The sequence below is a fragment of the Vibrio sp. 10N.247.311.49 genome, from assembly GCF_041467655.1.
Lineage (GTDB): Bacteria > Pseudomonadota > Gammaproteobacteria > Enterobacterales > Vibrionaceae > Vibrio > Vibrio crassostreae_C.
The window spans coordinates 57,672-281,979 of record NZ_JBFSVA010000004.1 but is presented as its reverse complement, the minus strand read 5'-3'; the positions used below and the strand labels follow the sequence as shown (position 1 = coordinate 281,979).

The following is a 224,308-nucleotide window of genomic DNA, read 5'->3' as shown; positions in this document are numbered from 1 at the left end:
TGTTAGGCCTGCCGCCAGCGTTCAATCTGAGCCATGATCAAACTCTTCAATTTAAGATTTTGTGACTCAACGAATACTGACTTCAAAACTAATATTTACCGCTCTTTCGAAAAAGAACAGAAACATGTAATTCTAAAGCTATTACCCCTCTCTTCTTAAATAAATAGGAACAGAATGGTAATGAATTGACTGTGCCGAATAACTACAAGTAGTTAAACGTATTGGTCACTCAGTTCATTGAAATCAATTTTGATTCCGAAGAATCTGTTTTATCTAACGATAAAACGTTTTGATATTCATCAACGAGTGCCCACACAGATTGATAGGTTTAAATTGTTAAAGAGCTTTACTTGTTGAGCCTTCCTTTTAGTAAGGAGCCTCTCGAAGTGGACGGCCATTCTAGCGGATTAGATTCCAGTGTCAAACACTTTTTCCAGCTAATTTTTCAAAGCATCTTAAATGCTTATCACCGTCTTGTTACTCAGTTCAAACCGCTTGGTTATCCTTGGCAACGGAGGCGCATTATAGAGAGAATAATCCTTTGTACAAGGCTAAAAACGAAAAAAAGCCGCCACCGGCGACCGTTCGAACACTATTCACACAAAGCGTTTAAAATAGGTACGATTAAGCCTTAATTTCGGCCAATCGTACCTACCGTTCTTACTTCAACTATTGGTGAGCAATAATGCGGTCGTTGTTTACTAATAGCTGCACTTTCTTATCTGGATTAATTTTTCCTGCCAGTATCGCTTTCGCTAACGGGTTCTCGACACTTTGTTGAATCGCTCTTTTCAAAGGTCGTGCACCATATACTGGATCAAAACCAACTTGAGAAATTAACTTGAGTGCTTTATCCGAAACTTCAAGCTCATAACCATTGTCTTCCATTCTCTTCTTAAGGTGCTTAAGCTGAATAGCGGCTATCGACTGAATGTGCTCTTGACCCAATGGATGGAACACCACGCTTTCATCAACTCGGTTCAAAAACTCAGGACGGAAATGTTTACCTACCACTTCCATCACTTCATTCTTTATTCCTTGGTAGTCGAGCGTATTGAAGTTCTCTTGAATTCTCGAAGAGCCAAGGTTGGATGTCATGATCACTACCGTGTTTCTAAAATCGACTGTACGACCTTGTCCATCAGTTAAGCGTCCATCATCAAGCACCTGCAATAAGATATTGAAAACATCAGGATGCGCTTTCTCTACTTCATCTAGCAAAATCACTGAATAAGGCTTGCGACGCACTGCTTCTGTTAAGTAACCACCTTCTTCATATCCAACGTAACCCGGAGGAGCACCAACCAAACGAGCAACAGAGTGTTTCTCCATAAACTCAGACATGTCGATACGCACCATTGCATCGTCACTATCAAACATGAAGTTCGCGAGTGTTTTACACAACTCCGTTTTACCAACGCCAGTTGGACCAAGGAATAAGAAAGATCCAATCGGCTTGTTTGGATCAGATAAACCTGCACGGCTACGACGAATCGCATTCGATACCACTTCGACTGCTTCCGCTTGGCCAATAACTCGCTTATGTAGAACACCTTCCATTTTAAGAAGCTTCTCTTTCTCGGCTTCTAGCATTTTAGAAACAGGTATGCCTGTTTGCTTCGATAGCACGTCTGCAATTTCTGCATCAGTGACCTTATTACGCAGCAGCGTCATTTCTTGCATTTCAGCTTGAGTCGCAAGATCTAACTGCTTCTCTAATTCTGGGATTCGACCGTATTGCAATTCAGACATTCGGTTAAGATCACCAGCACGTCTCGCAAAATCCATATCCATACGAGCTTGTTCTAGCTCTGACTTGATGTGTTGCGTGCCAGAAAGCGCGGCTTTCTCTGCATTCCACACTTCTTCAAGCTCTGCGAAATCTCGTTCTTTGTCAGAAAGCTCTTCTTGTAATGTTCGAAGGCGTTTTTCACTGGCTTCATCATTTTCATTGGTAAGAGCTTGCTGCTCGATCTTCAATTGAATGATTTTACGCTCGAGCTTATCTAGCGACTCAGGTTTTGAGTCGATCTGCATACGGATACTCGAAGCCGCTTCATCAATCAGATCAATCGCTTTATCCGGCAGTTGACGATCAGAAACGTATCGATGAGATAGTGTTGCTGCAGCCACGATTGCTGGGTCGGTAATTTCTACATGATGATGAAGTTCATAGCGCTCTTTCAAACCACGAAGAATCGCCACCGTGTCTTCAACCGTTGGTTCATCGACAAGCACTTTTTGGAAGCGGCGCTCTAACGCTGGATCTTTCTCTATGTATTGACGGTATTCATCAAGAGTCGTTGCGCCAACACAGTGGAGTTCACCACGAGCCAACGCTGGTTTTAGCATGTTACCGGCATCCATAGAGCCTTCACCTTTACCAGCGCCGACCATAGTATGAATTTCATCGATGAAGAGAATGATATTGCCCTCTTCTTTAGACAATTCATTGAGGACTGACTTCAAACGCTCTTCAAACTCACCACGATATTTAGCGCCAGCTACCAAAGCACCCATGTCTAATGAAAGTACGCGTCGGCCTCTTAAACCTTCTGGCACTTCATTGTTAATAATGCGCTGAGCCAAACCTTCAACGATAGCTGTCTTACCAACACCAGGTTCACCGATAATGACTGGGTTGTTCTTAGTACGACGCTGAAGTACTTGGATAGTACGGCGGATTTCGTCATCTCGGCCAATTACCGGATCCAGCTTGCCTTGCTCCGCTCTTTCAGTCAGATCGATGGTGAACTTCTCTAACGCTTGGCGTCGGTCTTCGGCATTTGGGTCATCAACTTTTTGACCGCCACGAACCTGCTCGATAGCTTGAGATAATTTTTGCTCAGTAAGACCTAGCTCTTTAAGCAGGTTACCTAAAGGGCCTTTATCTTCAATTGCGGCAAGTAGGAAGACTTCCGAAGAAATGTATGTGTCTTGACGCTTTTGTGCGACCTTGTCACATAGGTTGAACAAAGTACCCATTGCATTCGACAGTTGAACATCACCACCGATACCACTTACTTTCGGTACACGGTCTAATATTTCGCTTAGCTTTGAACGCAATTGAACCACATCAATATTCAGCATGGTGAGCAATGGACGAATTGCACTACCATCTTGATTAAGCAAAGACACCATTAGGTGCACAGGCTCTATATATTGGTGATCACGACCTAATGCGAGCGACTGAGCATCAGATATCGCAATTTGGAATTTACTAGTGAATCGATCGAGACGCATGCCAACCTTCCTACTCTTAGATATGTTTATCTTATGGTTAGAAGATGGATACGGTAACGCGGATTTTCAAGGGATAAGAATGAAGAATAGAGCTGTTATAAAAATATAAATGAGCTGGATGACTGGTTGCACTAGTTAAAGGTTACTCTAACCAAATAAAAGTAGCTTGGCGTCCAGTAATACCATCACGACGATAAGAATAGAACGCATCGGCATCAGCGAAGGTACATAGATTAGAGTCTGTCACAGAAGTTACACCAACTTTGTTCAGTCGTTGCGTTGCAAGCTGAGACATATTCGCTAGCCATTTGCCTGGTTCAGCTTTGGCTTCAAATGCGAGCTTAGCTTGAGAGTCAAAACTAACGAAAGCTTCCAACACATCATCGCCTACTTCAAAAGCTTGTTTGCCTATTGCAGGACCAAGCCAAGCAATGATCTTATTCTCTGAACCTAAGTTTGAAAACTTTGCGACGGCATTTTCAAGAATGCCACCAGCAAGACCACGCCAACCAGCATGAACTGCAGCAACTTGAGTGCCTTTGGTATCAGTAAGGATTACAGGTAAGCAATCGGCTGTCATCGCAGAACAAACAACATCTTTAGCTGTGGTAAATGCACCGTCAGCATCAAGAATATCTGCCGTAGGGTGTAAAACCGTAACGACATCTGTTGAGTGAGTTTGATGTAGCCATACCGGAGCGGCAGGCATATTAGCGTGTTGCTTGAGCCAGGCTCTGTTGTTTTCAACAAGCGAAGCATCATCCCCAACATGCGTACCTAGGTTTAATCCTTGATACGCACCAGTAGAAAAACCATCAAAACGTGTCGAAGCAAATGCTTTCACGTTTTTTGGTGCATTCCAGTTAGGGATGATCATCGACATGATTAAATGTCGTCTTCCAAGTTTTCGCGCGCATCAACACGTAACGCTTCAGCCATCACGACCATGTCATTTGGCACAGGAGCGTGGAACTCAACTTCTTCACCTGTAATTGGGTGAACAAATTTAAGCATAACGGCGTGCAGTGCTTGGCGATCAAAAGAACGAATCATTGTTGTTAGTTCTTCAGATGCACCTTTTGGAATACGAGCACGACCACCGTATGCAACGTCACCTAGCAGCGGATGCTGAAGGTATGACATGTGAACACGAATTTGGTGAGTACGACCCGTTTCTAGGCGTAGACGAATACGAGTATGCTCGCGGAAGTGCTCAGCAACACGGTAGTGAGTTACCGCTGGCTTTCCTAATTCATTTACATCCATCAAGGTACGCTTAGTTGCATGACGGCTAATGCCTTTCTCTACCACACCACCAGCGGTCATTTTGCCAATTGCAATTGCTTCATATTCACGAGTAATACGACGCTTAGCAAGAGCACGCACAAGACGAGTTTGAGCTGGAACCGTTTTAGCCACAACCATAAGACCTGTTGTGTCTTTATCAAGACGGTGCACAATACCTGCACGAGGCACTTCTGCAATCTGTGGGTAATGGAAAAGCAATGCGTTTAGTATGGTTCCATCCGGTGTGCCTGCGCCTGGGTGTACAACCAGATCGCGAGGCTTATTGATAACCAATAAGTCATCATCTTCGTAGACAATGTTTAGAGGAATATCTTGTGCTTCCCAGCGCTCTTCATCTGCAAGTTCAGCTTGCAAGATGATCTCTTCACCGCCCAAAACCTTAACGCGCGGCTTTGTAATAACTTCGCCATCCACTTGGATTTTGCCGTCAAGAAGCCACTCTTTAATGCGAGAGCGAGAAAAATCGGTAAATAGTTCAGCGACAGCTTGGTCTAAACGTTGACCTAACTGGCTGCTTTTTACTGTGTCTGTTAATGTGATCTGCTGAGCCATATCGAACTTTTTTAAAAACCGTGAGACTAATACCCATTAGTATGGATAAAATAGAATAATTGCATCATTGTATCTGTTACTGGTTAGAAAGTAACGGAAGCTTACGAAATATTTAATTCAAGGAATCGACGCCTGACATGAAACACCTTACTTTATCGGGTCTATTAGCCGTATCACTCTTGGTTGGTTGTTCAAGTAGTGAAGAGATAGTGCCAGATGTACCACCATCGGTTCTCTACTCTGACGCTCAAGAATCACTGCAGAGCGGTAGCTGGCTTTCAGCAATAGAAAAGCTAGAAGCCCTAGACTCACGTTACCCATTCGGCGCCTATTCTGAGCAAGTACAGCTCGATCTGATTTACGCTTACTACAAAAATGATGACTTGGCACTTGGCCTCGCTACCATTTCACGTTTCCTACGTTTGAACCCAACGCATGAGAAACAAGACTGGGTTCTTTACATGCGCGGCTTAACGCACATGGCGCAAGACCGAAACTTCATGCACGATATTTTTAATATCGACCGTAGTGACCGAGATCCTGAACCAGTGAAACTTGCGTTTGCTGACTTCAAGCGACTACTCGAACGTTTCCCTAGTAGCCCTTATGCTGAAGATGCACAAAAACGCATGTTCGCACTTAAGAACCGCCTAGCAGAGTATGACTTAGCAACCGCTGATTTCTACCTACGCCGCGAAGCTTGGATTGCTGCGATCAACAGAACGCAAGAGCTGCAAAAAACTTACCCAGACACCATTGCTGCGCGTAAGTCTTTAGATATCCAGCTAAAAGCTTATCAACAACTCGGCCTAGATGACGCTGTGTTAAGAACAGAAAAGTTGATTGAGTTAAACCCACTACCTTAATCAAACCTCTTACATCTCAATCCTAAAAGCGCGCTAATTTACTAGCGCGCTTTTTTTTCATCTACATATCGCAAACTTGATGGATCGCATAATACACGGTATCTTCAAAAGATAACTTTTAACAAAACATCAACATGGAGTGTGGATGTGAGTAGGTTGTTATTATTTATCTGGATATCGCTATTTAGCCACTTATCCTACGCATTAGAACTGTCTCCATTAAGCAATAAGCCTTACATGGGTGACTTGGATGTGCTCAAAACCAAAGGAACGGTTAGAGTGCTAGTGTCTGCCGATCTTGGTTTCTATTACATCGAGGATGGCAAGCCAAAAGGCATCGTGGCAGAAATGCTCTACCACTTTGAGAAAAGCCTTCGTAAGAAAAATCCCTATCTCAATGTTCAAATCATCCCCGTGCAACGAGATGATCTACTTCCCTCTTTAGAGTCTGGCTATGGTGATGTCGCTGTCGCTAACCTAACGATCACCGATAAACGATTACGAACCATCGATTTTTCGGATCCGATGATTAAAGATGGTAAAGAACTCATTATCACAGGGAAAAAGGCCGAACCTATCACCGAAATCAAGCAATTGAGTGGCAAAGAGGTGTGGATACGAGCAAGCTCGAGTTACTTCGAGAGTGTACAAAGAGTTAATAAGGAGCTTAACGAGCTAGGTTTACCACCACTGCATGTCCACTTTATCGAGGAGTCATTACAAGACTACGAGCTGATAGAACTGGTTAACCAAGGTTATATACAAGGCACAATTCTGGATAACCATAAAGCCAAGCTCTGGATCGATGTAATGGAAAACATTCAAGTCCATAACGACTTACCTTTACGAGAAAATGGTCGTATTGCTTGGGCTTTAAGAAAAGACAGCCCTCAACTGAAGAAAGAGATAAACAAATACGTCAAGACCGCACGAACAGGCACCCTGCTTGGGAATGTCATCTACCAGAAATACATCGACAATACTCGCTGGTTAGGCCGAGCACTCAACCCCAATAAAGTAGACCGAGTAGCTAAACTCTCAGATGTCTTTGAAAAGTATTCGAGCAAGTATGAATTTGATCCTTTGATGATGTCAGCTCAAGGTTTCCAAGAATCAGGACTGGATCAGAGCCGGATTTCTCATCGCGGGGCTATTGGTGTGATGCAGGTATTACCGAGTACCGCCAAAGATAAAAACGTCAACATCAAGAACATCCATAAGGTGGATAACAACATCCATGCGGGTGTGAAGTATATGCGCTTTATCAAAGACCGATATTTTGACGACCCGGCAATATCACCCGACAATCAAATCTACTTTACCTTGGCTTCTTACAACGCTGGTCCTGCTAAGATCAGAAAGATGAGGAGCATTGCCAAGCAGAAAGGTTACAACCCAAACATCTGGTTTAAAAACGTAGAAATCATCACTCGCAAATACGTGAGTAAAGAACCCGTAACCTATGTTGCCAACATCAATCGTTACTTCGTAATCTATAAACAATTACAAGCTATCAATGCTATCCGAGAGGACGGCACAGCGAGATTACTGAACACTAACGACTAGGATCGCCTCCATCCCAGAGCTGGGGAGCCAAAGGTATTAGGTAAAGCTAAAAAACACAAAAGCCGCATAAGAATACTTATGCGGCTTTTGTTTATCTAATTCTGAAGAAGCTTATGTAGCGACCTATATTACAAGACCTATATCACAAAACACTATTGAGTAAATTTCAATCAAGCACTTTCCATAGGCTGTAGGACGCCCCTAAAAACTGATTTAATTTTTAGCGAAGCCTTGCCTCCAAGTTATCGTTTTTCATAAGGATAACAAGCATTTTTCGCCAAAAAGATACTAAGACTTGCGTAAGATCACATTTGATTTTAATGCTTATCCCACCCAACCAAAACAAGATCTAGATCACATTCTTTATTCCTAAAAGTCGTAATCTGAAGTTAACCCATGAGGGATACAACAGAGGAAAACTTCTATGAAAATGAACATCACTGGTAAAAACATCGACATTACCTCTGCAATCCGTGATCACATAGAAAGCAAATTTAAAAAGCTAGATAAATGGCAAGTAGACATCATTGGCTGCCAAGCGAGCTTTAGCGAAGAACCAAACAAGAAGAAGAAATTTGAAGCGGTACTAACCGTACCAAAAGGCCAACTTGTTGCTTCATCAATCCATGACGACCTCTACGTAGCGATCAACGAAGTAGAACAAAAACTAGAGCGTCAACTCAACAAGCTACGCCATAAACCAGAAGCGCGCCGCGCTGAAAAGCCTGAAATCGAAGAGCTAGAAGCTGAAGTAGAATAAGGAAAGAGAACAGATTAAAAAATAGCGCCTCAGGGCGCTATTTTTTTGCTTGACGCTCGTAGCTCGCTTGCTTATTGTGTTTAAACATTCATAAAACAATCACTTTTTATGCACACTCAATCTTTGTTTATTTTTGACTTCTTTTTTCTTCCGTAAATCGGAGGCTAAGTCGTTTTAGAAAAACAAGTCAAAAACGAACAAGAAGCCTCCCACACTAGGGAGGCTTTTTTATAAGGACACATTTATGACTGACCGCTCAATTTCACTGGATGATATCCGCCTTCGTCTTAATGATTTAGACGACGAACTCCTGAAGTTACTTTCAGAGCGTCGCAAGCTAAGTATCGAAGTCGCTAAAAGCAAAGTAGAGACATCAAAACCAGTTCGTGATGCAGTACGAGAACAACAACTATTAGTTAAGCTGATCAACAACGGCAAAGATAAATACGAACTTGATGCGCAGTACATTACCAAGCTGTTTCACACCATCATCGAAGATTCCGTTTTACTACAACAGTCATACTTACAAAACCTAGCGAACCCGCAAAGCCGTAAACCATTGGCTCGCGTTGCATTCTTAGGTTCTAAGGGATCGTATTCTCACCTTGCGAGCCGCGAATACTTCAGCCGCAAGAATATGGAATTGATTGAGCTGAACTGTAATCACTTCAAAGAAGTCGCATCAACAGTAGAGTCTGGCCATGCCGACTACGGTGTCCTGCCGATTGAGAACACCAGTTCAGGGTCAATTAACGAGGTCTACGACCTGTTACAGCATACGACTCTATACATTGTTGGCGAACTTTCTCAACCGATTGAGCACTGCCTTGTTGCTAAAAGTGATATCCGTTTAGAAGACATCAAAACACTCTACTCGCACCCACAACCTCATCAACAATGCAGTGAGTTCTTGAGCCGCCTTAAGGGTGTCAACCTTGAGTCTTGCGCAAGCACCGCTGATGCAATGAAAAAAGTTAAAGAATTGGGTGGTAATGACGTAGCTGCTATTGGTAATGCATCGAGCGGTAAGCTTTATGGACTACAGCCAATCCAGAGCAATATTGCAAACCAAACAGAGAACCACACTCGTTTCATCGTTGTGGCGCGTAAGCCTGTTGAAGTATCGACTCAAATACCAGCGAAAACAACGCTCATCATGTCGACATCTCAAGAGGCGGGTTCTTTGGTAGAAACACTACTGATCCTGCAACGCTTAGGCATCAACATGACTAAGCTAGAATCTCGTCCTATCATGGGTAACCCTTGGGAAGAGATGTTCTATGTCGATTTAGAGGCGCATCTGGATTCAGATAATATGCAACAAGCGATAACGGAACTAACAGCCATTACTCGCCACCTTAAGGTGTTGGGTTGCTACCCAAGTGAGAACATCAAAGCGACTCAAGTTAAGTTGTCATAGCTGAAAGTGAGTATCAGCTTTTAGCTAACATAAGTATTTGGCCTACAGCAGGCCAAATACTTAAATCACCCTCTAGTCGAGTACTATTCTCGCTAAGAAAACTCACCCTAGCATGCCTGAAACACAATTCACTTGTTTCGCACATTCGGCACGCTTACTCTCTCCACTACTTGAGCCTTTCTAACAAAAACTCATTAGTGGCTTTTTTTATCAATAAAGACAAAACCTTACCCCCTTCACAGGAAATCATCGAACTACGTATAATTAATAGCGAGTAAGCATTAAGTAACATAAACTTATGCGCTTAATTTATAAATAGTGTTGTCATTAACTATGAAGCTAAGTACTAAAATCTTACTACTAATAGCCCCTGTGATACTGATCAGTACCGCGGCTTCTAGCTATATTATTTATTCGACGCAAAAAAGCAGTTTCATCAAACGCGAAGACAACGCACTTCAACTGAACATGGAAAAACTAGCCGGATACTTTCGCCAATCTCGTTCGTTCCTCAATAGCTACTCTTACACCTTGACCCAGAGTGATATGGTGAAGCGTTATTTTCTCACTGATCAAAATCTATCTCGCGATCTTGAACTGGTCAGTAATCTTCGAGAAGCCATTCATTTCCTGCAAGATGACGATGAAAGCTATACAGGTTTAGCGCTTCTTAATGGTGATCGAAAACTGCGTTATTACGCGGATAATAGCAATGACTCACGCACTCAGATTGACAGTAAGATATTGGAGTATGTTGACCTGCACTATCAAGACACCTTAGCAACATCGAGTACCAACTATATTCAAAACTCCCAAGGCGAAGGGATGTTGGTTCACTATGACAAGGTAGATAGAAAAGCGATTTTCCCAACCGTTAACAATCAACCCGACGATGTGTTCTTTGTTGTTGTCTCTGTCTCTCTCGACAAATTTAATGCGCTGAGAAAACAGATAGAGTTCGACTACCAAACCAGTTTATTCTTCACATCCATAGCGGTTTCTTTGGAAAATGATGTCACCCACTCAGTCAAGCTTGCTCCAGAACTGTACGCCACGGTCGATCCGGCGCAATTCCTATTAGAAAACAAGCTCGATTCAATTTGGAACAAGCTGAGTTTGTCGTTTGCCCTGTCTGCGTTTGTGACTGTCGCTCTGCTACTCATGCTTCTGTCTCGCACTGTGATTACTCCAATAACACGGCTCGATCGACAGCTACAGCAAGTCGAAAAAAAACAACGTAAGAACATTGAACGCTTAGGCACTCGTGATGAACTTGGCCGCTTATCACAGCGTTTTTATGACATGTACCAAGAGCTAGACAACACCTACCAGCAAACCAAGCTCTTGGCCGAAAATGATCAGTTAACCCAAATAGCCAATAGGCATCAGTTTCAAACCTTCGTTCAGCAATCGTTGCCAAAACCGAGTTCGAATACCGAAACCTGGGTTCTCTATTTTGACTTGGACAACTTCAAGTTTGTGAACGACAAATACGGGCATCAAATCGGCGACTCGATTCTGGTTTCTTTTGCTCAGCGTATTTCAGATATTTGTCGTCATTATAAAGAGGAATTCGACGCTCATTGTATGCCAGCCCGACTTTCTGGAGACGAGTTCGTTGTCTACATTAACGCTCCTAGTCACCGAGGAAATGTCGCGCATCGATTCTCGAACGATTTGCTCACTCCACTGCAAAAAGGCTTTGTCACCGAATCAGGCAGCTTTCCGATCACGGTCAGTATTGGTATTGCGACCTACCCTAATGATGGCAACTCAATCGAGAAGCTTCTGTCCAACGCGGATACCGCGATGTACCAAGCCAAGCGTGCCGGTAAAAACCAATTTGCTGACTATTCAAGAGATTTAGACAAAGTAATTCAACGCCAAGCAAACATCGAGCGAGCACTCAGAGACAAGAACTTTGATGACGAATTTAGACTCGTCTATATGCCCTATATGGATTCAACCGGAGCCCATATTATTGGTGTTGAGGTTTTATTGCGCTGGGATTCGAAACAACTTGGTTTAGTTCCACCTGATGAGTTCATTCCAATAGCCGAACAAACCGGGCTGTTTGAACATGTTGACCGCTGGGTAATACAGAATGCGTTTGCTTCATTCCATCGACTTCAGGCTCAATTTGATCACTCAATTCAATTGTCGATCAACCTATCTTCTGCTGGCATTGAAACCACTCATCTTGCGGGTTTCATTAAAGAACACGCGGAGTTAAATCGAATTCCACCAAGCCTAATCGATTTTGAAATCACTGAAACCTTTTACTCAAATTCAGAAGGTTTTCCATTGCTGAACGAACTGGCATGCATGGGCTATCGACTTGCGATTGATGATTTTGGTTCCGGTTACACCTCTATCACTCAACTGGTGCAGTATCCAACTCAGAAAATTAAATTGGATAAAGCGTTTTTGGATACCTTGATTGAGACCAATAACCAGAACATCGTAAAACCGGTTATCGGGTTGTGTCATGCTCAAGGGAAAAAGGTCACCGCCGAAGGGATTGAAACTCAGGGCATGCACCAGTGGTTACAGGATGCACAGTGCGATATGCTGCAAGGCTATTACTTTGGTAAACCCATGCCACTAGAAGAATTGAGTGACTGGTACCGACAACATCAACTCAATCTAATCGACAACAAAAAGAATCCGACACATGAAATCTGTAATCATCGCATCGCTGAACCCAGCTAAAATCAACGCCGTTAAAAGTGCGTTCTTATCTGCTTTTCCTGATACTGAATTTGATTTCCAAGGCATCAGCGTTCCTAGTGGTGTCGCCGATCAACCGATGAGCAATGATGAAACCTATCAAGGTGCCGTGAATCGAGTTCACAACGCAACTCAAGCTCAGCCTGATGCAGACTTCTATGTTGGTCTAGAAGCGGGAATAGAAACAAACGTCACCTTTGCCTGGATGGTGATCGAAACGAATGGCCAACGTGGCGAGTCTCGTTCAGCAAGTCTGATGCTGCCACCAGCCGTGCTTGAGAAACTAGAGCATGCAAACGAGTTAGGGGATGTGATGGATGAAGTGTTTGGTACCGACAATATCAAACAGAAAGGTGGTGCCATTGGCCTACTGACACATAACCAATTGTCACGCAGTTCGGTCTATCATCAAGCTTTAATTTTGGCTCTGATCCCATTTGTGAATCCTGAACACTTTCCTATTTAGTATTTGAGGCTTCCTTAAACTTCAAAAGATTCCAAGAACAATCTTCAGAAACAAAAAACGCTAACATCCAGTTAGCGTTTTTTATCGAATTCGTATTCATACTATCGCGTGATAGCTTAATTCCATTATTACTTTAGCAATAGGTCGGCGATCACGACTTTCTCTTGCTCAGATTTGGCCTTTAGCTCATTTGAGCCTCTGGTTATCGTCGCTACGCCTACGCCCAGCATTTGACTCACCTGTCGTTGAGACATATCGCCTTTCATCAGCTCACAGAAGATATTAATTCGAGCAACCAGAGCATCTCGCTCGTCTGGTGTCATCATCATAGTCAACAACAGCTCGTGCTGATCTTTTTCGACAGCCGTCTTTACCAAGTCCATCAGTTGTTGCCAATTATCATATTCAGGTTGTGATGCCATATCTCTACACTTACTTTTAAATTCTGACTTTAAAGAGTCGCTTAACGATTGAAAGCGTTTAACACTTTATACCGAAACACTTGATGCGATCCAATGTAAAAAGGCAGTAAGTGGAAATGGTTAGCACTCACTGCCTTTATTCTTACTCAGTTTCGGGCCAAATGCCGAAGGCTTAGTATTTCGTTTTTGCCTCATGGGGCGCTAAAAACGTCCCTTTCTCACCCAAGATATCTCGATAGTAGGTCTCAAACATCAAGATATTCTGAACGTAGCCACGTGTCTCTTTGAATGGGATCATTTCGATAAATGCAAAGGCATCGAGCTTTTCATCGCTGCGTGAACGCCACTGTTTCACACGGCTAGGTCCAGCATTATAAGCCGCAAACGCAAAGATACGGTTGTCATCATATTGAGCGAGTAAACCATCTAAGTAGTGACTGCCAATCTCAATGTTTTTGCCGACATCATAAAGATCATCGCTGCCCTGATACTTAATCTTATGTTTGTTCGCTGTGTATTGCGCCGTCTTGGGCATAATTTGCATAATGCCACGCGCGCCAACTGGAGAGCGAGCTTCTGAATCCATCGCACTCTCTTGTCTTGCTAAAGACATCAAAGTGATTGGATCGAGATCGTGCTTTTCAGCGTAGAAGTTAAACCACCACTTATGAGCTACAGGGAAGCGCAGCGCAATGTTATCCCACATCTTCGCAGAGATACTCGCTGTTACGGTAAAGTGATTCCAACGCTGTGTCGCAGCGTAAGCGGCAAGCATCTCTTTTTGCTCTTTATCTGCATTGGTCAGTAACCAGCGCCATTCACTTTTCGCTGCCGCAATTTTGTCTCGGTCAATCAGTTCACCAATACGCACCAAAGAGGTGTCGAATGGCTTCACTGTTTCAGCATTGTATTTAAGTGTCGATGTTGGATATTGAACTGGCTTACCTAACTGCTTAGCCGCAGCCACACTGTAGAAATTACGCTGACCCAAGATATCTGACAGTCGCTTATTGCCTTTGTCAGTATCGCCCGTCGCGATTTCAGCTCTGCCCTGCCAATATTGCCAACGAAGCGAAGCCTGATGTTTATCATCCAAGCGCGCTATCCACTCTTTCAAACCCGTCCAATCGGCATGTTGAATTGCTAAGCGAGCACGTCGTTCCAGCAGAACTTGCTTTGATGAACTCGCGAGCATTTTGTCGCGCCACACCATTAACTCTTCAGAGTCAGTGTGGATCAGACGAAACGTTAGGTAATCAGCGAGCTCTTGAGATTTCTCTTTCGAAAACTTCTGAGCCTTGATGACATCATCAAACACCTTTTGAGCACTGCTTGATGATTTCCTTGCTAGCTTCTCGAAAGCAAACTCGGTTTGAGCTTGGTAGAGTTCATTCGCTGGATGTTTTTTAGCAAACGCGAGTACATTTTCAGGCTTGTTGTACAACGCCTTCATCTGCTTCGCTTGAGCAATTGACTCATCATGATCCAATTGCTTAATCAGATAGCTCATTAACTTACCGTTACGGCCCTCGAACGCTAGCAGCATTCTATCCAGAATCAGCTCATCAGTTCTTAGCCCAGCTTGATCCCAGCTTTTAAATAAAGGGTCACAAGCGTCATCAACACCACTACCACTCAACCAAAGTTGTTTAGCTCCTTTAAAGGCAAGCTCTTGGTTACCTTGCTCGTAATGCGCTCGATAATAAATACATTGGTATTTTTCACTGACAGGCTCTTTGGTTTGAAACTCAAGGATCGTCTTCCACTGTTTTTGAGAAGCCAATGAGTCCAAATAAGGTGCGCGCATTCGATTGGATAAAGGCAATGCCTTGTTCTCTTCAATGAAAGCATCGACCTCAGCAGGTGTGCGATCACCTAAGCCAATCAGAAAGGCCCGATAATCGGTGTAAGGTGTTAAAGGGTATGTTTGAATTTTGTTACGCAGCGCGGAGTAAGCTTTTAGATCACGGCTGTCTAAAACCTCTTGCGCTTTGTCATAAACGTCACGCTGCATTTCAAGCTCGGATGCATTGCTAGCCATAGCGACCGGAGCCAGTGAAACCGAAGACAAAATTGCCGATGCAGCCACAGCAATTTTCGTATTACCAATGCGGAAAAACATTCGCTCTTTCCTTAGTGCGTGTATGAATACGTGAAGTCTATTTACGCCCGACATCACATCAAATGTAAAGGATTTGAGTGTAAATATTATTAATATTTAACACTTCGCCTCAGAAGCCCATTAAATATAGTTTTAATGACCAATGTGACAATAATAGGTAAGGATTTGTTCAAGAGTGGCTTTTCTGCCCTAGGAGTAACATCTTTGAGGATATTGGTATAAAATAGCAGACAATTTTGAACAATAATTAGGATCGATCGGCAATGGCTGAATACGTATATACCATGTCTCGGGTGAGCAAAACTGTTCCACCTAAGCGTCAAATTCTTAAAGACATTTCTCTTAGCTTTTTTCCTGGCGCTAAAATCGGTGTTTTGGGTCTAAATGGTTCAGGTAAATCTACCCTACTACGTATCATGGCTGGTATTGATACTGATATTGATGGTGAAGCACGTGCACAACAAGGCCTTAAAGTAGGTTATCTACCACAAGAGCCTGTGCTAGACGAATCAAAAACTGTTCGTGAAATCGTAGAAGAAGCGGTTTCTGACGTTGCTGACGCACTTAAGCGTATTGATGCGGTTTACGCAGCTTACGCAGAACCAGATGCAGACTTCGATGCACTGGCAAAAGAGCAAGGCGAACTAGAAGCTCTGATTCAAGCAAAAGACGGTCACAACTTAGAGACTGCTCTAGAGCGTGCTGCTGATGCACTTCGTCTTCCTGAGTGGGATGCGAAAATTGAATTCCTATCAGGTGGTGAGCGTCGTCGTGTTGCTATCTGTCGTCTACTTCTTGAAAAGCCAGACATGCTGCTTCTTGATGAACCAACCAACCACTTGGATGCAGAATCAGTAGCATGGCTTGAGCACTTCCTTGTTGATTACAGTGGTACTGTTGTGGCGATTACCCACGACCGTTACTTCCTAGACAACGCAGCTGGCTGGATTCTAGAACTTGACCGTGGTGAAGGTATCCCATGGGAAGGTAACTACACGTCTTGGCTAGAGCAAAAAGACGAGCGTCTTAAGCAAGAAAAAGCGGGCGAAAGCGCACGTCAAAAGACAATCGAGAAAGAACTTGAATGGGTTCGTCAAAACCCTAAAGGCCGTCAAGCTAAGTCTAAAGCTCGTATGGCTCGTTTTGAAGAATTGACAACTGGCCAATACCAGAAGCGTAACGAAACCAACGAACTGTTCATCCCGCCAGGTGAGCGTCTAGGTGATAAAGTTCTTGAAGTGAACAACCTGACTAAATCGTTTGGTGATCGCGTTCTTATCGACGACCTATCGTTCAGCATGCCTAAGGGCGCAATCGTCGGTATCGTTGGTGCCAACGGTGCAGGTAAATCAACACTATTCAAGATGCTAAGCGGTGCAGAACAGCCAGATTCAGGTACAGTTGAACTAGGCGAAACCGTTAAGCTTGCTTCTGTTGATCAGTTCCGTGACAGCATGGACGACACTAAGACAGTATTCCAAGAGATCTCTGAAGGCGCTGATATCATTAAGATCAACAACTTCGAAATCCCTGCGCGTGCTTACTGTTCTCGTTTCAACTTTAAAGGCAACGACCAACAGAAGATCATCGGTGAGCTTTCTGGTGGTGAACGTAACCGTGTTCACTTAGCGAAACTGCTAAAAGCGGGCGGTAACGTACTGCTACTCGATGAGCCTACCAACGACCTTGACGTTGAAACGCTACGTGCTCTTGAAGAAGCACTGCTTGAATTCCCGGGCTGTGCAATGGTTATCTCGCATGACCGTTGGTTCCTTGACCGTATTGCGACCCATATCTTAGACTACCGTGATGAAGGTCAAGTTAACTTCTACGAAGGTAACTATACTGAGTACACTGAGTGGCTTAAGCAGACTCTAGGCGCACAAGCGGCAGAGCCGCACCGTATCAAGTACAAGCGTATAGCTAAGTAAATAAGCTTGTATTTTGAACAAAGGCCGCGATAATAGCGGCCTTTGATATATCTGGCTTACGTGTAATGCATCGATATAGAGAGATTACTTATGGTTGAAAGACGTCAATTTTCACGAGTTATTTATCAAGTCCCTACTGAGGTCTCACAAGGACAAGTAAATATATCAGGCTCAGTGCAAGACTTATCACTCCATGGTTTACTCATTCAATGCAATGAATCAAAACAACTTAGCCATGATGTCCCTGTTCAAGTGAGCTTTAAGCTCGAAAACAGTGATATCAATATTCAGTTAGAAGCAACGATAGTCTCTACCATCAATACCTCAATGCGTTTACGCATAGAGCATTTAGATATTGATAGTATCAGCCACCTTAAGCGACTTGTGGAGCTTAATGTTGGCGACGATGAACTGCTTTATAGAGAGATTGAACACCTTACCGACTTAGGTAGTAAGTGACATCTCCATTACCCTTTTTCTATTAGAAGCATTTAGTTAATACAGAACCATGTCTAAAAAACTATCCATTACTATTCCCTCCAGTCAGGGGGAACAGACGTTTTACTTCGGCCGTAAAGCCGTGCTCATTTGCACTACTGCCATTTTTTCAGTACCGCTATTGATTGGCGGAGCGGCGTACATGCACTTCGAGAGTAAACAAGAACTCGCACTGCAAGCGGGTGATGCCCAACAGTTGATTGAAACACTGATTGTTGAAAAAGAACAAACAGAATTTCTTTATGCTGAGCAAGTAGAAACCAACCATTCGCTATCGCAAACACTGACCGAGAAAGAAGGCACGATTCAGCTACTTGGTAAGCGTGTATTCGATGTGGAATCAGTACTGGGTCTTGCTGATGAAGATCTGCTTACCGATGATATTTCTTTAGAAGATCGCATTGATGCGGCTGCAGTCGATTCAGCAGTAAGAGCCACAATGTTCCGCTTGATTCCAAACGACAGTCCGATGGCTTATCAACGTATATCTTCTTCTTATGGTAGCCGCACTAACCCTATTTCAGGGAAACGCCATGTACATACTGGTATCGATCTAACGTGTAAGCGTGGTGAAGATATTGTCGCGCCCGCAGATGGAGTCATTGAAACGGTACGCCCAAGTAAAAAAGGCTTCGGCAACTTTATTACTATGCGTCACTCGTTTGGTTTCATGAGTTCTTATGCGCACCTACAGAAGTTCAAGGTACGTAGCGGTCAGTTTGTGAGTAAAGGCGATGTGATTGCGAGCTGTGGTAACTCAGGTAACTCAACCGGCCCACACTTGCATTATGAAGTACGCTTCCTTGGTCGTTCATTGAACCCTCAATACTTGATGGATTGGACACCGGAAAACTTCAACTACGTGTTCGAGAAAGAGAAAAAGGTTAAGTGGGGCCCACTAGTTCAGCTGATTGATAATGTGGTTCGCTTGCAGATCAACCTGACTAACGTGCCTTACATTAGCTCGACCATCGACACCGTATCGAGTGAAGATAGCAAAAAACCTATCACGACTAACTAGTTGTTAATAGCTAAGACCTGTTGATTTGGCCTATGATGGTCTAATTGCTTTTAGTCTACTGTAGGCAAAATGCTTTCATAGCGTTCAGCACAAACAAAAAGAGCGACCAGATGGTCGCTCTTTTTTATGATTTCAAATCAGTATTAACCACGATGAATCGAGTCATGTGCTTGTTTTAGAAGACTTTGGCTCTCTTGCAAGAATTGTTGTGAGTAGTCACCAAACCAATCACTCACTTGGTTGAAGCTCTCAACAAACTTAGCCTTATCTTTGCCATCTAGGATTTCTAACGCTTCTCCGAAACAGCTATGGAAGCGTCGAATCATCTCTATATTCTCATCCGAAGACAGAATGATATCACCGTACAAGTTCGGGTCTTGAGCAAATAGACGACCAACCATCGCAATCTCAAGTCGGTAGATTGGTGAGCTTAGCTTCAGAAGCTGATCAATATTCGGGTTCTCTTTACTCAGGTGTAAGCCGTAAGCAAAAGAGGTGAAGTGACGAAGTGCTTGAATCAAGGTCATGCCGTGATCGTGTTCAGCTGCATCCATCTGGCAAAGGCTCGCGCCCCAAATACCAAATTGATTCAGTAGCCATTGGTAACTTTCAGAACCACGACCATCACTGTAAACAATCACCTGCTTAGCAAGGCTAGGAACATCAGGGCCAAACATTGGGTGCAATCCAACTACTGGGCCTTGATGCATGTTCATCATTGCTTGTAGAGGTTTAGATTTAATTGACGTCAAATCACATAGAATACAATCGCTTGGTAGATTACCTAGCTTCGCAATCACACCTTCCGTTAGGTGAATTGGAACCGTAACAACCACAAGCCCAGCATTATCTAAGATTTCGTCGGCCTTATCCCAATCTTGGCTGCCAAGGATTTTTACTTCGTAGCCAGACAGTTTGAACATACGACCAAACAAGCCACCAAGTTGACCATTACCACCAACGATAACCACTGAACGTAACTCTGGGTTAAGACACTTAAAGCCAGAATCTTTCTCGCTGGCATAAGACTCACGCATAGTACGACGCAAAATATCTTCGATTAACTGTGGTGGAACCCCTATTTTCTCAGCTTCTTGACGACGAGATGCCAGCATCGCAGCTTCACGCTCTGGTACATAAATAGGTAAACCATGTTCACTTTTTACTTCGCCTACTTTCTCTACTAGAGCAAGGCGTTGAGCCAGTAAATCCAACATTTGTTTATCGACAGCATCGATTTGGTCGCGTAATTCGTTCAGTTCAACGGCCATTTTATTCCTTACTAATCTATAAGCCCGTGCCAATCTATAAGCCCACAATCACGTAGGTTCGCTAGCAACAGATCTTAAAATGCCTCATTAGATGAGGCACTTAAATTTAAACTCTGACTAACCTTTCAAGCGGTTCTCTAAGAACGGGACTAATTCCGTATGTGCATGTTTTAATAGTGCCTCAGTTGAATCCCAATTGATACACGCGTCGGTAATAGAAACGCCGTATTTCATCTCATTGAGAGGTATATCCGAAGATTGGTTTCCTTCGTTAATATGGCTTTCAATCATAAGGCCGATAATCGATTTGTTGCCTTCACGAATTTGGTGAATCACATCTTCTGCAACTAAAGGTTGGCGACGGAAATCTTTACGAGAGTTCGCGTGGCTACAGTCGACCATTAGCGCTGCCTCTAAGCCAGATTTACCCAGCTCTTGCTCACATTCGTGTACCGATACTGAATCGTAGTTCGTCTGCTTACCGCCACGTAAAATCACGTGACCATTTGGGTTACCTTGCGTTGTTAGTAGTGCAACTTGACCTTCGCGGCTGATACCCATGAAACGGTGGCTAGAAGAAGCCGCCTGCATTGCATTGATTGCAGTGCCTAGGTTGCCATCGGTACCGTTTTTAAAACCGATTGGCATTGAAAGACCACTTGCCATCTCACGGTGAGTTTGAGATTCAGTCGTACGTGCGCCAATTGCCGCCCAGCTGAAGGTATCTGCTAGGTATTGCGGGCTGATTGGATCTAATGCTTCAGTCGCCAATGGAATTTCCATCTCAGCGAGTTCAACAAGTAGCTCACGACCCACATGCAGACCATGCTCAATATCGAAAGTGCCGTCTAGATGCGGGTCATTGATCAAACCTTTCCAACCTACAGTGGTACGAGGTTTCTCAAAGTAAACACGCATAACAATATACAGTTGATCGCTAAGTTGCTCAGATAAGGCTTTAAGGCGTTTCGCGTACTCTTTCGCAGCTTCAATGTCATGGATAGAACATGGGCCACATACAACAAGCATGCGATGATCTTTCTTATGAATGATGTTTGCGATAGTTTGACGAGACTCTTGAATGAAACGACGAGCATTATCACTCAAAGGCAGTTTTGCTTTTAACTCCTCAGGAGTAATCAGTACCTGTTCGTCGATGATATTGACATTGCTTAATTCACTTTTCTGCATAACTCAACCTGTATATTTATTTTTACACCCAACATTTCCGTTTGGGTTAACAATCTTTAAAAACACAATAACAGCTAAAAAATCGATTGCAAGTGTAAACAATAAAAAACATTGGGTGTAAATTTTATTTTACATATTAAATTTAACTCACTCTAAGAGATAAATAGGTTTAAACCACGGATCACACATACAAAAAAGGCGATATTTATCATATCGCCTTATCTAAAATTATAATGTGTTTATTTATCACTCACTGCCTAGCATTCGCTTAATCGTCTCTGAGGTCTTTTTCCACCTAGCATCCGAGTGAAGTGTCGACAAATCAAAGCTGTGTTTTTTAAGCAATGAGTTGGCTAAAGGCACCTCTTGAATCGCTAAGTGATCCAGAGCTTCAATTTGTGCATCTCGTTTATTACACATCAACACCATGTCACAACCTGCATTCAAGGCCGCTTTCGCTCTGTCGGCTGGTCCGCCCATAATGGCAGCGCCTTCCATCGTTAAATCGTCAGAGAATACCAAGCCTTTAAACCCAAGCTGCTGCTTCAATACTTTCTGTAGCCAATACTGTGAACCACTCGCAGGTTGATCATCATAGTGAGAGAAAACCACGTGAGCTGGCATCATGGCATCCAATATTCCAGCTTCAATTTGCGCCTTGAAGATTGCCATGTCTGTTTCAAAGATGTCGTCTCTAGGGTCATATGGCGTCTCTAAGTGTGAGTCAGCAATCACGCCACCGTGTCCAGGGAAGTGCTTGCCTGTCGTCGCCATGCCAACCGACTTCATGCCTTTGATGAAAGCGCTGCTATGACGAACAATAGTATCAATATCTTCGCCAAACGCTCGGCTACCAATCGCTTTACAGTCATGGCCTTTGTCTAATACTGGCGCAAAGCTCAGATCGATATCGTGGGCAATCAATTCTGCCGCCATCAGCCAGCCAGCCTGTTCTGCTAAATGTTCACCGTTATTCTTAGTCGCGAATTCTTGAGCAGCTGGGATAATTGAAAAGCCATCGCGGAAGCGCTGAACTCGACCACCTTCTTGGTCAACACCAATCAAAATAGGACGTTTCGCTACCTTACGAATTTCTTTGTTTAACGCCGATAACTGTTTGCTATCGTGGTAGTTTCGAGCAAATAAGATGAGACCACCAACAGTTGGGTGCTCTAAAATTTCTCTGTCTTCAGCTGTCAGCTCGTAGCCTGCAACATCAACCCACAACGGTCCCATATTTATCCCTTATTAAACCTAATTTCATAAACTTCCCGAGATTATTCTCTTTAAATTTGCTTTACAATGTTTTTAAACCAATCTGTGGAAGACTTTAAGAATGCAGTGCAAGAGCTTAGAAATAGATCATAAAGAACTGTATATCGGTGTGATGTCAGGGACGAGTATGGACGGTGTTGATACTGCCTTAGTGTCGATTGAAGATACGCGCATCACATTGCTTGCTCATGATGAGTTCCCAATGCCTGACGACCTCAAAGCGCGTCTACTTGAAGTCTGTATTGGTCAGAAAACCGATTTGATTGCCATTGGCGAACTCGACCACCAGCTTGGCCATCTGTTTGCTGATGCGGTTCTGCAACTTCTCGAAAAGTCAGGCACACCAGCACCTTCTGTAACTGCGATAGGTAATCATGGTCAAACAGTGTTCCACCAGCCAACAGGCGATTCGCCATTTACCATGCAGTTGGGTGATGCCAACATCATTGCCGCTAAAACACAGATTCAAACGGTTGCCGATTTTCGACGTAAAGACATGGCATTAGGCGGACAAGGTGCGCCATTAGTCCCCGCCTTCCACCATACGATTTTCCACCCGCAAGACAGCTCGGTTGTGGTGTTGAATATTGGTGGTATCTCGAATATTTCAGTGCTGCGCCCTAATCAGCCAACGCTTGGTTATGATACAGGTCCGGGCAATATGTTGATGGACGCTTGGGTTGATAAACACACGGGTGAGAAGTTTGACCGTGATGCGCAATTTGCGCTTAAAGGTCAACTCAATCAAGCTTTACTCGAACAGTTGTTAAATGAGTCTTATCTATCTCAAATGCCACCGAAAAGTACTGGTAGAGAACTATTCAACCTACCTTGGCTAGAGCAACAATTAACAGAATTTAAAGATCTTGCAGTAGAAGATGTTCAGCGCACGCTTTGTGAATACACCGCATTGACGATAGCCAATGAAGTGGAGACTTATCGCTTGGGTAACCAGCCTGCACTGTATGTGTGTGGCGGTGGTACAAGAAACCCATTGTTGATGAAGAGGCTGTCTGAACTGCTTCCAAGTTGGGAGGTTGACTCAACCACCAGTAAAGGCGTGGATGCCGATTACATGGAAGCAATGGCCTTTGCGTGGCTTGCTCAGCGTCATGTTCATAAACTGCCAAGCAATTTACCAGAAGTGACTGGCGCAAGCAGAGCGGCCTCTCTAGGCGTTCTCTATCGAGCTGACTAAACAACTTTAGAACCATCATTTTAGAATCACCATTTAAGGATCATTATGAGTAACGACGCTCTCATATCAGCGCTCTCGCACCTCGTTTCGGAGGGGAGAAACCCTGACACTATGGATATTGATCTGCTCACCTCTCTCGAAGTGGTTGAAAAGATTAACCAACAAGACAAACAAGTCCCACTGACGATTGAAGCGGAACTGCCACAGATCGCGAAAGCGGTCGATAAAATTGCTCATGCCTTTCAAAACGGTGGTCGACTGATTTATATAGGCGCAGGCACCAGTGGTCGATTGGGTGTTTTAGATGCATCAGAATGCCCTCCGACTTTCGGTGTTTCAGACAAAATGGTTATCGGCTTAATCGCTGGCGGACCAGAAGCGATTTTAAAAGCCAAAGAGGGAGCGGAAGATTCGCTGACTCTCGGTATTGAAGACCTGAAAGCCATTCAATTTACAGAAAATGATGTCGTGGTAGGTATTGCTGCGAGCGGTCGCACACCTTACGTGATTGGTGCACTCAACTATGCCAATCAGCTTGGCGCAGTAACGGTTGCATTATCTTGTAACCCTGACTCTCCAATTGCTGAAATCGCTCAAATCGCAATTAGCCCGGTGGTTGGCCCAGAAGCATTGACTGGTTCAACACGACTCAAATCAGGTACAGCACAAAAGCTGGTGCTTAATATGCTGACCACTGCCAGCATGATTCGCATTGGTAAGAGCTACCAAAACCTTATGGTCGACGTAAAAGCGACCAATGAAAAGTTGGTTGCCCGCGCCGCTCGTATCGTTATCCAAGCAACGGAGTGCGATAAAGCACTGGCGGTGTCGACACTTAAAGCGACTGATTACGATGTGAAGTTATCTATTTTGATGATTCTAACAGGGCTAGATTTAGAGTTAGCCAAGGCTCAGCTTGATAAGCAAAACGGCTTTTTAAGAAAAGCTGTAGAGAATAACCAGTAACCTAGACTCTGCTGTTGAGTGTTACTCCGGCTACCGACAAAAAGACCAGTACACACGCGGTACTGGTCTTTTTTAGTTTTAATTTATCATCGCTAGCTTGGGCTTAGTAGTCGTTTGAGAACTCGTCCCAGCCGCGTTGCCATTCCATACGGAAACGTTGAGCGTCTTCCGTACCAGAACACACGCCTTCATACACCTGACCAGATAAACCAATCTGATAAGCATGGTTCGGATTACAATATTCAGTCACACCTAGGTGATAACCTTCTGTGTAACTCGCTTGATCGACTGCGCCAAGCTCAGTCATCTCTGAATACGAACGCTGAGTGTGGCCTTTGATACCATCACGATAGCCAATCTCTTGCCAATTGCCTTCAGCTGCTAAATCTTGAACATTGGCGCTGCATCCTGCAAGGCTAAATGCCACGGCGAATAGTACGATTATTTTTTTCATTTCAATCCTTTATATTGTTACTTCACCACTTTCTGACGAAGCGCTGCCTTTGTGGTGATTCTCCGCTGAACGCCTATAGATGTCCACTTATTGTCTAATGTTCGCCACTTTAGGTTCATTCCGACCACTCAGAATCAATAGTCGCCGTTAAGCCAACTCAAACAACCTCTCTATAGAGCTAATAGGCCTCTCGATAGAAATATCGGCCACTCAGCACAGTGAACAAACCACTAAATCAGTTATAACACCGCTAAATTGGCTATTCGACCACTCACTCTCGTAGCGGAAGTTTCTTCTCATCGACTCCTTTAATATACACCCTGACTTAATTAATACATTCAGGGATAACAAATTATGATGTGGTTTCTTACCTGTGTCGCAGCACTCATTGGTGGCTACTTTATTTACGGAACCTTTATCGAGAAGATTTTCGGTATCAATGAAAAACGCCAAACACCTGCTCACACTAAGCAAGATGGCGTGGACTACGTTCCAATGTCGACACCAAAGGTTTACCTAGTTCAGCTGCTTAACATCGCAGGTGTAGGTCCAATCTTCGGCCCTATCATGGGTGCCCTTTATGGTCCAGCAGCAATGCTTTGGATCGTTCTAGGTTGTATCTTCGCAGGTGCCGTACACGACTACTTCTCAGGTATGTTATCTATCCGCAATGGTGGCGCTTCGGTTCCAACCATCACTGGACGTTACCTAGGCAATGGCGCAAAACACTTTATGAACATCTTTGCCATTGTTCTACTGCTTCTTGTTGGTGTGGTATTCGTTTCTGCTCCAGCAGGCATGATCACTAACCTAGTGAACGACCAAACTGATTTCGTAATGTCTACGAGCACCATGGTTGTCATCATCTTTGCTTACTACATCATCGCAACGATTGTCCCTGTCGATAAAATCATTGGTCGCTTCTACCCACTGTTCGGTGCACTGCTTATCTTTATGTCTGTTGGCCTAATCACTGCGATTGGTCTATCTGACGAGCACCAAATCATGGGTGGCTTCGAGATGAAAGACATGTTCACTAACATGAACCCTAACGATCTACCGCTTTGGCCTGCTCTATTTATCACCATCGCTTGTGGTGCTATCTCTGGCTTCCACGCAACTCAGTCTCCACTAATGGCGCGTTGCATGGAAAATGAGAAAAACGGCCGCTTCGTATTCTACGGTGCAATGATTGGTGAAGGCATCATCGCTCTAATCTGGTGTGCACTTGCTCTGTCATTCTTCGGTTCAGTTGAATCTCTATCTGACGCGATTGCAAACGGCGGCCCTGGTAACGTGGTATACAGCGCTTCATTTGGCCTACTGGGTGTATTTGGCGGTATCCTTGCTTTCCTTGGCGTGGTTATCCTACCTATCACTTCTGGTGACACAGCGTTCCGTTCAAGCCGTCTTATCCTTGCTGAATACTTCAATATGGAACAGAAGACACTGCGTAACCGCCTACTGATGGCTTTACCGCTGTTCGTTCTTGGTGGCATCCTGACTCAAGTAGATTTCGGTATCATCTGGCGCTACTTCGGTTTTGCTAACCAATCAACAGCAGTAATGATGCTGTGGACAGCTTCAGCTTACCTACTTCGTCACAACAAACTGCACTGGGTAACAACGGTTCCAGCTATCTTCATGACGTCTGTGTGCATCACATTCATCTTGAACAATAGCCAGCTGGGCTTCGGTCTACCAATGCAGCTTTCAACCATCATCGGTGTGGTGAGTGCATTCGGTGTTGCGGCTTACGTTATCAAAATTTCAAAAGGCAAAGGCGATATCGACCTTGCTGATGAAGAAGAAAAAGAAGCAAAAGGCGTCACCAAAACCGCCTAGTTATTTCAGACTCTTGATAACAAGAGACACGTCTTCATAGAGAGACGAAAGAACAAGCCAAACACACTTCGCTTGCTCCCGTAATCACCCAGTGATTCGTGGAAATTAAGACTAAAGCCCGTCCTCTGTGATGGGCTTTACTGTATCTCAGCATTGAGAAGCAATCGTCACTGGATATAACCAACGAAAACACAAGCAAAGCTACCGTTACTACGCAATGAGCTTTACACTTAACCAGCGTCTCAATAGGTGAAAATATGGAACTCATTCTCTCTCTGCTGCAACAAACCTGTGTCTACTTAGTGATTGCTTACATGCTCAGCAAGACTCCACTGATTCTCCCTTTGTTGAGCATCTCTTCACGCTTAAGTCATAAGATAAGCTGCTACGTTCTGTTTTCCCTATTCTGTATTATGGGCACCTATTTTGGACTGCAGATTAATGACGCGATAGCCAATACGCGCGCGATGGGTGCGGTCATGGGTGGTCTATTTGGCGGCCCTGTCGTTGGCTTTGCCGTCGGCTTTACTGGCGGAATCCATCGTTACTCATTAGGCGGCTTCACAGACTTGGCTTGTGCTATTTCCACCACAGCAGAAGGCTTGATTGGCGGCCTATTGCACGTTTACTTGGTTAGAAAGAACAAAGCCAGCCAGCTGTTTAATCCATTGGTTGTTTTCTCGGTAACCCTGTTTGCAGAGATTATTCAGATGCTAATTCTGTTAGCGGTCGCGAAACCATTCGAGCAGTCCTATGCTCTGGTTTCTGATATTGCCGCGCCAATGATCATTGCTAACTCGGTCGGTGCGGCGCTGTTCATGAGCATCATCCAAGATCGGAAAACCATCTTCGAGAAGTATTCGGCAACTTTCTCACGCCGCGCATTAACCATCGCCGAGCGTTCAGTGGGTATTTTGCATGGAGGATTCAATTCGGATAACGCGCAAAAAATCGTGCGGATCATTTACGAAGAGACCAACGTTGGTGCGGTGGCGATCACCGACCGAGAAAAAATCCTCGCGTTCATCGGCATTGGTGATGAACACCATATTCCGAACACCCCTATTTCATCGCAGAGCACGCTCACTTCGATGGAACAGAACGACATCATCTACCTTGATGGCAAAGAGAATCCATACCAATGCTCCCTTTCGCAAGATTGTAAGCTAGGCTCCGCGCTAATTATCCCGTTAAGAGCCGGAAACGAAGTCATCGGAACCATCAAACTGTATGAGCCAAAGCTGAAACTATTCTCAACCATCAATATGTCGATGGGTGAAGGTATCGCTCAGCTCTTATCGAGCCAGATCCTATTTAGTAATTATCAACAACAGCAAACGCTGCTCACCCAAGCGGAAATCAAACTGCTGCATGCACAGGTGAATCCGCACTTCTTGTTTAATGCACTTAACACCATCAGTGCCGTTACACGTCGTGACCCTGATAAAGCACGTGAGCTCATTCAACATCTGTCTCACTTCTTTAGAAGTAACCTGAAGCAGAACATCAACACGGTAAAACTCAAAGACGAACTGGCACACGTTAATGCGTATCTAACCATAGAGAAGGCACGCTTTACCGATCGATTAGAAGTGGAATGGGATATCGACCCACAACTGTATGAGTCGCAACTGCCAAGTTTTACCCTACAACCGCTAGTCGAAAATGCCATCAAACATGGGATTTCTAACATGCTGGAAGGTGGCAAAGTGAAGATCTATAGCGAGGCTTTCAAGGGTGGGGTCAAGTTGACCGTTGAAGACAACGCGGGCAATTATCAAAAGCCATCGAAAGATCATGTTGGACTAGGCATGGAAATTGTTGATAAACGACTCACTAATTTCTTTGGACAAGATTCAGCACTAAAAATAGAATCTCAACCACAGCAATTCACTCGAATGAGTTTTATCATACCTATACTAAAATAAAGGTATTTTCGGAGACGAATCGCTCCGAGTTGAAACATTTAGAAGCAGACATTTCAAAGAAAAGCGTGAACCAAGCAGGGATAGAACCAAGATGAAGATTGTAGGATGTTAAAGGCATTAGTTGTCGATGATGAGCTTTTTGCTCGCGAAGAACTGATTGAACTACTGACCGAGACTGGAGAAGTGGAAATCATCGGCCAAGCAAGTAACGCGATCGAAGGACTGAAACAGATCAATCTGCTCAAGCCTGACGTGGTGTATTTGGATATCCAAATGCCGCAGGTTACCGGAATTGAACTGTTAAGCATGCTTGATCCAGACACCATGCCTTACGTGGTATTCGTCACTGCCTACGACCAATATGCGATTCAAGCCTTTGAAGATAACGCTTTTGACTACCTACTTAAGCCAGTTGAACCTTGTCGATTAAACAAGAGTGTTTGTCGTCTGAATAAGGTCATCAAGCAGAACCACAAAGCGCCAGAACAGAACATCTCCGCGATTGCTCCCTGTCACTTAGAACAAATACCATGTATTGGTCACAACCGCATTGTGATCATGGCAAGCCAAACGGTCGAGTGCGCGTATTCAGATATCAGCGGTGTGCATGTTCGTAGCTCATCACAAACCGCCACTTCACAGTTAACCCTGAAGATCCTAGAAGAAAAGACCGATTTGATCCGCTGTCATCGCCAGTATTTGATCAACATAAAATCGATCCAAGAGATCAAACTGTTGGAAAATGGATTAGCAGAGATCATTACCCTGACCGGCTTTGAAGTGCCTGTCAGTCGTCGCTACCTCAAGACACTGAAAGAGCTACTCGGCCTCCAGTAACCCGTTAGAAATTCGACGCCTTTCCAAAGCACGATCAAAAAAGCCAACGCATCAACGTTGGCTTCCTACTGTTTACAAATCAATAGTGTTTACAAATCGATAGTGTTTGCGAATCGATAGAGTTACGAATCGATCTTGTCGCCAATCAATAGCGATTAGTCGACTTGCTTAATCTGCAGCTCTTTCGGCACTTCGAAGAACATGTTCTCTTCACGACCTTGAATCTCTTCTACCTCGGTAGCACCCAGTTCACGAATACGATCTAAGATTTGGTTTACCAACTCTTCAGGAGCAGAAGCACCGGCTGTTACACCGATTTTCTTTTTCCCTTCAACCCATTCAGTTTGAATGTCTTCAGGGCAGTCGGTTAGATAACCTGGCGTGCCTAGCTTCTCAGCCAGCTCTTTTAAACGAGTTGAGTTCGATGAGTTCTTAGAACCAACAACTATCACGACATCAACATCACCGGCCATCTCACGAATTGCGTCTTGACGGTTTTGAGTCGCGTAGCAGATGTCGTCTTTACGTGGGCCTTGGATCTCAGGGAACACTCGACGCAGCTCTTCAATCACATCCGCCGTTTCATCAACTGACAAAGTGGTTTGGCTAACATAATGCAGGTTACTTGGATCATTCACCACGAGGTTCTGTACATCCTCTGGTTTCTCAACCAAGTACATACCACCAGTTTGGCTAGCGTACTGACCCATGGTGCCCTCCACTTCTGGGTGACCCGCGTGACCAATCAGAACCACTTCCATATGCTTGCGGCTCGCACGAGCAACTTCCATATGGACTTTGGTTACCAATGGACATGTTGCATCAAATACCGTGAGTTCGCGCTCTTTCGCTTCTTTACGAACGGCTTGAGAAACACCGTGAGCAGAGAAGATCACGATGTTATCGTCTGGCACTTCACTTAACTCTTCGACAAAAATAGCACCACGTTGCTTTAGCCCTTCAACAACAAAGCGGTTGTGTACCACTTCATGACGAACATAGATCGGTGGCTGGTACATTTCGAGTGCACGCTCAACAATACTGATCGCACGATCGACACCGGCACAAAAGCCACGAGGGTTAGCTAACATTATTTTCATTTCATTGCTCATCATTTACCGCGGTACTAAGGTTGCTTCTATAGAGTTCGCTGTCAGCGAGGCTCGCATTCTACAGTGAAGCGCCTAGACAGTGAAGCTCTGGGTTACATCACAGCTGTAAGGTGATGTTATTCAACCGTCAAGATAGCTATTCTACCGTTAAGATAGCGATTCTAACGCTAAGGTAGTTAGTTCACCGCTAAATAGTTAGTCCACCGCTAAGATGTTAACGTCAAACGTAACGTCTTGGCCTGCTAATGGATGATTAAAATCAACCGTCACTGAATCACCCGCGATCTCAGTGATAATACCTGGAATTTCCATACCATCAGGACCAGAGAAAGCCATAATAGTGCCAACTTCGACTTCAGAATCGCCAACAAATTTAGCACGATCCATATGATGAATGTGATCTGGATTTGGCATACCAAACGCGTCTTGCGCCTTCAATTCGATAGACTTTTCAGTTCCCGTTTCAAGACCAATCAAGCACTGTTCAAAGTTCTCACTTAGGCTGCCATCACCCATAACGAACTTCGCAGGCTTACCCATATTTTCGGTGCTATCGGCAACTGAACCATCCTTCATTTTAATCGTAAAATGTAGAGTTACTGCTGAATCATTTTTAATTGCTGCCACGTTACTTTCCTTAGATTTCTTTATTATTTGAGGATGCGCTGTGCTTTGCTTCCTTGTTGACTGAAGCATAAAAAAAAGCGCCGTCGGAATCAACCGACAGCGCTTAGGGCTATTCTATTCTGTGAGTCATAGACTGACTTTAGAGCAATCTAATTCAAAGCGATTTAGTTAATACTCATTAATAGCTGAGTCGCCTATTTGCTTTCATCTTTCTTGCGGAAGCCATCTAGGATGATCATCGCAGCACCGATACAGATCCCCATATCCGCTAAGTTAAACGCAGGCCAATGGTAAGTACCCCAGTAGAAATCTAAGTAATCGACAACAAAGCCGTGTACTACTCGGTCAAATACGTTACCAACAGCGCCACCAATGATGATCGCATAAGCAATGTTATTCCACTTCTCTGCCGCAGGTAGTTTACTCATCCAGTATGTCAGCATGCCCGTTACCGCAAAAGCGATACCCGTAAATAACCAACGCTGCCAGCCACTCTGATCGCTCAGAAAGCTAAATGCTGCACCATAGTTATGGACATACAAAAAGTTAAAGAATGGCAACACCTCAATACGGTTTGCCCAGCCATAACCCATATTGTCCATGACGAACAGTTTGATGCCAATATCTGCAAGGAAGACCAACAGAGCCAGCCATAACCAACGCACACCAGATTGTTTTAACGAAACTTCACTCATTTCTATTCCTAGTATTTACGAAGCCAGTACCCATTTAATCATCCTGTTTAAGGGATGATGAGCACTCAACTCGGTTAAACACATTGCCTATAATTAAAAATAACCCCAGTTGATACTGGGGCTATGATTTTTACAAAAAGTTCAGTCTTTCTCTGAGTCGTTATGCGTATTTACGCACTTCGCCTTCACCGTCGATGTTCGACACACAACGACCACAAATTTTCTCGTGACCTTCGATTGTGCCTACATCTGGAGTGTGGTGCCAGCAACGGTCACACTTCTCAGCTTCAGTTGCTGCAACTTCAACGTATAAACCTGCAACGTCTGTCGCTTGAGCTGTATCAGACTTGTCGCTAAGCGGCTTAACAACAGCAGCAGAGGTGATAAGTACGAAACGTAGCTCATCTTCTAGCTTGTTGATTTTAGCAGCCAGTGCGTCGTCAGCGTATAGAGTCACTTCAGCCTGCAATGCACCACCGATCGTTTTCTCTTTACGAGCATCTTCAAGAAGCTTGTTCACTGCGCCACGAACTGACTGGATTTCAGTCCAGAATTCGTTGCTTAGCTCTTCGTCGTCAGCAAGACCAAATAGGCCTTCGAACCACTCGCCAGTGAATACAAACGTGTCGCGCTCGCCAGGCATCTCGTTCCAGATTTCATCTGCAGTGAACGACATGATAGGCGCCATCCAACGAACTAGAGCTTCTACGATGTAGTAAAGCGCCGTTTGACAGCTACGTTGAGCATGGCTGCCCTGTTTCGCTGTGTACTGACGGTCTTTAATTACGTCTAGGTAGAAAGAACCCATTTCGATAGAACAGAACTGCATTAGACGCTGAGTCACACCGTGAGTGTTGTACTCACCGTATGCTTTAACGATCTCTTCTTGTGCAGCTTGAGCACGGCCAACAGCCCAGCGATCAAGTGCGACCATTTCTTCAGCAGGCACTAGGTCAGTTTCAGGGTTGAAACCGTTCAAGTTCGCTAGGAAGAAACGAGCCGTGTTACGAATACGACGGTAAGCATCCGCTGAACGCTTCAGGATTTCATCAGAAACCGCAACTTCACCCGTGTAGTCTGTAGAAGCAACCCATAGACGCAGGATATCTGCACCTAGCTTGTTGGTTACGTCTTTAGGAGCAACAACGTTACCGATAGATTTAGACATCTTACGGCCGTTACCATCCACTACGAAACCGTGCGTTAGTACTTGCTTGTACGGTGCTTCGTCTTTCATCGCGATAGATGAAATTAGAGAAGACTGGAACCAACCACGGTGTTGGTCTGAACCTTCAAGGTAAAGATCAGCACTGTGAGTGCGCTCTTCGTTCGGGAAGTTGTACTCTTCACGAGAATCAACAACAGAGAAGTGCGTAACACCTGAGTCGAACCATACGTCTAGCGTATCAAGTACTTTCTCGTATTTGTCAGCGTCTTCAGCACCCATCAGTTCAGCAGCATCTACATCCCACCAAGCTTGAATGCCTTTTTCTTCCACAAGCTTCGCTACTTTTTCAATAAGAGCTGGGCTATCTGGGTGAAGTTCTGATGTTTCTTTATGAACGAACAGAGCAATTGGCACACCCCAAGTACGTTGACGAGAGATACACCACTCAGGGCGACCTTCGATCATACCTTCGATACGGCTTTGACCCCATTCTGGCATCCATTCAACACTCTTCGTTGACTCTAGTGCTTTTGCACGTAGGCCAGCTTGATCCATAGAGATGAACCACTGCGGTGTTGCACGGAAGATGATTGGAGTTTTATGTCTCCAACAGTGTGGGTAGCTGTGCTCGTAAGCGTGGTGATGCAGAAGTGCACCTTTCTCTTTTAGAACTTCTAAAACAGAGTCGTTCGCTTTGAATACGTGCTGACCAGCAAATAGCTCTGTATCTGGCAGGTAAACGCCGTTAGAACCAACTGGGTTAGCGATTTCTAGGTTGTACTTTTTACCAACCACGAAATCTTCTTGACCGTGACCAGGCGCAGTGTGAACCACACCAGTACCTGAATCTGTTGTTACGTGATCGCCAAGAACTGCAGGAACAGTAAAGTCGTAGAACGGGTGGTTGAACTGAGAAAGCTCAAGATCAGCACCTGTAGCAAAACCAAGGTTGTGGAAGTGCTCGATACCTGCACGATCCATTACGTCTTTTGCTAGTTCAGAAGCAACAACGATACGTTGAGCAGGCTGGTCGCCATTCGCTTCAACTTGGATAAGCACGTATTCAAGATCATCACGTAGACATACTGCGCGGTTAGCGGGCAGAGTCCATGGTGTTGTTGTCCAGATAACGATAGAAATTTCGCCTTGACCCGCATGACCTTCAGCTAGAGTAAATTTCTCTAGAAGCGCCGCTTCGTCAGCTGCTGTAAATTTCACATCGATAGATGGAGAAACTTTATCTTTGTATTCAACTTCAGCTTCAGCCAGAGCAGAACCACAATCAGTACACCAGTGAACGGGTTTGAAACCTTTAAGAAGGTGACCTTTGTCTGCGATTTTGCCAAGAGAACGAATGATGTTCGCTTCTGTGCCAAAATCCATAGTGCGATAAGGTTTGTCCCACTCGCCCATGATGCCAAGACGTTTGAAGCTCTCTTTCTGACCTTCAACTTGACCCGCAGCGTACTTTCGACACTCTTCGCGGAATTCAGCCGCCGAAATCTTCTGACCAGGCTTACCTTTCTTCTTCTCAACCATTAGCTCGATTGGAAGACCGTGACAGTCCCAACCAGGGATGTACGGTGCATCAAAACCAGAAAGGGTCTTAGATTTGATAATAATGTCTTTAAGAATCTTATTCAGCGCGTGGCCAATGTGAATATCGCCGTTCGCGTATGGAGGGCCATCATGCAGTACGAAAGATTTTTTACCTTTCTTTGCCTTACGGATTTCGCCGTAAAGATCTTCTTTGTACCAACGCTTCAGCATTTCTGGCTCACGATTTGCCAGATTGCCGCGCATTGGGAACCCTGTTTCTGGTAAGTTCAGGGTATCTTTATAATCACTCATCGATTCTTAATTCCGTTATATTGGGCGAAGTTAGACATTATGTTAATCGGTGGAATCATCCGATTAATTCTTTAGCTGAAGCAGCCACACCCTTGCGGCTTCAGCATCCAATTCTATTTGATTCTTTAGTGCGTCGAACGATTCAAATTTTATCTCGTCGCGCAGTTTGTGCAAAAGTCGTACTTCTAACTGTTTACCATATAAATTGGCTTTAAAGTCAAAAAAATGCACTTCCAATTGCTGCCTTACCCCATTAACTGTTGGTCGTTGTCCAATATTAGCAACGCCACCGACAGGAACACCGTCGATATCCAAAGCTTCAACAACATACACTCCCGATACAGGAGAAACACAACGCTTTAATGGAATATTAGCGGTAGGGAAACCGATAGTTCTCCCTAGTTTTCGACCATGGGACACTCGACCACTAATACTGTAATCACGTCCTAACATGGTAGCACTTGCAGCCAAGTCATCGACCGCTAATGCATTTCGTATCTCAGTACTGCTTACTCGTAATTGGTTTAAGCAATAGCTTTGGGTGCTGACCACCTCAAAACCGTACTTCTCGCCCGCCTCTTTGAGCATAGCGAAATTACCGGTACGACCTTTACCAAAGCAAAAATCGTCACCAACCACCAAGAACTTCACACCAAGCTTATCAACCAAAAGATCCTTAATGAATGCTTCCGCGGATAAACTTGCAAAATACTGATTAAAATTAACACACAATAAGCGACTGATATCTAGCTTACTCAGTTGCACGTATTTGTCTCGTAAACGAGTTAAACGTGCTGGCGCTCTATCTCGGGCAAACAGCTCCATAGGCTGCGGTTCAAACGTCATAACAACAGAAGGTAGCCCTAATGCTGCAGCTTGTTTAGAAACCTGACTCAAAACCTCTTGATGTCCTAAATGAACACCATCGAAGTTACCTATGGTTAATACACAGCCATGATGCTGCGCTTTAATATTGTGTATACCTCGGATCAGTTCCATTATGATCAGCTAAAACCTGTTATTTGCATCATTTATTGTGTGAAACCGACGGATTATATACTAATCAGTATTAATCTGTCGCTGCTTTTAAATGTTTTACTCGGATACCTAAAATCAGTACCGAAACAATATAAACAAAGCCACCAAGTCCAATCAAGCCAGTTAATGTCAGCGCTCTCTGGCTAAAGCTCCATTCAAGCCAATGTTGCATATTATCCAGCTGCCATAAAATAGCCGCTACCATCACCACACCTGAGATAATTAATTTGGCACTGAACAACAAGGTTGTCTTAGTTAATTGATACACACCCGCAAGGTGCAATCCTCGATATAACAAGGCCATATTCACAAAGGCAGACAGTGCCGTCGCAATCGCCAAACCCACATAGCCATAAAAATAAGCAAAGATCGCGTTAAACACCATATTGGTCACCATAGCGATAATGCCGTACTTAACCGGTGTTTTGGTATCTTGGCGAGAGTAATAGCCCGGAGCTAAAACTTTAATCAGCATGAAATTAAGCAAGCCTGATGCGTAAGCTACCAATGACATCGATGCTTGCTGTACATCGTGTGGAGAGAACTCACCACGCATAAATAGCACCATCAACATGGGTTTAGCTAAAACGATAAGACCTAACATCGCAGGAATACCAAGCAGCAACACCATGCGCACGCCCCAATCCATGGTATGCGCGAACCCTTCCCCTTGAGCATCTACGTGTTTACGAGACAAAGCAGGAAGAATCACAGTCGCAATCGCGATACCGAATAAACCGAGAGGAAATTCAAGCAGTCGGTCTGAGTAGTACAACCAACTGATAGAGCCTGTTGCGAGGAAGCTGGCAATAAAGGTATCAAACAATAAGTTGATTTGGCTGACCGATACACCGAACAGAGCAGGGATCATTAATGTGCGGATCTTAACCACACCCGGGTCTCTCCATCCCCACTTCGGCTTAACCAACACACCCGCTTTGATCAAGAAAGGCATTTGGAAAAGGAATTGGACTAAGCCACCAAGAAACACACCAATAGCCAAACCAATTTCTGGTTGTTCTAAATTAGGTGAGATAAACCATGCAGCGCCTATGATCATCACGTTCAAGAACACAGGAGTAAAAGAAGAGACCGCAAATTTACCTAATGTATTAAGAATGGCACCAGATAAAGCGACGAAGGTGATAAACCATAAATAAGGAAAGGTAATCTTGAGCATAAAGCTCGCTAGCTCAAATTTGGGTGCTGATGGGCCATCATTTAGCCAGTCGATAAACCAACCCGCACCAAACATCGCGGTGATCACGCCAGAGCCCAATACCCCGATGACGGTGACAATAGAAACTAAAACCCCGAGCGTCCCCGACACCTTAGCAATTAAATCTCGTGTCTTATCTTTATCACCTGCGGCGTGATATTCCGTTAATACAGGAACAAACGCTTGAGAAAACGCACCTTCTGCAAAAAGTCGACGTAAGAAATTAGGAATTTTATTAGCGAAGAAAAATACGTCGGCACTCGCTCCTGCCCCCATCAAATTTGCTACTACTACATCACGTACTAGCCCCAATACACGGGAAACAAAAGTCATTGCGCTGACAATCAGGCCTGACTTTAATAGTCGTTTACTCACAGAAACCTCTGACACTGGTTGATTACTTTCAAGCGAGGATAAATACTATCCTGTCCTAAGAAGCATATTTATTAGCATTGGTCTAAAAATGCTGTTAGAATCCCCGCCATCTTAACCGCGATGACCTTTCCATACCAAAGTTTGTTTGGCTACGATTGGTTTTTGCACAAATCATTTGACAATTAAGCGCTAATGAGGGATAGTCCTCGCCCTTAAATTGTCACCGAACTAAGTTTTTGGGAGTTAGACCCTTGGCAAACAGTAAATCTGCTAAGAAGCGCGCTATCCAAGCTGAGAAACGTCGCCAGCACAATGCTAGCCGTCGTTCTATGATGCGCACTTACATGAAAAAGACTATCGCAGCTATCGCAGCTGGTGATAAAGAAGCTGCAACTGCTGCTCTTGTAGAAGTTACACCACTTCTTGACCGTATGGCGACTAAAGGCCTTATTCATAAGAATAAAGCTGCACGTCATAAGTCTCGTTTCGCTGCTGCAATCAAAGCTCTTTAATAGAAATTTGATTACAACGCAAAACGAAAAAAACCGGCCTAGGCCGGTTTTTTTTATATCTAAATTTTGAGTAACGCTTTTATTTTACGTGCTAACAGCCGTTTTTCTGACCGATAAACAATTTAAGCAGATAGATAAAACAAACAATCAGAAAAATAAATAGAGAAGCAAATTGGTACGTAGATAGATAGGTAAACACTAACGTTCAATGTGAAATGCTAACACTTCCTTGTGTCATTCTATCGCTGATAAGAAATCCCCCTCCCACCAGCAATAAGCTACTTGCAGTAAATACCATGCAGTAGGTTAATCATCGCTTTTACTTCTTCACTACTCAATGTGTAATACACAGTTTGAGCTTCTTTGCGAGTTTCGACCAAACCATCTCTTCTCAACCAAGCAAGATGTTGAGATAAAGCAGACTGACTCAGTTCCAACTTGCCACACAACTCCCCAACCGACAGTTCAGTGCCATGTAATAGGCACAAAATCTGTAAGCGACGCTCGTTAGCCATGGCTTTGAGTAGAATCACAGCTTGTGCTGAGTTCTTCTCCATCTCTTTTAAGTTCATAGTTTGGCTCCCTACAACCTTTACGCCAACTACGGGCTATCAGTATTTCCGGCATATTGCGGAGTTATGATAATCGATATCAATTCATTAACAAACTATCTCACTCGAACAATTTGCTAAAATCTGCGTCACATACGTTTTTTACTGCTGGATGTTGGATCATCCTCTCAGCAAATATGACGTAGTACTCCTCTTTTAACTCTTCAATACCGCCTAATAGTTGCAGTGATGTGTCGTCTTCCACTTCAGACATATAAATCGTCGGTGCTAAAAATATTACGTCATGATGGTAACGAGCAAAAGCCTTCATCAATGCGGCATCATCAAACTCACCTAAAATATCTGGCTTAAGCCCTTGTCTATCAAACCATTGCAGCACTTTACGACCCATTGAGGTTCGGCTGCCAGGGATCAAAAGCTTTCTTTGCTCCAATACAGCAGGGAAATTAACCCCTTCAACCTGACCTGAACTAAAAAAGCTCATTCCACTCTCACCCAGCTTTTTACTGAACAGGCCCGGGCTTTGACTAGAGTCCACCGGACAGTCAGACAAAATCATATCGAGCTTATGTTGAGAGAGTTGCTCAAGTAGCATTTCATGGGTCGATTCAAAACATCGCAAGTGAATGCTGTTATCTGGAGGGATGGTCGACATCAGTATCTTACTGACGAGTCTTTTAGAGAGCGCATCCGCGACGCCAACATCAAACAGAATATTGGAGTGCTGGCTGTAATTCACGATGTCCAGCATCTCGTAACTCAGGCCAAACATACGATCGGCATATTTAAAGACCAGTTGCCCAAGCTCTGTAGGCTCAACACTTCGGCCATTACGCTTGGTCAACTTGCCATCCATGCGTTCTTCTAAGGCTTTTATCTGCCCCGTTACCGTTTGTGGTGTTAGGAATAGGGCTTCTGCAGCTTTAGTAACAGAGCCTTGCTTGCAAACCATCCAGAAGTAATACAGATGGTTGTAGTTGAGATGCGACATAGATGTGCCGTAATAAAAGAGTAGATACCCTTTTATATCAAATATGACACCGCCACTCAACAAACTCGGAAAAACCTAACCAAACATAGATTTACCACTTATTTTTTCGAAGTGTCTGATTTCATAATGTAATATTTCATCGATTATTTTCAATTTTTTTCTAACTTTTAAGATCTATATCACCTATAGAATTTCCATTAAAAAACAATTTAAAACAACAACTTAAAACAAACACATTAGCAGTTGGAATATTTAAAGAGTAAATCATCACAAAAAAGTCGCACCTAAACCAAAATGTAATATTACTGAAATATTTCCCCTCTAACATCACGCTCAGATTAAACAAACAGACCAAACACAGACTTAAACGGTCCAATGGAGAAAACATTATGAACCAAGCTACTACTGCAGCCGCGCCTATCTCGAGCACTACTCGTTGGCTACGCTGGGCTAACTTGGCATTCATGCTTTACCTACTATTACTTTCAGTTTCAATGGTTGGTACAGGCTTCAAATGGGCAACAGGCGAGCAAGCAAAGGTTCTTTTCGAATTTGCTTCACACCCAGTTGCAGGCTTAATGATTGGTTTAGTAGCAACAGCGCTTATTCAATCATCAAGTACAGTTACTTCAATTATCGTTGGCCTTGTGGCAGGTGGTTTACCTGTTGAGCTAGCAATTCCTATGATCATGGGTGCTAACATTGGTACTACGGTAACCAATACGCTAGTTAGCCTTGGTCACGTTCGTTGTAAAGAAGAGTTCAAACGTGCATTCGCAAGTGCGACAATCCACGACTTCTTTAACCTATTAGCCGTTGCTATCTTCCTACCACTAGAGATGGCGTTTGGAATTCTAGAGAAAATTTCTCACTGGTTAGTATCACCGATGCTAGCAACAGGTGATATGAGCATGGGTGGTCTTAACTTCATCAAGCCAATCACTAAGCCTGTTGTAAGTGCGATTAAAGAACCACTATCAACGTTTGGCGACACTGTTGGCGGCATCATGCTTATCGCTCTAGGTATCGCAACTATCTTCGTAGCTATTACTGTAATGGGTAAGCTGATGAAGAGCCTAATGGTTGGTCGTGCTCGTGAGATTCTAAAGAACGCAATCGGTCGTGGTCCAATCCACGGTATCGCTTCTGGCTCTATCGTGACTATCCTTGTTCAGTCTTCTTCTACGACAACAAGCTTGATGGTTCCACTAGTAGGTTCAGGTGTTCTTAAAGTACGTGACGTTTACCCATTCACTCTGGGTGCAAACATCGGTACATGTATTACGGCTCTACTTGCAGCTACAGCAGTGTCTGGTGAGTTCGCAGTATTCGCACTACAAATTGCTCTAGTACACTTGGTGTTCAACATCATGTCAACGGTATTCATCTTCGGTATCCCGTTCCTACGTGAACTTCCAGTTAAAGCGGCAGACATGATTTCAGACATGGCTGTGAAGAACAAAGCTGTAGTGGCTGGTTACCTTGTTGCGGTATTCCTTGTACTGCCTGGTAGCGTGTTAGCTCTTACCGCTTAATAGCAAAATAAACATCGCTTATAGCAAAGCCCGCTACCTCCTAGGTTGCGGGCTTTTTCTTTTTAAGAGCAGATACGGGATTAGGGTAAACGAGTAACGAAGAGCTAAAATCAAATTCGAGATATGAGTAAGCTTGTGACAAGAGCTGAAACTGATACGATATAAGAGTAAATCGGTAAGGTAAGCATTACTCACCAAAGAAGTCCGTTCTAGCTCTTCGTATCCCGCATCTCGTTTACCCGCATCTATATATTTCCGTCATTCCCTACAGCGAGGAACGAGCGTGATAGGGAATCCCACAAACACACCACGAAAGAGACTCCCAACTCCTTCCTTCGTCAGTCTAGGGAATGATGAATCGAAAAAAGATTCGAGATGCGTGTAAGCGAGTATCGAAGAGAAAGAGCCAATGCGCGTTGAGAGTATACGAGTAACATAAAGCATCACACAGCATATGATTTCTCTGCTCTTCGAATCTCGATTACTCGTCACTGTAACTTAGATACAAAAAAGGCTGCACAGAGGCAGCCTTTCAATCAAACAAAGCGAGTGAGATTAAACCGAGAATGGGTACTTAATCGCTTCGTGGCATTCGTAACCTTCAACCCAGAAGTCATCCATCGTTACCCATGTTTCCAAATCTTCTAGAGACTTAATCTGAGGATTGATATGGAATGTTGGGCCAGCTAACGGCTCACGCTTTAACTGGATATCACGCATAGGTGCAAGTTGATCTTCGTAAATATGAGCATTTACTAGCTTATGGTAAGCCACGCCAGCTTTCTTACCCGTGATTTGCGCCATGATAGCTAGGAAGACATACACTTGAACCATGTTGAAGTTCAGGCCTAGGGGTACATCGCAAGAGCGCTGAGTGCTGTTTAGGTACAGAGTATCACCAAGTAGTGAGAAGTGATGGCTGTACATACACGGACGCAAACATCCCATGTGGAACTCACCTGGGTTGTAGAAGTTTAAGATCTCGCCGCGGTCATCAATACCGTTAGTTAGATCATCAACAATCTTCTTCAGTTGGTCGATATGACCGCCGTCAGGTTTTGCCCATGCACGTCCTTGAACGCCATAAACACGGCCCATGTCATCTTCACCCTTGCGGTAAGGGTTATTCAGCCATGCTTCATTCAGGTTAGAATTCGCATCCCAAGTTTTAGTCCCTAGCTTACGAAAATCTTCAGCATTGTCGTAACCACGGATATAGCCAAGCAGCTCAGCAACTGCGGCTTTCCAAAAACTCTTACGCGTTGTTACCAGTGGGAATTGGTTATTACCAACATCATATTCAAGGTCAGCATTGATCACGGTTAGGCAACGCTTGCCCGTGCGTTCATTTTCAATCCAAGTACCGTCATCAACGATACGCTGACAGAGATCTAAATACTGTTTCACACCAATTCCTTACTTCGTTTGTTGTGGTAATTCGTCTTTGTAGTGACCACGCTTGTATGCCCACACCATCATCAGCACACCGATGATAACCATTGGCAGTGACAAAATTTGTCCCATAGAGATAAATCCACCGAACAAACCTAGGTGAGCATCAGGTTCACGTACGTATTCTACTAAGAAGCGGAATGTACCATATCCAGCTAGGAATAACCCTGATACAGAACCAAGAGGACGCGGCTTTTTGATAAACCAGTTCAAGATGAAGAACAGCACGATACCTTCAAGCGCCATCTCGTAAAGTTGAGATGGGTGACGAGGAAGTGGACCACCGTTAGGGAACACAATCGCCCATGGCACATCAGTCACACGGCCCCAAAGCTCGCTGTTCATGAAGTTACCTAGACGGCCCATACCTAAACCAAATGGGACGAGTGGTGCAATCATGTCTGCCACGCCAAAGAAGGTGCGACCATTCTTTTTCGCATACCAGAACATTGCGGTGATAACACCCAGCAAGCCACCGTGGAAAGACATACCGCCAGTCCATACCTTAAATAGGTACAGTGGGTCTGCTAGGAAAAGGTCAAAGTTGTAGAAAAGTACGTAGCCAATACGACCACCCAACACCACACCTAGAAAGCCAGCAAACAGTAAGTCTGATACTTGCTCTCGAGTCCAACCACTACCCGGTTGATCAGCTCGGCGATTTGCTAACCAAAGAGCAAACATAAAACCGACAAGGTACATTAGGCCGTACCAACGAACTGAGATTGGTCCTAGTTCAATAAGAACAGGATCGATATTTGGGAATTCGATAAAACCCTGAGACATACTTGGCTCTCTATCTAAATTGATTAACGGTTAGCTCAATGACTAACAGAAAAGACACTACAGCAGCATTGTGGCTGCTATAAACATTAAAAATACCGCAAAGAATTTCTTCAGCACAGGGGTTGGCAATTGAGTGGCCAGTTTCGCACCCACTCGAGTGGTCAAAACTGAGGTACAAGATATCGCGATCAAAGCCGGTAGATAAACATAACCCAAGCTATACGCAGGAAGATCATCGACAGAAGATCCATGCCAAATGAAACCTAGCATTCCCGAAATCGCGATAACACAACCGCATACCGAAGATGAGCCGACGGCTTTACGCATTTCCACACCGTGATGGTTAAGGAAAGGTACCGATAAAGACCCACCGCCAATGCCCGCTAAGCTTGATACCAAACCAATCCCGCCGCCACACAACACGGTTTTAGCTGAACCCGGCATCGATTTTTGGCTCTTGGAGCGAATCGACAATAGCATTTGCAACGCCAACACCAAAACAATCACACCAAAGACTTTTGGTAAGTATTGAGCTGGAATTACATCGGCCACGAAAGAGCCGAGGAAGCCACCTATCACCACACCTGGCATCAACCATTTAACGACAAACATCTCTACGTTACCCAACTTTAGATGGTTAATCGCAGACGATCCCGACGTAACGATGATGGTTGATAGCGAAGTAGCCAATGCCATTTGCATCGCAAACTCTTGGGGGATACCCGCTTTAGGAAGCAAAAACAGTAAGGCAGGAACAACCAGCAAACCACCACCAATGCCTAGCAAGCCTGCTAAAACACCAACAATAGCACCAAGGCCCGCTAACAAGCCTATCAGTTCATATGACACGTTAAATCCTATTTTTTACCTGCTCGAATGAAGCCTGTAAATTCACGCTCTTCGAAATAGTTCAGCATCATACTATAGATGTCACTACCATACGGTTTTGAAAGTGCCTTATTTGCCAAATCCTGTAATTCAGCCAAGTTCGATTGACGAATCAAATATTTGGTTCTTGCGACATTCGAGGTATTCATACTTAACGTCTCATACCCCAATCCAATCAATAGCAGCGCGCCCATCGGGTCACCGGCTAACTCGCCACAAATACAAACAGGTAATTGATATTGCTTACAAGTATCATGAATTTGTTTTAATGCCATGATCACCGCAGGGTGCATTGATTCATAGACATCGGATACTCGTGAATTGTTCCGATCAACCGCTAATAAATATTGGGTTAAGTCGTTGGTACCGACTGAAACAAAGTCGACCTTATGCGCAATCAGCGGCAGTATGTACAGCATGGATGGCACTTCAATCATGATACCAACGCGAGGCATACGCACTCGGTTATCAAGCTCATGCACTTCATCATACGCTTGTTCAATCAACTGTAGCGCGTCATCCAACTCCTGTGCACCAGAGATCATCGGCAGCAAAATACTCAAGTTATGGCTTTCACAGCTCGCACGTAGCATGGCTCGTAACTGAATAATAAAGATGTCAGGATGATCGAGCGTAAACCGAATACCACGCCAACCAAGGAATGGATTGTCCTCTTCGATAGGAAAATACGGTAAGGCCTTATCACCACCGATATCGAGTGTACGCATCACCACTTGTTTCTCTGGGTAGCTTGCCAGTACAGAACGATACTGCTTGAATTGTTCATCCTCTGACGGGAATCTTTGCTGCAACAAGAAAGAAATTTCAGTTCGATACAGCCCTACGCCATCAACGCCTTGGTTGATAGCGATGTTAGTGTCTGCACTTAAACCCGCATTAAGCAGAATCTCGACTTGCTTGTTGTCTTGCGTTTTTGCCGGTAGGTACAGCTCGCGATTGACCATAGAGGAGAGCTCACTCTCTTCTAGAATCAGCCCTCGATACTCTTTGAGCAGGCTTTTAGTCGGCTCAATAAAGATCTCACCGCTATACCCATCAACAATCGCTCGCTTGCCATTAGCTTGAGCTAGGTTGAGGTTTACCCCCATGACGGAAGGTATGCCAAGCGCTCGAGATAAAATCGCTGCGTGCGAGTTCGCCGCCCCTTCCAAGGAAATCACCGCTAAGAGCTTTTCTTTGGGAATAGACGCTAATACCGAAGCGGTTAACTCACGAACCACTAGGATAATCGGCTTATCTAACGTGCGAAGTTCATGTTCAGAGTTGTGGAGGAAATAGAGCAGCCTTTGTCCGAGCTCTCGGATGTCTTGTGCTCTCTCACGAAGATACACGTCCGACATACGAGCAAAGCGATTAGAATAACTCTCTACAACCTGTCTTAGTGCCCAATCGGCTTTATCGCCTTTCTGGATTTGGCTTTTTAGATCCTTACGCAGCATAGGATCGTTGAGTAAGTGAGTAAACAGGTCAAAGATCGCCAACGCATCTTTATTGATTTCGCTATCTAAGCGCTTTCGCATGCGCTTAAAGTCATTGAGGGCGTTTTCAACCGCTACCGCCAACAACTCATGCTCTCTCTCTATATTGAGCGTCGAAGCAGGATAAACATCGGTGAGTTCAGGCTGAGTGTTGTCCCACCATAAGTCACCAATCGCCACGCCCGATGAAGCTGCAATACCTTTAGTAGCCGGTAGCTTCTGTTGCTCTAACAGCCAATGGCCTTGAGTTTGGGCGTGCGCCACAATAACGGCAAGTTGTGCAGAGAGCGTGACAAGGAAGGATTCTTCCATCTCACTAAATAAACGTGGGGTCTTCTGTTGAATGACCAATACACCGAGCACTTGCTTGCGGTGGATAATCGGAGTACCGAGAAAAGAGTGATAGACGTTTTCTCCAAGCTCTGGAAAAAACTTATAAGCAGGGTGAGCAGACGCTTGTGCAAGGTTGATAGGTTCAGCACTTCTTTTAACAAGGCCAACCAGACCTTCGTCAAAACCAATGTGAATGCTATTGCCTTTGAAGATCAGGCCTTGAGTTGCCATCAACTCAAGGCGCTGCATATCATTATTTGCCAAATACACGGTGCAACATTCCGTCTGCATCGCACTGCATGTCTCTTTAACCAAAATATCAAGAGCCGTCGACACATCTTCAACTCTTGATACGTGTTCAACTATTTCCCTTAGTTGACTGAGCATGCTTAACCTCTACGCAATTTGCGCTTTCCTTTTATTTTTCGCTCTTTAAACGGCATTGCTAAAGATGCGAACTCTTTCATCGCTCGACGGTAAACATCTCGCTTGAAAGAAACAACTTGTCGAACTGGGTACCAGTAACTCACCCAACGCCAACCATCAAACTCAGGTGTACTTCCACGCTGCATATTGATATGCGATTCATCGCAATCTAAGCGCAAAAGGAACCACTTCTGTTTTTGTCCAATACAGACAGGTTTAGAATCCCACCGAACCAGTCGTTTGGGTAGCTTGTAGCGTAACCAATGACGACTTGTCGCGACGATCTTTACATCCTTTTTAGTAAGGCCAACCTCTTCATACAACTCGCGGTACATTGCCTGTTCCGGAGTCTCACCTTCATCTATTCCCCCTTGAGGGAATTGCCATGAATGTTGCCCGTATCGTTTAGCCCAGAAGACCTGACCATGGTTGTTACAGATTACAATACCAACATTTAATCGGTAACCATCGCCATCTATCACTGGCCAACCTCTATCTAAATTTTTAATTACTCTGATTTTTCCACATATCCCCAATCGGAGCAAACTTAGTGACGTGATAAGCGCTATATTTATGAATAATAACTAGGAATATGGATAAGTTTTGCTCAAACTCTAGTTACCCACACAATAGTGAGACATAGACCACATTTATTCACCTTTTCTGTGAATAACTATGTGAAGAATTACCCGCAATCGTTTTTTTTAATCCATAGATTCATCAACACCAAAAACAACAAATCAGTCAAAATAATTTTATTATTATATAAATCAGTAAATTAAAATAACATTCTAGTTTTAAAAAACATTAGAAATGTAAAAGATCTTTCAGAAACCTGACATGGTTAAAGATCAACCACTCCGATGTTTATCCACACTACTAAGTGAAAGATTCATTTTGAACCCCATTTGGCAAGCATTTTATCCACCATAAACCCCTGTTTATTTATCCACTAAATTAATATTTCAATTAATTACCTTTATGTCCTGTGGATAACCCTGAGTTTGATCCCTTTTCTCGCAAGGAGATCATTTCTTAACCAGTCGTCATTTGGTGATAACTTCTGATAAAATCATTTTTTTGATCATGCCTTTTATTATGAAACCAGAACCACAAACACAACAAGAGCTGTTAGAGCGCGCGTATGCCATCGCCGGAATGACCTTTAAAGAGCTCGCTGACGAAGCTGAGATGGTGATGCCAAACGACCTTAAGCGTGATAAAGGCTGGGTTGGGCAGCTATTGGAATGGCACTTGGGTGCACCTGCAGGCAGTAAGCCAGAACAAGATTTTGCCAAGCTCGGTATCGAGCTAAAAAGCATTCCGATTAGCTACTCTGGCAAGCCACTCGAAACCACCTTTGTGTGTGTTGCTCCTTTGATGGGTGTGCAAGGCATAACTTGGGAAACCAGCCACGTTCGAAACAAGCTGTCTAAGGTGTTGTGGATCCCTGTCGAGGGAGAAAGAGAGATCCCGCTAGCAGAGAGGCATGTAGGATCCCCTTTGCTATGGACACCAAGCGAGGCTGAAAACGAGCTTCTAAAAAGGGATTGGGAAGAACTGATGGAATTGATCGTGTTAGGCAATGTTGAACAAATAACAGCAAGGCACGGTGAAGCGCTGCATCTACGACCAAAAGCCGCCAACAGCCGAGTGTTAACGGAAGCCTACGGTGCAAGTGGAAAGCCCATCAAGACTAAACCGCGTGGTTTTTACCTAAGAACTCAATTCACCCACAAATTGCTGACGACACACTACGCATAGGTCGCTTAACGCACTTCAAAGATAGGATGATCAGTGTGTTATCAACCGTCGGTAGTAAGAAACGAGTTCTAATGAGGTTTGAGCGCCAGTTCAATATCACAGTAGCTTTGGCTTGGCTCATTACCAAACTCATCATAGGCGTTGTGTAAGCGAAGATACGCCTTTTCAAAGCCGAGCCGGAGTAACTCTTCTTTCACTTGATCCAAGGATCCAAAGTGAAGCGGCTCACCGTCTTGCTTTACCGGTTCTAGCTTGCGTTTATATTCCACTGCTAATAGATATTCCGAGATATCGGAACAGCCAATAACGTATACCTTTGGTGTTTGATACGAGTCTTTGTGCTCTCCATGTAACCACATGTCTAATTGATGCTTTTGCATAGCCAGCCTCCCTTGCTCTATAAAGCGTAGTAGAACTCTTTTTCTTTACTAGATAACGACTTAAAAAAGCACACATAACGGCTTAAAAAAGCAAAAAAGAGAAGCAAGTGCTTCTCTTTTTTGGCCAGTTCTAGTTCAAAAGCTTGCACTTCCGACGCCACAACTATCGCTGATATTTATCTTAAGGGGTGAAAGGCGCTATCACCCCACAAGATTACGTCGGTATTCGCGCGCTTAAGACTCGACGAAGGTGACGAACTCGACGTTCAATCGTAACGACTTCAGGTTCAGAAAAACCAATTGGTCGACCATCGGCTTCAAGGCCAATATCTCTCAATAAATGAGTATTGTTCCATGGTAGATCGTATGAACTACGACGAACTTTTCGTTGCCATTCACGTTCTTCACGACGAAGGTCTGCACGGATAAGGACTGTTGCTAGTTTTAAGTATACTGAGTGACGCATAATAACTCTCCAGTTGTAAAATAAACTGAGGAAAAATAGCGTGTTAAATAGTATGAGGGCTTCTCACTTAGCTGCTATTTTTCCGCAGCCAAATAAGGGTACGGATCTATTAGTTAGGTTTATCTTGGGTGTTTCGATCGGCCATGGCTGATGTTTGTGACATAACAGTCACCATGTCAGTACACGGATCAAACGACGCGCAAATATGCTGTATAAAATCGAAATGTTTCATTTGCGCCTCCAAACTAACTAAAAAATCCAAAAAGAAATGAGATAATAAAAGCAAATAAGTCTTTGTTAAACCATTGCTTTCACGGTTAAAGTCTAACCAAGTGAGTATATTATTCAACCGATAATTGATTAACAATTTCAAAACAAATGATTCACCCAAAATATTAGTTGCATATTACTTTATATATAACATATTCACTATGATTATATAAAATCACAGAACATCTCTCTTAAAGACCGAGCCTCTAATAGCTCAATCTATCAACCTGTAAATCTGTCAATCTGTCAATCTGTCAGCAGTCAACGATCAACGATCAACGATCAACGAGAAGTTGCAGCAATGGATATAAAAAAACCACGCATCATGCGTGGCTCTTAGATTGACACTAACGGGATAGAATCAATGAATAGAGAGCTCTAAACAACACCTTCAGAAATCAGGCTATGTTTGTTCAGCAATCGGTACATGGTTGCACGCGAAACTCCAAGCTCCTTAGCGGCCAACGATACTTGACCACCATAAGATTCCAGAACAATCAGCAACGCATCTCGCTCTGAACGCTCACGGATACTTTTGAGACTGCGGCGCTCATCATTCTGTTTTGGTAAATCCAGTTGGTGATCCTCAATGATCACAGCATCAGACATCAACACAACACGCTTAATCTGATTCATCAGCTCACGCACATTTCCAGGCCAATGGTATCGATTCATCGAACGGATAGCATCGTCTGAGAAGCTCTTCGCTTGAGCATTAAACTCTTTCGAGTACTCACGCAGAAAATGATTCGCCAGTACTGAAATATCGCTCACACGTTCTTTTAAGCTTGGAACATGAATACGCAGAACATTGATATAGTGATAAAGCTCTTCATTGAAGTCGCCCTCGATCAACGCCTTCTCGATATCAGAGGAGTTCGCGGCCAGAATACGCACATCGACAGATTTAGGTCCATTCGCAGTTTCAATCTTACCTTCTTGTAGAAAGCGCAACAGGTTCAGTTGTTGATTGCGTGGCATCGCTAAAACATCATTAAGCAAGATGGTTCCGCCATCGGCTTCTTCCAACATACAAGGCGCAGTCGCTGACTGTGCTGATATGCCAAACACCTCGGCCTCTATTCTCATTTCAGACAAGGCACGACAGTTAACCGTTAAAAATGGTTTCTGTGCTCGCGACGAATTTTGATGAATCGAGCGTGCAATCGTCTCTTTACCAGCCCCACTCTCGCCATAAATCAAGATACTGACATCAGTCGGCCCAATACGCTTTACTTGGTCTCTCAAGCGCTTCACGGCCACAGAATCGCCTAGCAGTCCCATGTTGTTATTGATGCCGTAGTTTGGCCATACCTTCTGCTCAAGCTTAAGCATACCCAGTTGGTGACCAATGGTACTCAGCAATTGAGAATCTGGGATTGGCGCCGTGAAAAAGTCGATACAGAAGTTCACGATAAATTGGCAAATGGTATCAGAGCTCAATTGCGATTCACGAATAAAGGCGAGCCATCTTACTTGCTTGTTGTTGCTCACGAGATTAGCGATACCGTTAAGGCTAAACTCATCATGACTAAGATCCACAATGCCAATGCATGGGCCAATGTCAGCAATCAAGGCATCGGCTTTTCGTAGATCTGCACACTGGGTACACTGCCAACCCACTTGTTCTAACACTGATAACCAGGGTTCGTACGCACCACCAACCACGATAAGAGAACCTGGTAAGGAATCCATCTTAAATTGAGTTCCCATCCTTCTTCCTTATTCTATTTTTATTTAAATCAGACTAATACGAGTTTAATGCTGATAACTCTACAAAATGCCACGAGATCGTATTCAGCGCCGAGGCGTATAATAATGAGACTATCTTAGATTTTTCGTCTCAATAGTAAGACTATCTCAGAAATAGTGATTTTTCGAATCAAGAGTGCGGTGCAAGCAAGGTTTTAAAGTCATAAAAGCAGAAAAGCCACCCGAAGGTGGCTTTTCAATTAACGCGTTTGTTACAAACCGTAAGCAAAAATTACGCTTGTGGGCGCATTGCCGGGAACAAAATCACATCACGAATTGTGTGCGTGTTTGTAAATAGCATCGCTAGACGGTCAATACCGATACCTTGACCCGCTGTTGGCGGTAGGCCGTGCTCTAGTGCTGTAATGTAGTCTGCATCGTAGTACATCGCTTCGTCATCACCCGCGTCTTTCGCGTTAACTTGCGCTTTGAAACGCTCGTCTTGGTCTTGTGCATCGTTAAGCTCAGAGAAACCATTCGCAACTTCACGGCCACCGATGAAGAACTCAAAACGGTCTGTGAAGAACGGGTTGTCATCGCTACGACGAGCTAGAGGAGAGATGTCCGCTGGGTAGCCAGTGATGAACGTTGGTTGAATTAGCTGAGGCTCAGCCGTTTCACCAAAGATCTCTTCTAGAAGCTGACCACATGTCCAGAACGTTTCTACGTCTACGTGTACAGATTTTGCGATAGCAACCATCTTTTCACGGTCTTGTAGGTCTGCTTCTGTTAGCGCTTGAATCTCAGCGTGCTCAGGGTTGTAGTGTTTGATTGCATCGAACATGCTCATGCGAGCGTAAGTGCCACCGAACTCAACCGTTTCGTCACCGTAAGGCATAGAAGTAGAACCAAGAACGTCCATTGCTGCCGTGCTTAGCATCTCTTCTGTCAGATCCATAAGGTCTTTGTAGTCAGAGTACGCTTGGTAGAATTCCATCATTGTGAATTCTGGGTTGTGACGTGGAGATAGACCTTCGTTACGGAAGTTACGGTTGATCTCGAATACACGGTCAAAACCACCCACCACTAGACGCTTAAGGTAAAGCTCTGGTGCAACACGTAGGTACATGTCGATGTCTAGTGCATTGTGATGAGTGATGAACGGACGTGCAGTTGCGCCACCCGGGATCACGTGCATCATTGGCGTTTCAACTTCTAGGTAGCCTTTCGCGCTCATGAAGTTACGGATTGAAGATACAAGCTTAGAACGCACGATGAATGCATTACGAGAATCTTCGTTCACGATTAGGTCAACGTAACGCTGACGGTAACGCATCTCTTGGTCAGTTAGACCGTGGAACTTCTCTGGTAGAGGACGAAGTGCTTTAGTCAGCAATTCAAACTCTTCCATGTTCACGTAAAGGTCGCCTTTACCTGATTTGTGAAGCGCACCTTTAACACCGATGATGTCACCGATATCTAGGCCTTGGTACTTCTCTTTCAGTACTTTTTGAACGTCTTTCGCTGCGTATGCTTGGATACGACCAGAAGTTTCTTGAATCGCAAGGAATGGACCACGCTTCGCCATAATACGACCAGCGATCGCAACGATGTGGTTAAGCTCTTCGAGCTCTTCCTTAGTCTTCTCACCGAATTCCGCTTGAAGGTCGCCAGCTAGGTGCTCACGACGGAAGTCATTTGGGTGACCGTTAGCTTTGCAGTTTTGGCGGATGTGATCCAGCTTGCTGCGGCGCTCAGCGATTAGTTTGTTCTCTTCAGGTGAAGAAGCTTCTTGTGCGTTTTCGTTTTGAACAGCATCAGTCATTAGAGATGTACCCTGCTTTTATAATTTGGACAGCTATATTTTTTCAAATATAGGCATTTTTACCAATATTATTGGTAAAGCTTAATAGTTGATAAAGCTTACAGACCTGATTTCAGGCTAGCTTCAATAAACTTGTCTAAGTCACCGTCAAGAACCGCTTGAGTGTTACGGTTTTCGATGCCGGTGCGTAAATCTTTGATACGAGAATCATCCAGTACGTAAGAGCGGATCTGACTGCCCCAACCGATGTCTGATTTCGTTTCTTCGCTCGCTTGTTTTTCAGCATTTTGTTTTTGAATCTCAAGTTCAAAAAGCTTAGCACGTAGCTGCTTCATCGCTTGATCTTTGTTCTTATGCTGCGAACGGTCATTCTGACACTGAACCACGGTGTTAGTCGGAACGTGAGTAATACGTACCGCTGATTCCGTGGTGTTTACGTGCTGACCACCAGCGCCAGAGGCACGGTATACATCAATACGTAAGTCAGAAGGATTAATGTCGATCGTAATGTTGTCATCAATCTCAGGATAGATAAACGCAGAGGCAAATGAAGTATGACGACGACCACTTGAATCAAATGGTGACTTACGAACTAGACGGTGAACACCAGTCTCTGTACGTAACCAACCGTAAGCGTACTCACCAGAGATACGTACCGTTGCACCTTTAAGGCCAGCAACATCACCATCAGACACCTCGATAACTTCAGTCTTGAAGCCTTTCGAATCAGCCCAACGTAAGTACATACGCAACATCATTGAAGTCCAGTCTTGAGCTTCTGTACCGCCCGAGCCTGACTGTAAATCGATGTAGCAATCTGATGCATCGTGATCACCAGAGAACATACGACGGAATTCCAGCTTCTCTAGCTTAGCTTCAAGCTCGGCCAGTTCTGGTTCAATTTCATCGAACGTTTCTTGATCTTCTTCTTCAACCGCAAGCTCTAATAGGCCATCAACATCCTCAACGCCCTGGTCAAGTTGGTCGATTGTTTCTACTACCGCTTCCAATGCAGAACGTTCTTTACCTAGCGCTTGAGCACGCTCAGGTTCGTTCCATACATCCGGTTGTTCTAATTCTGCGTTTACTTCTTCTAGACGCTCTTTCTTAGCGTCATAGTCAAAGATACCCCCTCAGGATATTTGTGCGCTCAGACACATCCTGCAGACGGTTTTTTATAGGATTGATTTCAAACATTTTAGCTCATCATTTATGAGTAGAATTTAACCGAAGAATTGTACTCAAAAGTGTGACGGAGATACAGAATTTTTTAGAGCGGTGAACCAAGATTCAATAACTTAATGGGATATAAAATTGACAGGCAGAAAAAACACGTAAAATTTGTAAGGGAAGGGAAGAGAACAAGCTCTGTTTTTGAACAAAGCTTGTTGAATTTGGCGCTATATGATGAGAATTGTTGAGTCTAAAAAGAACTATTTGGCCTCGATGTAATCAATCATCAGCTGCAAAGATTGGTTGCCACGAAACTCGTTAATATCGAGCTTAAATGCAAGGTGCACAGTTTTCACCGAAGCATCAGACCAGCGGCGTAGGTCCACATTAAAGGCGATACCATCAATCATCACATTGGTCGGGTGACCTTTGTAGAGCGGCTCCAACATCAACTTAAGATGTTTTTCACCCACCAACTTTTGATGCAGTACTTTAAATTCACCATCGAAGATTGGCTCAGGGAAAGCTTGTCCCCACGGGCCACCTGAACGCAGCGTTTCAGCGGTGTGCATCGAGAACTCTTCTGGTAACAGCTCACCATCAGACAAGATAATGCCCTTCAGTGCTGTTTCTCCAAGTTCATTCTTCACCACATCATTGAACAGCTTGCTGAAGCGTTCAAAGTCCTTTTCCATGATGGTTAAACCAGCCGCCATTGCGTGGCCACCAAATTTAAGAATCAAGCCAGGGTTTTGAGTATCAATTCGGTCCAATGCATCACGCATGTGCAGACCCGGAATTGAACGACATGAACCTTTGATACTGCCTTCGCCGCCATCTGCAAACGCAATCACTGGGCGGTGGTATTTGTCTTTGATACGCGAAGCCAAAATACCAATCACACCTTGGTGCCAATCACGTTGGAATAGTGCCAAGCCAGAAGGTAGGTCGTCTTTACCAAATTCAAGGCGCTCACAAAAAGCCATCGCTTCTTGCTTCATACCCTCTTCGATCTCTTTACGTGTTTGGTTCAAGCCATCTAACTCACTCGCCATTCGACGAGCCGCATGGATGTTGTTACTCATTAGCAGCTCAACACCAAAAGACATGTCGTCTAATCGACCAGCTGCATTGATACGAGGACCAAGAGCAAAGCCAAAGTCAGACGCCACCAAACGCTTAGCGTCTCGCTTAGCAATTTCGATCAAGGCTTGAATGCCCGGACGAGCTTTACCCGCACGAATACGTTGCAAACCTTGATGAACTAAAATTCGGTTGTTTTCATCGAGTGGAACCACGTCGGCAACCGTACCCAGCGCCACAAGGTCAATCAGTTCCATCAACTTAGGTTCTGTCATGCCGCGCTCTGCAAACCAACCCAATTTACGCATGTGAACACACAATGCCATCATCAGGTAAAAAGCGACACCAACCCCCGCTAGGGCTTTCGAAGGAAAAGCACAACTTTCAAGGTTTGGGTTAACCATAGCATCGACCATTGGCAGTTCATTGCCCGGCAAGTGATGATCGGTAACCAGAACCTCTAGCCCTTTCTCTTTAGCAAAGCGAACACCTTCAATTGAAGATACACCGTTGTCGACCGTCATGATCACTTCAGCACCAAGCTCGATTGCCTGTTCAACAACCTCAGGGCTCAAGCCATAACCATCTTCAAAACGGTTTGGTACCAGATAGTCGACGTTAGAGCTGCCGAGCATACGTAACGCTAAAACAGACAGCGCCGAGCTGGTCGCGCCATCGGCATCAAAGTCACCAACAATGATGATGCGTTTTTGCTGCTGAATAGCTTTGAACAACAGCTCAACCGCAGCATCAATGCCGCCCAGTTTTTGATAAGAGTGCAAGCCTTTCGCTGCTGTCTCTAGTTGGTCGGCACTGTCGATTCCACGACTCACATAAATGCGCTTTAACAAGTCAGGTAAGTGAGCAGGTAAGACTGAAATGTCGACCTCAGGACGGCGTTGGATCTCTATCATATAAAAATGGGCCCGATATCAATCAGGCCACTCCTTAAATCAAAAACATGGGGGATAAATTGGCAATACAGAAAACGAGATTATTGCTCTAAACGTTGAAGAAGTTGTGCTGGCGGTAAGTAACCACTCACCAACTCACCACTTGCTAGCACGATAGCCGGTGTGCCATTGATGCCAAGCTCACGACCCAGTTGGTATTGTTTAGCAATGATCTGCTTTTGCTCTGCTAGGTCTTTACCAGACGCTGGCATTTGACGGTTTACTTTAGCGTCATGCATCGCTGTTTTTGGATCATCTGACGCCCAGATTGCTGCCATTTGATCGGCAACTTGCCCTGTCGCACCTTGGCGTGGGTAAGCCATGTAACGAACGGTGATACCCAAATCGTTGTAGCCTTGCATTTGGCTGTGCAGACGAACACAGTAGCCGCACGTAATGTCAGTAAATACCGTCACAACATACTTTTCGTTATCGGCTTTGTATTCAATAACCGTATCCGACATCGCTGCCACTTTTTCAGCATTCAGCGGAGCTTGACGCTCAGCCAAAACATCACTGAACTTTCCGTTTTCATCCAAAGAGTAAAGAGTGCCGGCTAGAAAGTGATCGCCCTCTGGAGAAGAAAAGATAATGCCGCTGTTGGTTTGAACTTCTAAAAGACCATCGATATCCGAAGGCACAATCTTATCGACCTTAATACCGATTTTTTCAAAACGCTTAGTTAACGCAACTGTATCAATAGCTTGAGCTGGAGCAGCTTCTACGGCTGTTGATGTTGTTTCTACTTTCGCTTCTGATGCATTACATGCAGTAATCATAAGAGGAAGCGCTAGTAGAGGAAGACGGCGTAATACGCTCATTAAGTTCACCTTAAAAATAAATGGATTTAAGCACGTGGGTGATGCTGCGCGTGAATTTGCTTGAGCCTTTCAGTCGCCACGTGAGTATAAATTTGGGTTGTCGATAAGTCACTATGCCCAAGTAACATCTGTACGACCCTGAGATCTGCGCCATAGTTCAGTAAATGCGTCGCAAAAGCGTGTCTCAATACGTGTGGTGACAACAGCTCTGTATCGATCCCAGCGACGACCGAGTAGTGCTTAATACGATACCAGAACGTCTGACGGGTCATTTGCTTGGCGCGTTTACTCGGAAAAACCACATCAGAACTGTTTTCGCCAAGTAGATGTGGACGACCCTGTTCAATAAAAGTCTCTATCCAATCCACCGCATTTTCGCCCATTGGTACTAAGCGCTCTTTGCCACCCTTACCAATAACACGCACCACGCCCTGCCTTAGGCTGATGTTTTCCATCGTCAAGCTAACCAGTTCTGTCACACGCAAACCGGTTGCATAGAGTAACTCAAGCATCGCCTTATCGCGAAGCTCAATCGGATCGTTCGGATCTGGCGCATCGAGCAAAGCATCAACCTGTTCTTCGCTCAAATCTTTCGGCAAGCGTTGCGGCAGCTTCGGGCTGATCAACAAGGCACTTGGATCATCGCCTCTGATTTTCTCGCGGTGCAAATATTGGAACAAGCGACGAATCGCCGACAACATACGGGCACGAGAGGTCTGCTTAAAATCGGCGTCGGCTAACCAGCCTTGATAATCCTGTAAACCTGAAAGGCTAATGAAGTCGAGGCGGTAATTGTTCTTTTCCATCCACGCTAATAACTTGGACAAATCGGTACGGTACGAGACAAGCGTATTCTCCGATAATCCTCGCTCCATCCACATAGCATCTAAAAACTGCTCAACGAGACCGTGGTCTGCGCTCTGCCCTTGAGGCGACTGCATAGTGTTACTCACAATATTGGAAACTGTTTTGAGAGTATGCCAGAGCAAATATGAATGCCATAAAAATTACGACTTGAGCGGATAATCGCTGCAATCGAAGTCGATTTATGGTTAGAATTCGCCATCTGAAATTAAAATCGAACGTTTGCTATGAAAATTGGATTATTTTACGGCTCAACCACCTGCTACACAGAAATGGCAGCAGAGAAAATTCGCGGCATTATTGGTGAAGACCTAGTTGATATCCATAACGTGAAAGAAAGCCCTCTTTCATTGATGGCGGACTACGACCTTTTATTGCTGGGCATCTCGACTTGGGACTTCGGTGAAATCCAAGAAGATTGGAATGAACTGTGGGAAGACATCGCAACCACGCCTATGGAAGGCAAGGTTGTGGCTCTGTTTGGTTTGGGTGACCAAGAAGGCTACGGCGAATGGTTCCTAGATGCGATGGGTCTATTGCATGATGAACTGAAAACCGCGGGTGCAGAGTTTGTTGGCTTCTGGCCAAACGATGACAGCTACGAGTTCGAAGCGTCTAAAGCGTTAACCGAAGACAAATCTCAATTCGTTGGTTTGGCGCTTGATGAAGATTCACAATACGAGCTAAGCGACGACCGTATCGAAAGCTGGGTTGAGCAAGTACTGGTTGAGTACAGCGAAAAGCTATAACCAAACAGAAGTACTCCCGGCTAAGTAGCTAACCAAGTAACTAGCTGGATATAAAAAGACCACAGAATACAAAAAGGCCTCATTACTGCGAAGTAATGAGGCCTTTTCTATTTCATCTCGAAGGACAATCTAATCTCAACGGAAGATTAAACAGTCTCTTCAGCCATCTCTTGTTCTGTTGACTTGCCAACAAAGAACATACAGATGATTGCAGCCGTTGTTGGAAGCAACCAACCCATACCGATCTCAAACAGTGGCAGCATCTTAAGTGCAGACACGTCTACACCCGCTACTTTAGCGCCATCAATAAGAGCAAACAGCAGTGACACTAATACCACTACGCGGTAAGCCGCTTTTGGATTAGGGAAACGGCTACGTAAGAATGTCAGAGCAACCAACGCGATAGCGACTGGGTACAGTGCAAACAGTACTGGAACAGACAGAGAAATCAGTTGAGAAAGACCAACGTTCGCAACGGTTGCACAAGCTACACCATTGATGATTACCCAAGTCTTGTAAGACAGAGGCGTTAGCGAGCTGAAGTAATCAGAACATGCTGACACAAGGCCAATCGCCGTAGTTAGACATGCTAATAGTACGATCACAGAAAGCACTAGCTGACCAGAAGGACCAAACAACGATTGAACGTATAGGCTTAAAATAGCACCGCCATTGTCTGCACCAGCTGCGACTGTTGCACTTGTTGCGCCTAGGAAAAATAGAGAGATGTAAACAAACGCCAGACCCGCTGCGGCAATACAACCCGCGCTAATTAGGTACTTAGTCGTCGCTGCACGGTCAGTAATGCCCTTGCTACGAATCGCATCAACAATCAGCATACCAAACATCAAAGAAGCAAAAGTATCCATGGTGTTGTAGCCTTCAAGGAAACCTTTGGTTAGTGGTTGAGTGATGTACTCACCGTGAGCCGCAAGAATATCGCCTTGAGGGTTAACGAATACAGCAATCGCCAGCACAACCAAACCAACGAACAGTGCAGGTGTTAGCACCTTACCAATGACGTCAATAAGCTTACCTTGCGACCATGAGAAGAACATCGCTACTGCAAAAAATGCAATCGAAAAGAGAGTTAGGTGAGCTTGAGAGGCATCGATGAAGAACGGTTTCACCGCCATCTCATAGGCAACAAGGCCAGTACGCGGTGCAGCAAATGCAGGACCGATAATGATAAAGATCAGTACAGCCATGATGGTTGCTGCTTTCTTAGGAAGATCTTTAGTTAAGTGACCCCAAGAGCCACCAGCCACTGCGACCGCGACGATAGTGATTAACGGCAGACCAACGGCAGTCAGCAGAAAACCAGACATCGCTGGAAGGAAGTGATCACCGGCTAATTGGCCAGCTAGAGGTGGGAAGATGATGTTACCCGCACCCAAGAAAAACGCAAAAAGCATAAAGCCCAATGCCATTATATCTGTTAGTTTTAGACTCTGTTTCACAGATAATCCTTAATTATATTTATGAATTTATGTTGTGCTTACATGAATGTTACAGCTCAAAGCTGCCAATCAATCTATAAAATAGTCGCGCATAATGACGAAACAACTGGCTAGCTGCAAGTCACCACACAAAAACACCATATAAATTTGCATATGAGAACAAAAAGCAGTGGATTCCACTAGCTATAGAAAAATAGCCACAATTATAAACTAACCATAATGCACAACAATATTCTTCCAAGCAGAACATTGATTCATACAAGCGGTTAACATTAGAGCTAATCACTTAAAATATCTCGATACTCAGAACATTAATGAAAGACAAAACAGTGCAAACTAAAAGCTTCAATTTTAAGCAATTCTCAATTTACGGCGGGAAAAGCGGTATGCCAGTCAGTACCGATGGCGTATTACTTGGCGCGTGGGTAAGCCTGCCACAAAGATCATGTGTACTCGATATTGGAACCGGGACAGGTCTGCTGGCTTTGATGGCTGCGCAGCGTTTTGAAGATGCTTCAATCTCTGCGATAGATATTGATCAACACGCTATTGATGCTGCCACTGTCAATATTGAGCAGTCGCCTTGGCAAAATCGTATCTCCCTTGATCACGGCAGCGTGTTAACAACCGACTTTCCACAAAGGTTTGATGCGATCATCTGTAACCCGCCCTACTTCAACTCTGGAGAACAGGCGCAGCAAAGCCAAAGAGCCACCGCCAGGCACACCGACAGCTTGGATCATTTAGCGCTTGCCCAGCGTTGTTTCGAGATAACAACCGACGCCGCGACTGCCAGTTTCATCCTACCGACGCCTGAGGGGGAAGGTTTTATCAAGCTTGCCGAGCAATGTGGTTGGTATCTAGCAAAACGCCTTGATGTAAAAACAACAGATAAAAAGCCAGCTAGCCGAATTTTATTCGAGTTATCTAAAGATCCTGCTTGCGAGCAAGATTTGCAGCGCGAATCGCTTACAATTCACCATCAAGGTGGTTATAGCGAAGCATTTATTGCGCTCACTAAAGATTTTTATCTCAAGATGTAGCAAATACCATGTGATCCTAATCACTAATGCTTCTATAATGTCCGACTACTCTTTTTTATCGTCTGCTTTTTGAGGCAGAAACATTTATTGCTTGTGGAGAAACAACAGTGATCAGAACCTTTGCAGAACTCGATCTAAACCAAGAGCTGCTTAAAGCAATTGACGAAATGGGCTACGAACGTCCAACACAGATACAAGCTGAAGCAATCCCACAAGCGTTAGATGGAAGAGACGTTTTGGCTTCTGCGCCAACAGGTACTGGTAAAACAGCATCATTTGTATTGCCAGCACTGCAATACCTACTGGATTTCCCACGTAAAAAATCTGGCCCTGCACGTATGCTTATCCTGACGCCAACGCGTGAGCTAGCAATGCAGATCACCGAACAAGCACGTGAGCTTGCTAAATACACCAGCCTAAATATCTTCACGATCACGGGCGGTGTGATGTACCAAGAGCACGCAGATATCTTAAGTACCACTCAAGATATCGTAGTAGCAACACCTGGCCGTTTGATGGAATACATTGAAGGCGAGCGTTTTGACTGTCGTGCGATTGAATGGCTGGTTCTAGATGAAGCCGACCGCATGCTAGACATGGGCTTTGGTCCTGTTGTTGACCGTCTGTCTGCAGAGTGTCGCTGGCGTAAACAAACTTTACTGTTCTCAGCAACGCTAGAAGGTAAAGGCATTGAAGGCTTCACTGAAGATCTACTGAAAAACCCAGCGGAGATCGATGCGAAATCATCACTTCGTGAGCGTAAGAAGATCACTCAGTGGTACCACCGTGCAGACACAGCAGAGCACAAGCTGAACATCCTAAAGCACGTCATCACAGAGCAAGCTGAGCGCAGCATCGTATTCTTGAAGACGCGTGATCGTCTAGGTGATCTACGAGCTCAACTTGAAAGCGCGCAAATTCCATGTGCGTGGATCCAAGGTGAAATGCCTCAAGATCGTCGTAACAACGCGATTGCTCGTTTCCGTGACGGCTCTGTAAACGTACTACTAGCGACTGACGTTGCTGCTCGTGGTATCGACCTTCCAGACGTAAGCCACGTAATCAACTACGACATGCCACGTACTGCTGACGTATACCTACACCGTATTGGCCGTACGGCTCGTGCTGGTAAAAAAGGTAACGCGGTTTCTATCATTGAAGCGCACGATCAACTAATGATTGAGCGTGTGGCTCGTTACACAGACGAACCAATCAAAGAACGCTTCATCGAAGGCATGCGCCCTACGCATAAGAAAGCGGCCGTGACTAAGAAGAAGAAGCCGAAGAAAGAAGATAAGAAAGCGGTAGAGAAACAAAAAATCGCGAAGAAGAAAAAAATCGCGAAGAAAAAGAAAGCAGCAAAGAAGAAGTAATCTACCAGCTTCAACGATTCAATAAAAAAGCCCCATGCAGTTCGCTGCATGGGGCTTTTCTCTATCTGGTCTGTTATCAGGCTAAAACCGAGAGCTACTCGTTAGCCAAGGACTACTAGTTTTGCTCTTCGCGCTTAAAGACAAGCTCTTTCGCGTTCGACTCTTCTTCAACGAAGTAGTAGCCCGCCGTATCAAACTGGGTCAGCGCCTCAACCGAGTCGATCTTGTTCTCGATGATGTAGCGAGCCATCATGCCACGCGCTTTCTTCGCGTAGAAACTGATCACCTTGTACTGACCGTTCTTGCAGTCTTTGAATACAGGGGTAATCACTTGGCCATCCAAGTTCTTCGGCTTCACGGCTTTAAAGTATTCGTTAGACGCCAAGTTGATCAACACATTGTCGCCTTGAGCATTCAACGCTTCATTCAGCTTGTCTGTGATGATGTTGCCCCAGAACTGGTACAAGTTAGTACCACGAGCATTGGCTAAGCGTGTACCCATCTCTAGGCGGTATGGCTGCATCAAATCTAATGGCTTAAGCAAGCCATATAACCCAGAAAGCATGCGCAGGTGGTCTTGTGCGTAGTCAAAATCTTCATCCGATAGCGTTTCAGCGTCTAGGCCAGTGTATACATCGCCTTTAAAGGCTAGGATTGCTTGGCGTGCGTTGTCTTGGGTAAAGGTCTCGCTCCACTGCTCAAAGCGCGCTACGTTCAACCCTGCGATTTTATCGCTGACTTTCATCAGTGCAGAAATATCTACTGGCGTCAGTTTGCGGCACTCTTCAATCAGCTCAGCAGAGTGTTCAACAAACTCAGGCTGACTAAAGCGTTCCGTCGCTAATGGTGATTCGTAATCAAGTGTTTTGGCTGGAGAAACGACAACTAACATAACTTTACCCTAATCGGTTATCTAACTGGATGCTGCTAGAGTATAGAAAAAACATCAACTTGTCTTTATGACTCTTCCTATTACTTCGATAGGGAGAATGAGCTTCGATAGACAGAATGAGACAAATGACAGGCAAACAAAAAGGCTAAGGTCGAAACCTTAGCCTTTCTAATCACTTTAGGATGAGCCGTTTATCGCTCCAACAAGATTACTTCTTGTTGTTGTCCCAAATACCGTCTTCCAGCTGAGACTTAAGCTCTGGGAAGTCATTCGAATCGAATGTTGGTACTTTACCCGCGTCTAGTTGGCGGTTGTAGTCTTTCGCTAGCTTAATCACGATACCTGATAGCAGGATAATCGCCACCAAGTTAACAATCGCCATTAGGCCCATCGATACGTCAGCCAGTGCCCATACCGTTGGTAACGTCGCTAGAGAACCGAACATAACCATACCCAGAACAACGATACGGAACAGCACTAGGCCCTTCTTGTTGTTGTGCTCAAGGAAGATAAGGTTCGTTTCAGCGTACGAGTAGTTTGCAATGATTGAAGTGAAAGCGAAGAAGAAAATCGCTACCGCTACAAAAATGCCGCCCCATTCGCCCACTTGTGCTGTTAGTGCACGTTGCGTTAGTTCGATACCCGTTACTTCACCGTGTGGTACATACTCACCAGACATCAGGATGATTGCGACTGTTGCTGAACAGATAACAATGGTATCCATGAACACGCCTAGCATTTGCACGTAACCTTGTGATGCTGGGTGCGGTGGGTAAGGCGTAGCAGAAGCTGCTGCGTTTGGCGCAGAACCCATACCCGCTTCGTTCGAGAACAAACCACGTTTGATGCCGTTAATCATCGCTTGTGCGATTGCGTAACCTAGGCCACCCGCTGCTGCTTCTTGCAGACCGAATGCACTCTTGAAGATAAGAGCCAGTACTTCAGGCACTTTCTCGATGTTCGCGAACATCACGTACATAGCGATCGCTAGGTAAGCCAATGCCATGATTGGAACGATGATTTCTGCTGTGCGTGCAATCTTACGGATACCACCGAAGATAACGAACGCAGAGATGATTACGATACCAACACCAACGTAGCTACGCTCAAGGTCGAATGCCGTATTCATTGCGCTTGCAATCGCGTTCGCTTGAACCGCGTTGAATACAAGACCAAATGCAATGATGAGGAAGATAGAGAATAGAACCCCCATCCAACGCATGCCTAGGCCTTTCTCCATGTAGTATGCAGGGCCGCCGCGGTAGTTACCGTCGTTATCACGCGTTTTGTATAGCTGTGCCAGTGTGCTTTCTGCAAACGATGTTGCCATACCTAGCATTGCGATTAGCCACATCCAGAAGATAGCACCAGGGCCACCAGCGGTTAGTGCTACAGCAACACCTGCCATGTTACCCGTACCTACACGAGCAGCGAGACTAGTACAAAGAGCTTGGAAAGAAGAGATACCAGCACTGTCTGCTTTACGGCTGTTTCTAAGAACAGAGAACATGTGGCCGAAATGGCGGAATTGAATGAAGCCTAGTCGTACAGTGAAGTAGATACCCACACCAACCAGTAAGTAAACTAAGATAGATCCCCAAAGGAGATCGTTCATCAAATTGATTAAGTCTGTCACGTGAACCTCGTAATTGAGTTTAAGCACCGATCATGCTTCCTAGCCTTCCTCTTAATCGCCTATGCCTCTGTCAATGTTGTGTCGGCACTCTTGTTATATTCTTGCGGCGATTGAGACTGTAAATGTCGCTTCATGCATCCATTTTACGTATCAGTGTATTTTTTGACGGGCGGATAATGCAGCGAGACGGCCTAAAAATCAATATGCAAATACACTTATATTAAAATGACATTTCACTAATAACACACCTTTTGTTAACACAACTTTCAACAATGCAGCCCAATAAAAGTCACATTATCGGGACATAATATCAACAACAGCCACGGCACTACCCCAACAAGAACACCATCCTATAAAAATGACGTCAGCCTAGGTTTTACAAGGTATAGTGAAGATCTTCGTTTTTTTCTAGGCCAATGAGATCCCTATACCGCACGGTACCATGTGCACTTCAATGCATTGTAGTCAAAACGCTATTCCATTCGCACAATGAATTAACATTCAATAACCCCCAATTTAATCGTTTACTTAGGTTTGATTGCCTGTTTTTTATACATAATAATTCTCACAATGTGTGAGCATGCATAAGAAAATAGAACAAAAGCTTCATGGATTTGAAACAAATGAGAAACAAATCAAAGTTATTGTGAACCTAAATATGATATTTATTGGTTCGTAAGAACTAGTCCCACGGAAGGAGATATGGCTTATGGATAGCTTTCAATTCGATGAAGTATCAGAACTAGAAATGCCTCGTGTAACTCAAAAATCACGCTCGAAACCACTCAAGCGTAAGTGGCGTGAAATCGAAGCCATCAACGATCGTAGGCAGCTTGAGAAAGAGCTGAGAGAGATGAACCTAGGTCTTGATTTTAGCCTTGACGATATAAAACTTTAATCAGCACGATAAGAAATCAGATAGCAAAAGGCACCTATATAGGTGCCTTTTTTATTTTTTGAGGTAGTTAATCCGCTCAAAGCGCCATTTGGAAACCAACCCTCTAATATAGAGGACACCTAAAATAGGTGCACCTCAACATTACAACGGGCTAAACACACTCTTGTTCATTTTGTCGAACCCGAGCCGCGAGTTGGCGATATTGATCGGCGATGGTCTCTCCAAAAACAGGGTCATCTTCCGGTTGAAGCCATTGAGACTCCACTTCTTGCCAATCTTTCACCGTGAACGCCTCAACAATCATGGGTAGCACATGCTTCTCTTCATATTCCATGTGCTTTCGCTGAGCCTTAACAAACGCTTCAAGCTGCTCAATAAAGACTTGCTGAGGAACCACCGCATCTTGAAGGATCATATCGACCAAACCTAAAAAGTCCGCCGTTTTCTCAGAAAGCAATTGATGCTCTAACTCCAAGTCTTCAATCGCTTGCTCGCTGCCATATTGCTTAAGATAGTAGCGATAAATGACGTCTTCTTTAGGGTGATGCACTTTGTCTGAATGGTTCATAAGGTAATGAACCACCTCTGCGATCAGGCTATAGTTTATTTCTCGCTCCTGTTTCAGAAACTCTAACTTACTGTTGAGTATCGCGAGTAAACGAGCCATATAGCCATGCTCTCGTCTTATCCTTTCAATCATCATAGTATTGCACTCCATTACACCTACTATTTATAAGTGTATACGAATATGCTGATTTATGATTTGACCCTGCTCAGAAAACCACCAATCTACACTTCTGTTGGTAAACGCCAGTCAATAGGTTGTTGATCCATAGAAGAAAGCAGCTTGTTGGTTGTAGAGAAATGCTGACAACCGAAGAATCCACGGCGTGCCGATAATGGCGATGGGTGAGGTGCAACCAACACATGATGCTTGTCGTCATCAATCGCTTGACCTTTCTTCTGGGCGTGTGCGCCCCACAACAAAAAGATGATCGGTTCAGAGCGCTGATTGAGCTCAGCAATAATGGCATCGGTAAAGGTTTCCCAGCCACACTTAGCATGTGAGTGTGCTTTTGCCTCTTCGACTGTAAGGACTGTGTTCAACATCAACACCCCTTGCGATGCCCAAGAATCGAGATAACCATGACTAGGAATCTCAAAGCCCTCTATATCTTGTGCAAGCTCTTTGTACATATTGCGTAGAGAAGGTGGGATTTTCACACCAGGAAGCACTGAGAATGCTAAGCCGTGAGCTTGGTTAGCACCGTGATAAGGATCTTGCCCTAAGATAACCACTCGCACGGATTCGAAAGGCGTCATATCAAAGGCACTGAACACCTGTTCTTGTGGCGGGTAGACGGCTTTACCACTATTACGTTGCTGTTCAACAAACGCGAGGACACTCTGAAAGTACTCTTTATCACGTTCATCATTAATAATGGATTCCCAAGTCTTTGGTGCGCTCATCGTTTTACTTCCCAATCATCAAGGTTTCTAGCGGCTTTCGCCAGACAAAAAAATAGCTGTATCGGCTAACTGTCCTAAATAAGGCTCTAGTTATACCTCATACAGCTATCAATAAACATGATGTGTAGGGTTCACTTGTTGATGAATCATAATAATCAGTTCAAGTTGTGCTTATCTCGATTAACCACTTTTCTGCTGTGTACGATGGTGGCCGTGGTTATGCACGTGACGGTTTGGTGTAGGTAAACGGCGTGCGACAGCAATAGTTGAAGTTTGGGTGATTGAATACATAAAGGCACCTCCTCTAAGACATCGTGAACTACATATTCACTTTAATACTATGAAAGAAAGGTGCCAATTTTTAGAAATAGACGGAAATAAATTTCCCCCTCTATTATTACGCTTGTTCGCTCGCTAGCGTTGCTGAGCGATGAAACATTCTAAGTTGTTGAATTTCCTCTTTCCAGATCGTCGAATCAATGGTTTCCAAGATAAGAGGGATACCATTAAAGCGAGAATCAGAGGCAATATACTCAAAACAATCCCAGCCAATTTCGCCTTTTCCTAAAGAATGGTGTCGATCGACTCGGCTCGCGAACTCAGCTTTTGAATCATTGATGTGCATTGCTCTTAGATAGTGCATACCCACGATGCGGTCGAACTCAGCAAAAGTATGCTCACACGCCTCTTTTGTACGTAAGTCATAGCCAGCAGTAAACGTATGGCAGGTGTCTAAGCACACACCCACACGTGACTTATCTTCTACCTGCTCGATAATCTCGGCTAGATGTTCAAACTTCCAACCCAGATTAGTGCCCTGCCCAGACGTATTCTCGATCACTGCGATTACGTCAGGTACCGCTTGATGAGCTAGGTTGATCGATTCAGCGATCTTCGCCAAACATTCGCTTTCTGAGATTTTCTTTAAATGACTCCCAGGATGAAAATTCAAAAGCGTTAGTCCAAGTTGATTACAACGCTCCATTTCATCAATAAAAGCCGCACGTGATTTCTCTAGCTTCTCTTCTTCTGGCGCTCCTAGGTTAATCAGGTAGGAGTCATGAGGAAGAATGTGCTCAGCACCGTAGCCCAACATTTTGCAATTGGCTTTAAAGGCACTAATGGTTTTCGCTTCTAGTGGTTTTGCCGCCCACTGTCTCTGGTTCTTGGTAAACAGTGCAAACGCATTGGCACCTATTTCACGTGCACGCATAGGCGCCTGATCAACACCACCAGCAGCCGACACATGAGCGCCAATAAACTTAATATTTGTTTCCGGTTTTGAGGATGAATTATTGTTTGTCATTAAATCACTTTACACTTTCAGAATGCTTAATAAATAAAGGGTCGTATCGGTTGTAGTTCAATAAAAACACAACAAATGTAGTAAACTTACAATAAATATGGCTGTTAAATATTTTTTATACTTTAAAATATTTTGTAATTACTTTGTTTTCAAAGGTTTTATTGATTTACCTCAATATAATCACCTTTGTAAAAATATGGTTTTTGGTTGTTTTTTGACTTAAATCAATGTTAACCTTACTAATATTAGGTATATATTACCCAGCTCAATAAAAATCGAAAGTTAACACCATAATCAAACCACATTCAGTGGACTAGGAGATAGTTATGATCCAAGGTATTCAAATTACTAAAGCAGCAAACGATGACCTACTAAACTCAATCTGGCTACTAGATAGCGAGAAGAATGAAGCTCGTTGTGTTGTTGCTACTGCAGGTTTCGAAGCTGACCAAGTTATCTCAGCTGCAGACCTAGGCGAGTACGAAAGCCGTGAAGTTGCAATCGAAGCAGCACCACGCATCGAAGGTGGTCAACACCTAAACGTTAACGTTCTTAAGCGTGAAACGCTAGAAGACGCAGTTGCTCACCCAGAGAACTACCCACAGCTAACTATCCGTGTATCGGGTTACGCTGTACGTTTCAACTCTCTAACAACTGAACAGCAACGTGACGTTATCGCACGTACGTTCACTGAGTCTCTATAATTTTTAGAGCTTAAATTAGAATACAAAAACGGCGCTCATTGAGCGCCGTTTTTATTTGTTCGAAAAACAAATGGACGTTACGGTTGAACTCGACGAAGCACAGCTTTTAGCGCTTCAAAATCGTTATCAAGATCTTCAGACAACAATTCCATCGCCGCGTGTTTTGCTAGCGGGCCAGGCAGTTCGATATCAGAACCTAGGATGTCATCAACCACTTCTTTGAATTTCGCTGGGTGTGCTGTACACAGGAACAAGCCAGTTTCGTTCTCTTGCAGTTGCTCTTCCAGTAGACGGTAAGCAATCGCACCATGTGGTTCACATAGGTAACCTTGTGCTTTTAGGTCGCGAACTGACTCAGCGCTCTGCTCGTCAGATACTTTACCTTTGCCTAGTGTATCTAAGCCCCAACCTTTCAGTTGGCAAAGCTCTTCGATACGAGGCCAGTTGTTTGGTTGGCTTACGTCCATCGCGTTCGATGTTGTCGCAACAGTCGGTTTTGGATCCCATTGACCTGTTTCTAGGTAACGAGGAACAGTGTCATTTTCGTTAGTTGCTGCGATAAAACGCTTAACAGGTAGACCTAGCGCTTTAGCCAATAGACCAGCCGTTAGGTTACCAAAGTTACCACTTGGTACAGAGATAACGAGGTTTTCACGTTGCTCTTTAGTCAGCTGAGAAGCCGCCTCAAAGTAGTAACAGATCTGAGCCATTAAACGGCTGATGTTAATCGAGTTTGCCGAATTAAGACCGATCTCTTTACGCAGTTCAGCGTCATCAAATGAGTCTTTAACTAGAGCCTGACACGCATCAAAGTCACCATCAATCGCCACAGTGTGGATGTTCTTGCCAAGCGTACAGAACAGCTTCTCTTGCAGTGGGCTGATCTTGCCTTTCGGGTAAAGAATCACAACATTGATGTTTTCCATGCCGTAGAAAGCATGCGCAACCGCCGCACCAGTATCACCTGATGTTGCCGTTAAGATAGTGATTTGACCACCATCAGAAACAGCTGCTAAAGATTGAGCCATAAAGCGGCCACCGAAATCTTTAAACGCCAGTGTTGGACCGTGGAAAAGCTCAAGCGCGTAAACGCCGTCTTTTACTTGGTTGATTGGTGCAGGGAATTGGAACGCTGCATCCACCATTTGGTCGATCTGTTCTTTTGGTAATTCATCACCAATCAATGCTGACAGAATCTTTGAGCTACGAGGGACAAAGTCCTCTGCTAGCAGCGCATCGATATCATCAAACTTTGGCAGTTCAGATGGGAAAAATAGACCTTGATTACGGCCTAAGCCTTGACGAACGGCTTGGCCAAAAGAGACTTGTTCATCATTTTCTTTGATGTTGTACAGTTTCATAACTCACTTCCTGTAACGATCGAACCCTGCTTATCTAGGCGACAAACGTGAACGAATCCTTCTTCATTTTGTACGTAATTTTGTTCTAACCAGCGTGCAACACGCTCGGCGACATCTTGTTCTTTGCAAATGCTAAATAGAGTTGGACCACTACCAGAAATACCAGTAGCCAGTGCCCCAGCTGACAGCGCGTATTTACGAGCATCAGCAAACCCTGGAAGCAGTTTCTCACGATATGGTTCAGCGATCACGTCTTTGATCATCTTCGCCGCCAGTTCAGGTTGACCTGAATGACACGCGTGGATAAAGCCCGCTAAGTGACGACCATGAGCAATAATATCCTGACGACGATATTGAGATGGTAGGATCTCTCTCGCTTCAGCCGTTGAAACCTTAATACCCGGATAAGCCATTACCCAGTACCAGTCGTCAAAACACGGTACTTCTTGGCTGATGATGCCTAGCTCTTCAAGCATGAGCTGCACACCACCAAGGTAACATGGCGCAACGTTATCGTAGTGGATACCACCTGAAATCTTGCCTTCCATTTCACCCATCAGAGCAAGCAGTTCAGTTTCATTCAGGGGCTGACCGTGAAAACGGTTTAGCGCATCCAGTGCCGCGACGATTGAACATGCACTAGAGCCCAAACCTGAACCGATAGGCATGTTCTTTTCTAGCGTCATTTCCAAAGGCTTTAGCGTAACGCCTTTTTTATCAAGCTCTCTAGAGAACACCACCCAGCAGTCGTAAACGATGTTTTCTTTTGCTTCAGTTGGCAGCTTAGAAACAAAGCTGCCTGCAGTTTTAAGTGAGAATGGTTCATCACCGGCTTTAACCATAACTCGGTCACCTAGCAGCGTGCCATCCACTGGAGACACAGCGGCCCCCAGCACATCAAACCCTACACTGACATTACCGATTGATGCAGGAGCATAAACGACAACATCCATATCACTTGAACTCATTCTTAAACTCCTAATTTCCAACCAAGAGTACGCATCACATCAGAGAATACGCCAGCAGCTGTTACTTCAGTACCCGCGCCGTAGCCACGCAGTACTAGAGGGATTGGTTGGTAGTAACGGCTGTAGAATGCTAATGCGTTCTCGCCATCTTTAATCTTGAACATTGGGTCGTCGCCATCAACAGCAGCGATACGAACCTTACACTTACCTTCAGCGATTTCACCCACATAACGAAGTACTTTACCTTCTTCTGCTGCGATAGCTGACTGCTCTTTGAAGTAAGCATCCGCTTCTGGTAGGCGAGCCATGAACTCTTCAACCGTACCTGAATCATCAAAACCCGGTGGCAGAGCTTGGTCTACTTCAACATCTTCAAGTTCAAGCGCCATGCCTGCTTCACGAGCAAGAATAAGCAACTTACGCGCCACATCCATACCAGATAGATCATCTCGAGGATCCGGTTCAGTGAAGCCGTTATCTTTTGCAATATTGGTTGCCTGGCTCAGTGTCATACCTTCATCAAGCTTGCCGAAGATGTAAGACAGTGAACCTGAAAGAATGCCGTTGAACTTCTCAAGTTCATCACCTGCAGAGATAAGGTTCTGTAGGTTTTCGATGACCGGTAGACCTGCACCTACTGTTGTCTCGTACATCAGCTTACGACGTGAGTTGCGTGCAACTTCACGAAGCTGATGGTAGTAAGCCATGCTTGCGGTGTTTGCTTTCTTGTTTGGTGTTACTACGTGGAAACCAGCCGCTAGGAAATCAGCGTACTGCGCCGCAATACCTTCGCTAGACGTACAATCAACCAATACTGGGTTGATGATGTGGTTACGTTGAACCAAAGCCGCTAAACGCGCTAGGCTGAACTCTTCAGTCGCACTCGACATACGGTCACGCCACTGCTCTAACGGTAGACCATCGCTGTCTAGCAACAAACCTTTACTGTTTGCTAAACCACATACGCGAATCACGATGCCTTTTTCAGCCAGTTTGCCTTGCTGACGTTGGATCTGGTCAACAAGCTCGCCACCAACACCGCCGACACCCACAACGAATACATCTAGGAAGTGCTTAGAGTTAAATAGGTTCTCGTGACACGCTTTGATTGCTTCAGAGATTTTGTCTTCAGGGATAACCGCTGAAATAGCGCGCTCTGAAGAACCTTGAGCAATAGCAACAATGTTGACGTTCACTTCAGCTAAAGAAGAGAAGAACTGAGATGCTACGCCACGTGAAGTGCGCATACCGTCACCCACCAGCGTTACAATCGCAACGTCATCCATGAACTCAACCGGCTCTAACAGGCCATCTTTAAGTTCAAGTTCAAACGCGTCTGACAACACTTGTTTCGCTTTCACCTTATCAGCCGATTCAATACAGAAGCTGATGCTGTACTCAGAAGAAGATTGAGTAATAAGGACAATAGAAACGCCAGCAGAAGACATCGCGCCGAATACACGACTCGCCATACCTACCATGCCCTTCATGCCTGGGCCTGATACGTTAACCATGGTTAGGTCACTTAGCGTCGTAATACCTTTGATTGCTAGGTTATCTTCGCCAGTGTCTTGGCCAATCAAAGTACCTGCACCTTGTGGGTTGAAGCTGTTTTTGATCAGACAAGGAATGTGGAATTGCGCAATAGGAGCAATGGTTTTCGGGTGTAGAACCGAAGCACCAAAGTAAGAAAGCTCCATCGCCTCTTGGTAGCTAAGAGACTTGAGCAGACGAGCATCATCAACTAAGCGTGGGTCACAGTTGTAAACGCCATCGACATCAGTCCAGATTTCACAGCAATCAGCACGTAGACACGCCGCTAACACAGCCGCTGAGTAGTCAGAACCATTACGACCTAGTGTGACTAGCTCACCTTTTTCATTACCCGCAGTAAAGCCAGGCATGATGTTAACGTGACCTTTAGGAAGTGGAGATTGTTGGAAGTTCTGAGTAGAGACATCCACATCGACCATAGCTTCAAGGTGATCGCCTTTAGCGTATAGGTATTGGACAGGGTCAATCAGGCTTGCTGGTTGGCCTTTCGCTTCCAGTACCGCTTTCATTAACTGGATAGAGATTCGCTCACCTTTACTGATGATGCGAGCATTAACGTGGTTCGGGCACATACCAAGTAGGTTGATGCCATTCACGAACTGCTTTAGCTGAGCAAGAGAGGTATCCACCTGCTCTTGAAACGCGGCACCATCGATAGAAGGCACGACCGCTTTGATCTCTGCAAACAGTGTGTTAAATGAAGATTCGATCTCTGTAATCTGTGCGTCAGCTTCACCATTTTTCAGTGCAGCTTCAATAACAGCGACCAACTTATTGGTTGTTTTTCCTGGAGCCGATAGTACAACGGCTAGCTCTTCTTGCTGGGCATTATTAGCGATGATATCAGCCGCTCGTAAAAAACGATCTGCATCAGCTAATGATGAACCTCCAAACTTTAAAACGCGCATCCCTTTCTCCATAAGTCATAAAAATGGTACAAAAAAAGGCCTGTATCTTGTTGGATACAGGCCTTTTTTTTAAAATCCGTTACTTAGCAGCCTGCCCCAACAATGTTAATGTCGGTAATAATAATGGTTGTGGTCATTACTAGGTGGCTTACGTGCTGCATATCAAATTCTCTGCTTGTGCTTTACTCTACGTGTATCAATTTTTACCACTGGACGTCAATGAAAAGTTGCGTTTTTTTTACATTCGCACCGTTTTTCAGAGCAAACCGTCATTTAAGGGATAAAACACCCTGTATAAACCTTCACTTAAGATACTGGATTTGCTCATTGAACAGGCAAGAGTGATCAATTGCATATATAGTCATAACAAAATGCTATATCGATTGTGCAGCGAACGTACAAGTTCTGTGCTTTAATTGAACGATAACGTTCGAAGAACAATAATAATGACATCAGGAGTGGGAAATGAAGAGATTACTTATTCTTTTGGCTTTTGCTATGCCTGTTGTTTGTTCAGCGAATAGCTTGCCTCTACTACCCAGCCAGATCGATAGTTCTTCTCATAAATTCTTTATCTCCACACAAAACGCGTCGAGTGAAAGCTTCGATACTTGGAAGATAGACAGTGGCTACTCTTATAGCTTGTTTTCAGATGTGGATCTTTACGTCGGTACACGTATCAATAGTGCGGCACTGAAACAGGAAAGTGGATTCTTGAGTGGTGTCAGTTATCAGTTCTCAGAAAGAGTCTCTTTTAACAGTTCTCTACACACCTATAAAGACGAGACCGAAGACAATGAGAAATCGGTAGCCGCAGAGGTTTCCAGCCGAGTGCAACTAACAGATAACCTAGATTTGCATGCCACCCTTGATTATGAAGAGTGGCAGCAAGGTGTTGAAGTGGGACTAGGGTTTCGCTTTTAGTCTCTTTAGCTTGTTCTTTATTAACAGATTAGTGCGGATTGAGATCCAAACTTTTAGTACATCACAAACCATTCCCCGTTTAGTACATCACAAACCATTCCCCGTTCTAATCTATCAACGGCATTCAATTTGAGTCAGTTACGATTCAATTAACAGCTCAGATGAAATTAACACGCCATTCCAATCGGCATAAATATAGTCACCAGGCTGAATCAGTTGATTATGTATAGAGAGTGTCACATTCACTTGGCCGACACCGCGTTTCTCTGTTTTGAATGGCGATGCACCTAACGCCTGAACGCCAAGGTCCATTTGCGACATCATGCCTACATCACGCACCGCACCGTTTACAATCACGCCTTCCCAACCGTTTTCTATCGCGAGAATAGCGAGTTGATCGCCAAGCAGCGCCTTCTGGCATGAGCCATTTCCGTCAACGACAAGCACTTTGCCACAGCCGTCGGTCTCTAAAACCTCGCGAACCTTGGAATTATCGTGATAACAACGAACTGTTACAATTTTTCCAAAGAACGCACCACGTTGGCCGAAGTTCTGCAATGGCATGTTCAGTAGGGTGACTTCGCTTTCAAACTCATCACACAAGTCGGGTGTTATATCGTGCATATATCCTCCGTGAGTAAGGCGTTACCGGTTATGTCAGGCTAGCCTCTATGCTTTTATATGTTATTAAAATTAATCCTTTGTTTTCATTGTTCTATGCTCAATTTATTACTCAATAAAAGTTGATTGAGCATATTTATCTACTAGACTCTTAAGACAGCTTTCAGCTTCCTTGGTTCATAATCCGGTCTTTAGCAGGCAAGATGTGCGAAGCATCTCGAATAATCATTCTTGTTTTGGTGCTAAATAGTCACCATAACATTGGTTAAGTTGTAGCCATACTATTAAAGTTTGTTGCGATACGGCAATTGATGTAAATCAACAAAGTGAATGGAATTAACATTCTCGCGTTGTTAGCATGCTGTTAACATTATAGAATCCACTCCAATCACTAAAAGAATGATTGAAAGGCGTACTGGATCTACGTTATTGGGCAATACTTCAAGGAAGGCAGATAGCTGGAAGTAAGTGTTTTTTTGAAAACTTTAAGTTATCATCAAAAATACATTACCTGTATGTTATGTTTTTGCCTAGAATTTATTCTATTAGCACAGTTTCGTCACAAATTTAGGTACCGCCAAATGCAAACCCCGCAGATTCTTATCGTTGAAGATGAGCAAGTAACTCGTAACACTCTAAAGAGTATTTTTGAAGCAGAGGGATATGCTGTTTTTGAGGCTAGCGACGGTGAAGAGATGCACCAAGTGCTATCTGACAACCAAGTTAACCTTGTAATTATGGACATCAACCTTCCAGGTAAGAATGGCCTACTACTTGCGCGTGAACTACGTGAGCAAGCAAACGTAGCGCTTATGTTCTTAACTGGTCGTGATAATGAAGTTGATAAGATCCTTGGCCTAGAGATCGGCGCTGATGACTACATCACTAAGCCTTTCAACCCTCGTGAACTGACTATCCGTGCACGCAACCTTCTGAACCGTTCAATGAGCACAAGCTCTGTTCAAGAAGAGAAGCGTAGCGTTGAGAAGTATGAGTTCAACGGTTGGGTACTAGATATCAACAGTCGTTCTCTGGTTAGCCCAGATGGCGAAGGCTACAAGCTACCTCGTTCAGAGTTCCGTGCTCTACTTCACTTCTGTGAGAACCCAGGTAAGATCCAAACACGTGCTGACCTTCTTAAGAAGATGACTGGCCGTGAGCTTAAGCCACACGATCGTACTGTAGACGTAACAATCCGTCGTATTCGTAAGCACTTTGAATCTGTTTCTGGTACGCCAGAAATCATCGCAACGATTCACGGTGAAGGCTACCGCTTTTGTGGTGACCTAGAAGACTAATTCGATTCGCGCCTCTTACCATTTAGCACTACTCACCAGTAAGTGTTTTGAACACTAGAAGCGTCATCAATAGTTATTAAAAAGGGAGAATGCCAACGCATTCTCCCTTTTTTATTGTTCTTAATTGGATAAGATTTTAGTAAACCGTATCCACCTTAACGTCTTTCTCTACTAACCACTTCACGGTTTCGCCATCTTTAAGTTCCACCGCCACATCAACAGGCTTGTCACTGTCGATTTCTAGCTGCCATACAAACGCGACTTCCCATTGAGTTTCACTGTGTGTTCTTAAATCAAGATCGTCAGCCGTTACCAACAAGGTGTCTGCACCCTGTTTAACCGTAACACTTTCAACCGCAAGCGTTGCTGGCAGTTGTGAGTCTGACTCTAGGTAGATAGCACCATATAGAGTCTTATCTTGAGTCTCGCCAATCGTTGGCATCTTGTTGTGCCAAAGGTTGCTTTTCATGGTAACTGTTGCTGCAGATACTTCGACTTGATTATCTTGCTGCCATTCTACTTGTGGCGCAGAACAACCCGCTAATGCCACTACACATGCGGCGAATGCTAATTTTTTCATTATTCTTCTACCTTTGATTTAACCAACTCTTTAAAACTTCAATGTCATTCTGGTATTCGTTATTTATCTCATCAACCCAATCTGAAATGTTCTCCCACCACGCAGGCAAATCTGGAGATTGAGCTTTCTGGGCAACTTGTTGGATGCGTTTCAGACCAATAGAACCTGCAGCACCTTTAATCTTATGTGCCTCAGAAACGATACTGGCTTTATCTTTCGCGACCATGTTGGAGTTCAATATTTCCATATACTCCGGCATCATATCTTCGAACATCGCGATGCTATCCAAAACCGGTTTCGGTCCAACAATATCAACATAAGACTCTAGCATATCAATATCAAGCAAAGTGGTATCAATTTCTGAAAGAACAGGCTTACTCGCGTCGACTTTATCAATGCTCTCAACCTTATCGGTGCCCGCTACCTTCTCAATTACCTCTGGTGCATCTTCGATAAGTTCACTGATGACATCTTGGATAGCTCGAACCGACAAAGGTTTACTGATCGCTTCGTCCATGCCTTTCTGGAAGTACTCTTGCTTGTTGTTTAATACGTTCGCAGTTAACGCCACCAAAGGCGGTAGCTGGCTGTATTTCTCGCGGTAGTATTGAGCAATATCGAAACCCGTCATATCTGGCAGTTGGATATCCAACAACACCAAATCATAGTCTTCAGGATTGAAAGCAATTTGCGCCTCTTTACCCGTCATCACGACTGTCACTTCATGGCCAAGGCTTTCAAGTAGAGAGCGAGCCACTGTGATATTGAGTTCAATGTCTTCGACCATAAAGATCTTAAGATTCGACTGTTTTCTTGGCGTTTTGATCAGAGCCTGAGTATCGTGATTCACTGGAACTCGAATCGAAACCGTAAAGGTACTGCCAAAGCCCTCTTCACTGATGACTTCAATGTGGCCATCCATCATATTAATTAGCTGTTGAGAGACAGCGAGACCAATACCCGTGCCGACAGCGTGCAAGTTGTCCGTGCCCGATTTCACCTGATAGTACATCGCGAAGATCTTCTCGATTTCACTTTCAGGGATACCAATACCAGTATCTTCCACTTCCATCGTAATGTTGGCAAAGTCACCATCAATGTCGGCGCTGACTGTCATCACCACTCCACCATCTTTGGTGAACTTCATCGCGTTACTAACAAGGTTCCACAGTACCTGTCTAAGACGAGTACCATCCACCACAACAGCAGCTGGAAGATCAGACAATCTTTCTAGATCGAACCTTAACCCTTTCTGCTCAGCCATCAACGCAGAGATACTTTCGATCTCGACAACGAAATCTTCAAAGTTAATAGGCGTAGGGAAGAGTTCAAGCTTACGGCGGTCGAACTTATCCATATCAATAATATCGTTGAAGATATTACCCAGTGTCACCGCGCTCACCTTGATGGTTTGCATCTGCTTGCGCTGTTCGGTGGTCAGTTGGCTATCAAGCAGCATGCGGCTCAAGCCAATTATGCCGTTGAGCGGCGTTCTTAACTCGTGGCTAATAGTTGAGATAAAGGTGGTCTTATCGCGGCTGGCTTTTTCTAACGACTCTTGATGCTCTTTACGTTCAGTAATATCGCGGCCAAAACCAACCAAGCCCAAGTGACGACCATCTTTGCTGTAGAAAGGCACTTTACGCAGTTCGAAGTAACTCTTGCGGCCATCTGGGTATTCAAGCCATTGGTCATAAGTCAGTGCTTGGTTGTCAGCAAATACTTTCTTATCGGTTTCAACAACTTGCTGAGCGACCTCTTTACTGTAAACATCCCAAGGAGTTAAACCAACTAGCTCTTTTTCTGTTTTACCAGTGAGCTCTTCAACCGCACGGTTACAACCAGAGAACACACCATCTTCATTACGGTAGTAAATAAGGTCAGGCGAGGCATCGATAAACGAGCGTAACAGTGCAGTACGTTCTGCGAGTTCAAGCTGAGTACGCTCGCGCTGGAACACCTCGTTTTCGAGATCTTGCATTGCTTCTGCGCGCGCTTCTTCCGCTTTTTCACGCTCTTCAATTTCTTGATTAAGCTTCTCGATATTGAGCTGCATTTTATTGTTGAGTTCTTGGTCTCGCTCACGCATGTCGCCAAGTTTAGAGACCAATTTCGCTAACCTTTGACGTGATTCTTCCAACTGGTCCACGACCACTGACAGAAAATAAACCGCCCAAGGCGTGATCACTAAACCGAAGAAAACTGAACGGACAATGTCGATGTCATCAACATTGCCTTTGAGTGCAAGGGTGATACCGACTTGCACAACAACAGCGAGGGCAACAAGCGCTAGGGCGAGTAAGATAGAAAAGCGGACAATCCCCAGTTTTACGAGTAGATCCACGTAATACTGGGCAAGATTTTTCATGGGTTTCATTTAGCGCTCCATGCGATAAGACTAGCAACATTCTACCCTGTTTGAAGATGGGAGGTAAGCTAGCTACATCACACGCAGCAAGTGTTCAGCGGTAATTTCGAAGGTTAATTAACCAATACAAATACTAACTAAGCAAAAATAGCCGGGGATAATCAAATTGCCAATTTTATAGCGTTAGCGAATTGAGTATGGATGCACCATTGAACGGTTGCGACCGTCTGATTTCGCTTGATACAACGCACTATCAGCCAAGGCAACAGCCGATTCCATTTCATCATCAGGTGTAGGAATGTAAGAGATAATACCAATACTCACCGTGATGAATTCAGAGACTGTCGACTTCTCATGCGCAAGTTCCAATTTTAGGACTTCATCATGAATACGCTGCGCCACCAGCTGAGCACCTTCGGTCGTTGTATTTGGCAGAATAAAGCCGAACTCTTCACCACCATAACGAGCCACACAATCAGATGAACGATTCAACACCTGCTTAAATGCCTGAGAAACCTGAATCAAAGCATCATCGCCTTTTTGGTGTCCGTAAAAGTCGTTGTAGCCTTTAAAGAAGTCGATATCACATAGCATGATCGTCAGTGGCAGCTTCTCACGCACATGATAATGCCACAGTGTAGAGAGCTGTTCATCGAAACGACGTCGGTTAGACACTTTAGTCAGGCTATCCATAAAGCTGAGGCGTTCAAGTTCAAGGTTGGCTTCTTCAAGCTTTTGTTCTGCTAGATAACGCTCTGTAATATCACGCGCCATGATCAACACACCATTAGTGCTCGATGCTGGATCTCTAAACGGTGATTTGACTACATCATACCAAGTAAATGTTCCATCACTTGAGACCACTTTGTCGATATAACGCAGTGATTTACTTTGATGAAGCACTTGATGATCGGTTTCTGATATTCGCGTATAGATGCTATGTGGCACCACATCTTGTAAACGTTTACCGATCAAGTCACTGACTTCAGAGATACCCAGCGCAGCCACAAATGGTTTATTACACGCTTGATAAACCATGTTTTCATTAAAGATACCAATCGAGTCTGGGCTGGCCTCCAGGATGTTTTGCAAGATGGTGTCACGCTGCGCAAGTGCCACTTCGGTATCTTTTCGCTTCTCCATCTCGCCACGCAGTTTCTGCTGCATGTCATGCCAATCGGTCACATCATGACTAATAGAGAGCGTGCCGATGGTTTCTCCATCTTGGGAAAGCAGCACACTTTGGTAGGTTTCAAGCAAGCAGCTTTTTCCATCTTGATCTGTAGTCCAAGAGCGTTCACTTACACGACCTTTTAATACTCCACCAGAAACACTCAGGGTGCCCTCTTCAGCACGACCATGCCAAAACTTTTTAAACGAGCGATTACTCGTCACTAACTGACCTTTCTGATCTTTCACGTAGATCAGCTCAGACAAAGAATCCAAAGCGGTACGAGCAACATTCAGTTCTCGAACTTCTTGGGACAGTTCTTCGTTAGTGTTTTTATAAGGTGAGGCGTGAATCATCCAAGCCTGCTTATTTCTAAAATGGATCTTACGACCGATCAAGTTGATCTTGAACGACTCAAATTCAGAAAGCGCCCACAGGGAGACCTGCTCGAAGGCTCGAGAGTTGATGTGGTTGGTTAAGTAGTGACGAAAGCTGTTCTCGCTTTCCACAGTAGGAAAGCGAAAATTAACACCGATTTGGCGGATACCAAGCAACTGCATGGCTTGGCGATTGGCATAGAGTATTTCGCCACTTCGAACATCAACAAAGTAGAGTGGCGACGGGGTAGCAAGTAGAAGCGTTTCGATATGCGACTGATAACGAGAATAGAGATGCCAGCAGATGAGAGCAATCAGCAATACAACAACGATATAAATACCGTAGCCATACGCCCTGTCCCACAACCAAGTCATTACCAGTTCCATTTACTCTCAATCTATACCATAAAATCTATTAGGGAAATGTTACCACTATTTATTGGTTTTATCTGCTGTTACCGACAGTCACCATTTTCTATCAATTAACTGCGTTTAAAACGGGCAGTGTGTACTCGAATGCAGAGCCAGTTTTGATGCCTTGTGCGCCAGTTTTATCAAGCGAACGGCCAATCTCAGTCATCGCTAACCAGCGGTTCTCACACCATAACGGAGAAAGTAAGGTTGGGCGTCTCGCCGCTGAAGAAACACGGTGATAAACCACGTCCGCAGGCGTGCGTTGAATGATCTCACTCGCGATATCGATGTACTCTTCGAGGCTTGGGGCTTCTAGCTTTCCTGCCTTCCACGCCTTAGCCATGGTACTGCCCTCTACTATATGAAGGCCGTGCAGCTTAATACCATCGGTGCCAACGGCTAATACCTTGTCTAAGGTTTCAAGGTTATCCGCTTTGGTTTCTTTTGGTAGGCCAACAATCAGATGAGTACACACCTTGATACCTAAAGCGCGTGCGCGTTGGGTGATCGTTTCATACACTGCAAAATCGTGGCCGCGGTTAATTCGCTTGAGGGTTTTATCATTGGCGGTTTGCAGGCCAAGCTCGAGCCAAATCTCATAGCCTTGTTTAACGTAGCCCGCTAACAGATCCAACACCGCATCAGGCACACAGTCTGGTCGCGTACCAACACAAAGGCCGACGATCTCTGCACCGGGTGCTTTTAGCGCCTCTTCATACATATTCTTGAGCACTTGCACCTCAGCATAAGTGCTGGTGTACGCCTGAAAGTAAGCCAGGTACTTCTTGGCACGAGCAATCTCACCCGCACGATCTTTTAGCTGGTCAGCAATACTTTGAATTTGAGTTTGTTCATCGGCAAAGGAAGCCACGTTACAAAACGTGCAACCTCCACGGCCAATTGTCCCGTCTCGGTTTGGGCAGCTGAAACCACCATGAAGCGTCAGCTTGTGAACCTTCTCGCCATAACGGCGTTGAAGGTCTTGGCCGATAGTATTGACCAACTCGTGTAATTGCATATTTTCAAAGCACTCAAGTAAATAAGAATGAATATCAGTCTTTTTTTGAAAAAAAATTACATCCCTGCAAAATTCGACCAATTAGTTTACTCAAGGCTTTTTGCGAGCAACCTAACAAATATCAATAAACATGCAAAAAATCGGCTCTATTTGCCTAATGTTGCACATTTGTTAGGCATTAAATTCAAAATAAAACGAAAAAAATGGTCTACATGGGTCAACTTTCATTGCAATTCGCCTAGACAAAATTGTAGGATACTTACACATATTGGCTATTTTTGAGTATTTACTTACAACGAAAACTTGCTAATAAGTCGGTGATATCTAACTCCCACCTATATAAACCACTAGTTTGTGGTTAAAAATAAACAGGTATCACCAAGGATTGTTTTTCTCGCAATACTTTTCCTGCGAGATACGGAAAGGATTCAAACCGCCAGCATAGGCAGGTTTAGACCCATAAATATAAAAGGACAAGGCTGACTTTATACAAATAAGTTGCGCCTAGATTTAACTGGAAGGATGTATCTATGGTAGATCAAGAGCAGAACTCACAGGGTCTGTATACTCCTGAATTGGAGCATGACGCTTGTGGTATCGGTTTTGTTGCGCATCTAAAGAATCGCAAATCTCATGATGTAGTAACTCAAGCACTCGATATGCTTGCACGTATGGAACACCGTGGCGGCCAAGGCTGCGATCCGTGTTCTGGTGATGGTGCAGGTATCCTGCTACAGAAGCCGCACGAATTCTTACTAGAAGAAGCCGTAAAGCTTGGAATTAAGCTGCCATCTTTTGAAAAATATGGTGTTGGTGTTGTACTTTTCCCTAAAGATGAACACAAACGTGCACAGTGTCGTGACATTCTAGAACGCAATGCACAACGCCTTGAGTTAGAAGTTATCGGTTACCGTGAACTTCCAACGGACAATTCAATGATTGGTGCTGACCCACTAAGCACTGAACCTCAATTTGAACACGTATTTATTTCTGGCGGCCCTGGTATCACACCAGAAGAGCTTGAGCGTAAACTGTATGTTCTACGTAACTACACGGTTCGTGTATGCCTAGAAAGCGTTTCAAATATCGGTGATGACTTCTACATCAACTCTATGTCTTACAAGACATTGGTGTACAAAGGTCAGCTAACAACTGAACAAGTTCCTCAGTACTTCCTAGATCTGCAAAACCCAACCATGGTGACAGCTCTAGCACTAGTACACTCTCGCTTCTCTACCAATACATTCCCACGTTGGCGTCTAGCTCAGCCTTTCCGTTACATCGCGCACAATGGCGAAATCAATACGGTTCGCGGCAACCTGAACTGGATGAAAGCACGTGAAGCAATCCTAGAATCGGATCTGTTTACACAAGCTGAAATCGACATGCTGCTTCCTATCTGTCAGGAAGGTAGTTCGGATTCATCAAACTTCGATATGGCACTGGAACTACTTGTTCTTTCAGGTCGTACTCTGCCACACGCGTTGATGATGATGATCCCGGAAGCATGGCAAGAAAACAAAAACATGGATCCAACTCGTCGTGCGTTCTACCAGTACCACGCGAACGTAATGGAACCATGGGATGGCCCAGCATCAGTATGTTTCACCGATGGTGTTCAAGTAGGTGCAACACTTGACCGTAACGGTCTGCGTCCTTCTCGCTACACAGTAACTAAAGACGACTTCCTAGTAATGGCGTCTGAGTCTGGTGTTGTTGAGATTGCACCTGAAAACGTTGAGTACCGTGGTCGTCTACAACCAGGTCGTATCTTCGTTGCTGACCTTGAGCAAGGCCGCATCATTTCTGATGAAGAAGTGAAAGACAGCATTGCTAAAGCACAACCTTACGAAAAGTGGGTTGAAGAGAACCTTCTGAGCCTGAAAAAGCTACCGGATGCGAGCAACGAATTTAGCCAACCTTCTCCAGAGAAACTACTACACAAACAACAATCGTTTGGCGTGAGTTCTGAAGAAGTAAACGAAATCATTCTACCTCTTGCGAAAACAGGCTACGAGCCACTTTCTGCAATGGGTGCTGACTGGCCGCTAGCGATTCTTTCTCACCAATCGCAGCACCTTTCAAACTACTTCAAACAGTTGTTTGCACAAGTAACTAACCCGCCGATCGACCCGATTCGTGAGCGCATGGTTATGTCTCTGAACACTTACCTAGGTAAAGACCAGAACTTACTTGCTGAAACACCTGAGCACTGTCAAAAAGTAGAACTTGAGTCTCCAGTACTGTCTAACTCTGAGTTAGAAAAACTGCGTGCAATCGATAACGAGCACCTTCAGGCGAAGACGCTGGATATCGTATTCCAAGCAAATGGCGACCAAGGTAAGTTAGAGCGCGCACTTAAGCGTATCTGCCAATACGCAGAAGACGCAGTGATTGATGGCTACTCTATCATCCTACTGACAGACCGTGCGGTTAACTCTAACCATGCCGCTATTCCAGCAATGCTGGCGGTTGGCGCGGTTCACCACCACCTAATCCGTAAAGGTCTACGTGCTAAGTGTGACATCGTTGTTGAAACGGGCGACGCTCGTGAGACACACCACTTTGCAACGCTTATCGGTTATGGTGCAAACGCAGTTAACCCATACCTAGTTATTGAAACGATTGTTGAACTGCAACGTACTAAGAAGCTAGATCCAAACGTACACCCACGTGAGTTATTCGATAACTACCGTAAAGGTGTTAACGGCGGTCTACTTAAGATCTTCTCTAAGATGGGGATCTCTACGCTGCAGTCTTACCACGGTGCACAAATCTTTGAAGCACTTGGTGTTAGCAAATCAGTGGTTGAAAAATACTTCACAGGTACTGTTTCTCGTATCCAAGGTCTAACGATCGACGATATCGCGCGAGAAGTATTGGTTCGTCACCGTGTTGGTTACCCAGCTCGTGAAATTCCAGCTCAGATCCTTGATGTTGGTGGTGTTTACCAGTGGAAACAACGTGGTGAGAAACACTTATTCAACCCAGAAACGATTTCTCTACTTCAAGAATCGACGCGTAACAAAGATTACGGTCAGTTCAAGAAGTACGCAAAAGCAGTTGATGACCAAGGCGACAACGCAGCAACGCTACGTAGCCAACTGGACTTCATCAAGAACCCTGCAGGCTCTATTCCTCTAGCAGAAGTAGAACCAATCGAGAACATTCTTAAGCGTTTCGCAACCGGCGCAATGAGCTTTGGTTCAATCTCGCATGAGGCTCACTCAACACTGGCTGTTGCGATGAACCGCATTGGCGCGAAATCAAACTCAGGTGAAGGTGGTGAAGATCCAGCACGTTTCGAACGTAAAGAAAACGGCGACTGGGAACGTTCAGCAATCAAACAGGTGGCTTCTGGTCGCTTTGGTGTAACGTCTTACTACCTATCTAACGCTGATGAGCTACAAATCAAGATGGCTCAAGGTGCGAAACCGGGCGAAGGTGGTCAACTACCTGGTGATAAGGTTGATGACTGGATCGGCGCAACGCGTCACTCGACTCCGGGCGTAGGTCTTATCTCGCCACCGCCACACCACGATATCTACTCAATCGAAGATTTGGCTCAGCTGATCTACGATCTGAAAAACGCGAACCGTAACGGTCGTGTCAACGTGAAGCTAGTATCAGAAGCTGGCGTAGGTACGATTGCATCGGGTGTAGCGAAAGCGAAAGCTGACGTGGTACTTATCGCAGGTTTTGATGGTGGTACGGGTGCATCTCCGATGTCTTCTATCCGTCACACAGGTCTGCCTTGGGAACTAGGTCTAGCAGAAACGCACCAAACACTACTGAAAAACGGCCTACGTAACCGTATCGTTGTTCAATCTGATGGTCAGATGAAAACACCACGTGATCTTGCAGTAGCAACGTTACTTGGCGCTGAAGAATGGGGCGTAGCAACAGCAGCTCTAGTGGTTGAAGGCTGTATCATGATGCGTAAGTGTCACAAGAATACATGTCCTGTTGGTATCGCTACACAGAACAAGACTCTGCGTGAACGTTTCGACGGCCGCGTAGAAGACGTAGTCACTTTCTTCCAATACATGGCTGAAGGTCTGCGTGAAGTAATGGCTGAACTTGGCTTCCGCTCTATCGATGAGATGGTTGGTCAATCGCACAAACTTAAAGTTCGTGATGACATCGGCCACTGGAAGTACAAGAACCTAGATCTAACACCTGTACTGCACATTGAGCAGGCACGTGAAGAAGATGGTATCTACAACCAGACGCAACAAAACCACAACCTAGAAGACGTTCTAGACCGCAAGTTGATTCAAGCTGCGATTCCAGCTCTTGAGAAAGGCGAAGCCGTGAATGCGAGCTTCCCTATCATCAACACGGACCGCTCTGCTGGTACCATGCTGTCGAACGAAATCTCGAAGGTTTACAAAGACCAAGGTTTACCACAACCAATGAACGTTAAGTTCCACGGTAGTGCTGGCCAATCTTTCGGTGCGTTCCTTGCGAAAGGCGTTAAGTTCGAAGTAGAAGGCGACGCGAACGATTACTGGGGTAAAGGTCTGTCTGGCGGTACTTTGGTACTGTACCCAGATGCGAAATCTTCTATCGTTGCTGAAGATAACATCGTGGTTGGTAACGTATGTTTCTACGGTGCGACCTCAGGTGAATCTTTCATTCGCGGTATGGCAGGCGAACGTTTCTGTGTTCGTAACTCAGGTGCGAAGGTTGTTGTTGAGGGCGTTGGTGACCACGGTTGTGAATACATGACTGGTGGTGTTGCCATTATCCTTGGTTCAACAGGTCGTAACTTTGCTGCGGGCATGAGTGGCGGTGTTGCTTATGTTTGGGACAAAGCGGGTGACTTCGAAACCAAGCTCAACCCTGAACTTGTAGACCTAGATCCAATTGAACAAGAAGATAAAGATCTTCTACTGGATATGCTAACTAAGCATGTTGAATTCACAGGAAGTGAAGTTGCTCAATCTTTCCTAGACAACTTTGAAGCAAGTGTTGCATCGCTAGTTAAAGTAATGCCACGCGACTACAAAGCTGTTCTTGAAAAGCGTAAAGCTGAAGCACAACAGGCACAAACGGAAGAAGTGGAGGCAGTATAATGGGTAAGCCTACTGGATTTTTAGAACACGGTCGTGAGCTTCCAAAGAAGCTCGACCCGTCAGTTCGAATTGAAGACAACAAAGAGTTCGTACTTAACGAAGAGTTTGGTGAAAAGATCAATACTCAAGCCTCTCGTTGTATGGACTGTGGCGTACCTTTCTGTCACAACGGCTGTCCGATTGGTAACATCATCCCAGAATTCAATGATGCGGTTTACCGTGACAGCTGGGAAGAGGCTTGGAATATCCTAAGCTCTACCAACAACTTCCCTGAGTTTACCGGTCGTGTTTGTCCTGCTCCTTGTGAAAGTGCCTGTGTTCTTGGTATCAACCAAGACCCAATCACTATCTGTAATATCGAGAAAACGATTGTTGAAACTGCGTACCGTGAAGGGTACGCAAAACCTAAAACACCACGCTCTCGCACAGGTAAAACTGTCGCAGTTATCGGTTCAGGTCCTGCTGGCTTAGCCGCAGCGGAGCAGCTAAACAGCGCTGGTCACTCGGTAACGGTATTTGAACGTGACGAGAAAGTCGGTGGTCTACTTCGCTTCGGTATCCCAGACTTCAAACTGGGTATGGACGTGATTGATCGTAAGATCAACCTAATGGCTGAAGCGGGCGTTGAGTTTAAAGTTAACCAACACATCGGTGTTGATGTTAACGCTCAGCAGCTACGCCAAGAGTTTGATGTGGTATTGCTAACGGGTGGTTCTACGGTTCCACGTGACTTGCCAATCCCTGGTCGTGAGTTGAAAGGCGTTCACTTTGCCATGGAATTCCTTGGTCAAAACAACCGCCGTGCTAACAACCTAGATCTTAAAACAGAAGAGATTCACGCTAAAGATAAGCACGTTGTGGTTATCGGTGGTGGTGATACTGGTTCTGACTGTGTGGGCACATCAAACCGTCATAAGGCAGCGAGCATTACTCAGGTTGAGATCATGCCGATCCCACCAGAGAAGCGCCCTGCAAACATGCCTTGGCCTCAATACCCAATGATCATGAAAACCACCACTTCTCACGAAGAAGGTTGTGAACGTCACTGGAACATCTTAACCAAAGAGTTCATCGGTAACGAGCAAGGTCAAGTGACGGGTCTACGTATTGCTGACATCGTTTGGCAAGATGCGAAACCAGGTGAGCGTCCAGGCTTTGATGAAGTCGCGAACTCTGAACGTGTTATTCCTTGTGACATGGCATTCCTAGCAATGGGCTTCTTACACCCGGAGCCAACCGGCGTGCTTGCTCAACTAGACATTAAACTGGACGAGCGCGGTAACGTCGCTTCTGAAGGTTTTGCAACGAACCAGAAAGGCGTTTTCGCTGCTGGTGATATGCGTACTGGTCAATCTCTAGTTGTACGTTGTATTAATGAAGGTCGTGAATGTGCAATTGCCATTGATGACTTCTTAATGGGTAACTCAAACTTAGAAGCGAAAGCTGATTCACTCATGCTTTCCGCATAATATTTCTCGGGCTAACGTCAATTACGTTAGCCTAGAGGAAAAGCAATACCCTTCCTAACTTTTATATTTGGCTAGCACTCGATGCTAGCCTTTTTTCTATCTGGCCTTTGGCGTTTTCAAAATCATCCTGTTGTATATGTTAAATCTCGTTAACATTCACCTTATATATCTCATTGATATCCATCGACTATTTTAGATTATTAAGTGGCTAATCGCGTTTATGCATGATAATTAACCATGAACTTGACCTTAAACACAATTAGCTATACGTTGTAAAGCTGATGAAAATAAAATCAATCGGTTTTGTTAACACAACCAATAACGTTTTAACTGGCTAAAGCAAACTATCAGTTTATAAAAAACAACAAGTATATGAATAGTTAGTCATTTACTGTCTGGATGACAGAGAAGCAAAAGGGAGAATTGCAATGGCTCTATATGATCCTAGTCTTGAAAAAGACAACTGTGGATTTGGTTTAATAGCGCAAATGGAAGGCCAACCTAGTCATAAGTTGGTAAGAACTGCTATTTCAGCCCTCGATCGCATGACACACCGTGGTGGTATCGCTGCGGATGGTAAAACCGGGGATGGCTGTGGCTTATTACTACAGAAGCCTGACTCTTATCTCAGAATTATTGCTGAAGAGAATAACTTCAAGCTCGGCAAGCAATACGCTGTCGGCATGATTTTCTTCAGCCAAGATCCAATCAAAGCGCAATCCGCGCAAGACATCGTCAATAAAGAGCTCGCTCAAGAGACCTTAACGGTTGCAGGTTGGCGCGTAGTACCGACCAACACCGACGTATTAGGTCCGATTGCCAAAGATTCAGTTCCCAATATTCAGCAAGTGTTTATCTCGGCCCCCGCGGGTTGGCGTGAACGCGATATTGAACGACGCCTTTATATCGCTCGTCGCAGAATTGAAAAACAGATCACCGAAGACAAAGATTTCTATATTTGTAGCCTTTCAACACAAGTAATGGTCTACAAAGGTCTGTGTATGCCAGCCGATCTTCCGCGATTTTACCTCGATCTTGCTGACTTACGTATGGAATCGGCGATATGTCTGTTCCACCAGCGTTTCTCAACCAATACTCAACCACGTTGGCCACTGGCTCAACCATTCCGCTATTTGGCGCACAATGGTGAGATCAATACCATAGAAGGTAACCGACAGTGGGCTAAGGCTCGTGCCTATAAATTCTCTTCACCACTGCTGCCCGATTTGCAAACCGCAGCGCCCTTTGTGAATGAGACAGGATCTGACTCTTCAAGCTTAGATAACATGCTCGACCTATTCCTAGCTGGTGGTATGGATGTGTTCCGAGCAATGCGTATGCTTGTTCCGCCCGCATGGCAAAATCACCCAGACATGGACCCAGATCTGCGTGCCTTTTACGACTTCAACTCCAAGCACATGGAACCGTGGGATGGCCCTGCTGGCATCGTACTTTCAGATGGTCGTTACGCTGCATGTAACCTCGATAGAAATGGCCTGCGTCCTGCGCGTTATGTGATTACCAAAGACAATCTAATCACGCTCGCATCAGAAGTCGGTATCTGGAACTACGCACCGGATGAAGTGGCAGAGAAAGGCCGTGTTGGCCCGGGCGAACTGTTGGTAATAGATACTCGCCGCGGCAAGCTATGGCAATCTAATGAGATCGACAATGACCTCAAAGGTCGCCATCCTTATAAAGAGTGGATGGAAAAGAACGTTCACAAACTCACACCGTTTTCCGATCTGCCCGATGAGCAAGTCGGTAAGCGCAGCTTTGACGATGACACGCTCAAGACCTACCAAAAACAGTTTGCGATGAGCAACGAAGAGTCCGACCAAGTGCTGCGTGTGCTTGGTGATATGGGGCAAGAAGCAGTAGGCTCAATGGGCGACGACACGCCAATGGCTGTGCTCTCTTCAAAAGAACGCTTGGTCACTGATTACTTCCGTCAAAAGTTTGCACAAGTCACCAACCCACCGATTGATCCATTGCGTGAAAAACACGTGATGTCTTTGACGACCAGTATTGGGAAAGAGATGAACGTGTTCTGTGAAACAGACGGTCACGCCTATCGTGTCACGTTTGATTCACCAGTACTGCTTTACTCAGACATGCAGCAGCTTCTGCAGTTGAGTCAAAAACATTATCGTCATGTCATTCTCAGCATGCACTACGACCCGAATAACCAAGATCTAGAACAAGCAATCAAAGCAGTATGTGATAGCGCCGAACAAGAAGTCAGCGAAGGTGCGGTTTTAGTTGTGCTGTCGGACAAAGGTTTAGAGAAAGGAAAACTACCGATCCCTGCAGCCATGTTGGTTGGTGCGGTGCAAACAAGGCTTGCTGACACCAACCTGCGTTGTGATGCCAACATCGTTGTTGAGACAGCAACTGCGCGCGACCCACACCAATTTGCTGTGCTGCTTGGCTTCGGTGCAACCGCGGTTTACCCATACCTCGCTTATGAAGCGTTAGGTAAAATGTTGGATGATGGCTCTTTAGATAAAGATTATCGTGCCGCAATGCAAAATTACCAAAACGGCATCAACAAAGGTCTGTACAAGATCATGTCGAAGATGGGAATTTCAACCATTGCCTCTTATCGCTGTTCACAGCTTTTCGAAGCCGTTGGCCTTCATTCCGATGTTGTTGAGCTCTGTTTCCGCGGAGTTACCACTCGAATCCAAGGCGCAAGCTTTAGCGATTTCCAACAAGATATCTATAACTTATCGCGTAAAGCCTGGACTAAGCGTAAGCCAATCGAGCACGGTGGTTTACTCAAATACGTACACGGCGGCGAATATCACGCCTATAACCCTGATGTGGTTGGCACTCTGCAAACTGCAGTAAAAACAGGTGAGACATCGGATTATCTCTCTTTTGCTAAGCAAGTAAATGCTCGTCCAGCTGCGATGTTACGCGACTTAATGAGCCTCAAAAAAGCCGATCAGCCTCTACCACTAGAGCAAGTCGAGCCTAACAGCGATCTGTTTAAACGCTTCGACTCTGCGGCAATGTCGATCGGTGCTTTGAGCCCAGAAGCGCATGAAGCATTAGCAATGGCGATGAACCGCTTGGGTGGTTACTCAAACTCTGGTGAAGGTGGTGAAGACCCTCGACGCTTTGGTACTGACCGTAACTCTCGTATCAAGCAGATAGCTTCCGGTCGTTTTGGTGTGACGCCACATTACTTAACCAATGCGGATGTTTTGCAGATCAAGGTCGCGCAAGGTGCGAAGCCTGGAGAAGGTGGTCAACTGCCCGGCCATAAAGTTACCGCAGAAATCGCTAAGCTGAGATATTCAGTTCAAGGGGTGACACTGATCTCCCCTCCTCCACATCACGATATTTATTCTATCGAGGATCTAGCGCAGCTGATTTTCGACCTTAAACAAGTGAACCCTAAAGCCTTGGTTTCAGTAAAGTTAGTATCGGAACCGGGTGTAGGCACGATTGCAACTGGTGTAGCGAAAGCCTATGCCGATCTGATCACCATTTCTGGCTACGATGGCGGTACCGCGGCAAGCCCTCTAACCTCGGTAAAATACGCAGGTTGCCCTTGGGAGCTTGGCTTAGCAGAAACTCAACAAGCACTGGTTGCTAACGGGCTTCGTCATAAGATCCGCCTGCAAGTCGATGGTGGTTTAAAAACTGGCCTTGATGTGATTAAAGGTGCGATTCTCGGTGCAGAAAGCTTTGGTTTTGGTACCGCGCCAATGGTCGCAATGGGTTGTAAGTTCTTACGAATTTGTCACCTAAACAACTGTGCGACGGGTGTTGCGACTCAAGATGAAACACTACGCCGCGAATACTTCAAAGGCCTGCCAGACATGGTGGTGAACTACTTTACAGGCCTAGCCGATGAAGTTCGCCAATACCTTGCAGAACTCGGCGTAGAAAAACTCACGGACCTGATTGGTCGTACTGACTTACTTGAAGCCGTTCAAGGCCTCACCGCGAAACAGAACAAGCTCGATCTCTCTTCAATACTCGAAGCTCCGGTATCTCCAGAAGGTCACCCACTGTTTTGGACCGAGCCAAACGCACCATTTGATAAAGCTCAGCTCAACCAGCAGATTCTGGATGATGCACTCGATGCAATTGAGAAACGTCAATCCACCAGCCTTTACTACAACGTGATCAACACAGACCGCTCGATTGGTGCTCGTATCTCTGGTGAAATTGCTAAGCGATACGGCAACCAAGGGATGGCAGGTTCACCAATCAAGTTATATCTCGACGGTACCGCAGGTCAGTCTTTTGCGGTTTGGAACGCAGGCGGCGTTGAGCTTTACCTAACAGGCGATGCCAATGACTATGTTGGCAAAGGCATGGCTGGCGGCAAAGTGGTTATCAAGCCTCACCAAGGCACCGCATTTACTTGTAACGAAGCGACCATCATAGGCAACACCTGTTTGTATGGTGCAACCGGAGGCAAGCTATTTGCAGCAGGAACTGCAGGCGAGCGATTTGGCGTACGTAACTCAGGTACCGTCGCTGTGATTGAAGGCGCAGGCGACAACGCTTGTGAATACATGACAGGCGGTATTGTAGCGATTCTTGGCGCAACCGGAGTGAACTTCGGCGCAGGTATGACAGGTGGTTTTGCTTATGTCATGGATAAAAACGAAGACTTCCAAGGCCGAGTGAACAACGAATCGGTTGAGGCAGTTTCTCTGTCTGATCTATACATCCACCAAGAACATCTGCGTGGTTTGATTGCAGAGCACTTAGAAGAGACAGGTTCAGTACACGCTGAAGCGATTCTGGCGAACTTTGATGAATGGATTCCGAAGTTCTACCTAGTGAAGCCAAAGACGGCGGATCTTAATACCTTGCTCGGTCACCAAAGCCGCAGCTCTGCTGAACTTCGTGTTCAAGCGCAATAATTGGAAGGAGCCAATAATGAGCCAGAATGTATACCAATTTATTGATGTGAATCGCGTAGACCCAGCGAAGAAACCAATCAAGATACGTAAGATTGAGTTTGTAGAGATCTACGAACCTTTCACTAAACAGCAAGCGAAAGCGCAAGCAGACCGTTGTTTAGACTGTGGTAACCCATACTGTGAATGGAAATGTCCTGTTCACAACTACATCCCTCAGTGGCTTAAGCTTGCCAATGAAGGGCGTATTATCGAAGCCGCTGAACTGTCTCACCAAACCAACAGCCTGCCTGAGGTTTGCGGTCGAGTTTGCCCTCAAGACCGCTTGTGTGAGGGCTCTTGTACCCTCAATGACGATTTCGGTGCCGTAACCATTGGCAATATTGAAAAGTACATTACCGACAAAGCCTTTGAGATGGGTTGGAAGCCTGACATGTCTCACGTTGAGCGGACTGATAAAAAGGTCGCGATCATCGGTGCGGGGCCAGCAGGTCTAGCGGCGGCTGACATCCTAGTTCGTAATGGCGTAAAAGCCGTTGTGTTTGACCGCTATCCGGAGATCGGTGGCCTACTGACGTTTGGTATTCCATCGTTCAAGCTTGAGAAAGGCATCATGGAAAATCGTCGCCGTATCTTTAGCGAGATGGGCGTCGAGTTCCAAATGAATACCGAAGTCGGCAAAGATGTACAACTTCAGCAACTCGTCGATGACTACGACGCTGTTTTCCTTGGTGTCGGCACCTATAAAAACATGCGTGCGGGTTTAGACAACGAAGATGCACCGGGCGTTTATGATGCTCTGCCATTCTTGATTTCTAATACCTACAAGGTCATGGAACTGGAAAACCCAACCCCATTTATCGATATGCAAGGTAAGAAAGTCGTCGTGCTTGGTGGTGGTGATACGGCGATGGACTGCGTTCGAACCTCTATTCGTCAGAATGCGGCAGATGTGGTGTGTGCTTACCGCCGAGATGAAGCCAACATGCCAGGTTCTCGCCGTGAGGTAAAAAATGCACGTGAAGAGGGGGTGAAGTTCAAGTTCAACCTACAACCTATCGGCTTAGAGCTTAACAGCGCTGGTCATGTGGTTGGTGTGAAATTCGTGAAAACCGCTTTGGGTGAGCCTGATGAAGCAGGCCGTCGTCGTCCAGAACCTGTCGAAGGCAGTGAGCATGTTCTTGAGGCTGATGCCGTAATTATGGCATTTGGTTTCCAACCTCATGCGATGGAATGGCTAGAACCTTTCGGTGTGGAGCTCGATCAGTGGGGTCGCATCAAGGCTCCTAACAAACAAGAGTTTCAATACCAAACCACCAACAGCAAGATATTTGCAGGTGGAGATGCGGTTCGAGGATCTGACTTAGTGGTGACCGCTATCGATGAAGGCCGTAAAGCCGCAGAAGGGATCTTGGACTACCTAGAAGTGTGACCAGGGCGTGTTGATCTTTCGAGCTGATTTTTGCAGCGAGTTGCTGGGCATTTATACAAGGCAGAGGCGTCGATGTGTAGCTAGCCTACATGAGAAGCCGATAACGTAGTAGAAATGACCAGCAAACGCTGCCCGAAGGGTTCGGCTAAAAGCGTTTTACTCTTTGTTGAGGGAGATTTGCTTAGAGTGACTAGGCTACTTCCCCCTCGCCGCGATTAAAACGCTTTTATCTCGAACAAAATTTAACCACGAAAGGTCAACACGCCCTAGTATAAGGTTTCCTTTATTACTCAGGCCGTTACTATAAAAAAGGGATCCAATGATGGATCCTTTTTTGAATTAGATACGTTTATCACAAGCATATCGAAAAATACGTAAAACAATCGCAAACAAGCCAATACCTATAACTAAAATTAAAACAACGCCATAGGAAACATTATGAAAAAAGCAGCTCTCCTCTCGTTATCACTTTTAACGTTAACCGCTTGCAGCCAAGGAATCACGGACATGAAAGACAGAACTTCATCACCTTGTGGAGACAAACCAAACTGCGTATCAACTCAAGATGATCGTGAGCAACATGCATTGGCCGCGTTTGAGTTGTCAGATTCAGCGAGCTTAGATGCGATTGAGCAGGTTGCGCTAACCTTACCGGGATCAAAAACCGCGAGTAAAACAGAAGATTATCTGCGTGTTGAATGTACTTCGCGCATCATGCGTTTTGTCGATGACTTAGAACTTAAAATCACGGATGGCAAACTGATCGTGCGTTCAGAGTCTCGTACTGGCCATTCTGATTTTGGCGTAAACCGAAAACGAGCTGAACAACTTCGTGCTAGCTTGAAAAGCGAAGGCCTAATCAAATAGATAAAAGAATACGCAGATAAATCGCTACTATTCGGATGAGAAGTGCCTCTGGGCAGTCGCTCGACACTTCTTATCCATGCTACAATTTCGCTCTACTGTTTAAATATTATTTATTAAGAGACTACACATGAAAATCGGCATCATTGGCGCAATGGAGCAAGAAGTTGCGATCCTAAAAGCAGCAATTTCAGACATTACTGAAGTTAATAAAGGCGGTTGTACCTTTTTCTCTGGTCAGCTAAATGGTGTTGACGTTGTTTTGCTTCAATCTGGCATTGGTAAAGTAGCAGCGGCTGTTGGTACTTCAATCCTACTAAGCGAATACCAACCAGATGCCGTTCTGAACACGGGCTCTGCTGGCGGTTTTGATTCAACACTGAACCTTGGCGATGTGGTTATCTCAACTGAAGTTCGACACCACGATGCAGACGTTACAGCTTTCGGTTACGAAATCGGCCAAATGGCAGGTCAACCTGCAGCGTTCAAAGCTGACGACAAACTGATGGCTGTTGCTGAACAAGCACTAGCACAAATGGAAGACAAGCATGCCGTTCGCGGTCTTATCTGTACTGGCGACGCATTTGTTTGCACAGCAGAACGCCAAGAGTTCATCCGCAAGCACTTCCCATCTGTTGTTGCTGTAGAGATGGAAGCATCGGCTATCGCTCAAGCTTGTCACCAATTCCAAGTACCATTCGTGGTTGTTCGTGCAATCTCTGATGTTGCAGACAAAGAATCACCAATGAGCTTCGAAGAGTTCCTGCCACTAGCAGCGCAAAGCTCTTCTGAAATGGTTATCAAGATGGTTGCCCTACTAAAGTAAGCGACTAGACATGCAAACACTGTTTGATCAGGTATTTGCAAATGGCGTGCTCCTTGTGATGTGGGGAGCACTGCTTTTTCATTTAATTTTACCTATCCCCCATGCCGCACACCCCACGACCTTATGGCATAAGTTTGCTGAGCTTTTAGCAAGCAAGGTTAATAACAATAACAACCACAACTATTCCCAAAGTTTAATCTCAGGCACATTAGCCTGGGGGTTAATGGTACTGCCAACTCTGGTTATTCTATTGGCACTGCAACCATTGGTTTGGCAATCTCAACTGTTTGAATTGGCACTGTTATTACTCGCGATTGATTGGCGCAATAATGAAAAGCTGGCTAACCAACTGATCAAAGTACTTGGCCGAGAAGATAAAGCGGCCGCTCGTCAGTTACTGGCTCCGATTGTCAATCGTCAAACCGAATCACTTTCGTCACTTGGCCTCGGCAAAGCCGCCACAGAAACCATAATCATGGGTTACGCTCGTAACGTAGTTTGTGTGTTGTTCTGGTACGCCATTGGTGGTGGAATCGCTGCGTTAATGTATCGCCTTGTGGTCGAGTTAGCTCGAGCTTGGTCGCCAAGTCGCAAGCAATTTTCTCCGTTCGGCTCAACGGCGATCAAGATAGTCGCTATCCTAGAACTTATACCAATGCGCTTATTTGCCTTGATGATCGTCTTTGGTGATAAAGCAACGCACACATTTAAGATGATGCTAGTCCAAAGTCGCTCTTGGCCACTACCCGGCCCAGCCTGGTTAATCACGGCTGTTGGCAACAAGCTGGAGTTATCATTAGGTGGCCCTGCGATTTACGACAACACTAAAGCCATTCGCGCGAAATTAGGCGGAAGAATCGCACCGTCAGCTCTGCATCTATCTCAGGTTCAGAAACTACTCTTTGGTCGCATCGCTATCTGGATATTTTTACAAAGCCTAGCCTTACTATTTATTCACCAAGGGATTTAGAGTGAAACCTTCAGCACTTGTTACAAGCCTTACTATTTTGTCTTTCAGCTTATGGCTGCCTTTATCATTTGCAGAAGAAGCACCACGGACTCAAGAACAAGTACAGCCGGCTCAACGCGTAGTCAGCCTTGCTCCTCATGCCACTGAACTCGCGTACAGCGCAGGTTTAGGTAACAACCTTGTCGCCGTAAGTGAACGAAGTGATTACCCACCACAAGCCGATAAGCTTGAAAAAGTGGCAAACTATCAAGGTATCAAGGTTGAGAAGATCATCGCACTTCAGCCTGATTTGATTCTTGCGTGGCCAGCGGGAAACCCGCCCAGAGAGCTCGCGAAACTAGAGCAATTTGGTTTTAATATTTACTACTCCAAGACCAAAAGCCTAGACAGTATCGCAACCAATATTGAACAACTGAGCGAATACGCTAGCGATCCAAGCATTGGCGAAAATAACGCTCAGCAATACAGAGAGCAGCTCAACGCGTTGAGACTAGAATACAAAGATGCCGAGCCAGTAAACTACTTCTACCAGCTCAGTGAAAAGCCGATCATCACTGTTGCTCAAGGACACTGGCCAAGTGAGGTGTTTGAGTTTTGTGGTGGACACAATATTTTTGAAGACAGCGCCTCGCCATATCCGCAAGTTGGTATTGAACAAGTTGTATTAAGAAAACCGCAAGTGATTTTCACTTCTCAGCACGCGATTGAGAATGGAACCATGTGGCAAACATGGGAAGATGAAATCCCAGCAGTCGCTCAAAATCAGATTTGGTCCCTCAATTCAGACTGGATTAATCGCCCGACAACGAGAACTTTGAAAGCGATCCAACAAGTGTGCGATTTCTTCGATAGAGCTAGGCAAAATCACTAACTATTTGCTGCGTTTTTTCGTACAATTCGCCACCGACCTGTCCCTACAATTTTAACTATAAGAGCACCAGTATCATGGACTCCATGCTGCTTTATATTATCGATTTATTTGGCACTGCCATCTTTGCCGTCTCAGGCGTATTTGTCGCTGGCCGTCTTAAGATGGATCCCTTTGGCGTCGCCGTTCTAGGCAGTGTAACCGCGATTGGCGGCGGCACAATTCGTGACATGGCATTGGGTGCAACTCCCGTGTTTTGGATCACCGATACCACCTACCTTTGGGTCATCATCATCACCTGTTTGCTGACCATGATTATTGTAAGACGCCCGAAACGTCTGGCTTGGTGGATATTGCCGGTATGTGATGCGATTGGCCTAGCGGTGTTTGTTGGCATTGGTGTAGAAAAAGCACTTATCTATCAAGATTCAGCACTAGTGGCGATCATCATGGGTGTCATCACCGGCTGCGGTGGCGGTATTATCCGCGACGTACTTGCCCGTGAAGTGCCTATGATTCTAAGAAGTGAAGTCTACGCGACCGCTTGTATCATTGGTGGTACTTTCCATACCATGGCGATCAGCATGGGGCACGATTCAGAAACTGCATTTCTGGCCGGCGTGTTCTCAACACTATTGATAAGGCTTGGCGCTATTCGTTGGCATTTATCATTGCCGACCTTCGCCATCAAATAAGCTAACGTTACAAAGTGAAAGGCTCCGTAAAGGAGCCTTTCTTAATTTGAGCTCCCCAACACAATTATTATGCTCTCGCGCTACACGTGCGAGCATAGCTAAAAATACCTAACTTGGTTCAAAGCTTTAGTTTCAAGACTAGAGAATGAATGTTGTTTGAGGTAAGTTGAAACAATCATTCCCAACTTTCATGAATATAACCCAATGCTACTCGAAGGAATCGAAACTCTACTGGTATTGAGTAAAGCAAAGACCATGAGCCGCACAGGCAGTTTGCTTTATATCAGCCAATCAGCGGTCAGCAAACGGATTGCGAATTTAGAAAAGAAGCTAGGTAAAAAGCTCATTGAACCGAGTGGCCGACAGATAAAACTCACGCCAGATGCGATAGCATTAATAGAGAGTATTGGCCCGACATTCAATGAACTTCGCGGGCTTATTTATGAACAGCAAGAGTTGGAAGATACTACTCTCATCACCCTAGACAGCTCTAAGTCTCTGATAGCCGGTTATTTAGGTGAGATGATGGGCCAGTTCATCCAGCAAGATAAGTACATCACCATTACCACCAACCACACGCCGAGAATCATAGAGCGAGTGCAATCTGGTAAGGCGACCTTGGGGTTGTGTGCTGGCTTACTGCCACCGCATCATGGGTTGATGACCTTCCATCTATTTGATGAGCCGTTTTACATAGTGAGTAAGTCACCGCTAACGGAGCTTCCTCCAATGGTCATCACTAACGACATGACCAACCCTGCCAATTCTTATCAACTTTCTGTATTAGAGAAGTTTGGTATCAAACCCTTGATGGAGATGGATGCCTACACCGCAGCGGCTCAACTTGCATTGGGCGGGACTGGGCCAGCGTTAATACCGCTCTCTATCGTAAAAACACTCAATATTGAGCCTCAATATCTGTATAGCTTCACCGAATTAGCAGGCTTGATTCGGCCGATTCATATCTGTGTCAGACCAAATAGTTACCAGTCTCCACGAGTTAAAACACTGATAGAATCCATTGTTGATGCTGTTCCCAAAGCAGTTTAGACGCCATTAGCATCGACATCACGATCACAAAGGGGCGAATCCATTTCTGCCCTTTTGTCACCACCACTTTAGCGCCAAGCTGAGCGCCCATAAATCCACCGACCGCCATCACTAATCCCAACTCCCAAATAGGCAAACCAGCCAAAATAAAGAAAATTAAGGCAGCGATATTCGAGGTAAAGTTAAGTACTTTAGTACGCGCCGTAGCATCGACTAACGAGAAGTGACCAATAGCAACAAAGCAGACGGTGAAGATAGAACCTGTTCCTGGGCCAAAAAAGCCATCATAGAAACCCACGCCGCCACCAATACACAGAGCAAACATGGCCTCAGAGATCTTCTGTTTTCCTTCAGACGCTCTAGTTTGCGGTGCCAACAGGAAATAGAGAGAGATAGCGATAAGCAGCAGCGGTATCACACTGGTCAGTAGGCTCGCATCAATGTGCTGGACTAACTCAGCGCCAATTGCAGAGCCAATAAAGGTACAAAAGATAGCAAGGCGCATCTCTTTGATGCTGACGATACCGTTGCGCACGAAATACCAACTCGCAGAGAAGCTGCCAAATGAGCTTTGGAGTTTGTTAGTTGCCAATGCCTGCGTCGGTGGAACTCCAGCCGCTAGCAATGCAGGTAGAGTCAGTAACCCACCGCCGCCAGCCATTGCATCAATAAAGCCTGCTGCCGTTGCAACAACAAACAAGATAGCCAATATTTCTAGAGTGATTTCCATATACCCAACGCCTTAAAGTCCTGTGTAGCGACAAGTTACCACTCACGGCAGACGAGCAATAACGAAACACAAGATTCTAACCTATTCCAAATATTCATCATTAAGTTACCGCGGAATAACAGACATAAAAAAGCCCACTCCGAAGAGTGGGCTTTGAGCATTTATATCCGCTTATCAACGATACACTTTAGGCGATTAAGCTTGAGAAGCTTTAACCTGAGCGTGTAGCTCTTGAACTGAAGTTACTGACGTTTTCGCGTCTGCAGTGTGCGCCATACAAGTCGCGAATGCAGCGTTTAGCGTAGTCGTGTAGTTAACTTTCTCAGCAAGTGCACCACGACGAAGAACTTTAGAATCTTCAATCGCTTGACGGCCAGCTGCAGTGTTCACGATGTACGTGTACTCGTTGTTCTTGATACGGTCAAGAATGTGAGGACGACCTTCGTGTACCTTGTTTACTAGACGTGGGTTGATGCCCGCTTCGCCAAGGATAACCGCAGTACCGTGAGTTGCGTCTAGCTGGTAACCAAGCTTAGATAGCTTAGATGCTAGGTCAACAACACGCTCTTTGTCGCCTTCGCGAACAGAAAGAAGTGCACGACCGCCTTCTGGGTAGATGTTACCACAACCCAATTCAGCTTTAGAGTATGCTTCTGCGAACGTCGCACCAACACCCATAACTTCACCAGTAGAGCGCATTTCTGGGCCTAACAGTGGGTCAACACCAGGGAACTTGTTGAATGGAAGTACAACTTCTTTCACTGAGTAGTAAGGTGGGATGATTTCTTTCGTAAAGCCTTGAGACTCTAGAGATTGACCCGCCATTACACGAGCGGCAATCTTAGCGATTGGCGCACCAGTTGCTTTAGATACGAATGGAACCGTACGTGCTGCACGAGGGTTAACCTCGATTAGGTACACTTCATTGTTCTTAACAGCAAACTGCGTGTTCATCAGACCACGAACACCCAACTCGAACGCTAGCTTTTCAACTTGCTCGCGCATTACATCTTGGATTTCTTGGCTTAGCGTGTATGCAGGAAGAGAACATGCTGAGTCACCAGAGTGAACACCCGCTTGCTCGATGTGCTCCATAATACCGCCGATTACAACGCGCTCACCGTCACAAATCGCATCTACGTCTACTTCAACAGCGTCATCTAGGAAGCTATCAAGTAGTACTGGAGATTCGTTGGATACGCTAACTGCTTCGTTGAAGTAGCGACGTAGGTCTTGCTCGTCGTATACGATTTCCATCGCACGACCACCAAGTACGTAAGAAGGACGTACAACAAGTGGGAAGCCGATTTCACGAGATTTCTCTACCGCTTGCTCCATTGTTGTTACTGTCGCGTTTTCTGGTTGAAGTAGGCCTAGACGGTCTACAGCAACTTGGAAACGCTCACGGTCTTCTGCACGGTCGATTGCGTCTGGGCTAGTACCGATGATTGGTACGCCAGCAGCTTCAAGAGCACGTGCCAGTTTAAGTGGCGTTTGACCACCGTACTGAACGATAACGCCTTTTGGCTTCTCAACACGAGCGATTGCTAGTACGTCTTCCAGAGTTACTGGTTCGAAGTACAGACGGTCAGACGTATCGTAGTCTGTAGAAACTGTCTCAGGGTTACAGTTAACCATGATAGTTTCGTAGCCATCTTCACGTAGCGCTAGTGATGCGTGTACACAACAGTAGTCAAATTCAATGCCTTGGCCGATACGGTTTGGACCGCCGCCTAGAATCATGATTTTTTCTTTGTCTGTTGGGTTTGCTTCACACTCGTCATCGTAAGATGAGTACATGTAAGCCGTATCTGAAGAGAACTCAGCTGCACACGTATCTACACGCTTGTATACCGGGTGGATATCGTATTGGTCACGTAGACGACGGATTTCGCTTTCCGCTACACCTAGAATCTTAGATAGGCGCGCATCAGCAAAACCTTTACGCTTAAGCTTGTTTAGCTCGTCTTTATTTAGACCAGCAAAGCCTTTCGCTTTAAGTTCTTGCTCTAGCTTAACGATGTCTTCGATTTGAACTAGGAACCAACGGTCGATTTGCGTTAGGTTGAATACACCATCTACCGACATACCAGCACGGAATGCGTCAGCGATGTACCAAATACGCTCTGCGCCAGCTTCTTTAAGTTCGTGACGGATAGTCGTTAGAGCATCTGGTGCGTCTAGGTCTACCATTTCGTCAAAACCAGTCGCGCCAACTTCTAGGCCGCGAAGTGCTTTTTGTAGAGATTCTTGTTGGTTACGGCCGATGGCCATAACTTCACCAACCGACTTCATTTGCGTCGTTAGGCGGTCGTTAGCACCTGCAAACTTCTCGAAGTTAAAACGAGGAATCTTAGTTACTACGTAGTCGATTGTTGGTTCGAATGATGCTGGAGTTGCGCCGCCAGTGATGTCATTCATTAGCTCGTCTAGCGTGAAACCAACAGCCAGTTTCGCTGCAATCTTAGCGATTGGGAAACCTGTTGCTTTAGATGCTAGTGCAGAAGAGCGAGATACACGTGGGTTCATCTCGATGATAACCATACGGCCATCTTTCGGGTTGATACCAAACTGTACGTTTGAACCACCTGTTTCAACACCAATCTCGCGCAGTACTGCTAGAGATGCGTTACGCATTAGTTGGTATTCTTTGTCTGTCAGCGTTTGAGCTGGAGCCACGGTGATTGAGTCACCTGTGTGAATACCCATTGGGTCGAAGTTTTCAATCGCACATACGATGATGCAGTTGTCGTTTTTGTCACGAACCACTTCCATCTCGTACTCTTTCCAACCGATAAGTGATTCATCGATAAGAAGTTCATTAGTTGGAGATAGATCCAAACCACGACGACAGATTTCTTCAAATTCTTCTTTGTTGTAAGCGATACCGCCACCAGTACCACCCATCGTGAACGATGGACGAATGATACAAGGGAAGCCAACCATGTCTAAAACTTTGTAAGCTTCTTCCATCGTTTTCGCTGTATCAGCAGTTGGACACTCAAGGCCAATTGCTTTCATTGCTTTATCGAAGCGTGAACGGTCTTCTGCTTTATCGATAGCGTCAGCCGTTGCACCAATCATTTCAACACCGAACTCTTCAAGAACGCCGTGCTTTTCTAGGTCTAGAGCACAGTTCAATGCAGTTTGGCCACCCATAGTAGGTAGAACTGCATCAGGCTTCTCTTTAGCGATGATGTTACGCACAACTTCCCATTGGATAGGCTCGATGTAAGTTGCATCTGCCATGTCTGGGTCAGTCATGATTGTCGCTGGGTTCGAGTTTACAAGAATAACTCGGTAACCTTCTTCGCGAAGCGCTTTACAAGCTTGAGCACCAGAGTAATCGAACTCACATGCTTGGCCGATAACGATCGGGCCAGCACCTAGAATAAGAATACTTTTAATGTCAGTACGTTTTGGCATTGTCTACTACTCCGAATTACGCTGTGTGCTGTTTGATTAGTTCAATAAAGTGGTCGAATAACGGCGCTGCGTCTTCTGGACCTGGGCTTGCTTCAGGGTGACCTTGGAAGCTGAATGCTGGTTTGTCTGTACGGTGAATACCTTGTAGAGAACCATCAAATAGTGATTTGTGCGTTGCACGTAGTGTCTCTGGAAGGGTTTCTTCGTCAGCAGCAAAGCCGTGGTTTTGCGAAGTAATCATCACAACATCACGATCTAAATCTTTAACCGGGTGGTTTGCGCCGTGGTGACCAAACTTCATCTTCACTGTCTTAGCGCCTGACGCAAGAGCAAGAATCTGGTGACCTAGACAGATACCGAAGATTGGTAAGCCTTTTTCTAGGAACACTTTTGTCGCTTCAATTGCGTAAGTACATGGTTCTGGGTCACCAGGGCCATTTGAAAGGAAAACACCGTCTGGGTTCAGAGCAAGTACTTCTTCAGCTGAAGTCTCAGCAGGAACAACCGTTAGGCGGCAGCCGCGGTCAACAAGCATTCGTAGGATGTTTCGTTTTGCACCGAAGTCATAAGCAACAACGTGGTATGGCAATTCTGAGTCTGCTTTCGCTTCAGGAAGTCCACCCGTAAGCGTCCACGAACCTTGTTTCCATTGATACGCTTCTTTTGTTGTAACTTCTTTCGCAAGGTCCATACCTTTCAGGCCAGGGAATTCTTTTGCTTTAGCAAGAGCTAGAGCTTCGTCTAGGTTTCCATCGTTTACTGAAGAGCCAGCTACGATACAACCGTTCTGTGCGCCTTTTTCACGAAGAATACGCGTCAGCTTACGAGTATCGATATCAGCGATACCAACAACGTTTTGCGACTTAAGGTAATCAGAAAGGGATTGTTCATTACGGAAGTTAGAAGCGATTAGAGGGAGATCGCGAATCACAAGGCCTTGAGCGTGGATTGAAGAAGATTCTTCGTCTTCGGAATTGGTTCCGGTATTGCCAATGTGAGGGTAAGTAAGGGTAACGATTTGTTGAGAATAGGAAGGATCAGTGAGGATTTCTTGGTACCCCGTCATCGAGGTATTAAAAACGACTTCACCAACTGCAGAACCTACAGCGCCAATGGCTTCACCGTGAAATACTGTCCCATCTTCTAGGACGAGTAGTGCTGACTTCTTCAAGACAACCTCCAGAAATAAAAATGCATTAAAATTGATTTAATTTGCAAATCTACCTTCCTGCAACACCAAAAACTGCGTGTTTATGGAAATTAGACAAATTGGCGGTATTTTAGTGATCTGCGTGATACGTGTCAACATTTAACTCAAAAGAAATTAAACATTTGTAAGGACTAATTCAATTTACCCCCTCAAAGCTCCAAAAGTTCAACTTTCATGCGCATTTAGCTCGAATATTACGATTTTCTAATTTTCACTCCTCATTTTAGCCAACCATAGAGTGATAAAAATATCAGCAACAAAACGCAATCGATAAATACCAAGAGAAAACATGACAATTTAAAGATCTAAAACAAAAAACACACTAAAGACCACATAAACAGCATAGAAATAGAGTCAAAAAGGCGATAAGAAGAAAGTAGAAGGAAGATCGGAGAAGTGAGATTACTAAGGAAAATGCACCAAATAAAGAAAGCGCCGGCAATTGCCAGCGCATAAATATCTATTTATAGGTCATTCAAACCAAGCACATCCGTCATGGTATAAAAGCCTGCTGGTTTATCATTTAACCAAACCGCGGCCTTGATTGCGCCATTAGCAAAGGTCATTCGATCAGTAGCTTTATGGGTAATTTCCACTCGTTCACCGATATCAGCAAACATAGCGGTGTGTTCACCAATAATGTCACCGGCACGAATCGTCGCGAAACCAATCTCATCTTTAGTGCGCTCGCCAGTAATACCCTCGCGTGACCATACAGCTACATCGTTCAGCTCATTGCCCATAGCACCCGCAATAGCTTCGCCCATACCAATCGCAGTACCTGACGGTGCATCGACTTTATGACGGTGATGAGCCTCAACGATCTCGACATCACAGTAATCGCCCATCACTTTAGCGGCCTTCTCTAGCAGCTTAAAGACCAGGTTCACACCAACGCTGTAGTTAGGTGCCATTACGATAGCCATCTCTTTTGAAGCAGCATCAATCACCTGCTTCTCTTCTTCAGAGAAGCCCGTTGTACCGATGATCAGTTTTTTACCGTGACGTTTACAAAGTTCAATATTCGCTAATGTGCTAACAGGGGCAGTAAAATCGACAATCACATCAAACTCTTCGATGGCTTTAGACAAATCATCGACTAAAGCAACATCAAAACGACCTTCACCGCATAACTCGCCGACATCTACGCCGACCAAAGATGACTCTGGACGCTCTGAACCAGCTCCAACACTTGCTTCTGAATTATGATGAGCGGCTTTCACCAAGTTGCGGCCCATGCGGCCCGCTGCTCCTGCAATTGCAATTCTTACCACTGCGAATATCTCCATTGTTTTGGTTACCGTTGCCACTTATCTCTTGCAGCAACGTTCAATCGATTAATCTCTTTAAACTAACAACAATCTCAAACTCAGGCTAGCAATTACGAAAACTCTTTTATTACTCGCTCTAAAATTGGCACATTTGCCTCTGGGAAGGCGTATTGATTCAATGATTCTAGGCTTACCCATTCACCTTGCTGACCTTCTTTACCATAAGGCTGCTCTTCAAAATCAGTCACGAGAATGAAATCGAACTTAAGTGACTTATCCGTGTAATCAAATTCAAGATGCTCAAACAGAGACTGCTCGGTCACCTTGATACCGACCTCTTCATCAAGCTCGCGAGTCATCGCTTGCTCAATAGTTTCGCCCTCTTCAACCTTGCCACCTGGAAATTCCCAGAAGCCACCTTTGTGCTTGTCATCTGGACGCTTAGTGATAAAGACCTGTGACTTATCTTGATTGAAGATAATACCCGCTACGATATGGATTCTTTTCATTGATGGTGTTCCTTAATAAAACGCTGAACTCACATAGTCCCTAAATACGTCATCCTCAAGAAAGAGGAACGACTGAGTTGGGGATCTAAAACTACGCGAGCCTAACTAAACAAGATTCCCTACTACGCTCACTCCTCGCTATAGGGAATGACAACTTCCTTGCGTAACAAAGTAAGCCATGAAATTTACATACAAAAAGAGCCGCCTAAGCGACTCTTTATATTCTATTTGTCAGTTTTATGAAGCTAAGTTGTAGTGTATGAGAGCAAGGCGGTGGCACGGAGCTTACGACTGTAAGTGAGTACCACCAACGCAGCTATCATGCGCTACAGCAACGATTCATTAAACTTACGCGATTTTACCGTGACACTGCTTGTACTTCTTACCGCTACCACATGGGCATGGCTCGTTACGGCCAACTTTACGCTCGTCACGCACTACCGTTTGTGGAGATGCCGCTTCAGCTTCATCGTCAGCTAGCTGGTTTTCAGCTGTTGCATGTTGCGCTTGTGCACGACGCGCCGCTTCTTCAGCTTGAGCTTGACGTTGAGCTTCCATCTTTTCAACTTCTTCTTGTTGCTGAACGCGCACTTTAGAAAGGATGGTAACAACGTCTGTTTTCAGTACATCTAGTAGGCCTTCAAACAGTTCAAACGACTCGCGCTTGTACTCTTGTTTCGGGTTCTTCTGAGCATAACCACGTAAGTGGATACCTTGACGAAGGTGATCCATCGCAGCCAAGTGCTCTTTCCAAAGGCCGTCTAGCGTTTGTAGCATCACAGATTTCTCGAAGTTACGCAGTACTTGAGCACCAACCACTTCTTCTTTCTGTTTGTACGAATCAACCGCCATAGCAAGAATACGCTCACGCAATGCTTCTTCATAAAGCTTGTCGTCTTCGTCTAACCAACCTTGAATATCAAAGTCTAGATCGAAGTCATTCTTCAGACGATCTTGCAGACCCGCGATATCCCACATATCTTCAAGAGACTGAGGTGCGATGTATTCATCAATCACTGATGCCAATACATCTTCACGGTTGTGTTCGATCATCTCGCTGATATCGTCAGAGCTCATTAGTTCATCACGAAGCTCATAAACCACTTTACGTTGGTCATTGGCTACATCATCGTACTCAAGAAGCTGCTTACGAATATCGAAGTTACGACCTTCAACTTTACGTTGTGCTTTTTCAATTGAGCGAGAAAGCATCTTAGATTCGATCGCTTCGCCTTCGTCCATACCACTTTGGATAAGACCAGCCATACGATCCGATGTGAAGATACGTAGCAGAGAATCTTCCATTGATAGGTAGAAACGAGAAGAACCCGCATCACCTTGACGACCAGAACGACCACGTAGCTGGTTGTCGATACGGCGAGATTCATGACGCTCAGTACCAATGATGTGCAGACCACCTGACTCAAGCACTTTATCGTGGATTACTCTCCAGTCAGCTTTGATCTTCTCGATCTGCTCTTTGGTTGGATTCTCTAGCTTCTCAACTTGTGCCTGCCAGCTACCACCTAATACGATATCGGTACCACGACCAGCCATGTTAGTTGCGATAGTTACCGCACTCGGCATACCAGCTTGTGCAACGATCTCTGCTTCCATTTCGTGGAATTTAGCATTTAGAACGCTGTGCTTAATTTTTGCTTTTTTCAGTGCGTTAGACAGTAGTTCAGACTTCTCGATAGAAACCGTACCAACCAATGATGGCTGACCAGCAGCTACACGGTCTTTGATGTCTTCAATGATCGCATTGAACTTGTCTTCTTCGGTACGATAAACCACATCTGGCATATCGTTACGAACCATAGGCTTGTTGGTTGGGATAACCACTGTTTCTAGGCCGTAGATAGACTGAAATTCGAAAGCTTCTGTATCGGCTGTACCTGTCATACCTGACAGTTTTTCGTATAGACGGAAGAAGTTCTGGAATGTAATCGATGCTAGCGTCTGGTTTTCATTCTGAATCTTCACACCTTCTTTAGCTTCAACAGCTTGGTGTAAACCTTCAGACCAACGACGACCTGGCATAGTACGACCAGTATGTTCATCAACGATAACCACTTCGCCTTCTTCAGTAACGATGTAGTCGACGTCTTTCTCAAACAGTACGTGTGCACGCAGCGCTGCATTGACATGGTGCAATAGGCTGATATTAGTTGGAGAGTAAAGCGTGTCACCCTCTTCCATCAGGCCGTTTTTGACCATTAGCTCTTCTACAAATTCTTGACCGTTTTCAGTCAGGTGAACCTGTTTCGATTTCTCGTCCAAGGTGTAGTGACCTTCACCACGGTACTCTTCAGAATCTTCTTTATCTTGGCGCTCAAGGTTAGGGATCAACGTGTTAATACGCGTGTAAAGATCTGAACTATCTTCAGCTGGGCCAGAGATAATAAGTGGAGTACGAGCTTCATCGATTAAGATTGAGTCAACCTCATCGACAACAGCAAAGAAGCGCTCACGTTGAACACGATCTTCAGCACGGAAAGCCATGTTGTCACGTAGGTAATCGAAGCCAAACTCGTTGTTTGTTCCGTATAGGATATCCGCTTGGTACGCTTCTTTCTTCTCTGGTGGAGCCATGTTTGGCACGTTTACGCCAACAGTCATACCAAGGAATTCAAATAATGGGCGGTTTGTTTCCGCATCACGCTTCGCTAGGTAGTCGTTCACCGTTACTACGTGAACACCTTTGCTAGGTAGGGCGTTAAGATAAGCTGGTAGGGTTGCTGTAAGAGTCTTACCTTCACCAGTACGCATTTCTGCAATTTGGCCAGCATTTAGAACCATGCCACCAATCATTTGCACGTCAAAGTGACGCATGCCGTAAACACGCTTAGACGCTTCACGTACCGTAGCAAATGCTTCAGGTAGAAGTTGGTCTAGCGATTCACCTTTATCTAAGCGCTCACGAAACTCAACCGTTTTTGCTTTTAGCTCTTCGTCTGAAAGAGCTTCAAACGTTGGTTCGTAGTTATTAATTTCTTTTACAATTTTTCTAAGGCGGCGCAGTGTTCTGTCATTGCGACTGCCAATTACCTTTGTCAGCAGCTTAGTAATCATGTGCTTGGAATCTCTTCGTTCTCAGATCGTCCGCGATCTATTTTAAATGCCGTCAGTGTCTCTACTAGCTATGAACTAGTCTTCAGTTACTAACCAAGGATACTGAGATAAATCTAGTATCTTTGATATTGTACTTGAGAGTAGAGTTTTCAAGGCTTGAGTTAAAATTAATGCCCTTTAGTGTAAGTAATTTTCACATCAACAACCATTTATAACCCCATTTGTTTGATGTGCTTGGAACTTTTCTTTCTAATTGCTGATGGATTAGCCAGACTGCAGCTCATTGGGAGACAACTTTCGGATGTTGACGACACTGTATCTGGAAAATAGATACAAAAAAACCAGGTCAATGACCTGGTTTTCGAAATCTTATATTGCTGTAAACAACAATTACGCTAGAACCATTCCTGGCTCAGCAAATGCAACAGGAGAGCCTACTTCTTCTTCGAATGTTGCCCATTCCCAAGCTTCTGCGTCAGCAAGTACTGCACGTAGTAGTTGGTTGTTTAGGCCGTGACCTGATTTGTATGCACGGAACTCACCAATAATAGCGTGTCCACACATGTACAAGTCACCAATCGCGTCTAGTACTTTATGAGTTACGAACTCATTGTCAAAACGTAGACCTTCTTCATTAAGAATTCGGTATTCGTCCAGTACGATAGCATTATCAAAGCTACCGCCAAGTACTAGGTTTTGAGATTGTAGATACTCAATGTCGCGCATGAAGCCGAAAGTACGAGCGCGAGAAATTTCTTTCACAAAACCTTGTGAAGAGAAATCAAACAACAAACGTTGCTCATCAGATTCAATAGCTGGGTGGTTAAAGTCGATCTCAAAGTCCATACGGAAGCCGTTAAATGGAACAAATTCTGCCCACTTATCGCCATCTTCAAAACGGATAGGCTTTTTGATACGAATAAAACGCTTCGCTGCATTCAGTGTTTCTACACCCGCTTGCTGTAGCAAGTATACGAATGGGCTTGCGCTACCATCCATAATTGGGATCTCAGGTGCATCTACTTCAACAATAATGTTGTCGATGCCCATACCCGCTAAAGCTGCGTTAAGGTGTTCCACTGTAGAGATACGTACGCCTTCGTCATTAACAAGAGCTGTACATAGCATAGTGTCACGAACTGACGCTGGATCAGCTGGGAAATCTACAGGTGGATTTACATCTGTACGACGATAAACAATACCTGTATTTGCAGCTGCCGGGCGAAGAGTAAGTGTGACTTTACGACCAGAGTGGAGACCCACACCAGTTGTTTTCACAATTTCTTTCAGAGTACGTTGTCTGATCATCTGCTTGCCTCGTTATCAGTGCTACAAATCACGGTCAGTATTTACCGACCGCGAATTTTACCATTAATTCGACGATAGTCAAATTTTGGGTATTTGTTAATCAGCCTGACGTCGTAAGAATGCTGGAATATCTAAGTATCCACTCTCTTTCTCAGCCTTAGGTGCTGCACTTTGGCTAGCGCCTGTACCTGAAGAAACAGGTGACGTTGTTGGCTGCGGCTTAACTTGAGGTTTAACCTCAGTTTTTTCTTGCAATGGTTGTGCCACTTTCTCTTCCACTTTTGGTGCAGTTTGAACTGCAACTTGTGGTTGAGGAGTTGGTGCAACCTTAGCTTTACCACCAGCAACTAATGTAATGTCTGGTTTTTTCTCTGTGCCGATACCTGTTGCTACAACAGTTACACGGATTTCATCCGTCATATCAGGGTCTAGAGAAGTACCAATCACAACTGTTGCGTTATCAGATGCGAATGCCTTAACTGTATTACCTACTGTTTCGAATTCATCTAGACGCATATCTAGGCCTGCTGTGATGTTCACAAGAACGCCACGTGCGCCAGCTAGGTCGATGTCTTCTAGTAGTGGGCTAGAAATTGCCGTTTCAGCAGCTTCTTCAGCACGGTCTTCACCTTTTGCGATACCGCTACCCATCATTGCATGACCCATCTCAGACATTACGGTGCGAACATCCGCGAAATCGACGTTAATCATACCAGGGCGAGTAATTAGCTCAGCGATACCTTGTACAGCGTTTTTAAGTACATCATTGGCACTTGCGAAAGCTTCTAGCAGAGTTACGCCGCGGCCAAGTACTTTAAGTAGCTTTTCATTTGGAATCGTAATTAATGAATCCACATGTTTAGAAAGCTCTTCAATACCTTGCTCAGCAAACGCTAAACGCTTTTTGCCTTCAAAGCTAAATGGCTTAGTTACAACAGCAACCGTCAGCACACCCAACTCTTTCGCAACTTCAGCAATAACTGGAGCAGCACCTGTACCAGTCCCACCGCCCATACCAGCTGCGATAAATACCATATCGGCGCCAGTTAGAACTTCTTTAATTCTTTCTCGATCTTCGAGAGCTGCATCACGGCCTACTTGTGGGTTTGCACCAGCGCCCAAACCTTTAGTGATATCACCACCAATTTGGATCACGCTGCTCACGCTTGTTTTACGAAGTGCTTGTGCATCAGTGTTAACACTGATGAATTCTACGCCTTCGATTGATTCACGTACCATGTGCTCAACAGCGTTACCGCCACCGCCACCAACTCCAACGACTTTAATTACTGCATCGTCAGACATTTCCATCATCGGTTCAAACATGTGTTATCTCCGTTTTTTCCTGCAACTCAGGTTAAAACTCTTTTTGTATCCAATTACGCAATTTGCCAAATAAACCAGACATAGAAGGTGCTGAACGCTTAGGTTCGCTGTAATCACCTTCATCACTGATCTGACAATCTCTTGCGTAATGAAGTAAACCAACCGCCGTAGAATGATACGGCTCTTTAACATAGTCAGTTAAGCCACTAACTTCTAACGGCTTACCAACTCGAACTTGATTGCGGAAAACACGTTCCGCACACTCTACCAATCCGTCAATTTGTGCAGCTCCACCAGTGAGAACGACGCCAGCTGCAAGGTGGTGTTTAATACCTTCATCTCGTAGCTGTAATTGAACCGTATCAATAGTTTGGTTAACGAGACCCATAAGTTCAGTGTAACGTGGTTCAATCACTTCCGACAAAGTTTGTCGTTGCAAACTTCTCGATGGGCGACCACCAACACTTGGGACGTTAACAGAGTCATCCTTGCTTACGAGTTCACTCAGAGCGCAACCATGGTTTACTTTTATCTCTTCAGCATCGCTCACTGGCGTGCCGAAAGCGAAGGCAATATCACTGGTTACTGCATTTCCTGCGTAGGAAAAGACTTCTGTGTGTCGAAGTGCGCCGCCAGTCCAAATGGAAATATCCATTGTACCCGCACCGATATCGACAACACATACTCCAAGCTCTCTCTCGTCTTCAGTAATTACCGCATTGCTTGAGGCAAGTCCTGAAAACACGATTTGTTCTACTGTGAGACCACATCGTTCAACAGCTTTAATAATGTTTCTCGCCATGTCGCTATGGCAAGAAATTAGGTGAACACTGACTTCCATTCGAACACCAGATAAGCCAAGTGGGTTCTTAATCCCTTCTTGATAATCAATGGTAAATTCTTGTGGGATCACGTGCAGAATTCTCTGCTCATCACCTATTTTAATTGATTTCGCGGTATGGATCGCTCGATCCATATCGTCTTGAGACACCTCTTCATCAGAGATAGTGCCCATGCCTTTTTCAATTCGGCTTGCGATATGTTTACCCGATAGCGAGATAAATACATTGCTGATTTGGCATTCCGCCATCAACTCTGCTTGATCAATAGCTCGCTGAACCGACTTAACTACCGACTCTAGGTCGTTTACACCACCTTTATCCATACCTCTGGATGGGCTTTGCCCAGAACCAATGATATTGATTTGACCATCAGGCAATATTTCACCAACCAGAGCTGATATGGTCGCAGTGCCTATATCAAGACCAACGATTATGTTGTCATCTGCGGTCTTAGTCATCTGTGCTCTCTTCTAACTCTTGCTCTGGAAACCAGCCTACAGCGGCTCCCGTATCATACCTGAGGTCGATGTAGCTCACTTGATTCGCTTTACTACCAAGTTCGTTGTAAAGCGAAATGAAGCGTTCAACACGCTCATCTAAAGAATCTTTACCTAGTTCTAAACGGATACCGTTATCTAGGATTATTTGCCAAGCGCGACGCTCATTGAGAACGAGAGAGGTAACGGTTAACCCTAGACTGTTAATCAAAGGGGTTATCTGTCGCCACTTTTCTATCACTTCTTGGCTGGTGCCGTCTGGGCCGTAAAGCTTAACTCTATCGCCCTTCAACAGGCCGATATCACCATTAAACACCTGACCATCGTCATTCAGCAGCATGTTACCGTTCCAGATTGCTGCCGCATGGTATTCAGTCAAAAATACTTTTATTGTGTCTGGCCACTGCTTACGAATGGAGACCACTGAAACCCAAGGTAACGCTTCTAAACTGTCTTGCAACACACCGATGTCTTGCGACATGAAGGTTCCAATGTGCTCTAGCTCGCTAAAGGCATGTTGAACATCACCAGCGGTTACGTAAGTTAAGTCGCCTTGAAGTACTATTTTGGAGAGAGGCAATCGCTGATCGTCCCACATCCAAGTTAGTGTGGTATAGAAAAGAAACCCAATGAATAGCAATACCATGACAAAAAAAGACCCGCCTAAGGCGTGTTTCTTTAGCGATGGTAAACTGAATAGGTGGCGGTTTTCGCTAAAAGTACTTTCTACCAAAGCCCGCATTCCCTGTCGTTGGTTCGCAATTCTATTCCCTATCTTCGTAATAGAGGTAAAAGCACTTACTTTAACCTATGAATTATACTGAGCAAAATCAAACTATCAAACGTTGATAATAAGATTTTTGGTCAATTTTAGGTCAATCGCAAGAAGTGAGCGATCAACCACAGTCTGTATACAGTATTCTGCTACGCGTTTTGCATCTTATTAATTTCTAATTGTAGCGATTCAAGTTGCTTCGCTACACGACCAACATCACCAGCACCCTGTGTTAAAACAAGGTCTCCGCCTTGAATAACGTTGGCTAAAACCGACGGCAGCGTGTTGATATCAGCAACAAAGATGGGATCAATCTTACCACGCCCACGAATAGTTCGACTTAACGAGCGTCCGTCAGCCCCTGCAATAGGTTTCTCACCTGCAGAATAAACATCTAACAGAATAAGCACATCAACCTGCTCAAGAACGTTCGCGAAGTCATCATACAGATCGCGAGTGCGGCTATAACGGTGCGGTTGGAAGATCATCACAAGACGTTTATCAGTCCAACCACTTCGTGCAGCTTGAATGGTGACATCAACTTCGGTTGGGTGATGGCCGTAATCATCGACCAGCATTGCAACACCCTTACCCGTTTCATATTCACCAAGGTGATCGAAACGACGGCCAGTGCCTTCCGTTCCAGCCATCGCTTTTAGAATCGCTTCATCGCTGATGTCATCTTCCGTCGCAACCGCAATCGCCGCTGATGCGTTCAGTGCGTTATGGCGACCAGGAATGTTCAACGTAATATCGAGATTGGCTTTACCTTTACGAACAACCGTAAACTTGCCTTGCTGACCTTGTTGTACATAGTTTTCAATGCGGATATCAGCGTCTTCAGAGAAGCCGTAAGTAATCACTTGGCGGCTCACCTGAGGGATAAGTTCACGTACAACAGGATCATCTACACACATCACAGCCTGGCCGTAGAACGGCAGGTTGTGTAGGAAATCGATAAATGTCTGCTTTAGCGTTTCGAAATCGCCGCCGTAGGTATCCATATGATCCGCTTCAATGTTAGTTACGATACTAACCATAGGTTGCAGATGTAAAAATGAAGCATCACTCTCATCGGCTTCAGCGATAAGAATACGGCTTGAACCTAAACGTGCGTTAGTGCCAGCACTTTTAACCAAACCACCGTTTACGAAGGTTGGATCTAGGCCGGCTTCCGAGTAAATCTGTGTCACTAGCGCAGTCGTGGTTGTTTTACCGTGCGTACCTGCCACAGCAATACCGTGACGAAAACGCATCAGCTCAGCCAGCATTTCTGCACGACGAACGATCGGTGTGCGCGCTTCACGAGCTGCAATAATTTCTGGGTTTTCTTCGTTGATAGCGGTTGAAACAACCACCACACTTGCGTCGGCAACGTTACTCGCTTGGTGACCGATATAAACGGTCGCACCCTTGCTAACTAAACGATCAGTCACTGGGTTTTGAGCAATATCAGAACCCGTGATCTGGTAGCCTTCATTTAGCAAGACTTCAGCAATCCCGCTCATTCCGGCACCACCAATACCAATGAAGTGGATAGATTTAACACGGCGCATCTCTGGCACCATTGCACGGATTTGCGCTAAGTCTTGGGTATGTTCAATCGTCATCAATTCAATCTCATTATTTTGCTAAAGCTTTAATCGCTTCAGCGACGGTCACATCAGCATCAAGCTTGGCGGCTTGACGAGCTTTTGTTGCCATCATTTTTAATTCATTTCTATCAAGCTGCGCGATAGTGTTCGCTAGCTTATCAGCCGTTAGTTGAGGCTGTTCAATCATTAACGCTGCGCCACATTCAACTAAATGGTCGGCATTCAACGCTTGTTGTCTGTCTTTGTGCATAAACGGAACGAAGATAGAACCGACACCTGCCGCAGACACTTCTGATACGGTTAATGCACCTGAGCGACACACTAATAGATCTGCCCACTCATAAGCTTGCGCCACATCATCAATAAATTCAGTCACTTGAACATTACCAACAGAATGTGATTTGTATTGCTCAATAACTTGTTGTTGATTGTTCTTACCCGCTTGGTGCATCACAGTGAAGCCTTCACCAAGCTGCGCCATCGTTACTGGCAAGGTATCGTTTAGGATTTTTGCGCCCTGACTGCCGCCCATAACCAAGATGCGGATGTCACCATCACGCTCAGCCATGCGTTGCTCGGGTTCAGCTAAGGCAACCACATCTTCGCGTACTGGGTTACCCACCACTTCTGCAGTAGGAAACGCACCAGGGAAAGCTTGGAAAACCTTTTTAGCAATCTTAGACAGCCATTGGTTGGTTAAACCTGCCACTGCATTTTGTTCATGGAGAACCACTGGAATGCCAGACAACCATGCCGCGATACCACCCGGGCCACTCACGTAGCCACCCATACCAAGTACCACATCAGGCTGCCATGCTTTGATGTGTTGCCTTGCTTGAAGTATGGCATTAATAATCTGGAACGGCGCTTTAATTAACTTGCTAATGCCTTGACCACGCAGGCCTTTCACTTTGATGAAGTCGATTTCAATGCCATGCTTTGGCACTAAATCCGCTTCCATTCTGTCTGCTGTGCCTAACCAGCGAATTTCCCAACCTTGTTGCTGAAGCTTTTTCGCTACTGCTAACCCTGGGAAAACGTGACCGCCAGTACCACCAGCCATCACTAAAAGTTTTTTGTTTTGTTTCATCACGTTAGATTCTTATTCTACTAATTCGTTTTGACTATCAGCTTGTTCTTTTTGTTGCATTCGGCATTCGTGGTCAATGCGCAGCAGCATTGATACCGCCACAGACATAACAATTAAACTCGAACCACCATAACTGATTAGCGGTAGGGTTAGACCTTTGGTCGGAACGATGCCAGATGCAGCACCTACGTTAACAAGCGTCTGAAACGCAAACCAAATACCAATACCAAAAGCCAGATAGCCGCTGAACACTTGATCGTGTTCAAAGGCTTTTTTACCTATCAGAATGGCTTTTAACACCAAGCTGAAGATCAACATTAATACTAAGGTAACACCGACAAAGCCAAGCTCTTCAGCCAACACAGCAAATACAAAATCGGTATGCGCTTCTGGTAAGTATTCGAGTTTTTGAATCGAGTTACCAAGCCCTTGCCCCATCCAATCACCACGGCCAAACGCCATCAATGACTGAGTTAACTGGTAACCACTGCCGAACGGGTCGTTCCAAGGTTCCCAGAATGAGGTAACACGTCGAACACGATAAGGTTCTATAACAATCAAACCGACGACCGCGGCAATACCTGCCACCATCAAGGCGATAAACTGTGAAAGCTTGGCACCAGCAATGAATAGCATGCCGAACAGGGTCACTAGCATTACGACCACAGTACCTAAATCGGGCTGGCCTAGCAGCAGCACGGCAAAAGCGCCGAATACCATGATCGGTTTACCAAAACCACCGAAGAAGGTTTTTCTCACTTCATCTTGCTTCCGAACCAAGTAGCCCGCCATAAAGATAAACAGCGATAACTTGGCGACTTCAGCGGGTTGTAAGTTAAATAGCCCTAATGGGATCCAACGCGATGCGCCGTTAACCGACTTACCGACGGCTAATACCACAATCAGCAAGAAGAAGGACAAGCCCAGTAGATACATACTGTATTGAAACCAGCGTTGCATCGGGATTTGCAATATGACGCTAGAGACACCTAACGCCAATACAAGGAAGATGGCATGACGGAACATAAAGTGAAACGGCTGATCGGTTAAACGAGCACTGATGGGGAACGAAGCAGACGTCACCATCACCAAACCTGTCAGCATTAGCCCAAGAGCAATCCACACCAATTGACGATCGTAAAGCGCCTCGGGAGTAGCACGGTTTAGCCACTGCCAGATGGATTGATTAATCTCTTTGACTCTTTGCACTGAATGTTAGTCCTTCAACACGTTAAGCATACTCATGAGCAAGCTCAGTGAACGCATCACCTCTTGCCATGAAATTATTAAATTGATCGAAGCTTGCGCACGCCGGAGACAGCATCACCATATCTCCAGCCACCAGCTGTGGCGAGATAGATTCGATTATCTGCTGCATGGTATCGAACTTTTGTGCCGATGGGTGCAGAGGCATGAATTGATCTGCATCTTCACCGAAACAACACAGCTGAACACGCTCAAGTTGCGCCAATACTGGTTCAAGCTCACTAAAGTCAGCACCTTTACCAACGCCGCCAACCAAAAGATATAACGTACCTTGATACTCCAACCCAGACAGGGCTGCCAATGTGCTGGCTACATTCGTTGCTTTGGAGTCATTAACCCATTTGATTTCGCGCTTGTCAGCCACGACTTGGCAACGATGCGTCAAACCGTTATAGGCCTTCAAAGCATCAAGACTTTTGCTGTAGTCGATACCAACTTGCTTCAATAGTGCAAGTGAGACTAACGCATTCGCCACATTGTGACGTCCAACCAATGTTAAATCTTGGGTAGCAAGGACAGATTTACCGTTGTCCATTAGCCATTCGGTACCATCAACTGTCGCGACACCAAACTCTTGATCGTCGAGTCCGAATGTTACTAATGACATGTTGTGGTCTGGATACGTCTCTTTGTCGTCGCGGTTAACAGTCGCACACTGCGCGTTATTAAAGATTCTTAACTTGGCCTCACGGTAATCAGCCATGCCTTGATAGCGATCCATATGATCTTCAGACAGATTTAAGAATGCCGCAGCGGCAAGTTTTAAATTCGATGTAGTTTCTAACTGAAAACTTGAAAGTTCAAGGACATATAAATCCGCATCAAGTTCTAGAAGGTCTAGGGCAGGAATGCCAATATTGCCGCCAACGCCAACATTAAGCCCAGCAGCCTTAGCAAGCACACCAGTCAGATCAGTCACGGTACTCTTACCGTTTGAACCAGTAATCGCCACAACAGGCTTATCTACAGCCCAACCAAACAGCTCGATGTCGCCAACGACAGGCGTACCCGCTTGAAGCACATCTTGAATTTCAGGTGTCGCTAAAGCAATGCCTGGGTTAGCAACCACCAGATCAGCCTCAGCTAGCCATTGGCTATTCCAGCTTCCAGAATGCAGCTCAACCGACTCAGGCAAAGATTCCTTTCCTGGTGGTAGCTCTCGCGTATCAATTACCTTTACGCAAGTATGGGGCTGATATTTTACGAGATGTTTAACGACAGAGAGCCCGGTAATACCGAGCCCCACAACCACTACATTTTGAATATTTTGCCAACGTTCCATTTAAACAAGATGCTCTTAATAGTTTTAAAGAGCCCCTATTCAGAGGCTCATACAGGATTAACGAACTTTCAGTGTCGCTAGGCCAACCAGTACTAATACCATTGAGATTATCCAAAAACGCACGATAACACGCGGCTCTGGCCAACCTTTAAGTTCATAGTGGTGGTGAATCGGTGCCATGCGGAAAATACGCTGACCACGCAATTTGTAAGAGCCCACCTGCAGAATCACTGACAGAGTCTCCATTACAAACACACCACCCATGATCACTAGTACCAACTCTTGACGAACGAGTACCGCAATCACACCTAACGCACCACCCAGTGCTAGAGAGCCAACATCGCCCATGAATACTTGTGCTGGGTAAGTGTTAAACCATAGGAAGCCAAGGCCTGCACCAACGATAGCAGTACATACCACCACCAGTTCAGAGGTGTATGGGATGTATGGAATGTGTAGGTATGCTGCAAAGTTAACGTTACCTGTCGCCCAAGCGATAACAGCAAAACCCGCAGCAACCATAACCGTTGGCATAATCGCCAAGCCATCTAGGCCATCAGTTAGGTTTACCGCGTTACTGGTACCCACAATAACAAAGTAAGTTAGAACAATGTACAGTAAACCAAGTTGTGGCATCACATCTTTAAAGAAAGGCACCACTAATTGTGTCGCAGCAGTGTCTTGCCCATGAGCATACAGAGCAAACGCCACAACCAATGCAATAGCCGATTGCCAGAAGTACTTCCAACGCGCAATCAAGCCATCAGTGTTCTTACGAACGACTTTACGATAATCATCAACAAAACCAACTGCACCGTAACCGCCTAGCACGACAAGTACGGCCCAAACGTAAGGGTTTGATAAGTCAGCCCAAAGTAAGACCGTAATGATGATCGCAGCAAGGATCATCACACCACCCATGGTTGGTGTACCACGCTTACTGAAGTGAGATTCTGGGCCGTCATTACGAACAACTTGGCCAATTTGCAGCATTTGCAGACGCTCAATTAAACGAGGTCCCATCCACAGCGACAGACATAAAGCCGTCAAAATGCTCGCGATTGCACGAAACGATAAGTATTCGAACAAACGGAAAAAAGAAAAGTGTGGCTGTAGTAGCTCTGCAAGCCAAATTATCATGAAAAGTTCTCCTTTAAAGCAGCGGCTATTTTACTCATTCCTGCACTATTGGCGCCTTTTACCAACAAGGTATGTGGCGCGTTTTCTGGCAAGCTCAAGTGCTGCTCTATGTGCGCGATCATCGCTTCATGCGTTGCAAAGTGAGTGCCGTTACACACTTCACTAATCACCTTGGTATCATCACCGTAAGTGAGTACATGCTCAAAAGCGAATGGGGCAGCATATTCACCGACTTGACGGTGAAGTGCAAGGCTTTCATCGCCTAACTCAGCCATATTGCCTAAAATCAACCAACGCTGACCTTTGAAGCTCGACAACAATTTAGCTGCAGCCTTCATTGCCGGTACACTGGCGTTGTAACTGTCATCTATCAGCTTGATATTCTGACTTAATTGTTGAACCTCAACTCGGCCTTTAACTGAGATAAGATTCGCTAAACCGCTTTTAATTTCTGCAAGCGTGGCACCGAATTGAATGCTCAGTGCTGCTGCGGCTAATGCGTTGGCTACATTGTGCTGACCAATAATGCCAAGTTCGACATCGATAGCGCCTTGCGGGGTCTGCATATCAAAGCAAGCTTCACCCTGCTCGTTGATGCGAATATTCGTCGAAAAGTAATCCGCCGTGTCATCACTTTCAGAAAAGGTCAGTACGTTTTTGTCTGCAAGCACATCTTTCCAGAAGTCACCACCATTGCTCTCTAGGTTAACAATAGCAGTATCACCAGCAGCAAGCCCCTGAAAAATTTCGCCTTTCGCTTGTTTAACACCATCAATTGAGCCAAAGCCCTCTAGATGCGCGGCAGCAACGTTATTCACTAAGGCCACCTGTGGTTTCACAAGCTGCGTGGTATAGGCAATTTCACCAATGTGGTTCGCGCCCAGTTCTATCACGGCATAGTCGTCATTGGGTTCACTGCGCAGCAAGGTTAGTGGTACTCCAATATCATTATTGAAGTTACCCGCTGTAAACAGCACTTTGCCACGTTGTTGTAGAATACTCGCGACCATCTCTTTGACGGTCGTTTTGCCACAGCTTCCTGTTATCGCCATGGTTGGCACGTTACATTGTTTGTGGATCCAAGCACTTAGCTGACCTAAAGCAAGTTTAGTGTCTTCAACAACAACTTGAGTAATATTTAGGTCAAGTTTTCGTTGAACTAATAACGCACTCGCATTGGCCTCAACAGCCTGACCACAAAAATCATGCGCATCAAAACGTTCACCTACAAGAGCAACAAACAGTGCACCTTCTTCAACGGTGCGAGTATCGGTAGAAACCGCATTGATCAAACTATTGCTCGATTTGCCAGCCTCTATCAGCTGACCGTACACCGCAGAGCAGATCTGCTCGAGTGATACATCAATCATTATGAAATACCTAAAAGTTGTAGTGCTGACTCTCGATCCGAATAGTGGATCGTTTTGTCTTTCAATACTTGGTAATCCTCATGGCCTTTACCTGCCAGAAGAATAATGTCGTTATTACCCGCCTGCTCTAGAGCAAACTTAACCGCCTGAAAGCGATCGTGTTCAACAAAGGCGACTTCAGGCTCACTTAAACCTGCCAGCATGTCTTTAACAATCAATGCCGGGTCTTCACTGCGAGGGTTGTCATCTGAAATAATAATGTTATCGGCGAACTGCTCTGCGGTAACCGCCATCATAGGGCGCTTGCCTGTATCTCGATCACCACCGCAGCCAAAGATTGCCCATAGCTTTCCAGAGCAATGTACACGTAGTGCTGCCAATGCTTTCTCTAATGCGTCAGGTGTATGCGCGTAGTCGACAACCACTTTCGCTTTGTTCGGCACTTGGAACAATTCCATACGGCCAATCACAGGTTGCAATTGAGGTGCTGTGTCGATCAAGGTTTGCTTGTCGATGCCTAGTACAAGTAGGGTCGCGAAAGCAACCAATACATTTGATGCGTTGAACTGGCCAATTAAAGGAACAGACAGTTGTCCCTGCCCCCAGCTACCATCAAAAGCGAGTTTGATACCCGTCTCTGCATAAGCAACATCCGATGCCCATACTGACTGCTGGTAGCCCGATAACGGAAGCAATGACACAGCTACTGCATTGGACAGATCAGCCATCCAAGCTTTACCGACTTCATCATCAACATTAATCACAGCGTGCTTACACTTATGCTGAGTAAACAAGCTCTTCTTAGCCAGAGCGTACTCTTGCATCGTGCCGTGGTAATCCAAGTGGTCACGGCTCAAGTTAGTAAATACACCAGCCTCAAAATCCAATGCCTTAACTCGGCCTTGAACCAAACCATGAGACGAGATTTCCATCGCGGTATAAACAGCGTTTTCTTCAGCCAACTCACTCAGCGTACGTTGTATTTCAATCGCACTACCGGTCGTATTCGCCGCCGTTTTAAGGTTGTCTAGAAAACCGTTACCCGTGGTGCCCATTACCGCAGAGCGTTGGCCGACTAAATCTAGCCACTGAGCAATCAATTGGGTGATAGTGGTTTTGCCATTGGTGCCGGTAACACCAATCAGCTTAGTCGCCTGAGACGAGTAAACACGACCGGCCAACTCAGATAACACCAAGTTAAGGTCTTTAATGTAAACAACCGGAACAGCATCCAACCACTCAATCAGACCATGGGCCTTTTCAGCATCAGCTTGTGCGATAACGGCATTGGCTCCCTGTGAGACCGCTTTGTCAATGAAACGACGGCCATCAACAGCATGCCCAACTACAGCAACAAAAATATCGCCGTCTTTGATGGCACGACTATCCAACTCCAACTGTTCAACGGCAATCGCATCCAGCTCAGGTGAACTAAAGTCACTCCAAGGAGAAAGTAAAGATGACAGCGTGAGGCTATTACTCATATTGAATCCTGATTGGCTCTATTCTTGAAACTTGTTTTCATCAGCAGGGACATTCAGTATTTGCAATGCACCCTTCATGATTTCAGAAAAAACGGGGGCAGCAACTGAACCGCCATAGTAAAGGTCACCTTGAGGCTCATTGACCACAACAACCAGCGCGACTCTTGGGTCACTAACCGGGGCAAAACCTGCAGTAATCGCAATGTATTCGTCGCTGTATCCGCCAGCTTCAGCCTTACGAGAAGTACCCGTTTTTGCTGCAACTCGGTAACCAGGAACGGCCGCTCTTGTTGCTGTGCCGCCTTTTTGAGTCACCCCTTCGAGCATGTTCAAAACCAGTTCAGCGTTTTCTCGCTTGATAATCTGCTTAGAAAAATCTTGGTCGTTGCTCTTAATAATATGAATTGGCTCATATAAGCCTTTGTTGGCTAGCGTCGCATAAGCATGTGCTAACTGCATCGGTGTAACAGACAAACCATAACCAAACGCTAAGGTCGCAATCTCAAACTTTGACCAGCGACGGCGATTCGGGAAAATACCGCTCGTTTCACCAACCAAATTCAGCCCAGACATCTCACCTAGACCAACCGAGCTGTACATACCAAGCAAGGCTTCGAGTGGCATATTAAGCGCTAATTTCGCAACACCTATGTTACTCGACTTTTTGAGGATCAACGCTAAGTCAGCCTTACCCACTTTAGACGAATCTCGCACACGACTACCACCGATCTGCATAATACCGTTGCCAGTATCAATAACGACATCTGGGTCTGCGGTGCCGTTCTCTAGCGCCGCTAAAACCACAAAAGGTTTCACGGTAGAGCCAGGTTCCATGGCGTCGGTTAATACGCGGTTTCGCATCTTAAAGCTTTGTAGGTCAGCACGGTTATTCGGGTTGTAAGATGGCGCATTGACCATGGCTAACACGGCACCTGTTTTTACATCGAGCAGTACCGCAGAGCCTGAAGTCGCCTTATGATCGGCCACCGCTTGCTTGATCGCTCGATAAGCAATGGCCTGTAATCGTTGGTCGATGGTTAATTCTAATGGCTTGCCTTCTTCACGCTCTTCTAAGGCAATATTTTCGACAACGCGTCCATAGCGATCTTTACGAATGGTACGTTTACCCGCTTCACCAGTGAGCCACTGATCATAACTGCGCTCTACACCTTCAAGACCATGACCATCGATACCGGTTACACCAATAAGATGCGCGCTGACTTCACCTGCAGGATAGTAACGACGAGATTCAGCTTTAAGCCCCACACCCACGAGTTTAAGATCGCGGATATATTTAGCCATCGCAGGGCTAACTTGTCTCTGAAGATAAATAAATCGGCGGGATTTGTTACTAGAGATCTTATCGATCATCGGTTGTCGTTCTAGGCCAAGTACATCAGCTAACGCATACCAACGATCAATTTGAGCCATACCATTTTTATCGAAAATGGTTTTCGGGTCAGCCCATACCGCTTCAACAGGAACACTGACAGCAAGTGGCTCACCATTGCGATCAGAAATAATGCCACGAGCAGAAGGAATAGCCTTAACACGCACCGAACGAAGGTCGCCCTGACGAATTAAGTTATCTGGTTCAATGATTTGTATATAAGCCACACGACCAACAAGTGCAGCAAAGGCAAGAAACACGAAAGCAATAACGACGTTAAAACGCCATTTTATCAGAACTGGATCCGAATCCTTTTCGCTCTTCACACGCTTTTTCGTTGATTTATTAACGGTTTTCGCGGGTGATTTTTCCTTTTTACCGGTCATTTCAGTGTGATCACAACTTCTTTATCAGAGTCTGGACGTTTCATGTCTAACTCTCGTTTTGCCGATGCTTGAACGCGACTGTGTTCAGCCAAAGCCGTCTCTTCAAGCATTAAATTTCGCCACTCATCATCTAGCTGCTCTCGTTCGACTAATGCCATGTCTTTTTGCGTAATCGCCTGACGTGACATATGTGTCGTAAGAACGACCCCCATCGCACTCGCAAAGATACAGATAAGAATCACCAATGGGACCTTACCCACGGAGATCAAATCAAAAAATATTATCTTGGCTAAGTTAGGCTTGGAGGTCTTCATTGACTAAAGCTTTTCTGCGATTCGTAGTACTGAGCTGCGTGAACGAGTATTTTCATCCACTTCACCTTTAGAAGGCTTGATCGCTTTACCAATTGGTTTTAGATCGGCACTGCCTAAAGCTTTAATTTGATCTTCTGTTAATGGTAAACCATGAGGTACCTGAGGGCCTTGACTCTCTTTACGGATGAAGCGCTTCACCATACGGTCTTCAAGAGAGTGAAAACTGATAACAGAGATACGACCTTGGGGAGCAAGAATACTTGCAGCGCCTTTCAGTGCGGTATCGATCTCTTCAAGTTCACTATTAATGTAGATACGAAATGCTTGGAAAGCACGTGTCGCTGGGTGCTTTTTCTCTTTAAAGTTCTTTGGAGCGACATCAGAGATAAGCTTAGCCAATTGGCCAGTACGTGTTAACGGTTCGTTCTCTTCGTTCTCTTGATAAGCAATGATGCCCTTCGCGATACGACGAGCGTGTTTATCTTCACCGAACTCACGGATAACCCATGTGATGTCATCAAGATCCGCATCAACTAGCCACTGAGAAACCGGAATACCCGTCGTTGGATCCATACGCATGTCTAGCGGGCCGTCTTTCATGAAGCTAAAGCCACGTTCAGCATCATCTAGCTGTGGTGAAGACACACCTAAATCCAGTAAAACACCATCCACTTTACCCACTAAGTCATAACGCTCTGCATATTCAGCCATACCTGAGAATGGGCCGTGAATAATCGTAAAACGGGGGTCATCAATCTTCTGAGCTTCAGCAATTGCTTGTGGATCGCGGTCGATACTAAAGAGTCTTCCATTCTCGCCCAGTTTAGACAGGATTGTACGGCTGTGCCCACCACGGCCAAAAGTACCATCGATGTAGGTACCGTCAGGTTTGATCGCAAGTCCGTCAATAGATTCGTTAAGCAATACTGAAATATGTTTGAATGCTTCTGTCATAGTCTTCTCAGTGAGTGGATTGAGCCATTAGTTCGGCAATAATTTGTTCTATTAACGTTTTAGTGTACTGATTTCACGCTGTATCTCCACCATATTGTGTATAGGCATTTGGAATTTTTGACCCAAGCTTATATCAGGGTGAAAGATTTTAAGGAAATCTAAATAATTTACGTCAATATAAAGCAAAAAACCCATCACTACGGTTAAGTAATGATGGGTTCTTTATATAGGTGGAGTTGACACATACGCCGGGTTCTGTTCCGCTTGCGCGGTGGTAACCATTCGTCTAGGCCTGCAATCGCTCACAGGCTCAAGCAATCTACCCGCCCCCATACGCGAGCAGCGCAATGCGAGGGCCTATTTGATCTTGCTCCGGGTGGAGTTTACCTTGCTACGAACTGTTGCCAGTCGCACGGTGCGCTCTTACCGCACCCTTTCAGCCTTACCTGTGCCTCTTCCGAAGAAATGAGGCCATCGGCGGTCTTCTCTCTGCTGCACTTGTCGTGGGCTCGCGCCCCCCAGACGTTATCTGGCACCCTGCTCTATGGAGCCCGGACGTTCCTCCCCTCTGCCAGTCTCCCGAAGGACTTCAACGTCAGTTTCCCGAAGGACCTCAACGTCAGTCTCCCGAAGGACATCAGCAAAGCAGCGATTACCCGTTCAACTCCGAGGGCGGATTGTATAGAGATTAGAGTGCAGTGTCTAGCGAGATCACAAATATGCTGCAAACCGCTAAGTAAACGCATGAATTTCACACAATCCAGACAAAAAAAGAGGAATGAAGGGACGACCTTCATTCCTCACAAGCTTTTCAATACAGGTTAGCTACTCTATAAAGAGGTTTCTAGTGGTCTAGATGCTCTAGGCCCCATTTGTATAACGCGTTCTTTTTCAGATTGTAGATTTCTGCCGTCATCGCCGCCGCTTTTTTAAGAGGCAGCTCTTTGGTTAGAATGCCTAGTGTGCGAGTCGCTTCGTCTGGCAGTTCTGTGCTCGCTTCTTCACGGTGGCCGTGAATCAGTAACACCATCTCACCGCGTTTACGGTTCGCGTCTTCTTCAATCCACTCAATAAGTTCACCAAGTGGCAGCCCTTGGATGGTTTCGAAGGTTTTGGTTAGCTCACGCGCCAATACAACCTCACGGTCAGGGCCAAGAATCTCAAGCATGTCTTGTAGAGAATCTGAAATACGGTGTGGTGATTCATAGAAGATGCACGTGCGCTCTGCCTTTGCGATCTCTAAGAACTTGTCTTTGCGACCCTTGCTCTTTGGCGGTAAGAAGCCCTCAAAGCTGAAACGATCTGACGGTAAACCAGAAGCACTTAACGCGGTAATCACAGCACAAGCACCAGGAAGTGGCACAACTCTCACACCCGCTTGACGACATTGTGAGACAAGATGGTAACCTGGGTCACTAATTAAAGGAGTACCCGCATCAGAGACTAATGCGATAGACTGACCTTCTAATAACCTTTCGACTAGAACTTGCGCTTTAGTTTGTTCATTATGATCATGTAAAGCGAACGTTCTGGTTGATATATTGAAGTGAGCAAGCAGCTTACCCGTGTGGCGTGTGTCTTCGGCTGCAATAACATCGACACTTGATAAAATTTCAATTGCTCTTTGAGTGATATCTCCCAAATTTCCGATTGGGGTTGGCACAATGTAGAGAGTTGGGCTCTCTGTGAGCAAGGTTTTGTTATCTGTCATTTGTTTACCATCACTTCAACGATTAATATAAATACAAATTTATACGGAATTTAAAGAACTCATGGCAACGATGAACCATAAGAGACTCAGTGTACCACGCTTACTAACTCCAATTGCATTAGCAATTACATTGGCGGCTTGTTCTTCAGGTCCTCAAGCACCAACGAGCGTTGATATTACACTAGATCCAGCGCAATCAACTGAAAGTTACATGATGCAGGCGGATAGTAGCAAAGGAAGTCTACAAAACGACTGGTTAATCATGGCACTTAAGGCTTCTGTGCAAGCTGGAAAAACCGATCAAGCAACTCTGTTGATCAAACGCTTAGCAAAACAAGAGCTGAGCGAAACGCAACAAGCGGAATGGCAATTAGCTCGCGCTCAACTGTTGGTGAATAACTCGCAGCCTGAACAAGCTTATAGCCAACTGAACTTCCAGCCTTGGTGGAAACTTCCGAACGAGCAGTGGAAAGATTATCACGAGCTACGCGCGAACATTTCTGAAATGCAAAGCGAGTATTTTGAAGCAAGCCGTGAGTTAGTGCTCTATTCAGAGTACCTAGAGGCTGACGACGAGCTTCAACAGCAAACTGCCGACCGTATTTGGCAAAACCTGAATAGTTACTCTCAATACGAGATTCTAGAACTGAAAACATCACCGACAGAAGATGTGCTTTCAGGTTGGTTACAACTGGCAATCTACATGAAGACGCTGAACTCAAATCTTCCAAACCTGCAGGAAACCTTATCGGATTGGTTAGCCGAGAATCCTCAGCACCCAGCTGCTACTTACACACCTCAGGCGATCACCGACATCTTGGCGCTAGAGATCAGCAAGCCAACCAGCACTGCACTGTTGCTGCCGCTAACGGGTAAATACGGTAAGCAAGCACAACTGGTACGTGATGGCTTCATCTTTGCGATGATGAACGACAAAGAACGCGAAGAAGATGCAACGCTGACAGTAATGGATACCAACGTGCAAAGTGCTGCTGAGATTAAAGCGACACTGGAAGAGAACAGCGTTGATTTCATTGTGGGTCCGCTGATCAAGAGCAACATTACTAAGCTTCAGCAAGCGCAGAAAAACCACGAGAATTCGATTCCAGCTTTAGCTCTGAACATTCCAACGCAACTAGAACCTGATACCAATATTTGCTATCTCGCTCTATCGCCTGAACAAGAAGTTGCTCAGGCAGCGAAACACCTATTTGCTCAAGGCTACAAGTATCCGCTTATCCTTGCGCCAAGAGGACGTTTAGGTGAGCGTGTTGAGCAAGCGTTTAAAGAAGAGTGGAAAAAATACAGCAGCAACGATGTGGCTATCAGCTTGTTCTCTGACAAACGCCAACTGCAACGTAATGTGAATCAGGTATTTGGCTTGCAAGAGAGCCAACAACGTATCGCTCAAATGGATGGGTTACTGAACCTAGACCTAGAAACAGAGCCACGCAGCCGTCGTGATATCGATTCTGTCTACATTGTGGCTAAGAACTCAGAGCTAACGCTAATCAAACCCTTCATTGAAGTTGCAATTAACCCTGATGCTAGCCAGCCCGCTCTTTTCTCAAACTCACGCAGCAACAGCGGTGATAAGCAGTATGAAGACCTAACCGGCGTGTTCTACAGCGACATCCCACTATTGGTTGAGAACAAAAACGAGCTTAATAAAGAACTAAACGACCTATGGCCTGCACACTCAAACGGCCAAAAGCGTCTGCAAGCACTGGGAATGGATGCATACTACCTAATGGATGCACTGCCACAGATGAAAGCCGTACAGGGTTACAGCATTCCAGGTGAAACGGGTGTGCTAACCATCGATAACAACTGTGTGGTTCAACGTGAAATCAGCTGGGCAGAGCATGGGGCTTTTTAGCCGAAAGTTCCTATCCAAACCAACCATCACCCACAAACAAGTGGGTGATAAATACGAGGCCGTGGCAAAATCTTATCTGATTAACCACGGTTTATCGTTAATAGAAGAAAACTTCATAGCAAAATGTGGCGAGATTGATCTTATAATGCGCCATAACAATACGGTTGTGTTTGCTGAGGTAAAATACCGCAAGCAAACCCGCTACGGACATGCCGCTGAAATGGTGACTGCCAAGAAGTCACAGAAACTGCTCAAAACAGCCAATGTTTGGCTTATGCAGCAAGGCTTGTCGGTGCACTCTACAGATTTCAGGTTTGATATTGTTGCCATTGAAGGGCCGAATGACACTATCGACTGGATTCAAAACGCGATTACCCAAGGATAAACATGCTAGACAGCATTAAAGAAAGTTTCACAGAAAGTATTCAAATCCAAATTGCGGCTGCAGAAGCTCTGCCTGACGCAATCACGCATGCCGCTCAAGCAATGGTTGCGACCTTGCTTAACGGAAACAAAATTCTTTGTTGTGGTAATGGTGGTTCGGCGTCGAATGCTCAGCAATTTGTATCGTGCCTACTCAACCGGTTTGAAACAGAGCGCCCTAGCCTTCCAGCAATGGCACTCACAGCAGACAACACCACGCTAACGGCTGTGGCTAACGACTACCACTATGAAGAGATCTTCTCTAAGCAGGTGCGTGCATTCGGTCAAACTGGCGATATTCTGTTGGCTATCTCGACTAGCGGTAACAGCAAGAACATCATCAAGGCAATGGAAGCGGCGGTAACTCGCGACATGACCATCATCGCCTTTACCGGTAAAGATGGTGGTGAGATGGCAGGTTTGCTTGGTGAACACGATGTAGAGATTCGTATCCCTTCACACCGTACAGCGCGCATTCATGAAGTACACATGGTGACACTACACTGCCTATGTGACCTAATCGATCAAGTACTCTTCCCTGCTCACGAAGAGTGATATACGGAGCATCACAATGAAATCATTAACCTCTATGAGGCTGTTTAAGCTGATTAGTGTTTCGCTACTTACACTGTCTCTGTCTGGTTGTGCTGGCATTTTCATTGCTGGTGCTGCAACCACTGCAAACCTAGTCACGGATACGCGAACAACCAAAGAGATTTGGAACGACAACAACATCGAATTTGAAGTCGCAGCGATTACCAATAAACAACCATTCCGTGGCAACGTACGTGTCACCGCAAGCTCGTACCGAGGTTCGGTGGTATTGATGGGACAAGCAACCACAGATTCAGAACGTCGCGCTTTTGAAAACCAAGCCAAAGAAGTGGCTGGCGTTGAGAGCATCCACAATCAGGTTCGAGTGAAAGAACCTTTGTCTGTAAGTGCTATTAGTAAAGACAGCTGGATTACCACTAAAGTGAAATCAGCTCTGCTTGCGAATGCTGAGCTTAACGGCATCAAAGTAAAAGTGATTACTGAGGATTCAGAAGTATTCCTGCTTGGACTCGTGACTCGAGAGCATGCCGATATCGCAACAGAAGTTGCTCGTAACATCTCTGGCGTAAAACAGGTCATTCGAGCGTTTGAATATGGTGAAGAAGAGACGGCTGTTAACTAGCCTTAAGCCAGTCAATTGAATGCTATATAGCAGAAAAGAAAAAGCAGCGACGAGTCGCTGCTTTTTTATTTGGTTCGTTATCTAATACCAATCGTAGTAAATAATCTATCATTCTAGCTTGTTAAAAATTTCGATAACTGCGTTAGAATTTTTGATTGTAGAATAACTACTTATCAAAAAATTCCGCCTTGCTCTCAAGCTTTTTTCCTGCGCTATTTCTGATCACTTACTTACTGTGATTGGTATAACTAACGTTATTTGATAACACGAAGGCTTGGGCGACCTTTCGCTGGACGAGGTGGCTCAGGATCTGAGTCAGGCTCTTCAGCATCTACGTCTGCCGTTGCAACGCTCAAAGATGGGCCTTTTTCTGGTTCTTCAAAAGGACTTTCTTCAATCCCTTCTTCAAACGCTTCCATGTAAGCCTCTTCAGGTTCAAACATGGTACCAGCACCATTTTCACGAGCATAAATCGCTTGTACTGCGTAAAGCGGAACGATCACAGAGTGTGGACGACCACTAAAGCGAGCACTAAACGTCACAGCTTCGTTACCCAGTTCAAGTTGTCCAACCGCACGAGGCGCGATGTTCAGAATGATCTGACCATCTTGAACAAACTCTTCTGGAACTCGCACACCCGGTAATGTTGCTTCAACAACAAGGTGTGGAGTTAGTTCGTTATCAACCAGCCATTCATAAAATGCACGAAGCATGTATGGTCGGCGTGGAGTCATATTAGAAATATCCATAAACGCTTAGCGAACGAGTCGCATCTCACGCTCAGCTTCAGTTAGAGAAGCTAGGAATGAATCACGTTCGAATACGCGGTTCATGTAAATCTTAAGCTCTTTAGAACCAGGACCAATCAGTTCGATACCAAGCTCAGGTAAACGCCATAGTAGCGGAGCTAGGTAACAATCAATTAGGCTAAACTCTTCGCTCATGAAGTATTCATACTCAGCGAAGATAGGAGCAAGAGTCAGTAGGTCGTTGCGCAGTTTAACGCGAGCTGCTTCAGATTCTTCAGCGTTGCCTTTAACGATCTTCTCTGCAACTGAATACCAGTTACGCTCAATGCGGTACATCATTAGACGGCTGTTACCACGAGCAACCGGGTATACAGGCATCAACGGTGGGTGAGGGAAACGCTCATCTAGGTATTCCATGATGATCTTCGAGTCATATAGAGCAAGCTCACGATCAACAAGAGTAGGTACTGATTTGTACGGGTTCAGTTCAACAAGCTCTGCTGGTAGATTTTTTTCATCAACCAACTCAACTTCAACACTTACGCCTTTTTCAGCAAGAACGATGCGCACCTGATGGCTATACATATCAGAAGCACTTGAGAAAAGAGTCATTACAGAACGTTTATTGGCAGCTACAGCCATGGAGCCCTCCAGTACACTTTAAATAAAAACAATGGAGGCCTAAAGCCTCCATTGAACATTAACATAATTTGGGAATTAGCACGGTATTATAGCACAATTAGTGCACATCACGCCAATACTCTTTCTTCAGCAAAATCACGATGATAGTGAAGATTACTAAGAAGGCCATTACCCACCAACCCATAGCGTGACGCTCAAGTTGAACTGGGTCGCCCGAGTAAACCAAAAAGTTAACAAGGTCACGAACTGCTTCGTCGTATTCACCAGCACTTAATTCGCCAGAGCCGTCAGTCTCAGTGCCAACAACAACCGTCACTTCCTCGCCATCTACCATATGAGTATCGTAGATTGGTGTTGGGATACCTTGCAGTTCTTCAAGAACGTGCGGCATACCAACGCTTGGGAAAACAATGTTGTTCACGCCAAATGGACGAGACGGATCTTCATAGAAAGTACGAAGGTAAGTGTACAGCCAGTCTGCGCCACGAACACGAGCAACCAATGTTAGGTCTGGTGGCGGAGCACCAAACCAACTTGCCGCTTGATCAGAAGGCATAGCATTAACCATCAAGTCACCGATTTTCGCTTCAGGGTCGAAAATCAGATTTCCCTTCATCAGATCAACGGGGATCTCTAAATCATTCGCAACACGTTCATAGCGCTGGTACTGCGTTGAGTGACAAGCGAAACAGTAGTTCATGAACATCTTAGCGCCATTTTGCAATGAAGCTTTGTCTGTTAAATCATTGTTCGCTTTGTCTAATGGTACGTTTGCACCCGCTGCCATCACCAGTGACGGCAACATAGCAAATAAAATTACAATCCACTTTTTCATTTGAATGTCACCCTTTCTGGTAATGGTTTCGTCGCTTCATTTTTACTGTAGAACCACAGTAGAACGAAGAACATGAAGTAACCTAAGCTAAAGATTTGAGCCAGTAGCGTGTATGTTGGCGTTGCTGGAAGCGCACCAAGTACACCAAGCGCAATAAAGCTTATTGTGAATTGGATGATGTTAATCAAATGCAGTTTGCTACGGTAACGGTAAGAACGCACTTTACAACGGTCGAACCATGGTAGTAGGAATAGCACAACAATAGATGCGCCCATTGCTACAACACCTAGCAACTTATCAGGAACAGCACGCAGAATTGCGTAAAACGGCGTGAAGTACCATACCGGAGCGATGTGCTCTGGTGTTTTCAGTGGGTTAGCAGCTTCAAAGTTTGGCGGCTCAAGGAAGAATCCACCCATCTCTGGGTTAAAGAACAGCACATAACAGAAGAAGAATAGGAAACCGGCCACACCAACCATATCTTTCACGGTCCCGTATGGGTGGAAAGGAATAGAGTCAATGATGTCGTATTTCTTAGTGTAATCCTTGTGGAATGGGAACTGCGTTTTGTAGTCGTCGCCCATTGTGCCTTTAGGAAGTTTCGTCTCAATACCGTCTGGGTTGTTCGAACCCACTTCGTGCAGTGCTAGTACGTGAAGTACGATAAGCAGCAGAAGTACAATTGGTAGAGCGATAACGTGCAGTGCGAAGAAACGGTTCAGCGTTGCACCAGAGATGATGTAGTCACCACGGATCCAAAGCGTTAGGTCATCACCGATAACAGGGATCGCACCAAACAGAGAAATGATTACCTGAGCACCCCAGTAAGACATTTGACCCCATGGTAGTAGGTAACCCATGAAAGCCTCAGCCATAAGCACTAAGAAGATCAACATACCGAAGATCCAAAGTAGCTCACGAGGCTTTTGGTAAGAACCATAGATTAGGCCACGGAACATGTGCAGGTAGATAACAACGAAGAATGCCGAAGCACCTGTTGAGTGCATGTAACGTAGTAGCCAACCGTATTCCACATCACGCATGATGTATTCAACAGAAGCAAATGCACCCTCACCTGACGGTACGTAGTTCATTGTTAGCCAAATACCCGTAAGGATTTGGTTAACCAATACCAACATTGCCAAAGAACCGAAAAGGTACCAAAAGTTAAAGTTCTTAGGCATTGGGTATTCAGATAAATGCTTTTTATACGCATTCATCGCGGGTAGACGTTTCTCTACCCAATCAAGCAATCCTTGCATTACGCGTCTCCCTCGTCCACACCGATCATGATCTTAGTGTCACTCAAATACATATGCTTTGGTACAACAAGATTCAATGGAGCTGGTACGCCTTGGAATACTCGACCTGCCATATCAAACTTTGAACCATGACAAGGACAGAAGAAACCAGACTTAACACCCTGAACTTGTTCTGCAAAAGAATCCGGCAGGTAAGTTGGAGAACAACCTAAGTGCGTACAGAAACCAACAGCAACGAAGAATTCCGGCTTAATTGAACGGAACTCGTTCTGTGCGTATTCTGGTTGTTGTTCAGCTTCAGATTGAGGGTCACGAAGTTGACCACCGATCGATTTTAGGTTTTCTAGTACCGACTCAGCACGGCGTACAACCCATACAGGTTTACCTTGCCACTCGACACGAACCATTTGTCCCGGTTCTAACTTACTGACTTCCACTTCCACCGGCGCGCCCGCAGCTTTCGCCTTGGCACTCGGATTCCATGATTTAATAAAAGGCACGGCTACAGCAGCTGCTCCTAAACCACCAACAACGGCTGTTGTTGCGGTTAAGAAACGCCTGCGACCGTTATTTAAAGGCGCGTTGCTCATCCAAACATTCTCCCATTTGCTCCTTGTGGATTGAAATAATTCCGATTAAAGAGCATGGCTAACAAAATATGTATTTAGTTCTATTTATTGACGGCAAATGATAAATAAAACCCTACTTTTTGACAAGATAAAGCTACCTTTTTGTAACAATCATGAGGCAAAGCGCACATTGGGTTACAAAAGCTTTCAAAATATAAGAATTTGGAAATAAAACGAGGAAGGGAAAGCGTTTAGAGGGGGTATAAAAACAAAAAGCCCGGCATATAGCCGAGCTTTGAACCACAATTCCAGTCGTAAAACTGGGGGCGTGTACTTTTTCGTAAAGAAAAATTAACGCTTAGAGAATTGAGGTTTACGACGTGCTTTACGTAGACCAACTTTCTTACGTTCAACGCAACGAGCGTCACGAGTAACGTAGCCAGCTGCACGTAGAGCAGGACGTAGAGTTTCATCGTACTCCATAAGAGCGCGAGTGATACCGTGGCGGATTGCGCCAGCTTGACCAGAAATACCACCACCAGAAACAGTGATGTAAAGGTCAAGTTTCTCAGTTAGTTCAACTAGCTCAAGAGGTTGCTTAACAACCATACGAGAAGTTGGACGACCGAAGTAAACATCAAGGCTACGCTTGTTGATTACGATCTCACCAGAGCCTGGTTTGATGAAAACACGAGCTGCTGAGCTTTTGCGACGACCAGTGCCGTAGTATTGATTCTCTGCCATTTTCATAATCCCCTTAGATGTCTAGTACTTGTGGCTGTTGAGCAACATGGTTGTGCTCAGTACCAGCGTACACTTTAAGCTTACGGTACATCGCGCGGCCTAGAGGACCACGTGGAAGCATACCTTTAACTGCTAGTTCTAGAACCATTTCTGGTTTCTTAGCAATTAGCTTTTCAAAAGTGATAGTTTTAAGACCACCTGGGAACTCTGAGTGACGGTAGTAAACCTTACCCTTAGCTTTGTTACCAGTTACAGCAACTTTCTCAGCGTTAACAACGATGATGTAATCACCAGTGTCTACGTGAGGAGTGTATTCTGCTTTGTGCTTGCCGCGTAGGCGAGAAGCGATTTCACTTGCTAGACGGCCAAGAGTTTTGCCTTCAGCGTCTACAACATACCAGTCGCGTTTTACAGTTTCTGGTTTAGCAACGAAAGTTTTCATGCTAATAATTACCTATTTAAAAAATTTACACTTAAGGAATACTCGCGTATTCCCACTGTCTAAGAGTTACCATTCATCACCCCTTCGAGTGTTGGAAAACTCTTGGCATAACGTGATTTTACTCATCGCTAGAGGCCCGCAGTAACGGTAGGTCGCAGGATTATAGAGAAGAGCGAAGAAAAAATCACCTCTTTTTGAACAAAATCACGATTTTTTTAATTCTATTTCTTATTCGAGATAATCAAAGCTAACTTAAGTGTTCTTTTGCCAAATATTCATGGCTCTGCATTTCAATTAAACGCGACTGACAACGTTTAAATTCAAACTCTAGCTGACCATGGGTGTATAGCTTTTCTAGCTCCACTTCCGCTGAAATAATCAGCTTCACATTGCGCTCGTAGAACTCATCAACTAATGCAATGAAGCGCCTCGCAGCGTCATCTGAAGTCGCGCCCATTTGCAATACATCCGCCAATAGAACTGTGTGATAAACCCGAGACAACTCAATATAGTCGTTCTGGCTACGAGCCGACTGACAAAGCTGAGCAAAGGTACCATGCAGTACGCCATCACTCGCTTCGACTACATCTAATTGACGGTGGTTAACCTCTATCTGCTTAAGCTTCTCTTTATCTTCACCAACGAGCTGAGCGTAATACTTTTCGAGATTAATATTCGCTTGGCTATCTAGCGGGTAATGGTAAATCTCAGCCTGTTCTAAGGTACGTAGACGATAGTCAATACCACTATCGACATTAAGGATATGACAGTTGTCTTGAATGAGCTTGATGGCAGGTAAGAAACGCGCTCGCTGTAACCCGTTGCGATACAGATCCGCAGGTGGAATATTAGAGGTCGCAACCAAGATAGCGTTTCGAGCGAATAACTCTTGGAACAAGGTTCCTAGGATCATCGCATCGGTGATGTCTGAAACAAAGAATTCGTCGAAACAGATAATGTCCGCTTCTTCCTTCAACTTGTCTGCGACTAAAGGCAATGGATCACTCACATTACCTAGCGCCTTTAGCTCATCATGAACTCGATACATAAAGCGGTGAAAGTGAACACGCATTTTTTTAGTGGTCGGTAAGGCATCATAGAACGTATCCATTAGGTACGTTTTTCCTCGCCCTACGCCACCCCAAAAATAGAGACCTTTCGGTGGTTGTGGCAGTTCTGGCTTTTTGCCTAGTAATTTCTGGAAGCGAGTCAGTTGAGGAATGGGCGTATTCATGTAATCTTGAAATTGATGAAAGAGTTCATCTAAAGATTTTACGGCTTGCTCTTGTGCTGGATCTCTTTGAAATCCATGTTCTTTTATATCTTGTTCGTATTTTTTAATGGGATTCATGACGACATTTCCACAATGAAAGCAATATCAGACAACAACTAAAAATGAGCCCAAACAGTACGAGGAATAACGTGATGTGGTGAATAATTCAGCATCAAACTGCTAACTAGCGCACACGCATTTCTCTTTATACTGCGGCTTTCTCATAGTACCATGGAGCCGTATCACGTGTAACTAAGCAGTAACAAACATGTTAAAAAACAATAATAAGGAGCTGTTATGCCTTGGATGTATGCCGTTGCCGGTTTACTAGTCGGAGTTATTTTAGGGGTCGCTATTTCTCGTCTCATGACACCTGAATACAAAAAACAAAAAAACGTACAGAAAGAATTGGATAGCGCAAAGTTTGCCCTTGAGCAGCAGCGACAAGAGCTGGCTGATCACTTTGCGAAATCAGCAGAAATGTTGGACACATTAGGTAAAGACTACACAAAACTGTACCAACACATGGAAAAAACAAGCTCAGAGCTGATTCCTAACCTGCCAGAGCAAGATAACCCGTTTGTGAAAACAGCCGCTGCCCATTCGGACAAACCACAAGAGAAGCCTTCAGTAAAAGAGGCGACACTTGAGGAACAACCGAAAGATTACGCTAATGGCGCAACCGGTTTATTTACAGAGCAGAAGAAAGAAATCATGAATGCTCCCGATGTTGTTACAGCAAAAGCATCGTAAACATTTAACACTTCTGTGAACTTTACAAAGGTTTTTGAGTCATAACTTTCACTCAGGTCATTTGAAACTTATCATACTTATTAAACGTATAAGAGGGTTAAGACCTTAACTAGAGAGGAGTTTATGATGAAAAAACCTTTGCTTGCTTTATCAGTGCTAACTTTAAGCTTAAGTTCAATCATCACCCCCATTAAAGCAACAGCCGCACTGCCATTAAGTGTGGGTAATGAACAATTACCGAGCCTTGCTCCTATGCTTGAACAAGTGACCCCCGCTGTGGTTAGTATTGCCGTAGAAGGCAAACAGGTACAACGTCAGCAAATCCCTGAACAATTTCAATTCTTTTTTGGTCCAGAACAAACACGAGAGCGTCCCTTCCGCGGATTAGGCTCTGGTGTCATCATTGACGCCGAGAAAGGTCATATCGTGACCAATTACCATGTCATTAATGGTGCGGACGATATCAAAGTAAAACTGCATGATGGTCGAGAGTACGATGCTGAGCTAATCGGCGGCGACCAGATGTCTGATATCGCACTGCTAAAATTAGAAGAAGCCAAAAACCTGACCCAGATAAAAGTCGCAGACTCAGACAAACTAAGAGTTGGTGATTTTAGTGTCGCGATCGGTAACCCATTCGGACTTGGGCAAACCGTGACATCCGGTATTGTTTCTGCACTCGGCCGTAGCGGCCTGAATCTAGAAAACTTTGAAAACTTCATTCAAACCGATGCAGCAATCAACAGCGGCAACTCTGGTGGTGCGCTAGTGAACCTTAACGGTGAGCTAATTGGTATCAACACCGCCATTCTTGGCCCTAACGGAGGTAATGTCGGTATCGGCTTTGCAATCCCTTCTAATATGATGACAAACCTGACAGAACAAATTCTCGACTTCGGTGAAGTAAAACGCGGCATGCTTGGCGTTCAAGGCGGAGAAGTGACCTCTGAATTGGCAGAAGCACTCGGTTATGAATCAAGCAAGGGCGCCTTTGTTAGCCAAATCGTCCCTGACAGCGCAGCCGATAAAGCAGGACTGAAAGCGGGCGATATTATTGTCTCTATTAATGGCAAACGCATTGATACCTTCAGCGAGTTAAGAGCTAAGGTCGCAACACTCGGCGCTGGTAAGCAGATTGAACTGGGTGTGGTTCGTGACGGTAAGAGCAAAACCTTTGATGTGACGCTTGGTGAATCCACCAATAATAAAACACAAGCTGAGAAGCTCCATGAAGGACTAGCTGGTGCTGAGTTAACCAACACAACAGAGAGTGACTCTGCAACGGGCGTCAAGGTATCGAATGTTGCTCAAGGTTCACCAGCCGAAGCCTATCAACTCCTGAAAGATGACATCATCATCGGAGTAAACCGCCAGCCCGTTAAGAACCTTGCTGAGTTTAGAGAGATTCTTGAAAAACAACCTGGTGTACTGGCGCTTAATATCCAGCGAGGCGACCGAACTATCTATCTTGTGATTCGATAGTCTTACGTCAGCGCAATTACAGGGAGGCTCAGTAAGTTTGCTTTAAACTTACTCAGTCTCCCTTTTCTTTAGATCAATCAAAATGCTATGCTTCACTTGTAATCAAATCAGTCATCCATTGATGGAGGCTTCACACCTTACTTGTTGAAGAGGGAAACATGCTGTCCTTTCTATTTCGTTCTATTTCCCTTGGACTCGTTTCAGCGGCGCTTATTCTTCTCGCCTTCCCGAGCTTAAGACCAGCGATTGTCGCTGACGTCACTAGCCCTAAAGTCGATAATATTGGCTCTCTTCAGATTTCATTTAACCAAGCAGTTCGCCGCGCGGCGCCTGCAGTGGTTAACATTTATAGCCGTAAATACGCTGAAAGCGATCGAAACAAACTGCTCACACAAGGTTTGGGCTCTGGGGTGATTGTTAGCGAGAAAGGCTACATCATTACCAACTTCCATGTGGTGGCTCAAGCAGACCAAATAGTTGTGGCACTTCAAGATGGCCGAGTAGCAGCTGCGCAACTTGTCGGTTCAGACAAACGCACCGATATCGCGATACTTAGAGTCAGCGGTGATAATCTACCGGTGATCCCACTCAATCCTAATTACAAAGCCAATGTCGGTGATGTTGTACTGGCTATCGGTAACCCATACAACCTAGGTCAAACAACAACCTTTGGTATCATCTCTGCAACCGGCCGTTCTTCGATCAGTGCCGATGGCCATCAAGCCTTTATCCAGACCGATGCGGCAATCAATGAAGGTAACTCAGGTGGCGCACTGGTGAACTCACAAGGTGAGCTAGTCGGTATCAATACCGCCTCTTTCCAGCAAGCTACCGACATGGAAACCTATGGGATCTCATTCGCTATCCCCTATCCGCTTGCTAATAAAATCATGGAAAAGATCATCGCCGATGGTCGTGTGATTCGTGGCTATATTGGTATCGATGGACAAGACATCAACTCAGTCACCTCACGCATGTTGGGTACTAAGAATATCGGCGGGATCGTTGTGTTGGGGATAGACCCTAATGGTCCGGCTGCCGATGCGGGTTTTGAAGCTCAAGACATTATTGTCAGTATCAACGATAACCAAGTAAATGGTCGCCAGAGTGTAATGGACATCGTTACCGACCTGCGACCTGGTACAGTTATCGATGTGGGTATATTGCGCCAAGGTGAAAGCAAAACCTTAAAGGTGACCATCGCCGAAGATGCTCGCCTGTAGAGCAAACTCTGTAAGCAATGATTCAAGCTGCTAATACACAAGTACAAAAAACCCAGCTCATAGGCTGGGTTTTCTTTTATCTAAAGATTGTTTCAAGTATCTCTACGATTCACTTTGCTCTTCGATATCGATGCGAGTCACTCGCTGTAGTCCTCTAGGCAGTAGACCACCACGACGACCACGTTCACCACGGAAGTTTTCAAGATCCGCAGGTTTCAAACCAAGCTTACGTTTACCGGCGTAGATCGTCAGCGTCGCATTCTCTGGGATAGCCATAAGATGTGAGACAAACTCTTCACGCTCTTTTGCTTTCGCAGAAGGGATGTTGATGATCTTGTTGCCTTTACCTTTGCTCAGCTGAGGGAGATCTTTAATCGGGAACAACAACATACGACCTTGGTTAGTAATCGCCAGAATCTGATTACTGTCCAAGTCAGCAATAGGGCTTGGCATCATCACTTCAGAAGCTTGTGGCAAGTTAACCAAGGCTTTACCGCTCTTGTTCTTGGACAGCAGATCGCTACCCTTACAAACAAAACCATAACCTGCATCAGAACCGACTAACCATAATTGTTCATTCTCTCCCATCACCACTTGGCGAATAGAAGTACCTGGGCTGACGTTCAAGCGGCCTGTAATTGGCTCACCTTGGCTTCGCGCCGACGGTAATGAATGTGACTCAAGGGAGTAGCTTCGACCATCACTGCCGAGGAACACCGCTTGTTGGTTACTCTTACCCTTAGCACTCGCTAAGAATTTATCACCCGATTTGTAGTTCAAACCTTCAGCGTCAACTTCATGCCCCTTGGCATGACGAATCCAACCTTTCTCAGACAACACAACCGTGATTGGTTCGCTTGGTACTAAGTCGCGCTCTGTTAGCGCTTTCGCTTCAGCGCGCTCAATCAGAGGTGAACGACGATCATCGCCGTATTTATCCGCATCTGCTTGGATTTCTTTCTTGATCAGCGTATTCAAGCGACGCTCTGAACCGAGTAGCTTTTCAAGCTTCTCACGTTCAGCTTCAAGCTCTTCTTGTTCCGCTCGGATTTTAAACTCTTCTAACTTAGCTAAGTTACGAAGTTTAATATCAAGAATCGCATTGGCTTGAATTTCAGAAATGTTGAAACGGCTCATTAGGACAGGACATGGTTCGTCTTCTGTACGAATGATCTCAATCACTTCATCGATATTAAGATAAGCAGCAAGCAAACCTTCTAAGATGTGCAAGCGTGCCAGTACTTTATCTAAACGGTACTGCAAACGACGGCGAACCGTTGTGCGACGGAACTCGATCCACTCTTTCAGGATTTGAACTAAGCCTTTAACTTGAGGACGATTATCTAAACCAATCATGTTCAAGTTAACGCGGAAGTTTTTCTCTAGATCCGTCGACGCGAACAGGTGACTCATCAATTGGTCACAGTCGATACGATTCGAACGAGGAACGACAACGATACGCGTTGGGTTCTCGTGATCCGATTCATCTCGCAAGTCGTCAACCATTGGCAGCTTCTTAGCGCGCATCTGGTTAGCGATTTGCTCAAGTAACTTCGCACCTGACACTTGATGAGGTAAAGCCGTGATAACAATATCAGAGCCTTCCTTGTGCCAAACCGCGCGCATCTTGATGCTGCCACGTCCAGTACGGTAGATCTTTTCGATGTCCGATTTCGGGGAGATAATCTCAGCTTCAGTCGGGTAATCTGGACCTTGAATGAAACCCATCACGTCTGAAAGCTCAGACTTAGGCGTATCAATTAGGTGAATGGCTGCATTAGCGACTTCACGCACGTTGTGTGGTGGAATATCGGTCGCCATACCTACCGCGATACCTGTAATACCGTTAAGTAGGATGTGAGGTAGGCGAGCAGGCAACATTTGAGGCTCTTTCATCGTGCCATCAAAGTTTGGTTGCCAGTCAACAGTGCCTTGACCTAGTTCACCTAGAAGAACCTCAGCAAACTTAGATAATTTGGCTTCGGTATAACGCATCGCAGCGAACGATTTCGGATCATCAGGAGCACCCCAGTTACCTTGACCATCTACCAATGGGTAGCGGTAAGAGAAAGGCTGCGCCATCAATACCATCGCTTCGTAACAAGCAGAGTCACCATGTGGGTGATACTTACCTAATACGTCACCAACGGTACGTGCTGATTTTTTGTATTTCGATGCAGCCGATAAGCCTAGCTCAGACATCGCGTAGATAATACGACGCTGTACTGGCTTCAAGCCATCACCGATATACGGCAATGCACGATCCATGATCACGTACATTGAGTAATTTAAGTAGGCATCTTCGGTGAACTTGCGCATTGGCAGCTGTTCAACGCCATCATATGTAATTTCGTTAGACATCCATTATACCTCGGCCATATCACCGTTAGTCTGTAGCCATGTACGGCGATCATCTGCACGTTTCTTACCAAGCAGCATGTCCATCATCTCGTTGGTTGCTTCGCTGTCATCAATCGTTAACTGAACAAGGCGACGAGTGTTTGGATCCATGGTGGTTTCACGCAACTGAAGTGGGTTCATTTCACCCAGACCTTTGAATCGTTGCACGTTGATCTTGGCTTTCTTCTGCGATAGTCGCTCAAGCACACCGTCTTTCTCTGCGTCATCAAGTGCGTAGAACACTTCTTTACCGCAATCGATACGATACAGAGGAGGCATTGCCACATAGATATGACCCGCTTCAACCAAAGCATGGAAATGACGAGTAAACAATGCACATAGCAGTGTCGCAATATGAAGACCATCCGAGTCCGCATCGGCAAGGATACAGATCTTACCGTAACGCAGGCCGGACAAATCATCGTTGTCCGGGTCGATGCCTAGAGCCACCGAGATGTCGTGCACTTCTTGCGAAGCCAATACTTGGTCTGCTGACACTTCCCATGTATTTAGGATCTTACCGCGAAGTGGCATAACTGCTTGGAACTCACGATCACGTGCTTGTTTAGCAGAACCACCCGCCGAGTCCCCTTCCACGAAGAAGATTTCGGTACGGCTTAAGTCTTGAACTGAACAGTCAGTTAGCTTACCCGGCAGTGCTGGGCCTGAAGCGATTTTCTTACGCACAACCTTTTTGCTTGCGCGCATACGGCGGTGGGCATTCGCAATACAAGCTTCTGCTAGCTGTTCTGCCAGTTGTGGCTTTTCGTTCAACCACAGGCTAAACGCATCTTTTACCACACCAGACACAAACGCAGCAGTTTGACGTGAAGACAAGCGCTCTTTTGTTTGACCAGCAAACTGCGGATCTTGCATCTTCACCGACAGTACGTACGAACAGCGATCGAAGATATCGTCGCCCGTTAGCTTAACGCCACGCGGCAGCAAATTACGGAATTCACAGAACTCACGCATTGCATCAAGAAGACCTTGGCGAAGACCGTTTACGTGTGTACCACCTTGTTTAGTCGGTACTAAGTTCACGTAACTTTCGGTGATCATGTCGCCGCCTTCTGGCTGCCAGATGATCGCCCAGTTTGCCATTTCTGTTTCAGCAACGAATTCGCCAACATACGGTTCTTCAGGCAGCAAGGTGTAACCTTTCACGCCTTCGGCAAGGTAGTCTTTTAGACCATCTTCATAGAACCATTTATGCTCTTCACCACCGACTTTGTCGATAAAGGTAATTTCTAAACCTGGGCAAAGCACTGCTTTTGCACGTAGGTTGTTAATCAGACGAAGTGTCGAGAATTTAGGGCTATCGAAGTACTTAGGATCAGGCCAGAAATGTACTGATGTACCACTGTTACGATGACCACAAGTGCCCGTCACAGTAAGCTCTGTTACTGCATGACCGCCTTCAAGTGCGATCTCGTGAACCTGACCTTCTCGGCGTACGGTCACTTCAACACGTTTTGACAGCGCGTTTACAACCGAGATACCTACACCGTGCAGACCACCAGAGAACTTATAGTTGTTATTCGAGAATTTACCGCCAGAGTGGAGCTTAGTTAAAATCAGCTCAACACCTGAGATCCCTTTTTCAGGGTGGATATCGACAGGCATACCACGGCCGTCATCGGTAACTTCTAACGATTGGTCTGCATGAAGTACCACTTTGATCTTCTTAGCGTGTCCCGCTAGTGCTTCATCGACCGAGTTATCAATGACTTCTTGGGCAAGGTGGTTAGGTCTTTCTGTCTCGGTATACATTCCCGGGCGGTGTCGCACAGGGTCGAGACCTTCAAGTACCTCGAGGTCTTTTGCATTATATTGTTCAGTCATAATACGGAGTTTACTCAAAAAGTTTGCGTCAGTTCGCTGGCTCCAGTTTCACTAAAGCAGAATCATTACTATGAACCGTCATAGTAGAGCGAACGAGCGAAGTATTGGGGAATATAGTCTGGAAGCTGAGTAATGATGTCAAGCTAGTTCAAAAACTAAGACATCAAACTATGATATTTCACCATTGATAGATGAAATAACAGGCAAACAAGAGAAAATCACTTGGTTGGTGGAACAGATTAAAGATTTAGAAAGGTGATGATTTGTTGTGGGTAGCGTTCAAAATCAACAAAGCTATGATCCCCGCCCTCTTCTACTGTCTGTGTTGCACCTTGGTACTTCTCTACCGCTTGTCGGTAATCCAGAACTTCGTCTTCCGTTTGCTGAAGTAACCAGAAGTCGCTCGGCTTAGCGATAGCCGAAACCTCTAACGCCTTCAGTTCATCAATATGTTTTGTTTCCAGTACATATCGTTCATCTGTGTATGGGTTTACTTGTTCACCTAAATAGTCAGCAAGAAGCTCATACGGCTTCACTGCTGGGTTTACAACCACCGCTTTAAAACCATAGTGGCTATTCAGCCATGTTGAAAGATAGCCACCCAGCGAGCTACCGACCAACGCTATTTGATATTGCTCTTTGTATTGCTCCACCAGCTGCTGTAAATGAAGTGCCGCTTGTTGAGGGAAACTCGGCAGTTGAGGGGTTACGACTTTAATATCAGCGCGATGCTCCGCACAGTAATCTGCCATCACATTCGCTTTATGAGAACGTGATGAGCTGTTAAATCCGTGAATATAGAGAAGCAGCGATGGCTTATTAGCTTGTTGATTAGAGCCTGGCATCAATAACCGCCTTCATTAGTAACCAGCAGCCTTAAAATCAGGCAAGAACTGCCCATGAGGCAGACGACGAACTTGCGTGCTAACGGTACCGTCTTGATGTAATTCAATCTCTCTCCAGCCCGGAGACAAAGTATCAACCGCGAAGTCATCTGAGTTAGGTTTGAATTGCACACAAGTCGACGGTGTTGCCATGACTTGTACACCATGATGATCTCGGTTCATGTCTTGATGAACGTGACCACACAGTACGGCTTTAACATTGGTGTGCTGTTGAACCACATCCCAAAATTGATCGGCGTCTTTTAGGTTATGTTGATCTAACCATGCGCTGCCAACCAACAATGGATGGTGGTGCAATAGAACCAAGGTATTACGTTCAGGGAACTCCGTCAGCTTCTGTTCTAATAGGTCAAGCTGTTGATCGCTGAGGCGACCATGAGGCACACCAACCACCTGCGAGTCTAGCATCACCATCTGCCAGTTATCGCCTAGCAAGACATGCTCAACACACTGTATTTGTGGTGATGGTAAAACACTGCCCATATTAGGCTTAAAGTCATGGTTCCCTGGCAGCCAATAGCATGGCTTTTCCAAAGGCTGAATCCCTGACTCAAATTTCTGGTACGACTCAGCACTGTGATCTTGAGATATATCACCGGTTGCTAAAATCGCTTGATAGTCAAAGCCCTGACTAACAATGCCATCGACTACAGCACGAAAGCTATCTTGAGTGTTGATGCTTAATAAGCTGCCATTGCTCGGCGCAAATAAATGCGTGTCCGTTAGCTGCACAAGCTTAATAGTGCTCTCATCAAATTTTGAAGTGTGTGATAATTCCAAAATAACAAATCCAGATACGTTACTGTTTAGACTTTAAAAGTGTTGATAAATAGGCTCAATTAAAAGGCAATTGGGGTTCGGCTGATACCCGTTTTTAAACAAAACGTTAACCATTCCCCAAGAAATTTATTCAATTGAAATTTCTCGTCCTTTTGCAGAAGCTTAGTGTTGGGGTAGTCATATTTCGCTTTGACTCGCGAAAAATCCCCGCTAGCGCACACTTCTGCAACTCGAGCGTCGTGATATAGCCTGACAGACATTTTTGGCAAAGGAAACACTGGCATCGCATCACTCTGACATATATCTATTAATGTGGTGTATTTTGTGACCTCATTCACTGTCAATTGATACACCATATTAACGGCTTGGTAACAGCGAACGTCACCAACCTCATGCCCAACCGGTAACAAAGCGTTCAGTTTGGCATAGTTAGTCTCGTAAACTCGCATCAATTCAGCAAGATCAACATGATACGGTTTTTTGACCGCGATATTTGGCATGACGTTAATCTATCCACTCTGACTGTAATTCTTGGTAGTTCAATTGTAGCCACTGTAGCGCAATGATCGTGGCTCCATTTTCAAATACACCATCTTTTACCAACTGATAAGCAGCTTCGCGACTCATCACTTGTACACGAATGTCTTCACCTTCGTAGTCCAATCCGTGTACCCCTTTGGCTGTCGTTGCATCAACACAGCCAACAAAGACGTCGAGCTTTTCAGAGCAACCACCAGATGAAGGATAATACGAAGTAATAGGCAATACAGATCCGACTTCGACTCCGGCTTCTTCCATTGCTTCACGACGAGCGACGTCTTGTGGCGATTCGTCCGTATCAATGATCCCAGCAACAATTTCGTATTGCCATGGGTTCTCATGCTCTAGGGCTCCGACACGGATCTGTTCGACGATCACCACTTCATCACGCACAGGATCATAAGGTAGCAAAGCGGCAGCATGTCCACGCTCAAACATCTCACGCTCTATTGGTTGGCTCCAGCCTCCCTCAAATAGTCTATGTTTAAATGTGTACTTGACCATTTTGAAAAAACCACGAAACAGCGTCTCTTTTGAGACTATTTCCACATCTTGCGGAGTAAACTCATGTCGTTGATTGTCATACTGTTGCATTTGGTACCTCACTAAGTGATCTTTATAGTTTACTCATTGTCCGAGTTAACTACCAAGGATAAGGTTCAACTTTTTATATAAAATTTATAATTAAAGTTAAGCTTTAATTATAAATATTGCACAAGTGGACAGTTAACTGTAAAAAAGTGCAAAGTTTCGAGTAAATTACCACCAAACTGGGTTAAACTCTTCTAAAGAAAATTCCATAAAAGGCAGGAATAGGAAAATGAAAAAACTGCTTCCACTATTTATCAGTGCAGCAATTGGCAGCCTGAGTTCGTCAGCTTTCGCTGATACGCTAGCTGAAGTTTACGACCAAGCAAAACAGAACGATCCACAACTTCTTCGTTCAGCAGCGCAGCGCGATGCCGCTTTTGAAGCAGTAACGTCAAGCCGTAGTGATTTGCTACCACAAATTAACCTAACAGCGAACTACGACATTAACCGTGGTGACAGAGATACTTCTGGTTCAGGTAGCTCAAGTATTGATAATAACACTTGGGGAGCAGCGATCGGCTTCACTCAAGAACTTTATCAACGCTCTTCATGGATCTCGTTAGATACAGCAGAGAAAACCGCTCGTCAGGCTGATTCAGCGTATGCAGCAGAGCAACAAGCTTTGATCCTGCGTGTAGCAACAGCATACTTCGAAGTACTGCGTGCTCAAGATAACCTAGAGTTCGTTCGTGCAGAAAAAGCAGCGGTTGCTCGCCAACTAGAGCAAACAAAACAGCGCTTTGAAGTAGGTCTTTCAGCAATCACCGATGTACATGATGCGCAAGCTCAATACGATGCTGTTTTAGCTGATGAAGTTTTAGCAGAGAACACTCTGATTAATAACTACGAAGGTCTACGTGAGATTACAGGTCAAGAACACTCTAACCTAAGCATCCTAGACACTGACCGTTTCTCAGCAAGCAAATCTTCTGAGTCTGCGATTGCACTGGTTGAACAAGCAGAGCAAAAGAACCTTAGTCTACTTGCTGCTCGTATCTCTCAAGACGTAGCAAAAGATAACATCTCTCTAGCAAGCTCTGGTCATCTACCTAGCCTAACTCTTGATGGTAGTTACGCTCTTACAGATCAATCAAACAGCTCAACTGATTATGATCAAGATAACCTAAACCTAGGCTTGAACTTAGTGGTACCTCTATATACGGGTGGTAGCACAACTTCTTTGACTAAACAGGCTGAATACAACTACGTTGCAGCAAGTGAAGATCTAGAAGCAACTTACCGTAGCGTTGTAAAAGACGTACGTGCCTTCAACAACAACATCACAGCTTCTATTGGTGCTCTACGCGCTTACGAACAGTCTGTTGTTTCAGCTCAGTCTGCTCTAGAAGCAACAGAAGCTGGTTTTGATGTGGGTACTCGTACTATCGTTGACGTACTAGATTCGACTCGCCGTCTATATGATGCGAACAAAAACCTTTCAGATGCTCGTTACAACTACATCCTAAGTGTTCTTCAGCTTCGTCAAGCGGTTGGTACGCTAAGCGAACAAGACATTGTTGATGTAAACGCAGGTCTAAAAGTAGCAAGTAAGTAACTCTTAATTACTCAAGTTACCGTTACAAAAATGCCGCTCATTGAGCGGCATTTTTATTATCTATTGAAAGCTAATTCTCAACCTAGCTCAAAGTTAAGCCTTGAGACTAGAAAACGGGAAGGCTAAGAGTTAGCCTCGACCACCTTTAATCGCTTTAATGATTTCAGTCGTAGAGCAACCATCTTCAAAGTTAAGTACTTTAACTTCACCACCAGCAGCAATCACTTCCGCACCACCAGCGATATCTTCAGGTTTGTAATCACCACCTTTCACAAGAATACTTGGCAATACCTCAGAGATTAAACGTTGAGGTGTATCTTCAGAGAATGGGACAACCCAATCAACTGCACCTAAGCCAGCCAATACCGCCATACGACGATCAGTTGGGTTCACAGGGCGACCAGGGCCTTTCAAGCGCTTCACTGATTCGTCCGTATTAACCGCAACGATCAAACGATCGCCCAACTCAGCCGCATGGTTCATGTAAGAAACATGACCAGCATGTAGAATATCAAAGCAGCCATTGGTCATAACTACCTTCTCGCCTTTCGCACGAGCACGCTTCACCGCTTCAACCAGTGCCGCTTCAGAGATAACGCCGTAGTCTGTGTCTTGACTACCGTGAATTGCTTCCGCTAACTCAATCGTAGATAGAGTAGATGTACCAAGCTTACCCACTACCACACCCGCAGCAGCGTTCGCCAGTGCACACGCCTCATCCAGTGGCTTACCAGCAGCAACGGAAGCTGCCAGTACCGAGATAACTGTATCACCCGCACCCGTCACGTCATACACTTCTTTCGCTTGAGTCGGCAAGTGGAATGGTGCCTGACCTTTACGTAATAAAGTCATACCATTTTCACTGCGAGTCACCAATAGAGCTTCAAAGTCATACTTCTCGATCAAGGCAATACCCTTCTCGATAAGATCTTCTTCTGATTTCACTTTACCTGCAACCAGCTCAAACTCTGCCATGTTTGGTGTAAGTAATGTCGCACCACGGTAGCGCTCTAAATCCGCACCTTTCGGGTCGATAAATACCGGAACCTTTGCCGCACGAGCTTTTTGAATAAAACTTTGCACATGCTCTAATGCACCTTTCGCGTAATCTGACAAGATAACCGAACGTACATTTGGTAGGGCTTGCTCCATGCGAGACAGAATAAGCTCTGGGTTGGTGTTTTCGAATTTGTCTTCAAAATCCAAGCGAATCAACTGCTGACCACGGCTCATCACTCGTAGTTTGGTGATGGTTGGATAGTCTTCTAACTCAACGAAATCACACTTAACCTTCAGAGCACCTAAAGTGCTTTTCAACACCTCAGCAGGCTCATCTTTACCAGTCAAACCAACAACATGAGCATGCCCACCAAGAGAGGCAATGTTCATTGCTACGTTGGCAGCACCACCAGGACGCTCTTCGTTATTTTCTACTTTCACAACGGGGACTGGTGCTTCTGGTGAAATACGGCCAGTTGGGCCATACCAGTAACGGTCAAGCATTACGTCACCGACAATAAGAACACCTGATTGGCTGTAGTCAGGTAGAATTGGTTTCATTGTTGAGCTCCAAAAATCGAATCTGGCTAGAGTCTAGCACACTGATTACAGTGGCTAAACTACAGATAAATGAGTAAAAGCCTATCAAGATAAACATAGCACTCGCTACGCTATGACTGAATTATGCTTCCATCCACTGCTTCCATGCCTGAACAACATGTTCTCTTTCCATTTCGAACTTTTCAATCGCCACATCCGCATCAAGGTTAAGTAGATTACGGTGGTGGATTTCATCCCTTAATGTGGTGTACGCATTGGTCAATGCCATACCTTGTTGCTCGTCCATTATCCCTTGCGACAACAAGCTTTCAAAGATTCTCACATTGTCACACCAACGAGTAAGCTTAGGTTTCTCGTTGCTGTATCTCAGCACTAAGTATTGCGCCAAGAACTCAATATCAGTAATACCGCCCGCATCTTGTTTAAGCATGAATCGATCGGCTTTTTTACCGCCTAAATGGCCACGCATTTTTTCACGCATATCCACAACTGACTTTTTGAGTGTTGCCTCATCTCGTGGCAAGCACAAAACCTCATGCCTAGTTTTGTTAAACGCAGATACCAATAAGTCATCACCGTAAATCATACGAGCACGAGTGAGGGCCTGGTGCTCCCATGTCCACGCGTCATTGTGCTGATACTCGTCAAAGGCATCGGTTGGACTCACCAATAGACCAGATGCACCAGAAGGGCGTAGGCGAGTATCGACTTCGTACAAAATGCCAGAAGCAGTTCTGGTCGAGAAAATATGAATAATACGCTGCGCTAATCTTAAGTAGAATTGGCGTCCATCGATCTCTTTCTTTCCATCAGTATAGATGTGTACCGGGCAGTCGTGCATGAACACGATATCAAGATCGGAGTTATAACCAAGCTCCCAACCACCGACTTTGCCATAACCAACGACAGCAAAACCGCGACCTTCGCGATCTTTAACATGGGTCGGTTCACCAAACTTGGCGGATACTTGTAACCAAGCTTGATTGACCCCCGCCTCCACAATGGCTTCTGCTAAGTAGGTCAGGTGATCACTGACCTTCATGACAGGTAGAGCACCCGCAATATCCGCGGCTGCAATTCTCAATATACAGGTCTGCTTAAACTGACGCAGACCTTCCATCTGTTGCTCCATATCATCTTCAGGGATACGGGCTAGATAATCACGCAACTCGGTCTTGTAAGACTCTAAAGGCACGGGATTGTAGAGTTGCTGAGGGTCGATAAGTTCATCTAACAGAATTGGATAACGACCCAACTGCTCCGAAATCATCGGGCTTGCCGTACACAGGCGAACTAGCTGAGTCAACGCGGCAGGGTGTTCATCTAGTAGTTCAAGGTAAGTGGTACGCGTAACGATTTTATGCAGCAGATGCAGTACTCGCGACAAACCAAACTCGGCATCCTTAGCGGTGTACAGCGCTTGAAACACTTTCGGCATCAGTCGATTGAGGACTTCCCGCCCACGAGGGCCAAGAGTCTTTTTAGCCAAATCGGCTTTAAACTGAATGATCGTTTTCGCCGCATCAGGCGGGCTCGCGACCGCAATGTCGTGTTCCAACACGTGCTCAATTACATCGGGTTTATGGGCCATATCCCACAACTCGCTAAAGTGGCTCGCGATCGGATTAGCGTCATCTTCATCAACGCCAATTAGGTCTTCGAACACGGTATGTACATTCGCCATATGGGCGCGAGTTGCCACAATCAAGCTATCCCAATCGGAAAATTGCATGGCAACCGCAAGCTGCAGTTGTTCGAATTCACCGTCAGGTAAGGTTTGAGTTTGCTTATCAGCCATGGCTTGTAACAGGTTCTCAAGGCGACGCAAAAACAGATAAGCTTCACGTAGGTGCCCCACCTCTTCAGACTCTAGCAGATGAAGGGATTCAATCGCACTTAAGGTTTCGAGTAACCCTCGACCGCGTAAGCTAGGCTCGCGTCCACCACGAATCAATTGGAAGACTTGTGCGATAAACTCAACTTCACGAATACCACCAGAGCCAAGCTTGATGTTGTTCGAGAGACCACGACGACGCACTTCGCTGCTGATCATAGACTTCATTCGGCGCAGAGATTGAATCGCACTAAAATCAATATAACGGCGGAACACAAACGGGCGTAGCATTTGGCGAAGCTCTTGATACTCAGGGTACATCTCACTGCCCATCACACGCGCTTTGACCATAGCGTAGCGTTCCCAATCGCGACCTTGTTCTTGATAGTAATCTTCTAGCGCAGCGTAACTCATGACCAGTGGACCACTCTCACCGAATGGACGCAGGCGCATGTCTACTCGATAACAGAATCCATCGAAGGTTTGCTGATCAAGCGCCTTAATAATACGTTGCCCGAGACGTGTAAAGAACTGCGCATTGGCAATGCTGCGTCTTGCACCTTGGGTTTCACCATTCTCTGGGTAGGTGAAGATCAGATCGATATCGGAAGAGAAGTTAAGCTCACCGCCCCCTAGCTTGCCCATACCAATGATCAACATCGGCTGTGCTTCGCCTTGTTCATTACAAGGTGTGCCCCACTCTTTACAACAAATATCGTACTGCCATTGGTAGGTTTCGAAGATCATCGCCTCAGCCAACATCGATAGATGATTTAGGCTCTGCTCTAGCTCCCACGAACCCATAAAATCACGCCAAGCAATGTAGGTCATTTCTCGATTTCGGAATTGACGCAGCACGCGCTGACCGCTCATTTCATCGGTGCAACTAGAAAGTAATTCAGCCAAGCGTTCTCGGTATCCTTCAGCGCGTTCTTCGCATGCCAACATATTAGGTAAGTCACCACATAAAACCGTATCACGCTGCAGGCAATCACCAATAAAACAGCTTAAACCGAGTACACGTTTAAGATCTTCAGTCAGTGGCTCAGACCAAGTATTGATGGCTTCACTTTGATGCTCTAATAATTGCTCAAAAGCAGACTGGGAGTGAGTGATGAGTTGAGAAGGCAATGGCATGTTTCTTCCTTGTATAAGCTGCGCGCCGAACAATCGGTTTATCGATTCAGTTCTTCAATAACGAGTTTTCATAACTAAAGATAAGTTATACCAAAGTTACGCCAATAAAAAACGCCCACATTAGCAATGTGGGCGTTTTATCGATTAACTTATCTGGTTGAGCTTACAACCGAGAAACAGTCTCTGGGAATTAGCCTTTGACGGATGAAGATTGGGTGCTGAGGACTAAACCTTAAATTGCTTAATCTTACCGTCGAGTTCTTGCGCGTTACTTTCCATAAGCTGAGAGGTCTCGAGCAGTTCACCAACCACCACAACTGAAGCTTCAACAAGCTCGCGTACATTGGTCAGGTTGATGCTCATCTCTTCAGCAACACTGCTCTGTTGGCCTGCAGCGGTCGCGATCTGGAAGTTCATATCATTGATTTGATTGACTTGGCTTACAATGCCGTCAAGCTCACTTCCCGCGTTAGTCACCAGATCAACACCTTCAGCCGCTTCAACAACACTCTTCTCCATCAGTTCTACCGCAGAGTTAGCGCTGCTTTGTAGATGACTGATCATGTCTTGAATCTCTACCGTCGCTTGCTGAGTGCGCTGTGCAAGGTTACGAACCTCATCAGCAACAACCGCAAAACCACGACCCGCTTCACCGGCACGTGCCGCTTCAATTGCAGCGTTCAATGCTAGTAGGTTTGTCTGTTCTGAAATGCCTTGGATAGTACCAACCACACTGCCAATTGAGTCAACGCGTTCTTCTACTTGGTTTACCGCTGCTGCAGATGCTGCGATATCTGAAGATAGCTCACTCATCTTAGACACTGATCCTTGAACGAACTTCTGACCAGTAAGAGCTTGGCCTGATGCCTGTTCAGTCAATGACGAAGCGCTTTGTGCATGCTCAGCGACAGTTTGCACCGTCGACGTCATCTCACTCATTGCTGTTGCCAGTTGATCGATCTCGTTGAACTCTTCTTGAGCTGACTCTTTGGTTTCAGACATGCTGATGGTCATCACTTCCGTCAGAGCAAACAGCTCATCAGAAGAGGCCACCTGAGTTTTGATCATGTCGTTCAGTTGGACGCGAGTTTTTTCAAGTTCGCGTGCCACATCGCCGTATTCATCTTTACAGTCCATTTGAATCGGCACTGATAAGTTCTTATCTGCCATGGTTTTAATGGCGTCATTAAGGTATTGAGTCTGGCGCAGCATAACGCGCGCCGCTGCTAACAGAAGAACCACAAACACAATGATCATCAAGGCTGTTTGCCAAGCCACTTGAACTAGGTAAGTCTCGTAATGTTGTTGTGCGACTTGCGCATTGTTCGTTACAGCAAGCAATGAATCGTAAAACGTACTTGCGTCCCATAGCTGCTTCGAAATGATCAAGATAGTGCTGAATATCATCAACATGACCATTTTTGGAACGAGACGAACGTCAGAGATTACCCTTTCCCACGGCTTGAATGACAGTTTAGTCATTGTCAGTTCTCCATTAATTCTTATATATTGATGGCTTCTATATCCGCGAGGTGGCTATGTCAGTCAAAGTTCGCGATTTATTTTGAGCCTCGTATGAATGTTGAATAATACCAAAGACGCCACCAAGCCGATGAGCTTATTGTCACTGATTCTCTCTTTCTTAGCGTTATTTGTGATCTCAGGCTTATTGTTCGTACCGATCGATAAAGAATCGAAACAAGTCCTTATCGGCCTCGATTTTATAATCTGTAGTGTTTTTCTTTTTCAGCTCACAATTGATCTATTTAGATCACAAAACAAAAAAGAATTTCTAAAAGTACACTGGATCGATTTCTTAGCAAGTATCCCAATGATCGAGCCTCTTCGTTTCGCCCGTATTTTTCAAATTCTGCGAGTCATCTTAGTTCTGCGTTCAAGTAAACGTATTTTCAGAGAGTTATTTCGTAATAGGAAAGAGACCACTTTCGCTTCCATCATTCTGCTTTTGGTGATCTTACTGACTATCGGTGCTGGCACGATCCTGCTATTGGAACACAAAGATCCGAACGCCAACATCACTACAGGTCATGATGCTTTATGGTGGGCGTTTGTGACCATCAGTACTGTGGGTTATGGCGACCATTACCCAGTGACAACTTCCGGTCAGTTAGTGGCTTCAATGGTGATCATCTGTGGTGTCGGTGTGTTTGGTATGATTTCAGGCTTGATTACTTCTTTGATCACCTCCCCAACTCATCATGAGAATCAACGAGCGGAAAACAAAGAGAAACACCTTGAGAAGATCATCGAGCAGCAACAGAAAATCTTAGAGCGACTCGAAAAACTTGAGCAACAAACAAAAAAATAGGGCCCGAGCCCTATTTTCAAATTCATACTTCTATTGATACAGGTATCGAGTTTAGTCTTGCCAGTATGGCTCAACCTCAACACTGATTTGGCGTGTCTGTTCCATCGCATGCAGAATGGACACTTCTTGACGAGCTAACCAACGCTCTAGCTGAAGCTTCTCATCGCCTTCCAGCTTCTCAGTCAAAGGCTCTAATGTTTTAAGTGCCAGCAAGTCATCAATGCCTTGCACCATATCGGCCCATGGCAAGCGGAAGCTGTTTCGTTCATCGTCATCATACAAACTCGCGAAACCAACGCCAGAATACAGATTACGCATCAAACGGTATTGCTGATCAATATACGCTTGGCTAGTCATCACTCGCTCTGGCGGGAAAGCTTCCATCAAATCGGCCCATGTGCGATCGAGTTGCTGCACGGAAAACCATTCGATACCACGAGCCATTTGCTCACGTGCTTTTTCATCTAAGAAAGGTTGCCAGCCACGAGACAAGATCCAACGGCTCAGATCTAATAATAAACCGGTGTATCGAGCAGAACTCAGCAAGGTCAGCAGGTCTTCACGATCTGGCAGTTGCTCTTGCATCTCTTTAAGCTCAGCGACCAAGAACTTACGTGCATCGAGCTTACGCAGCACGTGGCCTTTATCTTCGAGCAAATCTTCGAAGTGGTCATAACTTTTTAGCCAATCAAGTTCTTGCTCAAGCCACTTAAGTTCTTGGCGTAAAATAGCACTCGCGCGTCTTGGAACAATGTCACCATAGATAGTGAAGGTTTGACGAATAAAACTTAACGAATGGCTTATCTCATGTAACGCTTCAATCGATTGACGCTCAGTAAAAATCTGCTCGTGAGAGTGCCAATGAGCGAGAGCATGCTCTAAAGATTGAATGAAACATGATTCAACAGTATCACTTTTGTCAGTATCAACTAAGGTCAAAGGAGTGACTTCATCTCCTTGATAACCTTGAGCAAGACGGTAACCCTTAGCTGCTTTACTTAGGTTACCCAAACGCATGCCACCTTGTTCGCAGAATTGGCGAGACAATGTAAATAGCGCATCCGTTTGACCGGATTTAAGTTCCAATTCGACTTCGCAAATCGGTTCTTGCAGGTCGCCTGATTCAACAAAGCCTTGATCGAATGCGACCTCGACTTGGCTACCATCAGGCATACCAATCAACCACTGCTCACGCGTGAAGTTGGTAGAGAACAGAGGAGTCAGCTCAGCTTGCAACGTTTCGATGTCTTTACCTGCTGGCCAGATATCCTCTGGGTGCAGGGCTAACTTAGGTTCGTTGCTGTCGTGTTCTGCATTGTATTCAGGCCTTTGATGCAGGCCAGCAACCACACGACCAGCAGTCTTTACGGTTTGTACAAATACGTCATCAAAGCGTCGAATGCGTAAGCCTGTATCGTGCTTACGTAGCCAGTTGTCAGCGGTGTCAAAGTAGATGTTACCTAGCTCACGACAACTGTGCTGAAGTACTTTAGTTTCAGCAATTTTATTGCGTAAAGTCTCTGAAAATTCAGGAGAAACAAAAAACTTCAGTTCTATCTCGGTTTCCATAGTTATACCTTTCTGTGAAGATAGGGACAGGATATTGCCAATTTGAAAAGTCGGCAAGTCAGAAATATCGCCCTTATGATGATCTAAAACAGTTTTAATGAGAGATTGATTAGGTTAACATGCGCGACTTTGTAGCCATCGCTTAACATTTCACCATGAATATGGTGTATGTTGTTTTAAGGTTATTATTTATTAGGTTGGATGACCATGCCAGTAAATACAATTATGGGGTTATTTGCAAAGTCCCCAATTAAACCTTTGCAGCGTCACGTAGTATGCGTGAACGAATGTTGTTCTCACCTAGTTAATTTCTTTGAAGTTTCTTCAAAAGGTGACTGGGAAAAAGCATCAGAAATTCGAGCTCAAATTTCTCACCTTGAGAAAGAAGCTGACGTACTAAAACGTGAAATTCGCCTTAAACTTCCTCGTGGTTTGTTTATGCCAGTTGATCGCACCGATATGTTGGAGCTATTAACTCAACAAGACAAACTCGCAAACCTAGCGAAAGACATTGCTGGCCGTGTATATGGTCGTCAACTTGTCATTCCTGCTCCTATGCAAGAAAACTTCATCGCTTACGTTAAACGTTGTCTAGATGCAGCGAACCAAGCACAAAACGTAATCAATGAATTAGACGAATTACTTGAGACTGGCTTTAAAGGCCGTGAAGTAACACTCGTTGCCGAAATGATTCATCAATTAGATGTAATTGAAGATGACACGGATGCGATGCAGATCGAACTACGCCAACAACTAATGGCAATTGAAGGCGATCTGAATCCAGTTGATATCATGTTCTTATACAAAATTCTTGAATGGGTTGGTGGTATTGCAGATCAAGCACAGCGTGTAGGCGCTCGTCTTGAAGTAATGCTTTCTCGATCTTAAATCATACGTTAACCATATAACGAAGAGCATTTTTTGAACAAACCACTTATGCGCTGAGTATTCCTCTCGCTGAGCGGTTTTTTGCGTCTAAATTTGTTCCGCTTGTTATCAAACAACTAGGTATTACGATGGATATCCTTGCTAACTACGGCACTGTCCTGATTATTGTTGCAGCAGCTTTCGGTTTCTTGATGGCTATTGGTATTGGTGCAAATGACGTTGCGAACGCAATGGGCACCTCAGTAGGCTCTAAAGCTTTAACCGTTAAACAAGCGATCATTATCGCAATGATCTTTGAATTCGCAGGTGCTTACCTTGCGGGCGGCGAAGTAACAGACACGATCCGTAAAGGTGTTATCGAAACGTCTCTATTCGCTCATCAACCAGATGTACTTGTGTACGGCATGATGTCAGCACTTCTTGCTGCGGGTACATGGCTACTTCTCGCTTCTTACATGGGCTGGCCGGTTTCTACGACTCACTCAATCATCGGTGCAATCATCGGTTTTGCGTGTATTTCTGTAGGTACTGAAGCTGTAGACTGGAACAGTGTTCAAGGTATTGTGGGTAGTTGGATTATCACACCCGTTATTTCCGGTTTCTTCGCTTACGTCATATTTGTAAGTGCTCAACGACTGATTTTTGATACAGAGAACCCGCTATTTAACGCGAAACGCTTTGTACCGGTATACATGTTCATTACAACAATGGTAATTGCACTTGTAACCATCAAGAAAGGCCTTAAGCACGTTGGTCTTCACCTAAGCAACACTGAAGCATGGGTTTGGGCTGCTGGCGTTTCTGCGCTTGTAATGATCGGCGGTTACCTATACATCCAGAAGAAATTCGCTAACCGCGAAGAAGACCACGGCTTTGCAGGTGTTGAAGGCATCTTCTCTGTACTCATGGTTATCACAGCTTGTGCGATGGCATTTGCACACGGTTCAAACGACGTTGCGAACGCGATTGGTCCACTGTCTGCTGTTGTATCAACCGTTGAGCACATGGGTGAAATCACAGGTAAGAGTACTATCGCATGGTGGATTCTTCCTCTAGGTGGATTCGGTATCGTTGTTGGTCTTGCAACAATGGGTCATAAAGTAATGGCAACCGTTGGTACTGGTATTACAGAACTAACACCAAGCCGTGGCTTTGCTGCACAACTTGCAACTGCATGTACGGTTGTACTAGCTTCAGGTACTGGCCTTCCAATCTCTACTACACAAACACTCGTTGGTGCTGTTTTAGGTGTTGGTTTTGCTCGTGGTATCGCAGCACTAAACTTAGGCGTTGTACGTAATATCGTGGCTTCTTGGATTGTGACACTACCTGCAGGTGCTCTACTTGCTGTTGTGTTCTTCTACGGAATTCAAGCTGCGTTTACTATGTAATCGCGACTGCGTTAGTGAATACTAGCGTCAGAACAGTGTGAGCTTCAGTAACGATATGTAAATGCCATGTCATTATTGACTCAAACGCACAGAAAGGGAGGCTTTGCCTCCCTTCTTTGTTGCACCGCATAAAGAAACTAAATATTATTTGCTGATTGAGGCTGACTCATACGCCTACCCAATTTGAATCGTTAAGGGATTTACTGTGAAAAAACTGATTAGCTTAGTTTTGTTCGCAATGCTTGCGGCTCCAGCTGCCTTTGCACAAGACCGTTATATTGCTGACAAACTATTTACTTATATGCATTCTGGCCCAAACAACACATTCCGTATCATCGGTAGTGTTGATGCTGGTGAAAAGATTACATTCCTACAAACTAACAAGAGTACGGGTTACACCCAAATTCAAGACAACCGTGGCCGTAAAGGTTGGGTTGAAAGCAAGTTTGTAAGCACTCAAGAAAGCATGGCACTGCGTATGCCTAAGCTAGAGAAAGAGCTGACGGAAGTTAAAGGCAAGCTAGCGAATGCTCGTCAGAGTGCTGACAGCGAAAAAGCTGGCCTAGCAAGCTCTCTAGATTCTCGTAACAAGCAGATTGCTGAACTAGAACAGAACTACAGTGAAATTAGCCAACAGCTAACGAGTTCTCAAACAGAGAACCGTGAACTGCGCGCTAAGCTAGACACTCAAAAAGACGACCTACTATTGAAGTACTTCATGTACGGTGGTGGTGTTGCGGGTATTGGTCTACTTCTAGGCCTTGTTCTGCCACACATCATGCCTCGTCGCAGAAAATCACCAAACGGTTGGGCGTAGACGTAACGCTTGTATCAGGTACAGTAAATTCAGTATCGAAGATCAAAAAGGAGCACCGAGGTGCTCCTTTTTATTTGTCTGTTATCTAAATACGTATAGAAATCGCTAACCTTTCCACTCGTACAGAGCCGGGATTTCTATCTTCTGTTGATTGAACTCTATGATCACTGATTGTGGCTTAATCTCTAGTAATTGAATGTCTTGTCCAATCCAATCTCCTTGCGCCACTTCTTGGCCGTTCACTTTTACCCAACGTTTGGTCTCGCTGCTCGAGTACATATGGGTTTGTAGGTCTAACTTAGGAAGGACGCCTGATAAGCTATTGGTGTGCGTTTCCAGCTCAATGACCTGAGAACCCCTTTGCCCTGAGGGTCTAGAATCCATCGGCTCAGGAGCGCTTTGTTGCTCCCCCATAATGGATTCAAGCTTCAATGCCAAATCAGGTGGCAACTCACTGAGGTCTAGCCCTTGCAGCAGATCACTGTCCGATTGTAAGTCACTATTTGATTGCTGATCAGTGCTTGATTGCAGAGCAGTCGTTTCATCACTCGCGCCTGGCTGAACGGATGACGATTCAGAACTGGCTGTCATTTGAGTGTTGTTATCAGCATTAGCGAAGATCACTGCTGAGCCACCAGCGGTGTTTGCACGATTAGCGCCAGAATCAATCTGTGCATACATCTCTTGGCGTGGCAATGCTTTCAACGGTTGGCTCGCCGGTGCAGGGCGAACGGTGAACAAGGCATCTTCTTCCTCAGACACGGCATCCATGCTTGCTATATCAGCATCCGCAATTTCAGGCTCAATGTCTGATTCAGTTTTAAATTCTGGCAGAGCGACATTGGCAGCTTGGTTCACGGCTTCTTGTTGTTGGATATACGATTGATAAGCCAAGACGCCACCCACCAACAAAGAAGGAACCAAGATTAAGAGTAGCCCCATCGCTAACGATGAACCTCGCTTGTTGCTCATCCCTTTTGCAGAATTAGGAACATGATGATTCTGGTAGCCTTTGAAGCTTGGTTTGCTAAGAGAGTGCTGATTAATAGAAGATGGCTTGTGAGACGGCTGTTTAAGTTCGTGCATAATACGTGACATTAGCTTTCGCCCCCTTCTAGTGACATCAGCTTAGGCGAATCGAGTTGAGCTAATCTCTGCAATCTTGCTAAGGTGCGCTTACCTGCAATGCCATCAACAGACATACCTTGCCACGTTTGAAATGCTTCGATTTTCATTTTTAACTCATAATCAAATACATCACTACCGGAAACAACCTCTCCTAATACTTCAGAAAGCAGTAGATCAAGCAAAGCAACCGCTTCACCTTGATAGCCCTCTTTAAGGGTCTCTCGCAGCGGCTGCTTCCAAATAGCGACGTAATCGCCTTGCCAGATTTGCTCTAAGGATTGCTTCGGCATCACCAACAGCTTTTCATTAACCAGTAGCTCGACAGAATCCTTAGACACGCCATACAGCACAGCAAACACTGGTTTTTGGTCTATGTCGAGATTAAGTACCACAGGAACACCAAGTTCTAACAAGGTATCCAAACTGGCCTGCTGCTGCTCACACACAAAAACACTTTGTGGCTCACTTAAGCACAATCCATCACGCAGTGAAGATTGATATCCCCACAGCGTATACAAGTCTTTGATAGCGAGAGAACGATTGGTCCCCTGCATCAAATGTTGTTGAATATCTTGTGGCAAAGCAAACTTGGCAGGTTTTGGCTCAGCAACCAACTGAGGTTCATTCGCCACCAAAGAGCGCTGAGCCTGTGCAGACACTTCCGTCTTTGCTCCATTTGATGTATCCGTAGGCAACCAAGCATTGATATAGCTTGGAGCGAAGTTAAAGGTCGCTATTGCAAGACCAACGCTTAACGTCGCAATCCCTGCGTATTGGAATAACTTAGGCGCGACACGAGAAGTTAGAGCTTTCTCGACGTGATACACATCGGCCTGAAAGGACATAACCTGCTGACACGCTCGGTTAACCGTTTCATTGCTCGGTAGCTGCTCACCGTCATGAAAAGCCAACTGCAGTGCTTTATCACACACCAAGTTAATGAGCCTTGGAATACCATGCGTATATTGAGCAATCAGCTTGATAGAACGGTTCGAAAACAACATCTGCTCGCCACCCGCCGTCTCCAAACGAAACGCGATGTACTTGCCCGTTTCTTCGGTATTAAGAGGCAGTAAGTGATAACGACCAGTAATGCGCTGTGCTAGCTGACGTAGCTGCGTGGTTTGTAAGTGCTGTTGTAATTCCGGCTGGCCGACCAACAGTACTTTTAACAGCTTACGATTGTCGGTTTCCAAGTTTGTTAGAAGGCGTAACTGCTCCAACACATCGGCAGCGAGGTGTTGGGCTTCATCGATCACCAATAGGGTTTGAATGCCTTCGGCATGGCTATCAAGTAGAAAATAATGAATAGCCTGACTGAGCTGTTTCAACGATGCTTGTTCTGGGTACTCGACCTCAAACTCATCGCAGATAGCTTCTAGTAAATCCGTATTTGAAAACGTAGGGTTAAGTATAAGGCCAGCCTGAGTATGACTATCCAATGAAGACAACATCGCCTTAGCGACCGTTGTTTTCCCTGTACCAACCTCACCAGTAAGCATCGCAAAGCCCCCACCCTCGCCTAAACCGGCTTGTAGGTTCTGCATCGCTTCTTGATGGCGCTGACTCAAAAACAAGTAGCGAGAATTTGGTACAATCGAAAATGGCATCTCAACGAAGCCAAAATATTCCTTATACATGTGCTGCCCTATAATTACGATTAATGGAAAGTACCATTGCTTGCAGTAAAGTCCAGCAGTGATAAAACATTTCGAGGTGATAAGTTGCAAATATACGATAGCCTACCAAAAGACAATGGGCTACAGCGCTACCTAGTCGGTGGAGCGGTGCGCGATAAGCTGCTCAACATTGATAGCTATGATAGAGATTGGGTTGTGGTAGGGAGTACCCCTCAAGAGATGGAAAACCTTGGCTTTACTGCAGTGGGCAAAGACTTCCCCGTATTCTTGCACCCAAAAACCAAAGAAGAGCACGCACTGGCTCGCACCGAAAGAAAGTCAGGTTCGGGTTACACAGGTTTCGAATGTTACTTCGCGCCAGACGTGAGTTTGGAAGAAGATCTCATGCGTCGAGATTTGACCATCAACGCCATTGCTCAAGACGATAAAGGCCAGCTTTACGATCCTTACCATGGCCAAAAAGATCTCTCGGATCGTATCTTAAGACACGTTTCAGACGCTTTTGTTGAAGACCCTCTTCGTGTACTGCGTGTGGCTCGCTTCGCCGCCAAGCTTCACCATCTTAACTTCACGGTTGCACCTGAAACCATGGATATGATGAGTGAGATCGTCCAATCTGGTGAGCTGGCACACCTTACTGCAGAGCGAGTTTGGCAAGAGTGGCATAAGTCTCTTAGTACACCGCACCCTGAAGTGTTCCTCTCTGTATTGAAAGAGTGTGGTGCATTGGCAGTCGTATTACCTGAGATTGACGCTCTATTTGGCGTCCCTCAACCTGAAAAATGGCACCCTGAAATCGACACGGGTATTCACACTCTGATGGTTGCTCAGCAAGCCGCACTATTAAGCCCATCGCTACCGGTACGCTTTGCAGCTCAAGTGCATGACTTAGGTAAAGGCGTCACACCACAAGCTGAATGGCCAAGCCATAAAATGCACTGCCACACAGGTGTTAAGATAATCAAGAAACTGTGTGAGCGAGTGAGAGTGCCCAATGAGTTCAGAGACCTTGCGTTGTTAGTGTGCGAGCAACATTCTAATATCCACCGCGCAGGCGAGCTCAAACCAACCACCTTTCTCAAGGTTCTCAACAAGTTCGATGTTTGGCGTAAGCCAGATAGGCTCGACGATATACTACTTTGCTGCCAGGCCGACCACGCAGGCCGAAAAGGATTACAAGATCAGCCTTATCCTCAAAAAGCGCGCTTTGAAGTCGCCTACCAAGCGGCGCTTCAAGTCGAAGTAAAAGCGATCATTACCGATGGTTTTAAAGGCAAAGATATTCGAGAAGAACAAGAGAAACGCAGAGCCATCGCAATTGAAAACGCCCTATCAGAACTCGCTAGCAGTTAATCGTCGCCGCTCTACCTAAAACGTATAAAAAGCCCGCAGTTAAGCGGGCCTTTTGTTTCAATTCTTACAGCGAGACCGTTGCCTGTGTCTGTTACTGCATCATTAAGAAAGCAAACAGACCACAACCTAGAATCAGGCGGTAGATAACGAACGGTGTCATGCCCATACGAGAGATAAGCTTCAAGAAAAAGTGGATACAGATGTAAGCACTGATGAAAGACACCGCAACGCCCGTTAGCAAAGTGCCAACATGGATTGGATCACCGCTTGTCACCAACTTAAGACCTAAATAACCACCAGCCAGAGTGATGATTGGGATAGACATCAAGAAAGAGAATCGAGCCGCCGCTTCACGTGTGAAACCAAGGTAAAGCGCCGCGGTAATGGTTGCGCCAGAACGAGACGTGCCCGGAATGATCGCCATTGCTTGAGCAAGACCAATAAACAGCGCCTTTTTCCAACCCGCTTGGTATTCGTCATCGCGCAGGCTTGAGTTCTTGTCCACCCACCATAACAATAGACCAAAGATAATCGTTGTCGTCGCGATCACCCACGCACTGCGTAAGTAAAGCTCAACAATATCTTTCATCAACAAGCCAAAGATACACGCAGGAATCGTCGCGAGAATGATCATCCACGCTAACTTCGCTTCTTTACTACGATCGCCTTTAAACACTGAACCAAAGAATGCGCTCAACAGAGAGACCACTTCTTTACGGAAATAGATAACAACAGCTGCCAAAGTACCAACGTGGACAGCAACATCAAAAGCCAAACCTTGATCTTCCCAGCCTAAAACAGCTGAAGGAAGGATTAGGTGTGCAGAACTGGAAATAGGTAAAAACTCTGTAAAGCCTTGCACCAACGCCAATATAAACGCTTCAAAATAACTCATTACTTACCTTAAAAATTATAGTTTTATATCTACGACAGAGAGCGAGTCTAATTGCTGCATCTTCTGCCATATTTCACTGACGGTTCTTCCGTCTTGCGGGATCACTCGCGCAGGACAAAGATCATAAAGCGGCTGTGTTACAAAAGGATATTTGTAGATATCACTGCGTGGTAATTCTGGTTCACACTCAGAAACCTCCTCTCCAAACAGCACAATATCAAGATCGAGTTTTCGATCTTGTAGTTTGTGCGCATCTTGAGAGCGACCCCATTTAAACTCAATTTTACGCAGCTGCTGTGAAAATTCAGTCAATGAGAGTGACGTGTCGAGCTCTATCACAAAGTTATAAAACGGATGGCTATTAAAACCCACGGGCTCACAGTGATAGATTTTAGAGCATTTAAGGTTAGTCCCTAACGATTGAAGCTCTGTCCATGCCACCCTTGCATGCTTGTCGCGGTCTATGTTCGTGCCAACACCAACATAGGCTACTGTCATGCTTGACCTCGTTCGATGATCACACCAACGGCTTTTGCTTGTGGCACTGCGCCAGGTTTAGCCAATCGGATTTTAATCCACGGCACAGAGAACTGAGTCATAATAAGCTCTGCGACTTCTTCAGCAACACGTTCTACGAGTAGAAAACGGCCATTTGCAATGTGCTCAAGTACTGCAGTGCTCACTTTCGAATAATCCAAAGCATCAACCACATCATCACTCTTGCCTGCTGGGCGGTTGTCATGAGCCATTTCAATATCAAGCACCAGTTTCTGTTTGATCTCTTGTTCCCAATCGTAAACACCGATCGTTGTAATTACTTCTAGCTGTTCAATGAAAACTTTATCCAGTGCCATGACTTGTCCTTTTAGAGGTCGGATACCCATATAGGGGAAAAAAACGTATTATTTGCGTAATTCGAGATATGATATCAATTACTCTTGGATTGAGCATTATTTTCCCATCGTTAGGCGTATAACCGTTAAAGGACAGACATGACCCCATTGGCACTTATCATGATCATTGCTGCCTACTTACTAGGTTCAATCTCTAGTGCGGTCTTGATATGCCGAGTTTTGAGGCTCCCAGATCCTCGAACAGTAGGTTCTAACAACCCAGGAGCAACCAATGTCCTGCGTGTTGGCGGTAAAGGCGCAGCAGCTGCCGTCCTTTTGTGTGACATGCTGAAAGGCACTATCCCTGTCTGGCTTGGCTACTACCTCAAGATCGACCCAATCATTCTTGGGGTTGTGGCAATTGCGGCGTGTCTTGGCCATATGTATCCGATCTTCTTCCACTTCAAAGGTGGTAAAGGCGTGGCAACCGCACTCGGCGCTATCGCCCCAATAGGGTTCGATCTAACCGGAATGATCATGGCGACTTGGTTAGTGGTCGCGTTTTTGTTTCGTTACTCTTCTTTAGCTGCACTGGTTACTGTGCTACTTGCCCCTTTCTACGCTTGGTTAGTCAAACCTCAATACACACTGCCTGTAGCCATGTTGTGTTGTTTGATCGTGTTGCGTCACCATCAGAATATCCGCCGCCTACTCGATGGCAGCGAACCAAAACTCGGACAAAAAAAATCGGCTTAAACTGTCACGTCTAAGCCGAACCATAATATTCAGTATTTAAAGCTTATAGCAGATGTTTATCTAAAAACGTCTTCAGCATTGTGTTCACAAACTCTGGTTGCTCTAACGAGCTAATATGACCTGCGCCAGGAATCACCACTAATTCACTGCCCGTAATGCAATCGTGCATTAGGTATGACTCAAGTACCGGACGTGGTTTATCTTCTTGTCCTACAGCAATCAAAACAGGCAGAGCAAAGTTCTCTACCGATTCAATCATATCGCGACGTCCAAACACCATTCGACCAATTCGTGCCACTTCTTCAGCGTTGTCGCCCTCAAGAGCTGATAACTGCTGAGTAAAACCTTCAACTAAAGCTGGCGTGTTGGTTTGCGTATCATTAGCGAAGAACAGTGGAACAACCGCTTCAACAATTGGCTGAGGAACCGTCTTGGTTTGAGTGATGGTATCTAACATGCTGAAGTACTTTGCGTGAGCAACTTCTGGTTCTAAACCCACAAAAGTATCCATTAGAACCAAAGACTTAATACGTGCAGGTGCAAGTTCCGCTAACTCAGTCCCCCACATACCGCCAACCGATAAGCCAACCACTGAGAATTCTTCGATCTCTAAATGATCAAGCAGAGCCAAAACGTGCTGAGCGTAATCTTTCAAGTTACGCATCGAAGTGGGTGCTGCTTGAGATTCACCATGAGACCAAAGCTCTGGAACAATACAGCGATACTGAGTTTTTAACGCTTCGATCTGCGGCTTCCACATTGCACTATCCCAAAGGTAGCTGTGGCCGAGTACAACAACAGGGCCTTGACCTTCATCTAGGTACGCCATCGATTGATTGTCTACTGTGAACTTGTTCATTTTCTTCCCTAATCTCTATCAGCAATTATTTATCGACATACAGTCGGTAAGCTAGGATATAAAAACGGCCGCACAAGGCGACCGTTTATCGAAACACTATATTCAATTACGCAATTGGCTCTAGCTGGTCAATAGGCCAACGCGGAGTGGCATGAACAGACAAATCAGCCGTTTCGCCATTCTTCAAGCGCTGCATACCCGCATAAGCGATCATCGCACCATTATCTGTACAGAATTCTGTGCGTGGGTAGTACACCTCACCACCGACTTTCTTAGCAAGAGCTTCAAGCTCAACACGCAGTTGTTTGTTGGCACTTACACCGCCAGCAATCACTATACGTTTCATGCCCGTTTCAACCAAGGCTCGCTTACACTTGATTACTAAGGTTGCACAAACAGCTTCTTGGAATGCATAAGCGATATCAGCGCGAGTTTGGTCATCATTATCGTTATCGCGAATGGTATTCGCTGCGAACGTCTTCAAACCAGAAAAGCTCATATCTAGACCCGGACGATCGGTCATTGGACGCGGGAACTTAAAACGACCCGGAGTGCCTTTTTCCGCCAAACGAGATAACAGTGGACCACCAGGGTAATCTAAGCCCATCAGTTTCGCGGTTTTATCAAACGCTTCACCCGCTGCATCATCAATCGATTCACCAAGGATTCGGTATTCACCAATACCTTTCACTTCTACCATCATGGTATGGCCGCCAGAAACCAGCAGAGCCACAAATGGGAATGGTGGTGGGTTATCTTCTAGCATTGGCGCAAGAAGGTGACCTTCCATATGGTGAACAGGCACTGCAGGCACTCCCCACGCATAAGCAATACTGCGACCAATCGTTGCACCAACCAGCAGTGCACCCACTAAACCAGGGCCAGCCGTGTAAGCCACACCATCAATGTCTTTCGACGTTAGGTTCGCTTCAGCTAATGCCGCTTTAATAAGAGGAATTGTTTTTTTCACGTGGTCACGTGAAGCTAGCTCAGGTACCACACCACCGTAATCGGCGTGCAGCTTTACTTGGCTATATAATTGATGAGAAAGCAGCCCTTGCTCATCATCATAAATCGCGATTCCTGTTTCATCACAAGAGGTTTCAATACCAATAATGCGCATAATTTTCTCGGCACGCTTTCGTCTAAAATGGGAAATTAGCGCAATATTACCCTGCCTAAGCTCTTCAAACAAATATTGTACAGACTATAATCGACAAAGTGCTTTACAAAGCCACTGTGATCGGATTAAAATTCCGCACCATTTTTGATCAAGCTGGTTAATGGCCAAACGCGAATAGAGAGTTAGCTCGATGGGTAACTTCTCTGATTTGGTACTGAGTAGCCAGCGATAATGAATAACCCCTGAGGTGAAAGGCATATGCCAATAGTTAAAGTACGTGAAAACGAACCGTTCGACGTTGCACTACGTCGTTTCAAGCGCTCTTGTGAAAAAGCAGGTATCCTTTCTGAAGTTCGCCGTCGCGAGCACTACGAAAAGCCAACTACAGTTCGCAAACGCGCTAAAGCAGCAGCTCAAAAGCGTCACGCTAAGAAGCTAGCTCGCGAAAACGCACGTCGCGTTCGCCTGTACTAATAACTTAATCCATAAGGACTGAGTTATGGCTCTTATTGAACAACTCAAAGAAGAGCAAAAATTAGCGATGAAAGCCAAGGACAAACCGCGCCTTGGCACTATCCGCTTAGCTCTTTCAGCAATTAAGCAACGTGAAGTTGACGAACGGATCACTCTGAACGACGACGACATTCTTGCTGTATTAGTTAAAATGGTTAAGCAACGTCGCGATTCTGTTGCTCAATATGAATCAGCAAATCGTCAAGATCTTGCTGACGTGGAAAAAGCAGAAATTACGGTACTTGAAGGCTTTATGCCTCAACCGCTAACTGATGAAGAAGTTATTGCACTACTTGATAGCGCAATCGCCGAAGCTCAACCTGCGGGCATGCAAGACATGGGTAAAGTAATGGCTATCTTGAAACCACAAATTCAAGGGCGTGCAGATATGGGGAAAGTTAGTGGTTTAGTTCGTTCTAAACTCGCTTAATCCCAAATCAAATTGCAACAAGCCGTGCAATCCTTCGGAACGCACGGCTTGTTTGTATCTGTAACCTATTCAAACTATTATTATCCACACTCTCAGTTAGTGCATTTTTCTAAGGTTTTATGGCAGGACACATCCCGCGTAGTTTCATCGATGATCTCCTAGCGCGTCTCGACATTGTCGATATAGTGGACGCACGCGTGAAACTTAAGAAAAAAGGCAAAAACTATGGTGCTTGTTGCCCATTCCACAACGAAAAGACCCCTTCTTTTAGCGTAAGCCAAGAAAAACAGTTTTATCACTGCTTTGGTTGTGGCGTACACGGTAATGCTATCGACTTCATTATGGAGTTCGAACGTCTCGATTTTGTTGAAGCGATTGAAGAGCTTGCCTCTTTCTTAGGCCTCGATGTTCCTAGAGAGCAACGTAGCGGCGAGATATCAACAGCACCAAGAGCCAACAGCGAACAAAAACGTAACCTCTACGATTTGATGGGCGGCATCAGTAATTTTTACCGCTCTCAACTGAAAATATCAGCCAACAAACCTGCGATTGATTACCTAAAGAATCGTGGCCTTTCGGGCGAGATCGTCCAGAAGTTTGGTATTGGTTATGTGGCCGATGAGTGGGACTTAGTTCGTAAGAACTTTGGCCAACAGAAAGAAGCCCAAGACATGCTCGTGACTGGCGGCATGCTAATTGAGAACGATAAAGGTAACCGATACGACCGATTCCGTGGACGCGTAATGTTCCCAATTCGTGATCGTCGTGGCCGTGTGATTGGTTTTGGTGGTCGTGTATTAGAAGACGGCACACCAAAATACCTCAACTCACCAGAAACGCCTATCTTCCATAAAGGTAAAGAGCTTTACGGCCTTTATGAAGTGCTGCAAGCCTACCGTGAACCGCCGCAAATACTTGTGGTTGAAGGTTACATGGATGTCGTGGCACTCGCGCAATATGGTGTCGATTACTCAGTAGCATCACTGGGCACCTCGACAACCGGCGACCATGTTCAAATGTTGTTCCGTCAAACCAGCACTGTGGTTTGTTGTTACGATGGTGACCGAGCAGGTAAAGAGGCAGCATGGCGCGCTCTAGAAAATGCACTTGAGTACCTGAAAACAGGTAATACACTCAAGTTTCTGTTCTTGCCCGATGGTGAAGACCCAGATAGCTATATAAGAGAACACGGTAAGGCCGCTTTTGAGCAACTGGTCCAAAATGCGACCCCGCTGTCGACCTATTTGTTCGACAACCTGATAGAAATACACAAACTGAACTTGGGAACAACCGAAGGAAAATCGGCACTGCGTGCGCACGCAAGCGCCTTGATTAATAAAATTCCTGACAGCTATTTCCAAGAACTGCTCGAAAAATTACTGGATGAGCGAACTGGATTTGATAACCAACTGAGACGTGCTCGTGTTCATACACAAAACCCGACACCTCAGCCGCACAAAGAGCTCAAGCGAACTCCAATGCGTGAAGTTATCGCTTTGCTTATCCAAAATCCGAGCTATGCTGATATGGTACCGGATTTATCAAGTGTCAAAGGCTTACAATTGCCTGGGCTAAGTTTATTCGTCGAAGTACTTGATAAATGCCACGCGCATCCCCATATCAACACAGGCCAATTATTAGAGCATTGGCGACACAATAAACATGAGGCTCTTCTGTCTCGTCTCGCGAGCTGGGAAATCCCCCTCGACGAAGACAATCAAGAAGACATATTTTTAGACTCATTGGACAACATACTTGCCCAGTGCGTTGAAAAACAAATTGAAAACCTGCAGGCCAAAGCAAGAAGCGTCGGTTTATCAGCCGAAGAAAAAAGGGAGCTACTAGCTTTAATGCTAGATCTAAAAGCGTAACCCTGTTTGATTAGTCAGCATTTAATAAATTTGTTAACATAATTGGTTTGCATTTGAGAATGCAACGTCCTTCACCAGACCTGAAGTTGGATATCATCTATGGATCAAAATCCGCAGTCACAGCTTAAATTACTTGTTATTAAAGGCAAGGAACAAGGCTATCTGACCTACGCCGAAGTAAACGACCACCTACCTGCAGAAATCGTGGATTCTGAACAGGTAGAAGACATCATTCAAATGATCAACGACATGGGTATCAAGGTAGTTGAAACTGCACCTGATGCTGATGATCTAGCACTTAATGATGACGATGCCAATATAGATGAAGATGCAGCCGAAGCTGCAGCTGCTGCGCTTTCAAGCGTAGAAAGCGAGATTGGCCGTACTACTGACCCAGTTCGTATGTACATGCGTGAAATGGGTACGGTTGAACTACTGACTCGTGAAGGCGAAATCGACATTGCGAAACGTATTGAAGATGGTATCAATACAGTTCAACTATCGGTTGCTGAGTACCCAGGCACTATTCCATACATCTTGGAACAGTTTGACCGCGTACAAGCAGAAGAGATTCGCTTAACAGACCTAATCAATGGCTTTGTTGACCCAGACGACGATGGTACAGCTGCGCCAACGGCGACTCACATCGGTTCAGAACTTGCTGAAACTGATCTGGAAGACGAAGACAAAGAAGACGCAGAAGACGACGAGGAAGAGGAAGAAGAAGATACAGGTATCGATCCTGAGCTTGCTCTTGAGAAGTTCACAGCGCTTCGTACTAGCTACCAGAACCGTCAGCTAGCGATCAACGAGTACGGCCATGAAAGCCCGAAAGCAACGCTTGCAACGACAATGATGCAAGACGTATTCAAAGAGTTCCGTCTAACACCAAAACAGTTTGATTACCTAGTAAACGAACTGCGTAACTCTATGGATCGCGTACGTACTCAAGAACGCCTAATCATGCGTCAAACGGTTGAGTACGGCAAAATGCCGAAGAAATCTTTCATTGCTCTATTTACTGGTAACGAATCTAGCGAAGCATGGTTGGATGAAGTTCTTGCTTCAGACAAGCCATACGCAGAAAAGATCAAACGTAACGAGCACGACATCCGTCGCTCTATCCAAAAACTGGATATGATCGAACGTGAAACGTCTCTTACTGTTCAAAGCATCAAAGATATCAGCCGTCGTATGTCTATCGGTGAAGCGAAAGCTCGTCGTGCGAAGAAAGAGATGGTTGAAGCGAACTTACGTCTAGTAATCTCGATTGCTAAGAAGTACACAAACCGTGGTCTACAATTCCTGGATCTAATCCAAGAAGGTAACATCGGTCTGATGAAAGCGGTAGATAAGTTTGAATACCGTCGTGGTTATAAGTTCTCTACTTACGCTACTTGGTGGATCCGTCAAGCAATCACTCGTTCGATTGCCGACCAAGCTCGTACTATCCGTATTCCGGTTCACATGATCGAAACGATCAACAAACTAAACCGTATCTCTCGTCAAATGCTACAAGAGATGGGTCGTGAACCACTTCCGGAAGAGCTAGCTGAACGCATGCAAATGCCTGAAGACAAGATCCGTAAAGTACTGAAAATCGCTAAAGAGCCGATCTCAATGGAGACACCAATCGGTGACGACGAAGATTCGCACCTAGGTGATTTCATCGAAGATACAACGCTAGAACTACCTTTAGACTCTGCAACGGCAACCAGCCTACGCGGTGCAACTAAAGACGTTCTTGCTGGCCTAACGCCTCGTGAAGCTAAAGTACTGCGTATGCGTTTCGGTATCGACATGAACACTGACCACACTCTTGAAGAAGTGGGCAAGCAGTTCGACGTAACTCGTGAACGTATCCGTCAGATCGAAGCAAAAGCACTGCGTAAACTTCGTCACCCAAGCCGCTCAGAAACTCTGCGTAGCTTCCTAGACGAGTAATCACACACTTTAGTGCGGTTAGCTTTTAAGCATAAATAAGAAAAGGTGAGCGTTGGCTCACCTTTTTTTTATCCGTGTGATTTAAGTGGCTAAGATGTAAGCGGAATTGCCCCTTATAGTGTCTAGACACCACTGAATGCTTCCCCTATAATCTATGCCCTACGGCCCCTTAGCTCAGTGGTTAGAGCGCACGACTCATAATCGTTCGGTCCCCAGTTCAAATCTGGGAGGGGCCACCAAATTAGAAAAGCCAGAACAGTTCATGCTGCTCTGGCTTTTTGCTTTTCTAAATCTGTACAACTTACGCCCTGCATTTCCTAACCAATAACGAATCATCCCGCACACAATTCCAATTGCCTCTCTGTGACTAAACATACTTTTCTTTTATAAAAAAATCGGCAATATGAGAGTACATAAATCGCTCAATAGTTCAGGGAAGACTCATGAAAGACGAAACACTCTCGATTCACTTCGGTTACGACACTGATCCAACAACCAAATCGGTTGCCACTCCAATCTACCAAACCGTCGCGTACGAATTCGATGACGCACAACACGGCGCCGACCTCTTCAACCTTGCGGTGCCAGGCAATATCTACACTCGCATAATGAACCCAACCAATGATGTGTTAGAAAAACGCATGGCCGCCTTAGAAGGAGGTATCGCAGGCTTAGTGGTAAGTGCGGGCAGTGCTGCGATCAACTATGCGATTCAGACGTTGGCGCAAATCGGTGACAACATTGTTTCAACACCTCAGCTTTACGGTGGTACTTACACCCTATTTGCTCATATGCTGCCAAACCAAGGGATCGAAGTTCGTTTTGCTAAAGACGATAAACCAGAAAGCTTAGCGGCACTGATTGACGAAAAAACCAAGGCGGTTTACTGCGAAAGTATCGGTAACCCAGCAGGTAATATTATCGACTTAGAGCGTGTTGCTGAACTTGCTCACGCACAAGGTGTACCTGTGATTGTTGATAACACGGTGGCGACGCCTGTACTGTGTAAACCTATCGATTTTGGTGCTGACATCGTGGTGCACTCACTAACTAAATACGTGGGTGGTCACGGTACAACGTTAGGTGGCGTGATTGTCGACTCAGGTAAATTCCCATGGGCACAGCACAAGGACCGCTTCCCTGTGTTTAATCAGCCAGAGCCTTCTTATCATGGCGTGGTTTATACCGAGGCCTTTGGTGAGGCTGCGTTTATTGGTCGTGCTAGAACGGTTCCCCTACGTAATACAGGTGCAGCACTGTCACCAATGAATGCTTTCATGTTGATGCAAGGTTTGGAGACGTTGTCGCTACGCATGGAGCGACACACAGAGAATGCCTTGAAAGTAGCGGAATACCTCAAGCAACACGAGAAAGTCAGTTGGGTAAGTTACGCTGGCCTGCCTGATTCAGAATTCTATCCACTCGCTGAAAAGTACATGCAAGGTAAGCCATCGGCCATTCTATCTTTTGGTTTAAAAGACGGTTATGAAGCCGGTGTTCGCTTCTATGATGCACTGCAAATCTTCAAGCGCTTAGTTAACATTGGCGATGCGAAATCTCTCGCTTGTCACCCAGCTTCGACGACACACCGTCAACTAAGCGAAGCTGAACAGAAACAAGCCGGTGTATCACCGGAGATGATTCGCCTATCAGTAGGTATCGAGCACATTGACGATATCTTGGCTGACCTAGAGCAAGCACTGAGCGCTTAATGACGCTACAGCTAGCTCTAACACTGATCGTTAACTAACAGACATAAAAAAGCCCATCACAGGATGGGCTTCTTATTATCTATATCTTAGGTAAGCTGTCGATTACTCAACTGTTACCGCTTTCGCTAGGTTACGAGGTTGGTCAACGTCGGTACCTTTTATTAGTGCGACATGGTAAGACAGCAGCTGCATCGGTACTGTGTAGTAGATAGGCGCTGTTACTTCACTTACGTGAGGCATCTTGATGATCTTCATGTTCTCATCGCTTTCAAAGCCCGCATCTTCATCAGCGAATACGTAAAGTAGACCGCCACGAGCACGCACTTCTTCAACGTTCGATTTCAGCTTCTCTAGCAAGTCGTTGCTTGGTGCAATAACGACTACAGGCATATCTGCATCGATAAGAGCCAAAGGACCGTGCTTAAGCTCACCAGCTGCGTATGCTTCTGCGTGGATGTAAGAGATCTCTTTCAGTTTAAGAGACGCTTCCATCGCGATTGGGTAGAACTCACCACGACCCAAGAACAGTGTGTGATGCTTATCAGCAAAATCAGGTGCCAGTGCTTCAATTTCTTTATCGAACGCTAATGCTTTCTCGATATCAGCAGGCAGTTGGTGAAGTGCTTGAACGATTTCCGCTTCTTTTTCTTCATTGATACGACCTTGTAGACGACCAATTGACGTTACCATCATCAGCATCGCTGCTAGTTGAGTTGTGAAAGCTTTAGTAGAAGCAACACCGATCTCTGTTCCTGCGCGAGTCATGAAGGCAAAATCAGATTCACGAACCAGTGAAGAACCCGCAACGTTACAGATAGTCATTGCAGACATATAACCCTTCTCTTTTGCAAGACGAAGTGCAGCAAGCGTATCCGCCGTTTCACCAGATTGAGACAGAGTCACCAATAGGCTGTTCGGACGAACAACGAAATCACGGTAACGGAATTCAGAAGCAATCTCTACGTCACAGCTTACGCCAGCTAGAGATTCAAACCAGTAACGCGCTGCCATGCCTGAGTTGTAAGACGTACCACATGCGATGATCTGCACGTGTTCAACCTTGCTTAGGATCTCTTCAGCTTTAACGCCGATCGCGTTAGTGATAACCGAAGTGTCAGAGATACGGCCTTCCATTGTATTGATCAGCGCTGTTGGCTGCTCGAAGATCTCTTTCTGCATGAAGTGGCGGTATTGACCTTTGTCACCTGCGTCGTGTTCAGCGTTTGACTCAACGATTTCACGCTCAACACGCTCACCCGCTACATCAAATACCGTAACATCACGACGAGTTACCTCAGCAACATCACCTTCTTCTAGGTACATGAAGCGACGAGTTACGCTCAGTAGCGCCAGTTGATCAGAAGCAAGGAAGTTCTCGCCGACACCAAAACCGATAACGATCGGGCTACCAGAACGAGCTACAACGATACGGCTAGGATCTTTACGATCAACCGCAACCGTGCCGTACGCACCGTCTAATTGTTTTGCTGTTTTCTGTAGCGCTTCAACCAAAGAAGCTGAAGTGCGAAGTTCCCACTCAACTAAGTGAGCAATAACTTCTGTATCCGTTTGTGAAGTAAATACGTAACCACGCTCTTGCAGCATAGCGCGCAGTGCTTCGTGGTTTTCGATAATGCCATTGTGTACAACGGCAATATCACCAGACATGTGTGGGTGTGCGTTCGCTTCAGACGGCTCACCGTGTGTCGCCCAACGTGTATGAGCGATACCTGTACCACCAATCACTTGTTGCTCTTCTACTGCGTCAGCTAGCTCTTGTACTTTACCTAGGCGGCGTACACGAGTTAGGTTAGATTCAGTATCGACTACAGCGACACCAGCTGAATCGTAGCCACGGTATTCTAGACGACGAAGGCCTTCTACTAAAATTTCAGCTACATCACGCTGTGCTACTGCACCAACAATTCCACACATAGTTTCACTCCATCAATTTTGTTTTATTCCTATTGGCAGCAAGCAAAGGCCAAATCTTCATTAAGATCAATTATAGGAAGGTAAATGCATAATACTTAAATTTGTTTTTACGCTGGATCGGTCAGGATCACTCGAACATCATGTGATTCGATACTTGCTTTGGATTCTTCGCCTAAGTCTGTATCGGTAATTAAGATGTCAATGTGTTCCCATGCCAGCTCTAAGTTCGGGATCTTTCGTCCCACCTTTTCCGACTCAACCATCACGATCACTTCTCGTGACACTTCAGCCATTACTTTGCTCAGGCCAACCAGTTCGTTAAACGTGGTTGTGCCTCTATCGAGGTCGATACCATCAGCCCCAATAAATAGTTGGTCAAAATCGTAAGCACGAAGTACCGACTCTGCAACTTTGCCTTGGAAAGAGTCCGAATGGGTATCCCAAGTGCCGCCAGTCATTAATAACGTCGGCTCGCTTTCAAGCTCATTAAGCGCATTAGCAACGTGCAATGAGTTGGTCATAACAACCAAGCCACGCTTAGCATTAAGCTGCTGAATTAGAGCACCGGTCGTACTGCCACTATCGATCACGATGCGGTTATGGTCGCGAATTAAATCTGCAGCGGCTTTTGCCAATGAAATCTTTCGAGTCGAAACTTGTTGACCCAGTTCTTCGTTGACAACCTCTTTCGGTAACGAAATCGCACCACCATAACGGCGTAAAAGCTGACCGTTTTTCTCTAAAGACGCCAAGTCCTTTCTAATAGTGACTTCTGAGGTTTCGAACTTAGCGGATAATTCATCAACACTAACCTCCCCTTTTTCATTCACTAGGTTAGAAATTGCATGTCTTCTGAGCTGAGTGTTTCGTTTCGACATTTAAAAAAGGCCATTAAGTTTCGATATGAAACATATTATAGTTACAACGAAACTATTTAGTCCATTTATTTTGATCCAAAAAATTAATAAATAGCGATAAAACCTTGTCCTAAGACAATTGTTAAGCAGTGATATTGAACTCATTAGGTGGTAGAATCCGCACCCGAAAAGAAAAAAAATTACAAAACTGACTGTTATTTTTTTGCAACTTACCCCCTATATAGTGGGGTAAGTCACAGAAAACCGATATTGAATCAAAATCTTTTAGTCATAAAATGACTAAAATTGATGAAAGACTTACAACTCTGAAGGACATATTGGAAGTCCCGCGCTTTTACACAACAGGCACAAAATGTTGATGTAGCGGACCAATCTTCAGAACTTAAATAAATTTCAAATTGTAACAATACTTACCGGAGAGTACCTTCCATGAAAAAGACCAAAATCGTATGTACGATTGGCCCTAAAACTGAATCTGTAGAGAAGCTAACTGAACTAGTAGATGCTGGCATGAACGTTATGCGTCTTAACTTCTCTCACGGTGATTTCGCAGAGCACGGCACTCGTATCGCGAACTTCCGTAAAGTAATGGAAAACAAAGGCGAGCAACTTGCTATCCTTCTAGATACTAAAGGTCCAGAAATCCGTACTATCAAACTTGAAGATGGTAACGACGTAGATCTAGTAGCTGGTCAAGAGTTCACTTTCACAACTGACGCAACAGTTGTTGGTAACAAAGACGTAGTAGCAGTAACTTACCTAGGTTTCGCTAAAGACCTAACAGCAGGTAACACTATCCTTGTTGATGACGGCCTAATCGAAATGGAAGTTATCGCAACAACAGAAACTGAAGTTAAGTGTAAAGTTCTTAACAACGGTGCTCTAGGCGAAAACAAAGGTGTTAACCTTCCTGGCGTTTCTGTTCAACTTCCTGCTCTTTCTGAGAAAGACAAAGCTGACCTTAAGTTTGGTTGTGAGCAAGGCGTAGATTTCGTTGCTGCTTCTTTCATCCGTAAAGAAGAAGACGTTAAAGAAATCCGTGAGCTTCTAAACGCTAACGGCGGCGAGAACATCCACATCATTTCTAAGATTGAAAACCAAGAAGGTGTAGATAACTTCGATTCAATCCTTGAAGCTTCTGACGGCATCATGGTTGCTCGTGGTGACCTAGGTGTTGAAATCCCAGCTGAAGAAGTAATCTTCGCTCAGAAGATGATGATCGAGAAGTGTAACCGTGCACGTAAGATGGTTATCACTGCAACTCAAATGCTTGACTCTATGATCAGCAACCCACGTCCAACTCGTGCTGAAGCGGGTGACGTTGCGAACGCAATCATGGATGGTACTGATGCAGTAATGCTTTCTGGTGAAACTGCTAAAGGTAAGTACCCAGTTGAAGCTGTTACTATCATGGCTCAAATCGCGAACCGTACTGATTCAGCTCTTAAAGCTGAGCTAGGTTCTCGTCTAGACAGCCCACGTCTACGCATCACTGAAGCAGTATGTAAAGGCGCTGTAGACACAGCAGAGAAGCTAGCTGCTCCTCTAATCGTTGTTGCAACTGAAGGCGGTAAATCTGCACGTTCAGTACGTAAGTACTTCCCAACTGCAAACATCCTAGCTCTAACAACTAACGAAAAGACAGCTGCACAGCTAGTTCTTACTAAAGGTGTTAAGCCAGTTCTTGTTGACTCTATCGAGAACACAGACGCGTTCTACATCAACGGTAAAGAAATCGCTCTACAATCTGGCCTAGGTAACAAAGGCGACATCGTAGTTATGGTTTCTGGTGCTCTAGTAGCTTCTGGTACTACAAACACGGCATCTGTTCACGTTCTATAAAAATGAACCGATTCGCATAAAATATAAAAGAGGGCTTCGGCCCTCTTTTTTTATGAAACAAAATCTTGCCTAACTTTTCAGTACGCTGTATTATCAATCACAATAGAACTACGTACTGTTAACCTCCAACTGACTCTTTCTAAGAGACGGATTAGCAGACTAGAAATCATATATAGATGAGGTTTGTAATGTCTAGTCCTACGCTCACTGACAAAGTATCAAAGATGATTCGCCAAGATATTCTTAATGGTGAGTTAACCCCAGGCCAAAAGCTTGTTGTTGCTGATCTAAAAGCACGCTACAACGTTGGCGCATCCCCTATTCGCGAAGCCTTGGTACAGTTATCTTGGAGCAAATACGTAAAGCTAGAGCCACAAAAAGGCTGCTGGGTATCTCCTGTATCAAAGAAAGAACTGAATGACCTATACGAAAGCCTTCGTGTTGTATCATCGGTTCTGCTTAAAAAAGCGATTGCAGCAGGTGATGAGAGCTGGGAACTGGATGTACTAACGTCTTACCATAAACTATCGCGAGTACAGTACGTATCTGAAGAGTTTGACTGTGTAGAATGGGAAGAGCGCCACCAGCAATTCCATGTCGCACTGCTTGAAGGTGCAGATTCAGAGAACATGTTTAAGTTCTTTGATGACCTAATTAACCAAGTGAAACGTTACCGCTTCCTCGCTATGTCTGCAGAAAGCGCATCAGATGATCTGTTCAATATTGATGAACACGAAATGATCATGAAACTAGTACTCTCTAAGAATGTAGAACAAGCGACTGAACTGCTTGATCAACACCTGCTAGGTTCAATGAAACGAATTGAAGAAGTTATCGAAGCGGCATAACGCTAAAGTAGCTTCTAACCAAATAAAAACGGAGCCCAATGGCTCCGTTTTTTGTTTCCAGTATTACGACTGAACTACCACCCAAAAAACTCTTTGTGATGAGTATTGAGCAGCACAACCATAGGTAAAAAATACAATGCACTAAGTTGAAAGCCAAGAATGGCTAATGTGCCTATGGTTAACCTAACTAAAAAATCGACAAACATACCACGCCTCTTTTAACCAGACTGTATGATCCCCAAACTCTTGCTCCAGCTAACCTAATTCTACTGCTGCCTTTCAAACCATTGAAAAGGCTAGCTAATCAGTTGAATTAAGTTAACGGTGTCATCCTTTTACATCTGGTAAACACTCTATTTATTACACCGTTAAGCACGATGTAATCTGAAGCAAGGTAGTTTACTTATTGTTCATTTTAGCTCAAATTTCCACCAGCATTAGACTTTAGTCTAACTGTATAGATTTTGTGACATAGGTCGCTCAAAAGTGAGATTCCTATAAAAAGGGGGAGAGATAAAGTGAGTCGGGCCGCGACTTGAAGAGGTGAAGGAAATAGAAGACAGGACTAGATAGAAGCGACCCTAAGCGACATCATCATAGCTAGGACACATAGAGACCGTATTACGGCCAGACGATTTAGATTCGTAAAGCGCAACATCCGCACACTTGTATGAGCGAGTGCTGTTACTGGTTAAATCCGTAAAGCCAACACTCACTGTTACCTTAGTTCCGGCCGCTAGCTCAATCTCGATTCGTAAGCGATCCAATACGCGCTTTGCTTCTGGCAGTGAGGTGTGTGGCATCAAGAGTGCAAACTCTTCCCCTCCGACACGTGCAACAAAATCCGTCCCACGAAGACTGTCTTGCAGAAGCTTAGCAACACCAGCAATCACACGGTCACCTTCGTCGTGGCCAAGTTCATCATTGATTCGCTTGAAGTTATCGATGTCGACTAAGGCTAAGCAAGTGGTCGTTTCGTTCGGGTAACGCTCAACCAAGCGAGAATAGTAGGCCAACTGCTCTTCGAACTTTCGTCTGTTCCAGAGGTTACTCAAAGAGTCACGTTCACTTAAGATCCTCAAACGCACCTCAAGCTCCTTTCTTACGGAAATATCAACCAACGAGGTGATGTAGTAACTGACTTTGCCTGAATTGTTTTTGACCGCATGCACTCGCATGATCGCAGTAAAAGGAATACGCAGCTTGTTCTTACACTGAACCTCCCCTTCCCATACTTCTTCTTGCTCTAAATGACTCCAAATAGCCGAGCTTGAGAGCACTTGGTCGGTATTCTCAAGCAGCAACTGCAATGCATTTTTACCGATCACCTGTTTTTTGCAGTACCCAGTCATGTTCTCAAATTCGTTGTTGATCATCATTGTGCGGTGCTGCTTGTCAGAGATCATCACTGCCGACATACCATTCAATGCGGCGCGTGCCAATTTACTCTCTAGGCTTCGGCGTCGGCAGTGCGTCACCAGGTAAGCAAACGGGAAAGCGAATATCAGCACCGTAATCAGAACAATGATCTCTTCATGGGCCAAATCATCTAGATCACGCTCAGCCCGATCCATCAGTTGCTTTTGATTAAGTTGAATCAGTAAATGGACCTTTTGACTGTTCGCGAGCATAACCGTGTTAAAGGCAAACAAATTACCATCTTCAAAAACGTATCCCACCTGATCATTGGAGATCGCATCCCACGTCTTCGGCGCGATATTTTTCAGGTTATAGCCTTTTCTTTCAGGAATAGAGTCTCCGAACAACTTACCGCTGTTGTTACTCGCGATGAAGTAACCCGCGTCATTGAGAACTTCTGCTCTAAGATCGTTATCTGGTGAAAAGCTCAGACGCGACGATAAGCCCCATACATCAAGATTGATGACGAGGTAGCCTACTCTTTCGTCAGGGGTTTCTACTGGGGTAAAGACACGGATTACCGGCGAATAAGGGAAGGTGACTTCACCATGCTCAGTTTCAAGCTCAATACCCCAACCGCCAATCTGTTCGGCTTCTAGTTTTTGAGCGTATTGGAAGTAGTTAGAATCCGACCTATCTTGCAGCTGTTGAGGAAACGTCACTCTACCGGTATCAGAGGAATAGTTAACACGCACCAATTCTTTGCCAGTGACATCTAACAGATGGATTTGTGTATACCACTTCTGGTTCACGAGAACAGATTGCCAGACCTCTTCAAGTAGATGTTTGGTTTGGTCTGAGGGAGAGGAAGCAAAGTTAACCAAGCTCTGGCTATGACTGAGTAGCTCCATGACCGAGACTAACTGAGTCTTGAGAAGATCATAATCTCGCTTGGCATACACTAACTGATGAACGGCTTGCTTAGCTGAGTAGTCAAAGCTCTGCTGTTTTACTTCTTTGTAGCGCTGCAAATAATACAGACATACTGCAGAAGACAATATGATAGAGATAATCAGCAATGTAATTATTGATTTTTTATTTCGCATTGCTAACTCAGATGAATGGAAGTGCAGCGCGGGATTATAGCACTCTAAAAAATTAACAAAATAAAAGCCGCTTAAAAAAGCGGCTTTAAAGTTATTTTTTAAAGACTTATCGTCTAGGCTTTCAACGCACGTTCGCCTCGTGCGATGCCAACAACACCACTTCGAGCTACTTCAAGCACTTCCGTCACTTCAGACAGCGCCTGAATGAAGGCATCCAGTTTCTCGCTAGTACCCGCCATTTGAACCGTATATTGAGAAGCCGTAACATCAACGATCTGACCACGGAAGATATCCGCTGTGCGCTTCACTTCCGCACGAGCAAAGCCGCTCGCACGTACTTTTACCATCAACAGCTCACGTTCAATGTGTTCAAGTTCAGACACTTCTTGTACTTTAAGTACGTCGATTAGCTTATGCAGTTGTTTCTGAATCTGCTCAAGCTGCATTTCGCTCGAGTTAGTAGTGACGTTCAAACGAGACAGCGTCGGATCATCGGTTGGAGATACGTTCAAAGACTCGATGTTGTAGCCACGCTGAGAAAACAAGCCAACCACACGAGAAAGCGCACCAGGTTGGTTTTCCATTAGTAGTGAAATAATGTGTCTCATATTATGTTCTCTCCGTTTTGCTTAGCCACATGTTATCCATACCCTCGCCTTTGATCTGCATTGGGTATACGTGCTCGGTGTCATCCACACTAATATCGACAAATACCAAACGGTCTTTCATCGCTAGTGCTTTTTCCAAACCTGATTCCAGTTCATCCGGAGATGAAATGCGCATACCAACGTGGCCATAAGCCTCAGCGATAGCAGCAAAATCAGGAACAGAGTCCATATATGAGTTAGAGTAACGGCCTTGATAAACAATGTCTTGCCACTGTTTTACCATGCCTAGGAAACGGTTATTAAGATTAATAATCTTAACCGGGATATTGTATTGCAGCGCAGTCGACAGCTCTTGGATATTCATTTGAATGCTGCCGTCACCGGTTACCACAACCACCTCTTCATCTGGCTTAGCAAACTTAACGCCCATACCAGCAGGCAGGCCAAAGCCCATCGTGCCTAGACCACCAGAGTTAATCCAACGACGTGGCTTGTTAAACGGGTAGTATAAAGCAGCAAACATTTGGTGTTGACCTACGTCAGAAGCAACATAGGCATCGCCATTGGTTACTTTATGCAGTGTTTCAATTACTTGCTGTGGTTTGATGCGCTCAGACGATTTCTCGTAAGCTAGGCAGTCACGCTCTTGCCACTGCTTGATTTCACTCCACCAGCTTTCAATCGCTTCTGCATCGTTAGTGCCGCCTTGCTCAACGAGCAAGTTCACCATGCTCTCTAGAACCTTTTCAGCAGAACCTACAATCGGTAGATCCACTTTTACGTTCTTAGAGATCGAAGATGGGTCGATATCAATGTGCATGATCTTCGCATCAGGGCAGTACTTATCTAGGTTATTAGTCGTTCGATCATCGAAACGTACGCCAATACCAAAGATCAAATCCGCATTGTGCATCGCCATATTGGCTTCATATAAACCATGCATGCCTAACATACCCAAAGAGTTCTTATGGGTGCCAGGGAAAGCGCCAAGCCCCATTAGGGTGCTTACCACAGGTAAATTCAGTGCCTCTGCTAATTTTAACAGCGGCTTATCTGCCTCAGAAATAACCGCACCACCACCGACATAAAGTACCGGCTTCTTCGCTTCAAGAAGGGCTTTTAGCGCCTTTTTGATCTGACCTTTATGACCCGTAACCGTTGGGTTATACGAACGCATTTTGAGCGTTTCTGGGTATTCATAAGGAAGCTTGATTTGTGGGTTTAAGATATCTTTCGGCAGATCAATAACCACAGGACCGGGACGCCCTGTCGTTGAAATATAGAATGCTTTTTTAACGACTTCAGGGATATCTTCCGCTTTCTTAACTAAGAAGCTGTGTTTAACGATCGGGCGTGATACACCCACAATGTCACACTCTTGGAAGGCGTCATTACCAATGAGGTTATTTGGTACGTTACCAGAAATAACAATCATTGGGATTGAGTCCATGTAGGCTGTTGCAATGCCAGTAACGGTATTGGTCGCACCTGGACCAGAACACACAAGTACTACGCCCGGTTTGCCGGTAGAACGAGTATAGCCATCAGCCATGTGGGTAGCGGCTTGTTCATGTCGTACTAATACGTGTTTAATTTCAGCAGTTTTAGCATGCAGCGCATCGTAGATATCAAGTACAGAACCACCTGGGTAACCAAAGATTTGTTCTACACCCTCTTCAATTAGAGACTGCACCACCATCTCAGCACCGGATAACATTTCAGCGCCGGATGACATGGCTGTTTCAGGTTTTGTTGTCATATTGCTCTCCTCACCAGTTTCCAATCATATTTGGTGAACATGTTGGGCTGGTTTTTCATAGTCTAGGGCTTATTCGTAGCCTAATTCGAAATACTTCCACTTTTTCGGCTATGGCTGTCTGTCGTGATAACAACAAACAGTAATACGAAACAACTTTAACGCTTTATTATCATCTGGTCTAACACCTGTTATTCGGCAACTGTGCCAAAAAACCAACTATTAGCTCAAAGCATTAAATAAAACCCAACCCAGACCCCCACACTAGGTTTAAACACTAGTTAATGAACAAAAAAAAGCACTTAATATTTCAATAGATCACTATTTATCGATAAACAGCGAGTCTGCTGGTGTGCGCTTTCGCACATTGTGCTGTGTCATTAGATACAAAAAATCCCCCTAAAAATGCAATCACATTCGTAGGGGGATTTTTAAACAACTGAAAATTTATCTAAGCAGAAAACTACTTATCTTTAGGCTTTTCGTTGTACATTTCTTCGATTTCGTCTTGATACTTATCGTTGATAACTTTACGACGCAATTTTTGAGTTGGTGTCAGTTCACCATCATCCATAGAAAATGCTTTTGGTAGCAGTTTGAATTTCTTTACTTGCTCAAACTTAGCCAGTTCTTGCTGTAGGTCATTCACACGCTTTTCTAGCATCTCGACGATTTGGTGATGCTTAACCAGCTCAACGCGATCGTGATACTTGATATTAAGCTCTTTGGCGTACTCTTCTAGCGAGTCATAACAAGGAACAATCAGTGCAGAAACGAATTTACGTGTGTCAGCGATAACCGCAATCTGTTCGATAAAGTGATCTTTACCAATCGCGCCTTCCACTACTTGTGGTGCAATGTATTTACCGCCAGAGGTTTTCATCAGCTCTTTGATACGATCAGTAATGAACAGGTTACCATTTTCATCAAAATGACCCGCATCACCGGTTTTCAAGAAGCCGTGTTCATCGAATGTCTTTGCGGTCTCTTCTGGCATCTTGTAGTAACCGCGCATCACCATTGGACCACGAACAAGAATCTCGTCCTTCGCACCAATTTTCACTTCTGCGCCCGGCATCGACATACCAATCGAATCTGGGTTAAAACAGCGGTCATCCCAACAAGATACTGTTGCTGTAGTTTCTGTCATACCGTAGCCAAGTTTTACGTTGATGCCGATAGCATGGAAGAAGCGACCAATCGTCTCATCAAGCTTCGCGCCACCACATGGCATGAAGTTGATGTTACCGCCGAGTAGAGCGCGCAGTTTAGATAGCACAAGCTTATCAGCTAGCGCATGGCTCTTCTTCAGCATCAACGATGGAGTACGACCTTCTTGGTGACAAACTGAAAGCTTTGCTCCCATGTTCACCGCCCAAGTAAATAGCACTTTACGAATAAATGGTGCTTTAGATACCTTCTCGTGAATCGCAGAGAAGATCTTCTCGTAGAAGCGTGGAACCGCACACATTACAGTAGGTTTCACATCACTTAGCGCATCACGCACTTGCATCGTATCTTGCAGGTAGCAGTTGGTTGCGCCTTTATAAAGAACGTAGAACGTCCAAGCACGCTCAAATACGTGTGATAACGGTAGGAAACACAATGAGACATCGTCTTTGCTCAGGCTAAGGCGCTCATCGTGGCCTTCTAACTGGTAGCCAATGTTGGTGTAATCAAGCATTACGCCTTTTGGCTGACCTGTGGTACCAGAGGTATAGATAAGAGTCAGCAAGTCGTCCATGCTTGCATCAGCAAGACGCACGTCAAGTTCAGCTTGTTGTGCTTCAACGCCACGCGCCATGAAGTCATTCCAAGATACGGCAAAGCTGTGTCCTTGCAGGTCGATGTCATCAGACATAGCCACAACAACTTCTAGCTGCTCGCACTCTTCAAACAGGCTAACCGCCGCATCGAATTGAACTTGCTCACCAACGAATAAGATCTTCACATCTGCATTTTGGATGATGTAAGAAGACTGTGCTGCTGTATTCGTTGGATAAATCGGCACAGTCACAAGGCGTGCTTGTAACGATGCAAAATCTGCCACGGTCCATTGAGGCATATTGTTCGAATAGATACCGATCTTATCCTGAACTCTCAGTCCTTGAGCCAATAGTGCTAATGAAAGCGTATCGATTTGTTGTCCAAACTGCTGCCAGCTAATACCTTGCCATACATTATCTACTTTGTGCTTCAAAGCTGTACGGTTGCCGCCTTGGGCAATTTGGTCACGAAGTCTTTTTACGATATGAAAATCTAAATTGGCCATCTCTTTACCTTTGGCTTACACCTGTAAGCTTTTTTGAGCGCACAAGTGTACCTCTGATCATGGAAAAGGCAACTGATGAAGCTCAAAGTTATAAGTAATAGTACGTCTCACGCTAAGTTTTCTATCAACAAAAATAGCAGGTACAAAAAAGCCCCAAGCCAGACTCCTAGCTTAGGGCTTATAAAACATAGGGATTAGTGTCTAGTTAAGTGCCACTACTTCGCCACAGATCATCATTAACTGATCTCGTAACCAAATGTGTCCTTTGTCCTTTTCACTTGATTCGTGCCAGCTTAGGAAGCCTGAAATTGCCGCATTATCACATGGGAAATCTAGAATCTGAAGCTGCTCTTTGTTTGCTGCATGTTCTACCATCCAACGAGGAGCAATCGTTACTAGTTCAGACTGACCTACAACGTAAAGAACGTTGCTTAGGCTCGTGCCTTCGTAGAAAGGCATGCAGTCTAGGTCACGGTAAGCTTGCTCAGAGAAGCTACGTTGACCGTGAATGCGAGACAATTTCGCGTGCTTTTCGTTAAGCAGCTCTGCCGCTGTTACTTCACCGTTAATGCGTGGGTGAGAAGCAGAAGCGACAACAACCAACTCATCTTGGAAGATTTCAGTGCTTGAGAAACCTTGCTCATCAAAGCGAGCGTAATCGATCACGAAGTCGATTTCTTGGTAGCGCATACGCTCAGAAAGCTGACGATCGAACTCAGCGTCCATGTGCAGTTTAACGCTTGGTGCTTGCTCGTTAATTGTCGACATAATCTTAGGTGCAAAACGCATGTCACAAGGGCTGCAAATCGCAAGTTTGAACAGGCGAGAAGACGACTCTGGAGAGAACACAGAACTTGGTAGTTCGTTGCGTACTAACTGTAGCGCTTGGCGGATAGGACCAAACAACTGACGAGCACGTTGAGTCGGTTGAATACCACGACCTTGACGCATGAATAGTTCGTCGTTAAACATCACTTTTAGACGAGCAACAGCGTTACTTACAGCAGGCTGAGACATACCCAGATTGTGAGCTGCACGTGTAATGTTTTGCTCTTGCATAACTGCATCAAATACAGTCAAAAGATTTAAGTCGACTCCACGAAGTGTGCTTTCCATTCTGTAGCTTGCAATAGCACTCATTGCGTCTTTCTTATCTAACATTCAAGTTGCCTCTTGTCGGTTCGACAGCGTTAAATTGGTAATGGTATGAGAATAGATAACCACTAATTCTTATATTTATCAGACCGATGTTTTTCGGATTGACATTACTATTAACCAATGCATCTCGAGCTACCAACAAGATTGATAAAGAATAATTTTATTTTACCTTAATTATTAAATAACATCTAAAAATCAATTACTTATAGAGTTATAAAAAAACATAAAATGCGTCACTTATGAGTTTAATTTCGACTTATTTAGCTGTTCTATCGTTTGGTTACATTTGTTACAATTTATTGAACTCGTGAATTGTTCAACCGGTCAATTCAGAAATAGCACTTATGAGTTAGGTGAGCGATGCATAACTTGGAAAGTCGACCTTGTCCCAAAGTTGCTTTCTTAAATCATCTTGATTAGACCAATTCCCTGCTAATACCCACTCAACGAGTGCACTTGCCACGTCTGGATAGGTGACCACTTCGGCCTGTTTTTCACTGAGCCAAGCGCGCAAGATAGCCGCATCTAAAAACGTCATGGTTTGAGCTAACCCAAGGGCCTCTAGCGTCGCCACATTGCTCTGTTGTTCGAACTGTCCTTCGAGTGGTTTGAGAAGCAATTTCTTCCCCAAAGTTAGGGCTTCAGATGGCAATTCAAAGCCGCCATTTGCGACCACACCAGAGCACTGATTGAGGTCGAATTGAAAGCCCGCATGACTCAGTGGTTTGAACTCAATATTTTCAACTCGGCTATGCTCAATCACATCCGGGTGGTAACAGACAAAGTTTTGCGAAATGAACTTCATCAGCAGCTCTGAGATCGACTCAAGATCCTCAAATGGCAAATAGACCAACGTAAAGTCTTGTGCTGTTTTGGTTTGTTGCTCACCAACCAGCGTGTGAACGATAGGCGGCAAAATCGGCTGTTCAAAGTGATACCAGTGCAAGCCAATAGAGTGCTCGGTTGGGGCGAAATGTTGAATCACTGAATGTTCAATCCAGTTGCCCCCTTCTTTGGGTACATCATAACGAAACGCATTCTGGTGGCTTATCCCAATGCATGGCACACCTTGTCTCTTAGCCGCCCATGCAGTGACAGGCTCAAAATCATTAATCACTAAGTCATAAGGCGTAAGATCGATCTGGTTAATCTCACGGAGAAATCGCCAGATGTTGTTCTTCATGAATGTTTTGCCGTATTTAACCTGCCCCTGCTCGCTGTAAAAAGTTAAGCCGCTGCGGGTCTGATAGTTGCCAAACGCTTCCATCGAAAAGTATTTGCTCTCATCTCGCCCAGAGAACAGAAAATCGACATCAATATTTTGCTGACGAAAAGCGACGGCCATTGCTCTCGCTCGAGCGATGTGCCCATTTCCTGTGCCTTGTACGCCATATAAAATTTTCATGCATGTTCCTTTAAATTTACCACTTAAGCTCGGCAGTGGTTGCCAACAAAATAATTACAGGATGAAGCTGATAGCTAGGCTGGTACAAGCGATGCCCAAGGCTGCGCCAATCAGTACGTCCGTTAAAAAATGCACACCGAGCAGGATTCGAGAGCCTGCAATCGCAGTTGCCCACACCAAGCTAAAGAGGTACAAGCTCGGATAGAAATGCCCGATTAGGGTCGCCATAACAAAAGCAGCAGCGGAATGCCCTGAAGGCAGACTGTATTTATCGGATGGCACAATATGAGAGTGAAGTAGTGAAGAGAATTCAGCTGGTCGACGGCGCTTGAGGGTATTTTTAGCAAACCAGTAAATAGGCAGTTCGATTGCGAAGGCGGTTAAGCCCACCAAAAGAAAGTCTCGACCGGTGTTGCTATCGACCAGCAGTGCAATCAAGGCAATCAAAACATAAAGGTGTCCATCTCCAGTATGAGACACCGCTTTACTGAGCGTTGCATGTTGCCCGCCATAGCGGTTGTTTAAACAGAAAACAGAAAATGCCACATCCCAGCGGACAATAGGTTCGATAGTACGCATACGATCTCCTTAACAATCCTTATTCAGTTAAGGCTCAAGTTATGCTCAACAAATGACAGTTAAGTGACATTTTGAATGAACTAAAATGAAATTTCCCATGCTTGATAGGCTGGTCAATGGATCAAGTCAGGATGGCGATAGAAGCGACCGATAAAAATAAAGCGACCCAAGGCCGCTTTATTCTTCTATGTTTTCAATTCTTTATATAAGCAAGCAAACGCTACTTCTATCGTGTTAATGGTTATAGCGTTCGCTAATGATAATAGAGCTCGCAAATAATTAAACGCTAAAGGCTATAGCGCTAGTGGCTCGTGCTTTTTAACCAAACCGAAATCCGCCAATATCGCGTAAGCAGCAGGGGTCATAAACAGCACCAGTAAGGTCGAGGCAAATATGCCGAATACGATCGAAATAACCAATGGCTGGATAACCTGAGCCTGTAAGCTGGTTTCCGTCAACAGCGGTAGCAAACCTGCCGCAGTCGTCATTGAGGTCAAGAATACCGCTCGGAAACGCTCGCGACTGGCTTTCACCACCGAGTCATGCACGCTATCTCCCTCATCGACATGGTGACGAATGTACTGCACCAACAAGATGGAATCATTAACCACAATTCCGGCAAGCGACACAAAGCCCATCATGCTTGGCATACTCAAAGAATGGCCAAGTATCCAGTGACCAACGACCACCCCAATAAAAGCGAGTGGAATCGCTAACATCACGACCACAGGCTCTAAATAGCTTCTGAACTGATAGCTAAGAATCGCAAACACGCCGAATAAGCCGAGCAAGAATCCTTTGCCCATCGAAGCGCCAGTCTTGGCTGCATCCTTGGCCTCCCCTTCGAAATCAAAACGTAAACCCGGGTACTTCTGAATAAGTTTGGCGGCTTCATCTTTTTGGAACTGAGCCAAAATCGCGGATGAACTCGCTTTCTTATTATCAATATCACCAAAAATACTGATGGTTCTCAGCCCATCAATACGCTGAATTCGCACATAGTTACGCTGGAAATCTAATGTCGCCAATGTTGCTAATGGAATCTGACTGCCGTCTGCAGTGATGATTGGGAAGTTAGCCAGCTGCTGTAAATCACCCGCTTGTTCTTTATCAAGACGAACTTCAATCGAGATATTCTCAACACCGATTTGAATCTCATCCGCTGTCTGACCAAAGAAAGCCGCACGTAATTGGGAAGCGATCATCTGCCCATTCACATTGTAGGTTTCGGCTCCAGGGCGCAGCTTCACCAAGATCTCTTCTTTACCCATGCGCATGTCATCAAGCACGCCATGCACCCCATCAAACTGATTAAGGTACTCCTGAATATCCAAAGAAGCGGATTTCAATGCGCTCAGGTCATCGTGTTTGGCGCGGATTTCAATAGCACGACCGCCCGGCCCCATCGTGGGTTGCTTGAACACCAATGAAATAGGATCCGCTAAATCGCCAATATCCTCTCTCCACGCATCAATGAAATCATCGATAACCGTATTACGACTCTCTGCTCCGCGTAAATCTAAGCGCACTGTGGCTAAGTGCGGGCCGGATTCATTGGCATCGGCGTTAGCATTGAATTGGCTAGTTATGTGCTCGACCAGTGTATTGCCTTCTTCAACCTCTTCGCTCCATTGCTTGTTCAAACGCTCAGCAGACGCGACAATTTTGTCGACCACTTTCTCGGTTTGAGACAGTGATGCGCCCGGCGGAAGAATAATACGCGCCTCGGCAATATCACCATCCAGCTCTGGGAAAGGTTGAAACTTAACAACACCACCAGCAATCAAGGCGACTGAAAGCAACAACAGCGTAATCACTCCGCCCATAAAGGCGTAGCGGAAGGTCACGACTTTCTCAACCATGTTCATCAAAGTGGTATTACGGAAGTTCTCAAACTTCTCAAGCAACACCACTTTAAAGCGCAACGCTGGCTTATCATTTTTTTCTTTATGTAATGAATGAGATAAGTGATTAGGTAGAATCAGGAAGGCTTCAATCAAGCTCAACGACAGCACCAAAATCAATACTTGAGGAACGGCCTTAAGCACCGCGCCCATCTCGCCATCAAGAAACAGTAAGCTACCGAAAATACACACCGTGGTTAAGAAAGAAGACAGTACTCCGGGAAGCACTTTCTTAACGCCGTTGTACACCGCATCATCGACGCTTTGTCCCCTATCTAAGTGGGAGGCTATCGATTCGGCGATCACGATGGCGTCATCCATCATAATACCGATTGCCATTAACAACCCGACCAGCGACATAATGTTGATCGACAAACCAAGGTTGGCCATTAAGAACAAGCCACCAAGGAAGGCCACTGGCAACCCTGCCGCCACCCAAAATGAATAACGTAAGCTGAAGAACAGCCACATGGTGGCGAACACCAGCACAATACCTTGCCAGCCATTGCTCACCATCATGGTTAGACGATCCCAAAGTACAGATGAGAGATCGTTGGTCATTTGTAGTGTCACGCCATCAGGAGCAATCGCGCTTTGATCTTCAACGAATCGTGTTACGTTCTCTTTGATTCGCAGCGCATCGTCTTCTTTGTTCTTACTGATCTTAAGCAGCGCTGAAGGCTTGCCATCAAATAGCACCTTTTGCTCATCAAGTTCAAAGCGGTCGGTTATTTTGGCTATGTCTCTCAAACGAATCACCGAGCCATTAGGCGCAGATCCAACCACGATGCTTTCCAGCTCAACAGGCGTAACTCGTCTCTCGTCGAAACGAATCAGAAAGTTTTTGTCTGGTGTTTCAACGTTACCACTCGGCAGTTTTACATTCTGTCGACCAATTTGATCCGCGATATCACCGACACTCAAACCCAACTGACGAATAGCTTGGGTATCCAGTTCCACTCGATATTGATGATCCGAGAAGCCGCTAACCTCGACCAAAGAGACATCGTAATCAAGCTTCATGGTGCGCTTAAGATCTTCCGCGTAGGCCTTAAGTTCTGGCCACGACGTTTCGGCTGTTATAGCGATATCGACAACCGGTTCATTCCAATCTAGCTCTTGAACAACAGGCGATTCAATCTCAGTTGGGAAATCATTGATCGAGTTGATCTGGGTTTGCACATCCACCAGCATTCGGCCGATGTCCGCTTTTTCATTTAACTTTAGAATTAAACGAGCGCTGCCTTCGATGGCTTCACACTGAGTTTCTTCAATGTTGGCTAAGCCGTCTACTGCATCTTCCATTCGCACACACAAGCTCTCTTCCACTTCTTGTGGAGAGGCGCCGGGATAAACAATCGCAGCCATAATGTAAGGCGGATCGTAAGCGGGGAAGGTTTCACGTTTGATGGTTGATAGTGAGCTTATACCCAAGATCAACAACCCAAGCATCAACAAGTTTGCTGCTGTTGGGTGCCGAGAGAAAAACTTGATCATGACGCACTCTCCTGAGTATCTGATTCAAGCTCAGCCTCTTCAGAGTTGGACTCTCTCAGTAACATGCCTTCTATTGCTGGCAGGACATCATTGAGAACCAGTTTATCTCCAGTTTGTAGCTCTCCACTCACAACCACTTGATTGTCTCTGCGATAAAGCACTTCAACATTGACCACTTGCAAACGCTGGTTGTCATCCATCAGGTAAACCTTATCACCATGCAGTGCTCGCTCTGGAACCACCCAACTTAGATTAGCGACACCCTCAATCTCAGCTTTGACAAACATACCGTTAACCAAAGGCGTTGCGCTGTCTGGTTGTAATTGTGAGTAGTCTTGAGCGATCTCGAGAATAATCCCCGCTGTCGCTTGGTTTTCATCAACTGTTTCGCTGATTCTTGCCACCTTCGCTGGCCAACTGAGGTTCAGGTTGCCGCTGTTAAGTTGAATGCTTGCTTTGATTGGCGCTTCATAAGGATTAGGGATTCCTGCAGCATCGCGAGGAAATTGGTTAAAGCTGGAGGCTAAAGTTTGCATATCGTGAATAGAAAGTTGCGCCTCTACTTCCATGACATTAATCCCGTGAGCAATAAACATCTCCTGCTGAAGGTTAACTACTTGATTTTGTTCGATATCAACCTGAGCAATTCGCATCGCTCTTGGCAAAGTGATCGTGGTCTTATCGAGAGAGCGCTGCGCCTCTTTTACCTTAGACACGTTGACCTTAATCACCGCTTCCGCAACACGCTTTTCATCTGGCATCAACGCGATTTGGTTCGCGATATCTAATACCAACTTCTGCTGAGACAATGCGCTTTGTTGTTGCAGGTCGACATCCGATTGAGAGGTGAGCCCTTTCTTACGCAGATCCTGTTTACGTTGTAGCTCTTTATTGCTGATCACCAAACGATTCTTTTCGATCTTAAGAGTCTTATTAAGGTTGTCTTCTTCTTGATTCAATTTCGCTAATGAGGTTTGGCTTGATTTTAGATCCGCCTCTGCTTGTATCAGTTTCAATTCGTAATCCAATGGATCAACCTTGAGCACGACCGTTCCTGCAGGGATCACCTGGCCTTTTTCAAGATCTGGATGTCGATACACGATCTGTCCTGTCACCTCAGCAATCGCTTTCCATTCAACTTTCGGCACTACTTTGCCAAAGCCGACCGCTAACGGCGCTATCAGTTGTTGTTCTAGGCTCACAGTATCAACTAAGCGAGCCCTATCACCCGCAGGTTTGATTGGAAGATCCGGCTTCAAGTTAATCGCGGCGACAAGGCCAATAACACCAACCGCAAGTGCTGGAAAGAAGAGTAGTTTTTTATTTATTTTCATTATCTTTGGTCCTGCACGGAAGAAGGGCTCGGTGCGTTAATAAAGCCTTCAGTCATCAGTTGAATGTTGTGTTCGATTAAACGATTAAGAAATTCTTCATTAATTTCAATCCCATGGATTGCCAATAAAGGCGGCGGAGCGATGAAAGGAAACACCATCAAACTTACATACGAAACACGGCACAATTTTGGATCCATGTTCTGTTTTAAGATGCCTTGTTCAACCAGCTTTTCAAAAATGACATCTTGGGCTGGCTTTGCAACATCGAGGAAAACCTTTTCGAGCAACTCTCTTTGCACTTCAGAGGGAGGCATATTCATCACTTGGGCTATCAAGCGAGGAAACTTCGGCACCTTGACCATCTCTTTGTAGTAAGTCCTCATTAAATCAAGAAAGTTCTCATGACTGCTTTCTTCAACCAACCTCTGCATCTGCAATTGCATCGGTCGTAGCGTTTCACGCAGCATCGCTTCAAACAGCCCGGCCTTACTACCAAAGTAATAGCGGATCATCGCTATATTCACACCCGCACGCTCAGCAATCAGGCGCGTCGAGACCTTGTCGTATGCTTGAACGACAAACAGATCACGAGCATGCTCAATCAATAACTGTCGAACATCTAAGTTTTTTTGAGGTCGCCCCGCTTTTCGTGCCGTCATGGCAAAAATCCATCTCTATAATTAATCATCTGATTAATTATAGAGATAAACAGGTGTAACAGTAGAAGATTAATTACTCACTATTTAATCAAGTGATTAATTAATTTGGTCACGCTTGTGCTTTTTTTGGTGAATCGTTCCATCAAAAAGATTTACTACAAAGTTTTAACCTACACATAAGCCAAACGATAAACTAACCCCCCAATACAAAACCACCAATCAGATGATTTAGCCAATAACGCAACACAAAACAGCACAAACCAAACCAAAACGTCGCCAATGCACGCTGATATTGGATTTTCTTGTTTGACGCTCAGAATAAATTGCGGTAAATATGGTGTTAACAGTTTATTTACGGATATTTGTGTAATGATTTTTTCTTCTTCTCGACTGCTGAAACTTCTCCTTATCGTGAACCAATCGCGCGGGTAAGTTGTGGGTCAAGAACTACACAAATATTAAAACCCGCGCTGAGCGGGTTTTTTTGTAACTGGCACTTTTAAAAGAACATCATTCTTAATAATAATTTGGATAGCAATCGATTCATTATCGATATAAGGAAGCACCCATGAACGATCAAGTGATAATTTTTGACACGACCTTACGTGATGGCGAGCAAGCGTTGGCAGCAAGCCTTACGGTAAAAGAGAAATTACAGATCGCTTATGCACTTGAACGACTGGGTGTAGATGTTATTGAAGCGGGTTTCCCTGTGTCATCGCCAGGCGATTTCGAATCAGTACAAACCATCGCAAAAAATATTAAAGATAGCCGTATCTGTGCGCTTTCTCGTGCAGTTGCAAAAGATATCGATGCCGCTGCAGAAGCGCTAAAAGTGGCTGAGCAGTTCCGTATTCATACCTTCATTTCTACATCGACGGTTCACGTGCAAGATAAATTACGCCGCAGCTACGACGATGTTGTCGAGATGGCAGTGAAAGCGGTAAAGCATGCGCGCAACTACACTGACGATGTTGAGTTCTCTTGTGAAGATGCCGGTCGTACACCTATCGACAACCTATGTCGTATGGTTGAAGCCGCGATTAACGCGGGCGCAAAAACCATCAACATTCCAGACACCGTGGGCTACACAGTACCGAATGAGTTTGGTGGCATTATCCAAACGCTATTTGATCGCGTACCCAACATCGACCAAGCGATCATCTCTGTTCACTGTCACGATGACTTAGGCATGTCGGTTGCTAACTCAATTGCTGCCGTTCAAGCAGGTGCTCGACAAATTGAAGGCACAATCAATGGTATTGGTGAGCGTGCGGGTAACTGTTCTTTAGAAGAAATCGCAATGATCATCAAAACTCGTCAAGAGCTACTAGGTGTTCATACCGGTTTGGACCACAAAGAGATTCACCGTACCAGTAAATTGGTTAGCCAGCTTTGCCATATGCCAATTCAAGACAACAAAGCTATCGTCGGTGCAAACGCGTTCAGCCACTCTTCAGGTATTCACCAAGATGGCATGCTAAAGAACAAGAACACTTACGAGATCATGACGCCTGAGTCTATTGGCTTGAAAAACAAGGCATTGAACCTAACAAGTCGCAGTGGTCGTGCAGCCGTTAAGAGCCACATGGACGCAATGGGCTACAAAGACAATGAGTACAACCTAGATTCATTGTACGAAGACTTTTTGAAACTGGCTGACCGTAAAGGCCAAGTATTCGATTACGACCTAGAAGCACTAATGCACTTCGCAAATCTACGTGACGAAGATGACTTCTATAAACTTAACTACCTAAGCGTACAATCTGGTAGTGTTATGTCTACCACCAGCATCAAGCTGCAATGTGGTGATGAAGAGAAATGCGAAGCGGCTGTCGGTAACGGCCCGGTTGATGCTTTATACCAATGTATCTACCGCTTAACGGGTTACGAAATTGCATTGGATAAATTCGACCTTACCGCGAAAGGTGAAGGCGAAGATGGCTTAGGCCAAGCTGATATTATTGCGAACTACAAAGGCCGCAAGTACCACGGTACAGGCGTTTCAACGGATATCGTTGAGGCCTCTGGTCAGGCGCTACTGCACGTTATTAATAGCATTCAACGCGCAGACACCATTGCTGAAATGAAACAGCAAAGAATCGCAACAGTTTAAACACCCAATAACAGAGCCCTAGAGCCGATGTTATTGGCTTTAGGGACAAAATTTAAAACGAGCGAAAGAGCTCAGTAACAAGAATTAAAGGATTAACATGACTGATAAATCATACAAGATTGCCGTACTACCTGGTGATGGCATTGGCCCAGAAGTAATGCAGCAAGCACACAAAGTGCTAGACGCGATTGAAAAGAAGCATGCGATTAGCTTTTCTCGTGAAGAGTATGATGTTGGTGGTATCGCAATTGATAACCACGACTGTCCACTTCCAGAAGCGACAGTAACAGGCTGTGAAGAATCTGACGCAGTACTATTTGGCTCGGTTGGCGGCCCTAAGTGGGAACACCTTCCACCAAACGATCAACCAGAGCGTGGTGCCCTACTTCCTCTCCGTAAACACTTCCAACTGTTCTGTAACCTACGTCCTGCACAAATCCACAAAGGTCTAGAGTCTTTCTCGCCTTTGCGTGCTGACATCTCAGGTAACGGTTTCGACATCGTGGTAGTTCGTGAGCTAACAGGCGGCATCTACTTCGGCCAACCTAAAGGTCGTGAAGGCGAAGGCGCAACTGAGAAAGCTTTTGATACCGAGGTTTACCACCGTTACGAGATCGAACGTATTGCCAAGATTGCGTTTGAATCTGCACGTCTACGTAACAAAAACGTTTACTCAATCGATAAAGCAAACGTTCTGCAGAGCTCTATCTTATGGCGTGAAGTGGTTGAAGAAATCGCAAAAGATTACCCAGATGTCACGCTAAACCACATGTACATCGACAACGCGACCATGCAGCTAATCAAAGACCCATCTCAGTTTGACGTAATGCTATGTTCAAACATCTTTGGTGACATCATCTCTGATGAGTGCGCAATGATCACTGGCTCTATGGGTATGCTTCCTTCTGCAAGTTTAAATGAAAGCAACTTCGGCCTATACGAACCAGCAGGTGGCAGCGCACCAGATATCGCAGGTAAGAACATCGCAAACCCAGTCGCGCAAATCCTTTCTGCAGCCCTAATGCTTCGTTACAGCCTAGGCGAAGAAGCGGCAGCACAAGACATCGAAGCAGCGGTTTCTAAAGCACTTTCTGCAGGCGAGCTAACGGCAGACCTTGCTGGCAAAAACCAAGCGCTGACTACCTCTGAAATGGGTGACAAGATCGCTGAGTACATCTTAGCTTCATAAGCTAAAGGCTCCGATTAGAAGCAAGTACATAAGAATAATATCAAGCCAAGTCAGCGTAAACCGCATGACTTGGCTCGAAACAAACACTGGGACTGATGCTCCCAAGGAAGAAAAGCTATGTCGACAAACCAGCACGCAAAAACCTTATACGAAAAAGTTTATGACGCTCACGTTGCGGTTGCAGCGAAGGGCGAAACACCAATTCTTTATATCGATCGTCACTTAGTTCACGAAGTAACGTCACCTCAAGCATTTGATGGCTTGCGTGAGAAAGGCCGCAAAGTTCGCCAAGTTGGCAAGACTTTCGCGACCATGGATCACAACGTATCGACACAAACTAAAGACATCAACGCTTCTGGTGAGATGGCTCGTATCCAAATGGAAACGCTATCGAAGAACTGTGAAGAGTTTGGTGTCACGCTTTACGATCTAAACCACAAATACCAAGGTATTGTGCACGTAATGGGTCCTGAGCTAGGTATTACGCTACCGGGCATGACCATCGTATGTGGTGACTCGCACACGGCTACACACGGTGCATTTGGTTCACTAGCATTTGGTATCGGTACTTCAGAAGTGGAACACGTTCTAGCTACGCAAACGCTAAAACAAGCTCGCGCTAAAACCATGAAGATCGAAGTAAAAGGCAAGGTTACTCCTGGCATCACTGCAAAAGACATCGTGCTAGCGATCATCGGTAAAACAACGGCTGCTGGCGGTACTGGCTACGTAGTTGAATTCTGTGGTGAGGCAATTACCGACCTTACGATGGAAGGTCGTATGACAGTATGTAACATGGCAATCGAGCTTGGCGCTAAAGCAGGCTTAATCGCTCCAGATGCAACGACATACGAGTACATCAAAGGTCGTAAGTTCTCTCCAGAAGGCGAAGACCTAGAAGCAGCAATCGAATACTGGGATACGTTAAAAACCGATGCTGATGCAGAATTCGATGCAGTTGTTACATTAGAAGCGGCAGACATCAAACCACAAGTCACTTGGGGTACCAACCCAGGTCAGGTTATCTCAGTAGACACACCAATCCCTGCACCAGAAAGCTTCGCAGACCCTGTAGAAAAAGCATCAGCTGAAAAAGCGCTGGCTTACATGGGTCTTGAAGCCGGTAAATCTCTATCTGATTACAACGTAGATAAAGTGTTCGTGGGTTCTTGTACTAACTCTCGTATCGAAGACATGCGTGCAGCAGCAGCGGTAGCGAAAGGCCGTCAAGTAGCGAAACATGTTCAAGCGCTTATCGTTCCGGGTTCAGAGCAAGTTAAAGCACAAGCTGAGGCTGAAGGCCTAGATAAGATCTTCATCGAAGCAGGCTTTGAATGGCGTTTACCGGGTTGCTCTATGTGTCTTGCGATGAACAACGACCGTCTAGGTCCACAAGAGCGCTGTGCTTCTACATCAAACCGTAACTTTGAAGGTCGCCAAGGCCGTGATGGTCGTACGCACCTAGTTAGCCCAGCAATGGCAGCCGCAGCGGCTATCGCTGGTCACTTTGTCGATATTCGTGAACTTTAATTAGAGGATTTAACATGTCAGGTTTTCAACAACACACCGGATTAGTCGTTCCTCTAGATACGGCCAACATCGATACTGATGCGATCATTCCAAAGCAGTTTCTACAGAAAGTAAACCGCATCGGTTTTGGTAAGCACTTGTTCCACGATTGGCGCTTCCTAGACGATGCAGGCCAACAGCCAAACCCTGATTTTGTAATGAACGAAGCTCGCTACCAAGGCGCTTCAATTCTTTTAGCTCGTGAAAACTTCGGTTGTGGTTCATCTCGTGAACACGCACCGTGGGCGCTTGCCGATTACGGTATCCAAGTAATGATCGCACCAAGCTTTGCCGACATTTTCTACGGTAACTCGATCAACAACCAAATGGTGCCAGTTCGATTGACTGAGCAAGAAGTGGATGAGCTATTCCAATTCGTTGAAGCGAATGAAGGTGCAGAAATTACGGTTGATCTAGAAGCAATGAAAGTCAGCGCGAACGGCAAAGAGTACTCGTTTGAAATTGATGAGTTCCGTCGTCACTGCTTACTGAATGGTTTAGATAATATCGGCCTTACACTTCAACATGCCAATAAGATCTCAGAGTTTGAAGCTAAGATTCCTAGCTTCCTAAAATAATGAGACGTTTCTGAATAAATCTAAAGGTTGGCCAAGTGCCAACCTTTTTTATTTGGCTAAGCTTTTAACTTAACTTCATATGTTTATTTAAATGAAGAGCAATGAAAGAAAATGGTAAGCCTTAAGGTCTTAGTAGTCAGTCATCAGGAGAATGCCATGAAACAACTACTTTTTATTGTCAGCCTACTTTTCTCAACCTTAGCTTGGTCTGCGCCTAAATCCGATCTTTGGCCATACTGGAAGCAAAGCGACGAAACCAACCTAGAACAGGTATCTCATCAAAATTGGCAGCAATTCCTCGATAGCTACTTGGTTAAACAGGGGCAAAATACGTTAGTTCGCTATAAAGCAGTGAACACCGCCGATAAAACAAAGCTTAAACAATACATCAAGCAACTCGAACAGGTGAATCCGCTCGACTATTCAAAAGCGGAGCAGTATGCCTATTGGGTTAACCTATACAACGCCGTGACTGTCGATTTGATTCTTGATGCCTACCCGATCAAATCCATAACTAAACTTGGCGGACTATTTAGTTTCGGTCCGTGGGGAGATGATGTGGTAGTCGTTAATGGGAAATCACTGACACTCAATGACATTGAACACCGAATCCTAAGACCAATTTGGCAAGATCCTCGCACGCATTATGCCGTGAACTGTGCCAGCCTAGGTTGCCCTAACTTACAACCTGACGCTTTTACCTCTAAAAATACTGAAGCCTTGCTAGAGCAAGCTGCAACTGAGTTTGTAAGCAGTGACAAAGGCGTGATGGTTACAAACAATAAGCTTCAACTATCATCGATTTACGAATGGTTTGCTGTGGATTTTGGTACGAAGAAACAGCTTATTCAGCACTTAGAACAATATCGAATTGAAGCAGTAACCAATACTCAAAACATCAGTTATGAATACGATTGGTCGCTCAACCAAGCAAACTAGCTCTAAGGCTAAAGTTGATCACTAAAGTAAAAAAGAGGCGAGAGGTTTTTATTAACCTCTAGCCTCTTCTCAATTCTTTGACCGTATTTCTACAATTAAAAGCTTGAGCTCGGTTGCTGCAAGAACTCAATCTCTTCGGGAGTCGAAGCTCGCCCTAACACCTCATTACGGTGCGGATAGCGACCAAATCGCTCAATGATAACCTTGTGCTTAAACTCAAAGTCCAGATTATGCTCTAATCCCGTTTGAGAAAAGAGTTCCACGGCTTGTTCATGGACTAACAAAGATTCACTGTGCATATAAGGCATATACAGGAAGCTTTTCTGTTGCTCGTTAAGCTGGTGATCAAAACCACCCGCTACCGCCTCTTGGGCTAGAGCCAACGCCATCGGATCAGCAGAAAATGCTGTCGGACTTTTTCTACCAATATTTCGAGAAAACTGATCAAGTACGATAATCTCAGCCAATCGTCCTTGCGCAGTTTGGCGCCACTCAAATAGCTCGCCTTGAATGGCTGCTTTATGCAATTCAGAAAATCGAGACTCTATCAAAGTGTCAATCTCGGCGCCGCCAGTAAACCAACCTTTAGGCGTCAACTCATCGAACCAAAACTCTAGAACATCCTGATACGTTACCGTCATATAATTCCCTTTAATAAAAAACCGAGTAACTTTGTTATTACTCGGTTTAGTGTTCAATTACTTAAAACCTTTTACTTTCTTTATCAGGTCATAAGCATTCTGAATTTCTTGCGATTTCTCTTTCGCAACATTCATCATCTCAGGCGGTAAGCCCTTCGCCATCAGTTTATCTGGGTGATGTTCATTCATCAGCTTGCGGTAGGCTTTCTTCACCTCTTTACCGTCAGCACTTTCACTCACACCAAGAACCTTATATGCGTCGCCAAGTTGGTTCTGTTGCGAAGCCTGTTGCCAACCTGATGATTGCCCATGACCCTGATGGCCACCAAAGCTTCCACCTTGCTGTTGGAAACGGAACGCAGCTTCTTGCATCTGCAAGCGGCGTTCTAGTTGTGCTGCCGAAAACCCAAGCCCTTGCGCTATTTTATGCAGAACTTGACGTTCACTCGGGTGCAAACTTCCATCCGCAAATGCGGCAGATACCTGAAGCTCTAGAAAGAACTGCAGAAGATCAAAACGACCACCCGATGAGATTTTAACTCGCTCAAGTACGTCGTTCAGAGGGAAGTCGCTCTCTTTGCCGTCACGGAATGCATCTTGCGCTGCTTTACGCTGTTCGCCATGCAGGTTCATACGCTCCATCATGGTAGAAGCGAGTTGAATCTCTTCTGGCGTTACCTGCCCTTTCGCTTTAGCAACGTGCCCCATAACCGCAAAAGCGGATTTAAAAAACTCGTTCTGTCTTTCTGCTTGGCTTGGACCTCGACCAAAACCAGAGCTATTGAAGCCTGATTGGTTCAATCCGCGAGCTTTATCGAATTGGTGTCCTAAAAACAGACCAAAAACTAAACCGAGTGGCCCTCCAAATAAAAAGCCAAAAAACGCGCCCAAAATTTTGCCAAATATTTGCATTATGTGTTCTCTATCTATGAATTTTATCTGAGTAATGCTGTCTGATGATGCTGAATGCTATTATTTCCTTTATCATAAGGAAAATGCTTTATTAATTGGATTGATACTAGATCAACCCTTCATCTAGTGACACAGGATAGTTCAACTTCATGCAATCTTTTTCCCGCACCTTGTTAGCCGCGTCTATAAGTACGGCGTTATACGTGTCGACAACTCAAGCTGAAACAATCACCGATAGTAGTGTGCAGGAAATGCCCTCTATAGATCAATGCTTGATCGAGCCCGCTGCAGAAAACGAGACACAGCTACCCGCTCATGTTGAGTCAGATCGCTTAGAAGCTATCAATGGTGACAAGGCAATATACTCAGGTGACGTAGTCGTTACGCAAGGAAATAAGACCATCCTTGCAGATAACGTAACCCTGCACCAACAAGAAAATATCGTTGTAGCTGAAGGCAACGTAAACTTTAGTGATGGTCAAATCAAATCTATCTCAGACAGAGCGACCAATAATCTGACTACAGATGAAATGACGCTTGAGAACACCGATTACGAATTCCTTTGCGAGCCCGGTCGCGGAGATGCTGTTTATATAGCAAAAACAGGTAAAGCGGTTTATGAGATTGAAGATGGCTCCATTACCTCTTGCCCGATTGGCGATAATGCTTGGCGTCTAAGAGCATCGAGCATCAGTGTCGACCAAGACGAAGAACAAGCCACTTTTTATAATCCACGTTTTGAAATCCAAAGTGTTCCCGTCTTTTACTTACCTTACTTAACAGTACCGGTGGGTGATACACGTAAAACCGGTTTCTTGTACCCAACAGTTTCGTATGGTTCAAGCGATGGTTTTGAAGCTGAAATTCCTGTTTATTGGAACTTAGCACCAGACTACGATTTGGAAACTACCTTCAAGTACATGCAAGAGCGTGGCACTCAACTCAACAGTAAATTCAGATATTTAAGCGATTTTGGTTCCGGTAGTATCGAGTCTGAATATTTACCAGACGATCAAAAGTACACTGATCTAGGCGATCGTTGGGGTTTCCAACTAGAACATTCAGGAATATTCCAACAATCTTGGTTATTCGAAATTGATTACTCTAAAGTCAGTGATATTGACTACTTTTCGGACATGAGCTCAAATATCGGTAACCGTGAAGATGGACAACTGCTTCAAGAAGGGCAAGCAACATACCGTTCTCAAAATTGGGATGCGTCTGTACTTGTTCGAGACTTCCAAGTTCTTACCACCAGCAATAACTTGCCTTATCGTCTAATGCCACAACTCGAGTATAACTACTATGCTCCAGAGGTAATGGATTACCTAGATTTTGACTTAATCAGTCATATATCAATGTTCGATACCGACGCATCAGGCAAACCATCAGCCACTCGTGTTCACGTTGAACCTGGTATTACAATCCCAGTAGGTAACACTTGGGGCACTTGGACAACCGAAGCACGATTACTTGGTACATACTACCAACAGGATCTGAATGACATTGATAGTGAGTATGAAGATTTAGAGGAATCAGTAACACGTGTAATACCTGAGTTTAGAAGCCACGCAGGTATCGTTCTTGAACGTGATACAAAAATTGTAGGTAATTACACTCAAACACTCGAACCTCAAGTTCAGTACCTTTACGTGCCAGAAGAAGATCAAAGCGAAATTGGTCTTTACGATACAACACTACTACAGACTGATTACTATGGCTTATTCAGAAGCCGCAAATACAGTGGTGTAGACCGCATTGCGTCAGCAAATCAAATTAGCTATGGCGCATCATCTCGCTTTTTTGATGATGAGTACCGAGAGCGCTTAAACATATCTTTTGGTCAAATTTTCTATTTTGATAAAGATACAAAGCAAACTTTAGGCAACGAAGACTCCGCTGACAAAACTAATTATTCATCTTGGGCTATTGAAATGGACTTCAACTACGATGATTACCTTTTCTACCATGGCGGTGTGCAATACGACATTGATTCATCTTCGATGCAACTTGCTAACAGTACCATTGAGTACCGTTTTGCCGGCGGCTATATACAAACCAACTACCGCTACGTTACAGAAGAATATATTGAGGATAATGTAGGCGAAAGTATAAATGTTGGTTCAATAACTAGAGATGGTATCTCACAAGCAGGCTTACTTGGTGCTTACCAGATTTCGCGGAAGTGGAATGCCAGTGCTCAATATTTCTATGATTTAACCACACAAGAAAATCTAGAATGGTTGGCTCGCTTGAACTATAAATCGGATTGTTGGTATATCGGATTTACGTATAGTAACCAGCTGACAAATAACATTAGTGATCCAAATGTCACGCCTGAATATGAAAATAACTTTGGTGTGAATTTCGGTATTATCGGCTTTGGTACTAACTTAGGCTCTGATTCAGGCGCTGTTGGGGATAGCAGTTCTGATAACTCATTGAGCTACGGTCGCCCATTCTTCTTAAACAACTAATTTTCTTTACTGATAAGAAATCAGTAAATTTAAAGGATTACACATGACATTGTGGAAACGCACATTAATTGCTATTGCAGCGACTTGTACTTTATCAACAAGCTTTGCAGCACCGGTTGAGCTAGACAGCGTAAAAGTTATCGTTAACGAAGGCGTTATCTTACAAAGCGACATCGATGCTTCGATGAAGACACTGCGTGCCAACGCAAAAAAAAGCGGTCAAACACTGCCATCGCAAGATGTGCTCAATGAGCAAGTACTAGAAAAACTGATCATCGATACTATTCAAACTCAAGAAGCAGAACGTATCGGTGTTCGTATTGATGATGCTCGACTTGATCAAGCAATTGAAGGTATCGCTAAAGACAACAACCAAACGGTAGAACAACTTACCGCATCGGTTGCTGAAGAAGGCCTTAGCTACAATGCATTTCGAGAGCAAGTAAGAAAAGAGATTGCAGCAAGTGAAGCTCGTAACGCCTTAGTTCGTCGCCGTATCAATATTCTTCCTGCGGAAGTTGATAACCTAGCAGATATCTTAGCGCAAGAGACTAACGCGACCGTTCAATATAAAATTGGCCACATTCAACTGCGCTTTAATGATGACCAAACCAAAGAAGAGTTAGAAGCTCAAGCTACTGAACTGGTTGAAGAACTGAACTCAGGCAAAGATTTCAGCACCATGGCATATACTTACTCTAAGGGTCCTAAAGCGCTGCAAGGTGGTGATTGGGGTTGGATGCGTAAAGAAGAGATGCCAACCATTTTTGCTGACCAGATCAAAATGCAAAATAAAGGCAGCATCATCGGTCCTTTCCGTAGCGGTGTAGGTTTCCACATTCTAAAAATTGAAGATGTGAAAGGCTTAGAAACCGTAGCAGTAACGGAAGTGAATGCTCGTCATATCTTGATTAAGCCAACCGTAATCTTGAGTGACGATGGCGCGAAAGAACAACTTGAAGAGATCACGCGCCGCGTAAACACAGGTGAAGCGAGCTTTGGCGACCTTGCACAGCAATACAGCCAAGATCCAGGTTCTGCAGTACAAGATGGTGAGCTAGGCTACCAAACACCAGATTTGTATGTACCAGAATTCAAACACCAAGTAGAAACGCTACCAGAAGGCAAAATCAGTGCGCCATTCAAAACCGTACACGGTTGGCACATTGTTGAAGTACTAGACCGTCGCGAAGTCGACCGTACCGATTCAGCTTTGAAAAACAAAGCTTACCAAATTCTATTTAACCGTAAATTCAACGAAGAAGCTGGTGCTTGGCTACAAGAAGTAAGAGCAAGTGCCTTTGTTGAGATGGTTGAGGACGACCAAGATGACAACAACTAAACGTATTGTCATAACCGCAGGTGAACCAGCAGGGATAGGCCCAGATTTAACTTTGGCTCTATCTCAAGAAAGTTGGCCTCATCAACTCGTGGTTTGTGCTGATAAAACACTGCTATCCGAGCGAGCTAAAATTCTTGGTATCGAAGTCGATCTTCTGGACTACGATGCAAATGCAGCTAAGCAACCGCAACGCGCTGGCACACTGGTAGTGAAACACGTTCCACTTGCTGAAACGGCAGTTGCAGGTCAACTCAATGAGGCTAATGGTCATTACGTATTAAATACTTTAGAAACCGCAGCAATTGGCTGTATGAATGATGAATTTGATGCTATTGTCACCGGCCCCGTTCACAAGGGTGTAATTAACCGAGCTGGCGTTGCTTTTAGCGGCCATACCGAGTTCTTTGCAGAGAAGTCCAATACACCACTGGTGGTGATGATGTTGGCAACTGAAGGGCTGCGTGTTGCGCTAGTAACAACGCACATCCCACTAGCTTATGTATCTCAAGCTGTGACCGAAGACAGATTAGAGCAAATTATTGCTATTCTAAATAAAGACTTGGTTGAAAAATTTGCTATTGAGAAACCAACTATCTATGTGTGTGGCTTGAATCCACATGCTGGTGAAGATGGTTGTTTAGGGCGTGAAGAGATTGAAACTATCACCCCGACGCTAGAAAAAATTCGCCAAAAAGATGGCATCAATTTAGTTGGCCCATTGCCAGCAGACACCATCTTTAATGAAAAATATTTGCAAGATGCAGATGCTGTTTTAGGTATGTATCACGACCAAGTACTCCCGGTATTGAAATACAAAGGGTTTGGTCGCTCAGTGAACATCACGCTTGGCTTACCGTTTATTCGCACATCAGTCGACCACGGTACCGCCTTAGACTTGGCAGGGAAAGGCCAAGCCGATACAGGGAGCTTTAGAACAGCGCTCACGCACGCCATTGAATTAGTAGAGAAAAAGCAATGAGAAATGATGTCCACTTAGGGCACAAAGCGCGTAAACGTTTTGGTCAAAACTTCCTTAACGATCCATACATTATTGATGGCATCGTATCGAGTATTAACCCACTACCAGGTCAAAACTTGGTAGAGATCGGTCCTGGTCTAGGCGCAATTACTGAGCCTGTGGGTAAGCTTGTCGATAAATTTACTGTTATCGAATTGGATAGAGACCTTGCAGAACGTCTTCGTAACCATCCAGATCTTGCGGACAAGCTAACGATCCGTGAAGGCGATGCGATGAAGTTCGATTTCCAAGAACTGGTTAAGCCAAACAATAAGCTACGCATCTTTGGTAACTTGCCATATAACATCTCTACACCATTGATGTTCCACCTTTTTGAATTCCATAAAGACGTGCAAGACATGCACTTTATGCTTCAAAAAGAAGTGGTTAACCGTCTAGCTGCTGGCCCTGGCAGTAAAGCTTACGGTCGTCTTACTGTAATGGCTCAATACTACTGTAAAGTAACGCCTGTGTTAGAAGTTCCACCAACGGCCTTCGTTCCGCCACCGAAAGTAGACTCAGCAGTCGTGCGCCTACAGCCATACGAAGTGCTGCCTTATCCGGCAAAAGATCTGAAATGGCTAGATCGCGTCTGTCGTGAAGGCTTTAACCAACGTCGTAAAACAGTTCGTAACTGCTACAAGAGCTTAATCGATAAGGAAGTGCTTGAAGAGCTAGGTATCAACCCAAGCATGCGTCCTGAGAACTTAACACTCGAGCAGTTTGTCGACATGGCAAACTGGTTGTACGACAGTCATAACGCTGACAAATAAATAAAAAAGGCTCCTACACTTCGGTTAGGAGCCTTTTTTATGTAATACTTTAATTACATTAAGTATATCAACAACAAAAGGTGCGAATATGGATATATCTACGCCTTGTATCAAATGCCAGGTTCACTCTAAGTACATAGAAGAACAATCTGAGCCAACGAAGAATCGTTATGTCTTCGCCTACATTATTACCATCAAAAATCTAAGTAAAACAACGGTGCAACTTATGTCTCGCCGCTGGTTAATTACCGACTCTAACGGCAAGCAGCTCACCATTGAGGGTGATGGTGTAGTTGGCCAACAACCCGTGATTGAAGCCAACGACGAGTACACCTACACAAGTGGTACGGTCATCGAAACCCCTGTTGGCGTTATGCAAGGTCACTATGTGATGACCGATAACAAGGGCATTGATTTTATTACCGAAGTTGACCCATTCAGACTCGCAATCCCTAATATTCTTAATTAGCCGTACATCCGTATCTACAGGAAATTATTGTGTCGAATTACATTGTCGGAGACATCCAAGGGTGCTTCGACGAACTTCAAGGACTACTTGAAAAAATTAACTTTGATAAACACCAAGATACTTTATGGGTCGCCGGAGACTTAGTTGCTCGAGGCCCTAAATCATTGGAGACGTTACGCTTTATTCGTAACCTTGGTGACGCAGCTAAGGTTGTATTAGGCAACCACGACTTACATCTTCTGGCGGTGTCCTTAGGACTATTTCCAGCGAAACCAAAAGATAAGACTCAAGCGATTCTTGATGCTGAAGATCGTGAACTGCTAATCGAATGGTTAAGACAACAGCCTTTGCTTCAAGAACACCCAGAGTTCGTGATGTGCCATGCGGGTATCTCACCGCAGTGGAATCTAGAAAGAGCACGTGTTGAAAATCGAGAGATCGTATCCTTGTTAAAGTCCGATAAATGGCAATGGCTAATCGAAAACATGTACAGCAACGCGCCTGATTTATGGCATCAGGATTTACATGATATTGAGCGCTATCGCTATGCGATCAATAGCCTGACAAGAATGCGTTTCTGTTTTGAAGATGGCCGTCTCGACATGGCATGTAAGCTACCACCGAATGAGATTACCGATGAACCATTAGTGCCATGGTTTGACCTTCCGCAACGCATAAAGCTCGATAAAACCGTTGTTTTTGGACACTGGGCTGCGCTTGAAGGCTATAACGGAAAAGACGTAATTGGACTTGATACTGGATGCGTCTGGGGAGGTGAATTGACAATTCTTCGCTGGGAAGATAAACAGTTTTTCACTCAGAAAGCGCTATAAAGATACGAGAAACTTGCGCTACCTTGGTAGGGTAACGCAAGCATTTTTCAGAGACTAGCTATTGATAACCACAGTTAACGCTCGAGAATCACAAACTCCATGTTGTGTTTGTTTTTCTCGTCAGCTTGATAGCTCTCGTTAAAGCTCTGCTTCCAACCTTCACCCCAGTCAGGAAATTGTGTATCTCCATCGACGGCGAAATCGATGTAAGTCAGATACAACTTGTCCGCTTTAGGTAAGCAGCTCTCATAAATAGAGCCGCCACCAATGATCATCACCTCTTCAACATCACTGAGTAGCTCTAGAGCCTGTTCAATAGAAGTTACCGTCGTTACACCTTCAATCTTTAAACTCTCATCACGGCTGATTACGACATTCAACCGACCCGGCAAAGGGCGTCCAATAGAATCGTAGGTCTTACGTCCCATCACGACTGGTTTACCCATAGTCGAGCGTTTAAACCATGCAAAATCCGCAGGTAAATGCCAAGGCATCTGATTGTCTTTACCAATTATACGGTTGTTTGCCATTGCCGCTATCATGCTGATGATCATAAATCGAAAGTCCTGTCCCTAAAAAGAAAATTAACGCTAAACGATAGGTCTACGGCGATAGAATAACAGCCCTGGCACAGCTAAGCCAACCGCCAACCCTGCGATAATGAACATCGATTTTAAAAAGTTCTCCATCAACATTGCCAACAACTCAGGCGTGTAGCCTGCCCTGTTAATCTCCACCATCGCAATCATCGCCTTGAAGGCGAACACACCTGGCACCATAGGAATTAGAGCTGCAACCGTAAACACCTTCGGATGTGCTAACAGTTTATGTGACCAATGAACCCCTATCATACCAACCACGGTTGCGGCGAAGAACGTCGCCCATTCGATTGGAATACCAAAGTGCATCATCAGATACCGGCTACCATGACCGATAGAACCACCGAGTGCACAATAAATTAAAGCACGTTGCGGAACGTTAAACACCAATGCAAACCCAACCGCAGGAATAGCGGCGAAAAACATATCGTTGAGCAGACCTAAAAACAGTTCGAAAATACTCATTAGCTTGCCCACCCCCAAACATCTGATAGACTCATCGCCGCGACAATGCCCAAGCTCGTCGCCAGAGTTAATAAGCTGGCCATGGTAAAGCGCGCTAACCCCATATTAATATGGCCTTTAAGCATATCAGCGACGGAGTTAATCAGAGGAAAACCAGGTACTAACATTAATACAGATGAAGCCATCACGATCGTGGGTTGGCCGCCAATATTGTAAAGTACGGCTTGAGCTGAAATGGTCGTGGTAACGAATGCTGTGATAGCAAAGTTTAATAGCGGATTGAAATGGCGGTGCCCAATCTCTTGCCTGACGATCATACCGCAAGCTGAAGCAATAAAAGTCATCATGAAGACTTGCCAGTCTCCGCCCGCAAGGTGGCTAAAAGAGGCGCACGACAACCCTATCATCACAACCACTAACCAACGGTTGTAGCGCTCGGGGCTGATGTTTTGAATCTTTTTATACGCCAAATCATAATCGAGAATTCCCTTCTCCATCATGATGCAAATGCGTTGAATGTCGGTGATAACCTGCATGTTAATGCCACGATCAGCACAACTTCGAGTAGTGGTAATACAGTGATCATCCATTACGGTAGTTACAACAAGCGCATTGGCTGACAGTGCGACTTCAACCTCATTCACCCCACAAGCAATACCGATGCGACGCATGATATCGCCGACCAGTGTGCTCTCTGCCCCGTGCGCCAATAACATTTGTCCTGATTGAGCGACGAGTCTTGAGATCGCTCTTTGCTTTGATGCCATGATTTCCTTCCCATAGGCGTTAATTATCTAAAGATAAATTTTGCATAAAAAACAGTAAGACGTCATGATTTAGATACAAAAAAACCGCAATTTTCATTGCGGTTTAATAAAACTATCAGTGTACTTGTAAGAAGCGACCGATGCGTTATGAGAAACTAAGAGGATTAGTCACGAACATAGATAACATGGCCGTCATCCTCTTCGTCATCCCAATCGTCCCAATCGTCGTCATCTTCAGTAACGACATTCTTACCGCTCATCGCATCTTTATGGTAGTCATCCCACATAAAGTCTACTTTTTCTTCTTCTTCAACTTCTACAACTTCACGAGGTAGGTTTTCCATAAACTCACCTAGTTTGAAGCAAAGATCTTTGGTGCCGATTTTATTCACAGCAGAGATCTTGAAGTACTCGCCTTCCCAGCCCAAAGCATCGATGATTTCTTGAATCTTTTCGTCTGCTTCGTCTTCTGGCATTAGGTCAACTTTATTGAACACTAACCAGCGAGGTTTTTGTGAAACTTTTTCACTGTATTGCTCAAGCTCATCGATGATCGTTAGTGCATTCTGAATAGGATCAGATTGATCGATCGGCATAATGTCGATCATATGCAGAAGAACACGACAACGCTCAAGGTGCTTAAGGAATCGGATACCAAGGCCAGCGCCATCAGCTGCGCCTTCGATTAGTCCTGGGATATCGGCAACAACGAAGCTCTTTTCAGGGACAACACTTACCACACCCAAGCTTGGGATCAAAGTAGTGAACGGGTAATCAGCCACTTTTGGTTTCGCAGCAGATACTGAACGAATAAAAGTAGATTTACCTGCGTTTGGTAGGCCAAGCATACCAACGTCAGCTAATAAAAGAAGCTCTAAACGCAGTTCACGAACTTCGCCTTTAGTACCCATTGTCTTTTGACGAGGAGCGCGGTTAACAGACGATTTAAAACGCGTGTTACCAAGACCGTGCCAACCACCTTTACCAACCATTACTTTCTTGCCGTGTTCAGCAACTTCAGCAACGATTTCGTTGGTGTGGATATCAACTGCACGCGTACCAACTGGTACTTTCAGCGTAATGTCTTTACCACGTTTACCAGTACAGTTACCGCCGCGACCATTCTCGCCACGCTCTGCATTGTAAAAACGTTGGAAACGGTAATCGATCAGTGTGTTTAAGTTCTCATCCGCTTGGATGTAAACATCACCGCCGTCACCACCGTCACCGCCATCAGGACCACCTTTAGCGACGAATTTTTCGCGCCAAAAGCTAACTGTACCATTACCGCCATCACCGGCTTCTATTTTTACTACCGCTTCATCAACGAATTTCATTTTTTAACTCCGCACTTACGTTGCGTTACCACTCATCAAGGAGTGATATAAATTCTAGCAGATCCGTGTTTAGATCGATCACCTAAGATCTAGGCCGACCTGCAACCAAGGAACAAATAAGGAGAGGTTCTTTGCTTCTTATTTCTTAAAAACAAACGGCTTCTTAAAAACTAATCTGTTTATCAAAAAATAAAACGGCTTCTCAAAACCAAAACAAGAGCGTCTGCTTTTTTATTCTTGCTATAAATAAAAAACCCTGCCGAATCGGCAGGGCTTTTGAATTCAGCTTGAAAGCTAATAAAATAATCTAGTTAAAGATTAAATTACTCAGCTTCGATGCTTACAAACTTACGGTTTTTAGGACCTTTAACAGCAAATTTCACTTTACCTTCAGTAAGAGCGAAAAGAGTGTGGTCTTTACCGATGCCAACGTTTGTGCCAGCGTGGAACTTAGTACCACGTTGACGAACGATGATGTTACCTGCAAGAACAGATTCACCACCAAAACGCTTAACACCAAGACGTTTGCTTTCTGAATCGCGGCCGTTATTAGTAGAACCGCCAGCTTTTTTATGTGCCATTGTTAAACTCTCCTAATACTTAAGCGTTAATGCCAGTGATTTTCACTTCAGTGAACCACTGACGGTGACCAGCTTGCTTACGCGAGTGCTTACGACGACGGAACTTAACGATTTTTACTTTATCGCCACGACCGTGTTGTACTACTTCTGCAGTAACCTTGCCACCTTCAACAAGAGGTGCACCAACAGCGATTTCTTCGCCGTTAGCAACAAGAAGAACTTTATCAAATTCAACAGTTGCACCAGTTTCAACGTCTAATTTCTCTAAACGAAGTGTTTGACCTTCGCTTACTCGGTGTTGTTTGCCACCAGATTGGAAAACAGCGTACATATTTTACTCCGCTTTTTCCGCACAGCCTATGGTTGTTAATTGTACAACTCGGGTGTGCGCTAAACTAATCAATAGGGCGCAGATTCTACGGGAATCATGGCGCTATGACAAGCCATATTTTTAAAAAATTGGCGAAAACCTGTTCGCCAAAGAAAAGTGCGGCAATCATGCCCTTTAGCGATGTATTAATCAACGTTTTTTAGTGTATTATTCAACAATTAAATACAACGTATAAGCCTTACAGGGTCTAACTTCAGCCGGATGAACAATGGATTTTAAAGCTATCCAAACGCTTACTGCCAATGATATGGCAAAAGTGAATGAAACAATTCAAGCCCAACTTAATTCTGACGTAAGTTTAATCAACCAGCTTGGTTTTTATATCGTTAGCGGTGGTGGCAAACGCCTACGCCCTTTGCTTGCTCTTTTATCTGCTCGCGCACTTGGATATCAAGGTGAAGCTCATATCACCTCTGCAGCCTTTATCGAGTTTATTCACACCGCAACCCTGCTTCACGACGATGTTGTCGATGAATCAGACATGAGACGCGGTAAAGCGACGGCCAATGCCGCTTTTGGTAATGCCGCTAGCGTTTTGGTGGGTGACTTTATCTACACACGCTCATTCCAAATGATGACAACGCTAGGATCTTTAAAGATCCTTGAGCTAATGAGTGAAGCGGTAAACGTGATTGCCGAGGGTGAAGTTCAACAATTAATGAACTGCAATAACCCAGACACCACAGAAGAAAGCTACATGCAGGTGATCTACTCTAAGACTGCTCGTTTGTTCGAAGCTGCGACCCAAATCGGTGCGATTCTTACTGAGTCATCACCAGAGATCGAAACAGCAATGCAGAACTATGGTAAATACCTAGGCACCGCTTTCCAACTGATTGACGATGTGATGGATTACACTGCAGATGGTAAAGAGATGGGTAAAAACGTTGGTGACGATCTAGCCGAAGGCAAACCAACACTGCCTCTACTTTACGCAATGCATAATGGCTCTCCTGAACAAGCAAGCATGATTCGTGAAGCGATTGAGAAAGCGAACGGCATGGAACGTCTTGACGATATTATGGCTGTAATGAAAGAGACAGGCTCTTTAGAGTACACAACAAATAAAGCCTACGAAGAGGCCGATAAAGCCATCGCTGAGCTTTCTGTACTTCCTGACTCTGAATATAAGCAAGCGTTAACCACGCTCGCACACTTGGCTGTTAAACGCAGCAAGTAAGCAGGTTAATAGACAACTCGCTTCTAGCTTCTATATAAATAACAAAAAAGAGCAATGGCTCTTTTTTTTGGTTTTGAACAAATATTTGTAAGAGAGCCAAGGTTCAATATCGGCTCGCTTCTAATGATAGTGGCAGTTGAGCTTCAATTTCTTCAAGCTCTTCCATTGGCACTGCGTATTGCTCATGCCCGTTGTAAGTCTCTACCAAGGCATACTGCTCTTGCTCATCAATTACCAATACTTTTCCTAAGTGCCCCAAATATTCGACATTCATACCCTTCTGAACAGTAGCCATAACATTTACCTTCACCTTGGTTGTGGAGGTGTATACGAGTAGCTTGAACTTCAGGATCAAAAAAGCCGATCATAATGACCGGCCCTTATTAATTAGCTTTAGGCTGAGTTAAATAGCGTCTCGCTTATTTAGCGAATTCAACACCAATCTCGATGTCGCCATTTAGCGTCTCAAGCATGCTATCTAAAGCGTTACGTTCGAAGTCACTCAGCTCACCGTAGCTAAGGATCGCTTCAGCGCCCTCTTTGCCTAGTTTAACTGGCTGTGCGAAGAATGGAGCGTGCTCGCCTTCACCTTCAACGTATGCACATTCAATCACGTTTTCTTCACCTTGAAGTGCTTTAACTAGTGCAAGACCGAAACGACAAGCCGCTTGACCCATAGACAGTGTCGCACTGCCGCCGCCAGCTTTAGCTTCTACTACTTCTGTACCTGCATTTTGGATGCGAGTCGTTAGTGCTGCGATTTCCTCGTCAGTGAACTCTACACCTTCAACTTGAGAAAGTAGAGGAAGAATCGTTACGCCTGAGTGGCCACCGATAACAGGAACACGGATGTCGCCTGGATCTTTGTCTTTTAGTTCAGCAACGAACGTTTCAGAACGAATCACATCAAGAGTCGTAATACCGAATAGACGACGCTTGTCGTAAACGCCCGCTTTCTTCAGTACTTCAGCCGCGATTGGCACTGTTGTGTTTACTGGGTTCGTGATGATACCAACACAAGCAGTCGGACAAGTAACTGCGATTTTCTCTGCAAGAGACTTAACAATGCCAGCGTTCACATTGAAAAGATCCGCACGATCCATACCAGGCTTACGAGCAACACCCGCTGAAATAAGTACAACATCCGCACCTTCTAGTGCTGGTGTTGGATCTTCACCCGCGTAACCTTTGATCGAAACAGGCGTTGGGATATGGCTAAGATCGGCAGCAACACCCGGTGTTACCGGAGCGATGTCGTAAAGTGCAAGATCTGAACCAGCAGGTAGGCGGTTCTTAAGTAGTAGGGCTAGGGCTTGACCGATGCCACCAGCGGCACCAATAACAGCTACTTTCATTGTTATTCTCCTTGAGAGCTTTCTCTTATAGATTCTTTGTAGGGTAATTCTTGAGCTAAATCTAAGTTAAAAAACTATATTAATCACAAAGTGATTACAATCAATTAACGCTAGCTTTGCGACTTCGCGCAAGTCAATAAAACCGTGCTACACAGCAAGTTCGCATTATGGCGATAATCGACTGAAATAACAAAATAAGTCGTCGCAAATAACACATTATTCTATTAAATATTTACAGTGATATGACTAACAAATTACAGGGATGTTTTGGCTAAAATTGAATATGTATGCGAGAATATGCAAACATCTTTGTTAATGAATAAGAATGACATATGCGCAATACAGAAAAGCAAGACAACTTAGTTCGTGCATTTAAAGCCTTACTAAAAGAAGAACGTTTTGGCTCACAAGGCGAAATTGTTGATGCTCTAAAACACGAAGGTTTTGAAAGCATCAACCAGTCTAAAGTCTCGCGTATGTTAACCAAGTTTGGTGCCGTTCGAACTCGTAACGCAAAAATGGAGATGGTTTACTGTCTTCCTGCTGAGCTTGGTGTTCCGACCGTTTCTAGCTCTCTAAGAGAATTAGTACTAGATATTGACCACAACAATGCATTGGTGGTGATACACACAGGTCCTGGTGCGGCGCAGCTGATTGCTCGTTTATTAGACTCACTAGGTAAGTCGGAAGGTATACTGGGCGTAGTCGCAGGTGATGATACTATCTTCATTACCCCAACGTTATCGGTTACCACTAAGCAACTGTTTGATTCAGTGTGTGAACTGTTTGAATACGCAGGATAATTGATCGCTGTTTCATAACTATCAGCCTTATTAATGGATCACGAGTATCTATTTGCTTCGTGATCCAAATCACATCCTAGAATATCCATACCTCCCTTCCAAAATCACACTAAACCATTGATTTTAAAAACTCAGTAGCAAATCAAACACGAGATCAAGACATCATTTGTTAGATTTTTTAGCTATATCTTTTAACATTCGAGTAATTTTCTGCCAATTTTTGATATTATTCAGCCACTTTTTCATCACATGGATTGAAAAAGGTGCCGTTTCCAAATAGGAAACTCCTGAAGCAACTACACTTGTTTCAGGGTTAATAATGAATAAAGGAAGGGAAATTCATGGCATTTACCAAACTTATTAAAGTTGGTGCTATTGCAGCTGCTGTAATGGGCGCTGGCGCTGTTAACGCTCAAGAGTTCATCACGATTGGTACTGGTTCAGTTACGGGTGTTTACTACCCAACTGGTGGTGCGATTTGTAAGCTAGTGAACAAGGGCCGCAAAGACCACAACATTCGTTGTTCTGTAGAGTCTACTGGTGGTTCAATCTACAACGTTAACACCATCCGTGCTGGTGAACTAGATTTCGGTGTTGTTCAATCGGACTGGCAATACCACGGCTACAACGGTACAAGTAAGTTCAAAGATCAGGGCGAATACAAGAAACTTCGCGCGATGTTCTCTCTACATACAGAACCGTTCAACATCATCGCTCGTACTGATGCTGGCATCAACAATGTGTCTGACCTAGCAGGTAAGCGTGTAAACATTGGTAACCCAGGTTCTGGTGACCGTGCAACGATGGGTGTTGTAATGGACGCTATGGGCTGGACTAACGACAGCTTCAAGCTTGCTTCTGAACTTAAAGGTTCTGAGCGTTCACAAGCACTTTGTGATAACAAGATTGATGCATTCATCTACATGGTTGGTCACCCGAACGGATCAATCAAAGAAGCAACAACGTCTTGTGATGCAAAACTGGTTTCAGCAACAGGTCCACAGATCGACAAGATCGTAGCTGAAAACCCATACTACGCTTACAGCACAGTTCCTGCTGGTATGTACCGTGGTACTGACGCTGACGTAAACAGCTTCGGTGTTGCAGCTACTATGGTAACAACTTCAGACGTTTCTGAAGAAGTTGCATACAACGTTGCTAAGGCAGTATTTGAAAACTTTGACACTTTCAAACGCCTACACCCAGCATTTGCTAACCTGAAAAAAGAAGACATGGTTAAAGCGGGTATCTCTATCCCTCTTCACCCAGGCGCAGCAAAATACTACAAAGAAGTGGGCCTTCTAAAGTAACTCTACTTTAAGCCTACTACACCAATAAGGAGGCTAGCCCTCCTTATTGGCTTTTCACGTTTTATAAAAATAATTTAAGTGAAAAGAACAGCCCTTTAAGTTTCTCCAATTTGGAGGACTTACCTTCGTATCAAGCCTAAGACAAAGACGAGCAAAAAACGCATTTCCCTATCCATTCACTACACTAGATAGGAAAGAAATAACGTCTCGTTGTTCGTAAGAAAGGCAGACCATCAATAATAAGGATAAAGTACATGACGCAGACAACATCACCGTCTCCAGATGTGCAAGAAATGGTGGCACAATCAGACACTGGTGCGCGTAGCCCTCGCGGTATCCAAGGCCGTATTTTATGGTTTGTGCCTCTATGTTGGTCACTGTTCCAACTTTGGTATGCATCTCCGCTGCCGTTCATTTTTAACTTCGGAATTTTAAACGATACCGAAGC

The 224,308-nt window shown here is 45.0% G+C and carries 182 protein-coding genes, 1 tRNA gene, 1 other RNA gene, 1 pseudogene and 2 other annotated features (1 of these 187 running past the window's edge); of the genes and pseudogenes, 72 read left to right on the top strand and 113 right to left on the bottom strand.

Translation table 11 applies throughout. The features are described 5' to 3' along the window. Positions 1-669 precede the first annotated feature (669 nt). The 3 genes from clpB to rluD all read right to left on the bottom strand — a co-directional run bounded on the left by clpB (position 670) and on the right by rluD (position 5,103). Positions 670-3,243: an ATP-dependent chaperone ClpB gene (clpB, locus tag AB6E54_RS07035; RefSeq protein WP_372106065.1), complete on the bottom strand. Its 2,574-nt coding sequence runs from the start codon at positions 3,241-3,243 to the stop codon at positions 670-672. A 142-nt stretch (positions 3,244-3,385) separates the two neighbouring features. Continuing rightward, positions 3,386-4,126 carry a peptidoglycan editing factor PgeF gene (pgeF, locus tag AB6E54_RS07030; RefSeq protein ID WP_065584732.1) on the bottom strand — a complete coding sequence of 247 codons (741 nt, stop codon included), beginning with the start codon at positions 4,124-4,126 and terminating at the stop codon, positions 3,386-3,388. Between the two features lie 2 nt (positions 4,127-4,128). Next, positions 4,129-5,103 (bottom strand): 23S rRNA pseudouridine(1911/1915/1917) synthase RluD, encoded by a 975-nt coding sequence (rluD, locus tag AB6E54_RS07025; protein WP_017059364.1) that lies wholly within the window; start codon positions 5,101-5,103, stop codon positions 4,129-4,131. A gap of 137 nt (positions 5,104-5,240) precedes the next feature. On the opposite strand from rluD, the gene AB6E54_RS07020 reads away from it, so the two are divergent. The 6 genes from AB6E54_RS07020 (at position 5,241) to yjjX (ending at position 12,911) form a co-directional block, all read left to right on the top strand. Then, positions 5,241-5,969 carry an outer membrane protein assembly factor BamD gene (locus AB6E54_RS07020; protein WP_017059363.1) on the top strand — a complete coding sequence of 243 codons (729 nt, stop codon included), beginning with the start codon at positions 5,241-5,243 and terminating at the stop codon, positions 5,967-5,969. Between the two features lie 141 nt (positions 5,970-6,110). After that, on the top strand, positions 6,111-7,535 hold the full coding sequence (locus AB6E54_RS07015) for a transporter substrate-binding domain-containing protein (RefSeq protein WP_372106063.1): 1,425 nt from the start codon (positions 6,111-6,113) through the stop codon (positions 7,533-7,535). A 424-nt stretch (positions 7,536-7,959) separates the two neighbouring features. Next, positions 7,960-8,295: a ribosome hibernation-promoting factor, HPF/YfiA family gene (gene hpf, locus AB6E54_RS07010; RefSeq protein WP_004735034.1), complete on the top strand. Its 336-nt coding sequence runs from the start codon at positions 7,960-7,962 to the stop codon at positions 8,293-8,295. Positions 8,296-8,405: 110 nt separating this feature from the next. Further along, positions 8,406-8,527, top strand: a sequence feature (Phe leader region). A gap of 12 nt (positions 8,528-8,539) precedes the next feature. Continuing rightward, positions 8,540-9,715, top strand: a complete 1,176-nt coding sequence (gene pheA, locus AB6E54_RS07005; RefSeq protein ID WP_017059361.1) for a prephenate dehydratase — start codon at positions 8,540-8,542, stop codon at positions 9,713-9,715. A 333-nt stretch (positions 9,716-10,048) separates the two neighbouring features. Continuing rightward, on the top strand, positions 10,049-12,427 hold the full coding sequence (locus AB6E54_RS07000) for a bifunctional diguanylate cyclase/phosphodiesterase (protein WP_102428688.1): 2,379 nt from the start codon (positions 10,049-10,051) through the stop codon (positions 12,425-12,427). Further along, complete coding sequence (gene yjjX, locus AB6E54_RS06995) at positions 12,390-12,911, top strand: inosine/xanthosine triphosphatase (protein ID WP_017062855.1); 522 nt, start codon at positions 12,390-12,392, stop codon at positions 12,909-12,911. Before AB6E54_RS07000 ends, yjjX begins: the two co-directional genes overlap by 38 nt. Before the next feature lie 128 nt (positions 12,912-13,039). On the opposite strand, the gene trpR is transcribed toward yjjX, so the two are convergent. Both trpR and sltY read right to left on the bottom strand, forming a co-directional pair. Further along, complete coding sequence (gene trpR, locus AB6E54_RS06990) at positions 13,040-13,333, bottom strand: trp operon repressor (protein ID WP_017059358.1); 294 nt, start codon at positions 13,331-13,333, stop codon at positions 13,040-13,042. Between the two features lie 172 nt (positions 13,334-13,505). Continuing rightward, positions 13,506-15,455, bottom strand: coding sequence for a murein transglycosylase (gene sltY, locus AB6E54_RS06985; RefSeq protein WP_372106060.1), 1,950 nt, complete (start codon positions 15,453-15,455; stop codon positions 13,506-13,508). A 263-nt stretch (positions 15,456-15,718) separates the two neighbouring features. Here sltY and ettA point away from each other — a divergent pair, with 263 nt between their 5' ends. The 3 genes from ettA to AB6E54_RS06970 all read left to right on the top strand — a co-directional run bounded on the left by ettA (position 15,719) and on the right by AB6E54_RS06970 (position 18,905). Beyond that, positions 15,719-17,386 (top strand): energy-dependent translational throttle protein EttA, encoded by a 1,668-nt coding sequence (gene ettA / locus AB6E54_RS06980; protein WP_017056147.1) that lies wholly within the window; start codon positions 15,719-15,721, stop codon positions 17,384-17,386. Positions 17,387-17,476: 90 nt separating this feature from the next. Then, complete coding sequence (locus tag AB6E54_RS06975) at positions 17,477-17,845, top strand: PilZ domain-containing protein (protein WP_102332786.1); 369 nt, start codon at positions 17,477-17,479, stop codon at positions 17,843-17,845. A 49-nt stretch (positions 17,846-17,894) separates the two neighbouring features. Then, positions 17,895-18,905, top strand: coding sequence for a M23 family metallopeptidase (locus AB6E54_RS06970; protein ID WP_029235086.1), 1,011 nt, complete (start codon positions 17,895-17,897; stop codon positions 18,903-18,905). 143 nt (positions 18,906-19,048) lie between these two features. Here the strand turns inward: AB6E54_RS06970 and tyrA are convergent, their stop codons facing one another. From tyrA to nagZ, 3 genes are all read right to left on the bottom strand, one after another. Then, on the bottom strand, positions 19,049-20,176 hold the full coding sequence (gene tyrA, locus AB6E54_RS06965; RefSeq protein WP_017056144.1) for a bifunctional chorismate mutase/prephenate dehydrogenase: 1,128 nt from the start codon (positions 20,174-20,176) through the stop codon (positions 19,049-19,051). A gap of 117 nt (positions 20,177-20,293) precedes the next feature. After that, the gene (locus AB6E54_RS06960; protein WP_017059354.1) at positions 20,294-21,367 is read right to left on the bottom strand and encodes a 3-deoxy-7-phosphoheptulonate synthase; all 1,074 of its coding nucleotides are present in this window, start codon (positions 21,365-21,367) and stop codon (positions 20,294-20,296) included. Positions 21,368-21,613: 246 nt separating this feature from the next. Continuing rightward, positions 21,614-22,603 carry a beta-N-acetylhexosaminidase gene (nagZ, locus tag AB6E54_RS06955; RefSeq protein WP_102332785.1) on the bottom strand — a complete coding sequence of 330 codons (990 nt, stop codon included), beginning with the start codon at positions 22,601-22,603 and terminating at the stop codon, positions 21,614-21,616. A 121-nt stretch (positions 22,604-22,724) separates the two neighbouring features. Between nagZ and AB6E54_RS06950 the strand changes: the two genes are divergently transcribed. Together AB6E54_RS06950 and murQ are read left to right on the top strand one after the other, a co-directional pair. Further along, positions 22,725-23,840 carry an anhydro-N-acetylmuramic acid kinase gene (locus tag AB6E54_RS06950; RefSeq protein WP_102332793.1) on the top strand — a complete coding sequence of 372 codons (1,116 nt, stop codon included), beginning with the start codon at positions 22,725-22,727 and terminating at the stop codon, positions 23,838-23,840. Positions 23,841-23,885: 45 nt separating this feature from the next. Beyond that, positions 23,886-24,806, top strand: a complete 921-nt coding sequence (gene murQ, locus AB6E54_RS06945) for an N-acetylmuramic acid 6-phosphate etherase (protein ID WP_372106058.1) — start codon at positions 23,886-23,888, stop codon at positions 24,804-24,806. A gap of 103 nt (positions 24,807-24,909) precedes the next feature. Here the strand turns inward: murQ and AB6E54_RS06940 are convergent, their stop codons facing one another. Continuing rightward, complete coding sequence (locus AB6E54_RS06940) at positions 24,910-25,260, bottom strand: DUF2799 domain-containing protein (protein ID WP_017059350.1); 351 nt, start codon at positions 25,258-25,260, stop codon at positions 24,910-24,912. A gap of 354 nt (positions 25,261-25,614) precedes the next feature. Between AB6E54_RS06940 and AB6E54_RS06935 the strand changes: the two genes are divergently transcribed. From AB6E54_RS06935 to btsR, 3 genes are all read left to right on the top strand, one after another. Continuing rightward, positions 25,615-27,105, top strand: a complete 1,491-nt coding sequence (locus tag AB6E54_RS06935) for a carbon starvation protein A (protein ID WP_372106054.1) — start codon at positions 25,615-25,617, stop codon at positions 27,103-27,105. 257 nt (positions 27,106-27,362) lie between these two features. Beyond that, complete coding sequence (locus AB6E54_RS06930; protein ID WP_017091340.1) at positions 27,363-29,033, top strand: sensor histidine kinase; 1,671 nt, start codon at positions 27,363-27,365, stop codon at positions 29,031-29,033. Between the two features lie 105 nt (positions 29,034-29,138). Continuing rightward, complete coding sequence (btsR, locus tag AB6E54_RS06925) at positions 29,139-29,870, top strand: two-component system response regulator BtsR (RefSeq protein ID WP_017087547.1); 732 nt, start codon at positions 29,139-29,141, stop codon at positions 29,868-29,870. A gap of 155 nt (positions 29,871-30,025) precedes the next feature. On the opposite strand, the gene ispH is transcribed toward btsR, so the two are convergent. The 6 genes from ispH to murJ all read right to left on the bottom strand — a co-directional run bounded on the left by ispH (position 30,026) and on the right by murJ (position 37,955). Then, positions 30,026-30,982, bottom strand: a complete 957-nt coding sequence (gene ispH / locus AB6E54_RS06920; RefSeq protein WP_029222310.1) for a 4-hydroxy-3-methylbut-2-enyl diphosphate reductase — start codon at positions 30,980-30,982, stop codon at positions 30,026-30,028. Positions 30,983-31,177: 195 nt separating this feature from the next. Continuing rightward, complete coding sequence (gene fkpB, locus AB6E54_RS06915; RefSeq protein WP_012603277.1) at positions 31,178-31,609, bottom strand: FKBP-type peptidyl-prolyl cis-trans isomerase; 432 nt, start codon at positions 31,607-31,609, stop codon at positions 31,178-31,180. Positions 31,610-31,803: 194 nt separating this feature from the next. Next, positions 31,804-32,304, bottom strand: a complete 501-nt coding sequence (gene lspA, locus AB6E54_RS06910) for a signal peptidase II (RefSeq protein ID WP_004735054.1) — start codon at positions 32,302-32,304, stop codon at positions 31,804-31,806. 160 nt (positions 32,305-32,464) lie between these two features. Continuing rightward, positions 32,465-35,323: an isoleucine--tRNA ligase gene (ileS, locus tag AB6E54_RS06905; RefSeq protein ID WP_372106051.1), complete on the bottom strand. Its 2,859-nt coding sequence runs from the start codon at positions 35,321-35,323 to the stop codon at positions 32,465-32,467. Positions 35,324-35,386: 63 nt separating this feature from the next. After that, on the bottom strand, positions 35,387-36,322 hold the full coding sequence (ribF, locus tag AB6E54_RS06900; RefSeq protein WP_017062867.1) for a bifunctional riboflavin kinase/FAD synthetase: 936 nt from the start codon (positions 36,320-36,322) through the stop codon (positions 35,387-35,389). A 70-nt stretch (positions 36,323-36,392) separates the two neighbouring features. Beyond that, positions 36,393-37,955, bottom strand: coding sequence for a murein biosynthesis integral membrane protein MurJ (gene murJ / locus AB6E54_RS06895; RefSeq protein ID WP_032545655.1), 1,563 nt, complete (start codon positions 37,953-37,955; stop codon positions 36,393-36,395). A gap of 251 nt (positions 37,956-38,206) precedes the next feature. On the opposite strand from murJ, the gene rpsT reads away from it, so the two are divergent. Next, positions 38,207-38,467, top strand: a complete 261-nt coding sequence (rpsT, locus tag AB6E54_RS06890) for a 30S ribosomal protein S20 (RefSeq protein WP_004739529.1) — start codon at positions 38,207-38,209, stop codon at positions 38,465-38,467. A 278-nt stretch (positions 38,468-38,745) separates the two neighbouring features. Here the strand turns inward: rpsT and AB6E54_RS06885 are convergent, their stop codons facing one another. Further along, entirely contained in the window at positions 38,746-39,039 is a 294-nt protein-coding gene (locus AB6E54_RS06885; protein ID WP_004735028.1) for a metalloregulator ArsR/SmtB family transcription factor, read from the bottom strand. A gap of 100 nt (positions 39,040-39,139) precedes the next feature. After that, positions 39,140-40,030, bottom strand: coding sequence for a transcriptional activator NhaR (gene nhaR, locus AB6E54_RS06880; protein WP_017059341.1), 891 nt, complete (start codon positions 40,028-40,030; stop codon positions 39,140-39,142). Between the two features lie 389 nt (positions 40,031-40,419). Between nhaR and AB6E54_RS06875 the strand changes: the two genes are divergently transcribed. Then, positions 40,420-41,565 carry a Na/Pi symporter gene (locus tag AB6E54_RS06875; RefSeq protein WP_017059340.1) on the top strand — a complete coding sequence of 382 codons (1,146 nt, stop codon included), beginning with the start codon at positions 40,420-40,422 and terminating at the stop codon, positions 41,563-41,565. Positions 41,566-42,120: 555 nt separating this feature from the next. Here the strand turns inward: AB6E54_RS06875 and AB6E54_RS06870 are convergent. The 5 genes from AB6E54_RS06870 to rppH are packed head-to-tail and all read right to left on the bottom strand — an operon-like array spanning position 42,121 to position 47,431. Next, entirely contained in the window at positions 42,121-42,972 is an 852-nt protein-coding gene (locus AB6E54_RS06870; RefSeq protein WP_017059339.1) for a thymidylate synthase, read from the bottom strand. Between the two features lie 9 nt (positions 42,973-42,981). Further along, the gene (gene lgt, locus AB6E54_RS06865; protein WP_017059338.1) at positions 42,982-43,803 is read right to left on the bottom strand and encodes a prolipoprotein diacylglyceryl transferase; all 822 of its coding nucleotides are present in this window, start codon (positions 43,801-43,803) and stop codon (positions 42,982-42,984) included. 57 nt (positions 43,804-43,860) lie between these two features. Continuing rightward, on the bottom strand, positions 43,861-44,652 hold the full coding sequence (locus AB6E54_RS06860) for a sulfite exporter TauE/SafE family protein (protein WP_017059337.1): 792 nt from the start codon (positions 44,650-44,652) through the stop codon (positions 43,861-43,863). A gap of 8 nt (positions 44,653-44,660) precedes the next feature. Then, positions 44,661-46,910, bottom strand: coding sequence for a phosphoenolpyruvate--protein phosphotransferase (gene ptsP / locus AB6E54_RS06855; RefSeq protein ID WP_017059336.1), 2,250 nt, complete (start codon positions 46,908-46,910; stop codon positions 44,661-44,663). Between the two features lie 2 nt (positions 46,911-46,912). After that, positions 46,913-47,431, bottom strand: coding sequence for an RNA pyrophosphohydrolase (gene rppH, locus AB6E54_RS06850; protein ID WP_017059335.1), 519 nt, complete (start codon positions 47,429-47,431; stop codon positions 46,913-46,915). Positions 47,432-48,047: 616 nt separating this feature from the next. Between rppH and mutH the strand changes: the two genes are divergently transcribed. Then, positions 48,048-48,713 carry a DNA mismatch repair endonuclease MutH gene (mutH, locus tag AB6E54_RS06845; protein WP_102332791.1) on the top strand — a complete coding sequence of 222 codons (666 nt, stop codon included), beginning with the start codon at positions 48,048-48,050 and terminating at the stop codon, positions 48,711-48,713. Positions 48,714-48,781: 68 nt separating this feature from the next. Here the strand turns inward: mutH and AB6E54_RS06840 are convergent, their stop codons facing one another. The 8 genes from AB6E54_RS06840 to xerD form a co-directional block, all read right to left on the bottom strand. After that, positions 48,782-49,093 (bottom strand): DUF6482 family protein, encoded by a 312-nt coding sequence (locus AB6E54_RS06840; RefSeq protein WP_372106049.1) that lies wholly within the window; start codon positions 49,091-49,093, stop codon positions 48,782-48,784. A 214-nt stretch (positions 49,094-49,307) separates the two neighbouring features. Then, positions 49,308-49,559 (bottom strand): hypothetical protein, encoded by a 252-nt coding sequence (locus AB6E54_RS06835; protein WP_004735015.1) that lies wholly within the window; start codon positions 49,557-49,559, stop codon positions 49,308-49,310. Positions 49,560-50,207: 648 nt separating this feature from the next. After that, positions 50,208-51,542 (bottom strand): cyclic-di-GMP-binding transcriptional regulator VpsR, encoded by a 1,335-nt coding sequence (vpsR, locus tag AB6E54_RS06830; RefSeq protein ID WP_372057781.1) that lies wholly within the window; start codon positions 51,540-51,542, stop codon positions 50,208-50,210. A gap of 271 nt (positions 51,543-51,813) precedes the next feature. Then, on the bottom strand, positions 51,814-53,346 hold the full coding sequence (gene lysS, locus AB6E54_RS06825; RefSeq protein ID WP_372106047.1) for a lysine--tRNA ligase: 1,533 nt from the start codon (positions 53,344-53,346) through the stop codon (positions 51,814-51,816). A 98-nt stretch (positions 53,347-53,444) separates the two neighbouring features. Beyond that, positions 53,445-54,543, bottom strand: a protein-coding gene (gene prfB / locus AB6E54_RS06820) for a peptide chain release factor 2 (protein WP_100208942.1) whose coding sequence is annotated in 2 segments (ribosomal slippage) — positions 53,445-54,467 and positions 54,469-54,543 — 1,098 coding nt in all. Because the reading frame shifts where the segments join, the coding sequence is not laid out codon by codon here. Positions 54,544-54,779: 236 nt separating this feature from the next. Further along, entirely contained in the window at positions 54,780-56,516 is a 1,737-nt protein-coding gene (recJ, locus tag AB6E54_RS06815; RefSeq protein WP_372168806.1) for a single-stranded-DNA-specific exonuclease RecJ, read from the bottom strand. Between the two features lie 80 nt (positions 56,517-56,596). Next, complete coding sequence (locus AB6E54_RS06810) at positions 56,597-57,376, bottom strand: thioredoxin fold domain-containing protein (RefSeq protein WP_372117825.1); 780 nt, start codon at positions 57,374-57,376, stop codon at positions 56,597-56,599. 26 nt (positions 57,377-57,402) lie between these two features. Beyond that, positions 57,403-58,317, bottom strand: coding sequence for a site-specific tyrosine recombinase XerD (gene xerD / locus AB6E54_RS06805; protein ID WP_017059327.1), 915 nt, complete (start codon positions 58,315-58,317; stop codon positions 57,403-57,405). Between the two features lie 150 nt (positions 58,318-58,467). On the opposite strand from xerD, the gene fldB reads away from it, so the two are divergent. Next, positions 58,468-58,989, top strand: coding sequence for a flavodoxin FldB (gene fldB / locus AB6E54_RS06800; protein ID WP_372106043.1), 522 nt, complete (start codon positions 58,468-58,470; stop codon positions 58,987-58,989). Between the two features lie 146 nt (positions 58,990-59,135). Here the strand turns inward: fldB and brnQ are convergent, their stop codons facing one another. Continuing rightward, a complete protein-coding gene (gene brnQ, locus AB6E54_RS06795; RefSeq protein ID WP_017059325.1) occupies positions 59,136-60,449 on the bottom strand; it encodes a branched-chain amino acid transport system II carrier protein in 1,314 nt (437 codons plus the stop codon). 314 nt (positions 60,450-60,763) lie between these two features. Here brnQ and AB6E54_RS06790 point away from each other — a divergent pair, with 314 nt between their 5' ends. Together AB6E54_RS06790 and srmB are read left to right on the top strand one after the other, a co-directional pair. Further along, a complete protein-coding gene (locus tag AB6E54_RS06790; RefSeq protein WP_017062876.1) occupies positions 60,764-61,492 on the top strand; it encodes a tRNA1(Val) (adenine(37)-N6)-methyltransferase in 729 nt (242 codons plus the stop codon). Between the two features lie 107 nt (positions 61,493-61,599). Further along, a complete protein-coding gene (gene srmB, locus AB6E54_RS06785; RefSeq protein ID WP_017059323.1) occupies positions 61,600-62,865 on the top strand; it encodes an ATP-dependent RNA helicase SrmB in 1,266 nt (421 codons plus the stop codon). Between the two features lie 115 nt (positions 62,866-62,980). Here the strand turns inward: srmB and yaaA are convergent, their stop codons facing one another. Then, positions 62,981-63,757 carry a peroxide stress protein YaaA gene (gene yaaA, locus AB6E54_RS06780; RefSeq protein WP_017059322.1) on the bottom strand — a complete coding sequence of 259 codons (777 nt, stop codon included), beginning with the start codon at positions 63,755-63,757 and terminating at the stop codon, positions 62,981-62,983. A 208-nt stretch (positions 63,758-63,965) separates the two neighbouring features. Beyond that, positions 63,966-65,393 carry a sodium:alanine symporter family protein gene (locus AB6E54_RS06775; RefSeq protein WP_032545312.1) on the bottom strand — a complete coding sequence of 476 codons (1,428 nt, stop codon included), beginning with the start codon at positions 65,391-65,393 and terminating at the stop codon, positions 63,966-63,968. A gap of 709 nt (positions 65,394-66,102) precedes the next feature. Between AB6E54_RS06775 and AB6E54_RS06770 the strand changes: the two genes are divergently transcribed. Beyond that, on the top strand, positions 66,103-66,291 hold the full coding sequence (locus AB6E54_RS06770; protein WP_017059319.1) for a DUF3545 family protein: 189 nt from the start codon (positions 66,103-66,105) through the stop codon (positions 66,289-66,291). Positions 66,292-66,442: 151 nt separating this feature from the next. Here the strand turns inward: AB6E54_RS06770 and AB6E54_RS06765 are convergent, their stop codons facing one another. The 3 genes from AB6E54_RS06765 to nfo all read right to left on the bottom strand — a co-directional run bounded on the left by AB6E54_RS06765 (position 66,443) and on the right by nfo (position 69,067). After that, positions 66,443-66,994 carry a hemerythrin domain-containing protein gene (locus AB6E54_RS06765; protein WP_017070073.1) on the bottom strand — a complete coding sequence of 184 codons (552 nt, stop codon included), beginning with the start codon at positions 66,992-66,994 and terminating at the stop codon, positions 66,443-66,445. Positions 66,995-67,080: 86 nt separating this feature from the next. Then, entirely contained in the window at positions 67,081-67,761 is a 681-nt protein-coding gene (gene ung / locus AB6E54_RS06760) for a uracil-DNA glycosylase (RefSeq protein ID WP_372106041.1), read from the bottom strand. A 397-nt stretch (positions 67,762-68,158) separates the two neighbouring features. Then, positions 68,159-69,067 carry a deoxyribonuclease IV gene (nfo, locus tag AB6E54_RS06755; protein ID WP_102319761.1) on the bottom strand — a complete coding sequence of 303 codons (909 nt, stop codon included), beginning with the start codon at positions 69,065-69,067 and terminating at the stop codon, positions 68,159-68,161. A 326-nt stretch (positions 69,068-69,393) separates the two neighbouring features. Here nfo and grcA point away from each other — a divergent pair, with 326 nt between their 5' ends. Further along, complete coding sequence (gene grcA / locus AB6E54_RS06750; RefSeq protein ID WP_017059315.1) at positions 69,394-69,771, top strand: autonomous glycyl radical cofactor GrcA; 378 nt, start codon at positions 69,394-69,396, stop codon at positions 69,769-69,771. Positions 69,772-69,848: 77 nt separating this feature from the next. Here the strand turns inward: grcA and thrC are convergent, their stop codons facing one another. The 3 genes from thrC to thrA are packed head-to-tail and all read right to left on the bottom strand — an operon-like array spanning position 69,849 to position 74,562. Next, positions 69,849-71,132 (bottom strand): threonine synthase, encoded by a 1,284-nt coding sequence (gene thrC, locus AB6E54_RS06745; RefSeq protein ID WP_102394353.1) that lies wholly within the window; start codon positions 71,130-71,132, stop codon positions 69,849-69,851. Then, the gene (thrB, locus tag AB6E54_RS06740; protein ID WP_032545653.1) at positions 71,129-72,085 is read right to left on the bottom strand and encodes a homoserine kinase; all 957 of its coding nucleotides are present in this window, start codon (positions 72,083-72,085) and stop codon (positions 71,129-71,131) included. Before thrB ends, thrC begins: the two co-directional genes overlap by 4 nt. Before the next feature lie 17 nt (positions 72,086-72,102). Then, positions 72,103-74,562, bottom strand: a complete 2,460-nt coding sequence (thrA, locus tag AB6E54_RS06735; protein WP_017059312.1) for a bifunctional aspartate kinase/homoserine dehydrogenase I — start codon at positions 74,560-74,562, stop codon at positions 72,103-72,105. A gap of 29 nt (positions 74,563-74,591) precedes the next feature. Next, positions 74,592-74,710, bottom strand: a sequence feature (Thr leader region). A 317-nt stretch (positions 74,711-75,027) separates the two neighbouring features. Between thrA and AB6E54_RS06730 the strand changes: the two genes are divergently transcribed. Further along, positions 75,028-75,486: a hypothetical protein gene (locus tag AB6E54_RS06730; protein WP_017070076.1), complete on the top strand. Its 459-nt coding sequence runs from the start codon at positions 75,028-75,030 to the stop codon at positions 75,484-75,486. A 138-nt stretch (positions 75,487-75,624) separates the two neighbouring features. On the opposite strand, the gene AB6E54_RS06725 is transcribed toward AB6E54_RS06730, so the two are convergent. After that, positions 75,625-76,110 (bottom strand): putative 4-hydroxy-4-methyl-2-oxoglutarate aldolase, encoded by a 486-nt coding sequence (locus AB6E54_RS06725; RefSeq protein WP_017059310.1) that lies wholly within the window; start codon positions 76,108-76,110, stop codon positions 75,625-75,627. Between the two features lie 47 nt (positions 76,111-76,157). Here AB6E54_RS06725 and AB6E54_RS06720 point away from each other — a divergent pair. Together AB6E54_RS06720 and arcA are read left to right on the top strand one after the other, a co-directional pair. After that, a pseudogene (locus tag AB6E54_RS06720) lies at positions 76,158-76,259 on the top strand (ribonuclease activity regulator protein RraA); the annotation flags it as partial. Between the two features lie 429 nt (positions 76,260-76,688). Continuing rightward, positions 76,689-77,405, top strand: coding sequence for a two-component system response regulator ArcA (gene arcA, locus AB6E54_RS06715; protein WP_004741534.1), 717 nt, complete (start codon positions 76,689-76,691; stop codon positions 77,403-77,405). 136 nt (positions 77,406-77,541) lie between these two features. Here the strand turns inward: arcA and AB6E54_RS06710 are convergent, their stop codons facing one another. From AB6E54_RS06710 to AB6E54_RS06695, 4 genes are all read right to left on the bottom strand, one after another. Continuing rightward, entirely contained in the window at positions 77,542-77,985 is a 444-nt protein-coding gene (locus AB6E54_RS06710) for a hypothetical protein (protein ID WP_372106039.1), read from the bottom strand. Positions 77,986-77,992: 7 nt separating this feature from the next. Continuing rightward, positions 77,993-80,362, bottom strand: a complete 2,370-nt coding sequence (gene arcB, locus AB6E54_RS06705; RefSeq protein WP_372106037.1) for an aerobic respiration two-component sensor histidine kinase ArcB — start codon at positions 80,360-80,362, stop codon at positions 77,993-77,995. A 174-nt stretch (positions 80,363-80,536) separates the two neighbouring features. Continuing rightward, complete coding sequence (locus tag AB6E54_RS06700; RefSeq protein ID WP_372106035.1) at positions 80,537-82,288, bottom strand: diguanylate cyclase domain-containing protein; 1,752 nt, start codon at positions 82,286-82,288, stop codon at positions 80,537-80,539. A gap of 91 nt (positions 82,289-82,379) precedes the next feature. Beyond that, the gene (locus AB6E54_RS06695) at positions 82,380-83,333 is read right to left on the bottom strand and encodes a TIGR01212 family radical SAM protein (protein WP_372106033.1); all 954 of its coding nucleotides are present in this window, start codon (positions 83,331-83,333) and stop codon (positions 82,380-82,382) included. Between the two features lie 530 nt (positions 83,334-83,863). On the opposite strand from AB6E54_RS06695, the gene gltB (AB6E54_RS06690) reads away from it, so the two are divergent. The 10 genes from gltB (AB6E54_RS06690) to AB6E54_RS06645 all read left to right on the top strand — a co-directional run bounded on the left by gltB (AB6E54_RS06690) (position 83,864) and on the right by AB6E54_RS06645 (position 101,474). After that, positions 83,864-88,411, top strand: coding sequence for a glutamate synthase large subunit (gene gltB / locus AB6E54_RS06690; protein WP_017059305.1), 4,548 nt, complete (start codon positions 83,864-83,866; stop codon positions 88,409-88,411). Next, positions 88,411-89,880 (top strand): glutamate synthase subunit beta, encoded by a 1,470-nt coding sequence (locus AB6E54_RS06685; RefSeq protein ID WP_017066517.1) that lies wholly within the window; start codon positions 88,411-88,413, stop codon positions 89,878-89,880. Before gltB (AB6E54_RS06690) ends, AB6E54_RS06685 begins: the two co-directional genes overlap by 1 nt. 428 nt (positions 89,881-90,308) lie before the next feature. Next, positions 90,309-94,772 (top strand): glutamate synthase large subunit, encoded by a 4,464-nt coding sequence (gene gltB, locus AB6E54_RS06680; protein WP_372106031.1) that lies wholly within the window; start codon positions 90,309-90,311, stop codon positions 94,770-94,772. A gap of 16 nt (positions 94,773-94,788) precedes the next feature. Further along, the gene (locus AB6E54_RS06675; protein WP_372106029.1) at positions 94,789-96,201 is read left to right on the top strand and encodes an FAD-dependent oxidoreductase; all 1,413 of its coding nucleotides are present in this window, start codon (positions 94,789-94,791) and stop codon (positions 96,199-96,201) included. 438 nt (positions 96,202-96,639) lie between these two features. Beyond that, positions 96,640-97,068: a DUF1499 domain-containing protein gene (locus AB6E54_RS06670; protein WP_017059301.1), complete on the top strand. Its 429-nt coding sequence runs from the start codon at positions 96,640-96,642 to the stop codon at positions 97,066-97,068. A 127-nt stretch (positions 97,069-97,195) separates the two neighbouring features. Then, a complete protein-coding gene (gene mtnN / locus AB6E54_RS06665) occupies positions 97,196-97,891 on the top strand; it encodes a 5'-methylthioadenosine/S-adenosylhomocysteine nucleosidase (protein WP_017059300.1) in 696 nt (231 codons plus the stop codon). A gap of 10 nt (positions 97,892-97,901) precedes the next feature. After that, positions 97,902-98,861 carry a cobalamin biosynthesis family protein gene (locus tag AB6E54_RS06660; RefSeq protein WP_102319700.1) on the top strand — a complete coding sequence of 320 codons (960 nt, stop codon included), beginning with the start codon at positions 97,902-97,904 and terminating at the stop codon, positions 98,859-98,861. Between the two features lies 1 nt (position 98,862). Further along, positions 98,863-99,732, top strand: a complete 870-nt coding sequence (gene btuF / locus AB6E54_RS06655; protein ID WP_372106027.1) for a vitamin B12 ABC transporter substrate-binding protein BtuF — start codon at positions 98,863-98,865, stop codon at positions 99,730-99,732. A gap of 74 nt (positions 99,733-99,806) precedes the next feature. Further along, positions 99,807-100,424: a TRIC cation channel family protein gene (locus tag AB6E54_RS06650; RefSeq protein WP_017062893.1), complete on the top strand. Its 618-nt coding sequence runs from the start codon at positions 99,807-99,809 to the stop codon at positions 100,422-100,424. Positions 100,425-100,628: 204 nt separating this feature from the next. After that, positions 100,629-101,474 (top strand): LysR family transcriptional regulator, encoded by an 846-nt coding sequence (locus AB6E54_RS06645; protein ID WP_017059296.1) that lies wholly within the window; start codon positions 100,629-100,631, stop codon positions 101,472-101,474. Here AB6E54_RS06645 and AB6E54_RS06640 read toward each other — a convergent pair. From AB6E54_RS06640 to rsmI, 22 genes are all read right to left on the bottom strand, one after another. Next, positions 101,425-102,204 (bottom strand): TSUP family transporter, encoded by a 780-nt coding sequence (locus tag AB6E54_RS06640; RefSeq protein WP_372102359.1) that lies wholly within the window; start codon positions 102,202-102,204, stop codon positions 101,425-101,427. The two genes, AB6E54_RS06645 and AB6E54_RS06640, sit on opposite strands and share 50 nt — an antisense overlap. Before the next feature lie 195 nt (positions 102,205-102,399). After that, the gene (gene carB / locus AB6E54_RS06635) at positions 102,400-105,630 is read right to left on the bottom strand and encodes a carbamoyl-phosphate synthase large subunit (RefSeq protein ID WP_017059294.1); all 3,231 of its coding nucleotides are present in this window, start codon (positions 105,628-105,630) and stop codon (positions 102,400-102,402) included. A 16-nt stretch (positions 105,631-105,646) separates the two neighbouring features. After that, the gene (carA, locus tag AB6E54_RS06630) at positions 105,647-106,801 is read right to left on the bottom strand and encodes a glutamine-hydrolyzing carbamoyl-phosphate synthase small subunit (RefSeq protein WP_010434758.1); all 1,155 of its coding nucleotides are present in this window, start codon (positions 106,799-106,801) and stop codon (positions 105,647-105,649) included. Between the two features lie 503 nt (positions 106,802-107,304). Then, complete coding sequence (gene dapB, locus AB6E54_RS06625) at positions 107,305-108,129, bottom strand: 4-hydroxy-tetrahydrodipicolinate reductase (protein WP_020628676.1); 825 nt, start codon at positions 108,127-108,129, stop codon at positions 107,305-107,307. 92 nt (positions 108,130-108,221) lie between these two features. Continuing rightward, positions 108,222-108,620: an 8-oxo-dGTP diphosphatase MutT gene (gene mutT, locus AB6E54_RS06620; protein WP_017062897.1), complete on the bottom strand. Its 399-nt coding sequence runs from the start codon at positions 108,618-108,620 to the stop codon at positions 108,222-108,224. 348 nt (positions 108,621-108,968) lie between these two features. Beyond that, a complete protein-coding gene (secA, locus tag AB6E54_RS06615) occupies positions 108,969-111,695 on the bottom strand; it encodes a preprotein translocase subunit SecA (protein WP_372057793.1) in 2,727 nt (908 codons plus the stop codon). 390 nt (positions 111,696-112,085) lie between these two features. Beyond that, positions 112,086-113,003, bottom strand: a complete 918-nt coding sequence (gene lpxC, locus AB6E54_RS06610) for a UDP-3-O-acyl-N-acetylglucosamine deacetylase (RefSeq protein WP_010434751.1) — start codon at positions 113,001-113,003, stop codon at positions 112,086-112,088. A 96-nt stretch (positions 113,004-113,099) separates the two neighbouring features. Beyond that, complete coding sequence (gene ftsZ / locus AB6E54_RS06605; RefSeq protein WP_372106025.1) at positions 113,100-114,329, bottom strand: cell division protein FtsZ; 1,230 nt, start codon at positions 114,327-114,329, stop codon at positions 113,100-113,102. A 31-nt stretch (positions 114,330-114,360) separates the two neighbouring features. Continuing rightward, positions 114,361-115,629, bottom strand: coding sequence for a cell division protein FtsA (ftsA, locus tag AB6E54_RS06600; RefSeq protein ID WP_010434747.1), 1,269 nt, complete (start codon positions 115,627-115,629; stop codon positions 114,361-114,363). Further along, the gene (locus AB6E54_RS06595; RefSeq protein ID WP_017059290.1) at positions 115,622-116,314 is read right to left on the bottom strand and encodes a cell division protein FtsQ/DivIB; all 693 of its coding nucleotides are present in this window, start codon (positions 116,312-116,314) and stop codon (positions 115,622-115,624) included. Before AB6E54_RS06595 ends, ftsA begins: the two co-directional genes overlap by 8 nt. 278 nt (positions 116,315-116,592) lie before the next feature. Further along, positions 116,593-118,053, bottom strand: coding sequence for a UDP-N-acetylmuramate--L-alanine ligase (murC, locus tag AB6E54_RS06590; RefSeq protein WP_102332773.1), 1,461 nt, complete (start codon positions 118,051-118,053; stop codon positions 116,593-116,595). Between the two features lie 13 nt (positions 118,054-118,066). Next, entirely contained in the window at positions 118,067-119,128 is a 1,062-nt protein-coding gene (murG, locus tag AB6E54_RS06585; RefSeq protein ID WP_017062898.1) for an undecaprenyldiphospho-muramoylpentapeptide beta-N-acetylglucosaminyltransferase, read from the bottom strand. Positions 119,129-119,140: 12 nt separating this feature from the next. After that, positions 119,141-120,337 carry a cell division protein FtsW gene (ftsW, locus tag AB6E54_RS06580; RefSeq protein WP_065584711.1) on the bottom strand — a complete coding sequence of 399 codons (1,197 nt, stop codon included), beginning with the start codon at positions 120,335-120,337 and terminating at the stop codon, positions 119,141-119,143. A 22-nt stretch (positions 120,338-120,359) separates the two neighbouring features. Next, positions 120,360-121,676 (bottom strand): UDP-N-acetylmuramoyl-L-alanine--D-glutamate ligase, encoded by a 1,317-nt coding sequence (murD, locus tag AB6E54_RS06575; protein WP_372168802.1) that lies wholly within the window; start codon positions 121,674-121,676, stop codon positions 120,360-120,362. Between the two features lie 57 nt (positions 121,677-121,733). Beyond that, the gene (gene mraY / locus AB6E54_RS06570; protein WP_017059284.1) at positions 121,734-122,816 is read right to left on the bottom strand and encodes a phospho-N-acetylmuramoyl-pentapeptide-transferase; all 1,083 of its coding nucleotides are present in this window, start codon (positions 122,814-122,816) and stop codon (positions 121,734-121,736) included. Next, positions 122,813-124,186 carry a UDP-N-acetylmuramoyl-tripeptide--D-alanyl-D-alanine ligase gene (gene murF, locus AB6E54_RS06565; RefSeq protein WP_017070828.1) on the bottom strand — a complete coding sequence of 458 codons (1,374 nt, stop codon included), beginning with the start codon at positions 124,184-124,186 and terminating at the stop codon, positions 122,813-122,815. Before murF ends, mraY begins: the two co-directional genes overlap by 4 nt. Continuing rightward, positions 124,186-125,670, bottom strand: a complete 1,485-nt coding sequence (gene murE, locus AB6E54_RS06560; protein ID WP_102332770.1) for a UDP-N-acetylmuramoyl-L-alanyl-D-glutamate--2,6-diaminopimelate ligase — start codon at positions 125,668-125,670, stop codon at positions 124,186-124,188. The genes murF and murE overlap by 1 nt, the downstream gene beginning before the upstream one ends. 18 nt (positions 125,671-125,688) lie before the next feature. Continuing rightward, a complete protein-coding gene (locus AB6E54_RS06555; protein ID WP_372106021.1) occupies positions 125,689-127,446 on the bottom strand; it encodes a penicillin-binding transpeptidase domain-containing protein in 1,758 nt (585 codons plus the stop codon). Continuing rightward, on the bottom strand, positions 127,443-127,760 hold the full coding sequence (gene ftsL / locus AB6E54_RS06550; RefSeq protein ID WP_010434716.1) for a cell division protein FtsL: 318 nt from the start codon (positions 127,758-127,760) through the stop codon (positions 127,443-127,445). The genes AB6E54_RS06555 and ftsL overlap by 4 nt, the downstream gene beginning before the upstream one ends. A 3-nt stretch (positions 127,761-127,763) precedes the next feature. Then, complete coding sequence (rsmH, locus tag AB6E54_RS06545; protein ID WP_010434714.1) at positions 127,764-128,714, bottom strand: 16S rRNA (cytosine(1402)-N(4))-methyltransferase RsmH; 951 nt, start codon at positions 128,712-128,714, stop codon at positions 127,764-127,766. A gap of 228 nt (positions 128,715-128,942) precedes the next feature. After that, an RNA gene (gene rnpB / locus AB6E54_RS06540) (RNase P RNA component class A) lies at positions 128,943-129,382 on the bottom strand. Between the two features lie 176 nt (positions 129,383-129,558). Further along, positions 129,559-130,425, bottom strand: a complete 867-nt coding sequence (rsmI, locus tag AB6E54_RS06535; RefSeq protein ID WP_017066241.1) for a 16S rRNA (cytidine(1402)-2'-O)-methyltransferase — start codon at positions 130,423-130,425, stop codon at positions 129,559-129,561. 61 nt (positions 130,426-130,486) lie between these two features. On the opposite strand from rsmI, the gene AB6E54_RS06530 reads away from it, so the two are divergent. From AB6E54_RS06530 to AB6E54_RS06515, 4 genes are read left to right on the top strand one after another with little or no spacing between them, the layout of a single operon-like run. Further along, positions 130,487-132,304, top strand: a complete 1,818-nt coding sequence (locus AB6E54_RS06530; RefSeq protein ID WP_372106019.1) for a penicillin-binding protein activator — start codon at positions 130,487-130,489, stop codon at positions 132,302-132,304. After that, on the top strand, positions 132,291-132,689 hold the full coding sequence (locus tag AB6E54_RS06525; protein ID WP_017059277.1) for a YraN family protein: 399 nt from the start codon (positions 132,291-132,293) through the stop codon (positions 132,687-132,689). The genes AB6E54_RS06530 and AB6E54_RS06525 overlap by 14 nt, the downstream gene beginning before the upstream one ends. A 2-nt stretch (positions 132,690-132,691) precedes the next feature. Continuing rightward, positions 132,692-133,282 (top strand): phosphoheptose isomerase, encoded by a 591-nt coding sequence (locus AB6E54_RS06520; protein WP_004729817.1) that lies wholly within the window; start codon positions 132,692-132,694, stop codon positions 133,280-133,282. Positions 133,283-133,298: 16 nt separating this feature from the next. Next, entirely contained in the window at positions 133,299-133,904 is a 606-nt protein-coding gene (locus AB6E54_RS06515; protein ID WP_017059276.1) for a BON domain-containing protein, read from the top strand. Between the two features lie 254 nt (positions 133,905-134,158). Here the strand turns inward: AB6E54_RS06515 and sspB are convergent, their stop codons facing one another. The 8 genes from sspB to zapE all read right to left on the bottom strand — a co-directional run bounded on the left by sspB (position 134,159) and on the right by zapE (position 140,498). Continuing rightward, entirely contained in the window at positions 134,159-134,653 is a 495-nt protein-coding gene (gene sspB, locus AB6E54_RS06510) for a ClpXP protease specificity-enhancing factor (RefSeq protein ID WP_017072808.1), read from the bottom strand. Positions 134,654-134,659: 6 nt separating this feature from the next. Beyond that, entirely contained in the window at positions 134,660-135,295 is a 636-nt protein-coding gene (gene sspA, locus AB6E54_RS06505; protein WP_009848943.1) for a stringent starvation protein SspA, read from the bottom strand. A gap of 97 nt (positions 135,296-135,392) precedes the next feature. Then, positions 135,393-136,130 (bottom strand): cytochrome c1, encoded by a 738-nt coding sequence (locus AB6E54_RS06500; RefSeq protein ID WP_372106017.1) that lies wholly within the window; start codon positions 136,128-136,130, stop codon positions 135,393-135,395. Beyond that, positions 136,127-137,392, bottom strand: coding sequence for a cytochrome bc complex cytochrome b subunit (locus AB6E54_RS06495; RefSeq protein WP_017061435.1), 1,266 nt, complete (start codon positions 137,390-137,392; stop codon positions 136,127-136,129). The genes AB6E54_RS06500 and AB6E54_RS06495 overlap by 4 nt, the downstream gene beginning before the upstream one ends. Further along, a complete protein-coding gene (gene petA, locus AB6E54_RS06490; RefSeq protein WP_017061434.1) occupies positions 137,392-137,982 on the bottom strand; it encodes a ubiquinol-cytochrome c reductase iron-sulfur subunit in 591 nt (196 codons plus the stop codon). The genes AB6E54_RS06495 and petA overlap by 1 nt, the downstream gene beginning before the upstream one ends. Before the next feature lie 330 nt (positions 137,983-138,312). Continuing rightward, entirely contained in the window at positions 138,313-138,705 is a 393-nt protein-coding gene (rpsI, locus tag AB6E54_RS06485) for a 30S ribosomal protein S9 (protein WP_004740758.1), read from the bottom strand. A gap of 13 nt (positions 138,706-138,718) precedes the next feature. Next, complete coding sequence (gene rplM / locus AB6E54_RS06480) at positions 138,719-139,147, bottom strand: 50S ribosomal protein L13 (RefSeq protein ID WP_010434689.1); 429 nt, start codon at positions 139,145-139,147, stop codon at positions 138,719-138,721. 247 nt (positions 139,148-139,394) lie between these two features. Then, the gene (zapE, locus tag AB6E54_RS06475; protein ID WP_017061433.1) at positions 139,395-140,498 is read right to left on the bottom strand and encodes a cell division protein ZapE; all 1,104 of its coding nucleotides are present in this window, start codon (positions 140,496-140,498) and stop codon (positions 139,395-139,397) included. Positions 140,499-140,717: 219 nt separating this feature from the next. Between zapE and zapG the strand changes: the two genes are divergently transcribed. The 3 genes from zapG to degS all read left to right on the top strand — a co-directional run bounded on the left by zapG (position 140,718) and on the right by degS (position 143,878). Further along, positions 140,718-141,173, top strand: coding sequence for a Z-ring associated protein ZapG (gene zapG, locus AB6E54_RS06470; RefSeq protein WP_017061432.1), 456 nt, complete (start codon positions 140,718-140,720; stop codon positions 141,171-141,173). A 126-nt stretch (positions 141,174-141,299) separates the two neighbouring features. Next, a complete protein-coding gene (locus AB6E54_RS06465; protein ID WP_017061431.1) occupies positions 141,300-142,655 on the top strand; it encodes a Do family serine endopeptidase in 1,356 nt (451 codons plus the stop codon). A 158-nt stretch (positions 142,656-142,813) separates the two neighbouring features. Further along, complete coding sequence (gene degS / locus AB6E54_RS06460; protein ID WP_171732331.1) at positions 142,814-143,878, top strand: outer membrane-stress sensor serine endopeptidase DegS; 1,065 nt, start codon at positions 142,814-142,816, stop codon at positions 143,876-143,878. Between the two features lie 102 nt (positions 143,879-143,980). On the opposite strand, the gene parC is transcribed toward degS, so the two are convergent. The 6 genes from parC to nudF form a co-directional block, all read right to left on the bottom strand. Then, positions 143,981-146,239 carry a DNA topoisomerase IV subunit A gene (parC, locus tag AB6E54_RS06455; RefSeq protein WP_017067236.1) on the bottom strand — a complete coding sequence of 753 codons (2,259 nt, stop codon included), beginning with the start codon at positions 146,237-146,239 and terminating at the stop codon, positions 143,981-143,983. Positions 146,240-146,242: 3 nt separating this feature from the next. Next, positions 146,243-148,123 (bottom strand): DNA topoisomerase IV subunit B, encoded by a 1,881-nt coding sequence (parE, locus tag AB6E54_RS06450; protein WP_017061428.1) that lies wholly within the window; start codon positions 148,121-148,123, stop codon positions 146,243-146,245. A gap of 239 nt (positions 148,124-148,362) precedes the next feature. Continuing rightward, complete coding sequence (yqiA, locus tag AB6E54_RS06445) at positions 148,363-148,968, bottom strand: esterase YqiA (RefSeq protein WP_017061427.1); 606 nt, start codon at positions 148,966-148,968, stop codon at positions 148,363-148,365. A 15-nt stretch (positions 148,969-148,983) separates the two neighbouring features. Further along, positions 148,984-149,808 carry a 3',5'-cyclic-AMP phosphodiesterase gene (gene cpdA, locus AB6E54_RS06440; RefSeq protein ID WP_017061426.1) on the bottom strand — a complete coding sequence of 275 codons (825 nt, stop codon included), beginning with the start codon at positions 149,806-149,808 and terminating at the stop codon, positions 148,984-148,986. A gap of 59 nt (positions 149,809-149,867) precedes the next feature. After that, positions 149,868-150,308 (bottom strand): DUF1249 family protein, encoded by a 441-nt coding sequence (locus AB6E54_RS06435; protein ID WP_008222561.1) that lies wholly within the window; start codon positions 150,306-150,308, stop codon positions 149,868-149,870. Positions 150,309-150,312: 4 nt separating this feature from the next. After that, positions 150,313-150,942 carry an ADP-ribose diphosphatase gene (gene nudF / locus AB6E54_RS06430; protein WP_017061425.1) on the bottom strand — a complete coding sequence of 210 codons (630 nt, stop codon included), beginning with the start codon at positions 150,940-150,942 and terminating at the stop codon, positions 150,313-150,315. Positions 150,943-151,168: 226 nt separating this feature from the next. Between nudF and tolC the strand changes: the two genes are divergently transcribed. Next, positions 151,169-152,494, top strand: a complete 1,326-nt coding sequence (gene tolC, locus AB6E54_RS06425) for an outer membrane channel protein TolC (RefSeq protein ID WP_017062911.1) — start codon at positions 151,169-151,171, stop codon at positions 152,492-152,494. A gap of 129 nt (positions 152,495-152,623) precedes the next feature. Here tolC and hldE read toward each other — a convergent pair whose 3' ends face one another. The 3 genes from hldE to AB6E54_RS06410 all read right to left on the bottom strand — a co-directional run bounded on the left by hldE (position 152,624) and on the right by AB6E54_RS06410 (position 158,507). Further along, complete coding sequence (hldE, locus tag AB6E54_RS06420) at positions 152,624-154,054, bottom strand: bifunctional D-glycero-beta-D-manno-heptose-7-phosphate kinase/D-glycero-beta-D-manno-heptose 1-phosphate adenylyltransferase HldE (protein WP_102332765.1); 1,431 nt, start codon at positions 154,052-154,054, stop codon at positions 152,624-152,626. Positions 154,055-154,175: 121 nt separating this feature from the next. Beyond that, positions 154,176-157,025, bottom strand: a complete 2,850-nt coding sequence (gene glnE / locus AB6E54_RS06415; RefSeq protein WP_017062913.1) for a bifunctional [glutamate--ammonia ligase]-adenylyl-L-tyrosine phosphorylase/[glutamate--ammonia-ligase] adenylyltransferase — start codon at positions 157,023-157,025, stop codon at positions 154,176-154,178. Between the two features lie 225 nt (positions 157,026-157,250). Then, on the bottom strand, positions 157,251-158,507 hold the full coding sequence (locus AB6E54_RS06410; protein ID WP_017067682.1) for a methyl-accepting chemotaxis protein: 1,257 nt from the start codon (positions 158,505-158,507) through the stop codon (positions 157,251-157,253). Between the two features lie 97 nt (positions 158,508-158,604). On the opposite strand from AB6E54_RS06410, the gene AB6E54_RS06405 reads away from it, so the two are divergent. Then, a complete protein-coding gene (locus AB6E54_RS06405; RefSeq protein WP_102321461.1) occupies positions 158,605-159,354 on the top strand; it encodes a potassium channel family protein in 750 nt (249 codons plus the stop codon). A gap of 51 nt (positions 159,355-159,405) precedes the next feature. On the opposite strand, the gene AB6E54_RS06400 is transcribed toward AB6E54_RS06405, so the two are convergent. Then, positions 159,406-160,923, bottom strand: a complete 1,518-nt coding sequence (locus AB6E54_RS06400) for an inorganic triphosphatase (RefSeq protein WP_017067684.1) — start codon at positions 160,921-160,923, stop codon at positions 159,406-159,408. Positions 160,924-161,130: 207 nt separating this feature from the next. Here AB6E54_RS06400 and AB6E54_RS06395 point away from each other — a divergent pair, with 207 nt between their 5' ends. The 3 genes from AB6E54_RS06395 to AB6E54_RS06385 all read left to right on the top strand — a co-directional run bounded on the left by AB6E54_RS06395 (position 161,131) and on the right by AB6E54_RS06385 (position 164,019). Beyond that, a complete protein-coding gene (locus AB6E54_RS06395) occupies positions 161,131-161,811 on the top strand; it encodes a TIGR00153 family protein (protein ID WP_010434644.1) in 681 nt (226 codons plus the stop codon). 128 nt (positions 161,812-161,939) lie between these two features. Continuing rightward, the gene (locus AB6E54_RS06390; protein WP_017061418.1) at positions 161,940-163,202 is read left to right on the top strand and encodes an inorganic phosphate transporter; all 1,263 of its coding nucleotides are present in this window, start codon (positions 161,940-161,942) and stop codon (positions 163,200-163,202) included. 205 nt (positions 163,203-163,407) lie between these two features. Next, positions 163,408-164,019, top strand: a complete 612-nt coding sequence (locus AB6E54_RS06385; RefSeq protein ID WP_017062917.1) for a TIGR04211 family SH3 domain-containing protein — start codon at positions 163,408-163,410, stop codon at positions 164,017-164,019. Positions 164,020-164,124: 105 nt separating this feature from the next. On the opposite strand, the gene AB6E54_RS06380 is transcribed toward AB6E54_RS06385, so the two are convergent. Both AB6E54_RS06380 and AB6E54_RS06375 read right to left on the bottom strand, forming a co-directional pair. Next, on the bottom strand, positions 164,125-165,117 hold the full coding sequence (locus AB6E54_RS06380) for a general secretion pathway protein GspB (RefSeq protein ID WP_017061416.1): 993 nt from the start codon (positions 165,115-165,117) through the stop codon (positions 164,125-164,127). Then, on the bottom strand, positions 165,117-166,787 hold the full coding sequence (locus AB6E54_RS06375) for an ExeA family protein (RefSeq protein WP_198599889.1): 1,671 nt from the start codon (positions 166,785-166,787) through the stop codon (positions 165,117-165,119). Before AB6E54_RS06375 ends, AB6E54_RS06380 begins: the two co-directional genes overlap by 1 nt. 36 nt (positions 166,788-166,823) lie before the next feature. On the opposite strand from AB6E54_RS06375, the gene AB6E54_RS06370 reads away from it, so the two are divergent. Next, a complete protein-coding gene (locus AB6E54_RS06370) occupies positions 166,824-168,140 on the top strand; it encodes a multifunctional CCA addition/repair protein (protein ID WP_102332763.1) in 1,317 nt (438 codons plus the stop codon). A 91-nt stretch (positions 168,141-168,231) separates the two neighbouring features. Here the strand turns inward: AB6E54_RS06370 and AB6E54_RS06365 are convergent, their stop codons facing one another. From AB6E54_RS06365 to folB, 3 genes are read right to left on the bottom strand one after another with little or no spacing between them, the layout of a single operon-like run. Continuing rightward, positions 168,232-169,035: an undecaprenyl-diphosphate phosphatase gene (locus tag AB6E54_RS06365; RefSeq protein WP_010434624.1), complete on the bottom strand. Its 804-nt coding sequence runs from the start codon at positions 169,033-169,035 to the stop codon at positions 168,232-168,234. 15 nt (positions 169,036-169,050) lie between these two features. Beyond that, positions 169,051-169,533: a 2-amino-4-hydroxy-6-hydroxymethyldihydropteridine diphosphokinase gene (folK, locus tag AB6E54_RS06360; protein WP_017062921.1), complete on the bottom strand. Its 483-nt coding sequence runs from the start codon at positions 169,531-169,533 to the stop codon at positions 169,051-169,053. Next, positions 169,530-169,889, bottom strand: a complete 360-nt coding sequence (gene folB / locus AB6E54_RS06355) for a dihydroneopterin aldolase (RefSeq protein ID WP_017061412.1) — start codon at positions 169,887-169,889, stop codon at positions 169,530-169,532. Before folB ends, folK begins: the two co-directional genes overlap by 4 nt. Before the next feature lie 138 nt (positions 169,890-170,027). On the opposite strand from folB, the gene plsY reads away from it, so the two are divergent. Continuing rightward, a complete protein-coding gene (plsY, locus tag AB6E54_RS06350) occupies positions 170,028-170,624 on the top strand; it encodes a glycerol-3-phosphate 1-O-acyltransferase PlsY (protein WP_009847793.1) in 597 nt (198 codons plus the stop codon). Positions 170,625-170,667: 43 nt separating this feature from the next. Here the strand turns inward: plsY and AB6E54_RS06345 are convergent, their stop codons facing one another. Together AB6E54_RS06345 and tsaD are read right to left on the bottom strand one after the other, a co-directional pair. Continuing rightward, complete coding sequence (locus AB6E54_RS06345) at positions 170,668-171,483, bottom strand: alpha/beta fold hydrolase (protein WP_017061411.1); 816 nt, start codon at positions 171,481-171,483, stop codon at positions 170,668-170,670. Positions 171,484-171,589: 106 nt separating this feature from the next. After that, positions 171,590-172,606, bottom strand: coding sequence for a tRNA (adenosine(37)-N6)-threonylcarbamoyltransferase complex transferase subunit TsaD (tsaD, locus tag AB6E54_RS06340; RefSeq protein ID WP_017061410.1), 1,017 nt, complete (start codon positions 172,604-172,606; stop codon positions 171,590-171,592). 258 nt (positions 172,607-172,864) lie between these two features. Here tsaD and rpsU point away from each other — a divergent pair, with 258 nt between their 5' ends. From rpsU to AB6E54_RS06310, 6 genes are all read left to right on the top strand, one after another. Next, the gene (gene rpsU / locus AB6E54_RS06335) at positions 172,865-173,080 is read left to right on the top strand and encodes a 30S ribosomal protein S21 (protein WP_004396009.1); all 216 of its coding nucleotides are present in this window, start codon (positions 172,865-172,867) and stop codon (positions 173,078-173,080) included. A 25-nt stretch (positions 173,081-173,105) separates the two neighbouring features. Further along, positions 173,106-173,549: a GatB/YqeY domain-containing protein gene (locus AB6E54_RS06330; RefSeq protein ID WP_017069475.1), complete on the top strand. Its 444-nt coding sequence runs from the start codon at positions 173,106-173,108 to the stop codon at positions 173,547-173,549. A gap of 119 nt (positions 173,550-173,668) precedes the next feature. Further along, complete coding sequence (gene dnaG, locus AB6E54_RS06325; RefSeq protein ID WP_017062923.1) at positions 173,669-175,420, top strand: DNA primase; 1,752 nt, start codon at positions 173,669-173,671, stop codon at positions 175,418-175,420. 99 nt (positions 175,421-175,519) lie between these two features. After that, positions 175,520-177,364, top strand: coding sequence for an RNA polymerase sigma factor RpoD (gene rpoD, locus AB6E54_RS06320; protein WP_017061407.1), 1,845 nt, complete (start codon positions 175,520-175,522; stop codon positions 177,362-177,364). Between the two features lie 163 nt (positions 177,365-177,527). Next, positions 177,528-177,603, top strand: a tRNA-Ile gene (locus tag AB6E54_RS06315). A 204-nt stretch (positions 177,604-177,807) separates the two neighbouring features. Next, positions 177,808-179,076 (top strand): O-acetylhomoserine aminocarboxypropyltransferase/cysteine synthase family protein, encoded by a 1,269-nt coding sequence (locus tag AB6E54_RS06310; protein ID WP_017061406.1) that lies wholly within the window; start codon positions 177,808-177,810, stop codon positions 179,074-179,076. A 102-nt stretch (positions 179,077-179,178) separates the two neighbouring features. Here the strand turns inward: AB6E54_RS06310 and glmS are convergent, their stop codons facing one another. Together glmS and AB6E54_RS06300 are read right to left on the bottom strand one after the other, a co-directional pair. Further along, positions 179,179-181,011 carry a glutamine--fructose-6-phosphate transaminase (isomerizing) gene (gene glmS / locus AB6E54_RS06305; RefSeq protein ID WP_017061405.1) on the bottom strand — a complete coding sequence of 611 codons (1,833 nt, stop codon included), beginning with the start codon at positions 181,009-181,011 and terminating at the stop codon, positions 179,179-179,181. 107 nt (positions 181,012-181,118) lie between these two features. Continuing rightward, positions 181,119-181,889 (bottom strand): DeoR/GlpR family DNA-binding transcription regulator, encoded by a 771-nt coding sequence (locus AB6E54_RS06300; protein WP_017061404.1) that lies wholly within the window; start codon positions 181,887-181,889, stop codon positions 181,119-181,121. Between the two features lie 429 nt (positions 181,890-182,318). On the opposite strand from AB6E54_RS06300, the gene pykF reads away from it, so the two are divergent. After that, entirely contained in the window at positions 182,319-183,731 is a 1,413-nt protein-coding gene (pykF, locus tag AB6E54_RS06295) for a pyruvate kinase PykF (protein WP_017061403.1), read from the top strand. A 176-nt stretch (positions 183,732-183,907) separates the two neighbouring features. Then, the gene (locus AB6E54_RS06290) at positions 183,908-184,579 is read left to right on the top strand and encodes a GntR family transcriptional regulator (protein WP_080582236.1); all 672 of its coding nucleotides are present in this window, start codon (positions 183,908-183,910) and stop codon (positions 184,577-184,579) included. 581 nt (positions 184,580-185,160) lie between these two features. Here AB6E54_RS06290 and AB6E54_RS06285 read toward each other — a convergent pair. From AB6E54_RS06285 to AB6E54_RS06240, 10 genes are all read right to left on the bottom strand, one after another. Next, positions 185,161-187,044, bottom strand: coding sequence for a diguanylate cyclase (locus tag AB6E54_RS06285; protein ID WP_372106014.1), 1,884 nt, complete (start codon positions 187,042-187,044; stop codon positions 185,161-185,163). Between the two features lie 113 nt (positions 187,045-187,157). Then, complete coding sequence (gene ilvN, locus AB6E54_RS06280; protein ID WP_008219984.1) at positions 187,158-187,652, bottom strand: acetolactate synthase small subunit; 495 nt, start codon at positions 187,650-187,652, stop codon at positions 187,158-187,160. A gap of 1 nt (position 187,653) precedes the next feature. Then, positions 187,654-189,411, bottom strand: coding sequence for an acetolactate synthase 3 large subunit (locus AB6E54_RS06275; protein ID WP_017062926.1), 1,758 nt, complete (start codon positions 189,409-189,411; stop codon positions 187,654-187,656). A 460-nt stretch (positions 189,412-189,871) separates the two neighbouring features. After that, complete coding sequence (locus AB6E54_RS06270) at positions 189,872-191,680, bottom strand: long-chain fatty acid--CoA ligase (protein ID WP_017066937.1); 1,809 nt, start codon at positions 191,678-191,680, stop codon at positions 189,872-189,874. Positions 191,681-191,881: 201 nt separating this feature from the next. Continuing rightward, positions 191,882-192,841 (bottom strand): transcriptional regulator LeuO, encoded by a 960-nt coding sequence (gene leuO, locus AB6E54_RS06265; RefSeq protein ID WP_017062928.1) that lies wholly within the window; start codon positions 192,839-192,841, stop codon positions 191,882-191,884. A gap of 346 nt (positions 192,842-193,187) precedes the next feature. Next, entirely contained in the window at positions 193,188-194,243 is a 1,056-nt protein-coding gene (locus tag AB6E54_RS06260; protein WP_017068817.1) for an MJ1255/VC2487 family glycosyltransferase, read from the bottom strand. A 54-nt stretch (positions 194,244-194,297) separates the two neighbouring features. Further along, positions 194,298-194,822, bottom strand: a complete 525-nt coding sequence (locus tag AB6E54_RS06255) for a phosphatase PAP2 family protein (protein ID WP_017062930.1) — start codon at positions 194,820-194,822, stop codon at positions 194,298-194,300. Between the two features lie 293 nt (positions 194,823-195,115). Continuing rightward, entirely contained in the window at positions 195,116-198,223 is a 3,108-nt protein-coding gene (locus tag AB6E54_RS06250; protein WP_102332758.1) for an efflux RND transporter permease subunit, read from the bottom strand. Then, on the bottom strand, positions 198,220-199,557 hold the full coding sequence (locus AB6E54_RS06245) for an efflux RND transporter periplasmic adaptor subunit (protein WP_372106012.1): 1,338 nt from the start codon (positions 199,555-199,557) through the stop codon (positions 198,220-198,222). Before AB6E54_RS06245 ends, AB6E54_RS06250 begins: the two co-directional genes overlap by 4 nt. Further along, a complete protein-coding gene (locus AB6E54_RS06240; protein ID WP_136973941.1) occupies positions 199,557-200,216 on the bottom strand; it encodes a TetR/AcrR family transcriptional regulator in 660 nt (219 codons plus the stop codon). Before AB6E54_RS06240 ends, AB6E54_RS06245 begins: the two co-directional genes overlap by 1 nt. 568 nt (positions 200,217-200,784) lie before the next feature. Between AB6E54_RS06240 and leuA the strand changes: the two genes are divergently transcribed. From leuA to AB6E54_RS06215, 5 genes are all read left to right on the top strand, one after another. Beyond that, on the top strand, positions 200,785-202,332 hold the full coding sequence (gene leuA / locus AB6E54_RS06235; protein WP_048614879.1) for a 2-isopropylmalate synthase: 1,548 nt from the start codon (positions 200,785-200,787) through the stop codon (positions 202,330-202,332). Between the two features lie 97 nt (positions 202,333-202,429). Then, complete coding sequence (leuB, locus tag AB6E54_RS06230) at positions 202,430-203,521, top strand: 3-isopropylmalate dehydrogenase (protein WP_372106010.1); 1,092 nt, start codon at positions 202,430-202,432, stop codon at positions 203,519-203,521. A 117-nt stretch (positions 203,522-203,638) separates the two neighbouring features. Next, a complete protein-coding gene (leuC, locus tag AB6E54_RS06225; protein WP_017062936.1) occupies positions 203,639-205,051 on the top strand; it encodes a 3-isopropylmalate dehydratase large subunit in 1,413 nt (470 codons plus the stop codon). Between the two features lie 14 nt (positions 205,052-205,065). Then, the gene (gene leuD / locus AB6E54_RS06220) at positions 205,066-205,668 is read left to right on the top strand and encodes a 3-isopropylmalate dehydratase small subunit (protein ID WP_102332756.1); all 603 of its coding nucleotides are present in this window, start codon (positions 205,066-205,068) and stop codon (positions 205,666-205,668) included. Between the two features lie 156 nt (positions 205,669-205,824). Then, positions 205,825-206,607, top strand: a complete 783-nt coding sequence (locus AB6E54_RS06215; protein WP_102332755.1) for a DUF547 domain-containing protein — start codon at positions 205,825-205,827, stop codon at positions 206,605-206,607. A 95-nt stretch (positions 206,608-206,702) separates the two neighbouring features. Here AB6E54_RS06215 and AB6E54_RS06210 read toward each other — a convergent pair whose 3' ends face one another. Together AB6E54_RS06210 and djlA are read right to left on the bottom strand one after the other, a co-directional pair. Continuing rightward, entirely contained in the window at positions 206,703-207,248 is a 546-nt protein-coding gene (locus AB6E54_RS06210) for a DUF924 family protein (protein ID WP_102332754.1), read from the bottom strand. Between the two features lie 57 nt (positions 207,249-207,305). Beyond that, complete coding sequence (djlA, locus tag AB6E54_RS06205) at positions 207,306-208,160, bottom strand: co-chaperone DjlA (RefSeq protein WP_017061385.1); 855 nt, start codon at positions 208,158-208,160, stop codon at positions 207,306-207,308. A gap of 149 nt (positions 208,161-208,309) precedes the next feature. On the opposite strand from djlA, the gene lptD reads away from it, so the two are divergent. The 6 genes from lptD (at position 208,310) to AB6E54_RS06175 (ending at position 215,072) form a co-directional block, all read left to right on the top strand. Beyond that, positions 208,310-210,637 (top strand): LPS assembly protein LptD, encoded by a 2,328-nt coding sequence (lptD, locus tag AB6E54_RS06200; protein ID WP_102332753.1) that lies wholly within the window; start codon positions 208,310-208,312, stop codon positions 210,635-210,637. 43 nt (positions 210,638-210,680) lie between these two features. Then, entirely contained in the window at positions 210,681-211,979 is a 1,299-nt protein-coding gene (surA, locus tag AB6E54_RS06195; RefSeq protein WP_065584690.1) for a peptidylprolyl isomerase SurA, read from the top strand. Continuing rightward, positions 211,966-212,958 carry a 4-hydroxythreonine-4-phosphate dehydrogenase PdxA gene (gene pdxA / locus AB6E54_RS06190; protein WP_017062941.1) on the top strand — a complete coding sequence of 331 codons (993 nt, stop codon included), beginning with the start codon at positions 211,966-211,968 and terminating at the stop codon, positions 212,956-212,958. The genes surA and pdxA overlap by 14 nt, the downstream gene beginning before the upstream one ends. Then, complete coding sequence (gene rsmA, locus AB6E54_RS06185) at positions 212,955-213,770, top strand: 16S rRNA (adenine(1518)-N(6)/adenine(1519)-N(6))-dimethyltransferase RsmA (protein WP_017062942.1); 816 nt, start codon at positions 212,955-212,957, stop codon at positions 213,768-213,770. The genes pdxA and rsmA overlap by 4 nt, the downstream gene beginning before the upstream one ends. Before the next feature lie 88 nt (positions 213,771-213,858). After that, positions 213,859-214,239 carry a Co2+/Mg2+ efflux protein ApaG gene (apaG, locus tag AB6E54_RS06180; protein ID WP_004735899.1) on the top strand — a complete coding sequence of 127 codons (381 nt, stop codon included), beginning with the start codon at positions 213,859-213,861 and terminating at the stop codon, positions 214,237-214,239. 29 nt (positions 214,240-214,268) lie between these two features. Next, entirely contained in the window at positions 214,269-215,072 is an 804-nt protein-coding gene (locus AB6E54_RS06175) for a symmetrical bis(5'-nucleosyl)-tetraphosphatase (RefSeq protein WP_017062943.1), read from the top strand. A gap of 74 nt (positions 215,073-215,146) precedes the next feature. Here AB6E54_RS06175 and folA read toward each other — a convergent pair whose 3' ends face one another. From folA to rplU, 6 genes are all read right to left on the bottom strand, one after another. After that, positions 215,147-215,626, bottom strand: coding sequence for a type 3 dihydrofolate reductase (gene folA, locus AB6E54_RS06170; RefSeq protein ID WP_017062944.1), 480 nt, complete (start codon positions 215,624-215,626; stop codon positions 215,147-215,149). Positions 215,627-215,662: 36 nt separating this feature from the next. Then, entirely contained in the window at positions 215,663-216,136 is a 474-nt protein-coding gene (locus tag AB6E54_RS06165) for a threonine/serine exporter family protein (RefSeq protein WP_017062945.1), read from the bottom strand. Continuing rightward, on the bottom strand, positions 216,136-216,903 hold the full coding sequence (locus AB6E54_RS06160; RefSeq protein ID WP_017061378.1) for a threonine/serine exporter ThrE family protein: 768 nt from the start codon (positions 216,901-216,903) through the stop codon (positions 216,136-216,138). The genes AB6E54_RS06165 and AB6E54_RS06160 overlap by 1 nt, the downstream gene beginning before the upstream one ends. Before the next feature lie 164 nt (positions 216,904-217,067). Beyond that, positions 217,068-218,240, bottom strand: a complete 1,173-nt coding sequence (gene cgtA / locus AB6E54_RS06155; RefSeq protein WP_017061377.1) for an Obg family GTPase CgtA — start codon at positions 218,238-218,240, stop codon at positions 217,068-217,070. Between the two features lie 323 nt (positions 218,241-218,563). Then, entirely contained in the window at positions 218,564-218,821 is a 258-nt protein-coding gene (gene rpmA / locus AB6E54_RS06150; RefSeq protein WP_004735905.1) for a 50S ribosomal protein L27, read from the bottom strand. A gap of 19 nt (positions 218,822-218,840) precedes the next feature. Further along, the gene (gene rplU / locus AB6E54_RS06145; RefSeq protein ID WP_004740823.1) at positions 218,841-219,152 is read right to left on the bottom strand and encodes a 50S ribosomal protein L21; all 312 of its coding nucleotides are present in this window, start codon (positions 219,150-219,152) and stop codon (positions 218,841-218,843) included. Between the two features lie 268 nt (positions 219,153-219,420). Between rplU and ispB the strand changes: the two genes are divergently transcribed. After that, complete coding sequence (ispB, locus tag AB6E54_RS06140) at positions 219,421-220,392, top strand: octaprenyl diphosphate synthase (protein ID WP_017061376.1); 972 nt, start codon at positions 219,421-219,423, stop codon at positions 220,390-220,392. 103 nt (positions 220,393-220,495) lie between these two features. Here ispB and AB6E54_RS06135 read toward each other — a convergent pair whose 3' ends face one another. Together AB6E54_RS06135 and mdh are read right to left on the bottom strand one after the other, a co-directional pair. After that, positions 220,496-220,687, bottom strand: coding sequence for a hypothetical protein (locus AB6E54_RS06135; RefSeq protein ID WP_017061375.1), 192 nt, complete (start codon positions 220,685-220,687; stop codon positions 220,496-220,498). A 124-nt stretch (positions 220,688-220,811) separates the two neighbouring features. Beyond that, on the bottom strand, positions 220,812-221,747 hold the full coding sequence (gene mdh, locus AB6E54_RS06130; protein WP_009847834.1) for a malate dehydrogenase: 936 nt from the start codon (positions 221,745-221,747) through the stop codon (positions 220,812-220,814). A 332-nt stretch (positions 221,748-222,079) separates the two neighbouring features. Between mdh and argR the strand changes: the two genes are divergently transcribed. From argR to AB6E54_RS06115, 3 genes are all read left to right on the top strand, one after another. Then, on the top strand, positions 222,080-222,550 hold the full coding sequence (gene argR / locus AB6E54_RS06125) for a transcriptional regulator ArgR (RefSeq protein WP_004740827.1): 471 nt from the start codon (positions 222,080-222,082) through the stop codon (positions 222,548-222,550). A 341-nt stretch (positions 222,551-222,891) separates the two neighbouring features. Beyond that, complete coding sequence (locus AB6E54_RS06120; protein ID WP_017061374.1) at positions 222,892-223,860, top strand: TAXI family TRAP transporter solute-binding subunit; 969 nt, start codon at positions 222,892-222,894, stop codon at positions 223,858-223,860. 254 nt (positions 223,861-224,114) lie between these two features. After that, positions 224,115-224,308, top strand: partial view of a TRAP transporter permease gene (locus tag AB6E54_RS06115; RefSeq protein ID WP_102332752.1) — the 5' end (the start) only. 2,386 nt of this gene lie beyond the right edge of the window; the window shows 194 of its 2,580 coding nt (coding positions 1-194); its start codon is at positions 224,115-224,117; its stop codon lies beyond the right edge, outside the window.

What these genes read in the sequence shown, in the direction of transcription:
- clpB (WP_372106065.1), bottom strand. Translation starts at nt 3,243, where the DNA reads ATGCGTCTCGATCGATTCACTAGTAAATTCCAAATTGCGATATCTGAT.
- pgeF (WP_065584732.1), bottom strand. Translation starts at nt 4,126, where the DNA reads ATGTCGATGATCATCCCTAACTGGAATGCACCAAAAAACGTGAAAGCA.
- rluD (WP_017059364.1), bottom strand. Translation starts at nt 5,103, where the DNA reads ATGGCTCAGCAGATCACATTAACAGACACAGTAAAAAGCAGCCAGTTA.
- AB6E54_RS07020 (WP_017059363.1), top strand. Translation starts at nt 5,241, where the DNA reads ATGAAACACCTTACTTTATCGGGTCTATTAGCCGTATCACTCTTGGTT.
- hpf (WP_004735034.1), top strand. Translation starts at nt 7,960, where the DNA reads ATGAAAATGAACATCACTGGTAAAAACATCGACATTACCTCTGCAATC.
- pheA (WP_017059361.1), top strand. Translation starts at nt 8,540, where the DNA reads ATGACTGACCGCTCAATTTCACTGGATGATATCCGCCTTCGTCTTAAT.
- AB6E54_RS07000 (WP_102428688.1), top strand. Translation starts at nt 10,049, where the DNA reads ATGAAGCTAAGTACTAAAATCTTACTACTAATAGCCCCTGTGATACTG.
- yjjX (WP_017062855.1), top strand. Translation starts at nt 12,390, where the DNA reads ATGAAATCTGTAATCATCGCATCGCTGAACCCAGCTAAAATCAACGCC.
- trpR (WP_017059358.1), bottom strand. Translation starts at nt 13,333, where the DNA reads ATGGCATCACAACCTGAATATGATAATTGGCAACAACTGATGGACTTG.
- sltY (WP_372106060.1), bottom strand. Translation starts at nt 15,455, where the DNA reads ATGTTTTTCCGCATTGGTAATACGAAAATTGCTGTGGCTGCATCGGCA.
- ettA (WP_017056147.1), top strand. Translation starts at nt 15,719, where the DNA reads ATGGCTGAATACGTATATACCATGTCTCGGGTGAGCAAAACTGTTCCA.
- AB6E54_RS06975 (WP_102332786.1), top strand. Translation starts at nt 17,477, where the DNA reads ATGGTTGAAAGACGTCAATTTTCACGAGTTATTTATCAAGTCCCTACT.
- AB6E54_RS06970 (WP_029235086.1), top strand. Translation starts at nt 17,895, where the DNA reads ATGTCTAAAAAACTATCCATTACTATTCCCTCCAGTCAGGGGGAACAG.
- tyrA (WP_017056144.1), bottom strand. Translation starts at nt 20,176, where the DNA reads ATGGCCGTTGAACTGAACGAATTACGCGACCAAATCGATGCTGTCGAT.
- AB6E54_RS06960 (WP_017059354.1), bottom strand. Translation starts at nt 21,367, where the DNA reads ATGCAGAAAAGTGAATTAAGCAATGTCAATATCATCGACGAACAGGTA.
- nagZ (WP_102332785.1), bottom strand. Translation starts at nt 22,603, where the DNA reads ATGGGACCGTTGTGGGTTGATGTTGCAGGCTACGAGCTGACAGCTGAA.
- murQ (WP_372106058.1), top strand. Translation starts at nt 23,886, where the DNA reads ATGAGTAACGACGCTCTCATATCAGCGCTCTCGCACCTCGTTTCGGAG.
- AB6E54_RS06940 (WP_017059350.1), bottom strand. Translation starts at nt 25,260, where the DNA reads ATGAAAAAAATAATCGTACTATTCGCCGTGGCATTTAGCCTTGCAGGA.
- AB6E54_RS06935 (WP_372106054.1), top strand. Translation starts at nt 25,615, where the DNA reads ATGATGTGGTTTCTTACCTGTGTCGCAGCACTCATTGGTGGCTACTTT.
- AB6E54_RS06930 (WP_017091340.1), top strand. Translation starts at nt 27,363, where the DNA reads ATGGAACTCATTCTCTCTCTGCTGCAACAAACCTGTGTCTACTTAGTG.
- btsR (WP_017087547.1), top strand. Translation starts at nt 29,139, where the DNA reads ATGTTAAAGGCATTAGTTGTCGATGATGAGCTTTTTGCTCGCGAAGAA.
- ispH (WP_029222310.1), bottom strand. Translation starts at nt 30,982, where the DNA reads ATGAGCAATGAAATGAAAATAATGTTAGCTAACCCTCGTGGCTTTTGT.
- lspA (WP_004735054.1), bottom strand. Translation starts at nt 32,304, where the DNA reads ATGAGTGAAGTTTCGTTAAAACAATCTGGTGTGCGTTGGTTATGGCTG.
- ileS (WP_372106051.1), bottom strand. Translation starts at nt 35,323, where the DNA reads ATGAGTGATTATAAAGATACCCTGAACTTACCAGAAACAGGGTTCCCA.
- ribF (WP_017062867.1), bottom strand. Translation starts at nt 36,322, where the DNA reads ATGGAACTGATCCGAGGTATACACAATATTAAAGCGCAGCATCATGGC.
- AB6E54_RS06885 (WP_004735028.1), bottom strand. Translation starts at nt 39,039, where the DNA reads ATGAACTTAAAAGAGATGGAGAAGAACTCAGCACAAGCTGTGATTCTA.
- nhaR (WP_017059341.1), bottom strand. Translation starts at nt 40,030, where the DNA reads ATGTCGCATCTCAACTACAACCATCTGTATTACTTCTGGATGGTTTGC.
- AB6E54_RS06875 (WP_017059340.1), top strand. Translation starts at nt 40,420, where the DNA reads ATGAACCAAGCTACTACTGCAGCCGCGCCTATCTCGAGCACTACTCGT.
- lgt (WP_017059338.1), bottom strand. Translation starts at nt 43,803, where the DNA reads ATGTCTCAGGGTTTTATCGAATTCCCAAATATCGATCCTGTTCTTATT.
- ptsP (WP_017059336.1), bottom strand. Translation starts at nt 46,910, where the DNA reads ATGCTCAGTCAACTAAGGGAAATAGTTGAACACGTATCAAGAGTTGAA.
- mutH (WP_102332791.1), top strand. Translation starts at nt 48,048, where the DNA reads ATGAAACCAGAACCACAAACACAACAAGAGCTGTTAGAGCGCGCGTAT.
- AB6E54_RS06840 (WP_372106049.1), bottom strand. Translation starts at nt 49,093, where the DNA reads ATGCAAAAGCATCAATTAGACATGTGGTTACATGGAGAGCACAAAGAC.
- AB6E54_RS06835 (WP_004735015.1), bottom strand. Translation starts at nt 49,559, where the DNA reads ATGCGTCACTCAGTATACTTAAAACTAGCAACAGTCCTTATCCGTGCA.
- vpsR (WP_372057781.1), bottom strand. Translation starts at nt 51,542, where the DNA reads ATGGGAACTCAATTTAAGATGGATTCCTTACCAGGTTCTCTTATCGTG.
- lysS (WP_372106047.1), bottom strand. Translation starts at nt 53,346, where the DNA reads ATGACTGATGCTGTTCAAAACGAAAACGCACAAGAAGCTTCTTCACCT.
- recJ (WP_372168806.1), bottom strand. Translation starts at nt 56,516, where the DNA reads ATGATAGAGATCCAACGCCGTCCTGAGGTCGACATTTCAGTCTTACCT.
- AB6E54_RS06810 (WP_372117825.1), bottom strand. Translation starts at nt 57,376, where the DNA reads ATGAGCGTATTACGCCGTCTTCCTCTACTAGCGCTTCCTCTTATGATT.
- xerD (WP_017059327.1), bottom strand. Translation starts at nt 58,317, where the DNA reads ATGCAGTCGCCTCAAGGGCAGAGCGCAGACCACGGTCTCGTTGAGCAG.
- fldB (WP_372106043.1), top strand. Translation starts at nt 58,468, where the DNA reads ATGAAAATTGGATTATTTTACGGCTCAACCACCTGCTACACAGAAATG.
- AB6E54_RS06790 (WP_017062876.1), top strand. Translation starts at nt 60,764, where the DNA reads ATGAAAGACAAAACAGTGCAAACTAAAAGCTTCAATTTTAAGCAATTC.
- yaaA (WP_017059322.1), bottom strand. Translation starts at nt 63,757, where the DNA reads ATGTTAGTTGTCGTTTCTCCAGCCAAAACACTTGATTACGAATCACCA.
- AB6E54_RS06770 (WP_017059319.1), top strand. Translation starts at nt 66,103, where the DNA reads ATGGATAGCTTTCAATTCGATGAAGTATCAGAACTAGAAATGCCTCGT.
- AB6E54_RS06765 (WP_017070073.1), bottom strand. Translation starts at nt 66,994, where the DNA reads ATGATGATTGAAAGGATAAGACGAGAGCATGGCTATATGGCTCGTTTA.
- ung (WP_372106041.1), bottom strand. Translation starts at nt 67,761, where the DNA reads ATGAGCGCACCAAAGACTTGGGAATCCATTATTAATGATGAACGTGAT.
- nfo (WP_102319761.1), bottom strand. Translation starts at nt 69,067, where the DNA reads ATGACAAACAATAATTCATCCTCAAAACCGGAAACAAATATTAAGTTT.
- grcA (WP_017059315.1), top strand. Translation starts at nt 69,394, where the DNA reads ATGATCCAAGGTATTCAAATTACTAAAGCAGCAAACGATGACCTACTA.
- thrC (WP_102394353.1), bottom strand. Translation starts at nt 71,132, where the DNA reads ATGAAACTGTACAACATCAAAGAAAATGATGAACAAGTCTCTTTTGGC.
- thrB (WP_032545653.1), bottom strand. Translation starts at nt 72,085, where the DNA reads ATGGATGTTGTCGTTTATGCTCCTGCATCAATCGGTAATGTCAGTGTA.
- thrA (WP_017059312.1), bottom strand. Translation starts at nt 74,562, where the DNA reads ATGCGCGTTTTAAAGTTTGGAGGTTCATCATTAGCTGATGCAGATCGT.
- AB6E54_RS06730 (WP_017070076.1), top strand. Translation starts at nt 75,028, where the DNA reads ATGAAGAGATTACTTATTCTTTTGGCTTTTGCTATGCCTGTTGTTTGT.
- AB6E54_RS06725 (WP_017059310.1), bottom strand. Translation starts at nt 76,110, where the DNA reads ATGCACGATATAACACCCGACTTGTGTGATGAGTTTGAAAGCGAAGTC.
- arcA (WP_004741534.1), top strand. Translation starts at nt 76,689, where the DNA reads ATGCAAACCCCGCAGATTCTTATCGTTGAAGATGAGCAAGTAACTCGT.
- AB6E54_RS06710 (WP_372106039.1), bottom strand. Translation starts at nt 77,985, where the DNA reads ATGAAAAAATTAGCATTCGCCGCATGTGTAGTGGCATTAGCGGGTTGT.
- arcB (WP_372106037.1), bottom strand. Translation starts at nt 80,362, where the DNA reads ATGAAACCCATGAAAAATCTTGCCCAGTATTACGTGGATCTACTCGTA.
- AB6E54_RS06700 (WP_372106035.1), bottom strand. Translation starts at nt 82,288, where the DNA reads ATGGAACTGGTAATGACTTGGTTGTGGGACAGGGCGTATGGCTACGGT.
- AB6E54_RS06695 (WP_372106033.1), bottom strand. Translation starts at nt 83,333, where the DNA reads ATGCAATTACACGAGTTGGTCAATACTATCGGCCAAGACCTTCAACGC.
- gltB (WP_017059305.1), top strand. Translation starts at nt 83,864, where the DNA reads ATGGTAGATCAAGAGCAGAACTCACAGGGTCTGTATACTCCTGAATTG.
- AB6E54_RS06685 (WP_017066517.1), top strand. Translation starts at nt 88,411, where the DNA reads ATGGGTAAGCCTACTGGATTTTTAGAACACGGTCGTGAGCTTCCAAAG.
- gltB (WP_372106031.1), top strand. Translation starts at nt 90,309, where the DNA reads ATGGCTCTATATGATCCTAGTCTTGAAAAAGACAACTGTGGATTTGGT.
- AB6E54_RS06675 (WP_372106029.1), top strand. Translation starts at nt 94,789, where the DNA reads ATGAGCCAGAATGTATACCAATTTATTGATGTGAATCGCGTAGACCCA.
- AB6E54_RS06670 (WP_017059301.1), top strand. Translation starts at nt 96,640, where the DNA reads ATGAAAAAAGCAGCTCTCCTCTCGTTATCACTTTTAACGTTAACCGCT.
- mtnN (WP_017059300.1), top strand. Translation starts at nt 97,196, where the DNA reads ATGAAAATCGGCATCATTGGCGCAATGGAGCAAGAAGTTGCGATCCTA.
- AB6E54_RS06660 (WP_102319700.1), top strand. Translation starts at nt 97,902, where the DNA reads ATGCAAACACTGTTTGATCAGGTATTTGCAAATGGCGTGCTCCTTGTG.
- AB6E54_RS06650 (WP_017062893.1), top strand. Translation starts at nt 99,807, where the DNA reads ATGGACTCCATGCTGCTTTATATTATCGATTTATTTGGCACTGCCATC.
- AB6E54_RS06645 (WP_017059296.1), top strand. Translation starts at nt 100,629, where the DNA reads ATGCTACTCGAAGGAATCGAAACTCTACTGGTATTGAGTAAAGCAAAG.
- AB6E54_RS06640 (WP_372102359.1), bottom strand. Translation starts at nt 102,204, where the DNA reads ATGGAAATCACTCTAGAAATATTGGCTATCTTGTTTGTTGTTGCAACG.
- carB (WP_017059294.1), bottom strand. Translation starts at nt 105,630, where the DNA reads ATGCCAAAACGTACTGACATTAAAAGTATTCTTATTCTAGGTGCTGGC.
- dapB (WP_020628676.1), bottom strand. Translation starts at nt 108,129, where the DNA reads ATGGAGATATTCGCAGTGGTAAGAATTGCAATTGCAGGAGCAGCGGGC.
- mutT (WP_017062897.1), bottom strand. Translation starts at nt 108,620, where the DNA reads ATGAAAAGAATCCATATCGTAGCGGGTATTATCTTCAATCAAGATAAG.
- secA (WP_372057793.1), bottom strand. Translation starts at nt 111,695, where the DNA reads ATGATTACTAAGCTGCTGACAAAGGTAATTGGCAGTCGCAATGACAGA.
- lpxC (WP_010434751.1), bottom strand. Translation starts at nt 113,003, where the DNA reads ATGATCAGACAACGTACTCTGAAAGAAATTGTGAAAACAACTGGTGTG.
- ftsZ (WP_372106025.1), bottom strand. Translation starts at nt 114,329, where the DNA reads ATGTTTGAACCGATGATGGAAATGTCTGACGATGCAGTAATTAAAGTC.
- ftsA (WP_010434747.1), bottom strand. Translation starts at nt 115,629, where the DNA reads ATGACTAAGACCGCAGATGACAACATAATCGTTGGTCTTGATATAGGC.
- AB6E54_RS06595 (WP_017059290.1), bottom strand. Translation starts at nt 116,314, where the DNA reads ATGGTATTGCTATTCATTGGGTTTCTTTTCTATACCACACTAACTTGG.
- murC (WP_102332773.1), bottom strand. Translation starts at nt 118,053, where the DNA reads ATGACGATTGAACATACCCAAGACTTAGCGCAAATCCGTGCAATGGTG.
- murG (WP_017062898.1), bottom strand. Translation starts at nt 119,128, where the DNA reads ATGAAACAAAACAAAAAACTTTTAGTGATGGCTGGTGGTACTGGCGGT.
- murD (WP_372168802.1), bottom strand. Translation starts at nt 121,676, where the DNA reads ATGGAACGTTGGCAAAATATTCAAAATGTAGTGGTTGTGGGGCTCGGT.
- mraY (WP_017059284.1), bottom strand. Translation starts at nt 122,816, where the DNA reads ATGATAATTTGGCTTGCAGAGCTACTACAGCCACACTTTTCTTTTTTC.
- murF (WP_017070828.1), bottom strand. Translation starts at nt 124,186, where the DNA reads ATGATTGATGTATCACTCGAGCAGATCTGCTCTGCGGTGTACGGTCAG.
- murE (WP_102332770.1), bottom strand. Translation starts at nt 125,670, where the DNA reads ATGAGTAATAGCCTCACGCTGTCATCTTTACTTTCTCCTTGGAGTGAC.
- AB6E54_RS06555 (WP_372106021.1), bottom strand. Translation starts at nt 127,446, where the DNA reads ATGACCGGTAAAAAGGAAAAATCACCCGCGAAAACCGTTAATAAATCA.
- ftsL (WP_010434716.1), bottom strand. Translation starts at nt 127,760, where the DNA reads ATGAAGACCTCCAAGCCTAACTTAGCCAAGATAATATTTTTTGATTTG.
- rsmH (WP_010434714.1), bottom strand. Translation starts at nt 128,714, where the DNA reads ATGACAGAAGCATTCAAACATATTTCAGTATTGCTTAACGAATCTATT.
- rsmI (WP_017066241.1), bottom strand. Translation starts at nt 130,425, where the DNA reads ATGACAGATAACAAAACCTTGCTCACAGAGAGCCCAACTCTCTACATT.
- AB6E54_RS06530 (WP_372106019.1), top strand. Translation starts at nt 130,487, where the DNA reads ATGGCAACGATGAACCATAAGAGACTCAGTGTACCACGCTTACTAACT.
- AB6E54_RS06525 (WP_017059277.1), top strand. Translation starts at nt 132,291, where the DNA reads ATGGGGCTTTTTAGCCGAAAGTTCCTATCCAAACCAACCATCACCCAC.
- AB6E54_RS06520 (WP_004729817.1), top strand. Translation starts at nt 132,692, where the DNA reads ATGCTAGACAGCATTAAAGAAAGTTTCACAGAAAGTATTCAAATCCAA.
- AB6E54_RS06515 (WP_017059276.1), top strand. Translation starts at nt 133,299, where the DNA reads ATGAAATCATTAACCTCTATGAGGCTGTTTAAGCTGATTAGTGTTTCG.
- sspB (WP_017072808.1), bottom strand. Translation starts at nt 134,653, where the DNA reads ATGGATATTTCTAATATGACTCCACGCCGACCATACATGCTTCGTGCA.
- sspA (WP_009848943.1), bottom strand. Translation starts at nt 135,295, where the DNA reads ATGGCTGTAGCTGCCAATAAACGTTCTGTAATGACTCTTTTCTCAAGT.
- AB6E54_RS06500 (WP_372106017.1), bottom strand. Translation starts at nt 136,130, where the DNA reads ATGAAAAAGTGGATTGTAATTTTATTTGCTATGTTGCCGTCACTGGTG.
- AB6E54_RS06495 (WP_017061435.1), bottom strand. Translation starts at nt 137,392, where the DNA reads ATGCAAGGATTGCTTGATTGGGTAGAGAAACGTCTACCCGCGATGAAT.
- petA (WP_017061434.1), bottom strand. Translation starts at nt 137,982, where the DNA reads ATGAGCAACGCGCCTTTAAATAACGGTCGCAGGCGTTTCTTAACCGCA.
- rpsI (WP_004740758.1), bottom strand. Translation starts at nt 138,705, where the DNA reads ATGGCAGAGAATCAATACTACGGCACTGGTCGTCGCAAAAGCTCAGCA.
- rplM (WP_010434689.1), bottom strand. Translation starts at nt 139,147, where the DNA reads ATGAAAACTTTCGTTGCTAAACCAGAAACTGTAAAACGCGACTGGTAT.
- zapE (WP_017061433.1), bottom strand. Translation starts at nt 140,498, where the DNA reads ATGAATCCCATTAAAAAATACGAACAAGATATAAAAGAACATGGATTT.
- zapG (WP_017061432.1), top strand. Translation starts at nt 140,718, where the DNA reads ATGCCTTGGATGTATGCCGTTGCCGGTTTACTAGTCGGAGTTATTTTA.
- AB6E54_RS06465 (WP_017061431.1), top strand. Translation starts at nt 141,300, where the DNA reads ATGAAAAAACCTTTGCTTGCTTTATCAGTGCTAACTTTAAGCTTAAGT.
- degS (WP_171732331.1), top strand. Translation starts at nt 142,814, where the DNA reads ATGCTGTCCTTTCTATTTCGTTCTATTTCCCTTGGACTCGTTTCAGCG.
- parC (WP_017067236.1), bottom strand. Translation starts at nt 146,239, where the DNA reads ATGTCTAACGAAATTACATATGATGGCGTTGAACAGCTGCCAATGCGC.
- parE (WP_017061428.1), bottom strand. Translation starts at nt 148,123, where the DNA reads ATGACTGAACAATATAATGCAAAAGACCTCGAGGTACTTGAAGGTCTC.
- yqiA (WP_017061427.1), bottom strand. Translation starts at nt 148,968, where the DNA reads ATGCCAGGCTCTAATCAACAAGCTAATAAGCCATCGCTGCTTCTCTAT.
- AB6E54_RS06435 (WP_008222561.1), bottom strand. Translation starts at nt 150,308, where the DNA reads ATGCCAAATATCGCGGTCAAAAAACCGTATCATGTTGATCTTGCTGAA.
- nudF (WP_017061425.1), bottom strand. Translation starts at nt 150,942, where the DNA reads ATGCAACAGTATGACAATCAACGACATGAGTTTACTCCGCAAGATGTG.
- tolC (WP_017062911.1), top strand. Translation starts at nt 151,169, where the DNA reads ATGAAAAAACTGCTTCCACTATTTATCAGTGCAGCAATTGGCAGCCTG.
- hldE (WP_102332765.1), bottom strand. Translation starts at nt 154,054, where the DNA reads ATGAAACCAATTCTACCTGACTACAGCCAATCAGGTGTTCTTATTGTC.
- glnE (WP_017062913.1), bottom strand. Translation starts at nt 157,025, where the DNA reads ATGCCATTGCCTTCTCAACTCATCACTCACTCCCAGTCTGCTTTTGAG.
- AB6E54_RS06410 (WP_017067682.1), bottom strand. Translation starts at nt 158,507, where the DNA reads ATGACTAAACTGTCATTCAAGCCGTGGGAAAGGGTAATCTCTGACGTT.
- AB6E54_RS06405 (WP_102321461.1), top strand. Translation starts at nt 158,605, where the DNA reads ATGTTGAATAATACCAAAGACGCCACCAAGCCGATGAGCTTATTGTCA.
- AB6E54_RS06400 (WP_017067684.1), bottom strand. Translation starts at nt 160,923, where the DNA reads ATGGAAACCGAGATAGAACTGAAGTTTTTTGTTTCTCCTGAATTTTCA.
- AB6E54_RS06395 (WP_010434644.1), top strand. Translation starts at nt 161,131, where the DNA reads ATGCCAGTAAATACAATTATGGGGTTATTTGCAAAGTCCCCAATTAAA.
- AB6E54_RS06390 (WP_017061418.1), top strand. Translation starts at nt 161,940, where the DNA reads ATGGATATCCTTGCTAACTACGGCACTGTCCTGATTATTGTTGCAGCA.
- AB6E54_RS06380 (WP_017061416.1), bottom strand. Translation starts at nt 165,117, where the DNA reads ATGTCACGTATTATGCACGAACTTAAACAGCCGTCTCACAAGCCATCT.
- AB6E54_RS06375 (WP_198599889.1), bottom strand. Translation starts at nt 166,787, where the DNA reads ATGTATAAGGAATATTTTGGCTTCGTTGAGATGCCATTTTCGATTGTA.
- AB6E54_RS06365 (WP_010434624.1), bottom strand. Translation starts at nt 169,035, where the DNA reads ATGAGTTATTTTGAAGCGTTTATATTGGCGTTGGTGCAAGGCTTTACA.
- folK (WP_017062921.1), bottom strand. Translation starts at nt 169,533, where the DNA reads ATGACAGTAGCCTATGTTGGTGTTGGCACGAACATAGACCGCGACAAG.
- folB (WP_017061412.1), bottom strand. Translation starts at nt 169,889, where the DNA reads ATGGCACTGGATAAAGTTTTCATTGAACAGCTAGAAGTAATTACAACG.
- plsY (WP_009847793.1), top strand. Translation starts at nt 170,028, where the DNA reads ATGACCCCATTGGCACTTATCATGATCATTGCTGCCTACTTACTAGGT.
- AB6E54_RS06345 (WP_017061411.1), bottom strand. Translation starts at nt 171,483, where the DNA reads ATGAACAAGTTCACAGTAGACAATCAATCGATGGCGTACCTAGATGAA.
- tsaD (WP_017061410.1), bottom strand. Translation starts at nt 172,606, where the DNA reads ATGCGCATTATTGGTATTGAAACCTCTTGTGATGAAACAGGAATCGCG.
- rpsU (WP_004396009.1), top strand. Translation starts at nt 172,865, where the DNA reads ATGCCAATAGTTAAAGTACGTGAAAACGAACCGTTCGACGTTGCACTA.
- AB6E54_RS06330 (WP_017069475.1), top strand. Translation starts at nt 173,106, where the DNA reads ATGGCTCTTATTGAACAACTCAAAGAAGAGCAAAAATTAGCGATGAAA.
- dnaG (WP_017062923.1), top strand. Translation starts at nt 173,669, where the DNA reads ATGGCAGGACACATCCCGCGTAGTTTCATCGATGATCTCCTAGCGCGT.
- rpoD (WP_017061407.1), top strand. Translation starts at nt 175,520, where the DNA reads ATGGATCAAAATCCGCAGTCACAGCTTAAATTACTTGTTATTAAAGGC.
- AB6E54_RS06310 (WP_017061406.1), top strand. Translation starts at nt 177,808, where the DNA reads ATGAAAGACGAAACACTCTCGATTCACTTCGGTTACGACACTGATCCA.
- glmS (WP_017061405.1), bottom strand. Translation starts at nt 181,011, where the DNA reads ATGTGTGGAATTGTTGGTGCAGTAGCACAGCGTGATGTAGCTGAAATT.
- AB6E54_RS06300 (WP_017061404.1), bottom strand. Translation starts at nt 181,889, where the DNA reads ATGTCGAAACGAAACACTCAGCTCAGAAGACATGCAATTTCTAACCTA.
- pykF (WP_017061403.1), top strand. Translation starts at nt 182,319, where the DNA reads ATGAAAAAGACCAAAATCGTATGTACGATTGGCCCTAAAACTGAATCT.
- AB6E54_RS06290 (WP_080582236.1), top strand. Translation starts at nt 183,908, where the DNA reads ATGAGGTTTGTAATGTCTAGTCCTACGCTCACTGACAAAGTATCAAAG.
- AB6E54_RS06285 (WP_372106014.1), bottom strand. Translation starts at nt 187,044, where the DNA reads ATGCGAAATAAAAAATCAATAATTACATTGCTGATTATCTCTATCATA.
- ilvN (WP_008219984.1), bottom strand. Translation starts at nt 187,652, where the DNA reads ATGAGACACATTATTTCACTACTAATGGAAAACCAACCTGGTGCGCTT.
- AB6E54_RS06275 (WP_017062926.1), bottom strand. Translation starts at nt 189,411, where the DNA reads ATGACAACAAAACCTGAAACAGCCATGTCATCCGGCGCTGAAATGTTA.
- AB6E54_RS06270 (WP_017066937.1), bottom strand. Translation starts at nt 191,680, where the DNA reads ATGGCCAATTTAGATTTTCATATCGTAAAAAGACTTCGTGACCAAATT.
- leuO (WP_017062928.1), bottom strand. Translation starts at nt 192,841, where the DNA reads ATGTTAGATAAGAAAGACGCAATGAGTGCTATTGCAAGCTACAGAATG.
- AB6E54_RS06260 (WP_017068817.1), bottom strand. Translation starts at nt 194,243, where the DNA reads ATGAAAATTTTATATGGCGTACAAGGCACAGGAAATGGGCACATCGCT.
- AB6E54_RS06255 (WP_017062930.1), bottom strand. Translation starts at nt 194,822, where the DNA reads ATGCGTACTATCGAACCTATTGTCCGCTGGGATGTGGCATTTTCTGTT.
- AB6E54_RS06250 (WP_102332758.1), bottom strand. Translation starts at nt 198,223, where the DNA reads ATGATCAAGTTTTTCTCTCGGCACCCAACAGCAGCAAACTTGTTGATG.
- AB6E54_RS06245 (WP_372106012.1), bottom strand. Translation starts at nt 199,557, where the DNA reads ATGAAAATAAATAAAAAACTACTCTTCTTTCCAGCACTTGCGGTTGGT.
- AB6E54_RS06240 (WP_136973941.1), bottom strand. Translation starts at nt 200,216, where the DNA reads ATGACGGCACGAAAAGCGGGGCGACCTCAAAAAAACTTAGATGTTCGA.
- leuA (WP_048614879.1), top strand. Translation starts at nt 200,785, where the DNA reads ATGAACGATCAAGTGATAATTTTTGACACGACCTTACGTGATGGCGAG.
- leuB (WP_372106010.1), top strand. Translation starts at nt 202,430, where the DNA reads ATGACTGATAAATCATACAAGATTGCCGTACTACCTGGTGATGGCATT.
- leuC (WP_017062936.1), top strand. Translation starts at nt 203,639, where the DNA reads ATGTCGACAAACCAGCACGCAAAAACCTTATACGAAAAAGTTTATGAC.
- leuD (WP_102332756.1), top strand. Translation starts at nt 205,066, where the DNA reads ATGTCAGGTTTTCAACAACACACCGGATTAGTCGTTCCTCTAGATACG.
- AB6E54_RS06215 (WP_102332755.1), top strand. Translation starts at nt 205,825, where the DNA reads ATGAAACAACTACTTTTTATTGTCAGCCTACTTTTCTCAACCTTAGCT.
- AB6E54_RS06210 (WP_102332754.1), bottom strand. Translation starts at nt 207,248, where the DNA reads ATGACGGTAACGTATCAGGATGTTCTAGAGTTTTGGTTCGATGAGTTG.
- djlA (WP_017061385.1), bottom strand. Translation starts at nt 208,160, where the DNA reads ATGCAAATATTTGGCAAAATTTTGGGCGCGTTTTTTGGCTTTTTATTT.
- lptD (WP_102332753.1), top strand. Translation starts at nt 208,310, where the DNA reads ATGCAATCTTTTTCCCGCACCTTGTTAGCCGCGTCTATAAGTACGGCG.
- surA (WP_065584690.1), top strand. Translation starts at nt 210,681, where the DNA reads ATGACATTGTGGAAACGCACATTAATTGCTATTGCAGCGACTTGTACT.
- pdxA (WP_017062941.1), top strand. Translation starts at nt 211,966, where the DNA reads ATGACAACAACTAAACGTATTGTCATAACCGCAGGTGAACCAGCAGGG.
- rsmA (WP_017062942.1), top strand. Translation starts at nt 212,955, where the DNA reads ATGAGAAATGATGTCCACTTAGGGCACAAAGCGCGTAAACGTTTTGGT.
- apaG (WP_004735899.1), top strand. Translation starts at nt 213,859, where the DNA reads ATGGATATATCTACGCCTTGTATCAAATGCCAGGTTCACTCTAAGTAC.
- folA (WP_017062944.1), bottom strand. Translation starts at nt 215,626, where the DNA reads ATGATCATCAGCATGATAGCGGCAATGGCAAACAACCGTATAATTGGT.
- AB6E54_RS06165 (WP_017062945.1), bottom strand. Translation starts at nt 216,136, where the DNA reads ATGAGTATTTTCGAACTGTTTTTAGGTCTGCTCAACGATATGTTTTTC.
- AB6E54_RS06160 (WP_017061378.1), bottom strand. Translation starts at nt 216,903, where the DNA reads ATGGCATCAAAGCAAAGAGCGATCTCAAGACTCGTCGCTCAATCAGGA.
- cgtA (WP_017061377.1), bottom strand. Translation starts at nt 218,240, where the DNA reads ATGAAATTCGTTGATGAAGCGGTAGTAAAAATAGAAGCCGGTGATGGC.
- rpmA (WP_004735905.1), bottom strand. Translation starts at nt 218,821, where the DNA reads ATGGCACATAAAAAAGCTGGCGGTTCTACTAATAACGGCCGCGATTCA.
- rplU (WP_004740823.1), bottom strand. Translation starts at nt 219,152, where the DNA reads ATGTACGCTGTTTTCCAATCTGGTGGCAAACAACACCGAGTAAGCGAA.
- ispB (WP_017061376.1), top strand. Translation starts at nt 219,421, where the DNA reads ATGGATTTTAAAGCTATCCAAACGCTTACTGCCAATGATATGGCAAAA.
- AB6E54_RS06135 (WP_017061375.1), bottom strand. Translation starts at nt 220,687, where the DNA reads ATGGCTACTGTTCAGAAGGGTATGAATGTCGAATATTTGGGGCACTTA.
- mdh (WP_009847834.1), bottom strand. Translation starts at nt 221,747, where the DNA reads ATGAAAGTAGCTGTTATTGGTGCCGCTGGTGGCATCGGTCAAGCCCTA.
- argR (WP_004740827.1), top strand. Translation starts at nt 222,080, where the DNA reads ATGCGCAATACAGAAAAGCAAGACAACTTAGTTCGTGCATTTAAAGCC.
- AB6E54_RS06120 (WP_017061374.1), top strand. Translation starts at nt 222,892, where the DNA reads ATGGCATTTACCAAACTTATTAAAGTTGGTGCTATTGCAGCTGCTGTA.